Below are 206,764 nucleotides of genomic sequence, written 5' to 3' on the forward strand. Positions count from 1 at the left end.
TTTTGATAAGATTTCGAAGGTGCTTTTTAACATCATGAAAGTAATCATGAAGCTGGCACCCATAGGCGCCTTCGGCGGAATGGCCTTTAGTATTGGTACGCATGGTATTCAAAGCATATACGGAATGGCAAAATTGATGGGCTCTGTTTATTTAACCTGTATTCTGTTCATTTTTGTGGTTTTAAATGGCATTTGCAGATACTATAAATTCAGTTTGTGGCAGTATCTAAAATACATCAGGCAGGAAATATTAATTGTTTTAGGCACATCATCATCAGAATCGGCATTGCCCAGCATGATGCAGAAAATGGAAGCCATTGGTTGCGACAAATCCGTTGTGGGTTTGGTTATTCCAACAGGCTATTCTTTTAACCTGGATGGAACCGCAATTTATTTAGCTATGGCGGTAATTTTTCTCTGTCAGGTTTTTCATGTCGATTTATCCGTAGGGCAGCAGCTAACCATTTTAGCCATATTAATGGTTACATCAAAAGGTGCTGCAGGCGTTACCGGAAGTGGTTTTATTGTTTTGGTTTCAACCCTAACCGCACTTAAAATTATGCCTATTGAACACATTTCAATCTTAATTGGCGTTGATCGTTTTATGAGCGAGGCAAGAGCGATAACCAATGTAATTGGAAACGGAGTTGCTACCATTGTAATTGCAAAAAGCGAAAATCAGTTTGATGAAGAAAAATATCAACTGGCAATCAGGCCTTCAGCGATTGAAAAAAACGAGGGAATTTAGCTGAGGTTTTAGGTTTGCAGTAATGAGTTTTAGCCGCTGAACTAAAAACGTTCAACTCCAAACTATTTAAGCTATCTTTGCAATAGAAATAAGCACACAGCTTATTTAATTAATTCATAGCATATTGGCTCAGCAAAAAGAAAACAGCCGCTCGGAAAAAAGCGAGCTGCATCCACGTAACAAACACCGTTCACGTTACAACTTCAAACAACTTATCGCAACTTCTAAAGAACTTAAACGCTTTGTTTTTAAAAACGATCACGATGAAGATTCTATAGATTTTGCCGATCAAAGTGCCGTAAAAGCACTTAATAAAGCCTTATTGAAACAATTTTATGATATTCCGCAATGGGATATTCCTAAAGATTATTTATGTCCGCCAATACCTGGTCGGGCAGATTATATCCATTATGTAGCCGATCTTTTAGGTTCGAGTAATAAAGGTAAAATCCCAAAAGGAAGCAAGATTAAAGTTTTAGACATTGGTATGGGTGCCAATTGCATTTACCCTATTATAGGACATAAAGAGTACGGATGGAATTTTGTAGGTTCTGATATTGATCCCCTTTCTATTGAATCCTCAAAACGGATTATTGATGCAAATAAATCTTTGCAAGGCGCAATTGAGCCACGTTTGCAGTCATCAAGAATGGGTATTTTTAGAGGGATAGTTGGGGCGAAAGAGCAATTTGATGTAACCATTTGTAATCCTCCGTTTCATGCATCATTAAAAGAAGCCGAACAGGGAACCCGTCAGAAATGGAGAAACCTGAAGGGAGAAGCAGAAGTGAAGCACGTTTTAAATTTTGGTGGAAATAAAGCAGAGTTGTGGTGCCCGGGAGGAGAAAGAGCTTTTATTGAGCAAATGATCATTCAAAGTGCACAAATCCCGAATCAATGTTTGTGGTTTACTTCTTTAGTTTCGAAAAGTGCGAATTTAAAAAGCATTTACAGCGCCCTAATCAAAGCAAAAGCTTTTGAAGTAACAACAGTTCAAATGTCGCAAGGACAAAAAATCAGTCGTTTTGTAGCCTGGACTTTCCATAATGAAGCTGCACAGGCAGAATGGGCCAAAAAATGGAAACCTGAAAGTACTAAGGCCGAAGCTAAAAGTATTTAACCGGTATTGAAATATTATAATTAAAGCCTGGCCAACGCTTAACGTTGGTCAGGCTTTTTTATGATTTACATGCTGCTTTGAGTATTGAAAGGTTATCCCAGGCAGCACAAAATCTTCATCAATGTTATTATTTAGTACTAATAACTAAAAAGTGGCATCCATAATTTATGGAAAGACAATCTTTTTCTCCCTTATTTCACAATGAGCGACTTCAACCAGTGCTTACTAACCAGGCACAAATGCTGAACTGAATAATAATGAAGTCTCCGCAGTGTAATTACTTACAATTACGCAGAATTTGCTTTAAATAATATGCTTTTGGGTTTGACTTTCCAGTCAATAATATTAGCTTTGCACAAAAAAAATTGATACATGAGCGTTTTAGTAAATAAAGATTCTAAGGTTATCGTTCAGGGTTTTACCGGAAACGAAGGAACTTACCACGCCGAGCAGATGCTGGCTTATGGTACAAACGTAGTTGGTGGTGTAACGCCTGGCAAAGGTGGGCAATCGCATTTAGATAAGCCTGTTTTTAATACTGTTAAAGATGCCGTTGACCAAACGGGTGCAAATGTATCTATCATTTTTGTACCACCGGCTTTTGCTGCTGATGCAATTATGGAAGCTGCCGAAGGTGGTATTAAAGTTATTGTTTGTATTACTGAAGGTATCCCGACTAAAGATATGATTCAGGTTAAAGAATATATTGCCGATCGTGATGTTACGCTTATTGGCCCTAACTGCCCTGGAATTATCACAGCTGATGAGGCTAAAATTGGTATCATGCCAGGTTTTATCTTCAAAAAAGGTAATGTAGGTGTGGTTTCAAAATCAGGAACTTTAACTTACGAGGCAGTAGATCAGGTTGTTAAAGCTGGTTTAGGTATTACAACTGCTATCGGTATCGGTGGTGATCCAATTATTGGAACTCCAACTGTTGAAGCCGTTAAATTATTAATGAACGATCCGGAAACACACGGTATCATCATGATTGGTGAAATTGGTGGTGGAATGGAAGCAGAAGCTGCCCGTTGGATCAAAGAACACGGCACTAAACCAGTTGTTGGTTTCATCGCTGGTCAAACTGCGCCTCCGGGACGTAGAATGGGCCATGCTGGTGCTATTGTTGGTGGTGCTGATGATACTGCAGCGGCTAAAATGAAAATCATGCGTGAGTGTGGTATCCGCGTAGTAGAAAGCCCGGCTGAAATCGGTGCTGCAATGGCAGAAGAATTAGCAAAGTAAGATTTTAAAATCTACATATAAAAAAGCGTTTCGATTAAGTTCGGAACGCTTTTTTTATGTGCTAATCCCTACATGTCGAGATAAGAACAACCTAACGGTAGAAAATCAATTTAAAAACCCTTCACGATTCAGAGAAGCAACTCTTGTTAAATCTGTATTTTTTGCATCAATCAATGAAAAAACAGGTTTTTATCACCGATTTGTAAACTGTGTTGCAAATATTTATAACAACAAACCAAAATCAATAGCTTAGCGTATATGTGTTTATAAGCGATAGCGATTTAAACACACACAAAATGAAAATGATGTTAAATAAACTAATTTTAGTTTCAGCTGTTATTATCACAATGGGATTTAGTGCCTGTGCACAAAAACAAGATAAGCAGACAAAACAAGCTAAAGAATCTGAGCAAATAATACCAAAGAAAAAGATGAACTGGAATCCGCTAACACCTGAAGAAGAAAAAGTAATTGTTAATAAAGGCACCGAATATCCGGGTACTGGTAAATACGAACATACGACGGATAAAGGAACATATGTTTGCAAAAGATGTAATGCACCACTTTACCGGTCAGAAAGCAAGTTTGATGCGCATTGTGGATGGCCGGCATTTGATGATGAAATTAAGGGAGCGGTTAAGCGCATTCCTGATCCGGATGGATCGCGTACAGAAATTGTTTGCGCAAATTGCGGCGCACATTTAGGCCACGTATTTTTAGGAGAAGGATTTACAAATAAAGACACCCGTCATTGTGTAAATTCAATCTCAATGAACTTTGTGCCTGATAAAAAATAAGCGTAGGATTAGTTGGGTTAGGATAAGGTGTAAGACGTAAGTTTTACACCTTTTTTTGTTTTATTAAAAACCAAGGTTTCTTTTGAGTGATCTAATTTATTGGGTTTAAAATGCTTTAAACGTCGATTTTAAAGGTAAAAGTTTGATTATAAACTAAATGCTTATATTTGCATGCTCTTTAGAAAAGATTTAGCCTATGAGATACCTTCTGTTATTAAGTAGTTTGTTTTTGTTTTTACATGGCAACGCACAAAATTCTGATTCAAATACTGAACCGGATAGCATCAAAAAAACAGGATACGCAACCTATTACCACAGAAAATTTGAAGGTCGCCGTACCTCAAGCGGAGCAAGATACCGCGGTAAGAAATTAACCGCCGCCCACAGAACACTTCCCTTCGGAACCAAGATTACAGTAACCAATCCGGCTAACGGAAAATCAGTAACGGTTAAGGTAAATGATCGCGGTCCATTCGTTAAAAAATATGCCATTGATTTATCAGAAAGTGCCGCAAAAGAAATCGGTATTTACCGTAAAGGCAGTGCTAGGGTACAATTAAGCTATAGTGTTGAATAGCACTCTTTTTAGCTCTAATTACAAGGCCAAATTTAAGTTATTAACACTCATTTTGGTTTCCTAAACCCTTAAAAAGAAATGATTAGCTTTTTTTTCCATTGAAAATGATATTTAGCTGATCGTTTTCTCCACCTTAATCGAACAAGTGTTAACAACTTTGACTAACAAAAAAGGGCTCACTTCTATATATTTGTTTAACAAAGTTCTTTAAGTTCTTGCCTTTGAAAACAAATATAAAAGCTTAGTTTTTAGTGATTTAAAAAGCGGATCTCCTGATTTAAAAATTAAATTCCTTAACTAAAAACCAAGTTGTTCATCAAAAGCCAGGCTTAGCACTTTCACAAAACAGAGTTTTGATATAAGACCAAACAATCATCATATAAATTGATGGATGCGGTACTTTGTCTGCTCTTATTAAAACAGATTAAAGATTAAAAAACGATCAGCGTATGGAACAGGATGAATTACTATTAAGAGAAAACAAAGACAGATTTGTGCTTTTACCAATAAAGTATCCGGCAATCTGGGAGATGTATAAAAAAACCGAGGCAAGTTTTTGGACTGCTGAGGAAATCGATCTTTCAGATGACCAAAAGCATTGGGATAATTTAAATGACGGAGAAAGACATTTTATCTCCCACATTTTAGCCTTCTTTTCGGCCAGTGATGGTATAGTAAATGAAAACCTGGCTGTAAATTTTATGAGCGAGGTTCAGCTACCGGAAGCACGCTGTTTCTATGGTTTCCAGATTATGATGGAAAATATCCATGCCGAAACCTACGCTTTGTTAATTGATACTTATATTAAAGATCCTGAAGAAAAAGACCGTTTATTCCATGCCATTGATACGGTTCCGGCTGTAAAAAGAAAAGCAGAATGGGCACTTCGCTGGATCGAAAATGGAAATTTTGCTGAACGTTTAGTTGCTTTTGCTGCGGTTGAAGGAATTTTCTTCAGTGGTAGCTTCTGTTCCATTTTCTGGCTTAAAAAACGCGGTTTAATGCCGGGCTTAACTTTCAGTAATGAATTAATCTCAAGGGATGAGGGTTCGCACTGTGAGTTTGCATGTTTATTATACAGCATGTTAAGCAATAAATTAAGCGAAGAGCAGGTACATGCCATCATTAGCGATGCTGTTGAAATTGAAAAAGAATTTATTACAGATGCATTGCCAGTTGCCTTAATTGGTATGAATGCAAAATTAATGAGCCAGTACATCGAGTTTGTTGCCGATAGATGGTTACAGGAATTAGGCTATAAAAAAATATACAATGCAAGCAATCCTTTCGATTTTATGGAAATGATTTCATTGCAGGGTAAAACGAATTTCTTCGAAAAACGTGTTGGCGATTATCAGAAAAGTGGTGTGTTAACCTCAGCTGATAACAATAAACAAGCGTTTTCTTTAGATGAAGACTTCTAAGGTAGAAGGTTAGAAGGCATAAGGTCTTGATACCCAATACTCACTACTAAAAATAAACAAAAATTATAAAAGTGATGATTAAGTCTTGATACTTGATACTCACGACTTGATACTAAACTTAATCTCATAAAATATGTTCGTACTAAAAAGAGATGGCCGTAAAGAAGCGGTACAATTTGACAAAATAACTGCCCGCATCCAAAAACTATGCTACAGTTTAAATTCTGATTTGGTCGATCCTATTGATGTAGCCAAGAAGGTTATTGAAGGATTGTATGATGGTGTTACCACTTCTGAATTGGATAACCTTGCAGCAGAAACCGCTGCATCGTTAACGACAAAACACCCCGATTATGCTTTGCTTGCATCGCGTATTGCGGTTTCTAACCTGCATAAAAACACCACGAAATCATTTTCGGGTACGATGAAAATGTTGTACGAATATTTCGACCCGAAAGCGCAAAAAGCCGCTCCGCTTATTGCAGATGATGTTTATGAGATTATTGAAAAAAATAAAGACATCTTAGATAGCTCAATCATTTACGACCGTGATTTCGGGTTCGACTATTTCGGTTTTAAAACTTTAGAAAAATCTTACCTTTTAAAAGTAAACGGACAAATTGTTGAACGTCCGCAACATTTGTTTATGCGTGTTTCTGTAGGTATCCATAAAGAAGATATTGAAAGTGCAATTAAAACGTATAACTTAATGAGTGAACGTTGGTTTACACATGCCACACCAACATTATTTAATGCGGCTACACCAAAACCTCAAATGTCATCGTGTTTTCTGTTAACCATGCAGGATGATAGTATCGAAGGTATTTACGATACTTTAAAACAAACGGCTAAAATTTCTCAAAGTGCTGGCGGTATTGGGTTAAGCATCCACAACATCCGTGCAACTGGTTCGTATATTGGCGGTACAAACGGTACCAGTAACGGTATTATTCCAATGTTACGTGTATTTAATGATACGGCCCGTTATGTAGATCAGGGTGGAGGTAAACGTAAAGGTGCTTTCGCCATCTATTTAGAACCTTGGCATGCAGATGTTTTCGAATTCTTAGACTTGCGTAAAAACCATGGTAAAGAAGAAATGCGTGCGCGCGATTTATTCTACGCCCTTTGGATTAACGATTTGTTTATGCAACGTGTAAAAGATAATGGCGAATGGACTTTATTCTGCCCGCACGAAGCACCTGGTTTAGCAGATTGTTTCGGTAAAGAGTTTGAAGAATTATATGCCAAATATGAAGCAGAAGGCCGTGGCCGTAAAACCATTAAAGCACAGGAACTTTGGTTTGCCATCTTAGATTCGCAAATTGAAACCGGTACACCTTATATGTTGTTTAAAGATGCAGCGAACAGCAAATCTAACCAGCAAAATTTAGGTACCATTAAAAGTTCTAACTTGTGTACCGAGATTATTGAGTACACTTCTAAAGATGAGGTTGCGGTTTGTAATTTAGCATCTTTAGCATTGCCCCGCTTTGTAATCGGCGGACAATTCGATCACCAGAAATTATATGATGTAACTTACCAGGCTACATTAAACTTAAATAAGATCATTGATCATAACTATTACCCGGTTCAGGAAGCTGAAAATTCAAACATGCGCCACAGACCGGTTGGTTTAGGTGTACAAGGTTTGGCAGATGCATTTATTTTAATGCGTTTACCTTTCGAAAGTGATGAAGCAAAACGTTTAAACAAAGATATTTTCGAAACCATCTATTTTGCGTCTATGACAGCTTCACATGATTTAGCTGTACAGAATGGGCCTTACCAAACATTTAAAGGTTCTCCTTTATCAAAAGGCAAATTCCAGTTCGATCTTTGGAACGTAACCCCGGATAGCGGCCGTTGGGATTGGAGTGCATTACGTAAAAAAGTAGTTAAAGATGGTGTATACAATTCATTATTGGTTGCGCCAATGCCAACTGCATCTACTTCACAAATTTTGGGTAACAACGAATGTTTCGAACCTTATACTTCTAACATTTACACCCGCCGGGTATTAAGCGGAGAGTTTGTAGTAGTAAACAAACACTTGTTAAAAGATTTAGTGGCTTTAGGTTTATGGAACAACGATATGAAAAATCAAATCATATTGGCAAACGGTTCGATCCAGGCGATTGCAGAAATTCCTGATTATATTAAAGAATTATACAAAACAGTTTGGGAAATTAAAATGCGTAATATCATTGATATGGCGGCCGATCGTGGTGCTTATATCTGCCAGTCGCAATCACTAAACCTATTTGTAAATGCACCAAATACATCAAAACTAACTTCAATGCATTTCTATGCGTGGGAAAAAGGTTTAAAAACCGGAATGTATTACTTACGTACACAGGCAGCATCACAAGCGGTTAAATTTACAGTAGAAAACCAGGGTGGTAAAGCAATTGAAGCTGTAATCCCTGCAGAAATGTCACAAGATCAGGTTGCAGAAGAAATCGTTGACGGACCAGTTTGCTCAATGGAAGAAGGATGCATTAGTTGTTCAGGTTAAGCTTAACAGCCTGTCATACTGAATATTAAGCATCTTATCAGTAAATTCTGAAACGAGTTCAGAAGGACGAATCTAATTATATCGTAAGGTTTTGGGCAAACGCTCAAAACCTTATTTTTTGTTTATACTTTTGTATATGTCTGCACACATCCATAGCGCCAAACATGAAATCATTCCCTGCGAAAGATGTAATACAGCTATAGAGTGTAAGGCAAATTCTTATACAAAATGTCAATGCAGTGTGGTGCAACTTAGCATTAACGAAGTGCAGTACATTTCTGAGTTATACGATGGCTGCCTTTGCGCAAAATGCTTATTCGAATTACAGCAAGAGTATAGGGAAGAAATAGGCGTTTAGGCTTTTAAGCAATAGGTTTCTAAGCTTTTCAATTACATCAATCCCAATCATTTTATTTTTTTAACATATCTGTCATGCTGAGGTACGAAGCATCTGTTTTATCGGTGGCAGATGCTTCGTGCCTCAGCATGACAGACATATTCAAGGTTGCTGCCTTTCTAAAGCATTTTCAGCGATATTTATAAAGTCATTGTGAGGCGGCACAACGTGGCAATCTTTCATGTTTTTATTTATTTCGAAATCACTTGTCATTTCAACCGTAGTGTCGAAATTTCAATTTAAATACCGTTAAAAGATTTCTCCATTTTGCTGCGCTCCAATCGAAAAGACGTATTCCTATCCTTGTTATTGAAAATTACCGTCATTGCGAGGGCACAACGAGGCAATCTTTCACGAGGTTATTGTTTCAAAAATCACTTATCATTCAACCGTAGTGTCGAAATTTCCATTTAAACACCGTTAAAAGATTTCTCCATTTCGCTGCGCTCCAGTCGAAAAGACGTATTCCTATCCTTGTTATTGAAAATTACCGTCATTGCGAGGCGGCACAACGAGGCAATCTTTCATGTATTTATTTATTTCAAAATCGCTTGTCATTTCAACCGTAGTGCCGAAATTTCCATTTAAACACCGTTAAAAGATTTCTCCATTTCGCTGCGCTCCAGTCGAAAAGACGTATAGGGCTATAGTATATGTAACCTTTTTTAACTTACAATGAAGCCTGTTCGTCCATCGTCTAAAACAAACTACTATAGAGGTAATTGCAAATGTGTTCATTAAAATGTAAAAATGTATCGCAAAATAGTCAGTCGGTTTGATTATAAAAGAGGACATATTTTGCTGCCTTTTTTCAACATTAACTTCCTTTGTAAAACCAAAGCATTTGGTTGATGCCGAACCTATATTTTGGCTGTTTTTAAGCCTCAGGTTAAACGATTTAACAAAATGTCAAGTGCAGATTATATTTTAATAATCTAATGGCTTAATGCCTCTCTGAGGCCTTGGCGTGTAAATAAATATTCTTTTGGAATGGCCTTAAAAAGACGGCATTCAGCACGTGGTTTGCTATCGATTGGCAGCTTGATGAATGGTTTATCAAGTACTAAAAAAAGAAAAAAATATAATTATGGAAGCGCTCATTTCTAATTACTGGTGGGTTTTAGTGGCACTGTTGTGCGTAGTTTTATACAAATACATTTTACGTTTCCTGTTCGGGATGGTCATTGTGCCCGAAGACAGAATTGGTTTGATTACCAAAAAATTTGTGCTGTTCGGTTCCGACCGGGAGCTGCCCGACGGGCGCATTATAGCCATTAAAGGCGAAGCTGGTTTCCAGGGTAAAACGCTGGCTCCAGGATTATACTTTGGAATGTGGTTTTGGCAGTATAGCGTAACCATGGAACAGTTTACGGTTATTCCGGAGGGGAAAATCGGACTGATTATGGCCAAGGATGGGGCCGAAATTCCAACAGGTAATATCCTCGGACAAAAAGTAGAGTCTGATAACTTTCAGGATGCAGTTAAGTTTCTTGAAAATGGAGGCCAACGAGGTCGTCAGACTTCTTACATTACCTCTGGTTCCTATCGTATTAACACTATGTTATTTCAGGTTTCGGTTACAGAAATGATCCGGATACAGGAAAGCATGGTGGGAATTGTAACTACTTTAGATGGATTACCGATTGAAGCCAACCAGATTGCCGGTAAACTGGTAGAGGGCCACAACAATTTTCAAAATTTCGATAATTTTATTAAAAATGGGGGTAACCGGGGTTTACAGCCGCAGGTTATTTTAGCCGGCTCGTATAATTTAAATCCATGGGCCATTCAAATGGAAGAAATCCCGATGACGGAAATTGCCATTGGTTATGTAGGTGTTGTAATTTCTTACATTGGCAACGAAGGCAACGATTTAACCGGTGTGGATTTTAAACATGGAAATATTGTAGGAAAAGGTTCTAAAGGTGTATGGCTTGAACCACTTGGCCCGGGTAAATATCCAATTAATAAATACATCATGAAGGTAGAATTGGTGCCTACAACAAATCTGGTTTTAAACTGGGCATCTGCACGAAGTGAAGCACATAATCTCGATAAAAATTTATCTACCATAACGGTACGTTCAAAAGATGGTTTCCCGTTTAACCTCGATGTAGCTCAGATTATTCATGTTCCAACCACCGAGGCCCCGAAAGTAATTGCGCGTTTCGGTAATATGGTTAATTTGGTTTCACAAGTTTTAGAACCAACCATTGGTAACTATTTTCGTAACTCGGCACAGGATAGTGATGTAATTGCTTTTTTAAGCACACGTAAAGAACGTCAGGAATCAGCAAAAGAACATATTCGTAAAGTATTAGATGAATATAACGTAAATGCAGTGGATACACTTATTGGAGACATTGTGCCTCCGGAGTCGTTAATGAAAACCCTAACAGACCGTAAAATAGCGGAGGAGCAGAAGGTAACTTACAATACACAGAAACAGGCACAGGAAACGCGCCAGGGGATGGAGAAGGAAACAGCCATTGCTGATATGCAAAAAGATATTGTTAAGGCACAACAAAGCGTTGAGATTGCCGAACGTACAGCAAGTGCAACCGTTAAAAAATCGGAAGGTGATGCTGCCGGTGTTAAACTGGCCGTTGGTGCAGAAGCGGAGGCCACTAAAATGAGGGCACACGCAGAGGCAGAAGCCACTAAAGCAAGGGCGCAGGCCGATTCGGAAGCGATTAAGTTAAGAGCATCGGCTGAGGCCGAGCAAATCTCTTTAACAGGTAGCGCCGAGGCTGGTAAAATTTTGGCCGTAGGTAAATCAACAGCCGAAGCCTACGAACTTGCGGTAAAAGCCTTAGGCGGCGAGAATTTTACCCGCTATAAAATTACCGAAGAGCTGTCGAAAGGTAATGTGAAATTAATTCCTGATGTATTAATCGGTGGAAATGGGAATACAGGTGGTTCAGCAATGGACGGCTTGCTGGGCTTAAAATTAATGGAATTAATGGATCCTGAAAAACGTAAAGAAGTAATTGCTGTAGCAGAAATTGTAGAAACAAAAACAAAACCCAAAAGGGATAACATTAATCCTTAATTAGTTTAAACTTAAAGCCCTGATGAGAATCGGGGCTTTTTGGTTTGTAACCATTATTCAATTTCTTTTAAAACAATACCATCTGCTTTTCGAAAACAAAAACAATTACATCATTATGCCGTTCTAATTTTAAACAAAATAGTAACTTTGCATTTTAATTTTTTAAGGATGAGTAAAGTAAAAGTTGGCTTGGTACAAATGAGCTGTACTAAAGATAAACAGGAAAATTTAGATAAAGCAATTGTAAAGGTTAGGGAGGCTGCAGCAAAAGGTGCACAGATTGTGTGTTTGCAAGAGCTTTTTACCTCTTTATATTTTTGCGATGTTGAGGATTACGACAACTTCGATTTAGCCGAATCAATTCCTGGCCCATCAACAGATGCATTACAGGTGGTGGCCAAAGAATTAGGTGTTGTAATTATTGCTTCTTTATTTGAGAAACGCGCGCAAGGCTTATACCACAATACTACGGCTGTTTTAGATGCAGATGGTTCTTATTTAGGTAAATACCGCAAAATGCATATTCCTGATGATCCGGCCTTTTACGAGAAATTCTACTTTACTCCAGGTGATTTAGGTTATAAGGTTTTTGAAACAAAATTTGCTAAAATCGGTATCTTAATCTGCTGGGATCAGTGGTATCCTGAGGCATCGCGTATTACTGCTTTAATGGGCGCTGATATTATGTTTTATCCAACAGCAATTGGTTGGGCAACTGACCAGGATGAGGAAACCAACCAGGACCAGTATAATGCATGGCAAACCATTCAGCGTTCTCATGCGGTAGCAAATGGCGTTCCGGTGGTCAGTGTTAACCGTGTTGGTTTTGAGCAAGAGGGTGCCATGAAATTTTGGGGTGGAAGTTTTGCCACAAATGCTCAGGGGAAATTGCTTTATCTGGCTTCTCACGATCAGGAAGAAACAACAGTTGTTGAATTAGACTTAAATCAAAGCGATTTTATGCGTAAACACTGGCCCTTTTTAAGAGATAGAAGAATTGATTCTTATCAGCCGATTACCAAGAGGTATATAGACGAGGATTAAGCATAAAGACTGAAGCGAAAATCTAACAATTTTTTCCAATTAACCGATAAACGTTTATCGTCATTTCGAGCAGAGTACAATGAAGCCGAGAAATCTTTTAAAGCAGCTAAAGTCTTTCAAAATTAGTTTAAAGATTTCTCCATTTCGCTACCGATGAAGAATCAGTTAGCTTCAGTCGAAATGATGACACGTTTAATTTAGCTTAACAACCAGTTTAACTAAATAATAACAATTGTTGTTTTTACAGACCATTCATTTTATAAATTAAAATTTGATGTCACAATTTCCTCCAAGAAAAGAATTAAATCTTAATCAATTCGATTATTCACCAAAGCAGCAAGGTTATTCTTTTCCAGCTGAATGGGCTAAACATGAAGCTACCTGGTTAAGCTGGCCACATAAAGAGGCAAGCTGGCCTGGAAAAATAGAAAGCATCTATAAGCCATACTGCGAATTTATTAAAGCTGTTGCCGAAGGCGAAAAAGTCCGAATTAATGTAAAAGATGAGGAAATGAAAACTTTTGCCATTGCCGAACTTGAAAAAGTAGGTGCTGATTTGGTACAGGTTGAATTCTATTTCAATGAAACCAACGACGCCTGGTGCCGCGATCATGGGCCTGCATTTGTACTAAACGGCAATCAAAAAGCTGTTGTAGACTGGGGTTATAACGCATGGGGAGGAAAGTATCCGCCCTATGATTTGGATGATATGGTGCCAACCAAAATAGCAAAACATTTTAATTTGCCTTTGTTTTTACCTGATATTGTAATGGAAGGTGGTTCGGTAGAATTTAATGGTGCAGGAACAGTTTTGACCACTACAGCTTGCCTGCTAAATGAAAACCGCAATCCACATTTAACCAAGGAGCAGATTGAAAAATATCTTCAGGAATATTATGGTGTTGAGCAGGTGTTGTGGCTGGGCGATGGAATTGTAGGGGACGATACCGATGGACATATTGATGATATTACCCGCTTTGTAAATGAAGACACGGTTTTAACTGCAATCGAAAGCAATCCTTTGGATGAAAACCACATCCTCTTGGAAGAAAATTACGAAGCATTAAAAGGAATGAAACTAAAAGATGGCAGACGTTTAAAAATTGTAAAGTTACCTATGCCATCGCCGGTTATTCATGAAGATACAAGACTTCCTGCATCTTATGCTAATTTTTACATTGCAAATGCAGCTGTTATTGTTCCGGTTTTTGGTGATGTAAACGATCAAAAAGCTTTGGATATTATTCAAGGTTGCTTCCCCGATAGAAAGGTTGTGGGTATTAACTCAGTCGATATTATCTGGGGATTGGGAAGTTTTCATTGTTTAAGCCAACAGGAACCGGTGGTTTAAATGAAGTACAATGACAAATTAATTAGCGAAATGATAAATTCCAAGAGACTTAGCTTAAGTTATTGGGATAAAATTTCACATTATTGGATTGTGGTTTTAATGCTCTTTGGAACAGGTCTTTTTTGGTGTCAGGTTATTAAAAATTATTTTAATAAATTAGAACCTGTAATTCACAATTCTGAAAAATTATTTAATATCGGGTTTTGCTTTTTAGTAATTGCTATTTTATTATTTACTATTCAATATCGTAGATTAACCTTCAAAAAGGTAATCATTAATTTTACTGAAAGCCAATATAAATGTGCTCTTATTGTAACAAGTAAGGAAACCGGATGGATTGTTCTTGATAAAAATAACATTTATGTTAGTGCATTTCATAAAACACGGACTTATTTAAATTGGGGAGAATTAATTACAATTATTAAAATTGACAACGGAATTCTAATAAATAGTATTTGTGATCCAAGTGCTAAAACGGCTTTATTTTCTTTCGGGTGGAATAGAAAAAACAGAAATGCTTTTATTCGCAATTTAGAACGGATAGTATTGGAATCTAAAAACTAAAAATAAGAGTTTTAGTTTTTAGATTAATATTAACTTTACAACATTAAAATATTTCAACTTTACAACATTTCATAATGAAATTATTAGAAGGAAAAACAGCATTAATTACAGGTGCTTCAAAAGGTATAGGTCGTAAAATAGCAGAAAAATTTGCCGAACAAGGTGCAAATGTTGCTTTTACCTATTTATCATCGGTAGAAAAAGGGCAGGCTTTAGAAACAGAACTTAAAAGCTTTGGAACGCAGGTTAAAGGTTATCGTTCTGATGCTTCTAAGTTTGACGAAGCAGAGCAATTAATTAATGATATAGTTGCTGATTTTGGTGCCTTAGATATCGTCGTAAATAATGCTGGAATTACCAAAGATGGTTTATTGATGCGTATGAGCGAGGAAAACTGGGATGACGTAATCAATGTAAACTTAAAATCAGTTTTCAATGTAACCAAGTCGGCTTCTAAAGTAATGATGAAGGCCCGTAAAGGTGTTTTTATTAATATGAGTTCTGTTGTTGGTATTACAGGCAATGCCGGACAAGCAAATTATGCCGCATCTAAAGCTGGTATTGTTGGTTTTACCAAATCTGTAGCCAAAGAATTAGGTTCAAGAAATATACGTGCTAATGTGGTTGCTCCAGGATTTATCCGTACAGAGATGACAGAGGTGTTGGACCCTAAAGTTGTAGAAGGCTGGGAAAAAGATATTCCATTAAAACGTGCTGGTGAAACCGAAGATATTGCTAACGTTTGTGTGTTTTTAGCGTCAGATATGAGCGCTTATGTAACCGGGCAAACTTTATCCGTTTGCGGCGGAATGCTATAGAAAGGTAGAACTTAAAAAGGTTTGGAACAGAAGTTTTCTTTCTAAAATCCAGGAATAAAAAGGCTTAAGGTGGGTTTTAACCTTAAGCCTTAAGCCTTTTAGTTATTATTTAATAATGTATTTTCCTTTTACCTCTTTAATCTTCACAAGGTTTTTATTCTTTTCAAAAGCCATATAAGCCGGTTGCAATGTCTTCCAAAAGCTTGCCTGCGCTGGAAACTGGGCCACGTATTTTTTTAAATTAACATCAGTCATTTTAAAAGGGTAAATATTAACCGGTATTTGATCTTGTCCGGCATTTTTGACCTCTACACCTAAAACATAAACCTCTTTAATTTTTTCATCTGTTAAAGGGATGCAGCCAACAGTTACACAATTACCATGGATGTAAATATCGCTTCCAGGCTTTTTATCTTTTCCCGTACGGGCATAATCAACACTGTTTGGATAATTAACGCCTAAAGAAAGGTAGAAATTACTCATTGGGTTAAAAACATTTACATAATAAAAACCTTCAGGTGTTTGCCCATCGCCTTCGCTAACTTTTGGACCAATAGTCCCCGAATGCGCACAGAAATCGTAGGTTCTAAACAAAGTATATTTTTTATCGGTATTATTTTTTAGCCAGATTTCCAGTTTACCTTCGGTTTTATATGCGTTAATTACCATAGAAAAGTGATCACCAAAACCACCTGCCTTTAAAAACTTTTTTAAATCGGGCCATTTGTCGCTGTATGCCGTTCTTACCCTCTCGAATTTGAGCTGCTGCGCCTTAAAGTCATCCTGAGCTTTAGCATTTATGGTGAAAGATAAAAGGACCATAAAATAAATTAATTTCATAAAAAGTAGTTTGAAGTAAAGCTAATGAATTTATCATTTTTTTATTGCAAGCCTGTTAGATTTTCTAATCGTTATGTTTGCTCTGCCCTTATTTTTTTTTCAATTTGTTACATGAATATTATCACATACAACAAAAAGGTACGAAGGATATATTACTCGAGAAAATAACTCAGAACTTTATACTCTCCATTAACACGGCCGAAGATAAAACGGACATTGGTGTATTTTCGTTTTTTTACTGGCAATTCGATACTAACCGCATACATGTTACTCCCCGCATCAGTAAATGCCCTCAATTGACCATAATAATCATCATTGATTTTTACATTACCCGGGAAGCTACCCATTACATCTTTTTGCCTGGTTTCAGGGATGTTTTCTAAAATCTCATTGGTGAAAATTTTATGATACGCTACATTGAATTGTTTTTTACTAAGTAAGCCGCCATTCCAGTTTTCTGCTCCAATAACCTTGTAAGTGCGGCTTTCTCGGTCGTATTTTAACTTTTCCTTAGTGGTTTGAAATGGAAAATGAACCATGGCTGTAATTTTTGCCTCATCTTTACTTCTTGCAGCAGCCATAAATTTCAAATAAAACAATGCATAATTGTAATCATCACCAGGAATAGAATCATATATATAATTTTCTATCGGAAACATGCCTTTCCCCAGTTTCAGACTGTCCATTGTTTTATGGAATGCATTGACATTCAGATTAATCTGATGTGTTAATTTTTTAACAGCGCGGAGACTATCTTGCTCATCTTTATTTTTCGCTTTGGTCTTAGTATTTTCTGTAGACAAAGGTGGATTAGGCTGATTATTACATGCTATAACGAATAGTGATAACATTAAAAACAAGTGTTTGTATTTCATAATTTAACTTTTTGGAACAGAGATTTTGCCCATTTGTTCCATTCTTTTAAGTAATACAGCGGTTCCTATTTGGTTGGATTGTACTTTAGGATACCACTTGCTCACATAATTATTCTCTTTTAGTTCTTGATATGACCCCGTAGTATAATAATTTGTACCGCCCCAAAGGTATGGCGAATTTACTCCCCAATACATCTCATAACCAAATCCATTATATTTTTCTAATCGTATCAGAATATTCTTCAAATCCCAATGATCGTTCCAGCCATCTTTTTTACCTTGGTATATTAACGCATCTACAGCGCTTTCTTCAAAACCAAATGGAGGGCCGTGCCCCACAAAGGGCCTTAGCTTAGGTATTTTTTTTGTAACATGTTTTAAAGAATCGCCATTATGTAAGTGCCTGGAAAAATCACAATCGGATTCTCTATAGTGTATGAGCCCAATAAAGTACCAAGGTATTAATGCTCCCAGTGTATTATAATTCATAATCGGTTTTCTGCTTATCTGTCGTTTTGATCCAAAACTCAATAGATTAGGCCGTGTCGTTTCATCTGCTGGTTCCGTTTCAGGAAGCCCATGCAATGATCTGTTAATTTTAATTCTTTCTTCCACTGGAATTCCAGGTTTCGCGGAAGGAAATAGGGGCCATCTGTAAAAGGTTGGACGGTTATACTCTTCCCTAACCAGTAATGCAATTTCCTGATACCGGCGTTGGTTTGAAAGAATGCCTTGAATAATTGAGTCTGCCCTCAATTGTATGTTAGTAGAAATTTTGCAATTGGTATACATTTCCAGAAAAGGTATAGAAGTGTATTTAAAATGCGTTTTTGACATGATGGTAGATTTAGATACTTCAATTTAGATATAATTTATTAAATTGTATAATTAATTCTACGATGATTGTTTTGGGCTTTCCATCATAATATTTTGCAACCAATATACCTGAAATAATAGCAATCTGCATTAACAGACTTAGATCAATTCGATTACCTATCTGCTGCGATCTTCATAATGGTTGCTTATTTCCGCAGGTTATTAAAAAAGAAAATATCCTATAGTTTTATCCTTTGTGAATATCAAAGTGAGTTTTTTAGCGTAGTAAAATAAAGTTTCTCTTTTTGACCGTTATTTTTTAATCTTTATAACCGCAACTTAGGTTAATTGGATAAAGAATATTGTTTTTACTCTACTTTAGGTAAATTCTTTGCAGGCTTTGCTATTAAATACTCTTAAAAGTTTCTCTAAAATTACCATCTTTATAAATTATGAATGGCTTTTTTTCCGGTAATGTTATTTTATTCCTTTTAGGTTGTATTGCGTTGGGCCTATTATATGCGGGCTTGCTTTATCGCGGCAATAAAAACTTAGGCCAAAAGCTTCAATATATCCTGGCAGCTTCAAGGGTTGTTGTGGTATCTACTATAGCCTGGTTGCTTTTTGCTCCGTTAATTAAGACTTTAAATTATACTTTAGATAAGCCTGTCATTATCATCGGACAAGACAATTCCTTATCTGTAGGGCAGGTTAAGGCAGCCGGATTTGACCAGAAGTTATACGAGCAGAACTTAAAAGCTTTGCAGAATAAGCTGGAAGGTAAATATGAAGTGAAAACCTATAATTTTTCTGATTCTGTGGCCGATGGCTTAGATTTTAAAAATCAGGGCAGACTAACGGATGCATCAGCACTGTTTAGCAAAATTAAAGATGAGTATGCTAACAGAAATGTGGGGGCTGTTATATTGGCCACCGATGGGATATTTAACCGTGGAGGTAATCCGCTTTATGGGATCAATCAAATCAATGCTCCGGTTTATACCATTGCCCTGGGTGATAGTATTCCTAAAAGAGATGTGCTGATTGCGAATGTTAATTACAACAATATTGTTTATCTGGACGACGACTTTACCGTTGAAGTGCAGGTACAAGCGTACCAAAGTAATGGTGAAAACACAAGTTTAACTGTTTTACAAAATGGAATTAAAACCGAACAGCAAAACATAGCCGTTAATGGAAATGCTTTTGTTAAAACCATTCCTGTAAAACTGCATGCGGGTAAAATAGGTATTCAGAAATATACGGTCCAGCTTGGCGTTTTGCAAAATGAAATTACAACCAGAAATAATAGCCAGACTTTTTATGTGGAAGTAATAGATGGCCGGCAAAAAGTTTTACTTGCAGCCTCTGCACCGCATCCTGATCTGGCAGTTTTAAAAGAGGCCATTTCACTTAATAAACATTACGAAGCCAAATTGGTTATGGCAGATGATTTAAACGCTACAGACCCCTCTAAATTTGATTTGATTGTGCTATATCAATTACCAGATGTGCAAAATATATCTAAGAATTTTCTACAAAAACTTACAAACTTAAACAAGCCTATCTGGTATATTTTAGGTGCACAAAGCAATGTAAATGTATTTAACCAAATGCAAAACCAGGTTAATCTTTCTTCGGCAAATGGTTCGGTACAAGAAGTTTATCCTGATATTGCCGGTGGCTTTACTGCTTTTAATTTATCAGAAGAAGATAAAAAGCAATTTTTAAGCTTTGATCCATTGCTTATGCCTTTTGGCAGATTAACGGTTAACGCTAATGCTACACCCGTTTTCAACCAACGCATTGGCAAAGTAATTACACAATCGCCATTGCTGTTTTTTACATCCGAGAATGGATTAAAGGCAGGTTATTTAATAGGCGAAGGCTTATGGCGCTGGAAGTTATCTGAAGCGGAAAATGAAGCGCCAAAATCTGTATTAAACAATCTGATCTCAAATACTGTTCAATACCTTTCGGTAAAAGATGATAAACGAAGATTTAAAGTTTTTACTTCAAAATCGGCATACGACGAAAATGAAAGCATCCAGTTTAACGGTACACTTTACAACGAAAGTTATCAGCCGGTAAATGAGCCCGAAGTAAATTTACAGGTTAAAAATGAAGCTGGAAAAGTTTTTAGTTATACTTTTTCTAAAACAGAAAATGGTTATCAGCTTAATGCAGGAGCAATGCCTGCTGGAAATTACACTTATATTGCCAATACTATTTTGGGGGGTAAAAAATTTAACGCAACAGGAAGTTTTTATATTAACGCTTTAATTGCAGAATACCAGCAAACAACGGCTAATCATCAGTTATTAAATACAATTTCGAAACAAAGTAATGGTAAGTGCTTTATGCCAGCTGATTTACTGAAAATAGCCGACGAAATTTTAAAAAACGAAAATATAAAAACAATAAGTTATGAAGACCGCCGCTACGATGAACTGATTAATATGAAATGGTTATTTGGATTAATCTTAATTTTGCTTGGAACAGAGTGGTTCCTGAGAAAAAGAAACGGAGAATTATAACATAATAATAAATGGATATTAGTACAACGGAAACGATTGAGATTTTAGGAACCATATCTTTTGCGATATCAGGTACTTTTGCGGCTATGCAAAAACGGCTTGATCCTTTTGGCGTGCTAATAATTGCCTTTGTTACCTCAATTGGAGGCGGTACCGTTCGTGATTTGCTACTTGGTGATACGCCTGTTGCCTGGATGCGCGATGTAAGGACCTGTTTATTAATCCTGTTTACTTCTATTGCAACTATTTTTTTTAAAACGCATATTAAGAAATTTAAAGTTACCCTTTTTCTTTTCGATAGTCTCGGGCTTGGGCTTTTTACCATGTTAGGTATCCAAAAAGGAATTACATTTGGGCTTAGTCCTGGTATTTGCATTGCCCTGGGAACCATTACGGGTTGTTTCGGTGGTATTATACGAGATACATTATTAAACACCATTCCATTAATTTTCAGAAAAGAAGTTTACGCTACTGCTTGTATTTTAGGCGGAATCCTTTACTTTATCTTAATCCAGTTTGCCATAAGTGTTGTTGTTGCAAAACTGATTGTGATTGCTTTTATATTCGCCATAAGGATACTGGTAGTGAAGTACAAGCTTACCCTGCCTAAATTTGTTTATTAGGGTTTGTTATCCTGGGTTGCAAATATTTTGTCATCCTGAGTGTAAATAACTTGTCATCCTGAGTAGAACGAAGGATCTCTATTTGGATAGTATTTCATCGGTTGGAGATGCTTCCTGTCGTCAGCATGACAGTGCGGTTTTAAGGAAGGGGTTCAAAGAAGGGTTTGTCATCCTGAATGTAAATAACTTGTTATCCTGAGTAGAACAAAGGATCTCTATTTGGATAGCATTTCATGGGTTGAGGATGCTTCCTGTCGTCAGCATGACAGTGCGGTTTTAAGGTTGGAGTTTAAAGAAGGGTTTTTCATCCTGAGTGTAAATAACTTGCCATCCTGAGTAGAACGAAGGATCTCTATTTGGATAGTATTTCATCGGATGGAGATGCTTCCTGTCGTCAGCATGACAGTGCGGTTTTAAGGTAGGGGTTCAAAGAAGGGTTTGTCATCCTGAGTGTAAATAAATTGTCGTCCTGAGTAGAACGAAGAATCTCTATTTGGATAGTATTTCATCGGTTGGAGATGCTTCCTGTCGTCAGCATGACAGTGCGGTTTTAAGGAAGGGGTTCAAAGAAGGGTTTGTCATCCTGAGTGTAAATAACTTGCCATCCTGAGTAGAACGAAGGATCTCTATTTGGATAGTATTTCATCGGATGGAGATGCTTCCTGTCGCCAGCATGACAGTGCGGTTTTAAGGAAGGGGTTCAAAGAAGGGTTTGTCATCCTGAGTGTAAATAACTTGCCATCCTGAGTAGAACGAAGAATCTCTATTTGGATAGTATTTCATCTGTTGGAGATGCTTCCTGTCGTCAACATGACAGTGTGATTTTAAGGAAGGGGTTCAAAGAAGGGTTTGTCATCCTGAGTAGAACGAAGGATCTCTATTTGGATAGTATTTCATCGGTTGGAGATGCTTCCTGTCGTCAGCATGACAGTGCGGTTTTAAGGAAGGGGTTCAAAGAAGGGTTTGTCATCCTGAATGTAAATAACTTGTTATCCTGAGTAGAACAAAGGATCTCTATTTGGATAGCATTTCATGGGTTGAGGATGCTTCCTGTCGTCAGCATAACAGTGCGGTTTTAAGGTAGGGGTTCAAAGAAGGGTTTTTCATCCTGAGTGTAAATAACTTGTCATCCTGAGTAGAACGAAGGATCTCTATTTGGATAGCATTTCATCGGTTGGAGATGCTTCCTGTCGTCAGCATGACAGTATGGTTTTTGAACATGTTGTTAAAGTAAAACGAAATTTTACTTCTTTTCTTCGTGGATGATTACGTAAACATCTTCATTATCTTTTTTCATGAAGTATTTTTCGCGGGCAAACTTTTCTGCCGTATTAACATTGGTATTCAACTCATTTAAGTCTTTCTTAACCTGCGCCGTCTCTTTTTCGAAATATTCTTTTTCTTCCTGAAGTTTGTTAGCCTGACTGCGGTATTCGTATTGAGAAAGCATGTCGTTTTTATCGAAAAACAGCATCCACATTACAAAGGCAACGGTAGCCAAAAAATATTTATTGCGGAAAAGGTCTATTAATCGTTTCATATTTTTCTAAAGAAAAAATCGTCATTGCGAGGAACGAAGCGATCTTAAAACAGATACCTTTTGGCAATATTTTAGTCTTAAGATTGATTTGTGGTTCACAACGATGTAAATGTAAATAAAAACATCCGAAGATTTTAAATCTCCGGATGTTTTACAAATAAGTTTTTCAACTTATTAACATTAATAAAGGTGCCATTATGAAGCCTTTAATAAGCTTAGAATGACCTACTCTACATTTAATTATTTCTTAGCGTATTTGAAGTTTTTGCCGATGAAACGAGCATTTTCACCTAATTCTTCCTCAATACGTAATAATTGATTGTATTTTGCAATCCTGTCTGAACGTGATGCAGAACCTGTTTTAATCTGTCCGCAATTTAAAGCAACCGCTAAATCAGCAATGGTAACATCTTCAGTTTCGCCAGAACGGTGACTCATAACAGAGGTATATCCATTAGTTTGTGCTAAAGTTACTGCATTGATGGTTTCAGTTAATGAGCCAATTTGGTTTACTTTAACTAAAATTGAATTTGCAGTATCTTCATCAATACCACGTTGTAAACGGGTTACATTGGTTACAAATAAATCATCGCCAACCAATTGAACGCGGTCGCCAATTTTCTCCGTTAATGTTTTCCATCCAGCCCAATCATTTTCGTCCATACCATCTTCGATAGAGATAATCGGATATTTAACAGAAAGATCAGCTAAATATTGTGCTTGTTCTTCGCTTGAACGGATGGCACCTTTATCACCTTCAAATTTAGTGTAATCATATTTACCATCTTTGTAAAACTCAGATGAAGCACAGTCTAATGCTAAACAGATCTGAGAACCTGGTTTGTAACCAGCAGTTTCTATTGCTTTTAATACCGTTTCAATCGCGTCTTCAGTACCGTCAAAAGTTGGGGCAAAACCACCTTCATCACCTACAGCAGTAGATAAACCTCTATCGTGAAGAATTTTTTTCAAGCTATGGAAAACTTCAGTTCCCCAACGTAATGCTTCAGAGAAAGATGGAGCACCAACTGGCATAATCATAAATTCCTGGAAAGCGATAGGCGCATCAGAGTGAGAACCACCGTTAATGATGTTCATCATCGGAATTGGTAAAGTATTAGCATTAACACCACCAATATAACGGTATAAAGGCTGACCAATTTCATCAGCTGCAGCTTTAGCAACGGCCAAAGAAACACCTAAAATAGCATTAGCACCTAAGTTACCTTTGTTTTCGGTACCATCAAGATCTAACATAATTTTGTCGATAGCGTTTTGTTCAAAAACATCAACACCTCTTAATGCTGAAGCAATTTTAGTATTTACGTTTTCAACTGCTTTTAAAACACCTTTACCTAAATATGTAGATTTATCCCCATCACGTAATTCAACAGCTTCGTATTGACCTGTAGATGCACCACTTGGTACAGCAGCACGACCAAAGGCACCTGCTTCTGTTAATACTTCTACTTCTACTGTTGGATTGCCTCTCGAATCGAGAATTTGTCTGGCATGGACACTAATTATTATGCTCATTTTATTTGATTTTTGTTGATTTTTTGTTCTGCTTAGTGTAAAAAGTACAATTACTAAGTCTAACACCAAAGTTAATATTATTTTTAAATAAATAAAGCGTTTTAAGGGTTAATGTTATCATAGTTGTTCAAGTTTAACAGATCGTTAATTTTAAGTTAATATTGATTTTGACAGCGCCTTTTGCATTGCGCTTTGCCAATAATACGGGGTTAAAATTAATTTGAAAAGCATTTGAAGTGGTGCTTCGATAAAGGTTGGTCCCGCTTTCCATTACAAGTCCTCGCTTCGGTGCGGGCTTTTCACTTCAATCGGGTTTAAATTACTTTAGGATGGGTAATTTCGGGAAGGTAAATGTCTTAGTTGAAAATTCTTTATTGCAGCACTCACAAATAAAAAAACCGTTGAATCTAATCCAACGGTTTCGCCAAGTATTTTACGTTATTTATTTTTTTGCTTCAGCAAGCAGTTCCGTGTTTAAACGTACATATTCGTCAATATTTTGTGCTTTTGCCACATCAATGCCTTGTTGTGCAGTCGCTATAGCGCCAGCTTTATCACCCATTTTTAACTGGATTCTGCCTTTCCATAACTTAAACCAGGGAGCTTTTAGATCAGATTTTTCGGCTTCAGTCATCCATTCCAAAGCTGTTTTTAAATCTTTACCCGTTTGGTAGTAATATTGAGCAGCAGCAAAATATGGCTTCTTTTCACCTTTCATAGCATCTGCAATATTGGCCATCACCTTTTCGTCAATCGATGTGGTTATGTTTACGTTAAAGGCACTGTTTTCCCACATTAAATTTAACTGAGCCGAAGTTTCTGTAACATTGGCAAACTGCATGGTAAGGGTTTCTACTTTATCTTTTAAGGTTACGGCTTTTACCTTTACGCGTAACACATCATCACTTTCTTTATAATCGTATGCTCCCCATTGATTGGCCGTTTTGTTAAAAATAATGGTCCATTCATTTTTACCCGGGATACTAAACAGTCCATATTCGCCTGCAGGCAAATCCTTGCCCTCAATTTTAACATCATCCGTAAATTTAATCCTGGTGGCAGCATTTGCACCTGTGCGCCAAACTTTATCCATCGGCTCCATACCGCCAAAAATTTTGCGGCCTTTTACATCTGGACGTGAATACACCAAAGTAATTTTGCCCAATCCAAAATCCTGAATAAGGGTTTGTCCGCTACTTGGTTGTGGTATTTTTAAGTCTTGTGCGTTTGCTAAATTGGCTCCGGCCAATAGCATAATCAGTAGTACTGTAAATTTGTTGAAGAATTTCATAGTTTATTGTTTTGGTTTCTGCTAATTTACGAAATGTGCCCTGAGTTTACTGTAATTTTTAAATACTTTATTAATATGTTTTTGGAATAATTTAAATCTCATACTCAATTTTTCGATGAAAAAATAAATTATTGAAATTAGTAAAACTGTTATTTTTTGTTAAAACTGATTACTTCTCTTAATTTCTAATTAAAAGCAATACAAATTGCTGATTTATACCATATTTTTGCATTCCCTATTTGAGTTTATATCCGTTGCACAACATTATTTCGTTCATTTGTAGTTTACAATTTACATGGTTTTAAAAGGTCTTTTGAAAAATGGTATCCGCAATTTTCTTTGCGCATTATTATTGTTGTCGGTTTTGCAAGTATCTGCACAACATAAAGTCAACCCGAAGGCCAAAGCCGAAACTAAAGATATAGATGAAAGTGAGGTGCCGGTTTTAGTAAATAAAATTGAAACTTATAATTTTATAATCGATCGGAATAAATTTTTATTGCAACGCGGTTATGATGTAAGTAAAATTGAAAAAGTACTCCCTGATATTGAAACCAAAGTAAAAGCATTTAAAGCCAGGTTTGAAAAGAGCGGCCAGCAAATGAATTTACGCAGCTTAAATAGCGCTGTAATCCTATTGAGTGAAGTTTCTGATAATTTAAATGATTACAAAACGATTCTTGCGGGCTACACTACTGAACTTGCAAAAAGTAAAACTGACTTAAAGAAAATTATCAATGATGCCGGATTGAAGGTGGCTGTAGAGGATTCGACTTTAAGAGCACAACTAACGGATGTAATTAACGAAGGCAAAAATGCCAGTGCATTAGAACAAAAAACACTGACCAAAATAAATTTGTTAAGCAGCCGGATTTCTGTAAACCTGTTGCAAACCAAAAATCTTTCTTCTGATATGCTTTATTTATCCATATCCAAGAAAATTAATATGTGGTCGCAGGAGGAGCCCCCTTTATTTAAGGCGAAAAGCGATGCGTACGAAAGTTCGTTTCTCGAAGTTATATTTAAAGCATTAGGTCGGTCGTGGAAAATTATTTTAATTTATCTATCCGCTAAAATCGGGGTTGTTGTATTAAGCCTGTTTATATTTATTGTGGTAACTGCCTGGATGATTTCTAATATGCGCAGGATCAGGAAAATGGACGATGCTGAAAGTATTTTAAGCCAGGTTAAATTTTTAAAGCGAAGTGTTGTTGTTGCATCTATAATGGGCTTTTTTACATATATCCCATTTCTTTTTGCAAACCCTACAATGTCATTACTTCATACTTTTGAAATTTTAAGACTGGCGGCTCTATGTTTTCTTCTTCCACCATTTTTAACCCGCCATGCAAAAATAACATGGTTTATCTTAAGTGGTTTATGGGTTTTTTATGCTTTGGATGATGTTCTTTTGGATTCGGCCTTGGGCGAACGCTGGTGTTTATTTATAACAGGAATCCTGCTTTTGTTGCTGTGCATTAAAATTATTAGAAACCGAACTCAACTTTTTGTACAGTTAGAGCCCTCACCAGCAACCAAGGCACTCGTTATTTTTGCGATTGTTCAAATTACACTTTCCATCTTTTTTAATTTAACAGGTCGTGTTTCTTTAGCAAAGATTTTTGGTGTAAGTGCTATTCAATGTTTAATGCTCGGTATTACTTTAAAGGTATTTTGTACCATGGTTTTGGAGGCTATTTATTTACAAACTGAAGCTTACCAATCCAGCCGCTTTTCGGATTTTATAAATTTTAAAGAGCTTCAGCATCGTTTTCAGACATATTTGTGGGTTATTGCTTCTTTGGTATTCTTCATTTCCTTTGTTAGAAATATTACTTTATACGATTTGTTGACAAATTCTGCTTCCCAGTTTTTTTATGAAACCAGGTCTATTGGCAGTTACAAATTTACTTTTGCCAGCATTGCTATATTTATCTGTATAATCTGGTTATCTTCTATCATATCAAGCTTTATTAGTTTTTTCTTCGGCCATGAAAAAGCTGTTGCCGGAGGTAAAAGAAATAGCTTAAATTCCATGATGTTGCTTATACGTTTGGCCATTTGGACTGTTGGTTTTTTAATTGCAATTGCGGCCGCCGGAATTCCGATTGACAGGCTTTCTATAATGCTGGGTGCTTTAGGTGTTGGTATTGGTTTTGGTTTGCAGAATATTGTAAATAACCTTGTTTCTGGTGTTATCCTTGCATTTGAGCGGCCAATTCAAATCGGAGATCAGATAGAGATTGGAACAAAGGCAGGTGTTGTAAAAGAAATTGGTGTTCGTTCCAGCAAAATCCACAGTGCCGAAGGTTCTGATATTATTGTTCCCAATGGTGATTTACTCTCGCAGCACTTAATTAACTGGACCATGCAAGATAGAAGTAAACGTGTAGAGTTTACCGTTGGCGTTCCTTATAATACAAATTTGGAAGATGCAAGGAAATTGATTGCAGATAAATTGGCCCTTAATGAAAAAGTTCTTCCTATACCAAAACCGGTTATTATTCTGCAAGATTTTGGTGAATATGCTATTGGTATCCGGGTTTTGCTTTGGGTGGCAGATTTAAGTGTGGCTGGTGAAGTTAGAACAGAGGCAATGATTGATGTTAAAGCTGTTTTGTCTGAAGCAGGTATTGAGCTTCAGGTTAGGCCATTGAGCTAATTTATTTAGATCACGTAATCGAAAAGGCAATAAGATCTGCTTATTTCAATTCATCCAAAACCTTGAATAGTTTTTTATTGATGCCACTTCCGCTATAATTATTAATATTAATTACAATCACATATTTATTTCCGGCAGCATCCGTATGGTAACCAGCAAATGCTGAAACATCATTTATAGTTCCGCTTTTTATTTTCATGCCATTGTACTCCGGTAATGCTTTATAAAAATCAGGATACCAGGCCTCTTTTTGAATCTGGAATAAAACGCTCGACATTGCAGCAGTAGTAACCCGATCACCAGGCGACAATCCGCTACCATCAATAATGTTTAGTGAACTTCTATCTATGCCTTTATTAGCCCAGAAATTAATTTCTGTTTCTGCACCTTTGCTTGTGGTAGCAGCTTTGCCAGATTTTAAAGCAATGGTTTTTAAAAGTGTTTCACCATAAAGGTTTATGCTTTTTTTCAAAAACCAATAAGTAATCTCGCTTAAAGAAGGAGAACTAATGGTGCTTATCTTTTGTGTAGCTGGCGGAACTGTTTGATTGTTCAGGGCTAAAAGCCTTGTTGTGGTAACTTGCTGACTAACGTTAATGCCCAAACGTTTTAAGGTGTCTTGCAAGCGGTAAGCACAGTCAAAAGCAGGGTCAGGCAAGGCAAGAGAAATTCCGGGTTTACTGATGCCCATTCCCCAGCTTCCGCGCAGATAAGCTACATTGCTGTAAGGCGGTAAAAAAGCATAGGCATTGTCGCCAGAGCCGGAACTACCGGTTTTTAATTCATTTATAATTTTAACATAAGAAGTTTCCGGGCTGGTTTTTAAGATGGCGACAGCATCATTGGTACTATTGCCAGGCTTTAAATGTACATCAAACTGATTTTCTCTCCACGCCAGCCCCGAAGTGCCGGCTCCATAATAATTTCCTATATCCTGCCAAACCCAGCCTTCCGGCGTAGTTTGCGAACCAAAAATACCATCATCACCAATAACCGCCCCTTCAATTTTTTTAATGCCAGCCGCCTTAATGGCCGCTACCCACTGGTTTAAAACTACATTTTCTTTATTTTGATAGCGGGAAGAGCCCAATGTAGGATCGCCACTGCCAGTTATAATCAAATTACCTTTTAAAACACCATCTGCAGTAACATTACCTGAATAAGCCAAAGTAGTTTGAAACTGAAAATCTTTGCCTAAAATGCTAAAAGCCGTTGCGGCGGTTATGGTTTTTAAGGTTGAAGCCGTTGCTAAACCAATTTCTTCATTTTTAGCGAAAAGTGTTTTCCCGGTATTTGCATCCAATACACAAATTGAGGCAATGGCATGTTTGGCTTGCTCATCTGTTAATAACCGGTTAAAGGCACTTTCTAATTTCTGAATTCTGCTTTGCGAAAAAGCACCTGTATTAAGCAATAAGAATAGAAATACTATAAATTTCTTGGGTATCATATATTAAGATCACTGGATAAACTAATCATCCTCTTTTTGTGGCTCACGTTCGTAAATTTTAGGATCGTCATAGGCGCATTGGAGCGCTATAATTGTACTCCCTTTCTTTAAGCTGGTGGTTACCTTATCATTTTTATCATTTACCTTAATCAGTAAAATCGTTTTATTATTTCCCGGTAAAGATTGCAGTTTTTTGAAAGCCGACAAAATTTCTTCGTCTTTAAAACTCCATTGTGTCCAATATTCTTTTTTGCTGGTACCCCAGGTAAACATTATATCTTTTGGGATGTGTTTAAAAACAGGAATGGGCTGAGGACTTTCTTTATCGAGTTTCCAGCTGGTTTGATTGTATGGGTTAACACTTAACGTTCGTAGAGATAAAAGATCCGGAAGTTGAATTTCTATTGAATATGCATATTCATCCATAACCAGTGAGGTTTGGCTTGCAATATTTATTTTCTTATTCGTTTCACTATTTCCGTAAGAACTGTTAAAAATTTCCCAGGTTTTATTTATTTGTTTTGCCTGGTATTTTCCTATTTCTATGTATTTATCCAAATCACTTAGCCAAACGGTTAGCTTCCCATTGGGTAAAACTTCAGCCAGAAATTGTAGCCTAACTTTATCGGGATTGGCTCTGGCGTAATCTATATTGTATGATTTTGTGGTATTGCGAAGCTGTCTGGCAAGGTCGTTAATCAATCTGTAAGGCAGTAAAAAGTTTCCACCATAAAATTTTCGTTCGGTATAAGAATACCAGCTAATGTCCAAACTATCGGGATAAAAAGCTTTTTCAAGCCCTTTCTCCGTATAATTTATATCATCACGTCCATTATTTAGTATTTTGTCATTATTGATGGAGTAATTCCAATGATCGGCATATGAGAAGGTACATTTCGCTACCTGGACTGTATTACCGGGCATGCTGTAAACTCCGCTCGACCACTCAAATCTATCGCCGGCACGGTAATTTTTCATTTTAACAATATTGGCTGTAATAATAAGGATTAAAATAGCCGCTAAAACTACGTTGATAATATTTTCTCTTTCTTTAAACATAGGATAAATATTAGTGCAGAAAGGCTCCAGCCAAACTTGTTAAATAAATAAGGCCAAGCATACAAAATACAAATATCACGCTCCAGATGATTAAAACAATTTTAAAAACTTTTCGATACGTTGTATGCTTATTGCTGAAGAAAAAAATAAAAATAAGCAGTACTTCAATTACAATTGGGACCGTAAAATAAGGTGCTGTTTCTGATGGATGTTCTCCCTGTGCATAGAATATTAAAATTCCTGTGGCAATACTAAAGAGCAGGAGTAAGGTTACCGGAACTCTCATAAGTTAGGATTTGCGATCAAAGCTATAAAGCCATTTTTTTAACATTTGATAATTTATAGTGGTAAACATGGTGATGCCCGCGAAAATTACAATCCAGATGTAAATAAGTTTAACCCCCGATAAATCATTTGCTAAAACTTTAAATAAAATGGTAGGGATAATGGCCACCAAAAAACAGATGCCCAAGGAAAGGATTAATGGATTTAAAAATTTGCTGATTAAAAAGGGCAGGCCAATTTTTCTCAATAGAACGGCAATGAGAATCATGGCCATTAGGCCGAAAATAATGCCGGCAAAGCCATAAATTAACACTAAATCGGGATTTTTGTTGATCTGGTTTTCGTAACCAAAAAAATGCTCAAAGTTGGACGCCATTGTACGCTTTTTGCTCAGGTGAAACAATAAATAATGGTTTAGCCTGGTAAGCCATCGCTTTAGCTAAAATTACATTAGGAAATTCCTGTATGCCTATATTATAAAGGTTTACACTGTCGTTAAAAAACTCTCTTCTGTCTGCTATTTTATCTTCCAGTTGTGAAACTCTTTTTTGTAATTCGAGGAAATTATTGTTTGATAATAATGCAGGATAATTCTCGGAAACGGCAAACAGCGATTTCACCGCCTTGGAAAATTCTGCTGAGTTTTCTATTTTTTCATTTATTGATTTTGCATTTAAAAAATCTGTTCTCAGTTTAGTCAGGTTTGTTAATAAAGCAGTTTCGTGTTCCATAAATTTACTGGCCACTTTAACCAGTTCGGGAATTTCTCCTGCACGCTGCATTAAAATTACATCGATGTTCATAAATGCTTTTTCAACATTGTTTTTAAGCATAACCAACTTATTGTAAATGCCAATAAAGTAGCTTAATAAAATTATGATAAGTAAAACGCCAATAATTAAGGCGATATTTTGTGCGCTCATTTTATTTAATTTAGAATGATGTAAATGATAATTAAAGTTATAAAAAACAAAGTAGTTAAAAATGAGGTAAGCAATGGACTAAACTTATTTCTTAATGCTACCTCACGAGGCACGGCAGCACCAAAAACTTTGTGATAGTCGTCCTTCTTGATAATGGTTTCTCCGTCGTCAGAATCTGCATAGCCAATCAGGAAGATGTAATCGTCATTTTTAAGGTAAGTTTCCGAATAACGTTTACTGCCACTTTCATTTTGACGATCAATTTTACTAATGTAGTATTCAAGCCCTTCGCCATCTACTTTTACACTTCCCGTTTCATCTTTTATTTTAAAAGAATTGGTTTTGCATTCGGTAAAAATTGTTCTCCAGCTTCTTTTTCCGTCATTATCTGTACTTTCCTGTTCAATCAGAAGTGAATACCCAATGCAGGGCTCGTTAAAATGAGGTGAAATTAAAGGTTCTATTAAAACCAAATCTCCAACTACCTCCACCACACCCATGGCAACAGCGTTCATTTTTGAAGTTGGCAATATGGCCTGAAGCTTGTAGAAATTGGTTTTTCGGGATGGAAAAAATATGGCATCTAAAACAACGATAACAGGAATTATAATGAGCAGAAGGGATAATTTTTCGATGCTGGCCAGCCACAAACCTAATGCAATGATTGTAAAAGCAGCTATACCACCTAAAATCCTTCTTAACCTGCTCTTTTTCGGGATGTTATATTTGGTGTCGAATTTTTCCTGATCTATTTTATCTTTTTTTCCTTCCTTTAAGCCTGCATAAATCATTCCTATAAAAGCAGAGATAAATACGGAAGCAAATAATATAACTAAGGCTAAGAAAGCATAACCAGGTTGTTTAATAAAAAACAAGCAAACTAATAAAGGGTTAATCAGAAAAAATATCCACTTCGGGCGTAAATTAAAATCGTATAAACCTGTAAAAATTAGGGTATGAAAAAGCGCAATCCCACAGCTAAAAGCCATTAAAAACACCAACGTTGGGTAGTCTACCTGCTGCTTGCTAAAGAAATCAAAAAATTCATTCATCAGTTTAGGATCAAGTTTAAGAACGGAAAATCAGGTCAACCTCTGGCGAAAACATTTTTCTTATTGCAGCTCTTTGCTGATCGGAAATGGGGTTATTCGAAAGCTTTATGCTAAATAAATTCTTCATTCTGCTAATCTCGAAAGGTAATTCTGTTAGTTGATTATTGCTTAAATCTAAAGATTTTAAATTTTTAAAATCCAGCACCTCATAAGGAAAACTGGTCATATTCTGGTTAGATAAATTCAAAATATATACTGCATCAGGGTTTAATTTTGCTTCTTGAAGGGTTTTAAATTCGATTGCCTGCGCCTGCATTTTTTTCTGATTTCCCATAAAAAGCCCAAAAATGGCTAAAATAATTACAGCAATAAAAAATATACATAAAAAAACAGCCCACATGGGTGCTTCATCCTGTTCGTGGGTAAACATTCTCAGGTATATAAAATATGCCATACCGCCAACGAGAATTAAAAATAAACTGCCGAAAATAATAAACAGTATAAAACGGACAATTGTCCAAAATAATTTATAGTTTTTATTTTTTACCCCATAAATGATTGTTGCAATCAGCACGACCCAGAAAGCAGCAACTGCCATCTGGATTTTGGGTGTTCCGCTTTCGAAAAACTGAAAGCTAATCATTACTGGAAATAAGATTATTAATCCGATTATTAAAGCTGCAAAACCGACAGACAGGCATCCAGGGTTTTCAGTTTTCCCTTTTTTTAGCCATCTATAAGCCAGGAAAATAGAAATAATAATTGTACCGAAAAATAAATAGCCGGCTGGAGTGATGGAATAGAGGAGCGGAGTAGAACTCATTTAATTAATTAAGATTTTTCTAATGTAGAATTTGGTTTAAAGTACAAGTTAATAACAAAAAAAAAGTGATGCTGTTTGAGCATCACTTTTTTAACAGGTTTTAGTTTTAAACTAATTCTTTCTGTAATAAATATTCTGCAATTTGTACTGCATTGGTTGCCGCACCTTTGCGCAGGTTATCCGCAACAATCCAAAGGTTTAAAGCTTTAGGTGCGGATTCATCTCTGCGAATACGGCCTACAAAAACTTCATCTTTTTCATGCGCATCTTTAGGCATTGGATATTTTAGGTTGGCAACATCGTCAACTACAATAATGCCCGGAGCCTTTTCTAGGATGCTGCGTACTTCTGCTAAATCAAAATCGTTTTCAAATTCTATATTAACAGATTCTGAGTGGCCGCCCATTACCGGAATACGAACTGTAGTAGCGGTAACTTTAATGCTGTCATCGCTCATAATTTTATTCGTTTCCTTAACCATTTTCATTTCCTCTTTGGTGTAACCATTTTCCATAAAAACGTCAATATGAGGCAATACGTTAAGGTCAATTTCATAAGGATAAGCTTTTGGTCCATCAACACCGTTACGTTCGTTCATTAACTGTTCAACAGCTTTAACACCAGTTCCCGTTACCGATTGATAGGTAGAAACGACCACACGTTTAATTTTATATTTATCGTGTAAAGGTTTCAACACCACTACCATTTGAATAGTAGAACAATTTGGGTTGGCAATAATTTTATTATCGATTGATAGTTCGTGTGCATTAACCTCCGGAACAATTAATTTAATGGAAGGATCCATGCGCCATGCAGAAGAGTTATCAATTACAGTGGTTCCGGCTTCTTTGAAACGCGGTGCATGCTCTAAAGAGGTTGTACCACCAGCAGAAAACAGCGCAATATCCGGCTTCATGCTGATTGCAGTATCCATGCTAACGATTGGGAACTTCTTACCCTTAAAAGTAATTTCCTTACCAACACTCTTTTCTGACGCCACGGGAATTAACTCTGTTAAAGGGAAATTTCTTTCCTCCAATACTTTTAACATAACGGTACCAACCAAACCGGTTGCACCTACTACTGCTACTTTCATTTTTAAATTTTAATTTTTATATTAGTTAAACATTTGATATAAGCCCAAATATGCTAAAAAAATTGCTTATATCCCTATTGTTACTCTCTAAAATTGCACATTCCCAGGTTACGGATCATTTTGATGATGGTGATTTCTCCCAAAATCCCACATGGCTTGGCGATGCAAATTCTTTTAAGATTAATGGCGTCAGGCAACTGCAGTCTTCTGGGCCGCAACTGGCCTCACAAACCATTTTCCTTTCTACTGCCAGCCAGCATAGTTTAAATGCGAAGTGGGAATTTTTTGTGCAGCTGAATTTTGACCCTACAGCAACCAACCTGACCAGGATTTACCTACTATCAGATCAGCCGGATTTAAAGACTGCTTTGAATGGTTATTTTGTACAAATTGGCGAAACGGGCAATGCAGATGGCTATCATTTGTACCGGCAAACAGGTGGTACCATAACCAGGATTATAGGCGGGGCACCAAAACCCAGGGCAAACGCAAGTGTATTATTGGCAAAAGTTAAGGTTACCCGGGATGAGACAGGAAATTGGGCCTTGTACACCGACATTACCGGTGGAACCAATTTTAATCTTGAAGGCAATGTTAACGACAAGACCTTTACCAATGCTGCTTTTATGGGCATATATTGTAAATATGCAACGGCCTCAAGATTTAATCAATACATTTTTGACGATTTTGAAGTAGATGACCTGATCCCTGATGTTACTCCTCCAACTTTGAAAAATTTAGCTGTAGCAAGTGCCTCAAGCCTGGATGTTTCTTTTTCTGAACCATTAGATAATTCGACTGCGTTGTTGACTGATCACTATAATTTATCGAATCAGGGGCACCCGGTAAAGGTTGAAGTAACTTCTTTAGCAAATACTTATCGGCTGACTTTTTCTTCGGCATTTGAAACTCAAAATTATAGCTTAATTGTAAACGGCGTAGCGGATAAAAAAGGGAATATCATTGCATCAAATAGTTCAATTAATTTCTTTTACATTAAACCTTATACTGCTCAATACGGGGATATTGTGATTAATGAAATATTTGCAAACCCAACAGGTAATACGTCTTTACCGCAAAAAGAGTTTGTAGAACTCTGGAACACTACAAATGAATATATTTTAACAAAGGGCTGGAAATATGAAGATCAAACTTCGGCTTTTGTATTTCCTACTGACACTATTAGACCGAATCAGCATCTTATACTTTGTGCAAAGGCCGATACAACCTTATTTAAAACCTATGGAAAAACCATTGGGCTTTCTCCGTGGCCAAGTTTAAATAATGATCGCGATGTTTTGACCCTTACGGATGCATCTGGTGTTGCCATTGATAAGGTGGCTTATTCAGATAGATGGTATAAAGACGATACGAAGAAGAAGGGAGGTTTTAGTTTAGAGTTAATTGATCCGAAAAACGTTTGTACAGGCATTCAAAACTGGATGGCAAGCAATGATGCAGCAGGAGGTAGCCCGGGAAAACCAAATTCGGTTTACCATGCGCAAATGAGTGCCGAAATTCCAAAACTACTTCACGCAGATATTAACGATAGCGTAACTGTATTTGTTCAGTTTTCTAAAGCCGTTGACAGTTTATCTGCATCCAAAATAATAAATTACTCTATAAACAATGGCATCAGAATTCCTGTTGGTGTTAATGTTCCGGGCCCTTTATTTAATGCTGCTGTTATAAAATTTGCATCACCTTTAACAAGAGGAGTGGAGCACACGCTGCTTATTGAGGGCGTAATTGATTGTGCAGGGAATTTAGTTGCTGCTCCTGATAATACCGCGAAATTATTTATGGCTAAAAAAATTGGTGTTAATGATCTTTTAATCTCAGAAGTTTTATCTAATCCAAAAGTAAATGGAGTCGATTTTATAGAAGTTTACAACGCTACAGACCACGTGTTGGATTTAAAAGATTTACAGCTGGCAAATGTTGATGCAGCTGGCAAGGTGGCTAATGTAAAAACAGTCTCTGTTACCAATCTTTTAATTCCTTCAGGTGCTTATTGGGTACTAAGTAATAATTCCGATCGGGTGAAAACTGATTATTTTAGTGAATATCCTGAACATTTTACACAGTTGGGCAGCATGCCCGTGTACAATAATGATAAAGGAGCAGTGGTTTTACTGAGCAATAATTTAACTATAGACCGCTTTGATTACAATGCTAAAATGCACATCCCGTTATTGCAAAATGCGGATGGCGTATCTTTAGAGCGGGTTTCGTTTACGAAGGGAGCTAATGAGGATGGAAATTTTAAATCTGCCGCAGCATCGGTTGGTTTTGCCACTCCGGGTTATAAAAACTCTCAGGAACTTAATGGTGAAGAAAGTTACGTAAAACTTCTATCTAAAACCTTCTCACCAGATCATGATGGCTTTGAAGACCTGCTTCAGCTTGATTATCAGCTTACAGAAAATGCAAACTTAGCCACTATTAATATATTTACAGATAAGGGTATTTTAGTAAAGAAGCTAATGCAAAACCAAACTATTGGCACCAAAGGAACTGTATTTTGGGATGGTTTGAACGAAAATGGCCAGCTTGCCAATATTGGAATTTATGTTGTAACCTTTGATGTTTTTGATTTAGGCGGAAGTACCAAGCGGCACAAAAATACCTGCATATTGGCCGCTAAATTAAATTAATTATCGGATTGATATTAAATTAGATCAATCCGATAATAAGGCTTTTAGGCTAAATTTGCTTTAATATAAGCACAACTTGCGGCAACCGATCCCATAGGGTTAGGTTTGTAATTGGTTTCATGCTCTACAAAGAAATGCTCCATTCCTGATAGTTGAGTCTCGGCAAAAATAGTTTTAAAGTCGATAGAACCTGTTCCAACTTCAGCATTAAGCGCCGGATTAGTCTTGTCCATATCTTTTACGTGCCACATTGGGAAACGGCCCGGATATTTTTTAAATAAAGCTAAAGGATCATTGCCCGAACGAACCACCCAATATAAATCCATTTCAAAATTCACCAGGTTTTTATCTGTTTCACTCAAATAAACATCATAACCCGTGGTGTCGTCAATTTTTTTAAACTCGAAATCATGGTTGTGGTACGCAAACTTTAATCCGGCAGCTTTTGCAATTTCAGCAACTTTATTAAAATCGTTCGCTGTTTTCTTAAAACCATCTAAACCTTTGCTCATATCTACATGTGCGCCCGCAATGGTAAAATATTGGCCACCAATGGCTGCTGAAGATTCGATATCTGCTTTTAATTTATCTGTTTTTCCGGTTTTTGAAAATTCATCCATACCGTAATGTCCGCTTGGAGCCTTTAAACCGTTTGCATCCAATAGTGCTTTAAATTCTTTAGGTGTTAAGTTCCAGAATTTTCCATTAGAAAAACCGTAAGTTTCTACCTCTTGATATCCGGCCTGCGCCACTTTTTCGATGATGCCTTTTACATCTTTTGGTAATTCATCTCGCAAGCTGTACAGCTGTAAACCAACATTTTTAGTTACCTTATTAAAGGCAAAAGAAGGCATTAACAGTGTGGCCCCAGCCACTAGTCCTGCTTGTTTTAAGAATGTTCTCCTGGAATTCATTATTTATTAAGTTTAAATAATTTCTTTTTTAATGTAGGCACAACTCGCAGCAACCGATCCCATAGGATTTGGTTTATAATTGGTTTCGTGCTCTACAAAGAAATGTTTCATACCTGAAAGTTTTGCATCTGCAAAAATGGTTTTAAAGTTAATAGAACCTGTTCCAACTTCAGCGTTAAGTGCAGGGTTGGCCTTGTCCATATCTTTTACATGCCACATGGTAAAGCGGCCCGGATTTTCTTTAAATAATTTAATCGGATCGTTACCCGAACGGACTACCCAATATAAATCCAGTTCAAAATCAACCAGGTTTTTATCCGTGTTTTTTAGTAGAATTTCGTAACCTGTAGTATCACCCTGTTTTTCAAATTCAAAATTGTGGTTGTGGTAAGATAGCCTCAAACCAGCATCTTTACACATTTTTCCTGCAATGTTAATTTTCTGGGCTATTTTTTTATAGTCGTCGGCACTTTTTCTAATGTGCTCATCCAACCATGGAATGGTTACGTATTCACTTTTTAATATTTTTGCAGCAGCAATAGCGGCTTTGAGTTCGTCTGTGTTTCCATCAGTCAGAAAAGTACCTAAACCATAATGACCGCTAACTGCTTTTAAGCCGTTATCGTCTAAAATTTTCTTTAACTGGGCAGGTGTTAAGCCCCAAAATTGATCTTTAATAGAGAAACCATAAGTTTCTACTTCTCCAAACCCTGCCTTTGCCACTTTTTCCAAAGTACCTTTAACATCTTTAGGGATTTCATCTCTTAAAGAATAAAGCTGTAAACCCACTTTCCTTTTTACAGCTGCAAAAGCCAGTGAAGGAATTAAGAATGCAGCCGCCGTAGCCATACTGCTATTGATTAAAAAACTTCTTCTTGATAGCATATTTTTAAGTATTAAATGTCGCAAATAGATATAGCCTTTTTTAATGAAGCTAATTTATCTGCATTTTTTGGAATAAATTCTTGAGCAACAAAACCTTTAAAGCCGGTTTCGGCAATGGCTTTCATTATTGCCGGATAATATAATTCTTGCGTTTCATCAATCTCATTACGTCCGGGAACACCCGCGGTGTGATAATGCGCAATGTATTGATGGTAATTTTTGATGTTGTTAATCACATTGCCTTCATCAATTTGCATGTGGTAAATATCGTATAACAGTTTAAAGTTTTCAGAACCCAGCCGTTTTGCCAGTTCAACACCCCAGGCAGTGGTATCGCATTGGTAATCTTTATGGTCTACTTTACTATTAAGCAATTCCATAACCAAAACTACATTATGCTTTTCGGCCAATGGCATTAATTGTTTTAAACCCTGTACACAATTGTCCCAACCTGTTTCGTCGCTTTTGCCTCTTCGGCTGCCGCTGAAACAAATCAGGTTTTTATAGCCTGCTGCCGCAACCAAAGGAATCATGGCAGAATAATTTTTGATTAAGGTTTCGTGAAATTTGGTATCATTAAAACCATCAACTAAATTAATTTCAGCACCATTACACATGGAAGAGGTAAGACCATACTTTTTAAGTGTGGGCCAATCCTTCGGACCAACTAAATCAATGCCTTTCAGGCCTATTTTTTTTGCTTCAGCACAAAGCGTATCTATATCTAAACTGCTGAAACACCATTGACAAACCGAATGGTTTATGTTTCCTTTTAGTTTTGCCGTTGATTTTATATCCTGTTGATCCATTGCCAATGCCGAAAAGCCAGATGAAACACTTATTGCGGCAGTTCCTGCAAGGATGCTTTTTAAGGCTGTTCTTCTATTTAGGTTAGATTTCATTATGCTGCTTCTACTTCTGACTTTGTTTTATCATTAAATAAAACAGCAAAAAGTAAGAAAACTATTGCTGCAATACCTGCCGGAATAATCCAAACCATTTTCCAGTCTATCCCTGAAGCTGATTTGTAGGTGTCTGTAATCTGACCAGCTACTTCAAAACCGATTAACATACCTACGCCATAAGTAGCAAGTGTAATTAAGCCCTGAGCAGAACTTTTATATCTTTCTCCAGCTTTAGAATTGGTGTAAATTTGTCCGGATACAAAGAAAAAATCATAACAAACGCCGTGTAAAGCAATTCCAATAATTAACATAAAGCTTAAATCTGTTCCGTTTCCGTATGCAAATAATGCATACCGAACTGCCCAGGCCAGCATGCCTACCAGGATTGTTTTCTTAAATCCGAATCTTGCGAAAAACACAGGAATAAATAAAAGGAACAGGGCTTCAGATACCTGACCGATCGCCATTTTTCCAGTTGGATTTTCTACACCTACATTGGTTAAAAACGGATGGGCGTTTTGGTAATAAAAAGCAAGTGGAATGCAGATTAAAATTGAAGAAATAAAGAATATGGCAAAGTTTTTATCCTTTAAAAGTTTTAATGCATCGAAGCCTAATAGATCACCGATTTTAATTTTTTCTGATGAAGCAATTTTTGGTGGCGTTTTAGGTAAAGTAAAGCTAAATAAACCTAAAACTAAAGAGGCTATGCCCGCCAAAAGAAATGTGTTTTTTAACATGCCTGATGAAACACCTTCAGGAGAATCCCAGTGAAATAAGAAACTGATGGCGAGGCCGGCTAAAATCCAGCCGATGGTACCAAATACCCGGATGTTTGCAAATTCTTTCTCAGGATCTTTCATTTGATTAAATGAAACTGAATTGACCAATGCAAGTGTTGGCATAAATAAAATCATATAGCCTAAAACGTAAGGATAAAATACGCTTACATTTGTTGCATTATACATTTGGTACATTAAAACTGCTCCAATAATGTGTAGCACACCCAGAATTTTTTCAGCATTAAAATATCTGTCGGCAATTAAACCAACAATAAAAGGGGCAATAATGGCACCCCATGATTGCGTTGAAAATACTGCTCCTGTTTCGGAACCAGATGCGGTTAAATTATTTCCAAGAAAGGTTCCTAAAGTTACAAACCAGGCGCCCCAGATAAAAAATTCCAGGAACATCATGGCAGAGAGTTTAAAACGAGTGGTGGTATTCATTTGGTTAGTTATTATGTAAAATGGAAGTGGTAAGAGGGGTGATGGAATTTAGATTGCCATTTTACATCTTACTTCGTTTGTTTTAAAAAAGCCCGATGTAAAAGGATAGAAACACGCCCTCTTACATCAGGCATTAATTTTATAATTCTTTAATCACGATGTTTTTGAACCAAACTTCATCACCATGATCCTGTAATGCAATTTTTCCGGTTTTATACGTTCCGAAACCTTCCCAGGTGGCAAATTTACTTCCAGCAATTAAGGCTTTCCAGTTCTCGTCCCACATGGTGGTATTAACTGTTTTAACGCCATTTAACATTAAGGTTAATTTGCCATTTTTACTGATAATTTCAGCTGTATTCCATTGGCCAACAGGTTTAACCGGCTCGCTATAACTTTTAATTAAATCATACAAATCTCCTGAGCGGTGTTTGGTTATTTTTCCGTCCGGGTGCCCATCATTGTCAAGTACCTGCATCTCTGGTCCTGTAGAATAGGTTGCATGAAATTTAGGGTCTTCGTGAACAAAGAAGATAATGCCACTATTTGATTTAGGAGCAACTTTCCAATCTAATTTTAAATGGAAATTCGAATATTCCTGATCTGTAACCAGGTCGCCACCACCGTCCTGGCCTTTTTTAGCGGGATCCAGGTGTAAAGCACCATCTTGTACCTGCCATGCGCTTCCAACAGTTGTTTTGTTATAGGTATGCCAGCCTGTGGTCGTTTTACCATCAAATAAAGGTTTAAAACCTTTTTGTGCTTTGGTTATTTGAGTTACTGCAAGCAAAATGCAGGCAGAAAGAAAGATTTTTTTCATGTTTTTTGTTTTCGTCAGTGACAGGTATAATTATTAAAGCGTTAAATTATTCCAGCCTTTACGGTATTCGCGTTTAACAAACTGGTTGGCTTCATCAAAATTGGTAATCTTCATATTATCATTATCCCAGAGCATTTTCATATATCTGCCAGGATAAGCATCTTTTCCGTTAACCGATTTTTTAATATCAAAACTTCTGATGGCTAAATTGGCCATTAATAAAGCTTCGGTAAGCGGACCAGCAATTTCGAAAGGAGAACTTACTTCCTGTTTACCATATCCGGCAATAGCCGCCTCTACCCATTGTGCATAATGCCCATCAGCAGCGCCTTTAACACGTGCATATTTTTCAGGCACTTTAATGTCTTTATTTCTGCTTAAAGGCAATAATTTTGGATTGGCACTGTAGGTTTCACTCATCATTTTACCTTTTGTGCCGATAAATAATGTTCCGTTACCACCATCACCAAAAGTTTCATTTGCTTCTAACTCTTCAGGGCGTTCGGGCTGTATACCACCGTCCATCCAATGCAAGGTTACATCACCTTTGGTTTTATTGGTTTTAGGGAATTTTAAAGTTACATGGCTTGATGGAGGGCAACTTTCAGGGAAATAACCGCGTTTAAATTCATCAACATAAACAGAACCTACACTGGCTTCAACTTCTTTAGCATATTTTAAATTTAACACACTAAAAGGAGCTTCAATTAAATGGCAGCCCATATCGCCCAATGCTCCGGTTCCATAATCCCACCAGCCACGCCAGTTAAAAGGAACTAACTTGTCTACAAAATCCTTTTCGGGTGCTGTACCCAGCCATAAATTCCAGTCCAGTTCTTTAGGGATTTCGGCTTTAGTTGCCGGCCAGGGAATACCTTGTGGCCACACCGGACGATTGGTCCAGGCATAAACTGTATGTACATCGCCAATTAATCCCGCTTCGTACCATTCTTTCATTTGTCGCGGGCCATCATTTGAAGCACCCTGATTACCCATTTGAGTAACCACCTTATATTTTTTTGCTGCTGCTGTTAAAATGCGCGCTTCGTAAATGTCGTGCGTTAAAGGTTTTTGAACATAAACGTGTTTGCCCAATTGCATGGCAGCCAAAGTTTGGATGGCATGGTTATGATCTGGTGTGGATACAGAAACTGCATCAAAATTTTTATGTTCCTTATCGAGCATTTCTCTCCAGTCTTTATAATATTTAGCTTTTGGAAATGCTTTTACACTATTTGCTGCACGGCGATCGTCTACATCACATAAAAAAGCAATATCTGCCTTGCCACTTTTGGCAAACATGGCAATATCACTTTGTCCTTTTCCACCCACACCAATACCGGCAACTAAAAGGCGATCGCTTGGCGCTAAAAATCCTTTTCCACCCAATACATGGCGTGGAACGATCATAAAGGCTGCTGCAGCAATTGCACTGGTTTTAATAAAATCACGGCGGTTACCCGTGTTTTTATTTTCTTGCTCTGTTTTCATATTTAGGGAAGTTTATATCGGTTATCTGTTTTTATTTTTTTAAAGATAAAATATATTTAACCATCAATTTAGCGTCGTCCTTTTTAACGGTAGGGTGGGCAGTCATAGGCATGCTTCCCCAAACACCTGTACCACCTTTGATAATTTTATCAGCCAGGTAATTGATGTTTTTTTCATTGGCCGGATACTTTTTAGCAATTTCAATATATGCAGGGCCAATAATTTTATTCACCTTGTTGTGGCAACCGATACAATCAGATTTGTTGATTAATTTTTCGCCAGCTGACATTTGAAATGCATGACTGTTTAAGGTTGATGTAGCAATAACCGTTTTCTCTTTTTCTAAATCTGCCTTTGAAAATGACGCCATAAATATGACTACAGCGCCTAAAATTAAAAATGTTTTTTTCATCTGTGTTGTGTTTTATTGATATTCAAGCTTGCATAAGCAAAAATGTTTTGTTAGCTGTTGCTTATGCAGGTTTTTATTTGTGTATTGTTAATTTATAGTCCTAATATTTTTTTATTAAAAGCGCTGTCACTTCCTGATGCCGCAAAATCGTCAAACGCCTTATCAGTTACATTAATGATGTGGTTTTTTATAAACTCGGATCCCTCACGGGCACCATCTTCCTGATTTTTAATGCAACATTCCCACTCCATTACTGCCCAGCCTTTAAAATCGTATTGGGCAAGTTTGCTGAAAATGGTTTTAAAATCTACTTGTCCATCTCCAGGCGAACGATAACGGCCCGCACGGTTTGCCCAGCTTTGGTAACCCCCAAAAGTACCTTGCTTACCAGTAGGATTAAATTCAGCATCTTTTACATGAAATGCTTTAATGCGTTCATGGTAAAAATCGATGTATTGGATATAATCCAGTTGCTGTAATACAAAGTGAGATGGATCGTATAATAAACAAGCCCTTGGGTGGTTATTAACAGCTTTTAAAAACATTTCATAAGTTTCGCCATCAAATAAGTCTTCTCCAGGATGTATTTCATAACAAACATCTACTCCGCATTGGTCAAATTCATTTAAAATGGGCGTCCAGCGTTTAGCCAGTTCCGCAAACCCCTCTTCTACCAAACCTGCCGGGCGTTGCGGCCACGGATGGAAGTACTGCCATAATAAAGAGCCACTAAATGTAGCATGTGCATTTAAGCCCAAATTTTGAGATGCCTTTGCCGCATATTTTAATTGTTGAATGGCCCACTCGGTTCTTACTTTTGGATTTTTATGAAGTTCTTTTGGTGCAAAAGCATCAAACAAATCGTCGTAAGCTGGGTGTACAGCAACCAACTGTCCTTGTAAGTGGGTAGAAAGCTCGGTAATTTCCAGGCCGTAAGAAGCAATGGTTCCTTTTAATTCGTCGGCATAGGTTTTACTCTCTGCCGCTTTTTGCAAATCAATAAACCTGGTATCTAAAGTAGGCATTTGAATGCCTTTAAAGCCTAATCCAGCGGCCCACTTACAAATATTATCAAGGGAATTAAACGGTGCTTCATCACTTATAAATTGTGCTAAAAATACCGCAGGTCCTTTTATTGTTGTCATTTTTATTTAGATTTTAAAGTCTAACCATTTTTGGTCTGATTTTCCTGAGGCAATTACATTTTCTATAAAAGCCATACCACGCACACCATCATCTGCACCTGGAAAGTCAAGCATTTCTGCAGTAGCTTCCCTGCCTTCAAGTTTTGCAGATAAAGTAAGGGCAAAGTTTTTGTACAAATTGGCAAAAGCCTCTAAATACCCTTCAGGATGCCCGCCCGGCGTACGCGTATTGAAAGAAGCTGCCTGATCTAAATAGCTACCCCCTGTACGGTAAATCTGTGTGGGTGCTTCCAGCCACTTTACCAATAATGTATTGGGTTCCATCTGATGCCATTCCAGACTTCCTTTTTCGCCGTAAACCTTAATTTTTAAAGCATTTTCTTCTCCCGCTGCAATTTGCGAAGCCACTAAAATTCCATTGGCACCATTATCAAATTTCAATAATACATTTCCATCATCGTCCAGTTGCCTGCCCTCTACAACAATATTAATATCGGCACAGATTTTAGAAATTTTTAAGCCTGAAATGTATTCAGCAAGTTGTGCCGCATGCGTACCAATATCGCCCATACAACCACTAATACCACTTTTAGCCGGGTCAGTTCGCCAAGCGGCCTGCTTATTGTCGTCTTTTTCTGATAAAGTACTTAACCAGCCCTGTGGATATTCGACCATTACTTTTCTGATTTTTCCGAATTGCTGGTCGGCCACCATTTTACGGGCCTGCTTTACCATTGGATAGCCGGAATACGTATGGGTAAGGCATAAAATTAAACCCGTTTCAATTACCTTTTGCTGAAGTTTTTTGGCTTCCTCCAAGGTAAGTGTCATTGGTTTATCGATTAAAACATTAAAGCCATAATTCAGGGCCATCATTGCCGGTGCAAAATGTGCAAAATTTGGAGTAACAATGCTTACAAAATCCATCCGTTCGCCAACAGGGAAACTGCTTTCAGTTTTTATCATTTCTTCATAAGAACTGTAGCATTTGTCTTCGGGTAGAAACAAATCTTTTCCCGATGCTTTGGATGTTTCAGCATTGGAGCTAAATGCGCCGCAGTGTAATGTTATTAAACCATCTATATTGGCCGCAATACGGTGAACGGCGCCTATAAAAGCGTTTTTCCCACCACCGATCATGCCCATTTTCAATTTTCTTTTCATACAATATAGGGTTTAAGGTAAAAGGTGGAGTAGGGTAAAGGGATAAACCCAAAAATCCTGCCGCCTTTTACCTTAAACCTTTTAGATATTCTTTTTCTTTAATTCTTTAACTGCGTAATCTGCCGCACGTGCAGTAAGCGCCATAAAGGTTAATGATGGATTTTGGCAAGCGATAGAAGGCATACACGATCCATCTGTAACAAACACATTGTTTACTTCATGCATTTGATTCCATTTATTTAAAACCGATGTTTTAGGATCGTTACCCATTCTGGCTGTACCCATTTCATGGATCGCCATACCCGGATAACAACCTGCATCGTACGTTTTAATGTTTTTCATGCCCGCTGCTTCAAGCATCTCTGCAGCATCGTTCATCATATCAACACGCATTTTTTTCTCGTTCTCTTTATATTCACAGTCGATAGCCAATACAGGTTGGCCCCATTTATCTTTTTTAGTTTTATCAATGTAAACCTTGTTTTCATAATAAGGCAACATTTCACCAAAACCGCCCAATCCCATCGACCATTTTCCTGGAGTCGTCATTTTTTCTTTAAGATCAGCACCGAAAGAAAGTTCGGCAACATCATTTTGCCAGTTACTTCTGCTTGCACCGCCCTGATAGCCAAAACCACGTAAATAATCGCGCTTATCATTACCAATGTTTTGATACCTTGGTACGTAAACACCATTTGCACGTCGGCCATAAGTGTATTTATCGTCAAAACCTTCAGCGTCGCCTGAAGCACCACAACGGAAATGGTGATCCATCAAGTTGTGCCCCAATTGCCCGCTTGCATTGCCTAAACCATTTGGATGGGCTTCTGAAGTAGAATTTAATAAAATGAATGTTGAACCTAAAGTAGAACCATTAACAAAAACAATTTTGGCATAAAACTCCATTGTTTTGTTGGTTTGCGCATCAATAACCATAACACCTTTGGCCTTTTTAGTATTCTTATCGTAAATGATATGATTAACAATTGAATATGGTCTTAAAGTAAGACGCTTAGTTGCCATTGCTGCTGGTAAGGTAGAGGATTGCGTACTGAAATAAGCACCGAACGGACAACCGCGGCTACATAAATTTCTATATTGGCAATTTCCACGGCCTTTGTGTGGTACGGTTAAATTGGCTACGCGACCAATGGTAATAATTCTTTCTCTTTTATAATGTTCTTCCACACGGGCTTTAACTGATTTTTCAACGCAGTTTAAATCCATTGGTGGTAAAAATTGTCCATCTGGGCAGGTTGGCCAGTTTTCATTCTGACCACTGATGCCAGCAAAGCGCTCCGCATAATCATACCATGGCGATAATTCTTTATAACGCACAGGCCAGTCGTTACCATGACCATCTTTAGCATTATCTTCAAAGTTATGATCGCTTAAGCGGTAACTCTGACGGCCCCACATTAATGATTTGCCACCCACATGAAAACCACGATACCAGTCGAAGCGTTTATCCTCCGTGTATGGACATTCCAAATCGTTTACCCACCACTTTTCAGTTGCTTCATTGTAGGGGTAATCTCTTTTTTGCACAGGGTGCGTCCTTTTCATCTCCTCCGTTAACTTGCCTGCGTGCTTAATGTCCCATGGGTTTTTCATGGCAGAATCGTAATCTTTAATGTGTTCTATGTTCATGCCTCTTTCCAGCATTAAAACACGAAGGCCCTTTTCTGTTAGTTCTTTTGCAGCCCAGCCGCCACTAATCCCCGATCCTATAACTATAGCATCGTATGTGTTTTCTGCTTTTAAATTTGTATTTAAATTCATGATGTTTTGCTCGAAGTTGTAGTTGTTGATTATTTATTAGGTTGCCCAAGATCTTTGGCCGGGCTTTAAAGGTGCACTGCCATCGTATCTGCCTGGAATAAGAACATATTCGCGGGCTTTGGTACAGCCAATTTCTGATGAATAATAACCCAGGAGTGTTAAATCTCTTGCGGTAATAAAGAAATAAGCTAAATCTTTGTTTTCATCAGCTTTGCTTTCTTTTTGGGCAAGGGTTATGGTTCTAACATCTCCCATTAATTTTTCACGGTCCTGGACGCTTAACAGCGCAAAACTTTTACCGAAATCTTTGTTTGATTTTGCTTCAAATGCCGCGAAACCCTTGGCAAATGAGGTTTGCATTGCCGTTGGATAACAATCTTTAATCATCATTGGAATAAAAGTTCCCAATCCTGCTGCCTTGGCACCAGCGGATGATTTGGTTGTTGGAACAATGACATCGGCAAATTCTGCCAGGACTTTTTCCTGCTCAGGACTAAAAGAAACAAAATTCTTCTCATGTTCAGGCAAGGTAAAACTCTCAAACAAAACGCCCATAGTGCTTGCTGAGATGGCTCCTCCCAGCAATAAAGCAACGCTTTTTAGTGCTTCTCTTCTTTGCATCGTCTTTATGATTTTATATATTGGTTATCTATGTGTTGAATTAGTAATATTAGAAAAAAAAAGGCAGAAAGAGTGCGGATAAATCATTAAATTATTCGTATGCAATGCGATTGTTACCCCGTAGAATTATTCTAAATAATTGAGTTTTGTTGCCTTTTAGATATTACTAAATCGTTTTTCATTTCTTAATTTCCTTCGTGTACAATGTACATTAAGATTATTTTTATTCCATTTGCCGGTCTGAAAACGGTGAGGGTTAAGTTTTGCCATTAAAAAACACCTAAATCAGATTTTTTTTAATGTAGTTGTAGCTTTCCGTAATGCTTTGGTAAGGCTCTTTTTTTATTACATCCTGTTCAATAAAAATATAATCTAATCCGGCGAGGTTGGCCTGGGCAAAAATGCTTTTGAAATCAATCCTTCCCGAACCTACTTCGGCAAAAATATTTTTGTCTGCTTTGTCCATATCCTTCACGTGGAAGAGTTTATAGCGACCCGGATTTTTCCTAAACATTTCAATAGGATTTAACCCGGCATTAACTGCCCAAAACAAATCGAGTTCAAAGCTAACGAGCTTTGTATCGGTTTCCTTTAATAAAATTTCATAACCGGTTTGCCCCGAACCTTGATCTTTAAATTCGAAATTATGATTGTGGTACGCTAGTTTCAGACCTGATTTTTGGCATAAGCCGGCAGCAATATTAAATCTTTCTGCCATTTTTTTATAATCATCTAATGTTCCGTTTGTTCTAATGTTGGTGGGTAAAGCAGGGATTACAAAATATTTCTGTCCTACTATGGCTGCAATTTCGATATACTGTTTTAAAAGTTTGTCTTCTCCGGAGGATAAAAATTCAGTGGTATTGTAATGCCCGCTTGGTGAGGTCAGGTTGTTTGATTTTAGTAAGGTATTAAATTCATTGGCATCCAAGCCCCAAAAGCCCTCCACCTCATACTTGCCCGGGTAACCATAATAAGTTTCGACCTGGTTGTATCCAATTTTTGCCACTTTGGTAATGGTTTCCCTAACATTAGCGGTTAATTGTTCTCTTAAGGTAAACAACTGAATGCCGATTTTTGAAATTTTGAGGTTAGTGCTGTTTGCTAATGCTGAGGTTATAATAGATGGGCTTATAAAAGCTGCAGCTGCGGCTAAGCCTGTTTTTTGCAAAAATGTTCTTCTATTTGTCATGTGGTTTATAAATTAAAAAGCCAGCGCTTTTAAACGCTGGCCTGGTTATTAGAATGAATAAGATAAAGATCCCCAGAAGGTACGTTGAAGTAAAGTTCTTCCAATCATCAATGTGCCTGGGGTTACAGCTGTAAAATCCCTGAACTGATCTCCTCGAACATCGCCCTCGGTAAGCACCCTTGCATTTAGCAAATTGTCTGCCCAAAATCTAATGGCTACTTTTTTGGTAAAGTTATAGCCTGCACCAGCTTTCATCACTACGTAAGCGGGTAATTTATAGCTGTCACTTGGAGAAGTAAACCGGCTGCCCACATAAGTTGCGGAAACATATAAATTCACTTTTTTATAATCGTAGTTTGCACCGAGCTCAGTATTTAAAACCGGAACTCTTTCTGTTCTGTTGCCGGTAAAGCTGTAATCCTTATCTCCAAACTGAGCAAGTACCGCAGAGTTTGTTCTGGTTGATGCAGTATAATCTGTGTATTTAGAATCTTGCAGGGTTCCGGTAAGCCTTAAACTAAGAGGTTTAAATATTTTATAAGAAACTTCATACTCAGCACTCCATGTTCTGGTAGAGCCAAATGCAACCAGCGCTTGCGTTCCGGAAGCTATTGTTGGAACATTGATGGTTAAAGAAGTATTTTTTATAGCAGAATAACTTCCTGAAGCGAAAATAGCCAGGTTGTTTTTAGCATATTTAAAGCCAATCTCTCCTAAATAAACCGGACGTTTTTTAATGTTTACCGGATTATATGCGGCAGCATTATAATCGCCAATATTTGGAGCGTTGTATGCCTTTGTTACCCTCGCGAAAACGCTTGCTGTAGAATTAATTTTATAATTGGCACCTAATGAAGCGGCCCAATTGGTTAAGGTTTCATTGTAATCGGTGTAACCCGCAATGGTTGGATTGGCTGCGGCAGTTATATTTGGAGTTCCATCTGCATTTAAGGCATAAAATGGTCTTTTACCTTTAACATTCTGGTTATCTATCCTGGCACCAATGTCCAAACGCCATTGATCGCTGATTTTAACCTCATCGCTGGCGTAAGCAGATAAGGTTCTGGTATCACCAATAAATGTATTTTTAGTTTGGATGGTTCTTTCCGAAGCCGCGGGGCTTTGTAATAAAATGCTTGGGTGCTCCTTAAATTCAGAAAAGCTTCTAAACGTATACCTCAAATCATCGCGATTGTACTGATGAATGCCAAGACCTAAACTTAAACTGTGTTTTTCAAAAGTTTTTTTCAGGTCAAGGTAATCTACAACCTGTACATCACTGTTGATTTGTCCGTTAGCAGAAGAAGTAATTACCTGGTCGCCTGCACTGAATGGAGCCACTGCTCCGCCAGGATAATAATATGGTGTAGCTGCTGTTCTGGCGGCAATACCACTTGGCACTGTATAAGTACTATTGGTATGCGTATTCTGATAACGGAAATTATTTACAATCTGCCACCCGCTATCTGTTAGATAATTAAACTGAAAACCACCGGAACCTAATTTAGTATGAATCCCGTCAGTAAGGCTAAAGTTATGGCTTGAACCTGCAGGGTCATTGTAACTCCAGTCTGTTTGTAATGGAACAATAGATTGGCTAACCATATCGTAACTTCCATAATTTCTTGGTTTTCCAGTGCCATCATAAGGATAATAGCTGGTTAATAAAAACTGCACTTTATCGTTCAGGTATTTTCCATACACCCTGATAAAACCTTTATTATTTTTGAAATTAAAGGTCATATTTCCTTTAATTTGTCCACCCTGGTTTGCCGGAGAGAAACCCTGATCTACTACACCCTTATCTGTTCTGTAGAAACCCCCGATGTTATATTTAATCAGATCATTGATTTTTCCACCAGTATTACCATCAAAACGATACAAACCCTGTGAAAAACCCGTTGTAAATTTAACCTGCCCATATGGTTTATCTGCACCAACATAACTAATGTTGTTTACTACTGCACCCGGTGTATTTGCCTGGATAATCGAAGCATTTCCACCTCTTACGGCTTCAATATTCTGGATGGTTAAATCTGTTTTGTAGTATTGATCAATGGAAGGGTTTGTGTTAAATCCTGTTGGCAGCAAAGGCAAGCCATCTTCTTGTATGCCTAAGAAAATATAACCACCTTGCTGAGGAAAACCTCTTACCCAAACATTGCCCGGACCATCTCCTCCGGTACTTTCTACGGTTAAACCCGGAATGGCTTTTAATAAATCGGTACTGTTTAATGGTGCACGGTTGGTAATGTCCTGGTTGCTTACCGAGGTTAGCGCCACACTGCTTTCCAATTTTTTCTTTGGATTACCGCCGGTAACCATAACGCCTTCTAATTGTAAGGCGTCTTCAGATAAGCTGATGTTTAAGTTCTCATCGGCATTGCCCGCTGATAAGGTAACTTCCTTGGAAATAAAGCCAACATAAGTGAGCACAATTACCCGACTATCAACCGTTAATCCTTTTAAAGAGAAATTACCATTCAAATCTGTTGTGGTTCCAATGGTTTTACCTTTTACACTAACCGAAACGCCGGGTAAGGGGTTGCCCTTACTATCGCTTACTTTACCGGTTACCACACCATCAAAAGCTTTTAGCAATTCTAAATTATTGTTAGCCGGAATGGAATACAGTAAAATCTGGTCTTTTACAATCCGGTAGCCCACATCATATTTTTTTAAGGAGTTATCCAAAAAATATTTTAGTTTTTGGTTGACTACATTTATGGATACTCTCCGGTTCGAATTAATTAATTGCGGACTGTAAACAAATTGTACGCTTGCCAGTGTGCTGGCTTTATCGATTATGGTTTTAATATCTGTCTGTTCAGCTTTAATAGAGATTTGTCTATTCAGAAAATCCTGTGCTTCTGCATTTTTAGCAAATGCGCTGCACGTAAAAATTGTTATTGCTAATATTTGATAGATCGAATTTCTCATTGCATATAGAGCCAGGGAAATAAGTAATTTTTTTTTCATAAATTTGGTTATTGTTCATTAAATGATAGGATTTATTGGACATAGAAATACCCGAATACATTCTTAATGTATTTAACTCGCCGGCAATGCCCCACATTGTCGGCTTTGTTTTTAAAGAAAATATCAGGTGGATTAGCCTGTGGCTAAGGACTGTTTGAAATAACTTTTTGCTTCATAATTTATATTTTGGTTAGTTGTGGTTTGAAACCATAATGTTGGTTCCGTTTATTGAATATTTGCCTGAAATAGATCCGCAGATTAAGTTAAGCTGATCGTAAAGTCCTTTTTTACTTAAATCTCCTGTAAAAGTGTAGTTTAATATCTGCTCATTTTCTGATTTGATTTCTATTCCGTAGGCTTCGGTTAGCGTTTTGAAAATTTCACCTAAACGTTCTTCCTTAAAATTGTAGCTGATGTTGTTTGGAATATTATACGCTACAGCCAAAGGGATTGGTTTTTCAACAAGGGTTTTATTGAGTTGGTGATTGGCGAAAACGCCCTTTTGATTTGGTGTAAGCAATATCGTTTTGGCTGTTTTATGCGTTTCTATATCGATGAGCCTACTTTTAGTATTTTCATTCACCTGAACTTTACCCGTTCTAACCGAAACCTGCGCCGGGCCTGTATCTCCACATTCTCTGATGGAAAAACTGGTGCCTAAAACCCTGACAATTAAATGTTGATTGTATACATAAAATGGTTTTTTAGGGTTTTTACTCACTGCGAAAAAAGCATTGCCCTTTAAGTAAATATTTCTTTTATTGGCAGCAAATACTTTCGGATAGATAACACTTGAATTTGGCGCAAGGGTAATTTTACTTTGATCGGATAGGTTAAGGGTAACAGGCTGATTTGTGTTGTTGCTTTCCGTAATTAAGGTTAAGCCACTGTTTTCGTTAAGAAAAGATTGCCGGGCATGATTGTAATTAACAGCGTATAAACCTGCAATTAAAAAAGCAATGGTTATTGAGGCCGCAATAGCTGTTTTAATCCAGATGCGTTTTAATTTAAATTGTTTTACGGGATGTGGTGTGGTTTTTAAATTAGCCCAAACGCGATTACTCATTTCATCGAGTTCTGCCGCTGAAAGTTGATTAAGATTACGGTCACCTAAAAGATCGTACCATTTATTTACAAAAAGCTCCTCACTTTCTGTGCAATTTCCCTTCTCATAACGGGTAAGCAGATCGATAAACGATTGTTGGTTCATAAAGATATATTTGGCGCAATTATATACAAGTAACGCAACCAGGCATGAACCCTAAATAGAAAGATGGAATAAATTACAGTTAATTGTAATTCATTGGTAATCAATTATAAAAATAAATAAAAATTTTTAATGTATTGTTTTATTCGCTTCAGCGAGCGTGTAATGTGATATTCAACTGCTTTTTCAGATATGTTTAATTCTGCTGAAATATCTTTAGTGGTTTGATGTTCGTATCTGCTCAATCTAAAAACTTCCTGGGTTTTTTCCGGTAAAGAATTAATTCCTTTTTCGATAAGGCCCGATAAATCATTTAAATTAACCAAACTGGCCGTATCCTGGTGGGTTTCGTTATAATCCAGGTTTTTATAGGCCATGTATTTGTTCTCCAAAACCTGCTTGCGGATATGGTTCATCACAGCATATTTAAGTGAACCAAATAAGTATGCCTGTAAATTTTGAATGTCTGCATTCAGCCTTTTTTCCCATAAGGAAATGAATATGTTTTGAACCAGTTCTTCTGCTATTATTTTGTCGCCAGTTTTTTTATAGGCTGCGGCAAGCAGCGTTTTGCTAAACAGGGAATAAATTTTTTCATAGGCCTCACTATCGCCCGCTTTAAGGCGATCAATTAAATCAGTAGCATTTTGTGGCTCTACAGCGAGGTTCATTGTTGGTTAGAAATATGTTTTAGTATAGTAAATGTAACGATTTATTTATTTTATCGGTTATCTTAACTTTATTAAATACCTTGATTTTTATGCGTAGAGAACAGCCTGTTATATGTTTTTTTATTAAGCTATATAAAGAATAAATAATTTGTGTTTCTTTTTACCTCATTTTTTTACCTTTGCTAAATTTCAATAAAATATGCAGGAAAAAATAGTTGTTTTGGGCTCTAACGGGCAAATAGGCACGGAGTTGGTAACCATGTTGCGTAAAATCCATGGCGATGATAATGTTATTGCTTGTGATATCCGCAGGCCTGATTATGATATTAAAAATGCCGGACCTTTTGAATTTGTGAACGTTCTGGAAAAAGACATCATCAATGGTATATTCAAAAAATACAAACCAACACAAGTTTATTTATTAGCTGCATTATTATCTGCAACAGGCGAGCAAAACCCTAAACTTGCATGGGATTTGAACATGAATGGCTTACTCAACGTTTTGGATTTAGCCCTTGAATATAAAACCGCTAAAGTATATTGGCCAAGTTCAATTGCTGTTTTCGGGCCTAACTCGCCAAAAGACAATACACCACAATATTGCATTATGGATCCGAATACGGTTTACGGAATTAGTAAACTGGCTGGCGAACGTTGGTGCGAATATTACCACCAGAAATACGGATTGGACGTGCGCAGCATCCGTTATCCAGGTTTAATTAGCTGGAAAGCTGCACCTGGTGGTGGAACAACTGATTATGCCATCCATATTTTCCACGATGCGTTGAAAAAAGGAAGTTACCAGAGTTTTTTAAATGCGGCCACAGAATTGCCAATGATGTATATGGATGATGCAATCCGCGGAACCATTGAACTTATGGATGCACCGGCAGATCAAATTAGTGTAAGAAGCAGTTACAATTTTGGTGGTGTACATTTTACCCCTGAAGTTTTAGCAGACGAAATCAGAAAACATATTCCGGATTTTAAATTAACTTACACAGATAATGATCCACGTCAGCAAATTGCAAACAGCTGGCCGCGCTCAATTGATGATAGTTATGCAACTAAAGACTGGAACTGGAAACCTGAGTTCGATTTATCGAAACTTACAATAGATATGTTAAAAAATTTAAAAAAATAAGGTATCGCGTAAAAGTAAAAAGCTTAAGGTATTACTGCCCTAATCTTATACTGGTTATAAAATACTTAATACTAAAAAAATGGGAAGAGCATTCGAATTTAGAAAAGAGAGAAAATTTAAACGTTGGGCTAAAATGGCAGTCCAGTTTACGCGTATTGGTAAAGATATCGTAATGGCTGTTAAGGAATCAGGGCCTCATCCTGAAACCAACTCCCGTTTACGCACAGCTATACAAAATGCAAAAGCTGTAAACATGCCAAAAGATAGAGTTGAAGCTGCAATCAAGCGTGCATCTGATAAATCAATGGCCAATTATGAAGAAATTGTTTACGAAGGTTATGCACCTCATGGTGTAGCCGTTTTGATAGAAACAGCAACTGATAATACCAACCGTACAGTAGCTAACGTTCGGAGTTATTTTAATAAAACTGATGGGTCTTTAGGTAAAACAGGTTCATTGGATTTTGTTTTTAACCGTAAATCTATTTTTCGTTTTGTACCTGCAGAAGGTTTGGATTTGGAAGAATTGGAGTTTGAATTAATTGACGCCGGTTTAGAAGAATTATACGTAGAAGCGGATGAGGAAGGAAACGATATTGCAGTAGCCCAAGCTGCTTTCGAAAACTTTGGCTCGCTGCAAAAAGCATTGGAAGAAAAAGGAATTGAATTGAAAAGTTCAAAATTAGAACGTATTGCGCTTTCGCACCACGAGGTAACGGAAGAACAAGCGGCTGATGTTTTAAAATTAATTGATAAACTGGAAGAAGACGATGATGTGCAGGCAGTTTATCACAACATGGCTGAATAATAGCAATTGATATTTATAGAAAAGGTCCCGGTTTTATGTCGGGACCTTTTCTGTTTTTAATCAACGCTCTTCGCCCCGAAATTATTTCAGTATGACGGATTATTCTATTTAATCTATTTTTTCTTATGCGAAAATAACCAGGGCAATAATTCAGGTTCTGCAAATGCGCTGTCCCAGCTGTTGTGGTTGTCTTTTGGATAAAGGCTAAATTTAACTTCGTCGCCCACTGTTTTTAAGCGTTCAGAAATGGCGATGGAAAATGCCGGATCAACTACATCATCTTTAGCGCCATGGAAAATCCACAACGGAACCGTTTGGTATTTCTTAATGTTATTTGTATTATCACCTCCACAAATAGAAAAGGCAGCAGCAAAGGTACGGCGCTTGCGTCTTAATAACTCAAAAGTACCCATACCGCCCATAGAAAGACCGCCAACGTAAACCTGATCTTTATTTACATAAGGTTTTTTTAAAAAATCTTTAACCATACCAGTTAAAGCATGCATTACTTTAGTTGGTTTGCCACCTTCTACAAAACTGATTTTTCGTTTTCCGGCCGGGCTCGTAGAAAAAATAGCATTTGCCCAAAAATCATTTTCCGGACATTGAGGGAAAACAACAATGGCAGGAAAATTCTTCCTTAAATCATTCTTTAAAAATAATTTCCCTCCATGAACCAGCTGTTTCTCGTTGTCGTTTCCACGTTCACCACTTCCGTGCAAAAAGAATATTATTGGATATTTTTGGTCAGGATTAAAATTTTCGGGGAATAAAATTCTATAGTAAATAGAATCTTTTCCTTTAATGTAGCTTCCTTTGTCATATTTTTTAAAATCCTGAGCTTTAGAGAAAAGCACTATTAAAAGTACTGCAATGGTTAGGGATAACTTCTTCATATAGCAAAAATAGAAAACCCCGGCTATTAAACAATAGACCGGGGCTAATGGGGGGTGTAATTTTTTATTTCAAGGTAAAACCAGCCTCTTTTACATCGTGTGAATTTGTGCCGATAAATAATTTAAAATCACCGGGTTCTGCCACGAACTTTAAATCAGCATTATAAAATTTAAGGTCATTTTCCGAAAGGGTAAAACTCACTTCTTTGCTTTCACCTGGTTTTAAACTGATTTTTTTAAAACCTTTTAATTCTTTTACAGGCCGCGTACTGCTTCCAACCAAATCTCTTGTATAGAGTTGAACCACTTCTTTACCTTCTAAATTACCGTTGTTGGTTAAGGTAATTGTTGCTGTAATTGATTTTCCTTTTGTTAAGGTATTTGAACTCAGTTTAATATCGCTGTAACCAAATGTGGTATAACTTAAACCGTAACCGAAAGGATAAAGCGGATCGTTGCTTACATCTAAATAGTTTGAACGGAATTTAGAAAACCACTTTCCTTCAGCTAAAGGCCTGCCTGTACTTTTGTGACTGTAATAAATGGGTACCTGCCCAACATTTTGAGGAAATGTAACCGGTAGTTTACCTGATGGATTAACATTGCCAAATAACACATCGCCAATGGCATTTGCCGCTTGAACGCCACCAAACCACACATTTAAAATGGCTGGTACATTTTCACTTTCCCATTTAATGGCAAGTGGTCTGCCGGTAAATAAAACCAATACTACAGGTTTACCCGTTTTTAATAAAGCTGCAAGTAATCTTTTTTGCGTTTCGGGAATACCTATATCTGTGCGACTTGAACTTTCGCCACTCATTTCAGAGCTTTCGCCTAATGCTGCAACAACTACATCCGCACTTTTAGCTGCTTTTACAGCTTCTGCTATAATTTCTTCTTCTGGTCTGTTGTCTCTTGGAATATCACGGCCAAACATGGTTGAGTTGGTTTGTAAAGTGGCATCAGCCGTTAAGTTAGCACCCAAAGCGTGAATAATTTTAACTTGATTACCCACTACATTTTGTAATCCTTCCAATAGCGATGGCGTATTAACCAAATCAGCGTTTACACTCCAGGTGCCCGGCATGTTTGATCTTGTATTGGCCAAAGGGCCAACTAAAGCAACTGTGCCTGATTTTTTTAATGGAAGTGTTTTGTTTTCGTTTTTCAAAAGAACAAAACTTTGAGTGGCCGCCTCTCTGGCTGCTTTTAAGTTTGCCGCGGTTAAAATTTCATTTTTAGCACGCTCATCATTACAATATCTGTACGGATCTTCGAATAAACCCAATTTATATTTTGCTTCTAAAATTAAACGGCACGAGTTATTAATTTGTGCAATGCTTACTTTTCCTTCCTGTAATGATTTTTTTAAAGTCGTTAAGAAGCCTTCGCTCACCATATCCATATCATTACCCGCATTTAATGATTTGGCTGATACGGTTTGAAGATCACCTAAACCATGTTCAATTAATTCGCTTACACCTGTGTAATCAGAAACAACAAATCCATTGAAACCCCATTGTTTACGTAAAAGATCAGTTAATAACCATTTGTTTGCAGTTGCTGGAACGCCATTAATATCATTAAAAGAAACCATAATACTTCCGGCACCCGCATCTAATGCTGCTTTGTATGGCGGAAGATAATCGTTGTACATTCTATCCAAACTCATGTCGGTTGTATTGTAATCACGGCCAGATTCTGCCGCACCATAAAGCGCAAAGTGTTTAACACAAGCCATAATGGTGTTGATTTTTTTCAAATCATCGCCCTGGTAACCTTTAACCATTACTTTGGCAATTTCTGAACCTAAGAAAGTATCTTCACCGCTGCCCTCAGAAATTCTTCCCCATCTGGCATCGCGTGAAACATCAACCATAGGAGAAAAAGTCCAGTTGATACCATCTGCACTGGCTTCTGTAGCTGCAACACGTGCTGTACTCTGGATAAGTGGTAAATCCCAGCTGGCTGCCAAAGCCAAAGGAATAGGGAAGGTGGTTTTGTAACCATGAATAACATCCTGTCCAAAAATTAATGGAATTTTTAAACGGCTTTTCATTGCCACTTCCTGTGTTTTTCTAATTTTTTCGGGAGTTGTCATACTGAAAATGCCACCAACATTTCCCTTTGCAATTTTAGATTCAACATCCGTACTTACCGTCGATCCTGTTGTTGCTTCGCCACCCGTAACCAAATTTAACTGGCCAATTTTTTCATCTACCGTCATTTTAGCCATTAAGCCAGAGATAAATGAATTCATTTTTGCCTGTTCTGCTGAAACAGTTTTTTTGGTTTGTGCCATTGAATTCATGGCGGCAAGGGCTAATAAAATAAATAGGAAATTCGCTTTTTTCATTCTGTGTGTTTATTATTTAATCAAATATGTTGTATGTGTGCTATTCAACCTTTATAACCTGGGTTCTTTGGGAAATACCATTTTCATTTATGGCTTCGATAGAAAAGTAATAAGGTTTTTGATTGTCCATTCCTTTATACCAATACTCGTTTGCCCCGTGAACCATCATACAGTTGTATAGTTTATCGGGCGCAATACCCATGTAAATATTGTAAGCATAAGCATTATCTACGGGTTTCCATTTAAGCCAGGCACTGCGTTTATCTTTTTCAGTACGTAAAACGATGAAGTTTTTAACTTCCTGCGGTGGAGCACCACCGCCATTACCAAAAACCCTTAAACCACTGATGGCAAATTTTCCGGTTGGCATATGGATGTTAACCAGTTTAATGTACCTGGCCTTAACTGGCTCTTTTAATTCGATATAATCATGCGGAACATCTGTTTTGTTTTGACTCTTATCGGCCAGCATTTTCCAGGTTTTACCATCAACCGAATAAAATAATTGATATTGATGGTAGGTATTAAGCTGCTTGCCCAAAAATTCGGCATCCTGATCTGCATAATTAAGCTGAACTGCGTTTACAGTCGAAACCTGTCCCAAATCACTTTGAATCCATTCGCCCTTATTTGCCGATGTGGCGCTCCAGTAAGTTTTAATACTCTCATCAACTGCGTTGTTTGAATTGTAGTTACCTAAGGTTGAGGAGACCTGCACAGGTTTGTTGTAATTTAATAACATCCATCCGGTAAACAACGACCTGATTCCCGGTTCTGCTTCGCCATCGAGAGAAGTTGGTAAATATGTAGGATAATCGCCAAAGGCCGTATTGGTATACATATTATTGTCCTGATCAAAGCCGGCAGGCCAGATGCCAATTCTGCGTTCGAAATTGTTTTTAACAGAAAGCACTATAGTAGAAACATGCCAGTAGTTGTTATAATTATCCTGGAAAGTTGCTCCGTGCCCCGCACCACGGGCAAAACCACCTGGTTTCCACGAAAGTGGTAAAGATTGATGCTCAAAAGGACCCAGAGGGCTTTTAGAAGTGGCAATGCCATCAGCATAACCGCTAAACTCAGTTCCGGGAGCACCATATTGTAAAAAATAAGTTCCGTTATGCTTAGTCATCCAGGCACCTTCCATAAAAGGATCAAGAAAGGTATCATCCAAATATTCGCCAAAACGCTGCCAGCCAAACCTGCCCGGATTTAAAAGCAAAAGCTCCTTGCGCGTACCAATCGGCTGAAAAGTTTTTCTCTTTAATTCTATCCCATAAAGAGGGTAAGAGTTGCTGCTGCCATTGTACATGTAAACTTTTCCATCTTCATCTACAAAATGACCTGGATCCCACCCGCCAATTTCAAATTCCTGAACGGCTTCTTTCCATTCGTTACCTTTAGGATTGGTGCTCATCCAGATGGGAAAGTTTTTTGAATAGGTTGATCCGAAAACAAGCATGGTATCGCCCTGAATCCAAACAGATGGCGCACAAAGATCGTCGTAAACTTTATGCTCTGGTCGTAAAAAATGTCGTGAAACAAATTTCCAGTCAGACATATCGCTGCTGTACCAGTAACCCCACTGGTTGGTCGAAAATAAATAATAATCCCCTTTAAAATTTACAATTACCGGATCGGCTGTTGCCCTGTGTTTCCCCCATTCGGCAAAATTTGGAATTGGCGTATAGCCATAATCTAAATTAATGGGGTTGCAATAGGTTTTATTGTTTTGTGCAAATGCGGAAGAAATACAAATTAGCGTTATTAAGGTTATAATTAATCTTTTCATACTATTTCTTTATTGCAGGATGCTCAAATCCAAGTTTGGTTAAACCATTTTTTACATCGCTGTTTTGCATAAATAATTTCCAGAGTAAGCCCGACCGGTAATTTTCGATCATCACAACCATTGGTCCCTGATCTATTCCTAAATATCTTTGAGGATACCAGTTTTCAGTTTCCGAAAAAGCATCATAAAAACCGTACTTACCCCAAACTTTATCCCCAAGGTCTTCATATAAATGCCTGATGACCTTCATGGATTCTTTAGGGGTATATGGAATAGAAGATATAGCCGCAGTAGGAGAAATTACGCCGAAATCTTCCTGAATACTGTGTGCTGCATACCCTTTAACCGAATAACTTGCGGTTAAACCCCAGTTATTTTCCCCATAACCTTTAAATTTCTTAGGATTGGCTACGCAGTAATCATGAATGGCCAATGTCTGGTTAACATTATTTTCCCAATAATCGGCATAGCGATCTTTCAATCCCTTAGGATTTAGACCTAAATATGAATAATGAGCCCAGAATAAAGGACCCACAGAATTTTTTGCACCTTGATAATCTAATGGTATTTGATGACCATATAGTTTGAAATTTGCTTTGATTGCCCCGTTTCTTGCCCATCCTTCATGATATACTTCGGCCGGAATGGTATGGGTAGGTGAGGAAGCCGCCATAACATACATAATTAAACATTCGTTATAACCCTTAACAGGAAAGTTCATTTCCCATTTGTATTCTGGCGACCAGTGCCAGTACAATACATTTTGCTTATTGCGGTACCAGCTGAAATCAATGCCTTTCCAAAGTTCATTAGCTTTGTTTGCAACTAATTTTTCTTCAGCAGTTCCATTTTTATAATATTCGTTTATGCAAATTAAAGCCTGCGCAACAAAAGAGGTTTCAACTAAATCACCTCCATTATCTTTTTGCCCAAAGGGGCGTACCTTTCCGGTTTCGCCATAAATCCAATGCGACCATGCACCATGAAAGCGATCTGCTTTTGATAAAAAATCTAATATTTTATTTAACCGCACTAATCCATCTGCTTTGCTTACGTAAGCTCTGTCTATTCCACTTAAAATAGCCATTAATCCAAAGCCCGTTGCTCCGGTAGCTACTGTACTCTTATCATTTTCAGGATAAACATTGTCTACATGGTAGCGCTCACGCGCTGCACCAGAAGTTGGCTCGGCACCATCCCAGAAATAATTGAATGTTTGTTTTTGCACCAAATCAAGTAAGTCTTCATCTGATAAACCCTTTTGTATTTCAATTTTTTGAACGGTTGAACTATCCGTTTCTTTAGTTGATTTATTTCTAACACAGGAGTAGCTAAGAAAACAGTATAAAATAAGAGGGAGGATGGTAATTTTTTTCATTTTTTAATAATTAAAGATTAGGACTGTTAAAGCCTAAACCTTTCATTCCGGTTTTAATTTCAGGTGCACTCATAAATAAATTCCATAATAGGCCACTACGATAGTTTTCAATCATTACAATAATTGGCCCCTGGTCTATGGCTAAAGTAGAATTTGCAAACCACTGGTCTTGCAGCGAAAAAGCATCATAAAAGCCATAATCACCCCATGTTTTATTTCCTAATTTATAGTAAAAATATTTCAGCGCCTGCATAGATTCTGTTGGTGTATATGGAAAAGAAGATAAAGCTGCTGTTGGCGCAATAACGCCTACGTCGTTACCTGGCGCACTTGCTGTATACCCATTAGGAATATCACTTGCTGTTAAGCCCCAGCAATTTTCACTGTAACCATAATAATTCAAAGGGTTTGCCCTTGCGTAGTTGTAATTAATTAGCGTATGAGCTTTAGTTTGTGTTTCATAATTGGCATATGCGTCAGTTAAGCCTTTTGGGTTGATTCCTAAAAATGAATAATGGGAGAAGAATAAAGGTCCACCGTTTGCAACGCCTAAAGGAAGTTGGGTGCCGTAATAAGTATTGCCATTTTTCATGGCGCCATTTTGTGCCCACCCACTATCATAAACTGTTTTTGGAATAGGATAAGTTGTAGAGGAGGCCGCTAATACATAGGTAATGAGGCATTCGTTCCAGCCCCTTATCGGTAAGTTCATGTCCCAGTTATAGTTTGGGCTCCAATGCCAATACAGTGTATTCCCATTGTCTTTTCTGTACCAACTCCATTCCACAGCATTATAAATTGCATTTATATCCGTTCTTAAAGTTGTTTCGCTCGCATCAGTTCCATTAAAGTATTGACGGGCTGTAATTAGTCCGGCCATTAAAAATGATGTCTCTACAAGGTCTCCACCATTATCTTTGGCACTAAAAGGAATTACTTTTCCAGTATTTCCATCCAGCCAATGTGGGTATGCTCCGTGAAAACGCTCAGCTGTTTTTAAAAATGTTACCATTTTCTGTATTCTTGTTAAGCCTTCGGTTCTGGTTATAAAACCACGGTTAATGCCCGCTACCATCGCCATTATTCCAAATCCCGAACCTCCTGAAGTTACCGTATTACCCGAAGTATTTCTTTCTCTTGCTAAACCACTTGTTGGATGCCCAAAATCCCAAAAATATTTGAAAGTTTGTTTTTGTACCAGGGTTAAAAGTTCGTCATCAGTTACGCGGGCAAACTTATCTGTTTCATCTACAACGGTATTAAATGTAACTGTTAAGGGGCTTTCTAAAAAGCCGCCATTTGTAGATTTTAAATTTGTAGAGATGGATATATTATAGGCTTTTATTCCTTGAAGATTCTGAGTTGGCTGAACGACAATTGTTTTATTATTGTTTTCGAGAATTGCTGTAAATTGCACAGAAGAACCTGTACTTTCATTAAATAAAATATTGGTGGCTAAATCATTTCCGACAATTTCATTGGGGAAAGTAATTTTAATTATTGGTTGTAATGAAACTACAGGCACTTTACCTGAAACGGGTATTTTGCCGTTGATAGTAACCTCGCCAACGGTAAATCCAGTAGGTGGAACAGGTATTTCGACAGGTGTATTTTTTTTACAACCGAATATGGCAACAAGAAAAATAGCTAATAGAATTTTAATTTTCATGGGAATGAGGATTAAAGAGTACTGTTATACTGAAATAACAATACTCTTTAAATTTATTTAGCGGCCTTGTCTTTCTAATTGATAAAGCGCAGATACTTGTTGAGATGTTAATGCTTTTTTATAGATACGCATTTCATCTAATTTACCGGTATAATTTAGCATCCAGGGCTCTAATCCACCAAAAGGAGCTCCAGCATGGTTTTGATAGCCACCAATTACAAATTTGGTTGCACTTTTAAATGCTAATGGGCCAAGCGGTGCAGTACCATTTGATGTTCTGTTTGCGTCATTACCAATGTCGATAGCTTGTCCATTTGCATAATAAGCTACTTTTGACGTTGTTTCATCATAGGTATAGGTAATTTGGCGCCATGCACCATACATGTCGTTTGGCCTTAATGCCTCGGCAGGGTCCACCCAATTTTCTGTATTCGGAATAGATGGCGTTACATTTTTCTCGAAATGAAGTTTGGATTGCATTTTGTTACTGCTGGTATTGTTCCCTTCAATAATTACGAAAAAGTTACCCCAAAATGAGCCATCGGCTTTACCAAGGCCAAAAATGCCTTGCGCACCACCATCATGTTTTTGGGTATTAATCCAAAATGAAACCGTAAAACTTGTTAAACCGGCAACCAATCCTGGGTTAGCATAGGTAATAAATGTACCTGTTTTTCCCTGATAGGCCTGACCTTTAATTCCACCCTGAAAATTAGATGTTCCCGTTAAAACACCCCCGGTTACGGTCCCTTTGTTATCTGCTATATTTCCATCAAACGGGAAATATGCTACTAAATTGGAGGGTTCTATTTCAGAAGAATTTGTATATCCACCAGCAACTGGTGGTGGATTTCCTACCTGAAAGTCATCATCTAATTTAGATTTTGTACACTGAGAAAACATTAGACAAGCTGCGATCGCAACCATCCAGTTTACTTTTGAGTTATTTAAAAATTTGCTCATATAAATATTTTTAACCAATTAGAATTAATAACCTGGGTTTTGTAATAAACGGCCACCACTTAAATCTCTTTGAATTTGTGGAATAGGATAAAGCTCATTTTTACCATCAACGAAATTTTTTCCTAATGCCCTTAATACTGCACCTGCTCTACCTTGACGCACTAAATCAAAAAAACGATCCTGCTCCATAGCCAGTTCAGCTCTTCTTTCTTTCCAGATGTTGGCAACTGTTCCCGTTGATGGAAGTAAGCCTGCTCTTGATCTAACTAAATTTAGATTAGTTGTAGCTTCTGATTTACCCAAATTAGCAGCAGCTTCAGCATTGATTAATAATACTTCAGCATAACGCATTAATCTAATGTTTTTAGGCTTAGAATCTTTATTATTAGAAATTTGAGGCGACTCTTTTAAAGGGCTGTGATAAGCTTTATAGCTATAGCGGGCATTCTCAACTGAATCCTGAGTTGGAATTCTGAAACCATCCCAAAGTGTAGTGCCTATATTTAATGCGTTACCACCAGCTTGAGGAACTACTGTTGGATTAATAAATATGGTTGTGGCTGCTCTTCTTGTATCACCAGCTTCATAGCTTCCAACTAAGTCAGAACTTGGGGTGTTAAATCCGAAACCCAAATCATTCCAGCCACCTTTAGACCTTGGGCCTTGGCCGTTACTAAATAATAAGCTTACAGCATTTTCGCCAACGTTTATGCCGGTTTGAACCTCGAAGATTGATTCACTATTATTATTTCCACCAATTCCACCTTCTGGTTTTTCGCGAAAAATTAAGCTATAGTTAGAAACCAGGTTATATAATCCCGAATTGATTACATTGCTCGACATATCGAAAGCTTTTTGCCAGTCTTTTTGATACAAATATACCTTGGATAAATAAGCTGCTGCAGCTCCCTTAGTTGCTCTTCCTACTGCGGTATTTCCTTTGGTAGGTAAATTGTCAAAGGCATATTGTAAATCTTCATTAATTATAGCATAAATCTGATCTTTGGTCGCGCGTGTTTGAAATTCATCGTTGTTGCCTTCTGATGGTTCAGGTACACGAATTAATTTTGGTACACCTCCAAATAACCGAACCAGATTAAAGTAATAAAGACCTCTTAAAAAGCGAACTTCACCAAGCAATTTTTTTCTGGTTACATCGTCAAAAGAGCTTTGATTTAAGATATCAATGGCTCTGTTTACTCTGGCTATAGCTGTATAATGACCTTTCCAGATATTATTTAATATTTCATTATTTGCGTTGATGTTGAAATTGTCAATATCAAGAGCAGCCTGAAAATCCGTTGGTGTACTGCCTTTATCTGCATCATCCGAAGCTACATCTGAAACAAAAGTAAATTCAAGACCTACAGTTGTCGGACCAAAAGCGCCAAGGTAAAGTGTATTGTAAACCCCGCCAACAAGTTTGTCTGCTGCTGCTGGATCGGTTAATGCTTGTACTTCTGTTAATTGCCCCTGTGGATTTACATCCAAAAAGCCTTTACGGCAACTTGTTGTCATAACAAGAATAGCTGCCGGTATAATTATATATTTCTTAGAAATTTTCATTTTAGTCTGTTATAAATTTAAAAACCTAAATTAACACCAAAAGCGAATGTTCTTGTAGTTGGATAGATAGAAGTTTCTATACCAGCCTTTAAAGGTGTATCACTTGTAATCTCTGGCGTAAAGCCACTGTAGCCAGTTATTGTTGCTAAATTTTGAGCAGTAACAAATACCCTAAGTTTTTCAACCTTATATTTTGATAACAGATTTTTTGGTAAGGTATACCCGAAGGTTATATTATTTATTCTCCAGAAATCACCTTTCTCTAAAAAGTAAGTTGAATTTGGTAATTGACTTAAATTTGCTCTTGGAATACCAGTACCAGTGTTGTTTGGAGTCCACCTGTTAACTGCAACACTGGTTTCTATATTGTCTCTTGAATCCGGACGTGAAGCTTTTTTACCATTGTAAATCATACTTCCTTGTGTTCCGTAAGTTGAAATGCTCAAATCAAAACTTTTATAAGAGATATTTCCATTTATGCCATAAGTAAACTTAGGTTGATATGAACCCGAAAAAGCTCTGTCAAAGTCATTAATTACGCCATCCGGAACACCATTTGGACCACTAATATCTTTATAGCGTAAATCGCCGGGCTTAGCATCTTTTTGTGCTGATGCAGCAATTTCAGTTGCATTTTGGAAAATACCATCCGTTTGTAGTAAGAAGAAACTTCCAATCGGTTGTCCATTATCTGATTTAGTTGTGAATCCAGAACCTATTGAACCATCAAATAAAGCCTGGCCTCCATTTAAACCAGTAATTTTATTCTGGTTATAAGCAATATTTCCACCAATTGAATATTTCCAGTCTTCTCCAATATTATCAGACCAGTTTAATGCAAATTCAACGCCTTTGTTTGAGAAAGAAGCGGCATTTGTAGTATACTGACTGTCTTTGTCGCCTAAAATTGCAGGAATTGCAATGTTGATTAAAGCATTCTCAGTTTTTTTGTTGTAATAATCTACCTGTGCTGTTAATCTGTTGTTTAAGAAACCAAGTTCTAAGCCCAAATCAAATTCTTTTGTTGTTTCCCATTTCACATTTTTATCCGGCAATTCATCAAAAGAAATCCCTAAATATTCAGAACCGTTAAAATAGTAAGGAACGTTAATTGCTGCAATTGGAAAATAAGTAGAAGTTGGAATCTGATCATTACCAACTTTACCAAAACCACCTCTCAGCTTTAATGCTGTAAAGATTTTTTGGTCTTTCATAAAGTCTTCGTTAATAATATTCCATCCTAAACCAACTGAAGGGAAATAACCCCAACGATTTTGTTTTGGAAATCTTGAAGTACCATCTGCTCTCATGGTCGCAGTTAATAAATACCGGTCAGCATAATTATAGTTTAACCTACTGATGTATGAATTACGCGTAAATTTATCTCCGGTGTTGTTGTTTGTTGCACCAACAGTAGAACCTGCGCCCAAGTACCACTGATCCTGGCTTTCTGGTACATCTATTCTTTTTCCTTCCAAACTGTTTAAAGTATATTGCTCAGAAGTCATACCCACCAACAAGGTAAAATTATGCTTATCGAAAGATTTATTTATAGTGGCTGTATTATCCCAAACCCATCTTGTAGTGGTATTGTTTTTAACAGTTAGATCACTGTTATTTCTTAACTGATTCCCTCCATTAGTTAAAAACACACTATTTGGGCCAACATTATCATATTTGTAATTGTAGATTGTGTTTTTGTAAAAATCCAGATCTATTCCAAAACTTGATCTTAAAGTTAACCACGAAACAGGTTTAACATCAGCTGCAAAAGTACCCTGAACTTTATTGCCTATTCCCCCGTTGTTTGTCTTATCCAGGTTTAATAAAGGGTTTCCTAAATTATTTGATAGAGACGTATTTCCATACTTATCTCCGATTTTAGAAGCAACATAAGGCGCGGCTCTGTAAGCTAAATTAAAAGCAGCTAAATCAACATCACGAAGATTAAATCTGCTAAATGAAACCAATGATGATAACTTTAACCATTTTGCCAGGTTATACTCATTATTTGAACGAAGAGTAAAACGATTAAAATCGTTTGTTTTAATAATTCCTTCATCAGCAATATATCCTGCGCTTAAGAAGTAAGTTATGTCTTCATTTCCGCCAGAAATAGAAAGGTTATGATTTTGTTGTAATCCTTTTTTTAATATTGCATCATACCAATCGGTATTTGCGCCTGCCTGAAGCATAGTCGGAGTGATTAGGATATCTCCTGTTCCGTAGTACTGATTGGCTTCGTTTAGGTAACCGGCGTACTGATTAGGCCCTGCCATATTCACCAATTTAGTAATTTCTTTAAAGCCAACTGTTCCATTATAATTAATTACCATTCTACCGGATTTACCTTTCTTTGTTGTAATTAATAATACTCCATTGGCTGCACGCATACCATAAATGGCTGTTGCAGATGCATCCTTAAGGATATCCATTGTTACAATGTCGGATGAGTTAATATTTCTGATATCATCCGTAATTACTCCATCTACAACATATAATGGGTTGGCTCCCGCAAGCATTGTACCCGTTCCACGTACTCTAACTGTTGGTAAGCTATTTGGAGATCCGTTGCTAATGATCTGAACACCGGCAACTTTACCTTGTATAGCTTGAGTAGGCGCCAAAACAGGTTCTTTTGCAATATCTTCTCCCTTAATTTGGGCAACCGCACCTGTCAAATCTTTTTTTCTTTGTGTACCATAACCCACCACTACAACCTGCTCTAATTGTTGTGTGGATGATTGTAACGCTACATTAATCGTTGTTTGATTGTTCACTGCAACTTCCTTGGTTGTGTAGCCCAGGTAAGTAAATACCAAAGTTGCATTGGCAGGAGCACTAATGCTATATGCACCGGTTGCATCTGTTTGTGTGCCATTTTGTGTCCCCTTAACCAGCACGCTTACGCTGGGGATTGTGGTCTTGTCGCCTCCATCAGTTACTCTCCCTTTTACCGTAATGTTTTGTGCAAACGCTACGTTCATCATGAGTAAACAAATTCCGGCTAAAAGAGAAATTCTTGTAAAGATTCTTTTCATGCTCTTATAAAATTTGGTTTAATTGTTAATTAAATGTGGGATTGTTTTCTCGCTTGTGCAAGTGATTTTACCTCAACATTAATACATCATTTTGTTGCGAGTGGTATCTCAGTGAATAAAACTAATATCGATTTGAGCCCAAAAACGCAGTTTTTGGAATTAGAAGGAAATAATTTTATATACACAAGTGTAAAAAATACACGAAGTGTTTTTGTGGGGTTTCAAGATGGGGTTTGAGAGGTAATGATGTAGTGCTATAACTCCATTAAAAACTCGGTAAGGTTCTTATCGTGCGGTACTTGAAGTTTTTTTCGCAAACGATAGCGACGAATTTCTACGCCACGAAGAGAGATGTTGAGTAGTGAGGACATTTCTTTACTGCTCATATTCATCCTCAGGTAAGCGCATAATTTTAAGTCGTTTGGAACAAGGTCGGGGTGTTGTGCTTTTAATTTTTTAAAGAAACTTTCATGCGCTTCATTAAAACTGTTTTCAAATAAATACCAATCGCGTTCATCGTTCATTCCGTCGTTAATTACCTTTTGGATTTTCCGGGTTTGATCTTCAGAAAGCTTCTTGCCATTTTCGTCTTTAAGCTTAGTTATTTCATCACTTAATTTTTGGAGCAGTTCATTTTTGTAAACCAAGGTCATCGCAGAATTAGCCAGTTCTCTATTTTTTGATGCCAGTTCTGCCTGCAGCTTTTCCGTTTGAAGTTTTGTAATTTGCTTTTCGTTGGTCTCCGTTTCTTTTCTTATAATTTCATCCTGTTCTGCTTGTAAGCGGTCACTGATTTTTTTGCTATCAACTTTTAACTTTTTCTCGTAAATTTTCTTTCCTGATACTAAGACAACGATAAATAGGATGAAATAAAATAATATTGCCCAGTTACTCAAATACCATGGGCGTAGAATGGAAAATTCAAAGGTGGTAATTTGACTTATAGATGAATCGTCTATTTTAGCACGAACTTTAAACTTATAATTTCCACTACTTAAATTGGTGAAATCTTTTTGTGTGGCATAACTCCAGTCAGACCAGTCTTTGGAATATCCCTCTAAAAAGTATTGAAACTTTATTTTAGCCTGCCTGTAGTAGGGAAGGGCAAAAGATATACGAATATTGTTCCGGCTGAATGGAACTTCTATTGACGCTCCATTATTTCCCGTTTCACTGATTGTGAAATATTTATCTGTAATGTCGTCAATACGCCTGATGAGTACTGAAGGTAGTTTATTTTGTTTTCCGCCAACCAGATTTAGAGTGGGGTTATAAATTACAAACCCATCATCCACACTAATCAAATAAATAGAATTGCCGATACGGCTTATATTTTCATAGTATTGAACCATGCGCCCATCTAAAAGACTAAACTGATTGGAGTCTATTTCAATTTTTCCGGGTTCACTAAAGTTTGCCAGCGCCGTTTTCCCATGGTTTATAAACCAATATTTTTTCCCGCCTGCGTTGATGATTTTATTTGAGGTAGAAAATGAACCAAGTTTGTGATTTAATACATCGTACTTGGTAAACTTATTGCTTAGTTCGTCATATGTATAGAAGCCAGCATCTGAAGAGAAAACAATTTTATTTTCCAGGTCAAACATATTGATATTATAATTTCCCGGGAGTCCATTTTTCTCATCATAATATTTGGTACTGGTTACCCGTCTGTAATCAGTGCTTAATGTAATTTTATAAAGTCCTTTATACGCGTGGCTAATCCATATATCACCTTTATTATCTTGTTCAATATATCTTGATGGGGCATCAAAACCACTTATTTTAGAAATAAACTTAAAATCAGATCCTGGGATTTTCATAAATAACGACAAACCAGTATACGTGCCTTGTATTAAATAGTTGGGATTAGAGTTTAGTTTTTTAATTGTCCAGCCACCACTTATTGTCGATATTTTTTCAATCCGATCATCTACAATCCTGAAAGTACCGCTATTATGGCCACAAATTAATTGATTATCTATGATGGATAATTCCCATACCTGCCCCTGGGAGTTTGGAATTAAACGGAAATTAAACGGTAGAAGTTGTTTGTCGGCAGACCACTCACTATAAAATATACCTTGGTTGGTACCGAGATAGATTTTGTTGTTGAAAATGATGCTGGAGTAAACTGTACCAAATTGCCCGGTTTTATCGAAATAAAAGTATAAAGGAGAGTTAAGTTCAATGCGGTCGACGCCATTATCTAACCCTGTCCAAAGGTTTTGTTCATCATCTGCATATAAACTTAATACGGTGTTGTTTTGCAATCCACTTGACTTGTTTATTTTTTGCACAATGTGTCCATCCTCGTCAATAATAATCAAGCCGTTTAAAATTGTACCGTAAGCGTAATATTTATCCAATAACCTTACCCCATTATTAAGCTGGTAAGTTTTCAGGTATGCATTTGCAGGGGTATTGAGCGGTACGAAATTTTTGCCGTCGTAAGTAAACAGACCATTTTTAATAGTGCCAATAATAAGACCATCGTTTTTGTAGGGCAGAATAGATAAAATACCCTCTTTGCCCATCTGCTCACTTAGTGGTAAGTGAATTAATTTGCTTCCGATAAGTTCAAAAAGTCCCTTTTCAAGTACTTCTACAAAGAAACGGTTATTTACTTTATGAAGGAATAGAAACGCTGCGGGACCTTTTACAACTTCAATTTTATTGTTTTTGTAGATATAAATGGTTGTAAAAGATTGAAAGATTACCCGATCTTTATCTACATAAATTTTCCAGATTTCATCATTGATTCTACTCCCTTTAGGTAAAAGTGAAACTAAGGAATTATAGCTTAATTTATTGTTTTTTACTGCCCAATAGCCAAATTCACCAAAACATCCTGTGTAAATTTTCCCATTGTTATCTGTTGCAACCGATCTTACAATTTGACGGTTTGGCATTTTATATTTTTGCCAGTAACGCCCATCGAAAGTAAGCAAGCCTTCGGCGTTGCCAAAATACATAACACCGTTTTTATCTTTAGTTATACTCCAGTTTTGGTTGCCAGCTGAATAAACAGATTTAGGATAGTTTTCTATATATGGTACACCTATGCTTTTTATATCAGCGGCTATAGCTGATACATTGAATATGAACAAATAAGCAAGGAATAAAAAACATTTACTCATAATTTTAAATGGCGTAAGGGTTTTGCAAAAATACAGTTTGTAGTTTAATAAACAGCAAAAGGCTACTTTCTATGAAACAGGTTGAGGATTGTATTGTTGGATTTAATACTTGTACAACATGAATTAAGTATTAATTTACAAATAGCACTGATAAATGAATTGATATAAAGTATGTTTTATGCGTATTTATTTTCATATTTTAAATATTGATATCGTAGCTATTCTTATGTTTTGTATTAGAATAGATATTACATTTTCATGAGAATTATTTGAGTAATAATTAAATAATTTATAAATTGCTGAAAGCTAAATATAAATTAATTTATGAAAAAGAAACTTTACTCTATCTTGTTGGGATTATCGGTTATCTTAACAATCAGTGCCTGTAAACGGCAAGACACATTAACGGCTGCTAAAGCTGAGGAGGTACCTCAGGACGTATTAAGTGCGATTTCTAAAATGGGGCTGAGAACCAACAATGTGTACCCTTTTAAAGAGGGGTATATAGTAGAAGGCGACATATACGTTAAAAAGAGCGAATTGAGCAACATTGCAACACCAAAAGACCTTGTGATTGCTAAATCTGAACAGTATCGAACAAGCAACTTAGTAACAAGTTTGCCCAGAACAATTACGGTATCAATTTCAAATTTACCAACAGTGTATTCTACAGCAGCAAGTGCTGCAGTTACGCGATATAATGCACTGGGTTTGAGAATCCAGTTTCAAATTGTTAATAGTGGTGGCGATATACAAATTACAGGTTTTGACCAAGGGCCAAGTGGCGGTTTTATTACATTAGGTTACTCTGGATTTCCATCAACTACCGGATTGCCATATAGTACAATAGGGATGAATACAAATGTACAGGCTTATGGAGCCAATCCTAATTTAGGCTATGTAACCGGAGTTATACAGCATGAGATTGGACATTGCATAGGTTTGCGTCATACAGATTATTTTAACAGGGCTTACAGCTGTGGAGGTTCAAGTATTAACGAAGGAAATAGCTACGATCCTAATGATGTACAAACCTTCCCTGGTGCGGTACAAATTCCGGGTACACCATCTGCTGCAGATGCGAACTCCTTTATGCTTGCGTGCAGTAACGGTGGAGACCGTACTTTTAACTCAAATGATGAGATTGCATTAAATTTTTTATACGGAACACCATCTCCTAAAATTAATGGCAAAGGTAGTTATGATTGGGTTAACGGCACTGGCGGGTCGGGTAGCGGAGGCATAACTGCTCCGGCTGGTACACTGGTTCACTTAACTGTTTCAGCTTATGGCCCGGGTACAACAACTCAATGCTCTATAAGTGGTGCACAATTAAGTGTTTCAGCCGGAAATTATGTTTATATGCAAAATAATACTTTAACACAAACATTTACCATGCCGGCAAGTGGATCGGTAAACTGGTCAGGTTTTTTCCAAACAACAGGTGGAGCAGGTACAACTGGTCACATCAGTGTGTACTAATTTAGAATTAAATGTAAATAAAAACGGCAGATATTGATATCTGCCGTTTTAAATATGTGAAGTAGCTTTTTAAGCTAAAGTAATCTTTCCAATCGGTTGTGGTACTTTTACGTAATAACCGGTTCCATCATATGGGCGTTTACGTGGGTTTGTTGTACATTCAGCCGAACAGCATCCTTCCAGATGCGCACCACATTCATCACATTGTGTAATGTGCTCATTGCATTCCGGATTAGCACAATTAATCATTTTAGGCGTTGTTTTGCCACAATTGTAACATACAGAAGCTATGGTTGGGTTTACGTCATTTACATCAACGGCAATCCGGTTATCAAAAACATAACATTTGCCTTCAAAATCTTTTCCACCAGCTTCTTTTCCATATTTTATAATGCCACCATGTAACTGATAAACATCATTAAAACCATGGTGTAAAAGTAAAGCCGAAGCTTTTTCGCACTTAATACCACCTGTACAGTATGTTAAAATCTTTTTATCCTTGTATTGAGCCAGTTCGTTTATCTTTTCCGGAAAATCACGGAAATTTTCGATGTCGAGTGTTATTGCATTTTTAAATTTGCCAAGATTATGCTCATAATTTGACCTTACGTCTAAAATAACCACATCTTCATCATCTTTCATCGCCATAAAATCAGCAGGTTCCAAATGCTTTCCTGTTTGTTTGTTCGGGTCAATAATAGAGGTATCTCTTAAACCTGAATGTACAATTTCTGATTTATAACGGCAATGCATTTTAATGAAGGAAGGCTCTTCAACATCATCAATTTTAAATTCTGTTTTAGCAAACCTTGCATCAGCGTGTGTTGCTTTCATATAAGCTTCACAAGCTTCTGCTGTGCCCGAAACAGTGCCGTTTAAGCCTTCGTTAGCAACAATAATTCTGCCTGTTAAGTCTAAAGATTTACAAAATTTAAGATGGTCTGCAGCAAATTGCTCTGCATCTGCTATATAGCTATAGCAATAATAAAGTAGTGTCTGATATTTTTTCATAACGCTGTTGATACCGTTGCAAACGGCGTTTAAAGCGAGGCAAAGATAATAAAAAGGTTCAAGGTAAAAAAGTTTAAGGCGGAAGGTTTAAAAATGCTATGCTTTATACCTTCCGCCTATTGCTGTTTCTTAAAATCCGTAGCTAATTCTGAAGCCCTGTGATATTTTCTTGCTACCATCGTAAGCAAAGCCATAACTCGCTCTTAATATCAAGCGTTGTACACCAAAGTAAAACTCTTTATAATTTCTTTTTTCCGGAGAGGATAAATAACCACCACCCATAAATTCCTCCAGCTTTAATTTACGTAATAAAGGCACTTTATTCAAAAAGAAGCCAGCAAAATTATGCTCAACATGCGCTTCAAAATATTGCTGGTAAGTACTGAACTGATAAAAATCGAGGTATTGGAATTTTCTGATGTTAGGCGGGAAAATGGTCGAAATGTTACCTGAGAAATGTTTAAAATCAGGATAATACATTTTGTTGTTGTTTAAAAATTTTCCAGCCCCAACTAAAAATGAAGTATAACCCCATAAACCTAAACCAATTCTTTCCTGCGAAACTTCTGCTTTTACAAAATCGTAGTCAACATCACTGCCCAATACATCCTTAAATCCCTTTTTATACAAGACGGTAATTTTAGGGAACCTTGATTCTGTATAAAACTTACCGTCAGGACGGGTTATATATTTTTGCCCTATGGTATAGGTTAGGTTAACTGTAGCGCTTAAAGAATTATAAGTCGGAAATAAAGGCGTCTCAACTTCTGGTGAAAATGGGTTGTTTGAAGTGAATTCTCTGTCTTTGGCATCAACAAACTTAAAATTAGAACTGTTGGTTAACGTTTTGTTTTTACTGTAATCTACATTTATAGTTCCCTGCAGTCCATTAACCAGCTCTCGGGAAGTATTGATATTAATGAAATTCTTTTCGTAAAATTTAGAAAAATTCTTCTCGTAAAAAAGAGAATTGATTGAGTTTCCCAATAACGTCATTGAGCCTAAGTTATTAAGATCGAAAATACCATTTCCAAAAGATGCACCAACACTTGCTCTTTTTAGCGGATTGTAGAAATAATAGCCGGTTAAACTTCCGGTTAGTTTTTGATTGGCAAAACCATACCTAAGCTCAGGTCTGATTCTAAAAAAGCGATTGTTTTCATACACCTTGCGGTAAGTAAGGCCATACCTTATTCCAAAACCTTCAACCGTAGTGTAGTATAATGATCTTAAAACCGGGTCAAAACTATAATACTCTTTATCATAACGATCATTAATGCTATAACCGTGAAGTAAAAGTTTAAGCAGACCAAATTTATTGTTTTCCTTTTCCAACGAATCCAGGTAATGTTTGGATTCCTTTAATTTGGCAACGCTGTCTTTTTTAACATAATTCAGCCGTTCATCAGGGGTTAAAGGAATGGGACGGTTATTTTTCCAATAAATAGAATCTTTTTTATTAACCATTTCGGTTACTTTTAAAATCTCGCCATTAAAGTGGTTTTTCGGAAAAACAGGTGCAATATCATAATTACTGTACACGCCTAAATAGTAACCAGAAAATTTGAAGCCTAAAACATTTCCATCAAATTGGAAATTGATGTTTGTAGGCATATAGACATCTTTAACCTTGGTAAATTGCTGACTGATGTTTAAGGTATCAATAAAATTAATGCCCGCATTTTTTGTCAGATATAAATCTGTGTTGTAGATCCTCCAGCTGTCTTCAAGGATGTAAATAATTCCTCTAAAAACCGGGTCGTTTGAACGGCGTGGAATTACTTCAATTTTATTAACCACTTCGCCATTTTCCCTGGTTTCGCCCAGGTATTTGTATTTGTAATAGAACATGGCATTGTCTGCAATTGGCGAGATAAAGCCTCTTGCGCTTAACGTATTCTCTAATAAGTAGTTGTCGTAAAAATTAATGATCAGGTCTGAAGCTTTATTAAAACTAAAGGCATTATTTCGCCCTGCAACTTTAGAAGAAATCATTTCTTCGTGCACCTCATTAGGACGTCTGAAACTAAATTTACTTTCAGATTCTGATAAATAAATAATTCCTCTTCTGTTGGTGTCCAGTTCTAAAACTTTTTGAATATCCTGACCGAAGAATTTTTTCGGTGCCCCTTTTAATCTTTGCACTCCTTTTATATAAACGTCACAACTAAAGGCTTTAACTTCATTTAAATGTGCTTTACGTTGTTTTATCGCATTGCGGATGATTTCATAAGCAGGATCTTCTGCATTACCTTTAATGTTAACATTGTTCAACGTATAACTTTCAGATGCTAAAACGATATTTAAAACCTGGCTTTCGGTTCCATTTACCTGTTGCTCCTGTTGTTTGTAGCCAACTGCTCGGAAACTTAGCGTCTGTTCACCTTTATTTAATTTGATGCTGTATTTACCATCTACATTTGCAGAAGTACCATGGGTTGTACTTTTTAAATAAACAGAAGTAAACGGAACAGGTTGCCCGCTGGTATCTTTAATTGTTCCGGTAATGGTAATTTTTTGTGCAATTGCTACATGGCCTAAACCGCAAAGAATAAGGAGTGCGCAGAATCTGATCATAAAGTATTTGAGTAGTTAAGCTATAAATATCGAATAAGTTTTTACACTATACATATGTAAGGGTGTTAAAGTTTGTTAATGTGTATTATTTTATAATGTATTTTTTTGAATATGGTTTGCAAGGCAAGTTAAAATAGTTGAATAGGTGAGACGGACTACAAAAAATGATGAGTTGATAATAAAGGATTATGTAGGCTGAAATGGATTTTTTTATAACTTTGACAGCTAATCAATTATTAAAAAAGCCATGTATAAAACACTACAGCCGGTTCTGCAAAAAGAACTTGAAGAGATAGAAAACGCAGGATTATTTAAACGCGAAAGAATTATAATTTCACCGCAGGGTGCAGATATTAAAATAAGCAGCGGTGCTGAAGTTATTAATTTTTGTGCAAACAATTATTTAGGGCTTTCTTCTCATCCAAAAGTAATTGAAGCTGCTAAAAAAGCGATAGATGATCATGGGTATGGAATGTCTTCAGTACGTTTTATTTGTGGTACACAAGATGTACATAAAGAACTTGAAACAAAAATATCTAAGTTTTTAGGAACTGAAGATACCATTTTATATGCTGCAGCTTTTGATGCGAATGGTGGTGTTTTTGAGCCTTTGTTTAATGCAGAAGATGCTATTATTTCTGATGAATTGAACCATGCTTCTATTATTGATGGCGTTAGGTTGTGTAAAGCACAACGTTTCCGCTTTAAGAATGCAGATATGGAAGATTTAGAAAAACAATTAATTGCAGCTAAAGATTGCAGACATAGGATTATTGTTACGGATGGTGCTTTCTCAATGGATGGCTCTGTTGCTCCTTTAGATAAAATTTGCGATTTAGCAGATCAATATGAAGCATTAGTATTGATTGATGAATCTCATTGTACAGGTTTTATTGGCGCTACAGGCCGCGGTACACACGAGCACTTTAATGTAATCGATCGCATTGATATTATTACAGGCACTTTGGGTAAAGCTTTAGGGGGTGCGTCAGGTGGATTTACGTCTGGCAAAAAAGAAATTATCGATATGTTACGCCAGCGATCTCGTCCATATTTATTCTCAAATACGCTCGCTCCGGCAATTGCAGGTGCTTCTATAGCGGTTTTGGATATGTTAAGCGAAACAACTTCTTTAAGAGATAAACTTGAAAACAATACGAAATATTTCCGTGAAAAGATGACTGCCGCAGGGTTTGATATTAAGCCAGGTTTCCATCCAATTGTTCCGGTAATGCTTTACGATGCTAAAATTGCTCAAAATTTTGCGGCAAAAATGCTCGAAGAAGGCATTTATGTAATCGGATTTTTTTATCCGGTGGTACCGCAAGGCAAAGCCCGTATTCGTGTTCAGCTATCTGCAGCGCACGAGCAGCACCACCTGGATAAAGCCATTGCCGCTTTTATCAAAGTGGGTAAAGAATTGGGTGTGATTTAATTTTAAATACATAAAATAATAGAAAAGCTGCGTTTGTGCAGCTTTTCTTGTTTCGGGTTCATTTTCTTTTATAATGATATTGTAAACAGATTTTTTGAACCCGATAACATTAAAAAAATTAGATAATTTGCCGTATATTTGAAGCCATGTTACAGGAAAAAATAACACAGTATACCGAAAAAATTAATGCTTTTGTAACTGAAAAAGCAGACGAGTTAGAGCAGTTCCGTATTAAATATTTAGGAAGTAAAGGCATCATAAAAGAAATTTTTGATGATTTTAAATCTGTTTCTGTTGAAGAAAAAAAATCATTAGGTAAAGTTTTAAATGAGTTTAAACAACTTGCTGAATCAAAATATCTGACCTTAAAAGAAGTTACAGAAATTAATGACGCCAATGCAACGGTTAACCAACAGGATTTAACTTTGCCCGGCGAAGGATTTGAAGTGGGATCACGTCATCCTTTAGCCCTCGTACGTCGCGAAATTGTTGAAATTTACGCTAAACTTGGTTTTACTGTAGCAGAAGGACCAGAAATTGAAGATGACTGGCACAATTTCTCTGCTTTAAACTTTCCGGAAGAACATCCGGCAAGGGATATGCAGGATACTTTCTTTATTAAAAAAGGTGGTGAAAAAGGAGATATTGCCTTGCGTACGCACACATCTTCAGTACAGGTTAGAATGATGGAGCAAGGACAGCCACCTTTCAGGGCAATTATGCCAGGCCGCGTTTACCGTAACGAAGCCATTTCTGCCCGTGCACACTGCTTTTTCCATCAGATAGAAGGTTTGTATGTAGACGAAAATGTTTCTTTCGCTGATTTGAAACAAACGTTATTTTATTTTGTACAGGAACTTTACGGAGAGGGTACAAAAGTGCGTTTCCGCCCGTCATATTTTCCATTTACAGAACCATCTGCAGAGATGGATATATCGTGTACCATTTGTAAAGGTGCGGGTTGCCAGTTGTGTAAATATAGCGGTTGGGTAGAAATTTTAGGTTGTGGTATGGTCGATCCAAATGTATTGGAAAACTGTGGCATCGACTCTAAAAAATACAGTGGTTTTGCTTTTGGAATGGGTATTGAGCGCATTGCAAATTTGAAATACGAAATTAAAGATTTGCGTTTGTTCTCAGAAAATGATGCCCGTTTCTTAAAACAATTTAAATCAGCTTTAATATAATGAAGAGCGTAATATACAGCATGCTGTTTGTGCTTGTTTTATTTACAAGCTGTGGTAAAGAAGATAATTATATTCCGGAGGTTGGCGTTAATTTTACAACTTTATTAACTGATCCACGTTTAAGCGGATTAAGTTCCGGAACGCCCATATTTATTAGTGGTTATGGAGTGGCAGGATTAATCCTTTACCGCTCTAACGGACGTTACATGGCTTACGATCGTTGCAGCACTGTTAACCCGCAACAAAGATGCGCACTGAATAATGATGAATCACAAGGCATCACTGTAACCGATCCATGTTCGGGCGCTAAATTTTTGCTGCTGGATGGTAGTCCGGCAAAAGCACCTGCAGAAAAATATTTAAAACAATATACGGTAGCGGTAACCTTAAATACAATAACCGTTAGCAATTAAAAAATGGAAGCTGAAAAAATAAAGGAAACTGTAAAAAAAGCAGCTAAAGAACTTTTTAGGAAGTATGGTTATCATAAAACCAGTGTAAATGAAATTGCTAAAAAAGCACGTATTGCCAAAGCAACAATTTATAAATATTTTGAAAGTAAAGAGCAGGTGCTGGATAGCATTTTAATGGATTATTTAGATCAGAACCTGCACGAAATATTGAACAATAAAATCAGTTATGCTTCAGAAGAAGAGCATTTAAAAGCTTTGGTTATGAAAACCAGCCGCTTATCTTTTACAGCATGTAATGAGTTTATTGGATGGGATTTTGTTCGTGAGAATGCAAATTCCCAGGAATTTTTAAAGCATTTGTCCGATCAGCTTGAAGCCTTGTTATTAGCAGCCTATTTAGAGCTTGATAATTTTAAAAATAATCCAGCCCGACGCGAAGGCCTGGCATTTTTATTAAAAGCGAGTAAAAGTATTGTATTTTCTTTTGCTTTTACATCAGTAAGTGATTCTGACGTACGCAAAAACTTTGTTAGCTTCCAAAAAGAGATTCTTCCCTTTCTGGTTAAAGCCGCTTTATAAAATAATGTTTGATATTGCGATTGGGTAATATCAAACATTAATTCTGATCATCCTTATAATATTCCTTCGTTTTAAATCTTTCTATAGTCTTTTTTGTTTTTCCGTCAATAACTTTTTGCGTGATTACGGTAACATAATCCCCGATGCTCGAGTCTTCTATCACTGAAGATATTTCTGTTAAACCATTTTTGCGGTCTGTTTTATAGTAAGTAGTCTTATTGTAACAGCAGCCATCTTTCCTATAAACGGATAATTGCCTGTTCTTACGATCTATATTGAACATTCCTGAATTTGTACTGGCTAAATTTGTTAGTTCTTTATTAATTACGAATTTGCTTTTACTACTGTTAAAAACATAAACATCGTAAGAAGGATCGCTATAAGCACTATTACTGCCATTTCTGATGGCTATATCCTCATGACCATCAAAATTAAAATCACCAAATATTAAAGGGCTCTGGTATTTGCCAAGTTCAACCAAACCCTCTTTTGGATCCTGATGTGTTTTTAAAGAAAAATCTAAATCCTTCGAATTAAAAGTTTGGATTTCTTTACCCGTAATCTTATCAAGTAAAATAATGCTCGCCTTTCCGGTGCATAAACCCTCACTACAGGTTTCTACATTGATTTTAGCCTGATATTTCTCAGAACTGGCATTATCTGCAAATTTATTTTGAGCGATTGCACAAGTGCTTAGCAAAGAGGTTGTAAAAACCAGGAATAATTTCTTCATCATGTTTTACAAAACTAATTGAATATACTTTACCAAAAAGTTAAATAAAGTTAACGTATTCGTTTCCTGTTCTTAATGTATTCTTTTACTGCAGCCTTGGTGGTAAGCCACTCCCGACCTTCTTTATAAGCATCAATTTTTCCCTGCCTGGCTAATAAACTTACATACTCTTGCCCATACGGAACATCCGGTTCTTCAACAATAAAAGCAATAGGTTCATAATCTCCATAATCTTTTCCGGGAAGCGCATTAATATACATGTTTAAGGAACGCTCAACCGCTTGGAGCATAAGCAGGCAAAGTTTGTGATATTGCCCTTGATTAGCCTGGTTTAATGCCTCGTAGTACTTTTTACGATCCGTTTTCAAAATAATTGCTGGTGGAAAGCCTTTGCGCATTAAAAGCAAATTCATCGCTAAACGAACCGTACGGCCATTTCCATCAAAAAATGGATGTATCCAAACCAGTTTATGGTGAAATATGGTACTTAACAATATATCGTTAAGGCCCTGCGGATTTTCATTTACAAATAAAATTAGTTCATCTAATAAATCAGGAACCTTATTGGCATTGGGCGGAACAAAATTTGCGCCTATAATACGTACCCCGCCATTTCTTAAACGACCTGCGTAATCATCCTCAATACTTCTTAATACTAAACTATGGATAGAAAGGATATCAATTGTTCTGATGGTTTTACTTGCATCAACAAGTGTATAAAGGTAGTCTATTGCTTTGTCGTGGTTATATACTTCGAAATGCTCTCTCAATGATTTACCTTTAACCGTTATGCCTTCCTGTAATACAATTTGAGTTTCTCTAAGGCTTAGGGTATTTCCTTCAATACTGTTTGAATTGTATGTCCATTCTAAGCTAAGATCTGTTTTTATTCTTCGCAAAGCGCTGCCAGGCAATGGTCTTGAAGCGTCAAGCATTGATTTTTTTTCGTACAACCTATCTATAAGTGGTTGTAAATCATTTAGATCTGTTAAATCAAATTTCCACACACCCAAATGTACTAATATCGTTTCGAATTAAAAAGTCTATCATCCGATATTAATTAGTTTCTTAACTATATCTAATAATTTTTATTCCCACTTAAATACTTTAACGGCAACAGCGTAGATTCCAATCCCCCAAATAATTAGAATTAATATTTGTTGTTTTACGTCCCATAAGCCTTGTCCTTCAAAAGCAACTTTGCGCATAGCATCATTTAAGTAAGTTAGTGGTAATGCCCGGCTAATCGGTTGTAGCCAGGATGGGAAGGCTTCAATAGAAAAAAATGTGCCTGATAATAAAAATTGTGGTAAGGTTACAATGTTTGAAATAGGAGGAACCATACTTTCGTTTTTGGCAACCCCCGAAATAATAAACCCAAAGCCCATAAACACAATTATACCGAGTGTTGCCAGTATGAGCATGTTTAGCACGGTTAAAGCACCGTGAACAAGTGTAAAGCTAAAAAAGAAATGGCCCAATAAAATAATAAATATGGCGCCAATTAACGCAAACCCGATGCGGGCAATACATTCGCCAATTACAATGCTTGATCGTTTAACCGGAGTAGCAAAAAAGCGTTTAATTACAAGCGTTTGGCGCAGGCTTAAAAACACAAAGGCGGTACCAAATACACCTGTACTTAATAAAGAAAAGCCTAATTGCCCAGGGAGAATAAAATCAATTGTTTTATATTCCCGGCCTTCAACGGTACTTTCCTTAACCTCAGCAACAGATGGTTTTAACTGTTTATCGTAAAAAAGATTGTTCAAAACAGATTTTAGGATAGCACCTTTATCTCTTGAAGCAGAAGTGTAGGCAACACTTACGGAGTAAGCAGCAGTATTTACTTTTCTGTGCACATCAATTACAGCATCTACATTTCCTTTTTCTAATAGTTTGCTTAAATCGCCCTGAGATTTATTTTTAACAAGACGGATCATACCTGTTTTTTTCAAGCTTTCAATAACAGGGTTTTTAACATCGGCATTTGGTGCAACACCAACATTAATATGTGTGCCGCCACCACCCAAAAACCCAAAAACCAGGATAAAAATTAAAGGAAAAGCAAGCGTAAAAACCACTGCAGACGGGCTTCGCATGATTGAACGAAAACTTGCCTTGGCAAGAGCCAAGGTTGCTTTTGTATTGCTGTATTGTTTCATTTACTATTGTAATTTAATAGTGGTAATATTTTTATATAATTAGATTAAAGCGATTGATTATTCTCGCCAGGCTTTACCCGTTAGGTTTATGAATACATCTTCCAGATTGGCTTTTTTAACTTCTTTTTTACGCTCAAAACCGCTGTTCACTAAGTTATCAATAAGCTGATCGGGTGTATCCAAAGCAATAATTTGCCCGCGCTCTACAAAAGCTACCCGGTCACAAAGTTGTTCGGCTTCGTCCATATAATGGGTTGTAATAACCACGGTTGTGCCATTATTGCGAATATCAATAATAAGGTCCCACAAATTTCTCCTCGCCTGAGGATCTAAACCTGTTGTAGGCTCATCGAGGAAAATAATCTTGGGTTGATTAATTAAGGTTGTGGCAATTGAAAAACGTTGCTTTTGGCCACCAGAAAGCGCTTTATATTTTGCTTTAGCTTTATCCTGAAGGTTAACTTTCTCCAGCATATCCATTGGCTTAACATCGGCGCCGTAAAGGCCTGCAAACAGTTCCAGTAACTCTATAAGGTTAAGGTTAGGATAGTAGCCCGCTGCCTGTAATTGTACGCCAATAATCTGCTTAATTTCCTGGGCTTGTTTGTCAACTGAGAAACCATCAACAATGATTTCGCCTGATGTTTTCTCTCTTAAGGTCTCAATAATTTCTAATGTAGTGGTTTTTCCGGCACCATTAGGGCCTAATAAACCAAAGATTTCATTTTCATAAACCTCAAAACTTAAACCCTGAACGGCTAAGAAGTCATCATACTTTTTTACCAGATTGTTAACACTGATAATGGCTTTTTTTGTTTCCATAAGTCTAAATGTAAGGAGCTTTAAATAAATAGAAAATGAATTTCGACACAATGGGCGTAAAATGTCGGTGAAATGATGAATAGAGTAGGTGAAACCATGTGCTATTTATTGCTTCGGGTTAAAATAATCACATCACGATCGATGGAATCTACTTTGTAGATACTTTTTGACTGGTTAAAAGCTTCTTCAAAAATAATTTTATCCTTTAAAAATTTAAAATTGCCTTTTGTAATTATGCTATCAGTTGGAATAGAATAAGATTCCCGATACAAGCGGTCGTAAAGCATTCTTTGTTTCCACGCATTTTGATATTGTCTCACCTTTTTTGCGCTGTAGCTGCCTTGCGGATTAAGCGATACAAAGTAAGTCGTTTTTAGGTCGTAATATTCAGCACTCCAGTTGCTATCAGGCTTTTTAGTGGTTTTAAATTTATAGTCCAGGCCATAATTCATTTTTTCTGCAAAATCGTGGTTATTGGTAATGCTGTTGGCGATTCTGTAATTGGCATTTATACCATAAAGTGTATCTAAGCTTTTATTTGCTGCAAATTTCCAGTTGTTGTAGATATAATCTTCAGTTTTAACAACCTCGTTAATCCTCTTTATGTAAATGGTATCTATATTGGCCGTTGCACCCTTTTGTTGTCCGCCACCAAATGTGCTAAAAGCTTGAATCTTATAGCTTAAAAAGCCTTCTTTTTTAATTTCCTCCATATAATGAAGCGGCGGTGCTTCCATATAAAATATTTCAGGAATAAAGAATTTACTATAACGGATTTCTTTAAGGTAGAACTTGCCTTTTGCATCAGTTACGGTTTCTCCAACTTTACAGCCAGCAACCGGGTTATGCTGGTAATCTAAAATAGTACCCGAAATTGCAGGGCGCGAAAGCCTCGAAATACATCCGCTAAACAGGCACACGCAAACAAGAAAAAATAGAAGGCGTTTTATATTTGTCATTTACTAATTTAAATAAAAAAACACTGCCAATAAATTTGAGCAGTGTTTTAATGCTTTTAGAGAAGCTGCAAGGTTTACCAGGTTAGTTCGCCTGTGATAACCTTTACAAAATCATCAAATAAATAACGAGAATCGTGTGGGCCTGGAGAAGACTCCGGGTGATATTGCACCGAGAATGCTTTTTTACCTTTAACACGAATACCTTCAATAGATTTATCGTTTAAGTTTATATGGGTAATCTCTACTTTATCAGAATTTCTAACCTCATCAGGAATTACACCAAAACCGTGGTTTTGAGAAGTTACTTCGCAATGGTTTTTAATAATGTTTTTAACCGGATGGTTTAATCCACGGTGGCCGTTAAACATTTTCATTGTGCCAATTTCATTTGCTTCAGCCAATAACTGGTGGCCTAAACAAATACCAAACATTGGTTTGTTCGCTTCTAAAATTTGTTTTAAAGTTTCAACAGCATATGGCATAACAGATGGATCGCCAGGGCCATTGGATATAAAATAACCATCAGGATTCCATTTTTCCATTTCTGCAAAGGTGGTTTTAGCAGGGAAAACCTGAACATATATATCGCGATCTTCGAAATTGCGCAGAATGTTTTTCTTAATGCCCAAATCTAAGGCCGCCACTTTTAAAGCTGCATCAGGATTGCCATAAAAATAAGGCTCTTTGGTGCTAACTTTTGATGAAAGCTCTAAGCCTTCCATTGAGGGTACTTCGGCAAGTTTCTTTTTTAATTCATCAAGATCAGTAATTTCAGAAGATATAATGGCATTCATTGCACCTTTATCTCTTATATGACGAACAAGCGCCCTGGTATCAATATCAGAAATCGCAACGAGATTATCATTTTGAAAATAATCCTGGATAGATTCTGTAGCTTGTTTACGGCTATACACAATGTTATAGTTTTTACAAACTAAACCTGCAATTTTTATCGAGTCAGATTCGATTTCATCTTTTTGGATACCATAATTACCAATGTGAGAATTGGTGGTAACCATTATCTGTCCAAAATAACTCGGATCGGTAAAAATTTCCTGGTAACCTGTCATCCCGGTATTAAAACAAATTTCGCCGGTTGTAGTGCCAATCTTTCCGGCAGCTTTGCCATAAAAAACGGTGCCGTCGGCAAGTAATAAAATCGCAGGTAACTTGGTGTAGTTAGTCATGTTAATTACAATATGGATTTTTGATTAAAAAAGAGTTGAAAAAAGAATGGCTGTCGGCAATAAAGCCGTTTTTGCAGGGGGCAAAAAATGATGAATATATCCCTTCCATTTCGGGGTACAAAGATAGCATTAAAGATTGGTAATGTAAAGAGAAAAATGAAATAGATGAAAGAAAACCATTGCTGGTTTTAGGTTTAAAAAATGATTTGAATGATGTGCAGCATGCTTATTCTTTTTCATTTAGCAAGCTTGCATAAGGCTTTTGTCATATACCTTTTACGATACACCTTTTTGAAGAAAAAGTAATACTTTTGACAGCACAAAACAAAACAGATGTCGGTACATAAAGAAATAAAACGCATTACCACGCATATTCTGCAAGAGATGAAACAGCGTGGAGAAAAAATATCCATGCTTACGGCTTACGATTATTCAATGGCAACGATTTTAGACGATGCCGGACTTGATGTTTTACTGGTAGGCGATTCTGCATCAAATGTAATGGCTGGTCATGAAACAACCCTTCCGATTACTTTAGATCAAATGATTTATCATGCTGCATCAGTAATCAGGGCAGTTAAACGTGCCTTTGTTGTGGTCGATTTGCCTTTTGGTTCTTATCAGGGTAATTCAAAAGAGGCATTAAATTCAGCCATTCGCATTATGAAAGAATCTGGTGCACATGGGGTGAAATTAGAAGGTGGCGAAGAGATTATAGAATCAGTACAACGGATCATTACTGCTGGAATCCCGGTAATGGGCCATTTGGGTTTAACACCGCAATCTATTTACAAATTTGGAACTTATACCGTACGTGCTAAAGAAGAAGAGGAAGCAAATAAACTTAAAACCGATGCTATTGCGTTGCAAAATGCAGGTTGTTTTGCTATTGTTTTAGAGAAAATTCCGGCGACTTTGGGCAAAGAAGTATCTGAAAGTATTTTAATTCCTACCATCGGTATTGGAGCGGGGCAGCATTGCGATGGACAAGTTTTGGTGGTTAATGACATGATTGGCTTAACCAAAGGATTTAAGCCACGTTTTTTACGCCAATACATTAATTTGTACGACGATATTTTAGGTGCTGCACAATCTTACATTCGTGATGTGAAAGCCAATGATTTTCCTAACGAAAAAGAACAATATTAAGCCCGTTCCCTCTAAAGGAGAATTTTTGTGTTTCTGAAATGAAGCGCTGTAAAATTTATTATATACTAACTAATTAAAACTAAGTTCCCCTTTTTTGGGGCGGAGGGTACATGCCAATTACCGATAACGACATACTTTTTGAAGACAATCATTTAATAGCCATTAATAAAAGGGCCGGAGATATTGTACAGGTTGATGAAACCGGAGATGAACCCCTGGATGAACAGGTAAAAAAGTATATCGCAAAAAAATACAATAAACCTAATGGTGCATTTTTGGGTGTTGTACACCGCTTAGATCGTCCGGTTAGTGGAGTGATTTTATTTGCCAAAACTAGTAAGGCCCTGGAGCGGATGAATGCTGCTTTTAAAAACCGTGAGGTTAAAAAAACGTACTGGGCCATTGTTCGGAAAAAACCTGAAAAACCAGCTGGTACTTTAGTGCATTGGTTGATTAAAAATCCTCAGAAAAACGTTGTTACTTATTACAATTCGGAAGTTCCGGGTAGCCAGCGCGCTGAATTATCTTATCGTTTAATTACACCTTTTGCAGATTATTACCTGATTGAAGTTGATCCTTTAACGGGGCGTTCACACCAAATTAGGGTGCAACTATCCTCTATGGGCTGTCCAATTGTTGGAGATAATAAATATGGTTACCCAAGAGGCAGCAGAAAAGGCAGCATTTGCCTACATGCACGCCGATTGCAGTTTATGCACCCTGTTAAAAAAGAACCTGTAAATATTTTTGCCAAATTGCCTGTTGATGGTTTTTGGGAAAGATTTGAAAATTTTTAAGATTCAAAATCTTGTTTTATGTAGATTTTTTACTCAACTGTAGAAAAAACTACTCGCCATATGTCCTGTTTTTATTTGCCATTTTGATTCAAATGAGGTTTAAAAGATTGGCATAATATTTTAGCAGCTATGGCAAACATAAAACAAAATGAAAAAAATAATATTATCCGTAGCTGCCGTTGGTTTGCTTGCTACAACCTTAGTCGCTTGCAATGGCACTAAGAAAACAGAAACCTCTACAGATTCAACTGTTTCTGCTGCTGGCGATACAACCGTAAAAGTGGTTACCAAAACAACCGAAGTTATTAAATCTGAAGTGCCAACTTTTTCAAGCGAAGATGTAAACAAAGGTTTAGCTGACCTGGATAAACTGAAAGACGATTATATTGCCGCTTTAAAAAGTAAAAACGCAACAGAAATTCAGGCTTTAACTGAAAAATATAAGGCATGGTCTCAAAATGCAACTGCACTGGCCGCTAAATTAAAACCAGAAGAAATTCAAAAATATACCGACTACGTATCTAAAATTACAAAAGAATGGGGAGAAGCGGCCCATGAAGTAATTAAGTAGTTGCCAATAATACACTGAGTCTGCAAATGTAAATCTAATTTGTTTAATATGCTTTGACAGGCTCAGTGTATTTCGTTCAACCGGATAAGTTGATGATATATTGTTATCTATTTGCAGTCGGTTTTCGAAAACTCCATGGCACCGCCAAATTTTAATTTGCTGATGTTTTTGAATTTTACTTTTTCTTTAGTTTCTTCAACATCGCCAAAGCCTTCGATGAGTTTGCCCGATTGTTTTAACCAAACCACCTGCCTGATAGATTTCATACCTTCAGACTGAAAAGTATAATCTGCAATTAAAGTGTCGCCCTTTACAAGGCCTTTAATTGTACCCGTGTTTTTATCTTTTTCAAATAAATTATAGCTTAAATCTCCTGAAATTACATTTCCATTTGTATTTAAGGTTAAAATAGCTGTATCTCTGTTTTTAGCATATAAAAAACATTCGGTAGCCGGAGCTATGGCAATTGCTTTTTTTAAATTAGAATCTGCGGGGTTGTTGTTTTTTGTGCTGCTCTGGCATGAAGCCATACATACTGTTGCAAATGCAACTAAGGGAAGTATATTTTTCATAATGGATTAAGGTTGATTGTTGTAAACTAACAAAGCCCCTGCCAAGATTGAGTCTTCGGGTACATCGATAAAAAAAGAAAGCCCCGCAAAAGCGGAGCTAACTAACAATTAAACGAAGATTTTTTACCAAACGTAAGTCGCTACAGCGCCCTGAGCTAAAGTAGTTGCAATAGTTTTGCCTTTATATTTAATATTAAAGGCAGTATCAATACTGTTGTTGTTGCAAACAATAAGTACCGTTTTTCCATCCGGAGTTTTAAAGGCTACATTCTGAAGATTGCTGATCACATTAGACGCAATCCTAACCGAACCTGGCGTAACAAATTTTGAAGCATGTGCAATTACATAATAAGCTACATTTCTGCTTACAGCCGGGCCAATGGTAATAGCACCCAAACAACTGGTACAACCACCTTGATCGGTATGGGGATTGTAATTCGCATCAGCTGCAAGGTTCCATTCCAACACATTGCGGCTCCAGTTACGGGTTGCACCAATAATCAATGTGGATACATGCCATTTTAAATCTTCTGAGAAATTACCCGGGCCGCCTACCCATTGCTCTGTAAAATATAAATTTCTATCAGGATGTGCTTCATGTACTTTTGTAAGTGCAGAAATGTTTCCCGCATACAAATGGAAAGCAGATCCATCAACATATTTTTTTGCTTCCGGATCGTTCAAAATGGTAATTGGATATTCTGGTTTATCGGCATTATGATCGTAAACAATAATTTTAGTTTTAATGCCTGCTGATTTAAATACCGGACCTAAGGCTGTTTTAATAAAGTTTGCCTGTGTTAGTGCATCCATGTACATACTTGGATTATTACCTGGGTGCAAAGGCTCGTTTTGTGGTGTTATGGCATCAATAGTTATACCTTCTGCCTTCATGGTTTGGATATACTTAACCAGGTACTTCGCATAGGTTTGGTAATATGCTGGTTTTAAACTTCCGCCGATAAAACTTTTATTGGTTTTCATCCATACAGGAGCTGTCCATGGCGAGCCTAAGATTTTTATAGTAGGATTTATGGCCACAATCTTTTTTAATACAGGAATTAAATCTGTTTGCTCTTTTGAGATAGAGAATTTAGACAGATTTTCATCTGTTTCCCCATCGTTCAAATCGTTATAGGTAAATGGCGTTGCGCTTAAATCTGAACCCCCAATACTTAAACGGATATAACTTACAGTAATATCATTATCTTTTTTGCCGAAAAGCTCATTTAATAATTTATCTCTTTCGGCAGCTGGAAGCGCGTTAATTAAAGTTGCACTTCCACCAGTTAACGTATAGCCAAAACCATCAATAGTTTGATAAGTTGTATTTGGATTTACATCAATTGTTGGGTTATTATTGGTGGCATCGGTAAAGTTTAAGGCAATATTTTGTTTTTGCAACAAAGCCGACTTATCTCCTTTTGTTAGCCAAAAATTTACTTCTGTTTTAAGGGGCTTTGCAGTAACCTGTGGATTTTCGCTATCGCCGGTTAATGTCTTTTTAGAAGCGCAGGAGGTAAATAAAACACTTAGTGCTAAGCTTACGCTGTAAATTAATTTCATGTTTTCGTCTTAAAATGATAGGTTTTTACAATAAAGAGATGGAAAGAAGTCTTCCCATCCCTCAGGTTTTAATTTGTGTAATTAAAATTTATTTTCTGATCGCCAATTTGAACTTTAAATTCTCCGGCTTCAGTTATTTTTTTGTTTTCAAGGTTTACAACGGCAATATCTGCAGCTGTAATCGCAAAGGTTACCGTTTTTGTTTCCCCAGGTTTTAACGTTATTTTTTCGAAACCACGTAAACGCTTTACATCAGGTGTAATCAGGCTGGCCACAAGGTCGGAGGTATATAACAATACACTTTCTTTACCTTCTGCTTTACCCGTATTGCTAACCTCTACCGTTATGGTTAAAGTTTCGCCAGCTTTTAAAGTATTGTTGCTTAATTTTAAATTACTGTATTTAAAAGTAGTATAACTTAAGCCCTGTCCGAAAACATATTGCGGGTTAAAATCCGAATCGTAATTGTAAACACCTTCTACCGTTTCACGGGCTTCGGATGGTTTGTGGTAATAAGTAAACAGCGCGTTGGGGTATTGCGGATAAGTATATGGAAGTTTTCCTGAGGGATTAACATCACCAAACAAAATATCACTCAGCGCATCGGCACCAAAGTTTCCCGGTAAATAAGTTTGAACAACAGCACTCATTTTTTTCTCAAACTTGCTGATGATTCTTGGCCTGCCTTCATTTAAAATCAGGATAACAGGTTTTCCGGTTGCAGCAATTTTCTGCGCCAGCTCCGTTTGTAAATCAGAAATGTATAAATCGCTTAAATTACCCGGAGATTCCGTATAGGTATTTTCTCCCAGGCATAAAATCACCGCATCTGCCTGTTGGGCTGCGGCAAGTGTTTCGTCCATTTTGTCCGTAAAATCTTCAAAATATTTACCATCCATTTTATAGCTTACACCGGGTAAATAAGTAATGTTTGCAGCGCCATTCTTATTCTGAAGTGCTTTTACAATCGTATTGTATTTTTTAGCAAATTCTTCTACTTTTTCTCCCTGCCAGCTATAGGTCCAGGCACCATTTAAAGTACGCATAGAATTTGCGTTTGGCCCAGCAACTAATAATTTCATTCCTTTTTTTAATGGAAGGATATTGTTGGTGTTTTTTAACAAAGTGATGGATTCTGCCGCGGTATTATAAGCAGCAGTTTCGAATTCTTTACTTGCAAATTTTGGATAATCTTTAGGGTTTGTTGTTGGTTTTTCGAATAAGCCAGTAGCATACTTTACCATTAAAATACGGCGAACGGCATCATCAATTCTTTCCTGCTTAACTTTACCTTCTTTAACCAATGCCACCAGGTTATCGCAAAATACTTCGTAGTTGTATGCAATCATGCTCATGTCTATTCCAGCATTTATGGCCAGCATAATGGCTTCTTTATCGTCTTTGGCAATATGATCTCTTTTAAATAAGTTTTCAATATCGCCCCAATCGGTAACAACCAAACCTTTAAAGCCTAATTCATCTTTTAATAATTTAGTAACAATGTTGTAATTGGCATGTACAGGCACTCCGTTTATAATTCCGGAGTTAATCATTACCGTGTGTGCGCCGGCTTCTATAGCAGCCTTAAATGGCGGCAGGTGGTATTCTCTTAAAGCCTGGTCAGATATATAAGATGGTGTTCTGTCTTTTCCCGTAACCGGAACCTGATAGCCTAAGAAGTGTTTTAAAGAAGTAGCTACTTTATACGGGTTAGCTACGTTATTGTCATCACCTTCATAACCTTTAACTGCAGCTTTACCTAATTCGGTAACCACGAATGGATCTTCACCGAAACTTTCCCACTGACGTGGAAAACGTGGATCGGCACCTAAATCTAAAATAGGAGCGAAGTTCCAGGGGATAGAACTGGCTCGGGTTTCGTAAGCTGTAATAGAGGCTCCGTTTTTAACCAGACTGCGGTTGAAAGTTGCGGCTTGTCCTATTTGTTGCGGAAACATGGTTGCACCAGCGGTATAGGTAGCGCCATGAACTTCATCAACGCCATAAATTACAGGGATTTTATTTTTTCCTTTTTTAATGGCTACGTCCTGAATTTCGCTGATAATTTTATACCAAACCTGTGGTGTACGGGCCCTGTTATTTGAAGTGTTTAAAACTGAACCTACATGATATTGGATTAGTGCTTTTTCCATTGCGGCTTGATCAAGGGTAAAAGGTTCGTCACTTTCGAAGCGATTTTTACCTTTACCAATAACATCAAGCGTAATTTGAGCCATTTGACCAACTTTTTCTTCAAGGGTCATTTTGCTGATTAATGCATCTATTTTAGCTTGATTTTTGTTTTGAGCAAGGGCACTGGCTACAGTACCCAAAGCGAATAGCGTTAGTAGAGTTTTCCTGAATATCATAAGGGATTTTGTTATAAAACAAAGGCGGCAATTGCCGCCTTTGTACATTGATAAGAAATTAATGAAGGTTTGGATTTCTATCCAGTTCTGTTTGTGGAATCGGAAGTAAAAGATTTGCAGCGGTAATGTTGTAATTTAAAGAATTACCATTTCCATCTTTTTGTGCATTCATTACGGCTATAGCCCTGTTGGTTCTTAATAAATCGTACCAGCGGTGGCCTTCAAATGCCAATTCTAAACGACGTTCTTTTTCGATTGCCAAACGCATAGCTGTTTGATCGGTAGCTGGTGTGGCGCCTAAACTTACTCGTCCACGTACCGTGTTTACCACATCTTTTGCTGATGACCATCCACCTGCACTCAATTCGTTTAAAGCTTCTGCCTTTAACAGCATAATATCAGCCAAACGTAAGATATAGGTGTCGGTTTTGTCGTCAGCTCTATATTTGCCTACATGTGGGTAAATCGCTGCATCTTTCCAGTAATCGTCATCCCATCCAATGCCATCAATTAAAATGCTTGATTTTTTACGTATAGCATCATTTTCTGCATTAAAGGTATTCACTAAATCGTTGGTGGGTGTATTGAATTTTTTCCATCCTGCTCCAAAAAGCTGGCTTGGCATCCAATTTCCATGTAAACCGCCCCAACCATCATATTGCATTTCCCAAATGGCTTCTGAATTGTTTTTGTGTTGCGAATCCCATAAGAAATCATAGTTGGAAACTAAAGAATAACCACCATTAATTACGGCATCAGCATACGTGCTAACTTTTGCCCAATCAGGATTAGGTTTACTTGCATATACTTTAGCTAATAATGCATTGGCAACACCTTTTGTTACAATGCCTTTGTTAGGCGCAGTTGTACGTGCATTTTCAACGCCATATTCCAAATCAGCAATAATCTGCGCATAAATCTGATCTACTGTTGATTTAAACGGAGATAAATCTTCGGTTGTTACCGGAATTTTTAGTACAAGTGGCGCCGCGCCCCATAACCTTACAACATTAAAGTACATGTAAGCACGTAAAATACGCGCTTCAGCTAAAATTTGTTTACGTCGGTCGTTTACATCCAATTTGGAATCTGCAATTTTTGGAACATTATCGGTTACCAGATTACAGTTTTTAATGTCCTTGTATAAGGCTGTATAATCGCGACTAATATTTGAATTGGTATTGTTTACTTTAAAAAGGTCCAGCTGGATATTGTTAGGATTATCTCCACCCGCATAACAGTTGTCGGCAATTACATCACCGTTGGTCATGAAATCCATAATATGAAAATCATTATACATGCCATCGTAAACCCCCTGGATTAATTTTTCTGCTGCTGCAGCATCTGCAAAAGCGGCGTCCGGTGTAACCTGACTGATTGGTTGTTTATCTAAAAAGTCTTTCTTACAGCTGCTTAAAGCCATAGTAAGGGTGCCGGCAGCGATTATTGAATATATTTTAAGTTTCATTCTGTTTAAAATTAAAAGCCTACGTTAACACCAAATAAAAATGTTCTTGACTGTGGATAAGTTCCATAATCAATACCCATTGAAGGGCTGTTACCATCATACCGTTGTACCTCCGGATCAAAACCTGAATATTTAGTAAAGGTTAACAGGTTATAACCAGTTGCAAAAACAGTTATTTTGCTCATGTTCAGTTTTTTAAGCGTGTTTGCGCCAAAATTGTAAGATAAGGTTGCCGATTTCAGACGTAAATAAGAACCATCTTCCACAAATCTGCTTGATGTACGTGAGTTATCTGTATTTCCTTTGGTTACTTTTGGAATGTTTGTAATCTGACCTGGAGTAGTCCATCTGTCTAATACTGCTGTAGATTGATTTTTTGAATCATATAAGCCCTCTAAATCAATCCTGGAGGCATTAAAGATGTCGTTACCCTGAACACCCTGGAAAAAGAATGATAAACCAAAGGAACCGTAGGTTAAGTTGTTGTTTACCCCATAAGTGAATTTTGGCTGTGCGTTTCCAATGTAAGTACGGTCGCCGGCATCTACGCTGCCATTACCATTTAAATCGGCATACACTGCATTACCTGTTTGCGGATTAACACCTTGATAAACATAGCCATAAAAAGCACCTAATGGTTTTCCAACCTCAACTCTAATGGCCTGGTCGCGGCTGTCAATTCCACCAAAATCAATTGATGATAATGAATTACCTAAACTGGTTACTTTATTGCGATTTAAAGAAAAGTTTAAGTCAGTAGACCATGTAAACTTACTTTTAACAAAGTTTTTAGTTGATAATACAAACTCTAAACCTTTATTTTCCATCGAACCTACGTTTCTGGCCTGTGTATTAAAACCAGTACTAAGCGCTAAAGGAACGTTTAAAAGTAAGTCGTTTGTTTTCTTTAAATAAGCATCAGCAGTAAATGTAATTCTTGAGTTGAACATACTTAAATCTAAACCAATGTTGGTTTGAGTTGTTTTTTCCCAGGTTAAATCAGGATTAGCCAATTGAATAAAGTTGTAAGAACCCTGTGTGGTTGGTTGATATAACTCTAAATAAGCGTAATCTCCAATGCCCTCATCATTACCTACTTTACCCCAGCTACCTCTAATTTTTAAGTCATTAATGGTTTTGCTTTCTTTCATAAAGTTTTCACCAGAAATGCGCCATCCTAATGATGCAGAAGGGAAATATCCGTAACGTTTATCTGGTGCAAAGCGAGATGAACCATCGGCACGGAAGTTTGAACTGAATAGGTATTTTCCATCATATGCATAGGTAACACGGGCTAAATACGAACGCTTAGACCATTGTGCAAAAGAAGGCAATGTTGCTGTAACCGAAGTGGCAGCTGGCAAAAGGTTTTTGTTTGCATCTAAATATTTAGAATCCTCATAGGTATAATATTTATAATCAGATTCCTGAATAGTCATACCGCCAGTGGCTGTAAATGCATTTTTGCCTACATTTTTAGTGTAGTTAACAATATTTTCATTTAACCAAACATTATCCTTGGTTCTGTTGCTTTGGAATCTTCCTTGTTGGGTTCTTCCATATTCAGACATATAAGGATCTAAGAAATTACTGTAACGGTTTCTGTTTAAATTGGTACTGATGCTTGATTTAAAATATAAATCTTTAGTGAAATTAACCTGTGCAGCAAATGAACCTAAGAAACGGAAATTATTAGTCCCGTTTGTCATGCGGTAAGCATAAGCAATTGGATTTTCCCAACCACCCTGATTTGGGTTACCTGCATATTGACCTAAGCTGTTATAAATTCCGATAGTAGGAGGGGTTGATAGGGCCGCTAAAATTACACCACCACCGGCAACACCGGTGTTATCACCAACATCAACAGACTTTCTATATGTAAATGCTGCTGTACCGGTTAATTTTAACCAGCTGGTAATGTTTTGTGAACCATTAAAGTTGGCTGTATATTTATCTAAAACAGCTGGAGCAACGGTACCTTTATCTTGTTGGTAACCTGTAGAGAAATAATACTGGCCACCTTTAATTCCGCCCGATAAAGAAACCTGATAATTGTTCTGTGTTCCTGTTCCGAAAGTAACATCCTGCCAATCTGTATCCTGATTTCCAAATGCAGTATAGTTCATGTCTTTCATTAACGCATTATACTGTGCGGCATTTAAAACATCAATTTTTTGCCATAAATTAGAAAAACCTGTAAAAGCATTAAATGCTACTCTCATTTTATCAGAACTACCTTTCTTGGTGGTAATTAAAACCACACCATTTGCACCACTTGAACCATAAATAGCCGCTGCCGAAGCATCTTTTAAAATGGTTAAAGTTTCTATATCTCCTGGATTTAAAAAGTCAGCATTTCTTGAAGTTACCCCATCAATAACATATAAGGGACTGTTTGATGCGGTGATGGAAGTATTTCCCCTGATGCTAACAGATACACCAGAACCCGGTTTGCCAGATTGAGAGATTACCTGCACACCCGCTGCTTTACCCTGGATGGCTTGCAAAGGATTGGTTACCGGCTGATTCTCTATATCTTTAGAAGAAATAGAGACTACGGCTGTTGTTAAATCTTTTTTAGTGGTGGTACCGTAACCAATTACGACCACTTCATTTAATTGTTGGTTATCATCTGAAAGGGTTACGTTAATGGTACTGCGATTATTTACAACTTCTTCGAGGGTTTTAAAACCAATGAAAGAAAATTCTAATGTTGCGTTATTTGGAGCATTAATGGTATAAGAACCATTCTCTTGTGTGGAAGCGCCCTGGTTAGTTCCTTTTACTTTTACAGAAACTCCCGGCAGGGGCAAACCTTTTTGATCTTTTACCTGGCCTTTTATAGTTATATTCTGTGCCATACTCAAAGAGATTCCGCATAGAATACACACCATAAGCAATGTAAACTTTTTTCTCATAATTTTGCTTTAGTTAATTAATACGAGGTAAAGTTAACACCGAATTAATTCAAAATGCAAGTTTTTGAAATAAATATTTTTATGTAAGTTGCTGATAGTTAGTTTGTTGTATGTAAATCGATACGCTTTAATACCGTTGATAAAATCATTGTTTTAACCTTGATTATCAGGTATTAAGCCTTGTATTAAGGTAGGTGTGCGGTATCATTTTGATACGCTTAAATACCTATTGCGTTAGGCCTGAAATTTTTCAAAACAACAACTTTGTGACTGATAAATGAGATAAGAATTACTCGATAACAAGCTGGCTCCAGCCATTTTTAGCCGATTTCTTTAAAGTCTTCTTTCTGTCGTCCATTACTTTTTTTATTCGCGTACCAAAAGTCCAGCAGGTGCTTTGCCTGATGGAAAGTAATTCTGATAATTTATGAGATGATATTTTACCCTTTGAAGAATAAATTAGAAATATCATGTAAAAAGCTTTATTGATTGGAATCCTGGTATTATGAAAAATAGTATAAGTTGTTACCGACTCCTCATAACCACATTTGCTGCAGCGGCGACTATGTAAAATGTGGCCGTTGAAATAATGATCGTTACTGCATTTGCGGCAGTGGTAACCATTGCTCCATTTAAGTTCTGCCAGAAACTCATAACAGCTCTCCTTATCGGGATATATCTTACTGAATTCTTCAAAATCAACTTCTGTAGACATTACCCTGTCTCTCGAAACCTTTTCTACACTTGTTTGCAGTTCTTCATTATCCTGTTCAAGCAAAACGTTCATCCTCGAAATTTCTTCAGCCTGTTGCTGCAGTAATGCATTGACTTCTTCGAGAGCTTGATTTTTACTTTCAATAATCAGCGATTTGTGGTAAACCTCACGTGTGCGTTCTTCAACTTTACTTTCCAGTTCCTGGTTTAAGCTATCTTTCAGCTTTGCATTAACAGCCATTTGCCTGATCATCTTTTGCTGAACGTTATCTTTTTTCTTTTTTAAGATCCGAACCTTATCCCCAATTGCAAAAGATAAGAATACCATTTCTAAAACAAAGCAAAAGCTTAAGCTGTAGTAACTTACTACACCAAAATTTAGCCAGGCTACACCCAGCATAATTAAAAACTTTAAAGTAAAGCCGGCAAAAAGAAAACTATAGCCCAATACAAAGAAACGCGCAGGCTGGTAGCCATTTTTGTAAATATAAATTCCGGTAAAAAAGGCAACTGAAAGTGGAATAGCCTCGATAAATTTATAACTGAACAGGGATTGGTTGAAAAGATAGCAGTAAACAAAGAAAATTATCCTGCACACAATAACACCAATAATAAGCTGGTTGAGCTTAGGTGCCTTTATTTTAACCAGCAACAGTTCTCGTGTAAAAAGTAAGGCAAATATACTGGTTGCACAAAGTGCAAAGGCATACGCTACCTGGTTCCATCCGGGTGCGTTTGGCCATAAGTATTGATAGGCAATGCCATCTGTACTCATTTCAAAAAAGCCGACGCTTAAATTGTATAAAACGTAATATAGATATTGCTTTTGCCTGATGGCGATAAACATGATTAGGTTATAGAAACTAAAAACCAGGATCATTCCATAAAAAATACCAAAATAGAAATACTCATCCAACGCGTATGAAATAAACCATTCGGCACTACGGAGAACAATAATTACATCTGATATTTGAGAAGATTTGATTTTAAAGTAATAAGTCTGAATAGCCTCTCCATCATTTTGAATAGGAATTTCGAAGTTTTTATGGTGAATAAGTCTTTTGCTGAATGGATTTGAATCGCCTAATTCTTCAACTCTAAAACTTTGGTTGGATTGTGGAATATAGGCCGTAATATGATCTATTGTTTGGTCGAAAAACTCGAGCAAAAAAGGTTTTTTTGCCAATTCATTTTCCTTTATTTTAATTCTGAACCAATACGTTTTATTTAACTTTTTAGTTTGGGGTGTACTGCTTTTACTTGCCTTGAATTTTTGGTCGAAAGCCTTGCTTGTAATGTTTTCGAAAGAATATTGGTCATGATCATCTTCCAGTACTTCAATTTCCCGGTAGGTGAAAATATGTTGCGGTATTGAATCCTGAATTTGTACAATTTTTTGCGCCTTTAACCCGGATATGGAAAAAGCTAAAAAGAAGCAGATAAAGAAAGATCTAATTTTATAAGAATTCAACATAAAGTACAAAGGTACTAAATTGATTTATGTGTTAATCATCACTTAAATCAGCAGAATTTCATTTTAAAAGTTTAGTATTATTACAGAGCCTTTGCCTTCCTCGGATTGAATGTCTATCTCTATTTTATGAAATTTGGCTATACTTTGAACAATAGCCAAACCCAATCCAAAACCGTGCTCCTCGGTATTCCCTCGTTTAAAACGGTGAAAAGCATTTTCAACCAGGTCTTTGCTCATACCTACACCTGTATCAGTTACTTTAAGCACAAATTTTTGTTGCTGCATGGCTCCGCTAACCCGTATAGCACCACCTTCTACATTGTATTTAATGCCATTGTTGATGATGTTCATAAGGAGCGTATGAATCAGCGCCTTATTGCCCATAAAGCTAAAACCGTGTTTTAAATCCAAGCTAAAATCGATTTTTTTATCAGTGATGCGGTCTTCAAGATCCTCATAAATATCTTCTAATTCCTGCTTAATGCTAATTTCTTCGGTTTTTAAATATTGATTGTTTTCTACTTTAGAAATTAACAGCAAACTATTTATAATCACTTTCAACCGATTAAGTGTTTTTAAAGAAGCGAATATTTTGTTTTCATGCTCTACAGGAATATTTGGTGTGCTTAACATGTTTTCAAATCTTGTACTAAGGATCGAAATGGGGGTAAGCAATTCGTGAGATACATTGGCAATAAACTGTTTTTCAAGTAAAAACAAGTTGTTAATCTTTCTCATCAATGAGTTTACACTATTGTCGAGAATTTTAAAGTCATCCGTATTGGTTGGAATGTTCTCGTAGTTATAATGAGAGGGATCATCGACGAGATTAATTTTTTTGTCGATAATTAGATAGAAAGGCTTTAACAGAAAGTTAGAAAAAGCATAATCCGTTACTAAAGTGATTAATAATGCTGCAATAAGCACAATTAGCATGTAAAAGCGAATGGTAATTTTGATTGATTGTAGCGAGGTCATACTTTCGCCAATTTCCAAATTATACCAGTTGGTGTGGTAAATAAATTTATAATTCAGAATTCTATAAAATTCAACATCGCCTTCAATTTCGCGTTCCTCGGTAACAATAACTGCTGCCGAATCTCTTTGATTATCGGGAATATCTGTTAAAGTGATAAACTCCTCTTTTAAAATGTTGTAATCGGTATAAGATTGCTGGTCGTTTAAAAGGCTATCAATTTCATTATCACTTAAATGTTTAATGATTTTGCCTTTCTTTTTGATAAGCCTGTTATCCAGTTGGTTATAAGCAAGTTTATCTATTGAAAATAAAATAATGGCACCCAAAATCAGAATAATGGCGATTTTGGTTATTGCATTATATAAAGAAAACTTAACCTGTAACTTCATTTTAAGTGTATTTAGCAGTTGATGCGGTAACCGATGCTTCTAACGGTTTCGAACCAATCTGTTTGATTTACAGCAGAAAGTTTTTTACGAAGGTTTTTTACATGCACATCAACAAAATTTGAATCAGAGTTTACTTCTAAAATATCACCCCAAACGTGTTCGGTTAAACTCATTCGAGAAACAACCCGGTTTTTATTAAGCACCAGGTAATTAAAAATTTCGAATTCTTTTTTGGTTAGGTTTAATCGTTCATCGCCAAAAGAAACCGTTCTGTTTTGAATATTTAAAAGGAAATTATGAACATTGATCTCGTTTTTTTCGAGTTTATGCTTTCTGCGGATAATTGCATGCATACGCGCCAGTAATTCATTTAAAGAAAAAGGTTTCGGCAGATAATCGTCAGCACCTTCATCCAAACCTTTAATACGATCGTCTACAGCACTTCTTGCGGTTAAAATAATTACGGCATCATCCCGATCTTTTAAAGTTTTAAGTTGTTTTAAAACATCAAAACCGTCACCATCAGGTAAACCCAAATCTAAAAGGATAAAATCGTAATTGTTTACAAAGATTTTCTCCTCGGCAGATGATTTTTTCCAGGCATGTTCTACAATAAATCCTTCGTTGCTTAAAAATTCATCCATTTCAAGCGCAAGGCTTTTCTCGTCTTCAACAATTAAAACGTTCATTAGATTAGCTGTTTATGATTAATAGTTTCCTGATTTGCCAATAGTTTATGATTTAGTTATTGGCGTTCCCGGCAACTAAGTTAACGTTTTTCAAAATTATAGCGCAGGCTTCTTTAATTTCTTCTTTGGTAATAATGAGCGGAGGCGCAATACGCATGGAATTACTGCAATGCAAAAACCAGTCGCTAATTACGCCATCGGCAATACAGGCATCGATGATTTTTTTATTGATTTCGAAACTTTCAAATTCTACCGCAAGCATTAAACCTTTACCGCGTATTTCTTTAATTGCTTCGTGTTTTAGCAGGGTTTTAAAAAGTAACCCTTTTTCTTCTACTCCAGCAACGATTTCTTCATCTGTTAAAGCATTTAAAGTGGCTAAACCAGCGGCACAACAAACCGGATGACCGCCAAAAGTTGTCATGTGTCCTAAAATTGGATTATTGGATAATACAGACATAATTTCTGAAGAAGAAATAAAAGCGCCAATAGGCATACCCCCACCAATTCCTTTAGCGAGCAATAAAATATCAGGTATAATGTTCAGGTGTTCAAAAGCAAACAATTTACCGGTACGGCCAAAACCGCTTTGTATTTCGTCGAAAACAAGCAAGGTACCTGTATCTGCGCATTTTTTTCTTAGTGCCTGAAAATAAGCCAAGTCGCCAACACGGATTCCAGCTTCCCCCTGGATTGGTTCAATAAATACGGCTGCAGTTTCAGTCGTAATTAAGCTTAAATCATTAAGCTGATTAAAATTCATGAAACTTACATTGGGCAGAAACGGGCCATAGCCAGAAGAGTAAAAGTCGCTTTCCATTAAACTTTCTGCGCCTTGAGTACTGCCATGGTAAGCATTTTTACAGGCTACAAAACCCTTTCTTCCGGTATAACGTTTTGCCAGTTTCATGGCGCCTTCTACAGCTTCTGCACCAGAGTTTACAAAATAAGTACAACTAAGGCTTTTGGGTAGGACATCGGATAATGCCTTTGCAAAATTTACCTGTGGACTTTGAACATATTCGCCATACACCATTAAATGCATATAAGTTTCGGCTTGTTGCTGAATGGCTTTTACAACGGCCGGATGGCAATGCCCAATGTTACTTACGCCAATACCGGCAATAAGATCCATATATTTTTTGTTGTCCTGATCATAAATGTATAAACCTTTGGCTTTTACAAATTCTAATAAAAGTGGCTCAGGGGATGTTTGTGCATTGTGTTGTAAAAACAACTGACGTTGTGTAAGCATGCTGCAAAAGTACGGAAATGATGCAGGCTTTAAAACAAAAAAGACCTACATTGCTGTAAGTCTTTGTTTTTATTTAGGACCGCCTTTATAACGGTTAAGTAGCTCTCGTTTAAATCCTTCCTGTGCTCTGTAGTATTTGCCAATAGTTTTTATAGGCAAAGCAGATTTCATCTTATTATAATATTTTTTATCCAGGTTAAGGTCTCTTTGTTTAAAGTCGAACTCGCTGGTAATTAAACTTTGTATCTGAGCATCGCTTAAATTATCAATTTCTGTTACTTTTTTAAAAGAGATCATTTTTTGCATACGTTCTTTACGCAATTCACCTTGCTCGCGCTGCATTTCATTATAAATTGGCCAAAATACTTTTGCTTCATCCGGAGATAAATCAAGTTTTTGCGTAAAGTAGGCTATTTTAAGTGATTCTATCTCCTCACCCTTTGGCCTTTGCGCCCAAAGCATAGTTGGTAATAAAAATAATAAGCTTGCGAAAAATAAGTTTTTCATTTCAATTTCATTAATTGTTTAATTCCTGGGCCAAATCACTTGAAGAGAAATGACTCAGAATATAGTTTTCCATTTCTGTATCTGACACAGAATTAGTTTTTGCATTTGATTTTGCGGTGCTTTCTGTTTCTAAATGGTCGATAATTGTACTTTCATCAATATCGTACAGCATTTGCTCGTTCGCAAATTCAGCCGATTGTATCTGACTCACTGAATTTCCCTGGTTTTGATAAAGGTAAAATCCGAAAGAAGATATTAAAAGAAAACATGCGGCACTTGCATATTTAAATAGGTTTTTACTCCAGAGCGAAACAACCTTAGCTTGTTTTTTCGGTTCTAAAGCTTCAATCTTATTGTTAATTCTGCTTTGTAAAGTGTCGAAATAATTTTCGGGTACGCCAAATGTACTTTCTGCTTTAGGCATTTCTGCTAAAGTGATATGGGTTTGTATACGTGCTGTTAATTCTTCAAAATAATGCTGCGGGACTTCAAAAGTATTTAGATTGGTTTTTTGTTTAAATTCATTTACAAAAATGGACGAAAAAACCAATTCATTTAAATTATTAAAGTATCCATCAGGAACATCAAAAGGATTACGTTTGTCCATCGCCGCAAGGGTGGGGGCTTCACTAATCCAGTCATTATTTTCTATATTTTCAGTCATCACTAATATATGATACAATTCAGATCAAAAGGTTTAATAGTCTATTTCATCATTTGTAATTATTGCTTCAATTTTCTTTGCGGCAATATGAAATGATGCTTTTAATGCGCCTACTGAAGTGCCTAAAACTTCTGATATTTCTTCATATTTCATATCATCAAAATATTTCATATTGAAAATAATCCGTTGTTTTTCTGGTAAGGTTAAAATGGCTTTTTGAAGTTTGATTTCCAGTTTGTCTCCATTAAAGTATGATGATGCAACAAGATTATCGGCCAGTTCTGATGATACTTCATCAAGAGGAGTATTGTTTCTCTGCTTTTGTTTATTTAAAAAGGTAATGGATTCGTTTGTAGCGATTCTGTAAATCCAGGTATAGAGTTGAGAATCACTCCTGAATTTATCCAGGTTTTTCCAGACTTTAACAAATACTTCCTGAATCAGGTCGTCGCAATCATCATGGTTAAGAACCAATCGCCTGATGTGCCAGTATATTTTTTGCTGATATTTTTTTAAAAGCAGGTTAAAGGCTTCATTTCGAGTTTTCTCGACAGCAAACATTGCAAGAATTTCTGAATCTTCAACTTGTTTCATTAAAAATGATTGCTTTATAAAACCACAAAGACACTAAGTGCACAAAGCTTTTGGTTATTACTCAGTGTACTACGTGTCTTTGTAGCTAATTTTTTAATTCTATTTTTTTCTGCCGATTACTTTTTGTACAGCTTCAACAATGTTTACAGCATCTAAGCCATATTTAGCCATTAGTTGATCTGGTGTACCGCTTTCGCCAAAGGTATCGTTTGTTGCAACAAACTCCTGTGGTGTAGGTAACTCAGTGGTTAATAAGCGTGCTACGCTTTCGCCTAAACCACCAAATTTGTTGTGTTCCTCACAGGTAACTACACAACCTGTTTTCTTAACAGATTTCAAAATAGCTTCGTCATCCAATGGCTTAATGGTGTGGATATTTATAATTTCCGCATCAATACCCAGTTCTGCCAATTTTTCGCCAGCTTCAATAGCTTTCCAAACCATGTGGCCGGTTGCAATAATGGTTACATCGGTACCTTCGTTAACCATCCATGCTTTACCAATTTCAAATTTTTGATCCGGATCTGTAAAAACAGGAATAACCGGACGGCCAAAACGTAGATAAACCGGACCTTCATATTCGGCAATTGCTAAAGTTGCGGCTTTGGTTTGATTGTAATCACAAGGATTAATAACCACCATACCTGGCAACATTTTCATTAAACCTATATCTTCTAAAATCTGGTGTGTTGCACCATCTTCACCTAAAGTTAAACCTGCGTGTGATGCACAAATTTTAACGTTTTTGTTTGAATACGCTACCGACTGACGAATCTGATCGTATACACGCCCTGTAGAAAAGTTAGCAAAAGTGCCTGTAAAAGGAATTTTACCGCCAATTGTCATACCAGCTGCGATACCAATCATGTTTGCTTCAGCAATACCAACTTGTGTAAAACGCTCAGGAAAATCTTTAATAAAAGCATCCATTTTAAGCGATCCAACTAAATCAGCACATAAGGCAACCACATTTTCGTTTTTCTTTCCAGCCTCATGCAAGCCAGCTCCAAAACCCGAACGTGTATCTTTTTTTTCTGTATATGTATATTTTTTCATTGTTTTTTAGATATGAGATCTTAGATATTAAACATGAGATTTAAGTCTCACATTTCACATCTTTAATCTATTTTAATAATCGCCTAAAGTTTCTGGTAATTGTGCTAAAGCTGCTGCCAATTGCTCATCATTAGGAGCGGTACCATGCCACTTATGCGATCCCATCATATAATCTACACCAGCACCCATTTGCGTGCTCATTAAGTTTAAGATTGGTTTGCCTTTTCCGGTTAAGGTTTTAGCATAATGTAAGCCTTCAACAATAGCCTGCATATCGTTGCCATCGGTATTGATTACATGCCATCCAAAAGCTTCAAATTTATCTTGTAAACTATCTAAAGAAAGTACTTTTTTAGTTGGGCCATCAATTTGTTGTCCGTTGTAATCCACGCTGCAAATTAAGGTATCTAATTCATGGAAAGGTGCAAACATTGCGGCTTCCCAGTTTTGTCCTTCCTGCAATTCACCATCACCGTGTAAAGTGAAGACATAAGATTTATCACCATTTAATCTTTTTGTAAGTGCTGCGCCAATAGCAACAGACATACCTTGACCTAATGAACCTGAAGCTACTCGGATACCAGGTAAACCTTCGTGTGTAGTTGGGTGACCTTGTAATCTTGAATCTAATTTACGGAAAGTTGCTAATTCACTTTTATCAAAAAAGCCTGCGTGGGCTAGTGTGCTATACCAAACCGGAGAAATGTGGCCGTTAGACAGGAAGAATAAATCTTCGCCAATACCATCCATTTTGAAGTCTGTATTGTAATTTAAAACTTCGAAATATAAGGCTGTAAAAAAGTCTGCGCAGCCTAATGAACCACCTGGGTGGCCAGATTGACATCCGTGAACCATTCTTACAATATCTCGTCTTATCTGCGAAGCAATATCTTCTAATTCTTTAATTGTATGTTTCATTAAAATAAGCGGTTGTTGTTATATAGCAAAGGTAATATTTTACTTGCTATATCATAATTAGTTATTGATTAAATCGAGTACTTGCTGTGTTGAGTTTTTTGTATCAACTTTTTTAATAACATGGGCTATTTTACCTTCCCCATTAATTACAAAAGTCGTTCTTACGGTACCCATATATTTTTTGCCGTACATGTTTTTCTCTGCCCAAACACCATAATCGTTTACAATTTTTTGATCAGCATCTGCAAGTAGGGTAAAGGGCAAGCTGTGTTTGGTGACAAATTTCTGGTGCGATTTTTCATCATCGACGCTAACTCCTAAAACAACAATTCCCTTAGCGGTTAGGCCTTGGTAATTATCTCTAAAGTCGCAAGCTTCAGCAGTACAGCCAGGCGTATCATCTTTAGGATAAAAATAAAGTATAACCGTTTTGCCTTTAAAATCGCTTAAAGAAATAGAATTGCCATTCTGGTCTTTTGCTGTTATAGCAGGTGCATGATCACCTTCTTTTAATTCTGCCATATTAATTTATAATTGATTTTATACTAAACTTTATTGCTGAGCTAAGTTACCAATACATATTGCCAACCCTTAATAAAGCCGTAACTAATTAGTATAATTTTACTTTAAAAAGGAAATTGAATACCGCTTCGTATTATCTTTCATATCAGCAACAATCAATTCGAAAGTATGTTTTCCTTTGCCCGTTCTTTCATCAAAACTATGCCAAAGCGTGGCAGATTTAGTGTCAAATTCCATTAAAACCCATTTGCCATCTATATAGCCGTTAAAACTTTTAATGCCCGAAAGATTGTCACTGATTTTAAAAATCATTTTTGATAAGGCGGACATATTTTTTCCTTCAGAAATATTGACCGGTGTTATATTTGGTGCAATGCTATCAATCGAAATAAAGAAAGAGCCGAAATTTTTTGGATTGGCTTTTATATAACCATTTTCATAGTATCCGCCTTGAGATGAACGATTTGCATTTACAATTAAGGCTTTACTCCTGATGTGTTCTGGTAATTGATCTGCCTTAATCCAAAGTTCAAAACCTACATGCAAAGGAGTATAGTTGTTTTGAATTTGGTGCATTGCCGACCAGGCATTTATGGATGGTTTTGGCAAAAGCTTGTATGTAAAGTTTAAGTCGTTGTATAATGTGCCTTTTGGTAATATAACCTTAATGTTTTCGGTATTAAATTCATTTGCTTTATTATAAGGAAAAATATTTCCCTTTGTTTCGGCAACCGGAGAAACCGTTGAGCCTGCATGCACGTTGAATGGCAGTATGGACGCATTCCCTTTTGAATCTGTAATGACGTAGCGAAGCTGGTGCACCTCACCGTCGGTAAAATTAATACGGCCGCTATTGACCAGATTGCTGTAGATTTTCAATGGATTTCCTGGATCTACAAAACTTTTCTGGATACTTCTTTTGGTGTTTAAGTAGGTAGGGTAATCGATATGGGCATTTATGGCTTTACTATCTTCAAACGCAAAGCGCTCTAATGCAGAAGTATAAACCATTTTACCATCTACCTCTAATTGAATGGAATATACTCCATTGGTTCCTGATAGGCCATTATGCCTGTCGGTAGTAACAACGCCAAAACCAACTTCACCACTTAAATTTATTGGAGCTGATGCTTTATAAGTACCGTTTGATCCTGTAATGGGAATAGCCTCTTTACTGGTAAATTCATTAAAAGGTTTTCCATTTAAATGATAAACATATAAACCATGAATTACCGGCGGGATATTGTCCGGGATATTAATACCGAAAAATTGAGGATTTATCGTTTCTTCTGTTTTAGTGTCTCTAATTTCAAAATGCAAGTGTGGCCCACCCGAACTGCCCCGATTACCAGACCATGCAATAATATCTCCTTTGTGAACAGGGATTAATGTGGCATCTGGAAATTCGTCAATTTCGAATGATTTTTTTTCATACTCAAGGTTTTTTACAATCGTTGCAATTTTAGGTGCAAAACGTTGCAAATGGCCATAAACAGTCGTATATCCATTTGGATGATTGATGTATAGGGCTTGTCCAAAACCACTGTTTTGAACCCGGAGCCTGGAGATATAGCCATCTGCAACTGCATATACAGGATAACCCTCACGTTGATTGGTTCTAAAATCTATGCCGGAATGAAAATGGTTCCCCCTGATTTCACCAAAAGAACCCGCAAGTGCGGGCGGGGTAATGTCTAAAGGTTGCCTGAAATCGGTAATTGGGTATTTATTGCTACTAAATATTTGCTGTGCCTTTGTAATTGGTATTAATAATATATTAAAAACGAAAAGGGAGAGGTAGATTTTAAAGTTGATCGGTTTTTTGCGCATGTTTTTACTTAACATCAAAATTTAAGAGTTGCTTACCTTGTAACCAGGCTTCTAATTTATCGCCTTTATTTATTTTACCTACACCCTCTGGAGTACCTGTAAAAATTAAATCACCTTTTTTTAAGGTTATGTATTGCGAAACAAAGCTTATTATCTTCTCAAACGAGAACAAAAGATCTTTAGTGTAGCCCTTTTGTCGGGTTTCGTCATTTACTTTTAACTCAAAATTTAAGTCGTAAAGATTTTCAAAATTGGTTTTTGGAGTAAAAATGCTGATCGGAGCAGAATTATCAAATGCCTTGGCAAGTTCCCATGGCAGGCCTTTTTCTTTATGTTTGGCCTGAATGTCGCGGGCAGTGAAATCAATTCCTAAACCAATTTCATCATAATAATTCGACGCAAATTTCTCTGCAATATGTTTTCCTTCTTTACAAATTTTTAAAACAACTTCGAGTTCGTAATGAATGTCATCAGAAAAATCAGGGATGTAAAAAGGTTTATTGTCTTTTAATACTGCTGTATCAGGTTTTAAAAATATAACAGGAGTAGTGGGCACAGGATTATTTAGCTCTTTTGCATGCGCTGCATAATTTCGACCGATGGCTATAATTTTCATTTTATATGTTTTTGTTTTGAAGAACCTGTGCATTTCGAACAGGAAGACAGGCAAATTTAAAAATTGACAAATCAGGGGAGGCAGATTTACTGCTCCTGTTCAAAAATAGAAAAGAAAATGGTGTTATAAAACAGATATTCTTTTTACCTGGCTTTCTGAACCCGCAATTACCCTTAAAAAGTAAATCCCAGCATTTAAGCGACTTGGAATAGTAAACGATTTGGTGATTTCTCCTGCACTTAAACGTTCATTCGATAAGGTAACTACCTCATTCCCCAATAAGTCCATTATTTTTATGGTTACCTGGGTATCTTTGCCTAAAGAAAGAATAATATTTAACTGATCTTCAACCGGATTTGGGTAAATTTTAACAATGGTTAATAATTTGTCTTTAGTTACAGTTACGCCAGAAGGTTTGGTAGTATTAGAATAGGTATTAAATGTTCCTGCTCCACCGATAGAAAGGAAAGTAGGTTTATAAGGTTGTATGTTTGCTTTGATCTCCGGAATACGGCTCACTTTCTTAGTTCTTGGCTTTAACCCAATTTTTAAAGTGTCTGTTTGTGCCCAAGAATTTACGCTGCACAACAAAACAATGCACAAGGTGCACGTAAGTTTTAGGAGAAGCGTTATCTTAGTATAGAGTTTCATCAAATTTATATAGCAAATGTATTAATTTAAAACAAAGAAATTAAACATTTTGTTTAAAAGCCACAATTTAACACATTTTAACATAAAAAAATGTGTTTCTTCGTGTCGAAAATACACAATAAATTGGTTGTTAAATTGTTATAGTTAGTTTACTTTTGCCGCACTAAAAAATATTAAAGTGTCAAATCATAAAAATGTAAATGCGTTAACCGCCGGTGGGGTTCTGATTAGTTTAGGAATCGTGTTTGGCGATATTGGTACTTCTCCATTATACACGCTGAATGCTATTTTCAAAATTATTTTAGGCGTAAGAGGTGGCGTTGTAAGTACGCCAGGGGCAATTAGTCCTGAAGTTGTATTGGGTGTGCTTTCTTGTATCATCTGGACTTTAACACTTCAAACGACCATTAAATATGTAATTATTACACTTAGAGCCGACAATAAAGGGGAGGGCGGAATTTTTTCTCTCTTTTCTTTAGTCCGTAAAAAGGCAAAGTGGCTTGTAATTCCGGCAATTGTTGGTGGCTGTGCTTTATTAGCCGATGGAATTATTACACCGAGTATTACAGTAACTTCAGCAATTGAAGGTTTAACAAATAAGTTTGACGTTCCGGTTATTCCGATTGTATTAGGCATTTTAACCGTATTGTTTATCATTCAGCAGTTTGGAACCAATTTAGTTGGAAAACTTTTTGGACCGGTAATGTTTATTTGGTTTGCTGTTTTAGGCTTACTTGGTTTAATGTTTATTGTTAAAGATTTAAGCATTTTAAAAGCACTAAACCCATATTATGCGGTACATTTATTAGTAACCAATCATAATGCATTTTATATTTTAGGTGGTGTTTTCTTGTGTACAACAGGGGCTGAAGCACTTTATTCCGATTTAGGACACTGCGGGCGAAACAACATCCGTACAAGCTGGATTTTTGTTAAGCTTACCCTGATTATGAACTATTTAGGTCAAGGCGTATGGATTTTGCAAAACTCAAACAGCTTTATACCTGGGGCAAAAATGAACCCGTTCTTTCAGATAATTCCTGAACAGTATCAGGTAGCCATGGTTATATTGGCTACAATGGCCGCCATTATTGCAAGTCAGGCTTTAATTAGTGGTTCATTTACGTTAATATCGGAAGCCGTTCGTTTAAACCTTTGGCCTAAAATCAAGATCGTTTATCCAACGGTTTCAAAAGGACAATTGTATGTGCCTTCTATAAACTGGATGTTGTGGATAGGTTGTTGTGGGATTGTTTTGTTGTTCAGAGAATCAGAACGAATGGATGCTGCTTACGGTTTATCGATAACGATAGCGATGTTAATGACAACCATTTTAGTAAGTTTTTATTTAAGAAGCCGACGTTTTCCTAAGTATTCTATTTTAATATTTTTCTTGACTTATATCATTATTGAAGGCACATTTTTAGTGAGTAACTTAACTAAGTTTGTACATGGTGGTTGGGTTACCGTATTAATTGGCTCACTTTTATTCACCATTATGTGGAGCTGGTTTGTAGCAAGAAAAATTAAAAACCGTTTCGTAAAATATGTAGAAATAGAAGATTATTACGAAATTATCAGTGAACTGAGTAATGATGAATCTGTTCCGAAATATTCTTCACAATTGGTTTATTTAACCAGTGCCAATTTTAAAACAGAGATTGAATCTAAAATTATTTATTCTATTATTCAGAAAGAGCCTAAACGTGCGGATGTGTACTGGCTGGTGCATGTTGATGTTATGGATGAACCTTATACTTTAGATTATAAAGTTGAGTTCTTAATACCGGGTAAACTAATCCGCATTGATTTTAAACTGGGCTTCAGAATAGAACAGAGGGTGAATCTTTTATACCGTAAGGTGGTTGAAGAATTGGTTAAAAATGGTGAGGTTGACATCACCAGTCAATATACTTCCTTAAATAAACATAAAATAGCTGGTGATTTTAGGTTTGTAATCTTAGAAAAACACCTGTCAAAATTTACCAAGTTAAGTTTTTACGAACGTACCATTATGGATTATTACTTCATACTTAAGAAATTAAGTTTATCTGAAGAAAGAAGTTTTGGTTTAGACAGCAGTTACGTTGATGTGGAAAAAGTGCCGTTAATTTTTGTAACGCCTGATGATATCGAGTTAAACAGATTGCCTGTTTAGGAAAGGTTGGTTAGATTTGATGAAGCTTTTCATTAAATCTAACCAGAAACCTGGTTTACTTTGGATTTAGAAGTTTTTGACTTATAAAATTCATAAACGATTTTTTATAATGCTCGCTAACCGGCACTTTCCAATTATTGGTTAAGAATACTGTATTGCCATCAACCTGAATTATTTTTTCCGTATTTATAATGTTGGATTGATGTACTCTTATAAATCTGATATCATCTTTTAATCTTTCTTCAATGTTTTTCATTGTATCGTTAGTTTGATATTGATTTGAGGTAGTTTCTATGGTTATGTAATGCGCATTAGTATAAAATAAAATAATTTCATCCGGGGATATCCCAATAAATCTGCCCTTTACATCCCCTTTAATAAAAAATAGGTTATCTTTTTTTTTCTTTACAACATCAATTTTCTTTTCCTCTTTATTTAATATTCTCTTTACGGTTTCTATAAAACGTAATGGATTGATTGGTTTAAGCAGATAGCCCTCAGCATTAACAGCAAAGGCCTGCAGCGCATACTGATCATGGCCTGTTGTGAAAATAAGGTGCTTAATTTTATTGGTTAGTACAGTGGCAAGATCAATACCGGATAAACCCGGCATATCTATATCCAGAAATAATATATCAATTTCATCTGCATAAGTAATCTCAGCGAGTGCAGTTAAAGGATTTGTAAATGTTTTTATTATTACAAGTTCCTGTATCATTTCTATATACTCACTTAATAATTTAACAGCGAAATCTTCGTCATCGATAATAACACATTTGAGCGGTTTAGACATAGCGTAATTTTGAGATAACCAAGATAATGAATTAAATTATTTCTCGATAATATTTTGTAATTAACGATACAATCTGCCGGAATACCGGAATAATCATGTCTATTAAGAAAAAATATTGTGTAAACATTTAAGACTCATTATCTTAACATTTACAAAACTTATAATCATGACCTATCTATCTAAAACGCTTAATCCAAACTTCGATCCTGTGCCCATATCCTTCTCGGAAATACGCCACATGAGATTTAATAATACCTAATCTTTTTTAAATAACTTATTGCGCTGAATAATTATCATTAGGATTTATGTAAATCCTGATAGATGGCTGTTATTTGAAATTTGATGTAGAAAATAAAGGAGTTGTTTTTACTTCTCCAGGAAGAGCTATATTTTTTTAAAAAAAAGGGCAGCACGATTGCAACGAAACTGCCCTAAAACCGAATGCAAACGCGAATTTGCATCGCTCAAGCTACCTTGCGTGAAAGGTAGCAAAACTCTAAAAAACAAATTTAAACTTTTAACAATGAAAAAGCTAAACTTACTCAGCAAAGCTGAAATGAAAAACGTATCTGGTGGAAAAAAGGAATTATGTGTTTTAACTGTAACTTACGCAGGCGGCGGTTCTGGAAGCGGTGATTATGTACTTAGTGGTAGTTCTGGTGCGAATGATTTATGCGTGCATTGGATTACAACTGGTCAGGTAGCCAGCTGTGGGTACGATTGTGCCCATGATGGATTCGGACAATAATATTTAACCATAACCAGCCCTGTTTACCGGGGCTGGTTTAAATTATTTTAAATGAAATTATATTTTGCTTGTTTAGTATTGGTGCTGATCAATGTGTTTCGTGGAGAAAGTGCAGTTATTGTAAATGATACAGCAACAATTATTAGTGTCGAGTTAGAGCCTCAAAGTATGATGAGGTTAAGGTATTTTGATGATTTCTTGGTTCAGCGGGTTTTAGAATTTAGAAATGCGACAAATGCGAATGCTGTAATTTCGAGAAAAGTTTACGTTAATAATATAGCAGAGTTTAAATATGATGTTTTCGACGGAACAACAAACCAATCTTATTATAATTTATTTTATGTAGCCAAAGGCGATAAAATTTTACTCGCCCTACAGGATTTTAAATTGAAAAACAAGACTAAAAACAATAAGCTCTTTGTAAACGATTTTTTGAATGTAAATGAGTCTATATTTAATATGCCTGGAGCGCAGGGTAAGCTTGATGATCAGATAAAAGCGAATAAAGGGATACTAAACGCTAATTTGAAAAAAATTGATTCTTTATCGTTTAAGAAAGAGCTTACAGATTCAGTTGCAGGTTTATGGAAAGAAATTGCGAATAATTTCTATTATTTAAAGTTAGCCAAACTGAATGTTGATCGCAGCCAGCCACTTTTTGATACGTTAGCAAAGGAGCTAACGGCGGCGGTAGCAAAAAAAACAAAAATAAACAGTAATTTCTTGAATCTGACCATTACTAAAATAGCCAATTATAACCAGACTAAAAATGGTTTAAACTACAATTTGAAATCTTTTATTACTGAAGTCGGATCTGTAAATACAGAAAAAAGATATAAAACTGGTTTAGCCTATCAGGCCCTTGGTGTTTTTCCTGAAAAGGAATCTAAATTATATTTAGAAAGCTATGCTTTATTCAATAATACACTGAGCGATTCTGCCTTTCGAAGTCAGGACTATGCAGGTAAGATAGTTCCCAATCAAAAGTCCTTTGATAAAACAACTGTTAAATTGTTAAATACGGATAATGTTGCCTTGACGCTGAATGATGTTTTTAAAAAAAATAAGGGGAAGATACTTGTCATTGACTTATGGGCAAGTTGGTGCGTCCCTTGTATTCAGGAGTTCCCCTTTTTAGAAAAGACTAAAGCCAATTTTAAAAATAAAAACATTGTATTTGTTGGGGTGAGTTTAGATAAAGATGCAAAAGTAAAAAACTGGAAAGATGTGTTTACCAGCGCCAAAATTGATCGTAAAAATCAGTTTAGGGTTGTTGAGCAATCCAACAAATTAATCAGCGGTCTTTATCGGATTGAAACGATACCCCGTTACCTTGTTTTCGATAAAAATGGCTCCTTAATTAACGAGCATTTTCTAAAACCCTCTGATAAGAATTTTGAAAGCGAATTAAATCGATATATAGAATCTCTTTAATTAGGATTTGTTTCTCAGGTATTTCGCAAATGTATTTCCATAAGGGTCATCAAATTTGATGATCGAGATATCCTTAAACCTGATTTCGGTCGCCTCCTTATCCAGGAAACCAAGCGGGTCAAAGTTATGGATTAAAGTTTTTTTGTTTTTTACTTCTTCAATCGGACCAATCAGGAAAAGAGGTTTTTTTCTGCCTTCCTGCTCGATGGTACAAATTAATTTTGTTTTTTTTACGGTTTTAAAAATTGATTTCCAATCTGAAAGGTCAATAGAATAGTCAATTTTAATCAGTTCTTTTTGCCGCTCTGCCTCCATGATGTAATCAAAATACTGATCATACTCGTTAAACCGGATTTTTACGATGCTGGAAATTGGAAAAACACTATAACCTTCAAATTTGAAATCGTGTGTTTCTATGATCAGCACAAAGTTGTACGAATAATCCACAATATAGCCATGCGATAATCTCTTAGATTTTTGATCCACCTGCCGCGTAATTTTGCAGTAGTTTTTTTGAGTTTTATATAATTCAATCTTTTCAAAAATCGTCATTTTATATCGCTTATGGTTTAAATTTCGGGGTTGGCCAGCTTACTGTGTTTATATCCGTACATAAAGTAGATTACAAGGCCAATAACAAGCCAGATGCTAAAGCCAATCCAGTTAGAGATGCCAAGTTCACACATCATATATAAACAGCTTATAAGGCCTAAAACAGGAATTAAAGAAAGGTTTTTAGTAACGCTGTAATAGGTAATGAATACACAAATAATCAGGAATATCCACATCGGAATTTTGTGCTTAAACAATCCCCAGCCACTTTCATACTTTTTATCCAACGAAATTTTGGATGCAGAAATAAATTGCTCATAGCGATCGGCTGGTAAACTACTTAAATATGATTCTGCATCTACCTTTTCGGCAAGTATGATTTGTGGTGCAGCGTTTTTAACAATTTCTTCTTTAACAATTTTAAGCTCTTCTCCGTTTAATGAGGTTACAAATGAAATGGTTTGAACGGTTTTAGGCGTGTTAAGAATAAAATCTTTGGTTTCTTTATTAAACTTTGTAAATCCAAGCACAATACAACCTATAAAAACTACAGGAATAATGTATTTACTGTTTACATAAGGAATCTTAAATTTTCCTCTTTGCACATCTGGTCTGTTTTGTAGTACTAAAACTCCGGCACAAACCAGTACGAATGCAAATAAAGTACCAATAGAACATAAATCAGTTACAATAGTCAGGTTCATAAATAATGATGGAACTGCTACTACAAATCCAACAACAATGGTTGCAAAAGAAGGGGTTTTATATTTTGGATGGATTTTAGAAAACGACTTTGGCAATAAACCATCACGGCTCATGCTCATCCAGATACGTGGTTGCCCCATCTGGAAAACCAATAATACACTGGCCATTGCAAAAACAGCACTAACGGCGATAATTCCGCTCATTAATTTTAAATCAATCTGGTCAAAAACAAATGCCAAAGGATCACCAACAGCCAATGTATCTGATTTTACAATTCCGGTTAGTACCAAAGCAATAGCCACATAAAGTACAGTACAAATTATAATTGCCCACATCATTCCACGGGGTAAATCCCGTTGTGGATTTTTACATTCTTCGGCAGTTGTAGAAATGGCATCAAAACCAATATAAGCAAAAAATACTGCTGAAACCCCTTTAAGAACTCCAGAAACACCATTTGGCGCAAAAGGATCCCAGTTTTTAGTATCAATGTAAAATACACCTACCGCTAAAACCAGCAATATTACAGCCAGTTTAACGACCACCATAGCGTTACTTGCATTACGGCTTTCTTTCATGCCACGATACACCAACCAGGTAATAAATATGATAATTCCTAAAGCAGGAAGGTCGGCAACGATATGAAAACTACCAATTTTTGGGGCCGAAAGCCATGCGCCGTTTGCGGCTGCAGTTGCCGCATCTAATCCACTAATGCTTTTCCCAGCGTTTATAAGTGCTTCGGCATGTTTATGCCCGTTATACGCACTCAGATAATCCATTGTCATCCAACCTGGAAGATTAATGCCATCTATTCCTAACGCGGGTATTCGAATGGAGGAGAGCAACCCCGTAAAATAATCAGACCAGGAAATAGCAACGGTTATATTACCAATGGCATATTCCATAATGAGCGACCAGCCAATAATCCAGGCTACTAATTCGCCAAAGGCCACGTAAGAATAAGTATAGGCACTACCAGAAACAGGTACCATAGATGCAAATTCTGCATAAGCAAAGGCCGCAAAGCTACAGGCAAGAGCTGTAAAAATAAAGAGAAAGATAACCGCCGGGCCACCATCTGCACTGGCTTTACCAATCGTACTAAAAATACCTGCTCCAATAATTGCAGCAATACCAAAGGCGGTTAAGTCGCGAACACCGAGGGTTTTATGTAATGAACTTTCATGATCGCCATAGCCTTTTGCCGCATCCTGCAATATTTTGGAAATAGATTTCTTTCTGAATAGCTTTTCGAACATTGTTTATGGTTGTTGTATTCTCCAAACTTAAAAAAATATGTTCTAAAAATTTCTAATGAGGGATATAAATTTCATTACACAATAAAATGTTGGTTTTGAAGGGCTATTATTAAGCTAAAATGATCGTTTATTGGTTTAAAGTAAAATTCTGCAATTGCTTTCATTGTAATAATTGATTGTTTGATTTGCATAATTCTATTACCCTTTAAAAGTCTACTTTTGCCGCTCTGATATATAATAATCAATTATTTTAATTTGATTAGGACTATTTTAATAATAATAAAGCGCGGGACATGAGCACAGGTACTAAAACAAAAAATATAAAAGAAAACCACCAGGGGTTAGCAACTTTACTGGCTTTTGCATTAATTCCATTATCGGGGTTTGCAACAGATATTTACATTCCATCTTTACCTACAATGGCTGGGGCAATGAATGTTTCCAGTATTCAGGTACAGCTAACACTTAGTCTTTTTTTAATAAGTTATGGCGTTTCGCAACTTTTTATAGGCAGTGTATTAGATAGTTTCGGAAGGTATAAAATAGGTTTATATGCCTTGCTTATTTTCGCCGGAGCAAGTTTAATTATTGCAACAACGCATAATATTTACCTGATTTATTTAATGAGAATTATTCACGGTTTAACCGTTGGTGCTATTGTTGTAGCCAAAAGAGCTTACTTTGTTGATCTCTTTGAAGGCGAACAGCTTAAACATTATTTAAGTTTATTTTCTATAATTTGGTCTACCGGACCAATTGTTGCACCATTTATTGGTGGCTATTTGCAGGCTGCATTTGGATGGGAATCTAATTTTTACTTTTTAGCAGGATTTGCCCTTGTATTTGCCATTTTAGAGTTGATTTTTAGCGGAGAAACACTAAAACATTATACCGATTTCCATATCAAAAAAATAGCAGCTATTTATGCGCAGATGATTAAAACAACCAGTTTTACTTTGGGCATAGTAATGCTTGGCTTAGCTTACTGTATGGTAATGGTTTATAATATGACCGGGCCATTTATTATTGAACATCATTTACATTTATCGCCTGTAATAGCCGGCTATAGCTCATTGGTTTTGGGTTTTGCCTGGATGGTTGGTGGTTTTATTGGTAAGGCAACCATAAACCGGCCGTTCTTTAAAAGACTGGCCATTAATTCGATTATGCAACTCGTATTTGTAATTGCAATGATTGTAAGTTTGAGCTTTGTGAGCAATTTATATTCGCTGATTTTCTTTGCCTTTATTATTCATGTTGGTGCAGGTTTTACTTTTAACAATTACTTTACTTTCTGTTTGAGTAAATTCCCTAAAAATGCAGGGATAGCCGGTGGGCTTACGGGCGGCATTACATATGTGATTGTATCTTTTTTAAGTTATGGCATTGTAAATATTGTGCCGGCAAAAGACGAGCGTAACCTTAGTTACAGCTATCTGATCATGATTATTTTATCACTATTGGTTATGTTTGTAATCTTAAAAATCAGAAAAAAAGATAATGCTGTAGCTTAAAATTAAGCGGTGCTGGATTTATTTCTTAATCCTGCTTTCTTCTTCTGCTGCACCTGTTTTTCTTTCCCTTGTACCTTTAATTTGGCTACTTCCAAAAATGTAGTTGATACTGGCTTTAATTGTTCTGGTTTCCTGTTTCTGGTTTAAGCTATAATTCAGATCAGAAACCGCACTGCTCACCCTTGCCTTTCTGGTATTGAAAATGTCATTTGCAGCAAGTTTAATGTTTAACTTATTGTTTAAGAAAGATTTTTTCAACCCCATATCAATGCCGTAGTACGGCTTAATTGCATAAGTACCATATATTTGAGGAGAAATATAACTTGCAGAAAGTTCGGCATTTGTTGATGCATTTATTTTAAAACTGTGGTTACTGTTTAGCATGAAGCTCAACTTTTTTCCATTATAACCCGTTCCATTTAAGTCAGCCGAAATAATTTGGTTATAATAATTTGTTAGGTTATTATCCATGCTCCAGAATTTCGTAATTTGAGTAGGATAGCCAATGGTTAAATCGTAAGTTCTTTGCTTGGCTAAATTTTGTGAGGTTTGGAAAAGTGTTTTCTTTTCACGATCTGCCAGAAGAACATCGGTAATTAAATCACTTGTAATTCCGTAAGAAAATGAAATGTTGAGTGATTTATTATAAGTGTAAGAAAATTGAAAGTTATTGGTGTACTGTGGGTTTAGAAAAGGATTCCCCTGGCTAAACGTATAAAGATCTACAAAGTAAACAAAGGGGTTTAGCGACCTGTAATCTGGCCGGTCAATTCTTCTGTTGTAATTGAAACCAATTTCATGATTTTCAGATAGCGTTTGGTTGATCGAAAGATTTGGAAAAAAATCAATATAATTACGTTTGATGACTTTTTGATCGTTAATTGAATTGCCCTTTGAATTGGTTTGTTCAACTCTTAAACCAATTTGAATATTTGTTGATTTAAAATCGTGCTTTAAACTTGCATAAGCAGCGTTAATTTGTTCGCTGTAAATAAATCGGTTGCTTCTCGATTCATCGTTTTGCCAGTTATTGTTGATCAGGTTTTCAAATTTAAAATCATTATCTGTGTTTACTTTACTGCTTTTTAAACCAACCTCCAATTTTGTTTTAGGCGTTATTGGAACAGCATAATCAACTTTTGCCGACCATATTTTTATAAATGCCGGGGTAGTGTTTCTAAATATTAAAGGATTTTTATAGCTCAAACCATTATTGTCCATAAATAAGTTATTGTAAGTGGTATTCTCCAGATTTCGATATTCAACATAGTCAATATCTGTAGAAAATTGCTGACCCAAAGTATCAATAAGCGCTTTATAGTTAAGGTTATACGCCTGATTTCTGTACTTATTGGTAGATGGATTATTCGCTAATATAACAGAGTCTGCCTGGATAGCACTGTTGCCAATTATTGTATTTCCGATGGAGCTGTCGTGTCCGTTATTGAAATAACCAGTTGTTAAAAAGCCTAATGTATTTTTGTCGTTTAAGGAATAATCAACACCAAATTTATAATTGTTATTGTAAGAAGTACGGACTTGATTGTTGTTTTGATGAAAATAAGTTTGCTGCGTTCCATTATCATTTAGCCTGAAAATGTCAAGATCTTCATTGTTCTTTGCATAATTATAATTGTAGCTTCCAAAAATATTCAGGTTTCGGGAGCGGTGGTTTAGCGATATTCCTGCATCATTTTTTGCATATTTACCGTAACCATAACCTGCATCAATACTTCCATTAGTGCCAAAATTGGCATTCTTTTTTAATTTAATATTGATAATGCCAGCATTGCCCTGGGCATCATATTGTGCCGATGGACTGGTGATTAACTCTATGCTTTTAATTGATGTACTACTTAAAGATTTCAGCCGGGTGGCAAGTTGCTCAGCTGATAAATAAGTTGGTTTACCATCAATAAGTACGTTCACACCAGCTTTGCCCTTTAAGCTAATCTGTTCGTTTTGATCAATAGAAACCCCAGGAGCTTTAGCTAAAATTTCCAGTGCTGAATTTCCGGTAGCTACAATACTGTTTTCTATATTTAATACGGTTTTATCACTGAAACGTTCAATTAACGGTTTCTTCCCTGAAACATTAACCTCACCTAATTGTGTTATATCGGTTTCTAAAACATAGTTTTTTGAGATTGGTAATCCATCAAGAGCTATTGTTTCCCTTATTTTTTTATACCCGATTAAATTAATTTCAATTGAATAATTACCTGGATTAAGCTGGTCAAAGCTGAAATATCCTTTATCATTTGCTTCAACTACACGCACTAAAATAGAATCTTTTGCTTTTTTTAAAACGATGGTTGCAGGGATAAAAGCACCGCTTTTTTCGGTAACGGTGCCGGCAATTTTGCCCATTGTATTTTGCGTTTGAGCCATTGCACGCCCCGAAATTATAAATGCAAGGTAAATTACCGAGGTAATGATTTTTTTCATGTCCGATTAGTTAATTAGATGAATTCCTTATCTGAAAGAATTATCCGTAAAACTAATGGTTGGAAATGCTTAGCGAGTAGCTTTTAACAATGTTTAACCTAATTAACAAATTTTCACAATTGAAGGCAATCGGCTATTATTTATCCAATACGTTAATTATTTTACTTTTAAATAAGTGCCTTCTAATGTTGCGTTAAAGCCAAATTCACAATCGCTTAATTGCCCTTGTCTACCTTCTGTTATCGTTAAAAACCCATTATAAAACATAACGATGAACTTACAAGAATTATTGACGTTAATAATGAGCTGATTATTTTTTAAAACGGCTTTACCGGATGCATCAGCAATGTTTCTGCCTGGATCATGCGTTACCGAGCCAACATCATAAGAGTAAGTATTGCCACCTAATTTCTTTATGGTAATGCTTCCCTGATAACCTTTTTCACCATATTGATAAAAATATTTTCCAGCCAGCTGATTAGATGAAGTGGGAGAAAATATTTCTGGTTTAAAAGTTTCATTGTTTTTTATGTTGAGAATTGCAGAATAACTGGTGTCTGATTTCGTAGCCGACCAATCGCCTTCAAGCCTATCGCTTTTTAGCGTTGCATTAATGATTCCGCTAATATTTCCATCTTTTTCAAATTCGCGCAACGAGTATTGATTTTTATCGCTTACCTCTCCAATAATTTTAATAGGCGTTTTTGCTTTAGTATTTAAATACCTAATATTACCCAAAACAATATTTTTCGAAACGGTAATGTCTAACTCCACCGGGATTTTTTTATTAATAAATCCGGTCAAAGTATAGCGTTTTGCAAAATTGTTTTGCTGCGCATTAGAAATGCCAATACCAAGGCAAAAAAGAAATAGTAATGTTTTTAGCGTATTCATAAATAGATTTTTTTAAAAATAGAAAAGTCGCGGTTAATTGCCGCGACTTTTCTGAATATAAAGCTAAAATTATCCTAATTTTTCCAGTTCCTGTTTTACAAAATCTGCTAATTCTTTAACATAGGTAGCGCTAAAATCAAATTTAATTCCAGCGGTTTCATAAATTTCATTCATGGGTTTAGTGTAACCTAAAGAAAGGGCAGCTAAATATTGATCTAAGGCTTTTTCAGGGTTTTCCTTATAGTTTTTCCAAGCAGCAATGGCACCCAATTGAGCAATTGCATACTCAATATAATAAAATGGCACTTCGAATAAGTGCAATTGCTTTTGCCATACGTTACCAAATGCCTGTTCCAGGTCATCCCAGTTGGCAAAACCCGCACCAAAACGGTTGTAAATCTGTTTAAATGTTTCTTCTCTATCGGCCGCTGTATGATTTGGGTTGGTGTATATCCAATGTTGAAACTGATCGATTACGGCAACCCAGGGTAGTGTTTTTAAAACATCGGCTAATTGTTCTTTCTTAGCACGGTTTAATTCTTCCGGGTTACTGAAATAAACATCCCATTTATCCATAGAAATTAGCTCCATACTCATAGAGGCAAGTTCAGCAACCTCCGATGGGCAATGCTTAAAATCATTCAATTCTAAGTTTGCCGTTAAAAAAGTATGTATAGCATGTCCGCCTTCATGAACCATGGTTGTTAAATCACGAAGCGAATTGGCAGAATTCATAAATATAAAAGGTGCACCGGTTTCGGCCAGTGGATAATTATAGCCTCCGGGGGCTTTCCCTTTTCTGCTTTCTACATCAAAAAGATTGTTGGCTTTCATGGTGGCCAGTTTAATCCCCAGTTTTTCATCAATGGCATTAAAGCAGGCAATGCTTTTATCAATTAGTTCTTCGCCACTGTTAAACGGTTTCAAAGCCGCTTTACCGCTTACGCTTACTTCCATATCCCAGGGTTTCAAAACCTCTAAAGCCAAAGCTTCGCGGCGTTTCTCTGCCTGTTCTTTTAAAATGGGTACAATTTCTTTTTCAATGGCGTTTGCAAAATCATAACAATCTTGCGGCGTATAATCAAAGCGGCCTAAAGCCTGAAACATATAATCGCGGTAATTTTCAAAACCTGCATTTAAGGCAACCTGATTACGCAGTCTGATTAACTCATCAAACAAAATGTTTAAATCATCTTTATCAATCAAGCGTCTTTGCTGAATGGTTTTCCATGCATTTTCACGTACTTCTCTGTTTAAATCTTTAACAAAAACTGAGGCCTGTTCCAATGTATATTCCTGACCATTTATTTCTACACTCATGGCACCGGTAATGCCCTGGTATTTTTGTTGCTTAACCTGCAATTCGGTAAATAACTCAATATTTTCATCACGATAAAGCTCTAAAGCTTTTTTAATCGCCCTGCTGTAAACAAAGTATTTTTCTTTATCCAGATCATCCATAAGAGGACTTTCTACAAATTTTTTGTTCAATTCATTTGATAAAGGCGATATTTTAGGTTCGATTTCTGTAGCAAAGTACTGGAAATTTTTAACCAGTTCTTCATTAGCTGTATCGCAACTCATTTTAATATAACGCCAGGCAAAATCTTCTTCCAAAGCTGCCTCCAGTTCCGAACGGTCTTTTAACCATTGTTCTAAAGATGAAAGACTGTCAATTTCGCGGTTCTGTAGTTCTGAAAATAAAGGTTCAAGGCTTTCCCATGTTATGGATAAATCTTGTGGAATATATGTTCTTGGTTTTTTATTAATAATTAAGTTGCTCATATTTTATGTACGATTTTTTGATCGGTAAAGTCTGTCGGAACAATTTTATTTATTTCGGAAACACAATATAATTTATTAATGGCTTCTTAAAAAAGCATCAATTAAAAAACAAAGGGCAAATACAACAGATGCATAACCATTTGTGGTTTGGAAAGCTCTGTTTACTTTACTAATATCGTTTGGTTTAACTAATAAATGCTGGTAAACAAGCATGCAGCAAAAAAATACAACACCAATGTAATAAACCCAGCTAAACGTAGTAAAGAATACTGGAATAATTACGCAGGCAGCTGATAATATGTGTAGCAATACCGAAACATTTAAAGCATTTTTTATGCCAAGGGCAGAAGGAATAGAGTGTAAATTTTCTTCACGGTCAAAATCTTCATCCTGAAGCGCATATATAATATCAAAACCGCTTACCCAAAATAATACCGTTAAAGAATAAAGTACAGGAACCAGTGCAAAATGGCCTGTAACAGCAATATAAGCTCCAATAGGCGCAAGGGCTAAACCCAGTCCTAATACCAAATGACAAAGTGCTGTAAATCTTTTGGTATAACTATAAAAAAGTACCACGAACAAAGCCACCGGCGATAAGTAGAAGCACAGTGGGTTAATAAAATAAGTAGTTACCGCAAATAATATACAGTTGGCGATTACAAAAATGAGCGCCTCATTCGCCGAAATTTTTCCAGCCGGAATATCACGCATTTGAGTACGCGGATTTTTAGCATCAATATTTCTGTCGAGGTAGCGGTTAAATGCCATTGCAGCGTTGCGGGCAAATACCATACAAAGCAAAACCAAAATAAGTTTATACCATGAAAACGGTGCTTCGGTAGTGGTTACCCCTAAAAAGAACCCAATCATTGCAAAGGGCAATGCAAATACAGAGTGTGCGAATAATACGAGTGAAAAATACTTTTTCATGATCAATAGAACAGAAATCTAAAACTGTTTAAATACCGTTGGTTTTACAAAGTCTTTATTTACCTCAGTAATGAAGTGTAAAACCTCATCTTTGCCCGTTTGTTTTTCGGCAGATGTTACAATTGTTGTTGGAATTTCTTCAAACCAATCGCTCAGTTTTTTCTTAAAAGCCGCAACATTTTTAGCGGTTGTTGTCGCCCCCTGTTTATCAGCCTTGGTAAAAAGTAATGAAAAAGGAATTTGCTTTTCGCCAAGCCAATAGCAAAATTCAAGATCAATTTGCTGTGGATCCAATCTGCTGTCAATAAGTACAAAAACACATTGTAAACTCTCCCTCTTAGTAATATACGCACGAATAAATTTCTCCCATTTCTCACGACTTGTTTTGGATACTTTGGCATAGCCGTAACCCGGTAAATCGACAATGTACCAGGATTCATTTATCAGGAAGTGATTAATTAACTGCGTTTTACCAGGGCGTTGCGAAGTTTTTGCAAGTCCATGCTGATTAACGAGCATGTTAATTAAAGAAGATTTGCCTACGTTAGAACGACCAATAAAGGCATACTCGGGCATAGTTGGTGGCGGCAAAGCCGATACCTGGGTGTTGCTGCAAACAAATGTTGCCGTTTTAATAACCATAATGCAAAGGTAGGGTTTTGAGTCGGAAGTCGGAAGTCCGGTATTTGGAGTCTGAAAACAGAAATTCATGCTTCATAAATTTAATATTAACCAATCTCAATATCCAACTCCTCAATTTTAGTCTCCGGCTTTTTCGCAATAATGTAAACTTTGGGTGCAGTGTGCCTGCTCCAAACTCAACACTCCCAACTTTTTCTATATCTTTGCCACATATCATGAATCAGAATATCACCCCATACCAAGTTGAAGATGCAACCAAAAAAGAGCAGGTTGCGATTATGTTTAACAATATTTCTCATAAATATGATTTTTTAAATCATTTCCTTTCTTTAGGAATTGATGTTTTATGGCGAAAAAAGGCAATTAAAGAGCTGGTTTCTATTCACCCGAGGATTATGCTTGATGTAGCAACAGGCACAGGCGATTTTGCTTTTGAAGCCATTAAGAAATTGCACCCGGAAAAAGTTGTTGGTGTTGATATTTCTGAAGGAATGCTTAATGTAGCCAAAAAGAAAATAAACGAACGCAACTTAAACGAGGTTTTTTCTGTACAACTTGGAGATTCAGAAGGTTTACATTTTGAAGATCATACTTTTGATGCGATTACGGTTGCTTTTGGCGTACGTAACTTTGAAAATTTAGAAAAAGGACTTCAGGATATGTTCCGTGTATTAAAGCCCAACGGTAAAATTGTAGTTTTAGAATTTTCTAAGCCAAGAGTATTCCCGGTAAAACAGCTTTATGGTTTTTATTTTAAACAGATTTTACCCTTCTTCGGCAGATTTTTTTCTAAAGATACCCGTGCTTATACCTATCTTCCTGAATCGGTTGCCGCCTTTCCCGATGGAAATGATTTTACCGCGTTAATGGAAAAAGTAGGCTTCAAAAGTACCAAACAAAGAATTTTAACGTTTGGAATAAGTTCTATATACACCGGCACTAAATGATAAAAAAATTAAGCCTCATCATTCTCCTTTTTATGGCTTCAATTACAACTTTTGCTCAAAACTGGGGCGGGGGTGTAGATGATGAAGATTGGAGCTGGGGTTTTAATTTCCAATACATTTCTGCTGAGTACAAAATTTTAAAAAAGAGCAACTGGCAAAGCCCTTTTTATGATGTACCCAATACCAACGATATTTCTTATAATCCTTTGCCCGGAAGTGCCATGGTTACCAATTCTTTGAGGTCTATTTCAAGTCCTCCATCACAGGGCTTTGGTTTAGGTTTTGTAATGAATAGAAGGGTGACTGATAATTTTGATATCCGGGCTACACCATCTTTAATCTTTAGCGATCGGGTGGTACGTTACGAATATGAGCCCCGACCTGCAGAAACATTGCCAAACGGACAAACCAAAACTTACGAAAGCATTATAGATAAGAAAATCCAGGCAACCATGTTTGAGTTTCCCTTAGGTATTAAGATAAAATCAAACCGGCAAAATAATTTCCGGGCTTATTGGATGGGGGGTGCAAAATATTCGATAGATATTGCCTCTAAAAAGAAAACTTTTGATGACGGCCTGCCTCCGGCAGAGAAATTTTTGAAAAGTAAGCGGAATTATCTTTCTTACGAAACCGGAATTGGCTGCGATTTTTACTTTGAATATTTTAAAGTATCGCCAGAGATTAAGCTTTCTTACTCTACAAATGATTTGCTGCAGCACGATAATACAGCTTTTGCAAATCCTATTGATAAGTTAAAATTACGTCAATTAACTTTCAGTCTGATTTTTCAATAAAGCTTAGCAAGCAAAAAAACTTACCTTTGTCATCATTTATAATTCTTAATCGACGAGGTAAAGAACATAACTGATATTAAATTCAACAATATGTCTAAGATTGCATTAATTACAGGCGCAACTTCCGGAATAGGCGAGGCTTGCGCGCATATATTTGCTCAGCAAGGTTACAACTTGGTTTTACTGGCCCGCCGTGAAGATCGACTCGCTAAAATAGCACATCATTTAGAAGATAAATATGCAATTACCATAAAGCAGGTTTTTGCTGATGTTAGAGAAAAAGAAAACTTATCAACGGCACTCGAAGCCATTCCTGCTGAATGGAAAAAGGTTGATGTTTTAATTAATAATGCAGGGTTAAGTCAAGGGTTAGATCCGATTGATAAAGGAAATACCGACGATTGGGACACCATGATTGATACGAATGTTAAAGGGTTGTTGTATGTAACCAAAATTGTGTCCAACTGGATGATTCCGAATCAGCAGGGGCATATTATTAATATAGGTTCTATAGCCGGAAAAGAAGTTTATCCAAATGGAAACGTATATTGTGCCAGTAAACATGCGGTAGATGCGTTAAATAAAGGTATGCGTATAGATCTTTTACCTCATGGGATAAAAGTAACCGCAATTAACCCGGGTATGGTTGAAACCGAGTTTTCTGTGGTTAGGTTTAAAGGCGACGCCGAAAAAGCAAAAAAAGTGTACGACGGTTTGGAACCTCTTATTGCAGACGATATTGCAGATGCAATTTGGTATGTGGTAAGCCGGCCTAAGCATGTAAATATTAATGACATGTTAATTATGCCAACCGCCCAGGCAACAGCAACAATAGTTTCGAGAAAGGGATAATTAAAACAATTAACAATAAAGAAATGATATCTAATATAATAGATCAGGAAATTAAAAAAGCCATGCTGGCTAAAAACGATGTACAATTAAGAGGTTTGAGGGCTATAAAAGCGGCTTTGCTTTTAGCCAAAACTGAAAAAGGAGCAACGGATGAAATTACAGAAGAAACAGAGTTAAAAATTCTTCAAAAATTAATTAAACAACGCCGCGAATCTGCTGATATTTATAAACAACAAAACCGCGAAGATTTATATAAGGTAGAGGAAGAAGAAATAGAAGTAATTAACCAGTTTTTGCCAAAACAATTAGATAGGGCCGAAGTAGCGGTAATAATTGAAGGTGTGATCAAACAATCTGGAGCTACATCAGTTAAGGATATGGGAAAAGTGATGGGAATGGCTAATGCAGCACTTGCAGGCAAGGCTGATGGTAAGCTTATTGCTGAAATTGTAAAAGAAAAATTAGCTTAAACAAAGTAAAAGAAAGTGGGAGGTAAAAGGTTTAAGGTTAATTTATCTCAAGCCGTATGTTGCTCTATGCATTATAAATAGAGTTTTTGTACCGTTTTGGTTTTTATTTCAGAAAAATGGCATAGAAATGCAAAAAATTAATTTTACTCCACTAACTTAGTAGCACAATACCATCTAAAATAATATGACTTACGAGATAATTGAAGAAGACGGATTTAAATATATAGAAGCTGGAAAGGGCGAAACACTGGTATTGCTACACGGTCTTATGGGCGAATTAAGCAACTGGGAGCTCGTTATAGAGCGTTTCAAAGATCGTTATCATATTGTTGTTCCTATTTTGCCTATTTACGAATTGCCTATTTTAACTTTAGGAGTAAAATCCTTGTCGAGATACGTTCATCGTTTTTTAAAATATAAAAACTTAAACCAGGTTGTACTTATTGGCAACTCATTAGGAGGGCATGTTGGTTTGGTTTTTACTGTTGCACACCAGGAATTTGTTAAAGCTTTAGTGCTCACAGGCAGTTCTGGCTTATATGAAAATGCTTTCGGCGGATCTTTTCCACGAAGGGAAAGTTACGATTATGTAAAGGAAAAGGTAGCTTTTACCTTTTATGATCCTGAAATTGCAACCAAAGAACTTGTTGATGATGTTTTTAAAACCGTTAACGACCGATCAAGGGTAATCAGGATTTTAACAATGGCAAAATCAGCTATCCGTCACAATATGGCTAAGGAGCTGTCGAAAATAACAATCCCTGTTTCATTAATATGGGGCAGAAATGATAAAGTTACACCACCTGAGGTTGCAGAAGAGTTCCACGAGCTGTTGCCAAACTCAGAGTTAAACTGGGTAGATAAATGCGGGCATGTTCCTATGATGGAACATCCTGAGATATTTAATGCCTTTTTAGAGAAATTTTTAGATAGAATATTACTAAAATAAATGTTTGCTGAAGAAATCATATCAAGTGTTATATCACCCGTAAGATCCGATGACACGGTGCAGAAAGTTTTAGATCGTATGAACGAATTTAAACTAAAGCATATGCCCGTTGTTAACGACTTGCAGTTTGTTGGTATAGCTTCTGAAGATGATCTTTTAGGAATCCAGAACCATAGCAAACAAATTAAAGATGTTTCTTTAAACCTGTTAAATGCATTTGTTTTTAATAATGCACATACTTATGATGTAATCAGGTTGCTGAGCCAGCTTAAGTTAACCATAGTGCCTGTTTTAGACCAGCAGAAAAATTATTTAGGTGTAATATCTATTAATAATATTATTGATTATGTTGCCGGTCAGTATGCAGTAAATGAACAGGGTGGCATTATTGTACTGGAAATTAGTAACCGGGACAATTCTTTGGCGCACATTTCACAGATTGTAGAAGCCGATAATGCGCAGATATTATCTTCTTACATTAATTCTTTTGAAAATTCTACCCGCCTTGAATTAACACTTAAGGTAAATAAAACAGAGATAACTTCTTTAGTCGCATCTCTGGAACGATACGATTACCTGGTCAAAGAAGTTTATAATAACACCCAAATTGATAACGGCTCACAAGAGCGATTTGATTCTTTCATGAATTATTTAAATGTTTAAGCTTAACGTATGAGGATTGCAATTTACGGAAGAGATTTTAACGATACAGTATTGCCCTATGTACAGGAAATCTTCAATCATTTAAGTGAGCATAAAATCCAGCCTGTTTTATATTCAAAGTTTAAAACTTCTTTGCACGGTAAAATTAAATTACCTGCAGGCACCATTATTTTCCACAACCATACAGAATTAAAACAACATGCTGATGTTTTGTTAAGTTTAGGAGGAGACGGAACATTGCTTGATACACTTTCGCTGATTCGTAATTCAGGGATTCCGGTCATCGGAATCAACTTTGGTCGACTCGGATTTTTAGCCAGTATCAATAAAAACGAAATAAAATCGGCACTTAATGCTTTAATCAATCAAGAGTTTACGTTGGATAGCCGTTCACTTTTAACCTTGGAATCAGAAAATAATCTTTTTGGTGAAGAAAATTTTGCCCTTAACGATATTACCATCCATCGCCGGGATAATTCAGCCATGATGATTATCCATGCTTCTATGAATAATGAATTTATTAACTCTTACTGGGCGGATGGTTTAATTATAGCAACGCCTACAGGTTCTACAGCTTATTCGTTAAGTTGCGGCGGACCAATTATATACCCCGATTCAGAAAATTTTGTAGTTACGCCAATTGCACCACATAACTTAAATGTAAGGCCAGTTGTTGTACCTGATGACAATGAATTATCTTTTGAAGTGGAAGCCCGGGAATCAAAATTTTTGGTGTCATGCGATAGCAGAACAGTCACTGTAGAACGATCAGTAAAAATTACCATAAAAAAAGCCGACTTTTGCATAAATCTTATTCGTCTTAACAATGAAACGTATTTAAACACGTTAAGGAATAAATTATTATGGGGTATTGATACCCGTAACTACTAATATGCTGCTAAACAAGCCTACTTTAATTGTTCTTCTGTTTCTTTTCGGTACCCAGTTTGCAAAAGCGCAAAGTGGAACCTGGGAAATTGGTGTGGCAGCAGGTGCGGCAGGTTACATGGGCGATCTTAATCAAAATAATCCATTACAAATTAGCGGTGTTTCAGCCGCGGTTTTTGCTAAGCGAAACTTTAATCCTTACCTCGGCTTTAGGGCAAACTATGCCTTTGGCCAGGTTAGTGCTGATGATGCAAACTCCAGCAACGAACAGTTCAGGGATCGTAATCTTCGTTTTAAAACAACACTTAACGAATTTACAGGTTTATTTGAGTTCAATTTTTTTGATTATAAGCCAAGCGGTGGCAACAGGAGCTTTACTCCATATTTATTTACCGGTGCAGGACTTGTTATTTTTCAACCAACAGCAAAATACAACGGGGATAAATATCGTTTAGACAGGCTTTCAACTGAAGGACAGGAAAATGGATACAAAAATGCCGTGCTTACCATACCTTATGGGGGAGGGGTAAAATACAATTATAAAGATACATGGAATGTTTTTGCTGAAATAGGTTATAGAACGCCTCTTACAGATTATATTGATGATGTGAGTGGTGTTTACCCGGTAAATCCTAAATATGTAGGTAATCCAGCTGTAAATCTAACCAATCCGGCAGATCCTGCCAACCCAAATTATAATAATATCGGCAAGCCTGGTACCCAGAGAGGCGATTTTAGAAAAAGGGATACTTATCTATTTGTTAGTGTTGGCATATCTTTTACCTTTGTATCCTCAAAATGCTATTCCTTTTAAGCTGATTTTGACATAATTAATGGGATTTAAAGAACAAATAGACTATAGCCGCCTGCCAAAGCACATTGCCGTGATTATGGATGGTAATGGCCGTTGGGCAAAAGGCCAGGGTAAAATGCGTGTTTTCGGACATGAGCAAGGTGTACTTTCGGTAAAAGATATTGTGGAAGGTTGTGTAGATGTGGGAATTGAGTACCTAACGCTTTATGCTTTTTCTACTGAAAACTGGAACAGGCCAAAAGAAGAAGTAGATGCTTTAATGCAAATTCTGATTTCTACTATAAATAAAGAAACTGAAACGCTTAATAAAAATAACATAAAGCTTAATGCAATTGGCAATATTTCTTCCCTACCTCAGGAGTGTATTGATGATTTGAATGAAGCAATGGCTAAAACGGCACACAATAAAAAGTGCACTTTAACATTAGCCCTAAGTTACAGCGCGAAGTGGGAGATTTTACAAGCTACAAAAAATATTGCGGCCGCTGTTAAAAATGGTGCAGTTTCGCTGGATGATATTGATGAAAACCTTTTTTCTTCAGAACTAACCACTGTAAACATTCCTGATCCTGAATTAATGATCCGGACCAGTGGAGAACACCGCATCAGCAATTATTTGCTATGGCAGATGGCTTATACAGAATTTTATTTTACGGATGTTTTATGGCCGGATTTCAGAAGGGAAAACCTTTTTGAAGCTATTGTAGATTATCAAAAACGCGAACGCCGTTTTGGCAAAATTAGCGAACAATTAAACTAATTTTTCTTTTAACACTTTTTAACAAGCGTTTAAACTAACTTAGCACCACTTTTATACGATAAATGAAACCACAACAAGGTTAATTAATAAAGTAATTTTGCTTTATAAAACATTGTTACCTTCGTGGTCATTACTGAACAAATTATTTTAATGAAAAGAATATTTCAAGTTTTAATCCTATTAGTTTTAGCCGCTCCGGCCTTTGCTCAAATACGTCCAACAGGTCAGGCACCGGCAACACCTTCTTTAAAGGTTGGTGGCTTAGATCTCGATTATTTCAGTCCTAAAGAATTTATCATCGGTGGTACCACAGTTACGGGAACCCAATACCTCGATAAAGAAGTATTGGTTACTTTATCTAAATTAACCAAGGGCGATAAAGTGGTTCTTCCAGGCGAAGCAACCTCTGATGCAATTAAAACGCTTTGGGGACAAGGATTGTTTGACGATGTTAAATTAAATATCGAAAAATTTGTTCAGGATACCGTTTATTTTGAAATAGAAGTAGTAGAACGTCCGCGTTTAAGCTCAATTGATTTAAAGGGTGTTCGTAAATCAGAAAAAACGGCTATTCAGGAAAAACTGAATGATAAAACCGGAAAAATTGTAAACGATAACTTATACAATACCACCTCTGCTATTGTAAAAAAATACTTGTTGGATAAAGGTTATTTCTTTACAAAAATTAACTATACAACCCGTAAGGATCCGAACGCTGAAAACAGTGTAGTACTTGAAGCGAACATAGATAAAGGACATCGTGTTAAAGTTCAGCACATTGATTTTACTGGCAACAAGGATTTCAAATCTGCAAAACTTAGAAAATACCTTAAAAATCCAAAACAATTTGCCTGGTGGCGTTTTTGGGGTTCAGGAAAGTTTTCTAAAGAGAAATACGAAGAAAACAAAGTAAAAATGATTGCTAAAATGCACGAAAAAGGTTACCGCGATGCGGACCTTTTAAGTGATAGCATTTATCAGTTCAATGCTAAAAAGGTTAACATAAAAATGAACCTTTATGAAGGTAAAAAATATTACTTCGGTAAAATTACCTGGGCAGGAAACGCAATCTATCCAGATAGTGTTTTAAGTAAAGTATTAACCATTGAGAAAGGTGATGTATTTAGCGAGGAGCGTTTAAATAAAAAATTAAATGGTGGTGGCGAAAACGGTGGTGATATTAACAGCATGTATACCGATAATGGTTACTTAACTTTTAATATTGATCCGGTACAAACTAAAATTTATGGCGATACGGTTGACGTTGAAATGCGCATGTACGAAGGTCCACAGTACACCAATAACCGTATTACATTAAAAGGAAATACCATTACCAATGATAAAGTAGTGTTGCGTGAGATCCGTACCAAGCCGGGGCAAAAATTTAACAAAAGTGATTTAATTCGTACCATTCGTGAGATAGGCCAGTTGGGTAATTTTGATGAATCTAAAACTGTACCAACCCCAAGGCCAAATCCCGCTGATGGAACTGTGGATATTGAATATGCAGTAGAAGAAAAACCATCAGATCAAATTGAATTGTCAGGTGGTTTTGGTGGTGGTCGTATTATCGGTACCTTGGGTTTAACCTTTAACAACTTCTCACTTCGTAATTTATTTAATTTAAAAGCTTACAAACCACTGCCAAAAGGTGATGGACAAAAACTAAGTTTACGTGGACAAACCAATGGTAAATATTACCAATCGTATAGTTTCTCTTTCTCTCAGCCTTGGTTTGGTGGCGAGAAACCAGTTAGCTTTGGTGTAAGTGCATTTACCTCATTACAATCTAATGGCTATGATAGCAACAGCTCATTATACCAAAAAATCCGTTTAAATGGTGTAACTGTAAGTTTAGGAAGAAGATTAAACTGGCCGGATAACTATTTCCAATTGAGCCATGCAGTAAGTTTCCAACAGTACATTTTAAATAACTACACCGGATTTAAATTTTCAACAGGAACATCTTATAACTTCAACCTTTCACAGGAGATTAGCAGGGATTCAAGAGATTCGCCAATTTTCCCTAAGTCAGGTTCATTCATCCGATTTACAATTCAGGCAACGCCACCATATTCATTATTTAACAAAGTGAATTATGCTACCGCTTCTGATAAGGAAAAATATAAATTTACTGAATACCATAAATGGAAATTCGATTCGCAGTGGTATCAGCGTGTTGCAGGTAATTTCGTAATCAAAGCGCAAGCACAATTTGGTTTCTTAGGTACATACAACAGCGCAGTAGGTCAATCAGCATTTGAGCGTTTTAAATTAGGTGGTGATGGTATGCAAGGTTTCGATTACCTTCAAGGCTCTGAGTTAATCGCAATGCGTGGTTATGCAAACAATACAGTTATTCCGGTAGGTTCAAACCCAGGCTTGGCACAAACATCAGGAAGTCCTATTTACACTAAATACGTTTTAGAGGCTCGTTACCCAGTTATTTCAAGTCAGCAGGCAACAGCATTTGTTTTAGCCTTTGCTGAAGGTGGTAACACCTGGGATAAGTTTAGCGAGTTTAATCCTTTTAACATCAGAAGATCAGTAGGTGTTGGTGCCAGAATCTTCTTGCCAATATTTGGTTTATTAGGAATTGATTATGGATATGGTTTTGATGCAATCCCAGGTTTACCTGATGCAAACAAAGGTCAGTTCCACTTTAGTATAGCACAACAATTAGGTGGTTTCTAACCATTAATTTTAAAAATACAATCAAAGGCAGCTATTTTAGCTGCCTTTTTTTATTTATATGCTTTTGTAGTTTGACTATAGTGCTTAGTTTAATTGTTCGTTCGCTATAGTATTAATTAGCTTGTGTAGTTGCTTTAAACGCATAATTAAAGTTGTTAAAAATCGTGTACACAATTGTAGTTGTTATTTTTAACCATTTCTGCTCATTAATGATTATTATATCCGTTTATTTTGTCTGTTGTTTTGTATTATTACTAATAATTTAATTGTATTGTTAATATTGAATTTGTATGTTTATGGCCTAATCAAAAAAATATGAAAAATAATACGAACAAATTAATGGTTGGCTTAGCGCTAACAGCGCTTACTATTGCAGGGTTAAGTTCTTGTAAGAAGGAAAACAATGAAAAAGCAGCTACAGAGAATTTAAATGCTGATGTAGTTGTAAAAAATGGAATGTTAAGTTTTAGTTCTCAACAAAAATTTGATGAAACCATATCGAAATTGCAGAAATTATCTTTGAAAGATGCTGAAGGCATCATCAGCAAGTATGGCATTAAAAGTTTAGCATTGGATACTGCTAATGGTAAACAACCAGTGGTTAATGTTATTGATCCTGTTTTTGCAAGGTTATTAAACAGTGATGCTTCTTTGATCGTTGGAGACAAAATCTTTGTATTAAAAGGAAACAATGAATATTTAGTAAATAACCTTGATTTTGATCTTTATAAACAAATTTTGAGTGCTGATAATTACTTTGCCAATAATGATAAAGTATATTCAAAAGATGTAAGTGCCAATTATAAAACAACTGAGATGAATGTTAAATCACAGTTGGGCGGTCAAACAGATTTAAAAAGTGTAAATGATGGTGGAAAATTGGCAGTAGGTGAAGTAGGAGGTTCAGGCCAGGTTACTGTTGTAAGCGGAGGTTTTCAAGGCACAATCTATCATTATTCTCAAGAGTTTAATTCTACAGGAAGACCTGAGCGTGTTTACTGTGCAATTTCAGGGCAAATTAATGCAATTAATACTTCATATGGCATGTACATGCAAGGCCAGGTATTTAGAAAAGGAGGAGCATTTGGTGGTAAAGAATGGAGAGACGATGCAATTGCTTGGGGTAGAATCTATTTCGTTGGCGGAAATTTTGGTGCAGATTTAAACGTTCAGGGACCTGCAACCGATACTAATTTTGCTTATGCATTTAATCAACCTCATAATGTATCTTTATCATTGGGATGGCAATATAAAAAAGGCTATTCAGATCCAACAGAAACTTTTACACATACTATAGTTATTCAGTAAAAAGCTAAATGTTAAAAATAGTTAAAAGCCCAGGTTTTCTTGGGCTTTTGTTTTTTGGTAGTATCTTTGTATATAGTTTCCTGAGCCATGAACAATAAATTATATATATTTGGATTTATTAACGCACAGTGAACAGCTACTCATTAAACACACACACAATGAAAAAATATCTTTTTATAGCTTTTCTAATTTGCACATCTTTTGGGGCTTTTGCACAAAAGTTTGCTTATGTAGATACCGAATACATTTTAAAACATATGCCCGAATATAAATCGGCATTAAGCCAGCTAGAAGTTGCTTCAAAACAATGGCAGCAACAGGCAGATCAGAATTTTTCTGAAATAGACAGAATGTATAAAGCTTATCAGGCCGATCAGGTTTTGTTAACAGATGATATGCGCAAGCGCCGTGAAAACGAAATTATTGAAAAAGAAAAACAAGCTAAAGAATTTCAGCGTCAAAAATTTGGACCTGATGGAGAACTCTTTCAAAGCAGAACAAAATTAATAAAACCTATACAGGATAAAGTGGCCGATGTGATTAAACAAATCGCAAAAGCGAAGTACCTTGATTTTATTTTTGATAAAAGTAGCGAAGCTACAATGATGATTTATGCCAGTAGCAGCTACGATGTTAGTAATGACGTAATTGTAAAATTAGGTTATAAGCCCGGGACTGTAAATTAATACAAGGTATTAATATTTGCTAACTTACTTTTGCAATAAATATTTTACATAGTTTGTTTATTGTATAAATGATTTTTTTCTATTTTGGAGGAAACTAAAATAACAAATATGAAAAATCAGAAAAAACTTAGCAAAGCAGAAATGAAAAATGTACTTGGTGGATATGATAGTCCACTTCCTCAGATTAAGTGTACTTGTGGCGATTTTACAACCTATGTGTATACTTTAGAAGGTTGTCTTGCCATGTGCGGTTCAGTAATTGTATAAATTCTCTTTATTAAATAAAAAAGCTTACTCATTAGGGTAAGCTTTTTTTATTTAAGATATAAGGTTTAAAAGAAGTTGGTGTTTAAGAAAAATGATGCATAATTGTGTTCGCGACTTTCATAAAGCAAAATGTTAAAAAAAGTTAAAAAACTATTGCTATCTAAGTTTATAACTTTTAATTTGTGCTATCTTTGTAACTTGTAAATTAAACGAGTGGTTAAATTAAAAAGTACCATATTAGAACCTAATAAAAAATTAAAAAGTAAGATAAATAAAAATGAGAAAGTTAATTAACGTATTTGCAGTGGCAGCAGGCTTATTGTTTACAGCTAATGTGGCAAATGCACAACAAAAATTAGGTCACATTAATTCAGAAGAAGTATTTGCTAACTTACCTGAAGCTAAAGCAGCACAAGCAACTTTAGAGACTTTAGGGAAACAAAAACAAGCTGATATCGATGGAATGATTAAAGAATATCAAACCAAAGCAACTGCAGCACAAGCAAAAGAAAAAACTTTAAGTGAAGCAAACAGAGAAGCACTTACTAAAGAATTACAAGTAGCTTACGGTGAAGTTCAGGAATTAGGAAAACGTATTGAAGATGCCCGTACTAAAGCTTCTCAAGACATAGGTACTAAACAAGGCGAATTATTTCAACCAATTCAGGCTAAAGTTGCTAACGCAATTTCAGCTGTAGCTAAAGAAAAAGGCTTAGCTTACGTTTTTGATATTGCAAACGGACAAGGTGGAAACAACCTGGTTTTCTGGGAAGGTGGTGACGATATTACCGCTTCTGTGAAAACTAAATTGGGTATTACAGCTACTGCAAAACCAGCTGCACCTAAAAAATAATATTGACTAAAGATTTAATCTTTAAAAATTATATTACGGGATCAAGTTTAACTTGATCCCGTTTTTTGTTTTAAGCATTTTACTTGATATTTGTTAGATGAGCATACAGGCACCAATAGGCATTTTTGATTCAGGATATGGCGGCTTAACCGTATTTAGATCTATAGCAGATGCATTACCTGATTACAACTATATTTATCTTGGCGATAACGCACGATCGCCTTACGGTGACCATTCCTTTGAAACGATTTATAAATATACTTTAGAATGTGTTGAATGGCTTTTTAATCAGGGTTGCCAATTGGTAATTTTGGCCTGTAATACGGCTTCAGCAAAAGCGCTCAGAACCATTCAGCAAAGAGATTTACCCGCCAGGTATCCTGGTAAAAGAGTTTTGGGAGTGATTAGGCCTACAGCAGAAGTAATTAATGGTTTTACTAAAAGTAAGCAAGTTGGGGTAATGGGAACACGTGGAACCGTAAATTCTCAATCTTATCTGTTGGAGATTAATAAATTTTTTCCTGATATTAAAGTTTACCAGCAAAGCTGCCCTATGTGGGTACCTTTAATCGAAAATAATGAGCATATGCAACCTGGAGCCGACTTTTTTATTAATGAATATTGTAATTCATTAATGGATCAATCTGATGACATAGACTGCATTCTTTTGGCTTGTACGCATTATCCATTACTAATGCCAAAACTAAAGGCCATTTTGCCAGATCATATCAATATTTTAGCCCAGGGAGAAATTGTAGCTAAAAGCTTAGCTGATTATTTACAGAGACACCCTGAAATAGAAAGTAACCTTGGTAAAAATGGAGAAAGGGTGTTTTATACCAGTGGTGATACTAAAACTTTTAACGAACACGCTTCGGTATTTTTCGGCGAAGAACTTAAATCGTCTAAAATGTAATTACTGTTTCAAGACGTTGGCCATAAAAAAAAATCCTGTTAACATACACTAACAGGATTTTTTATGGATGATATGTCATAATTATTGTGGCAATTTCTCCACACGAATTAAAACAGCAGGTGAAGATAAAGCATCCAAGAAGGCGATAACTGCATCTTTTTCTGCTCCACTTAACCTCAAGCCTTTTAAAAGTTTGTCATTTTTAGGCAGTAAAGGATCATTTACCTGTTCTGGTTTAACCCTTTGTACCGGCATGCCAATATTATACATATTCATTACACCGTCCATACTGGCAAACAACCCATTATGGAACCATGGTGCGGTTTTCATTACATTTCTTAAACCTGGCGTTTTAAACTTGCCTACATCTTCCGGGTTTTTGGTTATGTTGTATAAACCTAAGTCCTCGTATTTTCGGGCATAATAAGTTAATCCATCATTGTGAAATTCATTGTCTGTAAATAACGGCCCATTATGGCAGTTGATACAACGTGCCTTGGTGCGGAATAAATGTAACCCGGTTAACTGCTGATCGGTTAACGCATTCTTATCTTTTGCCAAAAAGCGATCGAAAGGCGTTCTTCTGCTTACAATACTACGCTGAAAAGTAGCCAGGCTTTCGAAAATTCGCTGATTGGTAATTTGAGCCGAACCAAAAGCATCGGTAAAATAAGGTTTATAACCTTTAATTTTACTTAACTTTTTAGGAAGTGCCTTTATATCCTGGTGCATTTCGTTATGTGCCGCTACAGGATTACCAGCCTGCTCTTCTAAACTATTTGCCCGGCCATCCCAAAATAAACGTTTGTAAAACCACACATTTTCAAGTGAAGGCGCATTTCTAATGTTATTCAAATGGTCGTGTCCAACAGAAACCTGCCGGCCATCTGCCCAGTGTAAATCCGGAGCATGACAACTGGAACAGGAAATTTGGTTTGAACCTGATAAACGAGGGTCAAAAAATAATATTTTACCCAGTTCTGCAACCTTTCTAACCGAATCATTTTTTAAGTCAACCGGAGCGGGAGGAAGCTCGCCTAACTCCTGAAAAACGGCACCCTTATCCACTGTTGGTTTGGGCCATTGGCTGGTGGGCTTAGCATATACTTTACGTAAACTATCAATGCTCAAATCATCTTCATTATTAAACTCAGAAGATTGGAATGAAAATAAAATCAGACCGGTAAGGATAATGGCCAGTCCACCAAAAACTTTATTCATGGATTAAAAATATAGATTTAAGCTAATGTTGGAAGAAAAACGGTCTTTGCCTGGTTCGCTTACGATATTACGTTCAAGCGCTTTTTGATCCAGTTTATTGTTGTACCCAAGATCAATTTTAAAACCAGCTTGCATCGTTTTTAAAAAAGGAAATCCATATTCTGCAGTTACTTTTCCGCCAAAATAAGAAGCCGTATTGTAAAGGTAATCATGGTAAATTACATAGCGAGTGAAATAACCTTCATTGGCTTGTGTTACCTGAAATTGATCATTTAATGGCAGCTTATATTCTGCAGATAAATTTATACTTAAAAAATGCTGCTTTCCCTGAAAATGAGTAAACCCAGACCCAATATTTAGATATAAGTTGCTAAAATAAATATCATTTGCCTTTACTCCGTCAACACGTTCTTCGCTATATTGAGTGATCTTGAGAAAGTGGTTATAAGTGTTTTTTATACCATTTTTTGATAAGAAGACTTTTGCTGATAAAGTTTCAACATTGTAACGATAATTGTTTGCAGCATACTGGATATTAAAATCCTTTCCTGCATTGTTGTTATAATCTATGAGCGTACCTAAAGTATATTTTCCGTAGGTTTTATACCATAAAAATTTTAAATCTGTATTGGTCAGATCATATTGTGCAAAATCTTCGAAACCAGATCCCGAACCATAGAAATAATGCTGAGATTCTTTTAGATGACTTGCCTTCAAGTGATAATGTCCAAGGTTTTCAGTCTTAAAATCCAAATACAAATCGGCACCATTACGTTTTTGATCATCACTATACCTTCTATTGTTGGAACTTAAAGCTGGCCGCCCTTCTCCATAGCCATTAATCAGGTGATTATAGTACATAGGATAAAATGAACTTTCATAATAACGTGGGTTTTTATAACCAACAGTTACACGTTCTTGCCCGTAGCCAGTTCTATACGCAGCACCAAAACTAAATGATTTATTGACTTTATATCCTAAAGAAAACTGCAAATTTAATTGATATTCTCCAACGGAGCCCCTTGGATCATTTGTAGAATAGTGATCGCCCACTTTATAATCTGTACCAATTCCCATATTTAACTTATCGTTAAAAAAAAACTTGGTTGCCATGGCATTAAAAGTATATACACTTCTTTCATAGTGTACATACGCTGGTGAGCCAAAGTAATAAGGAGTAGATAGGTTACTGCGGGTTTGGTGAGCAAATCTGGTGCTGTCTTCAAATGTTTTCTGATATGAAAAACCGCCAAAAAGTTTAATCGTCCCGAGCTTGGTAGTACCCTCAGTTGATGCATTAATGGCATTAATGGTGGTAGCGCCTTGAGAAGGAACGAAATTCCCTTTTTGATATATGTATTGAAGAGAAGCTTTACTTACATGATCTGGCATTAAATCCATAAGATAATAACTGCTTTGCTTGGCGAAATTATAAATCTCCTGATTGGTAGAATCTGTATAGAATGAACTCGATAATAGCGTTTGTTTCGTATTTTTTGCAGTATCTTTCTCTTGCCCCATTAAAGAAAATGGGAACAAGAGAAAAATTACAGCTGTTTTTAAAGTGATTTTCATCGAATTGTTTTGCCTTAATTGGGCTGAAATTTATTTAAATCCTCTGGGAGTGGCAATCGTGAAATAGTCGAAATCTTCAGTGCTGTTGTTCGTGTCTTTCAATATAACCCTTCCGTTAACCGTTTTATCTGTTTTTCTGATAACCGATTGTGAAGTATAGGATCCAAGCGGTACAAAAGTGAAACCGGCATCTAAGCTTGCATTGTATTTTTTAGGAATGCGATCTGAAACTTCATTAGGCTGGATTTCAACTGCATCAATTACCCATTTATTTGGGATTTGATAATATTTTGTCGATGTTGATGTTGGCGCAGCTTTGGTTGGAAGGTTATATTGGGGCCATTCTTTAGGTTTTTGAGTACCATCAGCCTTAATCAAAGCATAAGAATATCTTCCTGGATTATCAAAAACCATGTCTCTTCCAAAATAAGAAAGAACCTCCAGGTTTGGTACAGCTGGATTATCAATATCAGAGGCATAGGGATTTGAAAGTAAAGGCGCATAATAAGCCTCAAAGTCAGCGGTGCTTAAATCTACTGTTAATGAAGGATTCAAAACAGATACCACTTTGCCATCAGTACCTGTAAACGGAGTTTTGTGGTTTACTGCTGTTTGGGCAACTACAATACTTTTTCCAGGTTGTACGGGATATTGTTTTCCTGTTCCGGGAATCATTAAAAATGCCCTTGCGTAGATATAATCATTATTAGCATCTATATTAGAAGGCATATTTGCAGATTTACTCCAATCTACTTGACCATTAGATTGTAAATTATAGCTTGTTGCACTTGATTTAGTAATTAAGCCAGTTGTTTCAACAAAATAAAGACTATCGGCATATAATACCTTATCACTATTGTTATAGAATTCAATAAATTGATCGCGCTGGATTGCACCATTTTTGGTATCCGAACCAGCATAGTAGATTTGTTTAATAACCCAATCATTTACTTTACCGGAAACCAGGCTCAGGTTAATTACATCAGAAAAACCAACTGTAATCTGCTTGTTTTTAACGGATGCATTATAGGTTACATCTTTAGTGGTAGCGTTACCTGTAATGGCGCTATAATCAGCAGCAGTAATTGTAGCCGATGCATCAATATCGTATGCACCAGGCGACAGTTTTGATACCAACACGGTTCCTTTATCTGATAAGGTAAATTCCTGAACATTTTTAGTATCCAGATTAGTGACTTTAACCTTTACACTTGTTAAAGGTAGTTTATAAGAACTACTTTCAAGATTGTACACAACAGCGATATTCAAATCAACGGGCGTAATTTCAGTCGTGCTATTTTTTTTACAGGCAGCAAATAAAATTGCCGGGATAACTAAGTAGAGATACTTTTTCATTCTAAAATAATTATAGTTTTAAAGATATTTCAGCGCCAAAGGATGGTGCTGCATTTGGATATGTGTATGTTCCGGTAGTGGTAAGGTAATAAGGTTGATAATTGAATACATTGTATACGTTGAAAGAAAATCTTAGGCGTTTTTTGATTTCTTTCGCTATACTCATATGAAAATTTGGTATAATTCGAGGTACGTTATTCTCATTAATTTCTGACTTGGTTTGTATAATATGGGCATAATTGGGATTGGTTATATCAATATCGTTTAAAGTAATATACCTACCATCGCGAGTATAATAAGCAATGGGTGTTCCCGCTTCGGGTCTTTGGATTGCCTTTTGAAGGAGCGAAAAATCTGCTACAAAATTTACAATTAAACTAATTTTTGGAATATGTGTAGAAGATGTAATTCTCGCATTGCTTAAATAGGATACTCTTTTTGTAGGCGGGTAAAAAGCTAAAACTGCGTAATCAGCCACTGTTGGTCCTAAATCATCAAAGGATTGTAGTCTGTAACTGTTCGCTTGGTAGTTTGTTCTAAATATGCCGCCGCTCAGGTTAAATGAGGTCGCAATGGATTTAACTTTTGGGGTGTTTAAAATCAATTCAATTCCCTGGTTATCGGATTTCAAATCATTTTGGAAACTGCTAAATGAAAAACTAACTGTCCGTACTCCGGTTTGCACAAGCAAGGGTTGTTGGCCAGGTCTTGGCGTTGCAGTATAAGTTGGTAACATTACGTATTTTGGTTGCACAACCGTGTTGATTCCATTTCTTGAATTTTTATTAAATACAGAGATAGAAAGATTGAATTCCTTTATTTTAATTTGAGAGGTAAATTCAAAAGTTTCGCTTTTAGGTGATTTTAGATTGCTTGAATCATAATCGTATCGATTAACATATACCAGGTAAATGCTCTCGGCTGCATTGCCGTTATAAGCATTTATGACTGGGATTTCATAATAGGTTGGCCCGGGATATCTTTGGGCAAGAGCAGGTGATTTGTAGGATAAACCATAAGCAAACCCAAGTTTTATGTTTTTATTCAGCTCATAATTCATATTAATTCTTGGCGAAAAAGATGGTAAAGAATTTTGAAGGTCGTACCGCATACCAACCCTAATGTTAAGCGGATTATTGAAAAGATCAAGCTTGAACATATCTTCTGCATATAGGCCAACATTTTGTTGTGCAACAGCCAAATTAAAATCATAATACCTCTCTGATCTGTTTGGCGAAGTACTGGAAGATGTTACAGCAGTATATGACCTGGGTCTACTGGGATCTAAAACCTGGCCCAATCCTTTATTTGCTCCATAATCATAACTCATCCCAAATCCTAAAAAGTGTGTGATCGATCCTGTTTTAAAATCTGAATTAAAGTCAAGTTTTGCAGAGGCATTAATTGGACGGCCATCAATCAGCGATTGCGCTGTGTATATGCCACCCTGGTAGCTGCCTTCATGTATCCCTGTGGTGGTTGCATCAGACATAATTACGTAAGGCACATTTTTAAATTCTTCAGTATAACTAACCTGATGTCCTTCTGAATACCTTAGATTTAAGGAGATGTTCTTTAAGAAGTTCGAATTAATGCGATATGAACTTCTATTGGCAACACTAAAATTCCAGCTATCAAACCTGACAATTTTGTCGGTAATATCATCTGTATCTGTTTTTATTCCATCTATGTTTTTTCCGTAATCTAAACTAAGCGTATTTTTTAAACGGTTTTCCTTCCCAAATACGTTCGTATACATCAATGAGCCATTAATTCTTTTATATTGCTTTGTTTTATCGCGGTTGTCAGCAAACGAATTCACGTAGTTTAATCCTACATTAAGCGCTCCTGCTTTGGGCGATAATTTAAAACCCTGAGAATATCCATATGCAGTTGCGTTATCACGCAATTGCATTCTTAAGAAGGCAGGTGCTTTTCCAGCTTGTCTCTCAACAATCACAGCACCTTCACTTAAATCTCCATATTTTGCAGGTGCTACTCCCGAAATTACTTCAATGTTTTCAATATTATCAACCGGAATTTGCCTTAAATCAGTGCCGTTAAAAGCAAAATCGCCTGAATATGAAGTTGTGGGACTACCATTTAAGCCATAAGAATTACCAGAGGTAATTAGGGAGTTTCCAGCCCCGAGTAAGCCGGGATTAAAGCTCTGCATATTCATGTTATTGCTAATGGCATTTCCATCCAAGATGATGGCTACTCCAAAAGAATTGTTCATTTCAAAGGCACCCCGACCATTAGTGGTATTTGCAAAAGTTGATCTTAATGTGATGTTTTGTACAGTTTGTAATGAGGGGGCAACAACCTTTCTGTTGGGTAATTGATTAAGCAAATCACTCAGGCTAAGTGCTGAAGTTTGTTCAATAATATCGCGGCTGATGATTAATGATGAATTAGATTGCCCCTCGTAATTGCGCTTAGCATTAATATCTATGGTTTCCAAATTCAGGTTTAGATCCCTTAAAGTAATCGTTCCAATATTAACAGCCTCACGATCAAGATTAACAACCTGGGTAATTTTTTTATAGCCTATAAATGAAAATTCTAATGTTAAGCTTACATCAGATATGTTTCTTAATGGAATATTAAATTCACCATTTTGATTGGTTACGGCATATTGGCCAATTTCAATAATCTTAATGTTAACCGATGGAATATAACTTCCATTTTGATCCGCTACCTTTCCTGAAACCGTGATTACGCTTTGGGAAAAACTGTTGAAAGAAATTAATAACAGTAAGGTTAATATTAATAAGGATACTTTTCTCAATTTAGACTAATTCTAATTACCGAGGCAAAGGTGTGAAAATTACACTTACTTTGCAAATTATTTAGAACGATTCTAATTAATAATACAGCTAAGGGTTATTAATGCTTAGAAATTGAATCTGTCAGGCAAACCTCATCATTAATAAAAGAATCCATTTTTATTTAGGTTGTAAATATTTAAAAGGATAACTTTGCGGCTTCAAACCCACACAATGAGTGATCAGATAAAACACGAATGCGGAATCGCTTTTATTCGCCTGTTAAAACCACTTTCTTACTACCAGCAAAAGTACGGTACAGCGCTTTACGGTCTTAACAAATTATACCTTTTAATGGAGAAACAGCATAACCGGGGCCAAGATGGCGCAGGTATAGCAACCATTAAGCTGGATATGAAACCCGGAAGCAGGTATATCAGCCGATATCGGAGCATGGCTTCGAATGCCGTTGCAGATATATTTGAATATGTACAGAACAAGTTTGTAGATATACAAGAAAACACGCCTGAGTTAATGCAGGATACAGAGTGGCTCAAAGACAACGTAAGCTTTATAGGCGAGGTGTTAATGGGCCATTTGCGTTATGGTACACATGGTAAAAACAGCATCGAAAATTGCCACCCTTTTTTAAGGCAAAACAACTGGATGACGCGTAACCTCGTTATTGCAGGTAATTTCAACATGACAAATGTTGACGAATTACTGGAGCAGCTTTACGAATTAGGCCAACATCCAAAAGAAAAGGCCGATACGGTAACAGTTTTAGAAAAAATTGGCCACTTTTTAGATGATGAGAATCAGGAACTTTTTGATACATATAAAAAAGAAGGACACGATAACGTAGCCATCACCAAAAAAATTGCTGATAACTTAAATATTGCCAATATTTTACGCCGTTCAGCCAAAACATGGGATGGTGGTTATTCCATCTGTGGTATGGTTGGTAATGGTGATTCATTCATCATGCGCGATCCGGCAGGTATTCGTCCGGCTTATTACTATTATGATGATGAGATTGTAGTTGCGGCTTCAGAAAGACCAGCTTTGCAAACGGCTTTTAACATTCAGTTTAAAGATGTTAAAGAAATTGATCCGGGGCATGCTTTAATCATCAAGAAAAATGGTGAAGTAAGCATGGAACAATTCAGAGAACCTACTGAAAGGTTGTCTTGTTCTTTCGAGCGTATCTATTTCTCTAAAGGAAGTGATGTTGAAATTTATCAGGAGCGTAAACAATTAGGTCGTTTACTTTGCGATCAGATTTTAAAGGCGGTTGGACACGATTTAAAAAACACTGTATTTTCATTTATTCCAAATACGGCCGAGGTGGCTTTCTTTGGAATGGTTGAAGGTGTAAATCAATATATCCGCAATCACCAAAAAGATACTTTATTAACCAAAAAAGAGCAGTTAAACGATACTCAACTGGAGGAATTGCTTTCTATGGCACCAAGAGTAGAGAAACTGGCGGTTAAAGATGTTAAACTGCGTACCTTTATTACGCAGGATGCAGACCGTGGAGAAATGGTGGCACACGTTTATGATACCACTTACGGTATTATTAAAAACCATCAGGATACTTTGGTTGCACTGGATGATTCTATTGTACGCGGTACAACGTTAAAACAAAGCATTATTAAGATTGTAGACCGTTTGCATCCTAAAAAAATTATCATTGTTTCTTCTGCACCTCAAATCCGTTACCCGGATTGTTATGGCATTGATATGAGCAGGATGGGGCAATTTGTTGCATTTGATGCAGCAATCCAATTGTTAACCGAACGGGGTATGTGGCAACTGATTGAAGATGTTTACCAGAAATGTAAAGCTTCCTTATTGTTGCCTAAAGAAGAAATTGTAAATCACGTAAAAGAGATTTATAAACCTTTTACACCTGAAGAAATTTCGGCTAAAATTGCACAGATTATTACACCTAAAGGAACTGTTGCAGAGGTAGAGGTTATTTATCAAAGCCTTGAAAACTTACACAGTGCTTGTCCTAAAAATAAAGGCGACTGGTATTTCTCAGGAAATTATCCAACACCTGGCGGAAATAAGGTGGTTAATAAAGCGTTTGTTAACTGGAAAGAAGGAAATAATCAAAGAGCTTATTAATTTAAGTTTCTCCTAATAATTTTAAATAGCTCATATTTTATATGGGCTATTTTTTTGGAATAAAAATGGCACTGGTGTTGTACTAAAGATTAAAAGGGGTGTTTCATCTGTTGGGAGGGACGTTTACTGCCTCAGCAAGTTATTATTTGTCATCCTGAGGAACGAAGGATCTCCAAGCGGTCTTTTAACTTTTATTTAAAGATTTCACCATTCCGTTGCGCTTCAGTCGAACTACGATTTTCTTTTGTAACCTGATGCCTAAGTAAAGCGTAGCCTTTATTTTGTGAATAAAATGGTTTTAATTATTTGTCTATTTGTCATCCTGAGGAACGAAGGATCTCCAAGAGCTCTTTTAACTTTTACTTCAAGATTTCACCATTCGGTTACGCTTCAGTCGAAACGACGATTTTTCTTTTGTAACCTTTGGCTTAAGCATAAAACTTCAGGTAGGTTTTGATGATCATCCAGATGGCAAAAAAGATGATGACAATACCAGCAATTTTGTTTAATTTTTTAAGTGCATCTTCTTTAATCCTGTACCGCAACTTACTTGAGTAAAAACTCTTGGCTCCATCTATACTAAGCTGGGTAGCCATTGCAATAAAAAAACATACTAATTTTTCATTGAGCATGTTGTTTAACTTAACTGAAATAATGCCGCTTACAATAATCCAGAACATTAGGGTAGAAGGTGTAAGAATACACATTAAAAATCCTTTCAATAAATAACCCCGTTTACTTACTTTTTGCAAAGTATTGCTGTTGTAATGGATAGAAATTTTGGAAAAAAGATAATATACCCCAACGGCAAGTAGAAACAAACCACCAATTAAGCCAACGTATTTATCAAAACTGGCTTTATACTCAAAAAACTGACTGCCAAAAAGTACAATGCCAATTAAAATTACATCACTAATAATTACTCCAACAGCTAACGAAAAACCTGCTTTAAAGCCTTTTTCTATACTGGTCTTAATCATTGCGAAAAATACCGGACCAGTTAAAAACGACGAAATAATCCCTGCCCCAATACCTAATAATATGGCTTCAAACATGCGTTTTTGTGTTTACGATTTGCGAATATGCAATTTTATAGTTTAAACAACCAACATTAGTGCCATCTATTTTATTAAAGTGATGTAATCCATTTAAAGTTTTAGATGCGGAAATTAAAAATTTTGGTTTTGATTTTTTAATGGTATTTAGTTCATTTTTAGGTCTTTAATTTTGTATTATTGTGTTGGTAATTTATCTAAACAACCTTGAACCCATGAAAAAACTATTTTTTTTACTCTTAATGATGCCGCTTTTAAGTTTGGCACAGCAAAACGGAACGCATTTCGAACATAATTTAACCTGGGCACAGGCAAAAGAAAAAGCAAAATCAGAAAAGAAGTACCTGTTTGTCGACTGTTTTACGACCTGGTGTGGCCCATGTAAATACATGAGTGCTAATATTTTTCCACAGCAAAAAGTAGGCGATTTTTTTAATAAAAACTTTGTAAATATTAAAGTTCAGATAGATAAAACTGCTCAGGATAATGAAGAAGTAAAAGCGTGGTATGCGGATGCGGCTTATATTGCAAAGGAATATAAAGTTAGGGCTTATCCAACCTTTTTAATTTTTTCTCCCGAAGGCGAACTTGTTCATCAAATTGTTGGTGGTGGCGAAGCAGATTATTTTATTGCTAAAGCAAATAAAGCATTCAACCCCGAAACTCAGTACTTCACTTTAATTAGAAAATATAATGCGGGAGAAAAAGATCCGGCATTTTTAAAATCTCTTACTTATGCAGCCGATGAAGCATATGATAGTGAAACCAAAGATAAAGTAGCAACAGAATATATTGCGAGCCAAACCGACCTATACACGAAAGAGAATCTGGAGTTTTTAGGAAAATTTACCGCCAGCAGTAAGAGTAAAGGATTTGAAGTGATTTTAAAAAACCCTGAAAAGGTTGATGCCGTTTTAGGCAAAGGAACCGCCAGCAAAATATTAAGCGATGTAATCATGAACGAAGAAGTTTATGCTTTGGTTAAAGGAAAATCTGATCCGAAAGTAAATGTTGATGAATTGGAATCGAAAATTAAGGTTAAATACCCTTCAGTTGATTTATCGAAAAGTTTGGCCATGTTTAATGTTCAGTATTATCAGAATAAAAAAGACTGGCCGGCTTATCAAACAGCAGCATTAAGTTATATGCGTAAATACGGCAATGAAGCTGATGCAAATACTTTAAACAGTTTAGCATGGACGGTTTTTGAAAATTGTCATGATCCTGCCTGTGTTGCTGAAGCCTTAAACTGGAGTAAACGCAGTGTTGAATCTACCAAAAGTGAACAACCTGCTTTAATAGATACCTATGCTAATTTATTGCATAAATTAGGTAAAACCGAAGAGGCTATAAAGTGGGAAGAAAAAGCCATAAATTTAGTTCCTGCTGCTGAAAAACCGAATTATCAGAGTACTTTGGATAAAATGAAAAAAGGCGAAAAAACCTGGTAAAACTTTAATATACAAAAAAGTAATCCTGAAAATTTAATAAAAGGGGGTAATGTTTAAAACGTTACCCCCTTTTAGGTAACCAAATAAATCTATTGCTGGCTATTTACAGAGCAGATAGTGTTGTAAGTACACTATTTTATTTAATAATATATTGTTTATTATTTTTTTTATTTATGTTTAGCCTTCCAAAAACTAAGACCAAATAATACACAATGACAAAAGAAACGAGTAAGAATTATGGTACAGCGTTATATACGATAATAACTGTATTTTTTTTCTGGGGGTTTGTTGCCGCATCCAATGGTATATTCATTCCCTTTTGTAAAACCCATTTCAATTTAACACAATTTGAATCACAGCTAATCGATTTTACTTTTTATGGAGGTTACTTTATAGGATCATTAATTTTATATTTCGCATCTCAGGCCAGTAAGGTCGATATCCTGAATAAAATAGGATATAAAAAGGGAATTATAGCCGGTTTAATTATTTCTGCCGGAGGCGCTTTGTTAATGATTCCTGCAGTTCACTCTGGTTCATTCATCTTTATATTATTGGCGTTTTTTGTAATTGCACTGGGTTTTTCTTTACAGCAAACAGCCGCAAACCCATTTGTTGTTGCTTTAGGCGAACCAGAAAGTGGGGCGCATAGATTAAATCTTGCAGGCGGAATTAATAACCTTGGCGGACTAATGGGTCCAGTAATTGTAAGTGTTGTTTTATTTGGAACGGCTAATGATACTGTTGCTAAAGTTGTGGAGATTTCGTCAATAAATAATCTTTATTATATACTTGCAGGCTTATTTCTTGCCGTAGCAATATTCTTTGCAATTTCTAAATTGCCTGACGTTACCAGTACTGAAAAAGTTGAAACAAGTCATAAACCAACGTTACCATTAGTTATTATGATTATTGGTTTCTTAATGGTAGCCGCTGCAAGTCCACTATCAAAAGTTACAAACATAAGTGCTTCCGTTTTTGTTTATTCTTCTTTAGTAATTATTCTGGCGGCATTACTATTTGGTTATTTTGCTAAGAAAGAGAACTCTGCTGATTGGGGTGCAATGCAATATCCACAACTTGTGTTAGGTATGCTTGCTATCTTTATGTATGTTGGAACCGAGGTAACTATACAAAGTAATTTAGGGGCTTTATTAAAACTTCCTGATTTTGGAGGGTTAAAGGACGCAGACATCAAGCCTTACATATCTTTATATTGGGGAAGTATGATGATTGGTAGATGGACAGGCGCAGTGAGTGCGTTCAATCTAAGTAAAACTGTGAAGAATATTTTAACAGTCATTGTTCCGTTTATTGCTTTTGGTGTTATTTTATTGGTTAATCATGCTACTGGTACAGATGTTGGTAACCTTTATATTTACGCCGTTTGTATAGCTATAATGGTAGTCGCTTTCTTTATTGGACAAGAAAAACCAGCAAGGACATTGGCTATTTTTGGAACGTTGGGTGCCATTGCTATTATGATTGGCCTATTAACTACCGGACACGTTGCTATTTTCGCATTTGTTAGTGGCGGTTTATGTTGTTCAATTATGTGGCCTTCAATCTTTGCTTTGTCTATTACTGGTTTAGGAAAATATACATCACAAGGTTCTTCTTTCTTAATTATGATGATTTTAGGAGGTTCAATTATTCCTCCGATTCAAGGCGAATTAGCTGATAGTAGCGGTATTCACAATTCTTATATTATTCCGGTTATTGGATTTGCATATTTAATTTTCTTTGCATGGAAAGTTAGTGGTGTGTTAAAAAAACAAGGAATTGATGTAGAAAATATCGAAGCTGAAGGCGGACATTAATATTTAATAAACTAATTTTGCAGCCACAGGAAGTTTACTCCCTGTGGCTTTTTTAATTTAATACATGACAGAAAAACCAAGCTTCGATTCTATTTTTATGAATTTGGCGACTGATTTGGCCGCTCGTTCTCATTGTGTAAGGGCCCATGTGGGTGCGGTTTTAACTAAAGATACCCGGATTATTTCCATCGGTTATAACGGTCCGCCTGCCGGTACACACAATTGCGATGAGGAATGGCCCGGAGAAGGTTGCCAGAGAGATAGTAAAGGAAGTTGCTCCTTAGCCCTGCACGCCGAGGAAAACGCGATTCTTTATGCCTCTAAAAATGGTTCTAAAATAGAAGGTTGTACACTTTATACCACCTTGTCGCCTTGTATAGCCTGTGCACGCTTAATTCTGTCATCCGGCATTAAACTCGTTTATTACTCAAAATCTTACGCTGCATATAAAGGCTTACCAAGCGATGAGGGGGTAGATTTTCTAAGGAAATTTGGAGTAGAAGTTGTGCTGCTGTCTTAAATATTAAGCCCTTGATTTTTAATGTAAACATTTTACCATTTACCTTTCTCCTTTTATCTTAAAATCCTATCTTTGCCCATGCAAGAAAAAATCATTATCGTCGATTTTGGTTCGCAATTTACACAACTCATTGCCCGTAGGGTACGCGAACTAAATATTTACTGTGAAATTTATCCTTTTAACAACCTTCCTGAGTTTTCAGGAGATGTAAAAGGGGTTATCTTTTCAGGAAGCCCTTATTCTGTTCGCCAGGATGATGCTCCTCAAATCGACTTAGCTAAATATCATTTAAAATATCCATTATTGGCCGTTTGCTACGGTGCACAATATATAGCACAACAATCGGGTGGCGATGTTCAGCCCTCATCAACCCGCGAATATGGCCGTGCTAACCTGAGCTTTGTAGATCAGGAAAATAAATTATTTAAGGGCATTAATATCGATTCTCAGGTTTGGATGAGCCATGGTGATACCATTACCCAGGTACCAGAAAACTTTGAATTAATTGCAAGTACAGATAGTGTAAGGGTAGCCGCTTACCACATTAAAAATTCTGATACTTATGCCATTCAGTTTCACCCTGAAGTTACCCATAGCATCGATGGCAAAGTTCTTTTAGAAAACTTCCTTGTTGATATTTGTGGCTGCAGTCAGGATTGGACTTCAGCTTCTTTTATCGAAACAACAGTTGCTGATTTAAAAGAGAAAATAGGCAATGATAAAGTGGTCTTAGGTTTATCAGGTGGTGTAGACAGTAGCGTGGCTGCGGTTTTACTTCACAAAGCAATTGGTGAAAACCTACATTGCATTTTTGTAGATAACGGTTTACTGCGTAAAGATGAATATAGCCAGGTGCTTGAGCAATACAAACATATGGGCTTAAACATCAAAGGAATTGATGCCAAAGATCGTTTTTTAAGCCAGCTTGCAGGATTAAAAGATCCTGAATTAAAGCGAAAAGCGATTGGACGCGTTTTTATTGAGGTTTTTGATGATGCAGCACATGAAGTTACCGGCGTAAACTGGTTAGGACAAGGTACCATTTACCCGGATGTGATTGAATCTATTTCTGTAAACGGCCCGTCTGCAACCATTAAATCTCACCATAATGTAGGTGGTTTACCTGATTTTATGAAGTTAAAAGTGGTTGAACCATTAAAAACTTTGTTTAAAGATGAGGTAAGAAGAGTAGGTAAAGCTTTAGGTATCGATGATGTAATTTTAGGTCGTCATCCTTTCCCTGGTCCTGGTTTGGCCATTCGTATTTTAGGAGATGTTACTGCAGAGAAAGTGGATATTTTGCAGCAAGCGGACGCAATTTACATCAATGAGTTAAAATCAGCAGGATTATACGACAGGGTTTGGCAGGCTGGAGCAATCTTTTTACCTGTTCAATCTGTAGGCGTAATGGGCGATGAACGTACTTACGAAAATGTAATTTGCCTCAGAGCGGTAGAATCAGTTGATGGAATGACCGCTGACTGGTGCCATTTACCTTATGAAGTTCTTGCCAAAATCTCCAATGAGATTATCAATAAAGTAAAAGGTATTAACAGAGTAGTTTACGACATTAGCTCTAAACCGCCTGCAACCATAGAGTGGGAATAAATTATGGCCCGGAGCTATAGTTTGAAGTTGAAAAACTTCATCACGAATAAAATATAAGATTATGCTGGCAGAGTTAAACCTTTGCCGGCATATTTTGTTAAAACAATAGTTATGAATTTTAAAAGTAGATACAGTCTTTTTGTTTTATTTGCACTTTTGCTTGCGGCCTGTTCGCCAAAAATCAGGACCCCTAAAAAGGACGATTCAAAAGCAAAAGAGAAGGAAAAAACACCTGAGAAAAAGTCGGTTAAAAAGTTTTCTCAAGCTAATATTTCTCTATTGGTACCTTTTAAACTTAATGAATTTAACCTAAAAACGGCCACTAAAGCTGATGTTGAGAAATATGCTATGCCGATTGATTTTTACCAGGGCTTTAAACTTGGTTTAGATTCGGCAGCAGCCGGTGGGCAGAATTTTAAGCTTAATGTTTTTGATACAGAAGATGATAATACACATATATCTTCTTTGTATAAAAATGAAAGATTTAAACAAAGTAATTTAATTATTGGTCCTGTTTTCCCTGAAGGCCTTAAGCACATTAAAAATTATACGCTTGAAAACAAAATGTTGGTTGTGTCGCCATTGGCCGCTACAAACCCGGTCGAATTTAGTAACCCAAATTTAATTTCAATTGTAAATAATATCGATTTACACGCGCAAAAAATAGCTGCCTATATATCAAAAACCTATAATCCTGAAAACACAATTGTAGTTCTTATAAATCCGAAAAAAACGGAAGATGAACAATTAGCAGCTCCGATAAGAAGTTATTTCCAAAGCAATGCCAAATTTATATTTCAGGAATATGCTTCTGCTTTTACGTTCGAAACCAAAATGATAAAGGGAAAGCAATACGTTGTGATTCTAACCTCCTCTGACAAAGCCTTTGTGCAACCAACCCTGGATAAGCTGTATAAATTAAAGAACCTTCCTTCGGGTGGTTACTCCATTAACTTATTCGGGCACCCTAATTGGGTTAAACAAAATTATACTGTAGATAAATTACAGGCCTTAAATACAATTATAAGTTCCTCCTATAAAATTGATTATAAAAATGCAGCTGTGGTTACTTTCATTAAAAAATATCGCAGCAGATATGGTTTTGAGCCAGGCGAATATGCTTTTAAAGGCTTTGATATTGGCTATTACTTTGGTCGTTTGCTAACCAACTATGGCGAAGACTATCAGGATTATATTGTGAAAGATAAATATAAAGGTCTTCACAATAGCTTTTCTTTTATTCATGATGAAAATTTGGGTTATATTAACACCAGTTTAATGTTATTGCGTTACAAAAACTTTGCGCTTAATATAGTAGAGTAAATTAACAACATATTTAAAAATCATTTCTTCTATTTTATATGAGAGCAGGGCATCAGTTAAGAGCATTTGAACAAATTTTGCAACAATATGATGGTACTTTGCCATTACACCGGTTTTTACCTGGTTATTTCAAGCAGCATAAGCAAATGGGTTCATCAGATCGGCGATGGGCTACCCGGCATATTTATAGTTTCTATCGTTTAGGTAAAGCATTACCTGTACTAAGCAATGAGGAAAGACTGAGCATTGCTGATTTTCTATGCCATGAAACTCTGAGTTTAATTGTTGAAGAAAATCTGCCTGCTTTAGTTCAGCACATTACTGATCCGGTTGAAGAAAAGATTCGTCTGATTTCTGAAAAATATCCTGATTTTAACTTGGAAGATGTTTTCCCTTTCAATGGTCACCTGTCCGAAGGTTTAGATAAATCTGGCTTTTATTCTTCTTTCTTTAAGCAGCCCGATTTATTTATCAGAGTTGCTGCGCAAGATGCTAAAGCAGTTGTAGCACAATTAAATGATAGCGAGATTAAAGTAAAGCAGGTAACGGATACGGCATTATCTCTACCCAACGGTACTAAACTGGAAGGGGTATTAAAGGAAGGAAGTTATCAGGTACAGGATTTATCATCGCAGCATACCGGCAATTATTTTATGCCAAATAAATGGGATAAATGGTGGGATTGCTGTGCGGCTTCTGGTGGTAAAACGCTGCTTTTGCACAGTTTAGAGCCCGTTGTTGATTTATTGGTTACTGATTTACGCGAAAGTGTATTGAATAATCTCGATGAACGTTTTAGGTTGGCTGGCATAAAAAAATACCATAAAAAAGAATTAGACCTTTTGCAAAATAACGATCAGATTTTGCATCACTATCAATTTGATGGAATTATACTGGATGCACCTTGTACGGGCGGTGGTACATGGGGTAGGACCCCTGAAATGCTCACCTTTTTTGAAGAACGAAAAATTAAACAGTTTGCATCAATGCAAAAGGCAATTGTGCAAAATGTAGTGAAGTATTTAAAGCCGGGCAAACCGCTGATCTATATTACCTGTTCTGCTTTTGCGGCCGAAAACGAAGAGGTTGTTCAGCACATGCTGGAAACAATGCCCTTACAACTCGAAAAAATGGAACTGATAAAAGGTTACGAAAATAATGCTGATACCATGTTTGTTGCCAGGTTAATTAAAACCTAAGCATGATGAAACCATGATTTAAATTTCTTTTTCAGAAACTTTACGGTTTCGATCAAAACGGCAATAGCGCCAATAATAAGGGTATATTCTTCAAAGCTGTTCATTTTTGTGTTTTTAGCTTTATGTTTAGATCAATATACGCTTTTTTTGTTACAACAAACTCAAATTTTGTCAGGCGAACGTACAATTTAGAAAGTGTTTAGCGTAAGGTTCTCTTTGAAGGATTAAAAGGAAATTAAAGTCCTGTATTGTTTCTGAATAGCTTAATGGCAATAGCTAATAGAATAACACCAAAAGCTTTGCGCAGTACATTTAAACCAGACTTTCCGAATAACTTCTCCAGTCGGTTGGTGTTCTTTAAAACGAAATATACAAATAACATATTAAGTAAAATACCGACTAAAATATTTTGGGTATCGTATTCAGTTTTTAAAGAAAGCAGCGTTGTCATAGTGCCTGCACCGGCAATTAAAGGGAATGCCAGTGGAACAATAGAAACGGTTTCCGGTGCTTCTTCCTTGAATATGGTTAGGCCCAAAACCATTTCCATGGCAATAAAGAAAATTACAAATGAACCTGCTATGGCAAAAGACTCAACATCGAGGCCAATAACTTTGAGTAACGACTCTCCGACAAATAAAAATAAAATCATTAAGCCGGTGGCCACTAAAGCCGCCTTTTCCGATTCGATATGCCCAGCTTTTCTTCTCAGTTCAATTACAACCGGAATGGCACCCAGTATATCAATAATGGCAAATAAAACCATTGTGGTAGAGAGAATCTGACTGAAATTGAACTTCATAGCAATAAAGATTTATACAAAGGTAGAGCAATTAAATTCTTACCAAAATTATTGGAGCAAAAAAAAGCCCCTCCGTATTTGAGGGGCTCTGATATTTAATATAAGATAAGAATTATTTAGGCTGAATAGATTTTAAATTCGCCATTCTATATCCATAAACAAGTAAATGAACAACCGCAAATGCTAAAGAGAAATAGTAAATACCTAAATCGGCACCACCTGTAGTGTGGTGATGGATTATAGCGACTATAATTAACAGAACGGCTAAAACAAGACCAACAATAGATACAATTTTGTTGCTGTGTCTTAAAGTTTCAACTTTATTGTCGGATAGAAGACTGCTTTTAATTCCGTAGAATAAATAAACGTTAATACCAACAATCATCCAAACCAATAAACGTACCCAGGTATCAAGTGGTAAAAATACCATCATACCTAAACAAGTTAATACACCTAAAATAGGAATAAGTGGTACTAAAGGTGTTTTAAATGCCCTTGGAATTTCAGGGTTTCTGTATCTTAAAACAACCACACCTATACAAACCAGAATAAAGGCAAATAAAGTTCCGATACTGGTCATTTCGCCTACTACACGGGCAGGAACAAAAGCTGCGAATAAACTCACAAATACCATAAACAATAAATTGCTTTTTGCTGGTGTGCTGAACTTAGGATGTACACTTGAAAATACTTTAGGTAATAAACCATCCTTACTCATCGAGAAGAATACACGGGATTGACCCATTAGCATAACTAAGATTACGGATGCATAACCACCCAAAATAGCTAAGATAATTGCTTTGTTTAACCATGGATAAGCAGGCACAAGTGATCCGTCTGCAGCTACAGTTCCCATTTTGTTAATGGCTACAGCTACCGGTGCAATACCATCCTGACCTTTAAAATCAGTATAGTTAGCAACACCTGTCATTACGTGAGCAAATAAAATGTAAAGAATAGTACAGATAAATAACGAAACCAAGATACCGATAGGCATATCTTTTTTTGGATTTTTAGCTTCCTGTGCAGCCGTAGAAACGGCATCGAAACCAATGTAAGCAAAGAATACAATACCGGCGGCACGTACAATACCCGACATGCCATACTCACCAAAATTACCAGTGTTAGCGGGGATATAAGGTGTGTAGTTAGCTGTATTGATAAAATGCCAGCCTAAAGCAATGAATATAATTACAATAACCACTTTAATGGCTACGATAATACCATTAATGGTTGCAGATTCTTTGGTTCCTTTGATTAAAATTAACGACATTAACACCACGATGAAAACAGCAGGTAAATTAAACATACCCGAAACGGTAGTTCCATCTGCCATGGTTTCTGCATCAAAAGGCGACATCGCAATTTGCGCGGGCAGATGTATATTAAAGTAATCTAAAAACTTGACTAAATACCGGCTCCAGCTAATGGCAACGGTTGCAGCGCCAACAGCATATTCAAGTACCAGATCCCATCCTATAATCCAGGCAACAAATTCGCCTAAAGTAGCATAAGAATAGGTATAGGCACTACCTGCAACAGGAATCATGGATGCAAATTCTGCATAGCACAAACCTGCAAAGGCACAACCTATTGCTGCAACAATAAATGAGATGGTGATGGCAGGACCTGCATTATTCGCTGCAGCTCCTCCGGTAATGGAAAATAGGCCGGCTCCAATAATAGCACCAATACCCAGTGCAACAAGATTAACAGGCCCCAGGGTACGTTTTAGTGTTCCTTCGCCGGTCGCGTTAGATTCCTGTATAAGCAAGTCGATCGACTTTCTAAAATTCATAGTTTAAAGTTTAAGTGTTTCGATAGTTTTTGGTTAATGTAATAATAAATTAAGCCGTAAACCTAAATAAAAATTACTGAAAAATAAAAGGGATTTTGGTTAAAAATCCCTTTTATAACGATTATATCTGTGTTTTTACAGTTATTTTTTAATTGTATCAGTTGTATTCTTTAAAGTGTCGGTAATAATAATGCCTGAACCATCGGTTTTTTTGGTAATTCTGATTTCCTTTACAACTTCTGTCTTATGTTCGCCGGTTACAGCCTTAACTGCAATGTAAGGGGCAATAACTAATGAAACTATAGACATTAATTTGATTAAAATATTCATTGAAGGACCAGAAGTATCTTTAAAAGGATCTCCAACGGTATCACCTGTTACAGAAGCTTTATGTGGTTCTGATTTTTTATAGAACATTTCTCCATTGATCATCACACCTTGTTCAAAAGATTTTTTGGCGTTATCCCAGGCGCCACCTGCATTACTCTGAAAAATACCCATTAATACACCTGTTACAGTAACACCAGCAAGTAGCCCGCCCAAAACCTCAGGCCCGAAAGTAAATCCAATAATAATAGGTGTAATTAAAGCAATAGCACCTGGCATCATCATTTCGCGGATAGATGCTTTGGTTGAAATGGCTACACATTTTTCGTATTCGGGTTTAGCTTTGTATTCCATTATGCCCGGAATTTCACGAAACTGCCTGCGAACTTCCTGTACCATATCCATAGCGGCTTTACCAACTGCCTGGATGCATAGTGCCGAAAATATAAACGGAATCATACCGCCAACAAATAAACCTGCCAAAACAGGTGCCTTGTAAATGTCAATTGCCGTAATACCGGCTATGCCAACAAAAGCTGCAAATAATGCCAAAGAAGTTAAGGCTGCAGAAGCAATTGCAAAACCTTTTCCGGTTGCGGCAGTCGTATTGCCCACCGCATCTAAATTATCTGTACGTTCACGTACTTCGGGCGGTAACTGACTCATTTCGGCTATACCACCAGCGTTATCGGCAATAGGACCAAAAGCATCAATAGCCAGTTGCATGGCCGTTGTAGCCATCATTCCGGCGGCTGCAATAGCTACTCCATATAATCCTGCAAAGTGGTATGAAGCCATAATTCCGCCAGCTAACACTAAAATAGGAATCACCGTAGATTTCATTCCAACTGATAAGCCTGCTATAATATTAGTAGCATGCCCGGTAGAAGATTGTTGTATAATAGAATTTACAGGCCCTTTTCCCATGGCTGTAAAATATTCAGTAACAACACTCATAATGGTACCAACCACTAAACCAACAATAATTGCATAAAATACATTCATGCTGGTAAACTCGTAGCCACGAAGGTTTAACGTTTCGGGCAGCATCCATTTAACAATAAAAAATGAAGCTACGGCAGTAATAATTATGGATGACCAGTTACCTAAGTTTAAAGCATTCTGAACATTTGATTTCTCATCTTTAATGGTTACAAACCAGGTGCCTATAATTGAAAATATAATTCCTAAACCACAAATAACCATGGGTAAAAGAATAGGAGACATGCCCCCAAATTTATCGGTCACTGTAATTTCTTGTCCTAAAACCATTGTTGCCAATATCGTTGCTACATAAGATCCGAATAAATCGGCACCCATTCCGGCCACATCACCCACGTTATCGCCTACATTATCTGCAATGGTTGCAGGGTTTCTAACATCATCTTCAGGAATTCCCGCTTCTACTTTCCCCACTAAATCAGCACCAACATCGGCAGCTTTGGTGTAAATACCGCCGCCCACACGGGCAAATAAAGCAATGGATTCTGCACCTAAAGAAAAGCCTGTTAATACTTCAATAGCAGTTCTCATTTCTACGCTATTGGCATTGGTAACATGGAAAATTTGTAAAAAAACAATAAATAAACCGCCTAAACCTAAAACGGCAAGTCCGGCAACACCCAGGCCCATAACGGTACCACCAGTAAAAGATACTTTTAATGCTTGTTTTAAACTGGTTCTGGCTGCTTGTGTGGTTCTAACATTAGCCTTTGTTGCTGATTTCATTCCGATATATCCTGCGGTTGCAGAAAATACAGCCCCAATAATAAAAGAAATTGAAATAATCCAGCTCGAATGCATCGGAACACCCTTAATTTCGGTTATAGTTCCTGAATAGGCGAGTAAAGCAGCGGTAAAAACTGCAAAAATGCTTAATACACGCCACTCAGCTTTTAAAAATGCCATAGCACCATCGGCTATGTAGCCTGCCAGCTCTTGCATGTTTTTGTCGCCTGCATCTTGTTTGCTAACCCAGGCGCTTTTAATCATCATAACTATAATTCCGACAAGGCCCAGCGCCGGAATACAGTAAAGTAAATTGTTTTGTAAAAAATCCATAGTTAATAATTGGTTTATATTTGGTTATTTGTTTTTCTGGTGGTTAATTGTTTAAACGGATTAATCGGTAAATGTCAATCGAAAACTTCCAGCTGAAAACTGTTATATCCAGCAAGTTAATAAAATATTTTTCTTGTCATTAAAATTTTAACAACAGAGTAGAATAAAATTTTGTCTGACTAAAATAATACAGATGAACAGCAGTGTAATTTCTTTTTTTTAGATATTTTAGTCCCAAACTAAACAAACAAAAAATGAAAATTCAAAACGAAGAAGGGGTTTCTAAAAGGAAATTAACCCTTTTTGATGCTACAATGCTGGTAATGGGCTCGATGATTGGGAGCGGTATCTTCATTGTAAGCGCCGATATTATGAGAAACCTGGGTTCTGGCTATTGGTTAATTGTTGTTTGGATTATAACCGGAGTAATGACCGTTGCGGCTGCAATTTCTTATGGCGAACTTTCTTCAATGTTTCCTAAAGCAGGTGGGCAATACACTTACTTGAAAGAGATTTTCGGTAAAATGATGGGTTTTCTTTATGGTTGGGGATTGTTCACTGTAATTCAAACGGGTACCATTGCTGCTGTTGCGGTTGCTTTTGGTAAATTTACAGCCTATTTAATACCGGCCTTAAATGATGCTGCTCCAATTTTTCAAAGTGGCAGTTATAAAGTTACCTGGATACAGATTGTGGCAATTGGTGTTATTTTACTGCTAACTTATATTAATACAAAGGGTGTTGAAAGTGGTAAGATTTTGCAGAATATTTTTACCGGATCTAAAATTATAGCATTAATTGGTTTAATTGTTTTAGGTTTTCTTTTGGTTAAAAATAGTTTTTGGGGCGATAATATGAGTTTGGGATGGAGCGCTTTCAGTAATCTCAAAACAGATTCTGGCGGTAATCTACTCAAATCAGGATGGGAGTCCATTTCAGGAATGACAATAGTTGGTGGAATTGCAGCCGCAATGGTTGGTTCGGTATTTTCAAGTGTAGCCTGGGAAAACGTAACTTTTGTTTCCGGAGAAATCGAAAATCCAAGAAAAAATGTAGTGCGTTCGATGGTTTTGGGTACCACAGCAGTAATGATTCTTTATTTATTGGTTAATTTTATCTACCTCAATACCTTAAACAGGGATAGTATTGCTTTTGCATTAAATGATCGGGTAGCGGTTGTAGCCTCAGAACAAATTTTTGGTAGTGGAGTAGGTACGATTGTAATTGCGGTGTTGGTGATGATTTCTACTTTTGGATGCGTTAATGGAATTGTGTTGGCTGGTGCAAGGGTTTTTCAAAGCATGGCACAAGATGGGATGTTTTTTAAAGCAGCACTCAAAAACAATAAAAACGGAGTTCCTGAAAAATCACTTTGGATGCAGGGAATTTGGGCTTCTGTTTTATGTTTAAGCGGGCAATATGGTAATCTTTTAGATATGATCTCTTTTGTGATCGTTCTCTTTTATATGATTACCGTTTTTGGCGTAATTTATTTAAGATTTAAAAAACCTGATTTAGAAAGACCTTACAAAACATGGTTGTATCCAATTACACCAATTATTTACTTATTAATAGGAGCAGCCTTTTGTATTTTACTTTTGGTGTATAAACAGCAATATACCTGGCCTGGACTTTTAATCGTTTTGCTGGGGCTTCCCGTTTATTTCTTTATTAACAGAAAAGAAAAACAAGCATAGTCTTAATACTGCACTCGGCTGAAGCCAACGATAATGACATAATATATAAGGAGCAGATTTATTTGCTCCTTATATATTATAGAGGTTTACATTGGTCAAAACCAACAGGTTTCTGTATTTAGGGGTTGTGTTTTGTTTGTTGGACCGCAGATAGAAGCCTGATTGGTGCCACCCAAACCCGACCATAGCGAGATGCCGATTCTTCATCGGCAGAAGCGGGGGCGGGGCTATACCGACCTAAATGCTACTGCAATTGCTTTCCAAATAATTAAAAGGAAGTTTTGCTGCAGATTGCTGAATTATTAGGTTTTTGTAATCTTGACAGTTGATACTCATATCTTAATAGTAATTGCGTATTTTTGCAGCAAATGGGAACACAGGTAGATTTAGGTATAAAAGGGTATAAAAATTATGGCACGCATTTGCGCGAAAAATATAACGGGCAACGTGTATTTAAAGTAATTGTGGATGGGGGTTTTACTTGTCCAAACCGTGATGGGAGTAAAGGGTACGGAGGTTGTACCTATTGTAATGTAGATTCTTTTACGCCGGAGCCATCCAGGAAAAACCCAAGTATTAAAGATCAGCTTGCCGAAGGCATGTCAAGAGCTAAAAAATCTTACAGGGCAGATAAATTTATTGTTTATTTCCAGCCAAATACCAATACCTATGCACCTGTACATTATTTAAAGATGATGTATGATGAAGCCCTGTCTATCAATACAGAAGAAATAGTGGGTTTTGCGGTAGGTACGCGCCCTGATTGCATTGATGCAGAAAAGGTTGCGCTTTTAGAAAGTTATACCGACAGGTTTGATGTGGATTTGGAAATGGGTATGGAATCTATTTACGATGAAACCCTTGAGCAAATTAACAGAGGTTGTAGCCATGGCGAATTTGTTGAGGCAGTTAAATTACTGGAAAATAGTAAATTAGATTTGTGTGTACATACTATATTTGGTTTTCCGTGGGAAACTAAAGAAATGATGCTGGGTTATATTCATGAAATTAACCGTTTTCCCCAAATCAAATTCGTGAAATTTCATCACTTACATATTGTAGAAGGTTCAATTATGGGGGTTAAATATAAAAAGAACCCTTTTCATTTATTTTCCCTGGAAGAATATACCGATTTACTTTGTGAGTTAATTCCGTTATTACGTCCCGATATTGTAATTCAGCGGTTGTTTGGCATTTCAGACTGGGATTTATTAATTGCGCCAAACTGGGGCTTAAATAAATCGGCAATTCAAACCTATATAGATAAGGAAATCGAAAAAAGAGGAGTTGTGCAAGGTTCGTCCTATATTATGTAGTAAAGACACTGAAATTTATACTTTAATCCTAAAAACCCATGAATTATCATGGGTTTTTCTGTTTATTTTGATTTTTCATTCATTTTTTTGGTTGTTTTTTATCTTTTATCGTTTTATTATTAATAATAAAGATGGTTTTTGCTTGTTTTAAATTTATTTAATTGTATTTTTTACTTGTTTTAATTGTTTTTTTATTAAAAAAATAGGTTTTTGTTTATAATTATTTGATTTAGTAGTGTATAAATTACAATAAGTCGTATTTTTATGAAAATAATTAATGAATTTTCAGTTATTTAATCGATATAAACAAATTAACCTAAAAACTATGAGTAAATTTTCACTAAAACAGTATGCTCCATTTGCGATCCTCATGATCTTCGCTATTCTGGCATTATTTGTTCCATTGCTTCCTAATTTTGATGAAGGGAAATATAGCGCACCTGATATTGCTTTTGTATTGATCTCTGCCGCATTGGTTTTTTTGATGACACCTGGCCTGGCCTTTTTCTACGGTGGTATGGTTCATCGTAAAAATGTATTGTCGACCATGATTAAAAGCGTTGTAGCAGCTGGCGTAATTACGGTATTATGGACAGTGGTTGGTTTTAGTCTTGCCTTTGGTGATACAATTGGAGGCTTTATTGGAAATCCTAAAACCTATTTGTTTTTTCAAGGTGTTAATTCGGGTCCAGCCTGGGGTACTATTCCCTTGTCATTATTTGCCGTGTTTCAATTAATGTTTGCCATTATTACACCAGGCTTAGTGGTTGGTGCTGTTGCCGAACGGATTAAGTTTACTTCGTACATTTTGTTCATTGTATTGTTTGCCATATTTGTGTATTCTCCTTTAGCACACTGGACATGGTCTGCAAATGGTTTCTTATTAAAAATGGGTGTGTTAGATTTTGCTGGTGGTACAGTTGTACACATTTCGGCCGGTATGGCAGCATTAGCCGGTGCTATGGTACTTAAACGCAGAAAATCTCATATGGAGCATAAAGAAGTTCCACCTGCAAACATTCCTTACGTATTAATTGGAACAGGATTATTATGGTTTGGTTGGTTTGGGTTTAATGCAGGTTCGGCTTTGGGTGCAAATGCACTGGCTGTTTCAGCTTTTATTACCACGAATACAGCAGCAGGCGCGGCAGGTTTGTCCTGGATGTTTTTTGATGTGGCAAGAGGTAAAAAACCTTCGGTTTTAGGTTTTTGTATTGGTGCTGTGGTCGGTTTAGTTGCCATAACACCGGGAGCAGGATTTGTGAGTATACCTTCAAGCATATTTATTGGTGCAATTGGTGCGGTGGTTTCTAACTTAGTTGTGTCATGGAAAGAAAAAACAAGTTTAGATGATACATTAGATGTGTTTCCTTGTCATGGTGTTGGCGGTATCGTAGGGATGCTTTTAACCGGTGTTTTTGCAACAAAAACGGTTAATCCCCTGGGCGCTGATGGTTTGTTTTATGGTAATCCTTCCTTTTTCCTAACCCAACTAAAAGGTGCAGTCATTGTAATCATCTTTAGTTTTGTGGTTTCATTTTTAATTTTCAAATTAATTAACCTGGTACAACCAATCCGTGTAACTGCCGAAGAGGAAGAAGAAGGTTTAGATGCCAGTCAGCACAACGAAAAGTACACTCAAGGTACTTTGTTGGTCGAAGAAAAAGTAGCTTATATAGAAAAAAACAGCCCTTTACAAGAATCATTATTATAAACGATATCTAAACCTCCCCGCTCAAATGAAGAAATTTTTAACCGCTATGTTTAGCATAGCCAGCACTACGTGTGCCCTGGCCCAAGAGGCATCATCACCACTGGAAATTTCCGGTTCGGTTGATACTTATTATAAATATGACTTTGCCAAAAAGCCCAATATCGGAACTTACTTTGCATCAGATCATAATTCCATATCGCTTGGCATGCTTGATATAGCATTGAAGAAAAAAACAGGTAAAGCTTCTTTTGTGGGTGAGTTGTCTTTTGGCCCCAGAGGTCAGTACCAATCCATTCCAAATGGCGATGGCACTGATGATAATAACTTCCACATTCAAAACTTATATATTAATTATGAATTCACGGATAAATTTTCAATGACTGCCGGATATATGGGAACTTTTGTGGGCTACGAAGTGATTTCTCCGGTTGGAAATTTTAACTACTCAACTTCTTATTTGTTCGGTGCAGGTCCTTTCCAAAATGCCGGGATTAAGGCTACTTATAAATTTTCGGATCAGGTAAGTTTAATGGCTGGTTTATTTAACGACTGGAATTTATATAAAGCGACAAGGGGCGTTTCGAGTATCGGCGGACAGCTAACGGTTTCGCCTGTTGAAGGCTGGACTGCATACCTGAATGTGTTATCTGGCGCAGATCCTTATGGTTATGGTACGATTGAAGATTTGACCACTGCTTACCAGATGACCAAAGCATTTAAGCTGGGTCTAAATGCAGCAAATTATGATAAAAAAAGTAGCGATGAAGGTTATGCAGGCGTTGCATTATATCCGCAATATGCATTGAGTGATGCGGTTATCTTAGGTTTAAGAGGTGAATATTACAAAACCAAAGGTGCCGATAAAACAACTTATACAGGTTTAACTTTAACTGCTAATGTTAAATCGGGCGGACTAACTTTTATTCCAGAAGTAAGACTGGATCACAATGGAGATAAACCTTTTCAAAGTAAAAATGGCACTGCTGCACCAAACGCCTGTCAGTTTTCATTAGCGGCTGTTTACGCTTTTTAATATAAACTTTTTGCAACAGGCCGTTAGTAAATTTGCTGACGGCTTTTTGTTACATTCGTAATTCAGATACCTCAAACCCAAAAAGCCTAATGAAATACCTTTTATTTTCCATTTTAACCTGTACTTTTTTTTGTGTCTCTGCACAGCAAAAGCAATTTGCGCTTGATGATCGTGGAAAATATATCTATTATGAAGTAGTAGATGCGAAAAATTTGCTTAAGGATAGTTTGATGGAGCGTGCAGCTCTTTTCTTTGATAAACTTAATGCTAAAAATATAAAGCTGGAAAGCAAAACCGACACTTCAATATTTGCTTCAGGAAAGATGGTTATAGATAAAACACTTCTGGTGGCCAGTCATCCGAGTGGCGAAGTAAACTATAAATTTACCGTCGAAGTACGCAATGGAAAATATAGGTTTTGGTTAACTGATTTTGAATTTATTCCTTACCAACGCGATCGTTATGGCAATTATGTACCCGCAACACCAATAGCAACGCCTTTAGAAAAAACACCAGGCAAATTAAATGCTGCAGCCTGGAAAGATATTGTAAACAGTACTTATACTAAAACTATCAAATTAGGAGAAGAATTTAAAAAGGTTTTGGAAACCAGTTTAAAAGAAAAAACTAAGAAGAAAGCCGAAACAATTTCCACGAAAAACTGGTAATAAAATGCGAAAAGGGTAACGGTTTTTAATAATGTTTAAGAATAACATTATTAAAGTTTGCCAAATAGTTCTTCTACTTTTTTATACCTGAAATTAAATATCTCATTTATTTTTTTAGCCACTATCATATGGTTTGCAATCAATCCAATCGGGCCCCAGCCAATGCTGTAGTGTAAAATATCGTGCATTAAAACGCCGCCTTCAATGGTTTCGAAATGATGATTGTGGTGCCAAAATGCAAATGGACCAAAGCGTTGTTCATCAATAAAGTATTCTTTATCCTTAACATGTGTAATTTCAGTAACCCAGTTTAATTTGATTCCTAAAAGCGGCGAAACTTTATAGGTAATAATAAGCCCCGGATACATTTTAGCTTGCTCCATACCAGGAGAGGTTACCTCAAAGGTCATATCATCTGGCGTTATTTCGGACAGGTTTAACGGGGAAGAAAAGAAATCCCAGGTATGATTTAAATCAAGCGGTATTTTTTGTCTGAATTCTAATCTGTAAGTTTTCAAATTGCTTTTTATTGTTTAACACGATTAAACATGTTTTGTTGGTTAGAGAATGCGATTTTTAGAAAGATACACTTTTAGTATGTGCATTTGAAGACAAATATTTTATCTATTTTAGTTCCAAATACAACAACCAAATGAAAATTAAGCTATTTCTTCTTCTTTTCTGTCTTGGCGGAAGTTTCCCTGTTTTTGCTCAGTCTGAAATTAACCGTTATGCTATTGTTCCAGCGCCGGTAAAACTTAAACCTATAAAAGGATCGTTCCACTGGTTTAAAAATACAACAATTAAATTATCGGGCGATGCATCATTTGAACTTGTAAAAAAAGAATTGAGCACTGCTGCTGCAAATCTATCTGTTTCTGAACAAAGTAACCTCATTTTAATTGTTCAGGATAAAAATATTAAAGCTGATGAAGGTTATAGGTTATTGGTAAACCCAAATAAAATTACCATATCGGCTGCCAGTTTAGAAGGTGCTTTTTGGGCAGTTTCAACTTTAAAACAACTGGCAGGTGCATCTCTATACAACAAAAAAGCTGAAATTCCATGTGCTGAAATTGAAGATCACCCTAAGTTTAGCTGGCGGGGAGTTCATTTAGATGTAGCCCGTCATTTCTTCGATTTGGCAGAATTACGTTTAATGGTGGATAGGATGACTTTATATAAGTTTAATAAGCTGCATTTGCACCTTACTGATGATCAGGGGTGGAGAATAGAAATTAAGAAATATCCCGAATTAACTGAAAAGGGTGCCTGGAGAACTTTAAATAACCAGGATTCTGCTTGTTTGGAAATGGCTAAAACAAATACTGATTTTAACCTGCCGGAGAAAAACTTTAAAACAATTAACGGTAAGAAAATGTACGGTGGTTTTTACACCCAGAGCGAAATGAAGGACTTTATTCAATATGCACTTGACCGTGGTGTAGAGATAATACCAGAAATAGATATGCCCGGGCATATGATGGCGGCTTCAAAAATATTTCCGTGGTTAACGGCTTCCGGTACTGGTGGGCCTGGTAAAGATTTTTCTGAACCAATATGCCCCTGTAAAGAAACTACATTTGAATTTGCCGAAAATATATTTACAGAAGTTGCAGCTCTTTTTCCAAGCAGGTACATCCATTTAGGTGCAGATGAAGTTGAAAAAGACAGCTGGAAAACACTTCCAGCATGTGATGAACTGATGAAACGCGAAGGGCTTAAAAGTGTGGAAGAATTACAGAGTTATTTTGTACACAGGATGGAAAAATTTTTCATCAGTAAAGGTAAAAAGTTAATTGGTTGGGACGAGATGCTTGAGGGTGGAATGTCAGCCACGGCTACCATGATGTACTGGCGGGCCTGGGTGCCGGGCGCACCTAAAAAAGCAACCGAAAAAGGAAATGAGGTGATTATGCTGCCCGGCGAATTTTGCTATTTTGATGCCCCTCAGGATGCAGGATCGTTAAAAAAAGTGTATTCGTTTGATCCGTATAACTATAACCTAACGGATGCAGAAAAGAAGCTAATTTTAGGCGTTCAGGCTGCGGCCTGGTCAGAAAAAATTCCTTCTTTACGTAGGTTAGAGTATATGCTTTTTCCACGTTTGCTTGCCCTTTCTGAGGTTGCCTGGGCTGGAAATACGACCGGATGGGAAAATTTTTTGGAGCGTACAAACAACCAGTACAGCATGCTCGATGCCATGAATATAAATTATCGCATGCCTGATATAAATGGGTTTTCTCCTCAAAGTGTATTTGTAGATCAGGTATGGTTAAAATTAAGTAATCCCTTAAAAAGTACAGTTTTGCACTATACAACAGATGGATCTACCCCGGTAAAAAGTTCTAAAATTTACAGTGGCCCACTGCTGATTAATAAAGCGCAACAAATTAAAATAGCCGCTTTTAGGCCTAATGGGAATCCTGGCGAGGTATATGAAGTTAATTATAAAAAGCAATCTTATCAAAAAGGAATTGCGGCTACCGGCTTACAGGAAGGATTGAAATTTTCTTACTATCCAAAATACTATAAATCGGTTACAAAAATTAATGAAAGTGACAGGACTGATTCTGCCGTTACCGCAAAAATCGATATTCCGGTAAAAGATAAAGCGCCATCTTTTGGTACCCGGCACACAGGTTATTTTTATGCATCCAGGGAAGGAATTTATACTTTTTATTTAAAAGCCGATGATGGCAGCAACCTGTACATCAATCATCAACTGCTAATTGATAATGACGGTTTGCATAGCGCAATAGAAAAATCTGCCCAAATTGCTTTAGGCAAAGGATATCACCCTTTCGAACTTTTATTTATAGAAGGCGGAGGTGGTTATACGCTACAGCTTGAATATAGCCTTGGTGATGGGGAGCGCAAACCAGTTTCCGAATCAGATTTTTATCATTAATGCACCATTTTATCGGCACAGGTAGAGCTTGCAAAAGCTTCTGGTTTGGCTTTAAAAATAAAACCCATGCTTAAAATATAGCCCATCGCGTCATTTAAAGCTTTATTTGATTTAAATGACGGGTTGGTGTTTATATCTGCATGAACTTCTAAAGCAACATTATAAAGATCCAGTAAATCGCAAATAGAATAGGCAGTTTCAATGGATTTTTGCACTTCCATCAGCATACGTTCTTTTATGCCGACTTGTTGTGTACTTTTTTCCTGATGAATGTACATAAAGCCGCCATGATGTTCTCTAACCAATACAATAACGGTAGCAAAATCGGTAATGCTTCCTTTAACTTGAGAGTCTGTACCAATGCATACTTTTAATTTGTATCCGTTTTCTGTTTCTCTGATAATTGCTTTTTCAACTTCCTCAATAATTGAAGAGTGAATAATTTCGCCACTAAATTTTTTCCAGGTCATACACGATGTTTTTTTGAGGTTAACAAATGGTAATCAGGTTTTTATAAAAATAAGCGCAATAAATTAAATTCATGTTAATTAACCGTTGTTTATTTGCTAACATAAATCTAATTATCAACAAGTTAATGCTTTCAAATGGTATAATCTGATATTTTTTGCAACAATATTCACTTGGCAATCGTTATATTTAAACATTGTTTAACCAAATTACATCCATTATGAATATTGAGCTTATCCAGGAATGTCAATTACTACAACAAAGCAGAGCCAATAAATTTGCAGGGGAGCTAACCGAAAGGATTTTATCATCAGTTGATGCTGTAAATGAAAAAGTTACCTATTCTATTTCTCAAAGAGGTAAAATGTTAATGCTGTTAGATAAACGGTTAAATTTTACGGCACTCAGAAAATTAAGGAAAAGATTCTTTAAAGGCTAAATCTCTAAGCCGTCAGCTAATGGTATAAATGCTTATCTTTATGGCATAATGATAGAAAATGCCCTAAAAAGATTAAACATATCAGCACTTAACCAAATGCAACAGGCATCTGTTAAGTCAGCAAAAGCTGGTCATGATCTCGTACTTATTGCCCCAACAGGATCAGGTAAAACACTTGCTTTCCTTTTGCCTGTATTGGCAAATTTAAAAGCAGAGCAAAAAGGCGTTCAGGCATTAATTTTAGTGCCTTCGAGAGAACTTGCATTGCAAATTGAGCAGGTTTTTAAACAAATGGGTACGCCATTTAAAGCAAACTGTTGTTATGGCGGGCACGCCGTAAGGATAGAGAAAAATAATCTTGCCCATCCACCGGCGGTATTAATTGGTACGCCAGGCAGAATTGCCTACCATCTGGAGCATCAGAATTTTGATGAATCAACCATTGAAACTTTAGTTTTAGATGAGTTTGATAAAGCACTTGAGTTTGGTTTTGAAGCTGACATGTCGTACATCATTGGTGCTATGCTTTCGTTAAAGCAACGCATTCTTACTTCGGCAACTAAAATGGACGAAATCCCTGCTTTTGTTAAACTGGCTAAACAGGTAGAAATCGATTATTCGAAGGATGCCAAAGTTAAACCAGATTTAAAACTCAAAAAAGTAATGGCTCCGGCAGCCGATAAACTTGATGTTTTATTTAAATTATTAAGCAAAATAGGAAATAAAAATACTTTGGTATTTTGTAACCATAGGGAAACGGTAGACCGCATAAGCGACTTGCTTTTTGAACATGGGTTAGGGCACGATGTTTTTCATGGAGGTATGGAGCAGGACGACCGTGAAAAAGCATTGTTGAAATTCAGAAATGGCAGCCATAAAATATTAATTACAACCGATTTAGCTGCCCGCGGTTTGGATATTCCTGAGGTTGAGCACATTGTTCACTATCAGTTGCCTTATACAGAGGATGCTTATATTCATCGAAATGGCCGTACGGCGAGGATGAATGCTAAAGGAACAGCCTATGCTATTTTAACCCCGGAAGAATACTATAAATACCTGCCAGAAAAAATAGAGGAAGAAGTTTTAGCCAACCATTATAAATTACCTGAACAAAGTGATTGGCAAACTTTATATATTGCCCATGGTAAAAAAGATAAAATAAATAAAATTGATATTGTAGGTTTGTTTTTACAGAAAGGCGGTTTGCAAAAAGAAGAACTGGGCTTAATAGAAGTTAAAGACAGTACAAGTTTCGTCGCTGTAAAAAGAAATGTGGTTGATAAGCTGTTAAAAGCTTTGCAGGGCGAAAAGATTAAAGGGAAAAAATTAAAGCTGGAAGTTGCCCGGTAACCGGAAACGGTTAAAAATTTCCATATTAGATATTAAACATGAGTAATAACGAGATATTAAAAAAAATTAGGGTAGCCTTATCTTTAACAACTGAAGATATTATTAAAATTTGTGGCTTAGTTGGCTTAAAAGTAACCAAAGCCGAAATGGGCGATATTTTTAGGAGCGAAGACCATGAAAACTTTAAACCTTGCGGCGATCAGATTCTACGCAATTTTTTAAATGGCCTTGTCATTTACAAAAGAGGTCCGAGGGATGAGAAAAAGTAATAGATTATATTTTCTATTATTTTTTTTATTTTTTGCTTTAGGCTTTAGCGCTAAATCTCAGGCACAGCGTAAAGTATCGGGCAATGTATTGGATTCTTTGAAAAGACCAGTAGAAGGTGTTAATGTTCAGTTAATTACTAATGTAGACACGCTTAAGGTTAATTCAAATTCAAAAGGCAATTTTGCTTTCAATCATGTACGCAGCAACAGATTTTATATTTATGTAAGCGGCATTGGTTATAAACCCTTCGTAATCATCTACGATATAGATAAACTGCAAAAAAATATCATTCTGGACCCGATTTTAATTAAAGCCGAGAGCATTACCTTAAAAGAGGTAGAGGTTAAAGTTAAAGTAGATCCTATTGTTTTGAAAAAGGATACAGTAGAATATAATGCAGCGGCCTATACCATCAGGCAAAATGATAAAATCGAAGATTTACTGAAACAGTTGCAGGGGGTAGAGGTTGATGCAAATGGTGCTGTTACAGCAATGGGTAAGCCAATGAATAAACTGCGGGTAAATGGCGAAGATTTTTTTACCAGCAACGTACAGGATTACATCAGGCAATTGCCTGCTGATCTTGTAGCCAAACTACAGGTGATTGAAGATTATGGTGATGAAGCTAATTTTACAGGCATTAAAACCGGGGCTCCTCAAAAAATGCTCAACCTGATCACCAAGCCAGGTATGAATAAAGGTGTTTTTGGCAATGCTGATGTTAATGCTGCAACCAGTAACGCCTATAATTTTAATTTTAACGGCAATATATGGCGCGAATCAAAACAAATTGGTTTGGGGGCAAATTATGGAACAACGGATAATGAGTTTACCGATAACCATAACAAACGCATAAATGCAAATATTAGAAATAAAGTATCTAAAGAGCTTACCGTTAACGGAGGGTATACTTTTTCCAACGCTGATACCAAATCAATCCAATCCAGCTTTTTAGAAACGTTTAATCCTATGGGTATTATTAACGATTTGAGGCAAAGTTCTAACGATAATAAATCAACCAATAACAGTTTAAACCTTGGCTTAAACCTGATTAATGATAAAAACTATTTGAATGCAGCTGTTTCGGGTGTTTTAAACGAAAACCAAACAGATGCCTTTTCTACCTCGAATAAAACAGGGTATATAAAACAAGATTTATTTTCAAAGTCAGGATCAGAACAAAAGACACCAAACTTTAGTGGAAATGTTAACTGGTCGAGGAAACTGCTGAATGCTAAAAAATCGCTTTCTGCAAGCATTAACTTTGGCCGAAACAAGGGCATATCCAGTAGTAGTATAGAAGATATTATTAAATACTACAACGAAACCACAAATATATTGGTGAAAGACTCTTTACTTAACCGGCTGGTAAACAGTAATACGCTGAGTACCAACTTTGGGGGCAATGTTCAGTTTGCCAATTCATTAAATACCAATGCAGATTCGATAAGTTCAAGGTTTATTACGTTTTCTTATCGTTTTGGCATCAGCAAAACAAAAAATCTCCAAAATACAATGGTGTTCGATCAGGTTGGTAATGCCAAAGAGGTCGATTCTCTCGGTTTAGATTATGCATCAACCTTTATCAACCAAACTTTAAACCTGAGTTACAGCAGCAACAATAAAAATCTGAGTTACAGTTTCGGATTTAGTTTTATGCCCAGCATTATAACGGGGAAATATGAAAAAACCGGAGAACGGTTGCAGAATTTTCAGCTTAATTTTTCACCTAGCGCCAATTTAAGCTATTTGATTAAAGATAGTAAAAGCCTTTCCTTTGGTTATAATGGTTATACAAATGCACCTGATTTTAACAAATTACAGCCGGTTAAAAACACCAGCGATGTGCAGAATATTGTAGTAGGTAATCCTAACCTTAAAGCTACTGCAACGCATATTGTTAATCTCGATTATAACCAAAACAATTTAAAATCTGGCTTTAGTTTAATGTTGGGCCTTACAGGTACTTTTACGTTTAACAGTGTGGTAAACAATACTATTTTTTTAACAGATACACTGAACAGTTTTAAGCAACAAACTACATTCGAAAATGTTAATGGCGTGTATAATATTGGCGGAAACTATTCCATCTTTCAGCGGTTTATGGATAATAAACTTTCCATTTCGTATAATGGAAATGTAGCCTATAGTCATAATGTTTTCTATACCGATAATGTTTTGAATAAGAGTGGTGGCATTAATATATCAAACGGGGCGAGGCTTAGTTTAAATAAAGAGAAGTATTCTTTAAACATGGGTGCAAATTACAGCTACAGCTCCAATACGTATTCTGTACAGAATCAAAACATTAAAAATATTCAGATATTAAGTATGAATTTCGGTGGTACCTATATTTTTAGCCCGAAGTTTAGAGTAAATTCGACCGTATCAAAAAGCCTTAATTTTGGATTTAACATTAATAATGGTAATCCTTTAATTGTAAATTTAGGCTTCAATCAATATTTTCTTAAAAATAACAGGCTCAGTTTTTCTGTACAGGCGAATGATTTGTTTAACCAGGGATCGCTTTTCAGAACAACGGTTAACAACAATTCCATATCCGAAAACAGGACTAGGTTTATCAGCCGTTTTGTGCAGGCAAGTTTAAGTTACAACATCAATAACTTTGGAGGCAAAAAGTTTAAATAGTCAAGTTTGTTATTTTGAAGGTCGAATTTTTGATTCAGCAAAAGGTTCAACATTTTCTAAAGGGCTATAAAAATAAAACCTGTGTAAACAAAAAGTCCTGACTTTCATCAGGACTTTTCTGCTAATCTAATTTTTTATATCGGATTCGTTTCGGGGTAATATCACCTAAACGTTTCTTCCTGTTTTCTTCGTAATCAGAATAATTGCCTTCAAAGAAATATACCTCAGAATTGCCTTCAAAAGCAAGTATGTGTGTACAAATCCGATCCAGGAACCATCTATCGTGACTAATAACAACTGCGCAACCACCAAAGTTTTCCAATGCTTCTTCTAAAGCACGTAAAGTGTTTACATCAATATCGTTGGTTGGCTCATCCAGTAGCAATACGTTAGCCCCTTTTTTTAAGGTAATGGCCAGGTGTACACGGTTACGTTCTCCACCCGAAAGGACGCCTACTTTTTTCTGCTGATCGCCACCGTTAAAGTTAAATTTAGAAACATAGGCACGACCGTTAACTGCTTTAGTGCCCAGTTGAATGTTATCTAACCCGTCGGTAATGTTTTCGTATACAGTTTTATCCGCATCTAAATCATTATGCATCTGATCTACATAACCCAGTTCTACTGTTTCGCCTACGCGGAAAGTTCCGGCATCAGCTTCTTCCTGTCCGGTAATTAAACGGAATAAAGTAGTTTTACCAGCGCCATTGGGGCCAATAATTCCAACAATACCGGCAGGAGGTAAAGAAAAATTCAGGTTATCGAATAAAATTTTATCGCCATAGGCCTTAGTTACATTTGTAGCCTCAATTACAACATTACCCAAACGTGGCCCTGCCGGAATAAAAAGTTCTAATTTATCTTCTCTTTCTTTTCCATCTTCAGATGCCAGTTTGTCGTAATTAGCCAAACGAGCTTTGGATTTAGCGTGACGTGCTTTTGGTGCCATACGTACCCATTCAAGCTCACGCTCTAATGTTTTCTGGCGTTTACTTTCTGTTTTCTCTTCCTGCGATAAACGTTTTGCTTTTTGATCTAACCAGCTGCTGTAATTTCCTTTCCATGGAATTCCCTCGCCACGGTCTAATTCTAAAATCCATCCTGCAACGTTATCCAGAAAATACCTATCGTGAGTTACGGCAATAACAGTACCTTCGTAATTTTGTAAAAACTGCTCTAACCAATCAATACTTTCGGCATCCAAGTGGTTGGTTGGCTCATCCAGTAATAAAACATCAGGATGCTGCAATAACAAACGGCACATGGCCACACGGCGACGCTCACCACCAGAAAGTACACCAATTTTAGTTTCAGGATCAGGACAACGTAAAGCGTCCATCGCTCTTTCTAATTTCGAATCAATTTCCCAGGCACCTAAAGCATCAATTTTATCTTGTAATTCACCTTGTCTCGCCATTAATTTATCCATGGCATCAGGGTCAGAATAATTTTCTTCTAATCCAAAGGCTTCATTAACCTCTTCATATTCCTTTAAAATGGCTGTTGTTTCTGCTACACCTTCTTCCACCACTTCGCGAACGGTTTTCTCCGGATCAAGAATTGGCTCCTGAGCAAGGTAACCAACAGAATAACCAGGCGAAAAAACTACTTCACCTTGGTACGCTTTGTCTAAACCAGCAATAATTTTTAGTAAAGATGATTTACCAGAGCCATTTAAACCAATCACACCGATTTTTGCACCGTAAAAGAAAGAAAGGTAAATATTTTTTAAAACCTGTTTTTGTGGGGGGTAAATCTTATTTACACCCGCCATTGAAAATATGATCTTCTCGTCAGACATGTATATATGCTTTAAAATTTAATTTTTCTGTAATAATAAACCAAGGTATGCCTCAAAACTAAATAATTTGAGCCCTACAGTTCGTATAAATGGTTGCAAAGATAAGGAAGCTATGTAGTTAACCAAAGGTTTTATTTTAAAACGAGAAAGTTTAAGTGTCGGATGCCTCCAATTACCATTTAATAATTCTGATCATGCTATTGGAATAGGAAAAAGGGGGGTATTATTTGTTTTTTCACCATCACTGACTAAAAAAAAGCCACTAAGTTGACTTATTAAAATAAAATGATTTTACATTCTATTATTTAGAATGATTCTTGTTAACTTAGCCAAAATTCTTTTTGCCTAAAATAACAGGTTGGCTATCGAATCATTATCAAAACTATTTAGCTCAAAAAATGAAAAAAATTCTTTTAGCTGTTCTTGCAATGGCTGCTTTAAGTTCACAGGCTCAAAAAAATACGCTTCTTGAGCAGTCGTTCTGGAAAGGAAATACAGACCTTGCTGCCGTCAAAGCTGAAATTGAAAAAGGCAACAGCCCTTCTCAGTTAAATCAAATGTCGTTCGATGCGGCCTTTTTTGCCATTAATAATGAGGCACCACAGGAAACCATAGAATTTCTTTTGGCTCAGCCTGGAAATAGCGCGAATAAATTATTGCACGACAGCAGAACTTACTTGTTTTCGGCGGCATCAAAGGGTAACATCCCGGCCATGGAATACCTTTTGAAAAATGGGGCTAAGATTGATATTCAGGATAGCCACGGATACACACCATTAACGTTTGCTGCGGTTGCTGGGCAGCCCAATACTAAAGTTTACGATTTATTGATTCAAAAAGGCGCCGATGTTAAAAAAGACCTGAATCATGATGGTGCAAATGCACTTTTAATTGCCATTTCTAACGATAAAGATTTTAAGCTAACGGATTATTTTACCTCAAAAGGCTTGAGCTTAAACAGTACAGATGCGGCTGGAAATACTGCTTTTAACTATGTAGCAAAAAGCGGAAACATCGAACTGATGAACAAATTGATTGCAAAGGGCGTTAAATACAACGATAATGCAATTTTAATGGCTGCACAGGGTGGTCGTGGTACTTCAAACGGTTTAGCTGTTTTTCAGTACTTAGAAGGACTTAAATTAAAGCCTTCGGTAATTGGCAGCAATGGCGAGAATGCTTTATTTTACATAGCCCGCAAACCAAAACAAGACGAAGTAATCAATTATTTTCTTTCGAAGGGAGTAGATGTTAACCAGGCAGATAAAGACGGAAACACGGCTTTTATTAATGCTGCTGGTTTTAACAGGGATTTAGCCAGCCTTGAATTGCTTTCAAAAAGTGTAAAAAATATCAATCAAACAAATACTAAAGGTGTTTTTGCCTTAGCTATGGCTGTTCGCAATAACACTGGCGACGCAGTAAAGTTCCTTTTAGATAAAGGTGCCGATTTGAATGCGGTTGATAAAGATGGCAACAATTTGGCGTATTATCTTTTTCAGGCTTATAGTCCGCGTGGAATGGAAGATTTTAATGCAAAACTTAAAATTTTAACCGATAAAGGATTTAATATCGGTACTGTGCAACCGAATGGAAATTCGCTTTACCATTTGGCTGTTGCTAAAAATGACCTGGCTTTAGTTAAACTGGTTGAAGGTTTTAAAGTGGATGTCAATTTGAAAAACAAAGAGGGGTATACTGCTTTGCATAAAGCGGCTATGACCGCCAAAGACACAGAGTTGATGAAATACTTAATTTCTGTTGGTGCTAAAAAAGACATTGCTACAGACTTTAAAGAAACGCCTTACGATCTGGCCTCAGAGAACGAATTTTTAACCAAGAATAAAATATCAATCGATTTTTTAAAATAATAAAATGAATAACTTTTATAAATTATGCCTGGCTTTAGTGTTGGTTATTTCAATTCCAGGGTTTTCTTCTGCACAGAAAACAACCAAATATAAGTGCATGGTGCAAATGACCAATTATATGGGCGAGGGTGCTTATATTGTGGTTTCCTTAATTGATGCAAAAGGTGGCTATGAGAAAACACTATATATAATGGGTTCTGATAAAAAATGGTATCCCGATCTTAAAGAATGGCATAAAGCATTCAAGAAAAAACCAACCAACATCAGCGCAGTAACTGGTGCATCGGTTACTGGGGGCGACCGTAGCGTAACGGTTTTGGAAATTGAAGATGCTAAATTAAATAAAGGCTATAAATTGCGTTTTGAAACAGCTGTTGAAGACAATAAATATTACACTAAAGATGTAGAAATTCCTTTAACTACAGAGGGTTTAGCTGCTAAAACTGAAGGTACCGGTTACATCAGATACGTTCGTTTAAGCGCTAACTAAAAAAGCTTAATAAATGACAATTTCAATTTGGAGATACAGCCACTTAGCATTGGCTGTATCTTCTTTTCTTTTTATAACCTTAGCTTCCGTTACAGGAATTGTGCTCTCTTTCAAACCTGTAACCGAGAAAACACAACCTTATAAAGCTAAAAATTTTAATCAGCTTACTGTAGCAGGGCTTATTCCAACCCTTCAAAAATCATATACCGACATTAGCGATGTTACTATTGATGCCAATCAATTTGTAATGGTTAACGGAACAGATTTAAACGATCAATCGGGAAAGTTTTATGTTAATCCTGAAACGGGAAAATCTTTAGGGAAAGTAGGGAAAGAGAACGAATTTTTCAGGTGGGCAACCACTTTACACCGGTCGCTTTTTTTGCATGAAACCGGGCGGTTTTTTGTAGGTTTAACGGCTTTTCTTTTATTTCTTATCGCCACTTCCGGAACGATATTGATTATTCAAAGACAACGGAGCCTGAAAAAGTTTTTCGGTAAAATTGTAAAGGATGGTTTTGCCCAGTATTATCATGTTGTATTGGGTAGGTTAATGCTTATTCCCATCATCCTCATTTCTTTAAGCGGAACATTTTTATCGCTCCAACGCTTCGGAATTATTAAAGAACAGAAAATTGTGCACAAGGTTGATTTTGATGCCTTGAAAACGACGTCTGCAAAAAAAATCAATGATTTTGAAGTATTTAAAAATATCCCATTAAGCAAACTTCAGTTAATTGAATTTCCATTCTCAGAAGATGTTGAAGATTATTTTACACTTAAGCTTGATGATAAGGAGGTTACCGTTAACCAGATTACGGGAGAAATATTAACAGAACAGGCGTACTCAAAAGCCACTTTGTTGAATAATTTGAGTATGGATTTGCATACAGGCAGAGGAAGTGCAATTTGGGCAATCTTATTGGCCGTAGCTTCAGCAAATATTCTATTCTTTATTTATTCGGGTTTTGTAATTATGTGGAAACGCAGATCGAACCGGATTAAAAACAAATACAAAGCAGAACAAGCTGTTTTTGTTATTTTAGTAGGTTCTGAAAATGGAACTACTTTTCGCTTCGCAAAAGCCATACACGATCAATTGCTAAAAAACGGGCAAATTTCTTTTATGGGCGAACTCAATGATTACCAGATTTTCCCTAAAGCACAGCAGTTGTTGGTTTTTACGGCAACTTATGGTCAGGGTGAAGCACCTACAAATTCAACTAAATTTAAAGCATTATTAGAAAAATACGAACAGCCCAATTTAATAAGTTTTGCTGTAGTGGCTTTTGGTTCTCATGCGTATCCTGATTTTTGCAAATTTGGTTATGAAGTTAATAATGCACTTTCGCATCAGTTGTGGGCAAAACCGTTACTGGAGATTCATACCGTAAATGATCGTTCCCCCGAAGAATTTACAAGGTGGGCAACTTTATGGGCCCAGAATTCTAACATGACACTAAGTTTATTGTCGAAATTTTTGGAAGCCAAACCCGTAAAAACACATGAGTTTTCTGTAACAGAGAAAAAAGTTTCTGCTCATGCAGAAACTTCATTTATTATCCGGCTTAGCCCAAAAAAGAGAAAGCGATTTACCTCAGGCGATTTGCTGGCTATTTATCCGGCAAACGATTACAGAGAACGGCAATATTCTATTGGCAGGATCGGGAAGGATGTTCAGTTAAGCGTTAAGCTTCATGAAGGTGGTTTAGGTTCTGGCTTTTTACACAAGCTTAAAATTGGACAAACGTTAAATGCGACAATCATTAAAAACGAACATTTCCACTTTCCCGAAAAAGCCAAAACAGTGATTATGGTATCGAACGGAACAGGGATTGCACCATTTTTAGGCATGCTCGATCAACATAGCAAAGGCAGGGATATTCACCTTTATTGCGGTTTTAGAAATGAACTCTCTTTCGGGCTTTACAAAAGTGCATTAAATATAGAAATGGAGAAACTGAGTAAGTTAAACGTAGCTTACTCGCGTGAAGGTGAAAAACAATATGTTAAAGATTTATTGGCGAAAGATGAAAGCTTTGTCTTTCAAACCTTGAAAAGTGGGGGCGTAATTATGCTATGCGGTTCGTTAAGTATGCAAAATGATGTTGTTAACTGGCTTGAGGCCCATTGCCAGCAGTTGGAAGGTAAAAGCATAAGCTATTATCAGTCGCGTAAACAAATACTTATGGACTGTTATTAGTATTTTGATTTGAAAATAGATTAGCGCGTTACGTTTTGAGACGGCCACATTGTTTTACAATTTCTTTTTCCATTTATTAATTGTTTTCTGACTAAGATTGTCCGAGTGGAAAACCTGACCATCATCGCCAAACATCATGCAGCTGTATTTAGGGAATTTGTTAATGAATTTAAGTCCTGCCACTTTTCCTAAAACCATCATGGATGTGCTAAAGCCATTTGCAAGTTCGGCATCTGGTCCAAAAACAGTAACGCTCGATAAACCCGTAGCCGGATAACCCGTAACCGGATTAATAATGTGCGAATATCTTTTTCCATTAAGGATTACAAATTTTTCGTAACTACCCGAAGTAACCACGGCGCCGCCATGTAAAGGAACAACTGCATACAGGCTATCTTTATGAAAAGGGTTCGTAATGCCGATGGTCCAGTTATGGCCGTTAGGATGTTTGCCCCAGGTACTCATATCGCCCGATCCATTCACGATACCCGAGTTAATTCCTCTTTTAAGCATCATATCTCTACATCTATCGGCAGCATAACCTTCTCCTAATGCACCAAAACCAATCTTCATGCCTTTTAACCTAAGAAAAATGGTCAAATTTATGCTGTCCAGAATGATGTTTTTATAGCCTACTTTTTCCACGGATTTCTCAATCGCTTCAGGGCTTGGCATTTCAGTCATAGATCCATCAAACTTCCAGATTTTATCCATTGCGGCAAAGCTAATGTCGAAGGCACCATCCGTAATTTTGGATAAGTACAATGCTCTTTTGGCAAGGTTAAATACTTCTTTATCAACTTTAACCGGTTTAATGCCTGCATTTCTGTTCACTTCCGAAATTTGTGTTTCGGGTTTCCAGTCAGAAATCAGAAATTCTATTCTACTGATTTCGTGGATGACGGTATCTATATTTCTGTCTGCAGTTTTTGCATCACGAGCTACAATGGTAATGTCAAATTTACTGCCCATTAATAACGTGGTTTTTTTTCTTAATACCTGGGCGGAAACGTTTAAGCTTAAAAAAATGAATAAAATGGCTAATGGTTTCAAAGTATCAGTTGGAATTAATTTTAAATAAAGCGTACTAAATAAGCCGTGACGCGGAGTGCTCCAAATATAATCAAATGGAATGATTTGTTAATTCCAGATTTTTGAATGCATTTTCTGCTAAAAGATGTCATTCTACTTTATTTATACTGTCAAAAGTTGTAAATTGCAGTAAGAAAAAGCAACAAATTGTCAGGTTATTTGCTTTATATAATCCTTACAAAAAACCGACAAAATGAATTTAACAGGGAGTTAACCTAAATTATCCTTTTTCAAAACCCATAAAAAGGCTTTTTACGTAAATAGGGGAAGAGCCATAACGATATATTATTACTGTTTTTAATGCATTGGTTTTTGGTTTATCTGCCTTTTATCCACTGATATGGCGCAATTGTTGATAAAATAAACAAAACAGCACGTTCGTTTTTATAAACTTATTTTATAGATTAGTGGCGAGCTGTTTAAGAAAGGTATTATGGAAGCAAAATTTTCACCACAGGTTAAAGATGTAATCTCTTTTAGTAGAGAAGAGGCCTTGCGTTTAGGGCACGATTACATTGGTACCGAACATTTATTGTTGGGCCTCATCCGCGAAGGGGATGGTATGGCTATAAAAATTTTACGATCGTTAGGGGTTGATACCGGTAAATTACGTCGCTCTATAGAAGATGCCGTTCGTGGTACTTCGAGTGTTACCGTTAATCTGGGAAATATTCCTTTAACGAAACAGGCAGAAAAAGTTTTAAAAATTACTTACTTAGAAGCTAAGATATTTAAAAGTGACTTAATTGGTACCGAACATTTATTGCTTTCGGTTTTGCGGGATGATGATAACATCGCTTCACAAATTTTATTGCAATACGGCGTTACTTATGATGTTTTTAAACAGGAGGTAGAAGTGAATAAAAACGGTTTCAGAGATGATATCTCTAATAGTGCCTCAACAGGTGGCGATGATGATTATCGCGAAGATGAAGCTTTTAGCACACCTAAAAAAGTTTCTGATATTAAATCCAAAACACCTGTTTTAGATAATTTCGGTCGTGATTTAACCAAGGCTGCAGAAGAAGGTCGTTTAGACCCGATTGTGGGCCGTGAAAAAGAAATTGAGCGGGTATCTCAAATTTTATCCCGCCGTAAAAAGAATAACCCGATTTTAATCGGAGAACCAGGTGTTGGTAAATCAGCCATTGCAGAAGGTTTAGCCTTACGCATTGTACAACGCAAAGTTTCCCGTGTATTGTTTAACAAACGCGTAGTTACTTTAGATTTAGCTTCGTTAGTGGCCGGTACAAAATACCGTGGACAGTTTGAAGAGCGTATGAAAGCTGTAATGAACGAACTTGAAAAATCAACTGATGTGATCTTATTTATTGATGAGATTCATACCATTGTTGGTGCAGGTGGCGCATCAGGCTCTTTGGATGCTTCGAACATGTTCAAACCGGCATTAGCCAGAGGAGAAATCCAATGTATTGGTGCAACTACTTTGGATGAGTACCGTCAGTACATTGAAAAAGATGGCGCTTTAGACCGACGTTTTCAAAAAGTAATGGTTGAACCTGCTACACCAGACGAAACTGTAGAGATTTTAACGCGTATTAAAGATAAGTATGAAGAACATCACGGTGTAACGTATACCGATGAGGCCATTTTAGCTTGTGTTACTTTAACTTCACGTTATATTTCTGATCGTTTCTTACCGGATAAAGCTATTGATGCTTTGGATGAAGCCGGTTCGAGAGTTCACTTAACCAATATTCATGTTCCTCAAAATATTATAGATATCGAGGCTAAAATCGAAGATATTAAGTTAGAGAAAAACAAGGTTGTTCGTAGTCAGAAGTATGAGGAAGCAGCAAAACTTCGCGATACCGAGAAAAATTTAATTGAAGAATTAGATAAAGCCAAAGCTGAGTGGGAAGCAGAAACCAAAACTAAACGTTACGAAGTATCAGAAGATAATGTAGCCGAAGTTGTGGCCATGATGACTGGCATTCCGGTACAACGTGTTGGACAAACCGATAGCCAGAAGCTATTGAATATGTACGATAAAGTTGCGGAAAAAATTATCGGACAAGATGATGCAATTAAGAAATTAACCAAGGCTATTCAACGAACCAGAGCCGGATTAAAAGATCCTAAAAAACCAATTGGCTCATTTATTTTCTTAGGTCCAACAGGTGTTGGTAAAACTGAATTGGCAAAAGAACTTGCACGTTTTATGTTTGACAGTGACGATTCACTGATCCAGATTGACATGAGTGAGTATATGGAGAAATTTGCAGTTTCACGTTTAGTGGGTGCGCCTCCGGGATATGTAGGTTACGAAGAAGGTGGACAATTAACAGAAAAAGTTAGAAGAAAACCTTATGCTGTAATCTTATTGGATGAAATTGAAAAAGCTCACCCGGATGTATTCAATATCTTATTGCAGGTTTTAGACGAGGGACAATTAACAGATAGTTTAGGACGTAAAGTTGATTTTAGAAATACAATCATCATTATGACTTCAAATATCGGAGCACGTCAGCTTAAAGATTTTGGACAGGGTGTAGGTTTTTCTACCTCAGCAAAAACCAATCAGGCCGAATCTCATAGCCGTGGCGTAATAGAAAGTGCCTTGAAACGTGCATTTGCGCCCGAATTTTTAAACCGTGTTGACGACGTAGTTGTATTCAACAGTTTGGGTAAAGAAGAAATTTTCAAAATCATTGATATTGAATTAAAAGCTTTATTCGGTCGCGTTCATAACTTAGGTTACGAAATTGCATTAACAGAAAATGCTAAAGATTATATTGCTGAAAAAGGTTTTGACAGTAATTTTGGAGCCCGCCCTTTAAAAAGAGCAATTCAGAAATATTTGGAAGATCCGATTGCAGAAGAAATTCTGAAAGGTGAATTGGCAGAAGGAGATGTTTTAGAAATCGATTATGATAAAGAAACAGAACTCATTTCCATTCATCACAGAAAAGGCGAATCTAAAAAAGAAGAGTCTAAAGAAGAAGATTCTTCAAGCAAATAAAAAAAGCTCCGGATTTTAATCCGGGGCTTTTTTTTGCACGTTTTTTCCCTCACTCTTGATTGTTTCAGGCGCTGGATTATTAATAATATGAAATTGGAATTGTTTTTTTAAAAAAGAAAGCCATCATTAATGATATTACACTTATTTTAGAGCAATCAAATTACTGTTATGAAATTCATATTTACCCCACTTGCATGCATTATATTATGTTTTGCATCCTCTTGTAAAAAAGAAACCGATACTAAAAAGGTTGATATTGATAACACTGTTGTGACGAATATTAATAACGATTTGTTGCTAAAACTGGTTAACAATATCCGTGTATCTGGTTGCAATTGTGGTACAACTGTTATGCCTCCGGTTCTTACAATATCCTGGAGCAATACGCTTGCCTCAGCGGCAATAAGCCATAGCAAGGATATGGCAGCAAAAAATGTGCTTACGCATGATTCATCTAATGGGCAAAATACCGGGCAAAGGTTAACGGCCATGGGTTATACCTGGGTAGCATATGGAGAGAATATTGCGCAAGGTCAAACCACAGAACAACAGGTTTTCAATGATTGGATTCAAAGCGAGGGTCATTGTAAAAATATTATGAATGCCCAGGTTACTGAAATGGGCGTTGCAAGGCAGGGCGCGTTCTGGACACAGGATTTTGGAAAGCGTTAAAGAATTTAAAATCAGTAGCCATAAATTTTAACACAAACGTTTGATTGCGCATGCTGACTTAATTTTTTTTAGATAAAAGGAATGTTTTTCATTCCTTTTATTCGTTTATAGAGCCTGTAAAGAGTCAGAACTATTGTAATGTTTTTAGTAAAAGCATGAAAAGCATAGCGTTTTCCTCCTTTTTTATGAATTTTATTTCGAAAATAAGGTTTCTGGGTAAAGCAGAAAATATAACCAGGTTTAATATCTAAAGCTTAGTCAAACGTTTGTGCTTTGTTTTTACATTCTATTTTTGGTTTCAATAGCTAGTTTAGTTCTTAATAGACTAAACTAAAACTCGAAGATGATGGATGCCAAACAGCTAACCGAAACGGATGTACACAATCTTTTTATCGGAAATTATCTTAATTTGATTCATTTTGCTACTCCGTTCGTTTCTCAGGAGCATCATACCAATACATCAGCATTACCATGTTGGAAATTAAAACTGCTGCGGCAAAATCTACCCATCTGCAGAAGCTAACCTTTATAAACAACAAAATATCTACCTATGAAAAAACTAATTAATTTACTATTAATGACCGGCATAATGATGTCGGCTTGTAAAAAAGAAAACATCGAGGTTTCTGCTGAACCTGCTAAAGCAGATATAACCATAACGGGATCGTCTGTTTCGGGGCCAACACCCGGAACATTTACTTCTGATAAGTCGAGAAATCTTAACCTGGTCTATTTTGTTCCAAACGATGTAACTCCCGTTTTAAACTACCAGAGCCGCTTAAGTGCTTTAATGATCTGGACACAGGATTGGTATAAAAATCAAATGACTTTAAACGGTTATGCAAACAAAACTTTTGGTTTATATACCGATGCCAATAAAACCAATGTTAAAATTATCACCATTTACGGTACAAAAGGCAAAGCAGATTATTCTTACGATACGGGTGCAAACAATGTAATGGCTGAAATAAACAGCTATTTTACTGCACACCCTGAAGATAAAACCAGCGATCATTCTTTGGTTATCATACCGCGTTATCTCATTAAATCAGATGGTAATCCAAGCGGTGGACCCTTTTTTGGCCTTGGAAAATGGTGCTTTGTACTCGATTACGAAGAAATGGATATTGCTAATTTAGGCAAAACAGATGCTTTAGGAAATCGCTTTAGCGTTTGGTTTGGTGGTATGGTACACGAACTTGGGCATGGATTAAATTTGCCGCATAACTGTCAGAAGGTTTCTGAAAATAACGACCCCAATAAGGGAATGGCTTTAATGTGGGCTGGAAATGGAACTTTAGGTAAATCGCCGACTTTTTTAACAGCTGCTGATGCTGCTACCTTAAATTCTAATCAGATTTTTAATAATGACAATAAAACATATTATGGTACTGTAAATGCAGGAATAACAAAAATACATGCTGATTATTCGGCCTCAAAACAAGCAATTGTACTTTCCGGACGATTTAAAACCGACGTAAAAGTAAACAGCATTTTATACTATAACGATCCCAATGTGAATAACGAAGGGACAGGAGCAAACCGGGATTATAACGCGGTTACCTGGGAATCTAAAACGATAGGAACCGATAGTTTTTATGTAGAAATGCCCGTGAGTGAGTTTAAATATAAAGACGGCAATCCTTACGAATTAAGGATCCGCCTGGTACACGAAAATGGGTCTATTAGTCAAAACGCTTACAATTATGCATTTGTAAATAATATACCTGTACTAACCTTTTCTTCTAAAAACGAATTGAGTAAACAAGGTTGGTCTGTTGCTTCTTTTAGCTCGGAAGAAACATCTGGTGAAGGAACCATAAACGGAAGGGCCAATACCGTAATTGATGATAACCCATCTACCTATTGGCATTCGCGGTGGACAGGAACAGCCGCCGCTTATCCGCATGAAATTGTTATAGATATGGATGCGGTAAAAAGTGTACAAGGAATAAGTTTAACTCAAAGGAGTGGACTGCAACGGGCTGTTAAAGATTTTGAAATTTTATCCAGTACCAACGGAACAACATTTACATCTGAAGGAAATTTTGTCGCAGCTAATGCTAATGGACCTCAATATTTTAATTTAACAACGGTAAGGTCAATACGCTATTTTAAGATTATTGCTAAATCAGCATATGACGGATTGCAATTTGCGTCAATTGCTGAATTAGGCGCTTTCTAATTTTTTGTTTTTGCAGAGAAAGTCCCGAAAAGGGACTTTCTTTTAATGACCTAAAGAATTAAAATAATTCCATTTGAGAACCAGGTACTTTAAAAATGTGGTGATTTAGTGCAATGTCTTTAACATTTAAACCATTTAACCTGCAGTGCAGTCTGAAATTATCTCTGATCATTTGAGCAATATTTCCGCCACCTCTCATCCTTTCACCAAACCGACTGTCGTTTACATTTCCATTATGGCAATTTTGGATCATGTGCCAAACCTTTTCAAACCGATCAGGAAAGTTTTTTCTCAGCCAGTCTTCAAATATTTGCCCGATGGCGCCATTTAGCCTAACTATGGTATAACCCGCCCTTATTGCACCGGCATTGGCAACAGCCTTTAAAACTGATGGTATTTCGTGATCACTTAGTCCAGGTACCAGTGGTGCAACCATTACACCAACCGGAATGTTTAGTTTGCTGAGTTCTTCAACCACCTTAAGTCTCTGTTTAGCGGTGGTGGTTCTGGGTTCCATAACTTGCCTCAGTTCTTCATTTAAACTGTTAATGGATACATAAACCATGCATAGATTTAGCTTTGCCATTTCCTGTAAAATATCCTTGTCCCTTAGGATTAAAGAATTTTTGGTAATCATACCAATTGGTTGTTTATACTCCAGCGCAATTTCCAGTAATTGGCGGGTAAGCCTGAATTTTCTTTCCGCAGGCTGATAACAATCTGTATTACCTGATAAGGAAATGGTGGTTGCATCCCAGCCTTTCTTTTCTAAGAACTTTTTAAAAAGGGCAGGTGCTTCTTTTTTAACAATAATTTTTCTTTCAAAATCCAATCCGGCACTATAACCCCAATACTGGTGTGCATTTCTGGCATAACAATATGTACAACCGTGCTCGCATCCCTGGTAAGGGTTTAACGAATATTCCATACCAACATCCGGACTTTCGACCTTATTGACAATAGTTTTAGAATTATCAAATAAAAAGGTTGTTTTATGATCGCTTTCTTCCCAATCATCAATTCCTTCAACATGTTCTTTTACGTAATCATCCTTTAGAAACTTATTATGTGGATTAACCTGCGCTCCGCGTCCCCTGAAATATGGTTTATCATCATCCTCAATCATAACATTAAAATTACTAATATTTTTAGTAATTTTAATGTTTGTTGAAAAATATTGTTTAGAATTTTAGTGCTTTTACTTTTTTAAAGGAATATAATCCATTGGTACCATGTCGGCTATTTTTTCATATGCCCAGTAGCCTTCAAACAGTAATGACCGGGAATCATAAATGCCCCCGTTTTCGTAAAAACGAACAGGTCCATCCATTAAATTAACAACCGAAATTTCATTTTCGGGAACATCTAATGGCCTAAATATCCAGAAACCCGTTTTAGAATATTCAAATGATTCTTTTTCCTTTGTGTATTGTACGCAAAGCGCATCGGTGTAGTTAAGCCATTTTAAATTTTGATTGTAATGGTGTACCAAAGTATCTGTTAACAACTCCGCACGGCTAAACTTGTCGATAGTTTTTGGCATTTCTTTTTGCTTTGTCCAAAAGGCGAGTAATGCTGTATCGACTTTACCTGCTGTTTTTCTTATGCCTGTTTTTTCGGGTAATGTTTTAATTTTGAAAAGGTTTTCATTTATCACGGCTTCGGGGTATCGGTTTGGATTTGGAATTTTAACCATTTTGGTCAAAATAAATCCTTCTTCATTAATTTTCCCGGCATATAGCGATCTAAAAAAATGCTGCGAAGAACCATAATAAGCGGTTTCGCGGGCTGCAATATATTTCTTCTTTCTGGCTGCAGAAGCTTTTAACTCTTCAAAAAAGGGATGCCCTGAATAATAAATAATATGAGTTCTGGAGTTATACTCGAAATGATCGAGCATATATTTTAACCGATAACCCAAAGCTTTATTCTCAACGATTAAAAACTCTGTTGTGCTAACGGTTAAGGTACTTTGAGTAACATCAAAATCAACATTTAAAACCTGCGGATTTAGAATTTTGCATTGTAAAGCATTAGGTGTTTTACCAATAAAAAACTCTTTAAACTGGTTAATGTATTTTTGTCTGTTCGGATCTGCACGAATAACGACTTCGCCTAACTGAACCGTATTTTCTTTCAAAACCAATTCCAACTGAACAGATTTATCTGAAATAATTACACTTTTTGAGTAGGGAAGGTAGCCCACCATTTGAACCAGGATATCGTAACTTCCTGGCTTAAGGTTACTGATTTTAAATCTGCCGTCATTATCCGCAACTGTGGATACTTTATAACCACTTAAATACACGCCTGCACCAGGTAAACTTTCCCTGTTATCTTTAACAATACCACTAATGGTAAATGTATTTTGAGCGAATGCATTAGTACCTATAACCATCAGGATGAGGGATACCAAAAGGCTTTTAATCATGAAAGCGAATGTAGCCAAAACGCTTAATATTTATTAAAAACTAAAAAGATTTTTAACAATTTTAACATTTACGCTAAACATAGCCTTAAAATGTAGCTATCTTCCTGGCGGAAGGTAATCCATGGGTACACTATCGGCTATTTTCTCCCAGGCCCAATAGCCTTCAAAAAGCATTGATCTTGGATTATAGGCGGCTCCATTCTGATAAAAATAAATTGGTGTTATGAGTGTATTAATTAAAGATATTTGATAATCAGGAATGTCCAAAGGTCTCGCAATGGAAGTGTTTATCATATTGGCATAAGCCTTATCTTCTCTTTCTTTAATGTAAATTACATACAGAACATCTGTAAAGGTTAAATATTTAAAAATATTATTGTACTTGTGGACGAGGGTATCTGGTGTAACAAGCTGACGATTAAGAACAGAAATACTCTCGGGTAGTCTTTTTTTTCCAGCCCAATAACTTAAAGAATCGTTGCCATGCCCCAGGCGAATTGTGCTATTGATGCCCGAAGGCATCAATTTTTTAATATTACGTTCAATTATCGCATCAGAGGGTCTTTCCGGGTTCTTAATTTTGCTTAATTTGTGAATAATGAAACCTTCTTCAGTAGCTTTTCCCTGGTACAAGGATGTAAAAAAGTGCTGTGAGGAACCCTGGTAAGCCGTTAATCTTTTTTGAGCCCATTTTTTTTGCCTTCCGGAAGAACCTTTTAAATCTTCATAATATGGATAACCTTCATAATAAATGATTCTGCTTTTATAATTGTATTCAAAATTGTTCACCAGGTATTTGATTCGGTAACCGAGTGCCCTGTTTTCAATAATTAAAAAATCTGTTGTTTTTACTTTTAAAGCTTGTTCTTCATGGTCATAATCCACATATAAAATTTCAGGATTTAAAATTTTACACTGTGCGGCATTGGGAGTAGTGCCAATAAAATAATCGGTAAACAGTTTAATGTATCTTAAACGGTTAGGATCTGCAGTAATGGTTACTTCGTTAAGCTGAACAGCGTTTTCTTCGAGTCTTATTTCGAGATTCAGGTTTTTATCTCCAATAACCACATTGCTATTGGTCGCCTTATATCCGATCATTTGAACCAGAATATCGTAATTTCCTGGTTTCAGGCTTAACGAAAAGCCTCCATCATTATTGGTTGATGTCGCAATTTTATAACCGCTAACATATACGCCAGCGCCTGGTAAAGGATTGCCTTGTTTATCTTTTATTGTTCCGCTCAGGGTAAAGTTTTGCTGTGCAAAAGCAAGTGTAGATATTTGAACAAATAAAAGCAGGGAAATGATTTTTCTCATACCCAAATATAAACTAATTAGTTAGTTGTTTTGCGCCTTTAGTACTTGTAATTTTTAAATAATAGTTTTAAATTACGTTAAACTAAATTAATTGTTATGAACTTAAAGTCACAGTCTCTATCAAGAGGAGAGATGAAAAAAATTGTAGGCGGGGATTATCATCTTTTTCTATGCCCCGTGTGTATTGAAAACCCACATTTTAATAGTGCAGGTTGTCAACCCTGGAGTTGTTCACCCACGGAAGTTTCTCCTTGCGTTATAACTTTAGAAAATCCCTGCACTCCTTAACAGAATGAAAGGTAGCTGTCTATTAATTAAAGACACCTACCTTTATTAAAAAACTATCCTAATAATTCTTTAGCATTTTCAATGGCGGACGCCCCGGGATTTTTACCGCTTAACATTTCTGCTATGGCTTCGATTCTTTCTTCCTGTTTTAATTTTCTGATTCCGGTGGTTGTTTTTCCTGCAGTTTCATTTTTATGCACGAAATAGTGCGAATTACCTTTGGCCGCAATTTGAGGTAAGTGTGTAATCGAAATCACCTGCATGTTTTCTCCAAGTTCGGCAATTACTTCACCAACTTTCAAAGCTGTTTCACCAGAAATACCGGTATCAATTTCGTCAAAAATTAAGGTTGGCAAGGAAGTGTGTTTGGCCAATAAACCTTTAACTGCCAACATCAGGCGGGATAATTCTCCGCCGGAAGCAACCTTATTAACCGGAGCAGGCGCCTGGCCTGCATTTGCTGTAAAAAGTAAAGTGATTTCGTCAAGCCCATCTTTATTTAAATCGGATGATTGCTTTTGCGCTAAAACTAATTTAGCATTTGGCATACCAACTTTTTTTAAAGTATCAGCGGTTTGTTCTTGTACCAATTGAATAGCCTTTTTACGATTTATACTTAGCTGCTGCGCTTGTTTAGTTAAATCTTGTTTAAGCTTTTCAGTTTCTTTTGTTAATTTTTCGATGGTTTCATCAGAAGAAAGTAACTGATTTAAATTATTTTCCAGCTGTGCCTGTATCGCAAGCAGTTCAGCATTATTAGAAACACGGTGTTTTTGTTGAAGTGTATAAAACAAATCCAAACGTTCGTTAATGATTTCCAAACGTTCGCTGTTGTGTAGCGTGTTGCTTTCAATTGAAGCGGTTTCATCCGCTACATCTTTAATTTCTATTATTGCTGATCGTAAACGTTCATATAAAACGTGTATGGCAGGGTCGAATTTTTCAATACCTTGTAATTGTAGTGATGATTCTTTTAATAGTTGCAATGCTGAGGGTTCGCTTTCTGTTAATAAACCAGTAGCTGTAACTAAACTTCTTTTAATTGTTTCTGCATGGGTTAAGCGCTGCAGTTCCTGCTCTAAATCTCCTTGTTCAGTATCTTTTAAACTGGCTTGTTCCAGTTCATTAAATAAAAACTGTTCGTAATCCTGCTTATTGCGGGCTTCATCAGCTTCGACAACCAACTTTTTTAAACGGTTGTAATCCTGCTTTAATTTTTTAAAACCTGCCCTATACTCAAAAAGCAATGAAGTATGACTTGCAAGCGCATCAACAATCAGTAATTGAAAATCAGGATCATTTACTTCCTGGGTGGCATGCTGAGAGTGGATATCAATTAGTTTTTCCCCAATTTGTTTTAAAATGGTTAAGTTAACCGGTGTATCATTAATAAAAGCCCTCGATTTTCCGTCAATGGAAATTTCACGTCTTAATATACTTTCATTGAAAAAATCAAGGTCCTGTTCTTCAAATGCAGCGCTTAAATTTTCATCGGCCAGTAAAAAGCTACCTTCAATCACACATTTTTTATCCTGATTAAAGAAATATTTGCTTTCTGCACGTTGACCCAAAATGAGGGAAAGCGCACCTAAAATAATAGATTTACCGGCGCCGGTTTCACCAGTGATGATGTTTAAGCCCCTATCAAATTCAATGTCGAGGCTATCAATTAATGCGTAATTACGTATAGAAAGTTTTTGTAGCATAACTATTGCGAAAATAAACAATTAAGCTTGTAGGTTTTAAAAAGGAGTGAGATTTTTTCAAACAAAAAAAGCGAAGAATAATTTCTTCGCTTTAGGGTTTATAATTTGTGTGGTTGTTAGTTTTTCTGTGTTTCTATTTGTTCCTGTTGTTCGGGCTTTTCTTTTCTTTCCGTTTTTTCTTTTCGCTCCTTTAATTCCTGAACATCTTTATCGAATTTTTTTCTCAGTTCCTTGTATTCCGCCGAATCATGTAAATCTCTCATTTCTTTAATTTTTTGCTTCCATTCAGGAGAATTAAATTGCTTACTCATTTCAATGGCATTCTTCTGCATCTTTTCTACACTTGCTTTCCATTCAGGTGTATCATAGCTCTTGGCAATTTCTTCAGCTGTTTTTTGGATTTTTTCAACATTTACTTTCCATTCGTCCGTGTTATATTGTTTTGAAATCGCAATTGCATCTTTTTGGATTTTAGCTATATTTTCTTTCCATTCAGGCGAATCATATTGCTTTGCAATTGCTACTGCATTTTTTTGAATTTTAGCAATGTTGGCTTTCCATTCGGGCGAGTTATAGATCTTTGATGTTTCTCTGGCATTTTTTTGAATAGCGGCAATCTGGGCTTTCCATGCAGGAGAATTAAATTGTTTATAGATAGAAGAAAGTCCAGCGGTATCTAAATTAATTACAATATTGTTGCTATCGATATTATAATTGTAACCATTTCCCAGATATATGCTTCCTTTAAAACCATCCCTAAGACTGTCGGGCATATCTTTAAATGAATTGTATTCAGTTTTTACGCCTTTAGCGTCAACCGTTACGATTTTAACTTTCCTCTTCTTGGTTGTATCTGTATAAGCAATGGTTTTGGCATAATCGGCATCAGGAGTACTGTTTAATACATAGGTTTTTATTGCTTTTATGGCTTCTTTTTTCTTTTCGGCAGGATTTATCCAGGCAATTGAAAATAAACAGGCAATACCTAATGTTAAGGCAGCCATTTGTTGTTTGGTGTTTAAATAGTTCGTTTTCATATTGGTTATTCTTTTTATGCGTTGATATAAGTTTTGGGTTTTGCCCGTAGCTGCCATGGCATATGCGGGTGTATTTTTATCTTTCAGTAATTCAAGTTTGAGTAGGGCATGGGCATAATTAAGTGGTTTCCCGGTAAATTTCAATACCAGGTCATCGCAGGCATGTTCCCTTTCTATATGTATAAACCGGCCCGCAAGCCAAACAAATGGGTTGAAAAATAGAATGGTTTCAATAGCCGTTTTAATCAGGTTTAACAAAAAATCATTTCTGCGGATGTGTGAAAGCTCGTGGATTAAAATGGCCTCAACCTGTTCAGCATCCAATTGGTTAATCAGCGCAACCGGAAACAAAACAATTGGTTTTAAGTACCCGATAACCAGGGGAACATTTACAATTTCTGAAAGATGAAAACGTATTTTTTTATGGATTTTGAGGTTTGACGTTACTTTTTCAAAAAGTATTTTCCATTCTGCCGGAACCGCACTTAAATATTCATTTTTGAACCTGGCCAATTGCTTATAGCCTTTTAAAATCACAAAAAGCTGCAGTATAATTCCAAGTATATAAAATGCAACTACAATCGGGAAAAACTGTTCAGCTTTGCTGCTTAAGCTTTGTGGTATATTATTTAAATATTGTAATACTTCTGCATTTTCAATCTTTACTCCATTAACCTGGTTCGGGGCTTTTGAAAACATTTGACTTCCTACATTATAGCTAAAACACAAAAACATTAGTACAATAGAAGTAAATGCCATGTTATGTTTATATTTTGAAGCCAGTTTAGGCAGGCTATACAACAAGACAAACAATACTCCGTAAATCAGGGCGCACTGCCAAAGAGAATTTATAATGCTCCAGCCAAATGCTTTGATAAATTGTGGTGCTAAAGTTTCCATGTTTATTGTTTCTGTTTTTTTAAAAGACTAATAAATTCTATAAGGGTTGCTTGTCTGGCCTATTTAAGACCATCTAAATATTTTTTAATTTCTTCTATTTCATCTGCACTTGCACTATGATTACCCAAAGCCTGCATAACTAACCTGGCTGCGGAACCATTAAACACATTGTCGATCATTTTGGTAACCAATTGTTTTTCGGTTCTATCGCGATTAACGAGTGCTTTGTAAATATGAGTCTTTTGGTTTGTGTCTCTTTCTACCATTCCTTTTTCATGCATAATCTGCATAAGTTTCAGGGTAGTGGTATAGCCAGAATCTTTTTTATTTAAAGCCTCATGAACCGTTCTTACCGTTGCGTTACCTTTTTCCCAAAGCACTTGTAATATTTCCATTTCCCCTTCTGTAGGTTTGATACTGGTATTGCTCATTTTGTTACAATTGTTCTACGAATTATTTCGTATTCAAATGTACGAAGATATTCGTAATAACAAAATATTTAATAAAAATTTATAGAAATAAACATAAAATAGAGCATATAGTTGCAGCAGAGATGTATTTTGGTTAAAAAAAATTATCTTTCTGCTATTTGGAATCGAGTAGTTCAGCCAATTTATTGCGTAAATCTTTTCCCTTAATATCTTTGGCAATTATTTTTCCATCAGGATTAATCAACACATTTGCAGGTATAGTTGTAATGCCATAGAGAGTAGCTGCCTCGTTTTTCTTTTTGAGATCGGATAGTTGGATCCATGGAAGTTGATCTTCTTTTATTGCATTTAACCATTTAGATTTATCCGTATCAATTGATATACTTAAAACAGTAAAATTCTTGGTTTTGTATTGGTTAAAAACGGCTAAAATATTGGGATTTTCTGCCCTGCAGGGGCCACACCACGAAGCCCAGAAATCGACAAGAATATATTTATTTCGATAGGCCGAGAGTTTAACAGAATGGCCATTTATGTCATTTTGGGTAAATTCTTTTGCCATCATTCCAACAGTAACTTTTTTACCCTTCATAATCCTTCTGATTATTTCATGCCCTTCAGGCATTGACTTGAGTTCAGTACTTAACCTGGCAAAACTCTTTTCTACCTCCGGTAAATATTTACTGCTACGGGCCATTTGATCTAAGGCCAATAAACTTACATAAGAATTAGGGTGTTTATTTATAAAATTAAACTGAACGGGAAATGTTTCATAATATGCAGCCTCAGCGTTTGCTTTTGTTAAGTTTACCAATGCCGTATCTTTCAATTCTTCGATACTTAGTTTTTCAGGATCTTTTAACTTCTTTCTTTTCTCATAGAGCGGGCTTAATGCTGCATAAAGTTTTGCATAATCATTATTTGATGGAGTGCCGGATATAATTGAATTGCTTAAAGTATCAGGAGAGTTAAGAATAATCTGACCTGCCTCAACATAAACATAATACGAATCGAATAGATCGGCTGTAGTATATTGCGGATTTTGATTTCTACATAGATAACCTCTTACCTTGGATTTAACCGTACCCTTAAAATTGAATGAACCATTATGTATCCAGCTAGAATCGGTGATTAATCGCTTATCCTGTTTATATGATAAGAAAATTTTATCGCCATCTTTATAGGTTTTACCAAAGCCCTGGATAGTAAAAGCCGATTGAGCAAATAAGTTTATGGGGAGGATAAAAATAGTCACTAATAAAAATCTTCTCATCATCTTAGAAACTATGGGTTATCCCTTTTGGTTTAATTTTTCTTTAACCCTTCGTATTTACCAATATTTGCAGGATCAATTTCGGCCAGCATATTATATGCCCTGACACGTTCCTGAGGATTTAGTTTCGAAAGTACATTTGTAATTTCTTCGGCTTTAGACGCAAAATAAACGTTGGGAAAAATAGAACCTAACTTTTGTTTGTCCATTTGCTGAAGCGCAGGTAGGGCAGCCATAATTTGAGTCAGGCCTTTATCATTATCGGTTAACTGATCGAGCCCACTTAAATGGTAGCTGTAAATAAAGTTGCGCAATTCGCCAAAAACTGGATTAAGCACATTCTCATTAAACCAGAAACGATTACGTAAACCATCTGCAGCTTTCCAGCCAGTATTACCAGATGCCTGTGCAAGGTTTAGTATATTTTGTGCTTTCTTAAAATAAGGTGTTCCACCCATTTTACCAAAACTATCTTTATCCATACCAATAATGGTGTAGGCATAATAGCTTAATAATGCACTAATGTTGGAAATGTAATTTTGATCAGAAAAATCGATTGTTGAGCCATCATTAAAGCTAAAGTCGAAATTTTTATCACTCATGTTTAATAATGTACTATTGTACGAACTGTTAAAAACCGGCCTACTGCTTTGAATCTGGGCTTCGGCAGTGTAGCCCGAACCACCATCCCAGGAGTTGATCGTAATGATCAAATTGCAATCTATCCGCTCTTGAGGCTGATAACTTTCATTGCTGAATTTATTGTTATTTAAAAAATCCCGAATTGTTTTCTGCAATGCATCTATTGTTGGTTTACTGATGTTGGAAACCTGTGGCGCAAGCAAAGTAACCCTTGCATTGAGTTCCTGGGCTTGTATTTTTCCAATACCGATTAACAACAGCAAGCAAACAATTCTTTTCATCATTATATAATCTTTAAAATGGCTTCGCAAATATCTTTGGCAACCTCTGTTTTCGATTTGGTATCAAACACCGTTCGCTCAAATGCTTTGTTAAAAATAGTAATTTTATTTGTATCTGATTTAAAACCGGCACCTTTATCATTTAACGAATTAAGTACAATCAAATCCAGATTTTTCTTTTCCAGTTTTCCTTTAGCATAGTTTTCTTCGTCGTTGGTTTCTAAAGCAAAGCCCACTAAAGTCTGGTGTTGTTTTTTAAGTTTTCCTAAAGATGCAAGTACATCAACGGTTTTTTCAAGCGCTAAAATAAACTCGCTTTCCTGTTTTTTAATTTTTTGGGTGGCAACCGTTTTCGGTCGGTAATCTGCCACCGCTGCGCACATTACAGTAATATCCGTGTGCTCAAAAATAGCGGTACAGGCATTAAACATGTCTTGTGCACTCACTACATCAATGCGGTTAACTGGAAATAATGACTTTTGAGCACTCGGTCCCGAAATTAAGGTTACTTCAGCCCCGAGCCTGGTTAATTCATCTGCTATGGCATAACCCATTTTTCCGGAAGAATGGTTTCCTATAAAACGTACCGGATCAATGGCTTCGTAAGTAGGACCGGCCGTTACCATTGCTTTTTTCCCAAATAACGGCATACTTTTTTTTATTGCATCACTAAGAAAGGCAACAATTTCTTCCGGTTCTGCCATTCGGCCTTCACCATATAATCCGCTCGCCAGTTCGCCGTTGGCAGGCGCAATGACAGTATTTCCAAAGCTGGTTATTCTTTTTATATTTTGTTGAGTACTTTCATGTTTCCACATGTCGAGATCCATTGCCGGGGCAACATAAACAGGGCATTTAGCTGAAAGATAAACTGCAGTTAATAAATTATCGCAGATACCATTAGAAAGTTTAGCCAGGGTGTTGGCACTAATTGGTGCAATAATTATTAAATCGGCCCAAAGGCCTAATTCTACATGGTTACTCCATACACCTGTTTCTTCTTCGAAATATTGAGTGTAAACCGGGTTTTTAGAAAGTGTAGCAAGGGTAAGTGGCGTAATGAAATTTGCGCCATCAGGGGTAAGGATAACCTTAACGTTTGCACCAGCTTTAACCAGTAACCGAACTAAGAAAGCCGATTTATAAGCTGCAATGCTACCGCAAACGCCAAGGATAATGTTTTTATTTTTAAGCATACAAGCAGAGGACATTAAGCATAGGGCATAGAGCGTAATGCATAAAAACGCCTTGCTCTAAACGCCATGCGCTATGCTAATTACTTTTGTTCTTTAGCAGGATTTCTGTGATAAATTTTCTCGTTCAAAAACTCATCAATAGCAACTAAAACAGGCTTAGGCATGCGTTCGTAATGCTTGCTGATTTCAATTTGCTCACGGTTTTCAAAAATTTCTTCTAAATTATCGTTGCTTGAAGCAAATTCTGCAAGTTTACCATGCAACTCCTCTTTCATGTTGTTCGAAATCTGGTTTGCTCTTTTAGCAATCACAACTAAAGATTCGTAAAGATTATCAGTTGTTCTGTCTAAATCGTGTACATTTCTGGTAACCGTAGTATTAGGTACAGCAGGTTTGTTAGTATTCATGTGTTACTTGTTTTTTTTATCGGTGTTATTAATGGTAGTGGTATCTTTTAACTTACCAGTTCTTATTAGCATTTCTTTATACTTTGCTTCCTGCGCAGCATAATCAGCCAATTCTATTTTTGCCACAACTAAACCATTTTCTATATCTTGTTTTAGTTGTTTGGCATCATTTGTAAATTTACTCTCAGGATGGTGTTCTGTAAACTCATCGTATAAAGATAAAGCTTCGTTGTAACGATCTTCCTGACGGATTGCATAACTATTTTTCGCATACAAATATTGCGATTTAATCATCAAAAAGTCCATTTCTTCCGCATATCTAATATCAGGATAGTCTCTTTGAGCATTTTTTAAAGCAATAACAGCAGCTCTATAATTATCTACATTACTTGGTCCGGTAGTTAAATACATTTTTGCATTTGCAAATGCTTTATCTTCCAGCTTTCCTCTTAAATCAGCTATATATTTACTTGCCGAAGCAGCACGTTCACTCGTTGGGTATAGGTTAATAAACAATTGTAAAGCATCAATTGCTTTGTAAGTGTTTTCCTGGTCTAAAGAAAATGCAGGTGATTCCAGGTAGTAACAATAAGCACCCATGTATCTTGCTTCTTCAGCATTTTTACTGGCTGGATAAGTATCCGCAAAGCTTTTAAACTGATACCTTGCAGTGGTGTAATCGCTTAATCTATATAGTGTATAAGCATAATAATAGTTCAAATCTTCAGCTTCGGCACGTCCGCGATACTTTTGAGAAAGATCTTCAAAAAGAACCAGTGCTTTGCTATAATCCCTTTTATTATATAAACGAAGGGCTTCCTGGTACTTCTTAGCTACGTCGTTACTGGCCCTAAGTTTTTCAAAACGGCTCTTACAACCCGCCATACCCAAAGCGGCAACAAATACTAAAATAATTAAGTGTTTAACTTTAAACATTCTGCAAAGATAATTAATAATACGATAAGATCAATATAAAACAATTGGGCGCTAAGCTATGCAAAGCAATTAGTCCTTTCAAACACTTAACAAATTTTAACATATACTATATATAGGCGCTAAAATGAGTTTGTAATGCTATTCTTTTAAGGGGTTATTATAGTATATCATATAGTAAGGTAATGCGTTTGCAAAATCCAGGCTGCGCACTACCTTAACGTTTAGTACCGCTTGTTAAGTTAAATCCACTCCAATATAAACATCAGGATATAGTTTTTCGTTAAGGTCAGGTTTATTTTAGCAGGTTAAAAGGATTATTTTCTATAGTATATATATAACATAGTCTATAAATAATTACTTCTTTGAGTATTTAACCAAAAAAGAGCATTTTCAGAATGGGTTATATAGTCTGTTATTACAAGCAGCGGCATTATTTCTTTAATCATTCAATAAAATTGTCGCTCTATTGAGGTAATTGCAGGGGTTAAACACCAACTTTCTATTAATTTTGAGGTTATGGATTATTTTTTATGATTGAGATTCATGGAGTTAGGGGGTATTGAGGGAATAAAGGTGGTATTGGCTTTGGATTAGCGGATAATTTTTCTACTTTTGCAACCCGCTTCGGAGGAAGGGAG

Annotated in this window: 164 protein-coding genes (1 of these 164 running past the window's edge); 69 read left to right on the forward strand and 95 right to left on the reverse strand. The window is 36.4% G+C overall.

Annotated elements, in window-relative coordinates; genetic code table 11:
* From dctA to fabG, 13 genes are all read left to right on the forward strand, one after another.
* Positions 1–748 carry the 3' portion of a C4-dicarboxylate transporter DctA gene (gene dctA / locus R2Q77_RS17115; RefSeq protein ID WP_316804945.1) on the forward strand. The gene continues 521 nt to the left of window position 1, outside the view, so only the last 748 of its 1,269 coding nucleotides appear in the window; the start codon falls outside the window, past its left edge; the stop codon is at positions 746–748.
* A gap of 124 nt (positions 749–872) precedes the next feature.
* Complete coding sequence (gene rlmF / locus R2Q77_RS17120) at positions 873–1,868, forward strand: 23S rRNA (adenine(1618)-N(6))-methyltransferase RlmF (protein ID WP_316804946.1); 996 nt, start codon at positions 873–875, stop codon at positions 1,866–1,868.
* Positions 1,869–2,240: 372 nt separating this feature from the next.
* Entirely contained in the window at positions 2,241–3,113 is an 873-nt protein-coding gene (sucD, locus tag R2Q77_RS17125) for a succinate--CoA ligase subunit alpha (protein ID WP_316804947.1), read from the forward strand.
* Between the two features lie 296 nt (positions 3,114–3,409).
* Positions 3,410–3,910, forward strand: coding sequence for a methionine-R-sulfoxide reductase (locus R2Q77_RS17130; protein WP_316804948.1), 501 nt, complete (start codon positions 3,410–3,412; stop codon positions 3,908–3,910).
* Between the two features lie 196 nt (positions 3,911–4,106).
* Positions 4,107–4,487 (forward strand): septal ring lytic transglycosylase RlpA family protein, encoded by a 381-nt coding sequence (locus R2Q77_RS17135; protein WP_316804949.1) that lies wholly within the window; start codon positions 4,107–4,109, stop codon positions 4,485–4,487.
* Positions 4,488–4,936: 449 nt separating this feature from the next.
* Positions 4,937–5,911: a ribonucleoside-diphosphate reductase small subunit gene (locus R2Q77_RS17140; RefSeq protein ID WP_316804950.1), complete on the forward strand. Its 975-nt coding sequence runs from the start codon at positions 4,937–4,939 to the stop codon at positions 5,909–5,911.
* Positions 5,912–6,044: 133 nt separating this feature from the next.
* Positions 6,045–8,429, forward strand: coding sequence for a ribonucleoside-diphosphate reductase subunit alpha (locus R2Q77_RS17145; protein ID WP_316804951.1), 2,385 nt, complete (start codon positions 6,045–6,047; stop codon positions 8,427–8,429).
* Positions 8,430–8,565: 136 nt separating this feature from the next.
* Positions 8,566–8,787 (forward strand): cysteine-rich CWC family protein, encoded by a 222-nt coding sequence (locus R2Q77_RS17150; RefSeq protein ID WP_316804952.1) that lies wholly within the window; start codon positions 8,566–8,568, stop codon positions 8,785–8,787.
* Positions 8,788–9,913: 1,126 nt separating this feature from the next.
* A complete protein-coding gene (locus R2Q77_RS17155; protein ID WP_316804953.1) occupies positions 9,914–11,878 on the forward strand; it encodes an SPFH domain-containing protein in 1,965 nt (654 codons plus the stop codon).
* A gap of 168 nt (positions 11,879–12,046) precedes the next feature.
* Positions 12,047–12,922, forward strand: a complete 876-nt coding sequence (locus R2Q77_RS17160) for a carbon-nitrogen hydrolase (RefSeq protein ID WP_316804954.1) — start codon at positions 12,047–12,049, stop codon at positions 12,920–12,922.
* Between the two features lie 274 nt (positions 12,923–13,196).
* Positions 13,197–14,273 (forward strand): agmatine deiminase family protein, encoded by a 1,077-nt coding sequence (locus R2Q77_RS17165; protein ID WP_316804955.1) that lies wholly within the window; start codon positions 13,197–13,199, stop codon positions 14,271–14,273.
* Positions 14,274–14,837, forward strand: coding sequence for a hypothetical protein (locus tag R2Q77_RS17170; protein WP_316804956.1), 564 nt, complete (start codon positions 14,274–14,276; stop codon positions 14,835–14,837).
* A 74-nt stretch (positions 14,838–14,911) separates the two neighbouring features.
* The gene (gene fabG, locus R2Q77_RS17175; protein WP_316804957.1) at positions 14,912–15,655 is read left to right on the forward strand and encodes a 3-oxoacyl-[acyl-carrier-protein] reductase; all 744 of its coding nucleotides are present in this window, start codon (positions 14,912–14,914) and stop codon (positions 15,653–15,655) included.
* 105 nt (positions 15,656–15,760) lie between these two features.
* On the opposite strand, the gene R2Q77_RS17180 is transcribed toward fabG, so the two are convergent.
* The 3 genes from R2Q77_RS17180 to R2Q77_RS17190 form a co-directional block, all read right to left on the reverse strand.
* Entirely contained in the window at positions 15,761–16,495 is a 735-nt protein-coding gene (locus tag R2Q77_RS17180; RefSeq protein WP_316804958.1) for a murein L,D-transpeptidase family protein, read from the reverse strand.
* 152 nt (positions 16,496–16,647) lie between these two features.
* Positions 16,648–17,370 (reverse strand): hypothetical protein, encoded by a 723-nt coding sequence (locus R2Q77_RS17185; protein ID WP_316804959.1) that lies wholly within the window; start codon positions 17,368–17,370, stop codon positions 16,648–16,650.
* A gap of 3 nt (positions 17,371–17,373) precedes the next feature.
* A complete protein-coding gene (locus R2Q77_RS17190) occupies positions 17,374–18,207 on the reverse strand; it encodes a hypothetical protein (protein WP_316804960.1) in 834 nt (277 codons plus the stop codon).
* 431 nt (positions 18,208–18,638) lie between these two features.
* Between R2Q77_RS17190 and R2Q77_RS17195 the strand changes: the two genes are divergently transcribed.
* Complete coding sequence (locus tag R2Q77_RS17195) at positions 18,639–20,723, forward strand: hypothetical protein (RefSeq protein ID WP_316804961.1); 2,085 nt, start codon at positions 18,639–18,641, stop codon at positions 20,721–20,723.
* Between the two features lie 11 nt (positions 20,724–20,734).
* Positions 20,735–21,346, forward strand: a complete 612-nt coding sequence (locus R2Q77_RS17200) for a trimeric intracellular cation channel family protein (protein ID WP_316804962.1) — start codon at positions 20,735–20,737, stop codon at positions 21,344–21,346.
* A gap of 1,243 nt (positions 21,347–22,589) precedes the next feature.
* Here R2Q77_RS17200 and R2Q77_RS17205 read toward each other — a convergent pair.
* The 3 genes from R2Q77_RS17205 to R2Q77_RS17215 all read right to left on the reverse strand — a co-directional run bounded on the left by R2Q77_RS17205 (position 22,590) and on the right by R2Q77_RS17215 (position 25,713).
* Entirely contained in the window at positions 22,590–22,886 is a 297-nt protein-coding gene (locus tag R2Q77_RS17205) for an FtsB family cell division protein (protein WP_316804963.1), read from the reverse strand.
* A 240-nt stretch (positions 22,887–23,126) separates the two neighbouring features.
* The gene (gene eno, locus R2Q77_RS17210; protein ID WP_316804964.1) at positions 23,127–24,422 is read right to left on the reverse strand and encodes a phosphopyruvate hydratase; all 1,296 of its coding nucleotides are present in this window, start codon (positions 24,420–24,422) and stop codon (positions 23,127–23,129) included.
* 442 nt (positions 24,423–24,864) lie between these two features.
* Positions 24,865–25,713 (reverse strand): DUF2911 domain-containing protein, encoded by an 849-nt coding sequence (locus tag R2Q77_RS17215; RefSeq protein WP_316804965.1) that lies wholly within the window; start codon positions 25,711–25,713, stop codon positions 24,865–24,867.
* 295 nt (positions 25,714–26,008) lie between these two features.
* On the opposite strand from R2Q77_RS17215, the gene R2Q77_RS17220 reads away from it, so the two are divergent.
* Positions 26,009–28,375 (forward strand): mechanosensitive ion channel family protein, encoded by a 2,367-nt coding sequence (locus R2Q77_RS17220; RefSeq protein ID WP_316804966.1) that lies wholly within the window; start codon positions 26,009–26,011, stop codon positions 28,373–28,375.
* A 40-nt stretch (positions 28,376–28,415) separates the two neighbouring features.
* Here R2Q77_RS17220 and dacB read toward each other — a convergent pair whose 3' ends face one another.
* From dacB to R2Q77_RS17260, 8 genes are all read right to left on the reverse strand, one after another.
* The gene (gene dacB, locus R2Q77_RS17225) at positions 28,416–29,825 is read right to left on the reverse strand and encodes a D-alanyl-D-alanine carboxypeptidase/D-alanyl-D-alanine-endopeptidase (protein ID WP_316804967.1); all 1,410 of its coding nucleotides are present in this window, start codon (positions 29,823–29,825) and stop codon (positions 28,416–28,418) included.
* Positions 29,826–29,846: 21 nt separating this feature from the next.
* Complete coding sequence (locus tag R2Q77_RS17230; protein ID WP_316804968.1) at positions 29,847–30,884, reverse strand: DUF2931 family protein; 1,038 nt, start codon at positions 30,882–30,884, stop codon at positions 29,847–29,849.
* 10 nt (positions 30,885–30,894) lie between these two features.
* Positions 30,895–31,170 (reverse strand): hypothetical protein, encoded by a 276-nt coding sequence (locus R2Q77_RS17235; RefSeq protein WP_316804969.1) that lies wholly within the window; start codon positions 31,168–31,170, stop codon positions 30,895–30,897.
* Between the two features lie 3 nt (positions 31,171–31,173).
* Entirely contained in the window at positions 31,174–31,545 is a 372-nt protein-coding gene (locus R2Q77_RS17240; RefSeq protein ID WP_316804970.1) for a hypothetical protein, read from the reverse strand.
* Complete coding sequence (locus R2Q77_RS17245) at positions 31,529–32,092, reverse strand: LemA family protein (protein WP_316804971.1); 564 nt, start codon at positions 32,090–32,092, stop codon at positions 31,529–31,531. The genes R2Q77_RS17240 and R2Q77_RS17245 overlap by 17 nt, the downstream gene beginning before the upstream one ends.
* 5 nt (positions 32,093–32,097) lie before the next feature.
* Positions 32,098–33,144, reverse strand: a complete 1,047-nt coding sequence (locus R2Q77_RS17250; RefSeq protein ID WP_316804972.1) for a hypothetical protein — start codon at positions 33,142–33,144, stop codon at positions 32,098–32,100.
* 16 nt (positions 33,145–33,160) lie between these two features.
* Entirely contained in the window at positions 33,161–33,967 is an 807-nt protein-coding gene (locus R2Q77_RS17255) for a leucine-rich repeat domain-containing protein (protein ID WP_316804973.1), read from the reverse strand.
* Between the two features lie 106 nt (positions 33,968–34,073).
* Positions 34,074–35,063, reverse strand: a complete 990-nt coding sequence (locus R2Q77_RS17260) for an aspartate-semialdehyde dehydrogenase (protein ID WP_316804974.1) — start codon at positions 35,061–35,063, stop codon at positions 34,074–34,076.
* A gap of 50 nt (positions 35,064–35,113) precedes the next feature.
* Between R2Q77_RS17260 and R2Q77_RS17265 the strand changes: the two genes are divergently transcribed.
* Complete coding sequence (locus R2Q77_RS17265; RefSeq protein WP_316804975.1) at positions 35,114–37,720, forward strand: lamin tail domain-containing protein; 2,607 nt, start codon at positions 35,114–35,116, stop codon at positions 37,718–37,720.
* A 44-nt stretch (positions 37,721–37,764) separates the two neighbouring features.
* On the opposite strand, the gene R2Q77_RS17270 is transcribed toward R2Q77_RS17265, so the two are convergent.
* The 15 genes from R2Q77_RS17270 to R2Q77_RS17340 all read right to left on the reverse strand — a co-directional run bounded on the left by R2Q77_RS17270 (position 37,765) and on the right by R2Q77_RS17340 (position 55,137).
* Positions 37,765–38,634 carry a sugar phosphate isomerase/epimerase gene (locus R2Q77_RS17270; RefSeq protein ID WP_316804976.1) on the reverse strand — a complete coding sequence of 290 codons (870 nt, stop codon included), beginning with the start codon at positions 38,632–38,634 and terminating at the stop codon, positions 37,765–37,767.
* A gap of 12 nt (positions 38,635–38,646) precedes the next feature.
* Positions 38,647–39,519 (reverse strand): sugar phosphate isomerase/epimerase, encoded by an 873-nt coding sequence (locus R2Q77_RS17275; RefSeq protein WP_316804977.1) that lies wholly within the window; start codon positions 39,517–39,519, stop codon positions 38,647–38,649.
* Between the two features lie 11 nt (positions 39,520–39,530).
* Complete coding sequence (locus R2Q77_RS17280) at positions 39,531–40,421, reverse strand: hydroxypyruvate isomerase family protein (protein WP_316804978.1); 891 nt, start codon at positions 40,419–40,421, stop codon at positions 39,531–39,533.
* Positions 40,421–41,653, reverse strand: a complete 1,233-nt coding sequence (locus R2Q77_RS17285; protein ID WP_316804979.1) for a nucleoside permease — start codon at positions 41,651–41,653, stop codon at positions 40,421–40,423. Before R2Q77_RS17285 ends, R2Q77_RS17280 begins: the two co-directional genes overlap by 1 nt.
* A 139-nt stretch (positions 41,654–41,792) precedes the next feature.
* Positions 41,793–42,473, reverse strand: a complete 681-nt coding sequence (locus R2Q77_RS17290; RefSeq protein ID WP_316804980.1) for a DUF1080 domain-containing protein — start codon at positions 42,471–42,473, stop codon at positions 41,793–41,795.
* Between the two features lie 33 nt (positions 42,474–42,506).
* A complete protein-coding gene (locus R2Q77_RS17295; protein WP_316804981.1) occupies positions 42,507–43,964 on the reverse strand; it encodes a Gfo/Idh/MocA family oxidoreductase in 1,458 nt (485 codons plus the stop codon).
* Between the two features lie 31 nt (positions 43,965–43,995).
* On the reverse strand, positions 43,996–44,376 hold the full coding sequence (locus R2Q77_RS17300; RefSeq protein ID WP_316804982.1) for a c-type cytochrome: 381 nt from the start codon (positions 44,374–44,376) through the stop codon (positions 43,996–43,998).
* A gap of 92 nt (positions 44,377–44,468) precedes the next feature.
* A complete protein-coding gene (locus R2Q77_RS17305; RefSeq protein WP_316804983.1) occupies positions 44,469–45,521 on the reverse strand; it encodes a sugar phosphate isomerase/epimerase in 1,053 nt (350 codons plus the stop codon).
* Positions 45,522–45,527: 6 nt separating this feature from the next.
* Positions 45,528–46,685: a Gfo/Idh/MocA family oxidoreductase gene (locus R2Q77_RS17310; RefSeq protein WP_316804984.1), complete on the reverse strand. Its 1,158-nt coding sequence runs from the start codon at positions 46,683–46,685 to the stop codon at positions 45,528–45,530.
* Between the two features lie 81 nt (positions 46,686–46,766).
* Positions 46,767–48,467 carry a GMC family oxidoreductase gene (locus R2Q77_RS17315; RefSeq protein WP_316804985.1) on the reverse strand — a complete coding sequence of 567 codons (1,701 nt, stop codon included), beginning with the start codon at positions 48,465–48,467 and terminating at the stop codon, positions 46,767–46,769.
* Positions 48,468–48,503: 36 nt separating this feature from the next.
* Complete coding sequence (locus tag R2Q77_RS17320; RefSeq protein WP_316804986.1) at positions 48,504–49,088, reverse strand: gluconate 2-dehydrogenase subunit 3 family protein; 585 nt, start codon at positions 49,086–49,088, stop codon at positions 48,504–48,506.
* A gap of 280 nt (positions 49,089–49,368) precedes the next feature.
* Positions 49,369–50,280: a sugar phosphate isomerase/epimerase gene (locus R2Q77_RS17325; protein WP_316804987.1), complete on the reverse strand. Its 912-nt coding sequence runs from the start codon at positions 50,278–50,280 to the stop codon at positions 49,369–49,371.
* 48 nt (positions 50,281–50,328) lie between these two features.
* Positions 50,329–53,259 (reverse strand): TonB-dependent receptor domain-containing protein, encoded by a 2,931-nt coding sequence (locus tag R2Q77_RS17330; RefSeq protein ID WP_316804988.1) that lies wholly within the window; start codon positions 53,257–53,259, stop codon positions 50,329–50,331.
* A gap of 190 nt (positions 53,260–53,449) precedes the next feature.
* The gene (locus R2Q77_RS17335) at positions 53,450–54,469 is read right to left on the reverse strand and encodes a FecR family protein (RefSeq protein WP_316804989.1); all 1,020 of its coding nucleotides are present in this window, start codon (positions 54,467–54,469) and stop codon (positions 53,450–53,452) included.
* Between the two features lie 104 nt (positions 54,470–54,573).
* Positions 54,574–55,137 (reverse strand): RNA polymerase sigma factor, encoded by a 564-nt coding sequence (locus R2Q77_RS17340; RefSeq protein WP_316804990.1) that lies wholly within the window; start codon positions 55,135–55,137, stop codon positions 54,574–54,576.
* 199 nt (positions 55,138–55,336) lie between these two features.
* On the opposite strand from R2Q77_RS17340, the gene R2Q77_RS17345 reads away from it, so the two are divergent.
* Positions 55,337–56,281 (forward strand): NAD-dependent epimerase/dehydratase family protein, encoded by a 945-nt coding sequence (locus R2Q77_RS17345; RefSeq protein WP_316804991.1) that lies wholly within the window; start codon positions 55,337–55,339, stop codon positions 56,279–56,281.
* Between the two features lie 79 nt (positions 56,282–56,360).
* Positions 56,361–57,089, forward strand: coding sequence for a YebC/PmpR family DNA-binding transcriptional regulator (locus R2Q77_RS17350; RefSeq protein ID WP_316804992.1), 729 nt, complete (start codon positions 56,361–56,363; stop codon positions 57,087–57,089).
* A 113-nt stretch (positions 57,090–57,202) separates the two neighbouring features.
* Here the strand turns inward: R2Q77_RS17350 and R2Q77_RS17355 are convergent, their stop codons facing one another.
* From R2Q77_RS17355 to R2Q77_RS17395, 9 genes are all read right to left on the reverse strand, one after another.
* The gene (locus R2Q77_RS17355) at positions 57,203–57,985 is read right to left on the reverse strand and encodes an alpha/beta hydrolase-fold protein (protein WP_316804993.1); all 783 of its coding nucleotides are present in this window, start codon (positions 57,983–57,985) and stop codon (positions 57,203–57,205) included.
* A gap of 64 nt (positions 57,986–58,049) precedes the next feature.
* Positions 58,050–60,344 carry a beta-glucosidase BglX gene (gene bglX, locus R2Q77_RS17360; RefSeq protein WP_316804994.1) on the reverse strand — a complete coding sequence of 765 codons (2,295 nt, stop codon included), beginning with the start codon at positions 60,342–60,344 and terminating at the stop codon, positions 58,050–58,052.
* A gap of 40 nt (positions 60,345–60,384) precedes the next feature.
* Positions 60,385–62,136: a family 43 glycosylhydrolase gene (locus R2Q77_RS17365; RefSeq protein ID WP_316804995.1), complete on the reverse strand. Its 1,752-nt coding sequence runs from the start codon at positions 62,134–62,136 to the stop codon at positions 60,385–60,387.
* A gap of 1 nt (position 62,137) precedes the next feature.
* The gene (locus R2Q77_RS17370) at positions 62,138–63,514 is read right to left on the reverse strand and encodes a glucoamylase family protein (protein WP_316804996.1); all 1,377 of its coding nucleotides are present in this window, start codon (positions 63,512–63,514) and stop codon (positions 62,138–62,140) included.
* 10 nt (positions 63,515–63,524) lie between these two features.
* The gene (locus R2Q77_RS17375) at positions 63,525–65,183 is read right to left on the reverse strand and encodes a glucoamylase family protein (RefSeq protein ID WP_316804997.1); all 1,659 of its coding nucleotides are present in this window, start codon (positions 65,181–65,183) and stop codon (positions 63,525–63,527) included.
* 57 nt (positions 65,184–65,240) lie between these two features.
* Positions 65,241–66,146, reverse strand: a complete 906-nt coding sequence (locus tag R2Q77_RS17380) for a LamG-like jellyroll fold domain-containing protein (protein ID WP_316804998.1) — start codon at positions 66,144–66,146, stop codon at positions 65,241–65,243.
* A gap of 24 nt (positions 66,147–66,170) precedes the next feature.
* Positions 66,171–67,712: a RagB/SusD family nutrient uptake outer membrane protein gene (locus R2Q77_RS17385; protein WP_316804999.1), complete on the reverse strand. Its 1,542-nt coding sequence runs from the start codon at positions 67,710–67,712 to the stop codon at positions 66,171–66,173.
* Between the two features lie 17 nt (positions 67,713–67,729).
* On the reverse strand, positions 67,730–70,753 hold the full coding sequence (locus tag R2Q77_RS17390; protein WP_316805000.1) for a TonB-dependent receptor: 3,024 nt from the start codon (positions 70,751–70,753) through the stop codon (positions 67,730–67,732).
* Positions 70,754–71,007: 254 nt separating this feature from the next.
* The gene (locus R2Q77_RS17395) at positions 71,008–73,893 is read right to left on the reverse strand and encodes a triple tyrosine motif-containing protein (protein WP_316805001.1); all 2,886 of its coding nucleotides are present in this window, start codon (positions 73,891–73,893) and stop codon (positions 71,008–71,010) included.
* A gap of 324 nt (positions 73,894–74,217) precedes the next feature.
* Here R2Q77_RS17395 and R2Q77_RS17400 point away from each other — a divergent pair, with 324 nt between their 5' ends.
* Positions 74,218–75,375, forward strand: coding sequence for a M57 family metalloprotease (locus R2Q77_RS17400; RefSeq protein WP_316805002.1), 1,158 nt, complete (start codon positions 74,218–74,220; stop codon positions 75,373–75,375).
* Between the two features lie 69 nt (positions 75,376–75,444).
* On the opposite strand, the gene R2Q77_RS17405 is transcribed toward R2Q77_RS17400, so the two are convergent.
* Positions 75,445–76,386 carry a rhodanese-related sulfurtransferase gene (locus R2Q77_RS17405; protein WP_316805003.1) on the reverse strand — a complete coding sequence of 314 codons (942 nt, stop codon included), beginning with the start codon at positions 76,384–76,386 and terminating at the stop codon, positions 75,445–75,447.
* A 129-nt stretch (positions 76,387–76,515) separates the two neighbouring features.
* Positions 76,516–78,963, reverse strand: a complete 2,448-nt coding sequence (locus R2Q77_RS17410; RefSeq protein ID WP_316805004.1) for a DUF5686 and carboxypeptidase regulatory-like domain-containing protein — start codon at positions 78,961–78,963, stop codon at positions 76,516–76,518.
* A 247-nt stretch (positions 78,964–79,210) separates the two neighbouring features.
* On the opposite strand from R2Q77_RS17410, the gene kbl reads away from it, so the two are divergent.
* From kbl to R2Q77_RS17430, 4 genes are all read left to right on the forward strand, one after another.
* Complete coding sequence (gene kbl / locus R2Q77_RS17415; RefSeq protein WP_316805005.1) at positions 79,211–80,398, forward strand: glycine C-acetyltransferase; 1,188 nt, start codon at positions 79,211–79,213, stop codon at positions 80,396–80,398.
* A 146-nt stretch (positions 80,399–80,544) separates the two neighbouring features.
* Positions 80,545–81,585, forward strand: a complete 1,041-nt coding sequence (gene pheS / locus R2Q77_RS17420; RefSeq protein ID WP_316805006.1) for a phenylalanine--tRNA ligase subunit alpha — start codon at positions 80,545–80,547, stop codon at positions 81,583–81,585.
* Positions 81,585–81,998 (forward strand): hypothetical protein, encoded by a 414-nt coding sequence (locus R2Q77_RS17425; protein WP_316805007.1) that lies wholly within the window; start codon positions 81,585–81,587, stop codon positions 81,996–81,998. The genes pheS and R2Q77_RS17425 overlap by 1 nt, the downstream gene beginning before the upstream one ends.
* A 3-nt stretch (positions 81,999–82,001) precedes the next feature.
* Complete coding sequence (locus tag R2Q77_RS17430; RefSeq protein ID WP_316805008.1) at positions 82,002–82,577, forward strand: TetR/AcrR family transcriptional regulator; 576 nt, start codon at positions 82,002–82,004, stop codon at positions 82,575–82,577.
* 37 nt (positions 82,578–82,614) lie between these two features.
* Here the strand turns inward: R2Q77_RS17430 and R2Q77_RS17435 are convergent, their stop codons facing one another.
* The 6 genes from R2Q77_RS17435 to carA form a co-directional block, all read right to left on the reverse strand.
* Complete coding sequence (locus R2Q77_RS17435; RefSeq protein WP_316805009.1) at positions 82,615–83,313, reverse strand: XAC2610-related protein; 699 nt, start codon at positions 83,311–83,313, stop codon at positions 82,615–82,617.
* A gap of 47 nt (positions 83,314–83,360) precedes the next feature.
* Positions 83,361–84,317, reverse strand: a complete 957-nt coding sequence (locus R2Q77_RS17440) for a Fic family protein (RefSeq protein ID WP_316805010.1) — start codon at positions 84,315–84,317, stop codon at positions 83,361–83,363.
* A gap of 81 nt (positions 84,318–84,398) precedes the next feature.
* Positions 84,399–85,475, reverse strand: a complete 1,077-nt coding sequence (locus R2Q77_RS17445) for an ABC transporter permease (RefSeq protein ID WP_316805011.1) — start codon at positions 85,473–85,475, stop codon at positions 84,399–84,401.
* A 57-nt stretch (positions 85,476–85,532) separates the two neighbouring features.
* A complete protein-coding gene (locus R2Q77_RS17450) occupies positions 85,533–86,297 on the reverse strand; it encodes an ABC transporter ATP-binding protein (RefSeq protein WP_316805012.1) in 765 nt (254 codons plus the stop codon).
* A gap of 101 nt (positions 86,298–86,398) precedes the next feature.
* Positions 86,399–87,256, reverse strand: a complete 858-nt coding sequence (locus R2Q77_RS17455) for a hypothetical protein (RefSeq protein ID WP_316805013.1) — start codon at positions 87,254–87,256, stop codon at positions 86,399–86,401.
* Between the two features lie 74 nt (positions 87,257–87,330).
* Entirely contained in the window at positions 87,331–88,443 is a 1,113-nt protein-coding gene (gene carA, locus R2Q77_RS17460) for a glutamine-hydrolyzing carbamoyl-phosphate synthase small subunit (RefSeq protein WP_316805014.1), read from the reverse strand.
* A gap of 333 nt (positions 88,444–88,776) precedes the next feature.
* On the opposite strand from carA, the gene panB reads away from it, so the two are divergent.
* The 3 genes from panB (at position 88,777) to R2Q77_RS17475 (ending at position 90,960) form a co-directional block, all read left to right on the forward strand.
* Complete coding sequence (panB, locus tag R2Q77_RS17465) at positions 88,777–89,592, forward strand: 3-methyl-2-oxobutanoate hydroxymethyltransferase (protein WP_316805015.1); 816 nt, start codon at positions 88,777–88,779, stop codon at positions 89,590–89,592.
* Between the two features lie 110 nt (positions 89,593–89,702).
* Positions 89,703–90,389, forward strand: a complete 687-nt coding sequence (locus R2Q77_RS17470; protein ID WP_316805016.1) for an RluA family pseudouridine synthase — start codon at positions 89,703–89,705, stop codon at positions 90,387–90,389.
* Between the two features lie 148 nt (positions 90,390–90,537).
* Positions 90,538–90,960 carry a hypothetical protein gene (locus tag R2Q77_RS17475; protein WP_316805017.1) on the forward strand — a complete coding sequence of 141 codons (423 nt, stop codon included), beginning with the start codon at positions 90,538–90,540 and terminating at the stop codon, positions 90,958–90,960.
* 107 nt (positions 90,961–91,067) lie between these two features.
* On the opposite strand, the gene R2Q77_RS17480 is transcribed toward R2Q77_RS17475, so the two are convergent.
* The 18 genes from R2Q77_RS17480 to R2Q77_RS17565 all read right to left on the reverse strand — a co-directional run bounded on the left by R2Q77_RS17480 (position 91,068) and on the right by R2Q77_RS17565 (position 112,711).
* Positions 91,068–91,532 (reverse strand): hypothetical protein, encoded by a 465-nt coding sequence (locus R2Q77_RS17480; RefSeq protein ID WP_316805018.1) that lies wholly within the window; start codon positions 91,530–91,532, stop codon positions 91,068–91,070.
* Between the two features lie 123 nt (positions 91,533–91,655).
* Positions 91,656–93,098 carry a glycoside hydrolase family 30 protein gene (locus R2Q77_RS17485; protein WP_316805019.1) on the reverse strand — a complete coding sequence of 481 codons (1,443 nt, stop codon included), beginning with the start codon at positions 93,096–93,098 and terminating at the stop codon, positions 91,656–91,658.
* Between the two features lie 68 nt (positions 93,099–93,166).
* Complete coding sequence (locus tag R2Q77_RS17490) at positions 93,167–95,467, reverse strand: glycoside hydrolase family 3 N-terminal domain-containing protein (RefSeq protein WP_316805020.1); 2,301 nt, start codon at positions 95,465–95,467, stop codon at positions 93,167–93,169.
* 58 nt (positions 95,468–95,525) lie between these two features.
* Positions 95,526–96,935, reverse strand: coding sequence for a RagB/SusD family nutrient uptake outer membrane protein (locus R2Q77_RS17495; protein WP_316805021.1), 1,410 nt, complete (start codon positions 96,933–96,935; stop codon positions 95,526–95,528).
* 11 nt (positions 96,936–96,946) lie between these two features.
* Positions 96,947–99,796: a TonB-dependent receptor gene (locus R2Q77_RS17500; RefSeq protein WP_316805022.1), complete on the reverse strand. Its 2,850-nt coding sequence runs from the start codon at positions 99,794–99,796 to the stop codon at positions 96,947–96,949.
* A 346-nt stretch (positions 99,797–100,142) separates the two neighbouring features.
* On the reverse strand, positions 100,143–102,041 hold the full coding sequence (locus R2Q77_RS17505; RefSeq protein WP_316805023.1) for a 7TM diverse intracellular signaling domain-containing protein: 1,899 nt from the start codon (positions 102,039–102,041) through the stop codon (positions 100,143–100,145).
* Positions 102,042–102,104: 63 nt separating this feature from the next.
* Positions 102,105–103,409 carry a HAMP domain-containing sensor histidine kinase gene (locus R2Q77_RS17510; RefSeq protein WP_316805024.1) on the reverse strand — a complete coding sequence of 435 codons (1,305 nt, stop codon included), beginning with the start codon at positions 103,407–103,409 and terminating at the stop codon, positions 102,105–102,107.
* An 11-nt stretch (positions 103,410–103,420) separates the two neighbouring features.
* The gene (locus R2Q77_RS17515; protein WP_316805025.1) at positions 103,421–104,098 is read right to left on the reverse strand and encodes a response regulator transcription factor; all 678 of its coding nucleotides are present in this window, start codon (positions 104,096–104,098) and stop codon (positions 103,421–103,423) included.
* A 52-nt stretch (positions 104,099–104,150) separates the two neighbouring features.
* The gene (locus R2Q77_RS17520) at positions 104,151–105,353 is read right to left on the reverse strand and encodes an aspartate aminotransferase family protein (RefSeq protein WP_316805026.1); all 1,203 of its coding nucleotides are present in this window, start codon (positions 105,351–105,353) and stop codon (positions 104,151–104,153) included.
* A gap of 69 nt (positions 105,354–105,422) precedes the next feature.
* Positions 105,423–105,860, reverse strand: a complete 438-nt coding sequence (locus tag R2Q77_RS17525; protein ID WP_316805027.1) for a hypothetical protein — start codon at positions 105,858–105,860, stop codon at positions 105,423–105,425.
* 10 nt (positions 105,861–105,870) lie between these two features.
* Positions 105,871–106,524 (reverse strand): hypothetical protein, encoded by a 654-nt coding sequence (locus tag R2Q77_RS17530; RefSeq protein WP_316805028.1) that lies wholly within the window; start codon positions 106,522–106,524, stop codon positions 105,871–105,873.
* Positions 106,525–106,557: 33 nt separating this feature from the next.
* Entirely contained in the window at positions 106,558–107,118 is a 561-nt protein-coding gene (locus R2Q77_RS17535) for an RNA polymerase sigma factor (protein WP_316805029.1), read from the reverse strand.
* Between the two features lie 99 nt (positions 107,119–107,217).
* Entirely contained in the window at positions 107,218–108,174 is a 957-nt protein-coding gene (locus R2Q77_RS17540; RefSeq protein ID WP_025145704.1) for a transketolase family protein, read from the reverse strand.
* Positions 108,175–108,246: 72 nt separating this feature from the next.
* Entirely contained in the window at positions 108,247–109,092 is an 846-nt protein-coding gene (locus R2Q77_RS17545; RefSeq protein WP_316805030.1) for a transketolase, read from the reverse strand.
* Between the two features lie 57 nt (positions 109,093–109,149).
* Entirely contained in the window at positions 109,150–109,614 is a 465-nt protein-coding gene (gene bcp / locus R2Q77_RS17550) for a thioredoxin-dependent thiol peroxidase (protein ID WP_316805031.1), read from the reverse strand.
* 99 nt (positions 109,615–109,713) lie between these two features.
* Positions 109,714–111,444, reverse strand: a complete 1,731-nt coding sequence (locus R2Q77_RS17555; protein WP_316805032.1) for a M23 family metallopeptidase — start codon at positions 111,442–111,444, stop codon at positions 109,714–109,716.
* Positions 111,445–111,448: 4 nt separating this feature from the next.
* Positions 111,449–112,060, reverse strand: coding sequence for a fumarylacetoacetate hydrolase family protein (locus R2Q77_RS17560; protein WP_316805033.1), 612 nt, complete (start codon positions 112,058–112,060; stop codon positions 111,449–111,451).
* A gap of 123 nt (positions 112,061–112,183) precedes the next feature.
* Entirely contained in the window at positions 112,184–112,711 is a 528-nt protein-coding gene (locus R2Q77_RS17565) for a T9SS type A sorting domain-containing protein (RefSeq protein ID WP_316805034.1), read from the reverse strand.
* 178 nt (positions 112,712–112,889) lie between these two features.
* On the opposite strand from R2Q77_RS17565, the gene R2Q77_RS17570 reads away from it, so the two are divergent.
* Positions 112,890–114,869 (forward strand): KUP/HAK/KT family potassium transporter, encoded by a 1,980-nt coding sequence (locus tag R2Q77_RS17570; RefSeq protein ID WP_316805035.1) that lies wholly within the window; start codon positions 112,890–112,892, stop codon positions 114,867–114,869.
* A gap of 55 nt (positions 114,870–114,924) precedes the next feature.
* Here R2Q77_RS17570 and R2Q77_RS17575 read toward each other — a convergent pair whose 3' ends face one another.
* Entirely contained in the window at positions 114,925–115,662 is a 738-nt protein-coding gene (locus R2Q77_RS17575; protein WP_316805036.1) for a LytTR family DNA-binding domain-containing protein, read from the reverse strand.
* 523 nt (positions 115,663–116,185) lie between these two features.
* Between R2Q77_RS17575 and R2Q77_RS17580 the strand changes: the two genes are divergently transcribed.
* Both R2Q77_RS17580 and R2Q77_RS17585 read left to right on the forward strand, forming a co-directional pair.
* Positions 116,186–116,410 carry a hypothetical protein gene (locus tag R2Q77_RS17580; protein ID WP_316805037.1) on the forward strand — a complete coding sequence of 75 codons (225 nt, stop codon included), beginning with the start codon at positions 116,186–116,188 and terminating at the stop codon, positions 116,408–116,410.
* 51 nt (positions 116,411–116,461) lie between these two features.
* The gene (locus tag R2Q77_RS17585) at positions 116,462–117,844 is read left to right on the forward strand and encodes a TlpA disulfide reductase family protein (protein ID WP_316805038.1); all 1,383 of its coding nucleotides are present in this window, start codon (positions 116,462–116,464) and stop codon (positions 117,842–117,844) included.
* Here the strand turns inward: R2Q77_RS17585 and R2Q77_RS17590 are convergent, their stop codons facing one another.
* Both R2Q77_RS17590 and R2Q77_RS17595 read right to left on the reverse strand, forming a co-directional pair.
* Complete coding sequence (locus R2Q77_RS17590; protein WP_316805039.1) at positions 117,845–118,396, reverse strand: hypothetical protein; 552 nt, start codon at positions 118,394–118,396, stop codon at positions 117,845–117,847.
* Positions 118,397–118,413: 17 nt separating this feature from the next.
* Positions 118,414–120,363 (reverse strand): amino acid permease, encoded by a 1,950-nt coding sequence (locus R2Q77_RS17595; RefSeq protein ID WP_316805040.1) that lies wholly within the window; start codon positions 120,361–120,363, stop codon positions 118,414–118,416.
* Between the two features lie 293 nt (positions 120,364–120,656).
* Between R2Q77_RS17595 and R2Q77_RS17600 the strand changes: the two genes are divergently transcribed.
* The gene (locus R2Q77_RS17600) at positions 120,657–121,877 is read left to right on the forward strand and encodes an MFS transporter (protein ID WP_316805041.1); all 1,221 of its coding nucleotides are present in this window, start codon (positions 120,657–120,659) and stop codon (positions 121,875–121,877) included.
* Positions 121,878–121,895: 18 nt separating this feature from the next.
* On the opposite strand, the gene R2Q77_RS17605 is transcribed toward R2Q77_RS17600, so the two are convergent.
* The 5 genes from R2Q77_RS17605 to yihA all read right to left on the reverse strand — a co-directional run bounded on the left by R2Q77_RS17605 (position 121,896) and on the right by yihA (position 128,579).
* Positions 121,896–124,325, reverse strand: coding sequence for a TonB-dependent receptor domain-containing protein (locus R2Q77_RS17605; RefSeq protein WP_316805042.1), 2,430 nt, complete (start codon positions 124,323–124,325; stop codon positions 121,896–121,898).
* A gap of 156 nt (positions 124,326–124,481) precedes the next feature.
* On the reverse strand, positions 124,482–125,219 hold the full coding sequence (locus tag R2Q77_RS17610; RefSeq protein ID WP_316805043.1) for a hypothetical protein: 738 nt from the start codon (positions 125,217–125,219) through the stop codon (positions 124,482–124,484).
* Positions 125,220–125,288: 69 nt separating this feature from the next.
* Positions 125,289–127,004, reverse strand: a complete 1,716-nt coding sequence (locus R2Q77_RS17615) for a M3 family oligoendopeptidase (RefSeq protein ID WP_316805044.1) — start codon at positions 127,002–127,004, stop codon at positions 125,289–125,291.
* Positions 127,005–127,079: 75 nt separating this feature from the next.
* Positions 127,080–127,937: a UbiA-like polyprenyltransferase gene (locus R2Q77_RS17620; RefSeq protein ID WP_316805045.1), complete on the reverse strand. Its 858-nt coding sequence runs from the start codon at positions 127,935–127,937 to the stop codon at positions 127,080–127,082.
* Positions 127,938–127,955: 18 nt separating this feature from the next.
* Positions 127,956–128,579 carry a ribosome biogenesis GTP-binding protein YihA/YsxC gene (yihA, locus tag R2Q77_RS17625; protein ID WP_316805103.1) on the reverse strand — a complete coding sequence of 208 codons (624 nt, stop codon included), beginning with the start codon at positions 128,577–128,579 and terminating at the stop codon, positions 127,956–127,958.
* Positions 128,580–128,794: 215 nt separating this feature from the next.
* Here yihA and ubiE point away from each other — a divergent pair, with 215 nt between their 5' ends.
* From ubiE to murI, 15 genes are all read left to right on the forward strand, one after another.
* Positions 128,795–129,526, forward strand: a complete 732-nt coding sequence (gene ubiE, locus R2Q77_RS17630; RefSeq protein ID WP_316805046.1) for a bifunctional demethylmenaquinone methyltransferase/2-methoxy-6-polyprenyl-1,4-benzoquinol methylase UbiE — start codon at positions 128,795–128,797, stop codon at positions 129,524–129,526.
* A complete protein-coding gene (locus R2Q77_RS17635; protein ID WP_316805047.1) occupies positions 129,523–130,323 on the forward strand; it encodes an outer membrane beta-barrel protein in 801 nt (266 codons plus the stop codon). The genes ubiE and R2Q77_RS17635 overlap by 4 nt, the downstream gene beginning before the upstream one ends.
* Positions 130,324–130,413: 90 nt before the next feature.
* Complete coding sequence (locus R2Q77_RS17640; RefSeq protein ID WP_316805048.1) at positions 130,414–131,175, forward strand: SDR family NAD(P)-dependent oxidoreductase; 762 nt, start codon at positions 130,414–130,416, stop codon at positions 131,173–131,175.
* Positions 131,176–131,198: 23 nt separating this feature from the next.
* Complete coding sequence (locus R2Q77_RS17645) at positions 131,199–131,645, forward strand: GatB/YqeY domain-containing protein (protein WP_316805049.1); 447 nt, start codon at positions 131,199–131,201, stop codon at positions 131,643–131,645.
* A 184-nt stretch (positions 131,646–131,829) separates the two neighbouring features.
* Positions 131,830–132,594 (forward strand): alpha/beta hydrolase, encoded by a 765-nt coding sequence (locus R2Q77_RS17650; RefSeq protein WP_316805050.1) that lies wholly within the window; start codon positions 131,830–131,832, stop codon positions 132,592–132,594.
* Positions 132,595–133,257 (forward strand): CBS domain-containing protein, encoded by a 663-nt coding sequence (locus tag R2Q77_RS17655; RefSeq protein ID WP_316805051.1) that lies wholly within the window; start codon positions 132,595–132,597, stop codon positions 133,255–133,257. It abuts the gene before it with no gap.
* A 9-nt stretch (positions 133,258–133,266) separates the two neighbouring features.
* Positions 133,267–134,148 (forward strand): NAD kinase, encoded by an 882-nt coding sequence (locus R2Q77_RS17660; protein WP_316805052.1) that lies wholly within the window; start codon positions 133,267–133,269, stop codon positions 134,146–134,148.
* Position 134,149: 1 nt separating this feature from the next.
* Positions 134,150–134,959: a DUF6089 family protein gene (locus tag R2Q77_RS17665; RefSeq protein ID WP_316805053.1), complete on the forward strand. Its 810-nt coding sequence runs from the start codon at positions 134,150–134,152 to the stop codon at positions 134,957–134,959.
* Positions 134,960–134,978: 19 nt separating this feature from the next.
* Positions 134,979–135,719 (forward strand): isoprenyl transferase, encoded by a 741-nt coding sequence (locus tag R2Q77_RS17670; protein WP_316805054.1) that lies wholly within the window; start codon positions 134,979–134,981, stop codon positions 135,717–135,719.
* A 150-nt stretch (positions 135,720–135,869) separates the two neighbouring features.
* Positions 135,870–138,413 (forward strand): outer membrane protein assembly factor BamA, encoded by a 2,544-nt coding sequence (bamA, locus tag R2Q77_RS17675; protein WP_316805055.1) that lies wholly within the window; start codon positions 135,870–135,872, stop codon positions 138,411–138,413.
* A 315-nt stretch (positions 138,414–138,728) separates the two neighbouring features.
* Positions 138,729–139,721: a hypothetical protein gene (locus tag R2Q77_RS17680; RefSeq protein WP_316805056.1), complete on the forward strand. Its 993-nt coding sequence runs from the start codon at positions 138,729–138,731 to the stop codon at positions 139,719–139,721.
* Positions 139,722–139,879: 158 nt separating this feature from the next.
* Positions 139,880–140,407 carry an OmpH family outer membrane protein gene (locus tag R2Q77_RS17685; RefSeq protein WP_316805057.1) on the forward strand — a complete coding sequence of 176 codons (528 nt, stop codon included), beginning with the start codon at positions 139,880–139,882 and terminating at the stop codon, positions 140,405–140,407.
* 108 nt (positions 140,408–140,515) lie between these two features.
* Positions 140,516–140,674: a bacteriocin-like protein gene (locus R2Q77_RS17690; protein ID WP_316805058.1), complete on the forward strand. Its 159-nt coding sequence runs from the start codon at positions 140,516–140,518 to the stop codon at positions 140,672–140,674.
* A gap of 277 nt (positions 140,675–140,951) precedes the next feature.
* Positions 140,952–141,527, forward strand: coding sequence for an OmpH family outer membrane protein (locus R2Q77_RS17695; RefSeq protein ID WP_316805059.1), 576 nt, complete (start codon positions 140,952–140,954; stop codon positions 141,525–141,527).
* 97 nt (positions 141,528–141,624) lie between these two features.
* The gene (gene murI, locus R2Q77_RS17700) at positions 141,625–142,443 is read left to right on the forward strand and encodes a glutamate racemase (protein ID WP_316805060.1); all 819 of its coding nucleotides are present in this window, start codon (positions 141,625–141,627) and stop codon (positions 142,441–142,443) included.
* A gap of 81 nt (positions 142,444–142,524) precedes the next feature.
* Here the strand turns inward: murI and R2Q77_RS17705 are convergent, their stop codons facing one another.
* From R2Q77_RS17705 to R2Q77_RS17720, 4 genes are read right to left on the reverse strand one after another with little or no spacing between them, the layout of a single operon-like run.
* Positions 142,525–143,664 (reverse strand): cytochrome-c peroxidase, encoded by a 1,140-nt coding sequence (locus R2Q77_RS17705; RefSeq protein WP_316805061.1) that lies wholly within the window; start codon positions 143,662–143,664, stop codon positions 142,525–142,527.
* A gap of 3 nt (positions 143,665–143,667) precedes the next feature.
* Entirely contained in the window at positions 143,668–145,239 is a 1,572-nt protein-coding gene (locus tag R2Q77_RS17710) for a DUF6850 family outer membrane beta-barrel protein (protein WP_316805062.1), read from the reverse strand.
* Between the two features lie 30 nt (positions 145,240–145,269).
* Positions 145,270–146,595 carry a DUF4876 domain-containing protein gene (locus R2Q77_RS17715; protein ID WP_316805063.1) on the reverse strand — a complete coding sequence of 442 codons (1,326 nt, stop codon included), beginning with the start codon at positions 146,593–146,595 and terminating at the stop codon, positions 145,270–145,272.
* 10 nt (positions 146,596–146,605) lie between these two features.
* The gene (locus R2Q77_RS17720) at positions 146,606–149,386 is read right to left on the reverse strand and encodes a TonB-dependent receptor domain-containing protein (protein WP_316805064.1); all 2,781 of its coding nucleotides are present in this window, start codon (positions 149,384–149,386) and stop codon (positions 146,606–146,608) included.
* Positions 149,387–149,597: 211 nt separating this feature from the next.
* Here R2Q77_RS17720 and R2Q77_RS17725 point away from each other — a divergent pair, with 211 nt between their 5' ends.
* Entirely contained in the window at positions 149,598–151,499 is a 1,902-nt protein-coding gene (locus R2Q77_RS17725; protein ID WP_316805065.1) for an amidophosphoribosyltransferase, read from the forward strand.
* Between the two features lie 428 nt (positions 151,500–151,927).
* On the opposite strand, the gene R2Q77_RS17730 is transcribed toward R2Q77_RS17725, so the two are convergent.
* On the reverse strand, positions 151,928–152,554 hold the full coding sequence (locus R2Q77_RS17730) for a LysE family translocator (protein WP_316805066.1): 627 nt from the start codon (positions 152,552–152,554) through the stop codon (positions 151,928–151,930).
* Between the two features lie 215 nt (positions 152,555–152,769).
* Between R2Q77_RS17730 and R2Q77_RS17735 the strand changes: the two genes are divergently transcribed.
* The 6 genes from R2Q77_RS17735 to R2Q77_RS17760 all read left to right on the forward strand — a co-directional run bounded on the left by R2Q77_RS17735 (position 152,770) and on the right by R2Q77_RS17760 (position 160,475).
* The gene (locus R2Q77_RS17735) at positions 152,770–154,005 is read left to right on the forward strand and encodes a thioredoxin family protein (protein WP_316805067.1); all 1,236 of its coding nucleotides are present in this window, start codon (positions 152,770–152,772) and stop codon (positions 154,003–154,005) included.
* Between the two features lie 212 nt (positions 154,006–154,217).
* Positions 154,218–155,825 (forward strand): MFS transporter, encoded by a 1,608-nt coding sequence (locus R2Q77_RS17740; protein ID WP_316805068.1) that lies wholly within the window; start codon positions 154,218–154,220, stop codon positions 155,823–155,825.
* Between the two features lie 64 nt (positions 155,826–155,889).
* Positions 155,890–156,345, forward strand: a complete 456-nt coding sequence (locus R2Q77_RS17745; RefSeq protein WP_131535753.1) for a deoxycytidylate deaminase — start codon at positions 155,890–155,892, stop codon at positions 156,343–156,345.
* A gap of 78 nt (positions 156,346–156,423) precedes the next feature.
* Positions 156,424–157,953 carry a glutamine-hydrolyzing GMP synthase gene (gene guaA / locus R2Q77_RS17750; protein WP_316805069.1) on the forward strand — a complete coding sequence of 510 codons (1,530 nt, stop codon included), beginning with the start codon at positions 156,424–156,426 and terminating at the stop codon, positions 157,951–157,953.
* A gap of 111 nt (positions 157,954–158,064) precedes the next feature.
* Positions 158,065–159,276, forward strand: coding sequence for an ABC transporter substrate-binding protein (locus R2Q77_RS17755; protein ID WP_316805070.1), 1,212 nt, complete (start codon positions 158,065–158,067; stop codon positions 159,274–159,276).
* 38 nt (positions 159,277–159,314) lie between these two features.
* A complete protein-coding gene (locus R2Q77_RS17760; protein WP_316805071.1) occupies positions 159,315–160,475 on the forward strand; it encodes an RsmB/NOP family class I SAM-dependent RNA methyltransferase in 1,161 nt (386 codons plus the stop codon).
* Between the two features lie 235 nt (positions 160,476–160,710).
* Here R2Q77_RS17760 and R2Q77_RS17765 read toward each other — a convergent pair whose 3' ends face one another.
* From R2Q77_RS17765 to R2Q77_RS17775, 3 genes are all read right to left on the reverse strand, one after another.
* Entirely contained in the window at positions 160,711–161,277 is a 567-nt protein-coding gene (locus R2Q77_RS17765; protein ID WP_131535757.1) for a MarC family protein, read from the reverse strand.
* A gap of 112 nt (positions 161,278–161,389) precedes the next feature.
* Complete coding sequence (locus R2Q77_RS17770) at positions 161,390–163,075, reverse strand: amino acid permease (RefSeq protein ID WP_316805072.1); 1,686 nt, start codon at positions 163,073–163,075, stop codon at positions 161,390–161,392.
* A 141-nt stretch (positions 163,076–163,216) separates the two neighbouring features.
* On the reverse strand, positions 163,217–165,463 hold the full coding sequence (locus R2Q77_RS17775) for a sodium-translocating pyrophosphatase (RefSeq protein WP_316805073.1): 2,247 nt from the start codon (positions 165,461–165,463) through the stop codon (positions 163,217–163,219).
* 254 nt (positions 165,464–165,717) lie between these two features.
* Here R2Q77_RS17775 and R2Q77_RS17780 point away from each other — a divergent pair, with 254 nt between their 5' ends.
* The 5 genes from R2Q77_RS17780 to R2Q77_RS17800 all read left to right on the forward strand — a co-directional run bounded on the left by R2Q77_RS17780 (position 165,718) and on the right by R2Q77_RS17800 (position 171,891).
* Positions 165,718–167,160: an APC family permease gene (locus R2Q77_RS17780; protein WP_316805074.1), complete on the forward strand. Its 1,443-nt coding sequence runs from the start codon at positions 165,718–165,720 to the stop codon at positions 167,158–167,160.
* Between the two features lie 368 nt (positions 167,161–167,528).
* Positions 167,529–168,476, forward strand: a complete 948-nt coding sequence (locus R2Q77_RS17785; protein WP_316805075.1) for a TIGR01212 family radical SAM protein — start codon at positions 167,529–167,531, stop codon at positions 168,474–168,476.
* A gap of 325 nt (positions 168,477–168,801) precedes the next feature.
* On the forward strand, positions 168,802–170,190 hold the full coding sequence (locus tag R2Q77_RS17790) for an ammonium transporter (RefSeq protein ID WP_316805076.1): 1,389 nt from the start codon (positions 168,802–168,804) through the stop codon (positions 170,188–170,190).
* Positions 170,191–170,215: 25 nt separating this feature from the next.
* On the forward strand, positions 170,216–171,223 hold the full coding sequence (locus R2Q77_RS17795; protein ID WP_316805077.1) for an outer membrane beta-barrel protein: 1,008 nt from the start codon (positions 170,216–170,218) through the stop codon (positions 171,221–171,223).
* 89 nt (positions 171,224–171,312) lie between these two features.
* Positions 171,313–171,891, forward strand: a complete 579-nt coding sequence (locus R2Q77_RS17800; RefSeq protein ID WP_316805078.1) for a DUF4468 domain-containing protein — start codon at positions 171,313–171,315, stop codon at positions 171,889–171,891.
* A 50-nt stretch (positions 171,892–171,941) separates the two neighbouring features.
* Here the strand turns inward: R2Q77_RS17800 and R2Q77_RS17805 are convergent, their stop codons facing one another.
* Positions 171,942–172,409 carry an SRPBCC family protein gene (locus R2Q77_RS17805; RefSeq protein WP_316805079.1) on the reverse strand — a complete coding sequence of 156 codons (468 nt, stop codon included), beginning with the start codon at positions 172,407–172,409 and terminating at the stop codon, positions 171,942–171,944.
* A 134-nt stretch (positions 172,410–172,543) separates the two neighbouring features.
* Here R2Q77_RS17805 and R2Q77_RS17810 point away from each other — a divergent pair, with 134 nt between their 5' ends.
* The gene (locus R2Q77_RS17810; protein WP_316805080.1) at positions 172,544–174,802 is read left to right on the forward strand and encodes a family 20 glycosylhydrolase; all 2,259 of its coding nucleotides are present in this window, start codon (positions 172,544–172,546) and stop codon (positions 174,800–174,802) included.
* Here R2Q77_RS17810 and R2Q77_RS17815 read toward each other — a convergent pair.
* Positions 174,799–175,272 (reverse strand): ribonuclease H-like YkuK family protein, encoded by a 474-nt coding sequence (locus R2Q77_RS17815; protein WP_316805081.1) that lies wholly within the window; start codon positions 175,270–175,272, stop codon positions 174,799–174,801. The genes R2Q77_RS17810 and R2Q77_RS17815 overlap by 4 nt on opposite strands.
* A gap of 218 nt (positions 175,273–175,490) precedes the next feature.
* Between R2Q77_RS17815 and R2Q77_RS17820 the strand changes: the two genes are divergently transcribed.
* Genes R2Q77_RS17820 through R2Q77_RS17835 form a run of 4 tightly spaced genes read left to right on the forward strand, consistent with a single transcriptional unit; the run spans position 175,491 to position 179,981 of the window.
* Positions 175,491–175,709, forward strand: coding sequence for a hypothetical protein (locus tag R2Q77_RS17820; RefSeq protein ID WP_316805082.1), 219 nt, complete (start codon positions 175,491–175,493; stop codon positions 175,707–175,709).
* Between the two features lie 48 nt (positions 175,710–175,757).
* Positions 175,758–177,062 (forward strand): DEAD/DEAH box helicase, encoded by a 1,305-nt coding sequence (locus tag R2Q77_RS17825; RefSeq protein WP_316805083.1) that lies wholly within the window; start codon positions 175,758–175,760, stop codon positions 177,060–177,062.
* Between the two features lie 38 nt (positions 177,063–177,100).
* Positions 177,101–177,331 carry a DUF1456 family protein gene (locus tag R2Q77_RS17830; protein ID WP_131535769.1) on the forward strand — a complete coding sequence of 77 codons (231 nt, stop codon included), beginning with the start codon at positions 177,101–177,103 and terminating at the stop codon, positions 177,329–177,331.
* Positions 177,318–179,981 carry an outer membrane beta-barrel protein gene (locus R2Q77_RS17835; protein ID WP_316805084.1) on the forward strand — a complete coding sequence of 888 codons (2,664 nt, stop codon included), beginning with the start codon at positions 177,318–177,320 and terminating at the stop codon, positions 179,979–179,981. Before R2Q77_RS17830 ends, R2Q77_RS17835 begins: the two co-directional genes overlap by 14 nt.
* Positions 179,982–180,102: 121 nt before the next feature.
* Here the strand turns inward: R2Q77_RS17835 and ettA are convergent, their stop codons facing one another.
* Positions 180,103–181,782: an energy-dependent translational throttle protein EttA gene (gene ettA / locus R2Q77_RS17840; protein WP_316805085.1), complete on the reverse strand. Its 1,680-nt coding sequence runs from the start codon at positions 181,780–181,782 to the stop codon at positions 180,103–180,105.
* 398 nt (positions 181,783–182,180) lie between these two features.
* On the opposite strand from ettA, the gene R2Q77_RS17845 reads away from it, so the two are divergent.
* The 3 genes from R2Q77_RS17845 to R2Q77_RS17855 are packed head-to-tail and all read left to right on the forward strand — an operon-like array spanning position 182,181 to position 186,346.
* Positions 182,181–183,653 (forward strand): ankyrin repeat domain-containing protein, encoded by a 1,473-nt coding sequence (locus R2Q77_RS17845; RefSeq protein WP_316805086.1) that lies wholly within the window; start codon positions 182,181–182,183, stop codon positions 183,651–183,653.
* Between the two features lie 4 nt (positions 183,654–183,657).
* Positions 183,658–184,143 carry a DUF2271 domain-containing protein gene (locus R2Q77_RS17850; RefSeq protein ID WP_316805087.1) on the forward strand — a complete coding sequence of 162 codons (486 nt, stop codon included), beginning with the start codon at positions 183,658–183,660 and terminating at the stop codon, positions 184,141–184,143.
* A gap of 13 nt (positions 184,144–184,156) precedes the next feature.
* Positions 184,157–186,346 (forward strand): PepSY domain-containing protein, encoded by a 2,190-nt coding sequence (locus tag R2Q77_RS17855; RefSeq protein ID WP_316805088.1) that lies wholly within the window; start codon positions 184,157–184,159, stop codon positions 186,344–186,346.
* 54 nt (positions 186,347–186,400) lie between these two features.
* On the opposite strand, the gene R2Q77_RS17860 is transcribed toward R2Q77_RS17855, so the two are convergent.
* Positions 186,401–187,318 carry an FAD:protein FMN transferase gene (locus tag R2Q77_RS17860; RefSeq protein WP_316805089.1) on the reverse strand — a complete coding sequence of 306 codons (918 nt, stop codon included), beginning with the start codon at positions 187,316–187,318 and terminating at the stop codon, positions 186,401–186,403.
* A 553-nt stretch (positions 187,319–187,871) separates the two neighbouring features.
* Between R2Q77_RS17860 and R2Q77_RS17865 the strand changes: the two genes are divergently transcribed.
* From R2Q77_RS17865 to R2Q77_RS17875, 3 genes are all read left to right on the forward strand, one after another.
* Positions 187,872–190,421, forward strand: a complete 2,550-nt coding sequence (locus R2Q77_RS17865) for an ATP-dependent Clp protease ATP-binding subunit (RefSeq protein ID WP_316805090.1) — start codon at positions 187,872–187,874, stop codon at positions 190,419–190,421.
* A 168-nt stretch (positions 190,422–190,589) separates the two neighbouring features.
* Complete coding sequence (locus R2Q77_RS17870) at positions 190,590–191,093, forward strand: CAP domain-containing protein (RefSeq protein ID WP_316805091.1); 504 nt, start codon at positions 190,590–190,592, stop codon at positions 191,091–191,093.
* A 550-nt stretch (positions 191,094–191,643) separates the two neighbouring features.
* Positions 191,644–193,278 (forward strand): discoidin domain-containing protein, encoded by a 1,635-nt coding sequence (locus R2Q77_RS17875; RefSeq protein ID WP_316805092.1) that lies wholly within the window; start codon positions 191,644–191,646, stop codon positions 193,276–193,278.
* A gap of 58 nt (positions 193,279–193,336) precedes the next feature.
* On the opposite strand, the gene R2Q77_RS17880 is transcribed toward R2Q77_RS17875, so the two are convergent.
* From R2Q77_RS17880 to R2Q77_RS17930, 11 genes are all read right to left on the reverse strand, one after another.
* Positions 193,337–194,404, reverse strand: coding sequence for a PA0069 family radical SAM protein (locus R2Q77_RS17880; protein ID WP_316805093.1), 1,068 nt, complete (start codon positions 194,402–194,404; stop codon positions 193,337–193,339).
* 72 nt (positions 194,405–194,476) lie between these two features.
* The gene (locus R2Q77_RS17885) at positions 194,477–195,709 is read right to left on the reverse strand and encodes a carboxypeptidase-like regulatory domain-containing protein (protein WP_316805094.1); all 1,233 of its coding nucleotides are present in this window, start codon (positions 195,707–195,709) and stop codon (positions 194,477–194,479) included.
* 96 nt (positions 195,710–195,805) lie between these two features.
* Positions 195,806–197,029 (reverse strand): carboxypeptidase-like regulatory domain-containing protein, encoded by a 1,224-nt coding sequence (locus R2Q77_RS17890; RefSeq protein WP_316805095.1) that lies wholly within the window; start codon positions 197,027–197,029, stop codon positions 195,806–195,808.
* 341 nt (positions 197,030–197,370) lie between these two features.
* Positions 197,371–199,023, reverse strand: a complete 1,653-nt coding sequence (recN, locus tag R2Q77_RS17895) for a DNA repair protein RecN (RefSeq protein WP_316805096.1) — start codon at positions 199,021–199,023, stop codon at positions 197,371–197,373.
* A gap of 116 nt (positions 199,024–199,139) precedes the next feature.
* Positions 199,140–200,960, reverse strand: a complete 1,821-nt coding sequence (locus tag R2Q77_RS17900; protein WP_316805097.1) for a M56 family metallopeptidase — start codon at positions 200,958–200,960, stop codon at positions 199,140–199,142.
* A 59-nt stretch (positions 200,961–201,019) separates the two neighbouring features.
* Complete coding sequence (locus tag R2Q77_RS17905) at positions 201,020–201,391, reverse strand: BlaI/MecI/CopY family transcriptional regulator (protein ID WP_316805098.1); 372 nt, start codon at positions 201,389–201,391, stop codon at positions 201,020–201,022.
* 154 nt (positions 201,392–201,545) lie between these two features.
* Positions 201,546–202,667 (reverse strand): TlpA disulfide reductase family protein, encoded by a 1,122-nt coding sequence (locus R2Q77_RS17910; protein ID WP_316805099.1) that lies wholly within the window; start codon positions 202,665–202,667, stop codon positions 201,546–201,548.
* 29 nt (positions 202,668–202,696) lie between these two features.
* Positions 202,697–203,590, reverse strand: coding sequence for a DUF4835 family protein (locus R2Q77_RS17915; RefSeq protein ID WP_316805100.1), 894 nt, complete (start codon positions 203,588–203,590; stop codon positions 202,697–202,699).
* The gene (gene coaBC / locus R2Q77_RS17920) at positions 203,590–204,783 is read right to left on the reverse strand and encodes a bifunctional phosphopantothenoylcysteine decarboxylase/phosphopantothenate--cysteine ligase CoaBC (protein ID WP_316805101.1); all 1,194 of its coding nucleotides are present in this window, start codon (positions 204,781–204,783) and stop codon (positions 203,590–203,592) included. The genes R2Q77_RS17915 and coaBC overlap by 1 nt, the downstream gene beginning before the upstream one ends.
* Positions 204,784–204,863: 80 nt before the next feature.
* A complete protein-coding gene (locus tag R2Q77_RS17925) occupies positions 204,864–205,190 on the reverse strand; it encodes a DNA-directed RNA polymerase subunit omega (RefSeq protein WP_131535784.1) in 327 nt (108 codons plus the stop codon).
* 3 nt (positions 205,191–205,193) lie between these two features.
* Positions 205,194–206,126, reverse strand: coding sequence for an outer membrane protein assembly factor BamD (locus R2Q77_RS17930; protein ID WP_316805102.1), 933 nt, complete (start codon positions 206,124–206,126; stop codon positions 205,194–205,196).
* Positions 206,127–206,764: the final 638 nt, after the last annotated feature.

The sequence above is a fragment of the Pedobacter nototheniae genome (genome assembly GCF_032678625.1).
GTDB classification, from domain to species: Bacteria; Bacteroidota; Bacteroidia; order Sphingobacteriales; family Sphingobacteriaceae; genus Pedobacter; species Pedobacter nototheniae_A.

What these genes read in the sequence shown, in the direction of transcription:
- sucD (WP_316804947.1), top strand. Translation starts at nt 2,241, where the DNA reads ATGAGCGTTTTAGTAAATAAAGATTCTAAGGTTATCGTTCAGGGTTTT.
- R2Q77_RS17130 (WP_316804948.1), top strand. Translation starts at nt 3,410, where the DNA reads ATGAAAATGATGTTAAATAAACTAATTTTAGTTTCAGCTGTTATTATC.
- R2Q77_RS17135 (WP_316804949.1), top strand. Translation starts at nt 4,107, where the DNA reads ATGAGATACCTTCTGTTATTAAGTAGTTTGTTTTTGTTTTTACATGGC.
- R2Q77_RS17140 (WP_316804950.1), top strand. Translation starts at nt 4,937, where the DNA reads ATGGAACAGGATGAATTACTATTAAGAGAAAACAAAGACAGATTTGTG.
- R2Q77_RS17145 (WP_316804951.1), top strand. Translation starts at nt 6,045, where the DNA reads ATGTTCGTACTAAAAAGAGATGGCCGTAAAGAAGCGGTACAATTTGAC.
- R2Q77_RS17150 (WP_316804952.1), top strand. Translation starts at nt 8,566, where the DNA reads ATGTCTGCACACATCCATAGCGCCAAACATGAAATCATTCCCTGCGAA.
- R2Q77_RS17155 (WP_316804953.1), top strand. Translation starts at nt 9,914, where the DNA reads ATGGAAGCGCTCATTTCTAATTACTGGTGGGTTTTAGTGGCACTGTTG.
- R2Q77_RS17160 (WP_316804954.1), top strand. Translation starts at nt 12,047, where the DNA reads ATGAGTAAAGTAAAAGTTGGCTTGGTACAAATGAGCTGTACTAAAGAT.
- R2Q77_RS17165 (WP_316804955.1), top strand. Translation starts at nt 13,197, where the DNA reads ATGTCACAATTTCCTCCAAGAAAAGAATTAAATCTTAATCAATTCGAT.
- R2Q77_RS17170 (WP_316804956.1), top strand. Translation starts at nt 14,274, where the DNA reads ATGAAGTACAATGACAAATTAATTAGCGAAATGATAAATTCCAAGAGA.
- fabG (WP_316804957.1), top strand. Translation starts at nt 14,912, where the DNA reads ATGAAATTATTAGAAGGAAAAACAGCATTAATTACAGGTGCTTCAAAA.
- R2Q77_RS17180 (WP_316804958.1), bottom strand. Translation starts at nt 16,495, where the DNA reads ATGAAATTAATTTATTTTATGGTCCTTTTATCTTTCACCATAAATGCT.
- R2Q77_RS17185 (WP_316804959.1), bottom strand. Translation starts at nt 17,370, where the DNA reads ATGAAATACAAACACTTGTTTTTAATGTTATCACTATTCGTTATAGCA.
- R2Q77_RS17190 (WP_316804960.1), bottom strand. Translation starts at nt 18,207, where the DNA reads ATGTCAAAAACGCATTTTAAATACACTTCTATACCTTTTCTGGAAATG.
- R2Q77_RS17195 (WP_316804961.1), top strand. Translation starts at nt 18,639, where the DNA reads ATGAATGGCTTTTTTTCCGGTAATGTTATTTTATTCCTTTTAGGTTGT.
- R2Q77_RS17200 (WP_316804962.1), top strand. Translation starts at nt 20,735, where the DNA reads ATGGATATTAGTACAACGGAAACGATTGAGATTTTAGGAACCATATCT.
- R2Q77_RS17205 (WP_316804963.1), bottom strand. Translation starts at nt 22,886, where the DNA reads ATGAAACGATTAATAGACCTTTTCCGCAATAAATATTTTTTGGCTACC.
- eno (WP_316804964.1), bottom strand. Translation starts at nt 24,422, where the DNA reads ATGAGCATAATAATTAGTGTCCATGCCAGACAAATTCTCGATTCGAGA.
- R2Q77_RS17215 (WP_316804965.1), bottom strand. Translation starts at nt 25,713, where the DNA reads ATGAAATTCTTCAACAAATTTACAGTACTACTGATTATGCTATTGGCC.
- R2Q77_RS17220 (WP_316804966.1), top strand. Translation starts at nt 26,009, where the DNA reads ATGGTTTTAAAAGGTCTTTTGAAAAATGGTATCCGCAATTTTCTTTGC.
- dacB (WP_316804967.1), bottom strand. Translation starts at nt 29,825, where the DNA reads ATGATACCCAAGAAATTTATAGTATTTCTATTCTTATTGCTTAATACA.
- R2Q77_RS17230 (WP_316804968.1), bottom strand. Translation starts at nt 30,884, where the DNA reads ATGTTTAAAGAAAGAGAAAATATTATCAACGTAGTTTTAGCGGCTATT.
- R2Q77_RS17235 (WP_316804969.1), bottom strand. Translation starts at nt 31,170, where the DNA reads ATGAGAGTTCCGGTAACCTTACTCCTGCTCTTTAGTATTGCCACAGGA.
- R2Q77_RS17240 (WP_316804970.1), bottom strand. Translation starts at nt 31,545, where the DNA reads ATGGCGTCCAACTTTGAGCATTTTTTTGGTTACGAAAACCAGATCAAC.
- R2Q77_RS17245 (WP_316804971.1), bottom strand. Translation starts at nt 32,092, where the DNA reads ATGAGCGCACAAAATATCGCCTTAATTATTGGCGTTTTACTTATCATA.
- R2Q77_RS17250 (WP_316804972.1), bottom strand. Translation starts at nt 33,144, where the DNA reads ATGAATGAATTTTTTGATTTCTTTAGCAAGCAGCAGGTAGACTACCCA.
- R2Q77_RS17255 (WP_316804973.1), bottom strand. Translation starts at nt 33,967, where the DNA reads ATGAGTTCTACTCCGCTCCTCTATTCCATCACTCCAGCCGGCTATTTA.
- R2Q77_RS17260 (WP_316804974.1), bottom strand. Translation starts at nt 35,063, where the DNA reads ATGAAAGTAGCAGTAGTAGGTGCAACCGGTTTGGTTGGTACCGTTATG.
- R2Q77_RS17265 (WP_316804975.1), top strand. Translation starts at nt 35,114, where the DNA reads ATGCTAAAAAAATTGCTTATATCCCTATTGTTACTCTCTAAAATTGCA.
- R2Q77_RS17270 (WP_316804976.1), bottom strand. Translation starts at nt 38,634, where the DNA reads ATGAATTCCAGGAGAACATTCTTAAAACAAGCAGGACTAGTGGCTGGG.
- R2Q77_RS17275 (WP_316804977.1), bottom strand. Translation starts at nt 39,519, where the DNA reads ATGCTATCAAGAAGAAGTTTTTTAATCAATAGCAGTATGGCTACGGCG.
- R2Q77_RS17280 (WP_316804978.1), bottom strand. Translation starts at nt 40,421, where the DNA reads ATGAAATCTAACCTAAATAGAAGAACAGCCTTAAAAAGCATCCTTGCA.
- R2Q77_RS17285 (WP_316804979.1), bottom strand. Translation starts at nt 41,653, where the DNA reads ATGAATACCACCACTCGTTTTAAACTCTCTGCCATGATGTTCCTGGAA.
- R2Q77_RS17290 (WP_316804980.1), bottom strand. Translation starts at nt 42,473, where the DNA reads ATGAAAAAAATCTTTCTTTCTGCCTGCATTTTGCTTGCAGTAACTCAA.
- R2Q77_RS17295 (WP_316804981.1), bottom strand. Translation starts at nt 43,964, where the DNA reads ATGAAAACAGAGCAAGAAAATAAAAACACGGGTAACCGCCGTGATTTT.
- R2Q77_RS17300 (WP_316804982.1), bottom strand. Translation starts at nt 44,376, where the DNA reads ATGAAAAAAACATTTTTAATTTTAGGCGCTGTAGTCATATTTATGGCG.
- R2Q77_RS17305 (WP_316804983.1), bottom strand. Translation starts at nt 45,521, where the DNA reads ATGACAACAATAAAAGGACCTGCGGTATTTTTAGCACAATTTATAAGT.
- R2Q77_RS17310 (WP_316804984.1), bottom strand. Translation starts at nt 46,685, where the DNA reads ATGAAAAGAAAATTGAAAATGGGCATGATCGGTGGTGGGAAAAACGCT.
- R2Q77_RS17315 (WP_316804985.1), bottom strand. Translation starts at nt 48,467, where the DNA reads ATGAATTTAAATACAAATTTAAAAGCAGAAAACACATACGATGCTATA.
- R2Q77_RS17320 (WP_316804986.1), bottom strand. Translation starts at nt 49,088, where the DNA reads ATGCAAAGAAGAGAAGCACTAAAAAGCGTTGCTTTATTGCTGGGAGGA.
- R2Q77_RS17325 (WP_316804987.1), bottom strand. Translation starts at nt 50,280, where the DNA reads ATGACAAATAGAAGAACATTTTTGCAAAAAACAGGCTTAGCCGCAGCT.
- R2Q77_RS17330 (WP_316804988.1), bottom strand. Translation starts at nt 53,259, where the DNA reads ATGAAAAAAAAATTACTTATTTCCCTGGCTCTATATGCAATGAGAAAT.
- R2Q77_RS17335 (WP_316804989.1), bottom strand. Translation starts at nt 54,469, where the DNA reads ATGAACCAACAATCGTTTATCGATCTGCTTACCCGTTATGAGAAGGGA.
- R2Q77_RS17340 (WP_316804990.1), bottom strand. Translation starts at nt 55,137, where the DNA reads ATGAACCTCGCTGTAGAGCCACAAAATGCTACTGATTTAATTGATCGC.
- R2Q77_RS17345 (WP_316804991.1), top strand. Translation starts at nt 55,337, where the DNA reads ATGCAGGAAAAAATAGTTGTTTTGGGCTCTAACGGGCAAATAGGCACG.
- R2Q77_RS17350 (WP_316804992.1), top strand. Translation starts at nt 56,361, where the DNA reads ATGGGAAGAGCATTCGAATTTAGAAAAGAGAGAAAATTTAAACGTTGG.
- R2Q77_RS17355 (WP_316804993.1), bottom strand. Translation starts at nt 57,985, where the DNA reads ATGAAGAAGTTATCCCTAACCATTGCAGTACTTTTAATAGTGCTTTTC.
- bglX (WP_316804994.1), bottom strand. Translation starts at nt 60,344, where the DNA reads ATGAAAAAAGCGAATTTCCTATTTATTTTATTAGCCCTTGCCGCCATG.
- R2Q77_RS17365 (WP_316804995.1), bottom strand. Translation starts at nt 62,136, where the DNA reads ATGAAAAGATTAATTATAACCTTAATAACGCTAATTTGTATTTCTTCC.
- R2Q77_RS17370 (WP_316804996.1), bottom strand. Translation starts at nt 63,514, where the DNA reads ATGAAAAAAATTACCATCCTCCCTCTTATTTTATACTGTTTTCTTAGC.
- R2Q77_RS17375 (WP_316804997.1), bottom strand. Translation starts at nt 65,183, where the DNA reads ATGAAAATTAAAATTCTATTAGCTATTTTTCTTGTTGCCATATTCGGT.
- R2Q77_RS17380 (WP_316804998.1), bottom strand. Translation starts at nt 66,146, where the DNA reads ATGAGCAAATTTTTAAATAACTCAAAAGTAAACTGGATGGTTGCGATC.
- R2Q77_RS17385 (WP_316804999.1), bottom strand. Translation starts at nt 67,712, where the DNA reads ATGAAAATTTCTAAGAAATATATAATTATACCGGCAGCTATTCTTGTT.
- R2Q77_RS17390 (WP_316805000.1), bottom strand. Translation starts at nt 70,753, where the DNA reads ATGAAAAGAATCTTTACAAGAATTTCTCTTTTAGCCGGAATTTGTTTA.
- R2Q77_RS17395 (WP_316805001.1), bottom strand. Translation starts at nt 73,893, where the DNA reads ATGAGTAAATGTTTTTTATTCCTTGCTTATTTGTTCATATTCAATGTA.
- R2Q77_RS17400 (WP_316805002.1), top strand. Translation starts at nt 74,218, where the DNA reads ATGAAAAAGAAACTTTACTCTATCTTGTTGGGATTATCGGTTATCTTA.
- R2Q77_RS17405 (WP_316805003.1), bottom strand. Translation starts at nt 76,386, where the DNA reads ATGAAAAAATATCAGACACTACTTTATTATTGCTATAGCTATATAGCA.
- R2Q77_RS17410 (WP_316805004.1), bottom strand. Translation starts at nt 78,963, where the DNA reads ATGATCAGATTCTGCGCACTCCTTATTCTTTGCGGTTTAGGCCATGTA.
- kbl (WP_316805005.1), top strand. Translation starts at nt 79,211, where the DNA reads ATGTATAAAACACTACAGCCGGTTCTGCAAAAAGAACTTGAAGAGATA.
- pheS (WP_316805006.1), top strand. Translation starts at nt 80,545, where the DNA reads ATGTTACAGGAAAAAATAACACAGTATACCGAAAAAATTAATGCTTTT.
- R2Q77_RS17425 (WP_316805007.1), top strand. Translation starts at nt 81,585, where the DNA reads ATGAAGAGCGTAATATACAGCATGCTGTTTGTGCTTGTTTTATTTACA.
- R2Q77_RS17430 (WP_316805008.1), top strand. Translation starts at nt 82,002, where the DNA reads ATGGAAGCTGAAAAAATAAAGGAAACTGTAAAAAAAGCAGCTAAAGAA.
- R2Q77_RS17435 (WP_316805009.1), bottom strand. Translation starts at nt 83,313, where the DNA reads ATGATGAAGAAATTATTCCTGGTTTTTACAACCTCTTTGCTAAGCACT.
- R2Q77_RS17445 (WP_316805011.1), bottom strand. Translation starts at nt 85,475, where the DNA reads ATGAAACAATACAGCAATACAAAAGCAACCTTGGCTCTTGCCAAGGCA.
- R2Q77_RS17450 (WP_316805012.1), bottom strand. Translation starts at nt 86,297, where the DNA reads ATGGAAACAAAAAAAGCCATTATCAGTGTTAACAATCTGGTAAAAAAG.
- R2Q77_RS17455 (WP_316805013.1), bottom strand. Translation starts at nt 87,256, where the DNA reads ATGACAAATATAAAACGCCTTCTATTTTTTCTTGTTTGCGTGTGCCTG.
- carA (WP_316805014.1), bottom strand. Translation starts at nt 88,443, where the DNA reads ATGACTAACTACACCAAGTTACCTGCGATTTTATTACTTGCCGACGGC.
- panB (WP_316805015.1), top strand. Translation starts at nt 88,777, where the DNA reads ATGTCGGTACATAAAGAAATAAAACGCATTACCACGCATATTCTGCAA.
- R2Q77_RS17470 (WP_316805016.1), top strand. Translation starts at nt 89,703, where the DNA reads ATGCCAATTACCGATAACGACATACTTTTTGAAGACAATCATTTAATA.
- R2Q77_RS17475 (WP_316805017.1), top strand. Translation starts at nt 90,538, where the DNA reads ATGAAAAAAATAATATTATCCGTAGCTGCCGTTGGTTTGCTTGCTACA.
- R2Q77_RS17480 (WP_316805018.1), bottom strand. Translation starts at nt 91,532, where the DNA reads ATGAAAAATATACTTCCCTTAGTTGCATTTGCAACAGTATGTATGGCT.
- R2Q77_RS17485 (WP_316805019.1), bottom strand. Translation starts at nt 93,098, where the DNA reads ATGAAATTAATTTACAGCGTAAGCTTAGCACTAAGTGTTTTATTTACC.
- R2Q77_RS17490 (WP_316805020.1), bottom strand. Translation starts at nt 95,467, where the DNA reads ATGATATTCAGGAAAACTCTACTAACGCTATTCGCTTTGGGTACTGTA.
- R2Q77_RS17495 (WP_316805021.1), bottom strand. Translation starts at nt 96,935, where the DNA reads ATGAAACTTAAAATATATTCAATAATCGCTGCCGGCACCCTTACTATG.
- R2Q77_RS17500 (WP_316805022.1), bottom strand. Translation starts at nt 99,796, where the DNA reads ATGGCACAGAATATAACTATAAAAGGCCAGGTAAAAGATCAAAAAGGT.
- R2Q77_RS17505 (WP_316805023.1), bottom strand. Translation starts at nt 102,041, where the DNA reads ATGTTGAATTCTTATAAAATTAGATCTTTCTTTATCTGCTTCTTTTTA.
- R2Q77_RS17510 (WP_316805024.1), bottom strand. Translation starts at nt 103,409, where the DNA reads ATGAAGTTACAGGTTAAGTTTTCTTTATATAATGCAATAACCAAAATC.
- R2Q77_RS17515 (WP_316805025.1), bottom strand. Translation starts at nt 104,098, where the DNA reads ATGAACGTTTTAATTGTTGAAGACGAGAAAAGCCTTGCGCTTGAAATG.
- R2Q77_RS17520 (WP_316805026.1), bottom strand. Translation starts at nt 105,353, where the DNA reads ATGCTTACACAACGTCAGTTGTTTTTACAACACAATGCACAAACATCC.
- R2Q77_RS17525 (WP_316805027.1), bottom strand. Translation starts at nt 105,860, where the DNA reads ATGAAAAACTTATTTTTCGCAAGCTTATTATTTTTATTACCAACTATG.
- R2Q77_RS17530 (WP_316805028.1), bottom strand. Translation starts at nt 106,524, where the DNA reads ATGACTGAAAATATAGAAAATAATGACTGGATTAGTGAAGCCCCCACC.
- R2Q77_RS17535 (WP_316805029.1), bottom strand. Translation starts at nt 107,118, where the DNA reads ATGAAACAAGTTGAAGATTCAGAAATTCTTGCAATGTTTGCTGTCGAG.
- R2Q77_RS17540 (WP_025145704.1), bottom strand. Translation starts at nt 108,174, where the DNA reads ATGAAAAAATATACATATACAGAAAAAAAAGATACACGTTCGGGTTTT.
- R2Q77_RS17545 (WP_316805030.1), bottom strand. Translation starts at nt 109,092, where the DNA reads ATGAAACATACAATTAAAGAATTAGAAGATATTGCTTCGCAGATAAGA.
- bcp (WP_316805031.1), bottom strand. Translation starts at nt 109,614, where the DNA reads ATGGCAGAATTAAAAGAAGGTGATCATGCACCTGCTATAACAGCAAAA.
- R2Q77_RS17555 (WP_316805032.1), bottom strand. Translation starts at nt 111,444, where the DNA reads ATGCGCAAAAAACCGATCAACTTTAAAATCTACCTCTCCCTTTTCGTT.
- R2Q77_RS17560 (WP_316805033.1), bottom strand. Translation starts at nt 112,060, where the DNA reads ATGAAAATTATAGCCATCGGTCGAAATTATGCAGCGCATGCAAAAGAG.
- R2Q77_RS17565 (WP_316805034.1), bottom strand. Translation starts at nt 112,711, where the DNA reads ATGAAACTCTATACTAAGATAACGCTTCTCCTAAAACTTACGTGCACC.
- R2Q77_RS17575 (WP_316805036.1), bottom strand. Translation starts at nt 115,662, where the DNA reads ATGTCTAAACCGCTCAAATGTGTTATTATCGATGACGAAGATTTCGCT.
- R2Q77_RS17580 (WP_316805037.1), top strand. Translation starts at nt 116,186, where the DNA reads ATGAAAAAGCTAAACTTACTCAGCAAAGCTGAAATGAAAAACGTATCT.
- R2Q77_RS17585 (WP_316805038.1), top strand. Translation starts at nt 116,462, where the DNA reads ATGAAATTATATTTTGCTTGTTTAGTATTGGTGCTGATCAATGTGTTT.
- R2Q77_RS17590 (WP_316805039.1), bottom strand. Translation starts at nt 118,396, where the DNA reads ATGACGATTTTTGAAAAGATTGAATTATATAAAACTCAAAAAAACTAC.
- R2Q77_RS17595 (WP_316805040.1), bottom strand. Translation starts at nt 120,363, where the DNA reads ATGTTCGAAAAGCTATTCAGAAAGAAATCTATTTCCAAAATATTGCAG.
- R2Q77_RS17600 (WP_316805041.1), top strand. Translation starts at nt 120,657, where the DNA reads ATGAGCACAGGTACTAAAACAAAAAATATAAAAGAAAACCACCAGGGG.
- R2Q77_RS17605 (WP_316805042.1), bottom strand. Translation starts at nt 124,325, where the DNA reads ATGAAAAAAATCATTACCTCGGTAATTTACCTTGCATTTATAATTTCG.
- R2Q77_RS17610 (WP_316805043.1), bottom strand. Translation starts at nt 125,219, where the DNA reads ATGAATACGCTAAAAACATTACTATTTCTTTTTTGCCTTGGTATTGGC.
- R2Q77_RS17615 (WP_316805044.1), bottom strand. Translation starts at nt 127,004, where the DNA reads ATGAGCAACTTAATTATTAATAAAAAACCAAGAACATATATTCCACAA.
- R2Q77_RS17620 (WP_316805045.1), bottom strand. Translation starts at nt 127,937, where the DNA reads ATGAAAAAGTATTTTTCACTCGTATTATTCGCACACTCTGTATTTGCA.
- yihA (WP_316805103.1), bottom strand. Translation starts at nt 128,579, where the DNA reads ATGGTTATTAAAACGGCAACATTTGTTTGCAGCAACACCCAGGTATCG.
- ubiE (WP_316805046.1), top strand. Translation starts at nt 128,795, where the DNA reads ATGAATCAGAATATCACCCCATACCAAGTTGAAGATGCAACCAAAAAA.
- R2Q77_RS17635 (WP_316805047.1), top strand. Translation starts at nt 129,523, where the DNA reads ATGATAAAAAAATTAAGCCTCATCATTCTCCTTTTTATGGCTTCAATT.
- R2Q77_RS17640 (WP_316805048.1), top strand. Translation starts at nt 130,414, where the DNA reads ATGTCTAAGATTGCATTAATTACAGGCGCAACTTCCGGAATAGGCGAG.
- R2Q77_RS17645 (WP_316805049.1), top strand. Translation starts at nt 131,199, where the DNA reads ATGATATCTAATATAATAGATCAGGAAATTAAAAAAGCCATGCTGGCT.
- R2Q77_RS17650 (WP_316805050.1), top strand. Translation starts at nt 131,830, where the DNA reads ATGACTTACGAGATAATTGAAGAAGACGGATTTAAATATATAGAAGCT.
- R2Q77_RS17655 (WP_316805051.1), top strand. Translation starts at nt 132,595, where the DNA reads ATGTTTGCTGAAGAAATCATATCAAGTGTTATATCACCCGTAAGATCC.
- R2Q77_RS17660 (WP_316805052.1), top strand. Translation starts at nt 133,267, where the DNA reads ATGAGGATTGCAATTTACGGAAGAGATTTTAACGATACAGTATTGCCC.
- R2Q77_RS17665 (WP_316805053.1), top strand. Translation starts at nt 134,150, where the DNA reads ATGCTGCTAAACAAGCCTACTTTAATTGTTCTTCTGTTTCTTTTCGGT.
- R2Q77_RS17670 (WP_316805054.1), top strand. Translation starts at nt 134,979, where the DNA reads ATGGGATTTAAAGAACAAATAGACTATAGCCGCCTGCCAAAGCACATT.
- bamA (WP_316805055.1), top strand. Translation starts at nt 135,870, where the DNA reads ATGAAAAGAATATTTCAAGTTTTAATCCTATTAGTTTTAGCCGCTCCG.
- R2Q77_RS17680 (WP_316805056.1), top strand. Translation starts at nt 138,729, where the DNA reads ATGAAAAATAATACGAACAAATTAATGGTTGGCTTAGCGCTAACAGCG.
- R2Q77_RS17685 (WP_316805057.1), top strand. Translation starts at nt 139,880, where the DNA reads ATGAAAAAATATCTTTTTATAGCTTTTCTAATTTGCACATCTTTTGGG.
- R2Q77_RS17690 (WP_316805058.1), top strand. Translation starts at nt 140,516, where the DNA reads ATGAAAAATCAGAAAAAACTTAGCAAAGCAGAAATGAAAAATGTACTT.
- R2Q77_RS17695 (WP_316805059.1), top strand. Translation starts at nt 140,952, where the DNA reads ATGAGAAAGTTAATTAACGTATTTGCAGTGGCAGCAGGCTTATTGTTT.
- murI (WP_316805060.1), top strand. Translation starts at nt 141,625, where the DNA reads ATGAGCATACAGGCACCAATAGGCATTTTTGATTCAGGATATGGCGGC.
- R2Q77_RS17705 (WP_316805061.1), bottom strand. Translation starts at nt 143,664, where the DNA reads ATGAATAAAGTTTTTGGTGGACTGGCCATTATCCTTACCGGTCTGATT.
- R2Q77_RS17710 (WP_316805062.1), bottom strand. Translation starts at nt 145,239, where the DNA reads ATGAAAATCACTTTAAAAACAGCTGTAATTTTTCTCTTGTTCCCATTT.
- R2Q77_RS17715 (WP_316805063.1), bottom strand. Translation starts at nt 146,595, where the DNA reads ATGAAAAAGTATCTCTACTTAGTTATCCCGGCAATTTTATTTGCTGCC.
- R2Q77_RS17725 (WP_316805065.1), top strand. Translation starts at nt 149,598, where the DNA reads ATGAGTGATCAGATAAAACACGAATGCGGAATCGCTTTTATTCGCCTG.
- R2Q77_RS17730 (WP_316805066.1), bottom strand. Translation starts at nt 152,554, where the DNA reads ATGTTTGAAGCCATATTATTAGGTATTGGGGCAGGGATTATTTCGTCG.
- R2Q77_RS17735 (WP_316805067.1), top strand. Translation starts at nt 152,770, where the DNA reads ATGAAAAAACTATTTTTTTTACTCTTAATGATGCCGCTTTTAAGTTTG.
- R2Q77_RS17740 (WP_316805068.1), top strand. Translation starts at nt 154,218, where the DNA reads ATGACAAAAGAAACGAGTAAGAATTATGGTACAGCGTTATATACGATA.
- R2Q77_RS17745 (WP_131535753.1), top strand. Translation starts at nt 155,890, where the DNA reads ATGACAGAAAAACCAAGCTTCGATTCTATTTTTATGAATTTGGCGACT.
- guaA (WP_316805069.1), top strand. Translation starts at nt 156,424, where the DNA reads ATGCAAGAAAAAATCATTATCGTCGATTTTGGTTCGCAATTTACACAA.
- R2Q77_RS17755 (WP_316805070.1), top strand. Translation starts at nt 158,065, where the DNA reads ATGAATTTTAAAAGTAGATACAGTCTTTTTGTTTTATTTGCACTTTTG.
- R2Q77_RS17760 (WP_316805071.1), top strand. Translation starts at nt 159,315, where the DNA reads ATGAGAGCAGGGCATCAGTTAAGAGCATTTGAACAAATTTTGCAACAA.
- R2Q77_RS17765 (WP_131535757.1), bottom strand. Translation starts at nt 161,277, where the DNA reads ATGAAGTTCAATTTCAGTCAGATTCTCTCTACCACAATGGTTTTATTT.
- R2Q77_RS17770 (WP_316805072.1), bottom strand. Translation starts at nt 163,075, where the DNA reads ATGAATTTTAGAAAGTCGATCGACTTGCTTATACAGGAATCTAACGCG.
- R2Q77_RS17775 (WP_316805073.1), bottom strand. Translation starts at nt 165,463, where the DNA reads ATGGATTTTTTACAAAACAATTTACTTTACTGTATTCCGGCGCTGGGC.
- R2Q77_RS17780 (WP_316805074.1), top strand. Translation starts at nt 165,718, where the DNA reads ATGAAAATTCAAAACGAAGAAGGGGTTTCTAAAAGGAAATTAACCCTT.
- R2Q77_RS17785 (WP_316805075.1), top strand. Translation starts at nt 167,529, where the DNA reads ATGGGAACACAGGTAGATTTAGGTATAAAAGGGTATAAAAATTATGGC.
- R2Q77_RS17790 (WP_316805076.1), top strand. Translation starts at nt 168,802, where the DNA reads ATGAGTAAATTTTCACTAAAACAGTATGCTCCATTTGCGATCCTCATG.
- R2Q77_RS17795 (WP_316805077.1), top strand. Translation starts at nt 170,216, where the DNA reads ATGAAGAAATTTTTAACCGCTATGTTTAGCATAGCCAGCACTACGTGT.
- R2Q77_RS17800 (WP_316805078.1), top strand. Translation starts at nt 171,313, where the DNA reads ATGAAATACCTTTTATTTTCCATTTTAACCTGTACTTTTTTTTGTGTC.
- R2Q77_RS17810 (WP_316805080.1), top strand. Translation starts at nt 172,544, where the DNA reads ATGAAAATTAAGCTATTTCTTCTTCTTTTCTGTCTTGGCGGAAGTTTC.
- R2Q77_RS17815 (WP_316805081.1), bottom strand. Translation starts at nt 175,272, where the DNA reads ATGACCTGGAAAAAATTTAGTGGCGAAATTATTCACTCTTCAATTATT.
- R2Q77_RS17820 (WP_316805082.1), top strand. Translation starts at nt 175,491, where the DNA reads ATGAATATTGAGCTTATCCAGGAATGTCAATTACTACAACAAAGCAGA.
- R2Q77_RS17825 (WP_316805083.1), top strand. Translation starts at nt 175,758, where the DNA reads ATGATAGAAAATGCCCTAAAAAGATTAAACATATCAGCACTTAACCAA.
- R2Q77_RS17830 (WP_131535769.1), top strand. Translation starts at nt 177,101, where the DNA reads ATGAGTAATAACGAGATATTAAAAAAAATTAGGGTAGCCTTATCTTTA.
- R2Q77_RS17835 (WP_316805084.1), top strand. Translation starts at nt 177,318, where the DNA reads ATGAGAAAAAGTAATAGATTATATTTTCTATTATTTTTTTTATTTTTT.
- ettA (WP_316805085.1), bottom strand. Translation starts at nt 181,782, where the DNA reads ATGTCTGACGAGAAGATCATATTTTCAATGGCGGGTGTAAATAAGATT.
- R2Q77_RS17845 (WP_316805086.1), top strand. Translation starts at nt 182,181, where the DNA reads ATGAAAAAAATTCTTTTAGCTGTTCTTGCAATGGCTGCTTTAAGTTCA.
- R2Q77_RS17850 (WP_316805087.1), top strand. Translation starts at nt 183,658, where the DNA reads ATGAATAACTTTTATAAATTATGCCTGGCTTTAGTGTTGGTTATTTCA.
- R2Q77_RS17855 (WP_316805088.1), top strand. Translation starts at nt 184,157, where the DNA reads ATGACAATTTCAATTTGGAGATACAGCCACTTAGCATTGGCTGTATCT.
- R2Q77_RS17860 (WP_316805089.1), bottom strand. Translation starts at nt 187,318, where the DNA reads ATGGGCAGTAAATTTGACATTACCATTGTAGCTCGTGATGCAAAAACT.
- R2Q77_RS17865 (WP_316805090.1), top strand. Translation starts at nt 187,872, where the DNA reads ATGGAAGCAAAATTTTCACCACAGGTTAAAGATGTAATCTCTTTTAGT.
- R2Q77_RS17870 (WP_316805091.1), top strand. Translation starts at nt 190,590, where the DNA reads ATGAAATTCATATTTACCCCACTTGCATGCATTATATTATGTTTTGCA.
- R2Q77_RS17875 (WP_316805092.1), top strand. Translation starts at nt 191,644, where the DNA reads ATGAAAAAACTAATTAATTTACTATTAATGACCGGCATAATGATGTCG.
- R2Q77_RS17880 (WP_316805093.1), bottom strand. Translation starts at nt 194,404, where the DNA reads ATGATTGAGGATGATGATAAACCATATTTCAGGGGACGCGGAGCGCAG.
- R2Q77_RS17885 (WP_316805094.1), bottom strand. Translation starts at nt 195,709, where the DNA reads ATGATTAAAAGCCTTTTGGTATCCCTCATCCTGATGGTTATAGGTACT.
- R2Q77_RS17890 (WP_316805095.1), bottom strand. Translation starts at nt 197,029, where the DNA reads ATGAGAAAAATCATTTCCCTGCTTTTATTTGTTCAAATATCTACACTT.
- recN (WP_316805096.1), bottom strand. Translation starts at nt 199,023, where the DNA reads ATGCTACAAAAACTTTCTATACGTAATTACGCATTAATTGATAGCCTC.
- R2Q77_RS17900 (WP_316805097.1), bottom strand. Translation starts at nt 200,960, where the DNA reads ATGGAAACTTTAGCACCACAATTTATCAAAGCATTTGGCTGGAGCATT.
- R2Q77_RS17905 (WP_316805098.1), bottom strand. Translation starts at nt 201,391, where the DNA reads ATGAGCAATACCAGTATCAAACCTACAGAAGGGGAAATGGAAATATTA.
- R2Q77_RS17910 (WP_316805099.1), bottom strand. Translation starts at nt 202,667, where the DNA reads ATGATGAGAAGATTTTTATTAGTGACTATTTTTATCCTCCCCATAAAC.
- R2Q77_RS17915 (WP_316805100.1), bottom strand. Translation starts at nt 203,590, where the DNA reads ATGATGAAAAGAATTGTTTGCTTGCTGTTGTTAATCGGTATTGGAAAA.
- coaBC (WP_316805101.1), bottom strand. Translation starts at nt 204,783, where the DNA reads ATGCTTAAAAATAAAAACATTATCCTTGGCGTTTGCGGTAGCATTGCA.
- R2Q77_RS17925 (WP_131535784.1), bottom strand. Translation starts at nt 205,190, where the DNA reads ATGAATACTAACAAACCTGCTGTACCTAATACTACGGTTACCAGAAAT.
- R2Q77_RS17930 (WP_316805102.1), bottom strand. Translation starts at nt 206,126, where the DNA reads ATGTTTAAAGTTAAACACTTAATTATTTTAGTATTTGTTGCCGCTTTG.